This window comes from Gilliamella sp. B3482 (assembly GCF_026536805.1).
GTDB lineage: Bacteria > Pseudomonadota > Gammaproteobacteria > Enterobacterales > Orbaceae > Gilliamella > Gilliamella apicola_E.
The window spans coordinates 1-230,686 of record NZ_JAFNNL010000001.1; the positions used below are offsets into that span (position 1 = coordinate 1).

Below are 230,686 nucleotides of genomic sequence, written 5' to 3' on the forward strand. Positions count from 1 at the left end.
ATCTTCGTGTTAATTAAATGAGAGGTAGCGTACTAGCTAATGTTTAGTTATGTGTGTGTCTAGCATTGCTACCGATTCTGTGATGTGTGTAAATTACTAATATTCATAATACAATACGCCGTGATCAATCGGCGTAGCTACAATGGACGCGCCTTAGAGTAGTCTTGAGACGCCCCCAAACGTATCACAACCCAGATTTATCCAGATTGTGTAGAGGTTATGAGGGGGACTGTTAAATATGGCGGAGGGTGTGAGATTCGAACTCACGGGGAGCTTACGCTCCCGTCGGCTTTCAAGACCAATGCATTAAACCTGCTCTGCCAACCCTCCAATTTTTATAAAAAACACAATCAGCGTAAATATAGTGTTTTGATGTGTGTTAATGCTGATTGTAAAATAGGCATAAAAAAACCGACGAAAGTCGGCTTAATTACATTGTTGAGTAACGAATTTATTATCATTACCCTGAATTTGTTCTATTAGTTTGTTACGCTCGCATTCCCAATTACTCGGCGGATACATTTTATTCCACGCAGTCATTAGTTTATGTTCTGAATCAGATAAATTGATATTGTATCTATCTGACATGTAGAAATATGTCCGAGCTATAATACCGCGAATTTCTTCTCTCGGCTGAAATTTACGAGTTTGAAAATCTACAGCGCTTTTACATTGTCCGTACTGAGTGAACTCTTTTGTAAATTGCGAATATCTGAAATTTGACCTATCACCATTTACCTCTCCAATGGACGGTTGTAAGTTGTGCAAGTCGCCTTCCATTTCATTGAATCGAGAATCTTTTTTACACTCTTTTCGCCCGCCGTTTCGCCAGCATTGTAGATGTCGGCCGAAGTTTTCGGCGGGCATAACATGCTCCCATTCAATGCGTTTGGCTCTATTTTCATTTTTTCTTGGCTCATATCCGCACTTACTAAAATCGACAATGCCTTTTTTACCTGTCCATGAATATTCACAGTCACAATAAAATGTGGTTTGCTGAGGATTTGATTTATATAACTGAACTAGTTTTGTTTTTGCTGCATTAAAGTTTTGCGCAGAGTGAGAAAATAGAGGAATAAATAACAGGGTAACAAAAAACTTTTTCATAAATCCATTTAAAGCAATAAAAAATAAAGCCCGCATCAGCGAGCTTTACATACAAAAATACCATTCTGAGTACTTTATACTACTTAACTCTTAAGAAGTCAAGCTTTTTTTATAAACAACTTATTCAGTTGTAATTAATATATAGTAATTTCACGGTTATAAACCGCTTATTCAGCGGTAATTTATATATCGTAATATCATATTTATTAACGGCTTATTCAGCGGTAATATTTTTACGAAAAATAAAAAATTGTTAACAATAAATAATTAAATATAAGCCATGCAATTTTTGTAGATTTGACGCTGAAAAAATGATTTATAATCCAATCTTTTACTTATTCTAACCGGTAAAAAAAGCACTTCACTAAATGCATGTTCATATGTTTCATTGTTATCACCAACTCTAACCCCATGTTTTTCGCAAGGCTTTTGTAGTAAAGCATACCCGCACGCTAGTGGGTGCAACCTGCGCGTAATAATGTAATTAATTACATCACCACTTTTTATTGCCCATTGCATTTTGAAAGTATATTTTCTTATAAAAAAGTATTCTTTCTCTTCGCTGATTTGCTCGGTTGTTATTTTATAGTTAAAAATAGAACCCCCAGCCAGTCTTGTAATTTTCATAAGCTCATTTTTGATGCTATCACTATTAAAATCAGTAACATCTAGTACTATAACAAAATCTAATGATCCTGTTTTTTCTTCACAAACTAAAAGGGGCACAACGCTTCCTTTCGCCCCCAGAGAAGAGCCGAGCTTTCCTCCTCTTGACATATGATGGTTTTTTAAACCGAAAGCAAACGGTATGGGTTTATCATAATTTAATTTTAATTCAACCGATTCAATCATCCCGCCGATAGCCGTAATTGCTGGCAGCCCCGAAGAAATAAATCCCGAATTCAAATTAGCGTTATCTAATGACCCGTAGAAATATAAATATTTTCTGTCTTCAGGTAGCAAATAATTGAATTTTTTCTGCTTAAACACTCCCGAAAAAGGGGCTCCTTTTATAAAAAGTCGCCCGCCATGTTTTACAGCCAGTTCGCCCCGATTACCAAGCGTGACGCCGTTTTGCTGTATTTGATGATTAAAATAACATGACCCAAAAAACTTAACTGGTTTGTTATTTTTTTTTGCTTCCATCGCTTTTTTAACAGCTAAATATTTGTTTATTAAATTTTGATGATACTCACGCGCTTTTGTTGTGAATTCATCAACTAAAGCACATGAAGGCAACGGAGAATGAACAATGTACCCGCTATTAGTTTTTAAAAATAATTGTTTAGTAAATCCGTCGATAAAATCGGGGAAACAATTTTCTACTTCATCGCCTTTATTGGCTTTCTCTGCTATTTCTTTTGCTTGTCGATAATATGCCGCTGAAACTGGGTTAGCCCAGTATTTTTTAGACTGATTAACATGATTAGAACTAATAAAAAAATCTGGGATATCTAAAGCGGAATTTAAAACACAGCCGACAACTTTGCTTCTAGGTGTTTGGAATTTGTTTGAATGTGTTACTATCATAGCTACCTCATTTTGAGCTATTTGCTATTAATCAATACTTGTGTTATCAATAATGTTTTTAGCTAAAAGTTCAGCTTTAACGGATTCTACTAATCTAGCATTTAGCAAATCATTAGTTGTGACATCTTTATATGTTTTATTGAGTAACATAGCTAATATTTCTTGTCGATCTTCTTTAAGAAGATTCATCATTTTTATTACATCCTCTGGGATTTTTCTTGTTCCCTGTTCCCATCTTTGCCATGTGCGAACATGGCAGTCACCAATAAATTGAGCCGCTTCGGACACATCTAGAAAAAAAAGACGCCGAAGCGCCTTTAATTCGACATTAGTCATGATAAATATTTCCATTTACGGTATCGATTGCGCGATTTAAAACGCTAAAAACTTTCGATGCAAAAATCTCATCATGCGGATAATCAACGCTAGCACCTTCACCTTCAACAATTTTATAATCAATCGATAGAGCTAAATCTCTTATTTCATTTTCTAAAAAATCAACAATGAAATCTTTGTGAGCAAAATCTTTTTTATTTAATGTAATAGTTAACATAATTTTATTTCCTCTTATTCTAGGGTTGATTCGAACCAGTTCCGAATCTATGAGTACATTATAGGTCGCTAACGCGACCAAGCCAACTATTGTTTTTAGCATTTTGTGCTATTTTTTCGCAAAAAAAACCCCAGATGTTGCAGATCTGAGGTTTGGAATTTTATCCACACTTAACAAATTAGGACAAAATTATGTATAAAAATAAATTGATATCAATATTATAAACAAGCATTAAATAATGTCAATTGTAAATATATCTATCTTTTAACATCTCTAGCTCAATACCTGCATTTGCTTTCAGCGATAAAAAGTATCCATTTAAAAAATCTTCACCACTTTTTTTCAATTTATCTACCGCATTCCAATTTGTTTGCATTTTGTCCGCGATTAATTGTACTGATAAAGGTTTAATTATATAAATTTTATCTTCCCTAATTTTGCGCGACAATTGTTTGAAATTCGGTGCGCCGTGCACATCTTGAGCCAATCTTTTCCATTCGCTTCTGACATGTCCGCTTGTTGACAAATAATCAGTAATCACCTGTTTTTCACCGAAATAATGCAACATCAGAATGTCATAGATATTTTTTGACTGAGCTATATTTAAAGCTAGAATCGATAAAAATGCTTTATCAATCAGCATTGCGTCATTGTCGGAACAAACCTCTCTTAATTTTTTAGGCTGAGATTGATAATAAGACGGCGTGTTTTGCCTTAAATAAATCCCACGCCTTGACCAGTTACCAAATCGAGTACATATATCGGTGATATCATAGTCAACCTTAAATCGAACTTGTGTGACTGGTTTTACAACCTCTTTTGGTTCATCATCAATGTATTTGTATTCTGCTAGCACTATTTACCTCTACTTAATATTTGCACCATGACGAGCTATCAATAACGCATCAGCAACGGCTTGCCCTTCGCCTTTTTTATCAAGCATTTTTAAACTTGGGTAGAGTTGTATTGCTCTGCTTCTGGATGCGTCTTTATCCGCTCCTACTAAATTATTAGATTTTTTCCATGCTTGAGGGGTTACCATGGTGTACGGAATATTTAATCCCTGAATAATCCCTTCAACTACTCCTGCGCTATGCCCAAATGTAAATGTGCTCGATACTCCTTGCTGTGGCATTGAGTGAACTTTTTCAATGTAGGCATGTGTTATTTGGTGTTGTTCCAAAAAACGTACAATAGCAGCACCATTAACTTTGCTTTGTTTGCCGTCTTTTATAGTTGGTGTTCTCATTGCGTCAATAAAATTTCCGACATCATCAAGAACAACCATTGCACCAGAACAACCAGGATCGATACCTAAAATCATGCTTTCATTACCCCTATTTTCCCACACCTTGCTAATTGAATAACCGTTAATACAATAGCTTTATCTAATAAAATTCGCCTTTCTTCTCTTGTTAGTTCTTTACCGTTATCGATTTGATAATGACATTGATTACACAATGCAGCACATGCGCAATCATCCGTTTTCATCGCCATTCCCTTACCTTCATTTCTATGTGCTGGCTGAGTTTGACAATAACACCCACATAAGACGCAAAATTCAATTGATTTAACAGCGTCAAGCCATTTCTTATTGCGGTAAACTTGCTGCTTTAGCATTATTTGAATCTCTCTCCATTGTCATAAAACTTACCACAAGAGCCTTTAACATCGCCGTTTGCAGTCATTAGCGGACGATTGCAAACAAATAAATCTAAACCAACGTTGTATAAGCATTCGCCCTTGCATTCTGGGCATTTAAAACTTGTTTTAATTAGTTTGTGTTTTTTTGGCATTTTTAATCCACATAGTCGTTATAAAAATCGAAAATACTCGGCGAGAATATCAAACTAGAAAGGAAGGAAATGCCTCCAGTAAATCCCACTTCTTTATTAAGAAAATATCCACCACAACCAACGTACGCCATGAACATAAACCCCGCTGTAATAAAAATAATCATAAAAAATGTAAAAAATAATGCTTTCATCATGTGCCCCTTAAATAATTTTTAATATCCTGCTCATCATCAACCTTATTTAAATCATGCTGATTTATGTATTCTCTGCGTTGCTCTCTTACTATTTCGAGCTTCCTATCTAATTCTTGTTCGGTTTCATCATATTTTTTTAGCTGCTCTTTGTGTTCATCTTTCATCATGCCACCTTTGATAGTTGGTCTTTGTACCACTCAAATATTAATAAATCAGATTTTGCTTTCTCGCTCCATTTAACGTCTTTTTCTGCGCCGAATGAGTACGCTAGTTCTAATAAGTTGCTTAACTCTCGTTTGCTCATAACTCGTGTTGATTGACCTAAAACAATAAAGCCTGTGCCGTCTAGATTTGGTACGGTTTTTTGACCTTTAAGTGTTGCTGTGAAAACGTGCTTCCATTCCTCTGCCGTTAATGTCAAACCGTGCCAAACAACCTGCTTGGATATGTCTGTTAATGTTGCCCACATACGGGCGTTTTGCTCTAACGTTCTAGTCATTTCCTGAATGCAAACTACTAGCGGGTTTTTACTATCAACTGGCAATGAGCGAATAAAATTAATTAAATTGTTTTTTACTGTTTTGCTAACTAATTTAAAAACCTTCTTTTTTTCCATTACTCAGTTACCCTCCAAATCACAAATCCCCAAAAAAGAAATGTAACTATCATTACAATCGCTTCATCACTCATCTGCTAACTCCTTATTCGCAACCATTTGGTTTAACTTGATTAATGTTGTTAGACCAAAAATCTGAGCTGGAATGTAAAAACATAAAAGGACAAACCATCCTTCAAACGCAATAAAAAAGGTCGATAAAATGGCATAAATCAAGTTCCAAGCTATATGAAAATTGGTTAAATAATCCCAGTTTTTAATAAGCTTTTCATAAGAAATGAGAGTAGCCAAATACAAAATGAAACATTCAAACCAAAACACAATTTTTGGTATAACTATAAAGTTTTCGCTAATCAATTTAGACATAAGAATGGCTATGACTATGATTGACGTGTATGAAATTTTTATTAAAAATTTACTACTCATGCATTTATATCCCTAACACACATATGTTTTTTATTTTCAAAAATCTTCTTGTACTCGTTTGATTTTGCGATATCTTGCTCTAACGCATCTTTTTTACCTGCCCTGATTCGATATTTCAGAATGTTACCGAGGCAAAACCCTCTGAACTGCTCTACAGTCATGCTACGCGCTATGATGTCGATAGATTCGATGCCTTCGATTATTTGATAGTGTTTTGGATTTTTTACGTTGTCGTTCATAATCAACCTCTACACACTAATTTTTTTATAGTTTTTTCTGCGTATATTGCTACGTTATTCGTCACCGCTAGTTGAATAAAATTAGTTCGTTCACCAGCATCAAGATTCACCGCATTAAAAAACGCCTCAATTAACTCTGCGCTAATTGGCTTTTTTCGTTTTTCAATCATTGATATTGTTGTGCTGCTCACACCCATTTTTTTCGCCAGTTGAGACTGAGTAAACCCTAAATCAATTCTAGTTTTAGCAATAAACTTTCCGAGTTCTCCAGCTCGTTCCACTGGTGGCACGATAACTACGCCACTTATTACAACTAAATCACTCATCTCTAAACCCTCTCACACTTAAATTCAATAATTTGACCGCCTACCATTTTCTCACAACTCTGGTGACTTAATTTTTTATTAGTAAATCGCGTCCAATTAGTTGGTTGCTGTCCATTTTTAATGATTACCCCAGTTATTTTGTAAGCCATTTTTGTATCAATCCCCTTAAATTTTCCTTTTCTTCTTCCGAATATTTTTTAACTTGTTCGACTAGTTCATGTTTAATTTTTGCTATATTTGCACCAGGCTTTTTAATCTCTGTAACATAGTCATATGCTATTTTGTCTAACATGTGATAGCGTCCGCTTTTGCAGTGATTAATTAGCGGATTTCGCATGTTCTACTCTGTTTTTTCAGCGATAAAACCTCGTTCTGTGGTCTGTTGTACAGGTAGTTAAATGGTGTATGTTTATCGCTAGATAAAAACTGGTTTGTATATGCATTAAACTCAACCGATATTTTTCCACACCAACCCTCGCCCTCTCTTTGTTTATCTACTGAAAGTAATGTATTTGGAGAGGCTAGTAATTTTTCGTCTTTTTCACTTAATTCGATGTTTGGAAACTTGACTATTCTTTCGTTTAGTTCTTCTTTTTTCTTATTACGCCAAACTGTTATAAGATTATCCAAAAGATCTGTAATCGCCCCAGTGCCTTTTACATCCATTTTTCCTACTGGTTTTTCTTCACTTTCCCCTTTTCTTGGATGAGTGACTAAAAACACATGCACATCATTTTGATTTTTAAAATCACATAGTTGTTCTATAAATGCTTTTTGACCGTTATAATCATCTTCTGCCATGCCACACATCATCAAAGAGTCGATGATAAATACTTTTACTCCATATCTTTTGTGAGCGTACTTAAACACGGTTAAAAGCCTTTCAGTTTTTGCCTTACCTGTTACATTAAAAACCCACAAAGAATCGTTGAGCTTGTCCATTATTTTTTCCACATCTTCACGCTCTGGCTCTGGTGTGCATACGCCTTGTCGCACCAATCTTTTTAGTAATATTGCAGGTCTAAGTTCTAATGACGCAATGCAGACTCTTAATCCTGATTTAATAGCATCCAAAGAAAAATTGCCGACTAATTGCGATTTACCATGACCGTTTACGCCGTTAACAGCCGTAACTTCATGGCTACGAAACTTTAGTTTTTCTGCTAATCCTTCAACGCTTGACGTAAACATGTATTGTTCAGGGGTAAAGAAAGCATCAAGAACGCCTTGAGTAAAATCACCCGCTCTTTTTAGCTCTGTTGGATCTAATTTTTCCGCGCTTACGATGCACTGAATAAATTCATCTCTTGAAACGCCTTTCATTAAACATTCATTGGCGTCTTTACAGTCTTTCGGTAGATGAACAAAACTACAGCGGTGATAACCAAGCCTTGTGGCGATCTCTTTTGCTGCTAACTGCCCTGCCTCGTCGTTATCCATACAAATAAATATTTCTTCAAATCGATCAAGATGTTCATACTCATAATCGATCCATTGCTGTTTGGCTCCAGAGCCACCACCAAAAGGCACTGATAACGCAGGTACCCCGTATTGACTTATGGTCATTGCGTCAATTTCACCCTCACACAAAACAACCATGTTTCTTTCGCTATTATTAATTGCCTGCCAACCGAATAAACACGGCTCACAATCAGCTTCAGCCATAATGATTTTTTTGTTACCGTTACGCTCTAACCCTAATCGCTTTATTTGCAACGTTTCACCGTCACGAATGTAAGGGAATGCAATTGCGTCAATTTCAGTTTTTGTTTCATTGTTAAATACTTTTGCATCCACAACTCTAAATAGCCGAGCTGTTGCTTCTGAAATTCCTCTTGCTGCTAAATAGGCATAGCAACCTCTGCTCGATAAAATCCCTTTTTTCTCAGGTTTTTTAAATTGCTTTTTAGGCTTTTCAAAATATGAATTTTCATCTTGAATACCTAAAAACTCTTTTGCTTCGAGGATTGCTTTGTGCATAGATATATTTCTTACTGCAACCCATAAATCTAATAAATCACCACCTAAACCGCCGTTAAACTCGCACCAAACACGTTTACCACTAACGTTAATTTTTAAACTTTGTCCCTTGTCACCTTGCAGATCACCAACACACCATTCGCCATGGATTTTTTTACCATTAGGCAACAAATATCGAGCAACATCTTCGGCTCTTCCCCACAACTGATTTGATAATTCTTTGATATTCATAGCGCTTTTAACTCCAATTTTTTAAACCAGTAATCAACAAATGCCTTGCTAAATATTCCGTACCCATAACCTGCAATGAGTAATTTTTTAATTTGTTTACGCATCAATCTTCACCCCGCATAAACAGATACATGTCGTATTCTCTTTGTTGTTCGGGTGACATTTGTGGTTGCTTTGGCTTTGCTGTTGCAGGCAATTCATCTTCCCAGCGTTTTTGGTTTAGATAGGTAGTTGGATGTAGATTAGAAAACCCGAAGATATTGGCTTTAAGCCTGCATTGAATATCTTCAGCCAACATTTGCGCAAATCCCTCAGGGGTTTTGTTTTCTGATTTCCAGTTTTTGTATGCCGTTTTGAAGCTGGTAATTGCTTTTGATTTGCTGACTTTTGGCAATCCTGCTTTGTAAAAAATTTCAAACGCAGAATCGAGCAATATATTATTGTCTTTATTGTCTTTGGATATAATGTCTTTGGTGTGTTCCGTTTTCGGTAATAGGGTTGTTACCGTTTCAGTAACATTTTTTGTTACCGTTTTGGTAACTTTGTTACTGTTTTGGATTTTGTTACTATTTTGGTAACTTTTGGTTATATTCCAATCAGAAATATTTTTATTAATTCCTATCTTTCTGCCATCCAAAATTAACACTTTCATATCTAATAATTCATTTTTAGCGGTGTTAACTTTGCATCTTGGTAATTTAGTCTTTTCGGCAATCTGGCTATCAGCAATACGGTCATTCTTTTTGTTATAACCGTAAGTAAGTCTCACAACTGCATGTGCAACTTTTTGTTGGTGCTTAGTTAAATCAGCTTCGATTAAAGCGTCATATAATTCATTAGCAATTCTGGTATAGCCATCGTCTAAGTCAGCCATACGCCCCTCTCTAGGCTTAAATTCAATTACTTTTGCTGTGGACATGGCAACTTCCTTTTCAATTTTTTAAACTCATCAATGAGTCGTTTACCAAAATCAGGATGATCTAAATCAATCATCGTTAATTCATCTGGTTTTTCTGCCCGTTGACATGCCTTTTGATATGATTTATTCTGTTTCATGTATTATTTCTCAATCGTTATGCTCATTAGGTGCGAACTAATGAGCTGACTTAATCAATTCTTTTGCGTGTTTCCTAGCGGCTTTTAAACAATCATCAAAGATTTTGCCGTTTTGTGATGCGCAAGATCTTCTTTTGTACTCAGCGACACCTTTATCTGCAGAGCTTGACGCAATTAGTTCACTAAAACCGTCTTGGATTAATAATTGATTTATATTTTTATAAATAAAATCAGTTGGATTCATTGTTAATCCTCTTAGCGTGTAGTAAAAACAAGGTTTTTTAGTTTTTGGGTTTATGATTTTATTTACTTTTTTTACAAAAACATGTTTCAAAAGTTTGCTTTTTTCTCTCAACCTTGCGCTTATAGCTGTTTCAGTATCAAATTTATTAAATCTTGTTGTGATTTTGGGTTGATTATTTGCATACATATTCCCTGCTAATTTATTGTGATTACGAATAGAGATCAGGAAATAACTCTTTTTTACTTAATCCTGTAACGCTTAGCCATTTGTCACGAATTTCTTTATTCCTACACGGGATTTTTCCTCCTCGCGCTTTTATGTTCGTGATATTAGATGGACTGCATCCGACTAGACGTGCTAATTCTGATTTATTTCCGCCAATAGCTCTAATTGCCTTATCAATTGGTGATAACTCACCTGTCATAATAAACACCCCTTAAACATATATTACACATTATTACACATAATATAAACATAAAAATTTATTTTTGCAACATATACATGTATTTTTGTTTATTGAACGATTACACGGATTGTGTAAAATTATAAACATAAATCGCAGGAGACCCCCGATGAGCTCAGTAACTCAACGCATTCAAAAAATAATGAATGATCATTCAATAAATAAAAGTGAATTAGCAAAAATAGCATGTACTACCCCACAAAATGTAACCAATTGGGAAAGTAGAGGGGCAATTAGTCGTAAAAAAGCGCAATTAATTGCGGATAAACTTGGATACAATATTAATTGGCTACTTTATGGGGAAGATGAAAATCTACAAGATAGCAAATTAAACCCGATAGAATGGGAATCATTGTCAAAAGAAGAACAAACAGGCGGAAAATTCATAACAATCCCAGTATTGGACGTTGAGTTATCCGCTGGATACGGGACGTGTCAAAGCATGGAGCAAGAAATGTATACATTACCATTTAGAGCAACCACACTTAAACAAAGAAATATACCAATAGATAAAGCTAAAGTAGTAAAGGTTTCTGGGGACAGTATGGAACCTCGATTATTTGATAAAGATATAATATCAATTAACATGGCTGACACTCGAATTAGAGATGGTAAAATTTATGCTGTAAGAGTTTACGATCTACAGAAAGTTAAAGTTTTGATTAGAAATGCTGACGGTTCAATAACATTAAGATCATTCAATCAAGCATATCCAGACGAGATAGTTAGTAAAGAACAAATAGAAAATGGTGATTTTCAGGTATTAGGAAGGATGTGGTGGCACTCTTCTCTAGATGATTAATAAAAATTAACAGATACTATTCTAAAGCCCGCTAGGGCTTTTTTTATGCCCAGTCCTTTATTGTTTAAAAAACAACCAATCAATCATTAATCGATTTATTAAATATCAATAACTTATCTTATTTACACAAAAAAATAAACAAAATAATTAAACATTTTTAAACAAATGTGTTGACACTATTTGTGTAAAAGTGTTTAATATTAAACATAGAAATTAAACATGATTAAACGCATTTAATTTCAAGCTCTTTAAAAATTAGAAAAGTCGAATTGATTAGTAATAAAGATGCTTAGACCCTAGCGAGCAAAATTCGCACGGACTTATCGGGGAGACCTGTCGATAACTCACGTAACAAGGCAACACTGGCTGAGGCTAATTGATTCGCAGCGCCAATACTGGGGCATGTACCAGTAATCAAATCAAAGCGCATTCAACGAGTGCGCTTGAGTTTGAAATATAAATAAGGGTTTGGTTATGAAAGAACAAAACAAAATAAAACAGCTTCAGCAAAAAGCAACATTCAATGTGAGTACTTTTATTTATGACGAAGAAGAAAAACTGATTAGTAAAATCAATTTTGAAGAGCTGACATCATTTTTAATTGAAATGATGGATGTTAAAGAGATTGATGGTGAAGAGCTTTATGAGTGTATGTGTAAATTAACGCATGCTCAAGCATTTATTCAAGCTGAACAACAAATATCTAATAACGAACAAATGATGATTGATCGGGCTTGCTATTAGTGAGCCTGATTTTAAATGGAAGGAAAGAAATTATGGCAACAAGATCAAATATTTGTGTAAAAGTTGGTGATGTGTACAGAACTGTTTATTGTCAGTGGGATGGTTATTTAGCTCATAACGGAGCTATTCTATTTGAGTATTACGACTCTCAAGAATTGGCTGAAGAACTGGTCAGTCACGGCGACATGTTAACTCTTGACAAAAAATGTTCGAAACCAAATGGACATTCATATGAAAATCCTGTTGATGGTTATACAGTTTACTACGGACGTGATCGAGGAGAAAAAAATACTGGTTATATAGAATCGACAACAAGACCGCTGTGTAACGAAGAGTATTTATATGTATTTGAAGATGGCAAGTGGCATGTTGAATCAGAATATATTCCGAATGGCTACCAAGAATTAACAGAAGAATTAATTTCATTTGCCTGTTAAAAAATACTGACAGCTCGGAAAGACGGCACATTGCTACATCCTATTGGCCCCGAACTTTGGGGCTTTTTTACAGAATTTTCAAATCTTGGTTAAAAGAGGAACAAAACAATGGATAAATTAACACCTCAAAATGCACAGCAGGAACACATGGTTCAGATTTTATTAGCAAAAATGCAGGGGGTTGAGGTTGAACTTTATGATCGCATTGGCAAGGAGTGGATAACATCTGCCACTAGTGCTGTTTATGTGGATTCAAACTATCGTATCAAATCTCACGAGTTACCTATCGCCAAAGGGATTTGGGCGATAATAGATAAAAAATGGAAATGGGCGGCTAAAGATAATGACGGTGGTGTGTGGTTTTATGTGGAAAGACCCAGTAAGGGCGATTACTGTTGGTATGAAGATTCGGAGGGATGTGCCTTAAATGCTCTAGCTCTAAACACAGACGGTATCGACTGGCGAAAATCTCTAACGAGACGTCCTGAGGGGGTATGAATGGAAACAATACCAACAGACCATGTCGGCTATAACGTACATGAAACAGACCGATTTAAAAATGATTATAAATTAAATGAGGGCGAAAGAATTTACGCCCTTTTTTGTACATGTGTACTAACAATCGGCATGTTGTTTATGTTGATTCATTGGATGCTACAGATCGCAACTAATTAGAGAGAATATGGAAATGGCAGAATCATTTGAAAAGAAAATCTGGGACGCCCTGTCCTCAATTAATGTTAACGACAAAATAGAGAAGAAAAACGGTCTTACATATTTGTCGTGGGCTTGGGCTTGGGGTGTATTAATGAAACACTACCCACAATCTACGTACACAATTAACCCTCCAACTACAGAGTTGGATGGCTCTATGACGGTAAGTGTCACTTTGACAATAAAAGAAGACAAGAACGAAGCAACTCGATTTATGTGGTTACCTGTTATGGACTTCAAAAATCACGCCATTAAAAATCCTAATTCAGTAGACATAAATAAGGCGAAAATGCGGTGTTTGACCAAAGCTATATCAATGTTTGGGCTAGGTTTTTATATTTACGCTGGCGAGGATTTACCAGAAGAAGAAAAACAGGCGCAAAAAATTAATGAGGATGAGTTGAACAAAAAACGTGAATCATTAATAAAAGCGGTTGAACAATCCGCACAAAAGGGAGTTGATGCTATGGGTGAGTTTTGGAAATCATTATTAATTGAAGACCAAAAACTTATCGGAGCAGACGAAAAACGTCGTATCTATGACAACATAGCAAAAATGGCAGACGCAAATGGAACAGCGAACGAATGAATGGTTTAACGCGCGTCTAGGTAAAGTCACTGCTAGTCGGATTAGTGACGTAATGGCAAAACCTAAAAAAAACGGGCATTCCGCATCTCGTCAAAATTACATGGCTCAACTGATTTGTGAGCGATTAACTGAAACACCAGCCGAATCATTTACTAACACAGCCATGCAACGAGGTACGGAATTAGAACCAGTTGCAAGGGAAATGTACATACTAAACCAATTTGATGCAACAGTAAAAGAAGTAGGATTTATCCCCCACCCTTCAATCGAAAATGCTGGCGCTAGTCCTGACGGGCTAGTAAATGATGACGGACTAATCGAAATAAAATGCCCTAACACATGGACACATTTAGAATTCATTCAGTCACTGAAACCCAAACGAGAATACATATTACAAATGCAATGGCAAATGATTTGTACAGGTCGCAAATGGTGTGATTTTGTGAGTTATGACGATAGATTACCCGACAATTTAAGTTACAAATGTGTTCGAATTTATTATGACGAAAATTTAGCCCAAGAAATCGAAGCGGAAGTTATTAAATTTCTACAAGAACTTGATGAACGGATTAAGCAAATAGAAGCAGTTTAGCCGTCCAAGTGACGACTTTTATATAAGGAATGAAAAAATGACCAGATTAACAAAAAGAATTAAAGAGAAAATTTGTAGAAAAGCAATTGAACAATCACCAGTAAATAAAGCGTTGGCAGAAGTGAGCAGCCAATTATCTAAATTGGCACTTGATGTTTATAACGATAACGCGACAAATAAACAAATTGAAGATATATGTGAAATAGTAGGACGTGTAGAAAAACTACCGTTTTATTTTAGAGGTTTTTTTGAAACTTCTTACATTAAGTGTGCATTCGGTGGAATGTATACAAATTTATATGCTCCAGACGGTGTTATTTTTTATGATTTAAAAGAAAATCCCACTTATACAGCAGAGCATGAGTTTACAAAACGATTTTTAGATTTAGAGCTTAAACAAGATAGTTTAATTAAACAAAGAAATGATTTGAAGCTTGAAATCTGGGCTCTTCTAGATAGATGTGCAACTCTAAAGAAGTTGCAACAAATATGGCCAGAATCAGTTAATTTTCTAGATGGTATAGAAACTGATATCGCTATCATCAATTTACCTGCCGTAGTTATTGAAGACTTAAATAACAAGCTTGGCATTTCTTCTTAATTTACTGTTTCGTCTGGTATATGCGTTGATAATTAGTGTTAGCAAAGACGTTTTCCTTTTGACCGAGCCCGCTAGTTTGAAATATGCAAGTCGGTGTTTTAATAGCCCATATTATGGCGGTAGTCGCGCCGTTGGCGACAGAGCGACATTTTAATAACTGAGGGGGTTAATTCAATGAGTAAAAAGGTAGAATACTGGGAAGACAAGATTTATGACGTTGATTTACCCATTCCAAAATTCAATCAATTTGACCCAGTTTTATATGACGGAATCAGAACAGAGATCGCTGATAGCGCCAATTATTATGCGTTCAATGATGATGGTGTGATGTGTCCATGGTACTACGTACCCACCCTACTGGATAATTATATTTATATTGAGTTAGTACCAGAGACTGATTTAACTAAATTCACAAATAATTGAGGATTGTTAAATGACTAATGCAAAAAATGAGCTATTAAAAATCATTCGAGAGATAGGAATCCCGATAAAATGTGCCGTTATCAAATTTGACGGAGATAACATTGATGAATGCAAGGGAGAGGCGTGTTTAAAAATTAATTATGAAAAATCAGATCTTAACTTATTTTTAAACCAGATTAATTTTGAATATAACAGTGGATATGGCGGTCAATATTTATACGGAAATGTTTGGCTTGATGACGGCTCATGGTTAGAACGAGGTGAATATGACGGTAGCGAGTGGTGGGAACATAAAACATGCCCCGATATACCGAATGAGTGTAAATGAACAAATTAATTTTTAGGTTTTAGGTTTTAGGGGGTTTAAATGTCTAAATTTATTGAGGTAACGGACGGTAGAGAGAAAACGCTAGTGAATGTTGATCAAATCCTTTTCGTTTCAGATTATACCACAAACGCCTGTATCCGCCTAGGCGAAGAAGTTGTGCTTCCTGTCAAGGAAACCTACGAGGAAATAAAAGCCATGCTGGAGGTGGTTAATGGATGAATTTCCTTGGCGTAAGGCTAAAACAGAGCCACCAGACTATAATGACATTCCCATAGCAAAAATCAAATGCGTTGAGGGCTATCACTATTGCATAGATAGCAAATGTGAGGGCGGTGACTGGATGTGTTGCTGGGAGGGCGATGAGGTTATTGAGTGGTTTAGTTTATATGAAATGCCATTTGATATGTTTTTAACGAGAAAAATCGAACTGTACGACAAAACAGTATACAAAAATATAGATGATGCCAGAGTTGACGGCGCAATATCTGAAATTAGTGTTGAGGGTGTCACTAACGAAACAATGAAACTAATTATCAATACTGTTTCTGAGGTTTTCGGTAAGGGCAAAAACAGCATCGGAATACATATAGAAAGTGAGTAAATTATGATTACACCTGAAGAATGGAAAAAACTGAAAATTGGTGATTTATTATACATTGCTATCGCACCATCGACCCGCATTAAAACAGCAAAAATTAACGAGATCAATGACAATTGCATTACCATTGAAAATGATAATGGCGGTAACCGTTGGATTTACCCGCCACGCGTTATGAATTATTTTTGTGAAAAAAATGATGCTATAAAGTATTTGATGTTAGTTGTAAAACATAAAATTAAAAAACAACAAGAGATATTGCTGAAGCTACAAAACCAATGGGAGAAAGAAAATGACTAGATTCACAGGCACTTTTGTAATAACCACAGAAGCAAAATACAAGTTTGAAATTGAAGCCGAAACTCAAGAATCGGCATTGTATCAGTTAGAAAACGAACCGTTTAGTTGTTTATCCTCGCCAAAACCTACCGACGAAATGACATTCGGAGTAAGCGAGGTTGAACTTAAGGTGAGCGCCCACGATGATGAATTGAAAGAATCGCTCCTCTTAGTGCTTGAAGAGATGCACAAGGTGATGACGTTAGAAAATGCTAAAAACCAATTGGAGAGAGAAAATGGCAATTAATACAATGACAGCAACAGGCAACGTCGGTCAGGATGCTGAATTACGGTATTTACAAAACGGCACAGCAGTTAGTGAATTTAGTTTACCAGTTAAAGCTGGTTACGGAGATAATCAAAAAACAGCATGGATCAAGTGTGTTATATGGGGCAAAGTGGCAGAAATTTTTGCTCCAAATATTAAAAAAGGTGATTTGGTAGCTGTAAGTGGTGAATTTTATGTTGAAGAATGGGAAAAGAACGGCGTGACAGTCACAAAACCATGCTTGCGTGTAAATCAAATTCAACCAACTAAAAAATTGGATGGACAAGTTCAACCTAGCCAGCAACAATCGCAACAACAAAACAATTCACAATCAACACCAGAAACGGATATTAACGACGATTCCATCCCGTTTTAGAGAGTGACAATAAATGAATAAACAAGAAATAATCGATAAATGTATTGAGTCATATTCAAGACTTAAAAATTTAAAGTTGGTTGGTCTTGAAGTCGGCATCCCTTGGCAAACTGTTTATGTCTACTTAAAGCGATCTGGCGTAACTGTAACTGGTGATAAAGCTAGATATGGGTCGGCTATAGATAGAGTGGCTGTTATTGGCGAGCAACGCTTCCACAAAGCTGTACCGTTTGCAGTTGATAACAATAATTTACAATTTCAGGCTTCAATAGACTTCAGTGTCTACAACTTAACTGTAGATGTCAAAACTTCAAAATTACAACATAAAAAGTCTTATAAAAAATCAACAGATAGATGGTCTTATTGCGTAAATAAACAAAAAGATATTGCAGACTTATTTGTCCTTTATGCCTTAAATGATGATCTAGAAACAGAACACGTATTTCTTATGCCGAATGAGATAGTAACTAATGCAACTACTATATCAATCCCAAAATCTGGGAATAGCAAATGGTTTGATTACAAAGTTGAAGAAGATGAACTAGCAAGATTTTTCAAACAACTTGCCGCTTAATCTAAATCAATTAGTTATTAATATAACCGCTCATGTAGCGGTTTTTTATTGTGAGTAATATTATGAAACATCTGCCGAATAATGATAATCAGTTCTACCCTACCCCTCGAAAACTGGCAACTGAATTATTTTCAATGTTAACTAAAGATAAAAGTAATTATAGTTATATTTTAGAGCCAAGCGCTGGCAAAGGCGATTTGATAAAATATTTTTATGATGACGCATCAACTTGGGGCAGACGCGTTTTTCGATTTAGTTGTTGTGAAATTGATCATAATTTATCTAGCATTCTACTGAATATCAAAAATTCAGGTGAGCGATATGAATATGAAAATTTAAATTTAGAAATTGTTGGTAGTGATTTTCTCGAATTCAATTCTATTGAAAACTACGATTTGATTATCATGAATCCACCATTTAAAAATGGTGATAAACATTTGTTACACGCATTAAATTATGTTGTTGATGGCGAAATTCTATGCATATTGAACGCTGAAACACTTAAAAACCCATACACCAACAATCGAATTTTACTCAACCAAAAACTAAACGAACTCAATGCTACAATTAAATATGTTGATGGCGGTTTTTCGACTTCAGAATCAGAACGTAAAACGGATGTTGAGGTAGCTCTAATTCATATTAAAAAAGAGCAAGATATTGAAAAGATATTTAGTGATGAATATGAAAAGATGAACTATGACATTGATTTAAAAGACGGCTCGGAAGTTAAAAACATTAAAAAACATCAATCAATTGACGATATGTTACTTGAGTATCAAGATTACCAAAAGCGTATTATGCGCACATGTGAAACAATGTTTAAAGCGTCCTACGGTTGTCGTGATTTAATTCATGTCTCGATTGGAGAGAGATTAGAAACCGCGCATTCTTATTCAATTAAGAGTATTGATCAAGCGTTAAGGCGTGCAAATGGTATTATTAAAGATCGCTATTGGAGAAAATTGTTAGACCGCAAAGAGTTTAGGGACAAACTTACAACAGCAGAGGTAAACACATTTAACAATATTATTAGACGTTTTTCCAACATGGAATTTTCACGTAATAACATCAATACACTATATGAATACATTTTAAAAAACGGCAACGATTTATTCAAAAATGCAATATTCGCTTTATTTGATAAGATAACTCGTAAAAGTTCTTACTATCCAGAAAAGTCTAAGAATATTTATTTATTTAATGGTTGGAAGTCTAATAATGGTTACAAAATTAATTCTAAATTTATTTTAATCATACAAGGTTGGCCGAAAACATGGTTTCATGCAGACTATAGAGTAATAGAAGAATTAGATGATATCGAAAAGGTATTTGTCTATTTTAATAATGGTATATATCCAGAAATAAAATTAAGCCAAGCATACACTGCTTGGTATGATGATTATCTAGCAGGTAAGACAACTAATAGAAATCTTTTTGAAAATTCTATGTTTAAAGTTCGTCTTTTTCAAAAAGGTACTATGCATTTTTATGTAAAAGACGAGGCATTGCTCAGACGTTTTAATGTATATGTCGGGCGTGAACGAACATGGTTACCGCCAGACTACGCAATGAAAACTTACAATGATTGTGACAGTGAAGAAAAACGGGTTATAGACGAGTTCGAGGGTGAAAAACAATATACATCCAATCTGAACGATCCGCTACTAACCAACCTAAACAAATCACTACTAATGATAGAGTCTGTATAGTTTATCCCCAAAACCTGTTCATAACTCGTTTGATATCCACCCTATCCTATTAATTTAAAATAAAATAATGCGATGATTATTTATTGTGCACACGGAGTAATTACAATGAAAATTGATGATACAGTATTGAATCATAAAAAAGTCGAATTTAGATATATTGAATTCGGAGATGTTTTTTCATTTGGTAACGAATTTTATATTAAATCTAATCTAGATCCCTACACACTTGCTTTCTATCGTAAAAAGAGAGATGAAATCAATGAAAATAATACTAAAGATTTTGAATACGTAGTTAATATTTATGATGGTTCTGTGACTGCATTTGAACAAACAACAATGGTTCGCCCAATTAAAGCCAAGCTAACCCTCGACAAATAACACACTCATTAACTCAATTCTCACGCTGATTATTCAGTGTGCGATTTCTATTATCTAAAGGAAATGATTATGACTAAACAATTAAAAAAGATTCTTATAAATCACAATGGTTTCGCATATGTAAAAAGCGGTGAAGATAAGTTGATTATCAGTTGTGATTTAATTAGTAAAGAAAGCGACGGTTATATTGCGTCAGCTATGCATTCTGATGATTTTGTAGAGTGGGCTATGAATTTAGATGATGTAACCGAAATTATAGCGTTGCTTTATTAGTAGAGGTAATCAATAACTAAATATAGCGAACTATATAAAAATGATATTCAATTAGAGAGCATATAATGACTATAAAAAAATACAACATAGAGCCAGTTTTAGGTTTAGATGGCACGCAGACTTTCATAATGAAAGAGCATCAATTTGGTAGTTACGTTACGAGTGAATGCGCCGAAAATTTATTAACTAAAATTGATGGACTGAAATTGACCATTGCACTACATGAACAAAATGCAGTGAAAACAAGAAACAAACTAAACAGATTAAAGGTGAGTAGAACGGAATTTGATTATTACAAATACAAATCAATGACATTATCTGAAATAACTCAAGCATTAACAACGTGCGTTATGGATTCAATCCAAAATAAGAAAAATATTGATTCTAATCAACATTTATTAGTTCTATTGAAATCAGTTTTTGGAAACTGTTTAGAGCTAACAACTGATACTAGCGTTAAAGAAGTTCAGAATTTAATTGAGGCGTTTCATCAATTGCAGACGAATATTGAGTTGCAGGAGGTGATCAATGAAACCTCGTCAAATTAAGAAAAATAGCAAACATGCTACGAGGTTATTGCTCAAACTGTTTCCTACATTATATCAAGAGTATCATTTTGAATATGATTGCTGGACAAACGAATATTTTACATTTGCTCCCACTGGAGGGCTTTATTTAGATTATGGAGAATGTGAGGATGTCGTATCAGCATCATTAGCACTGTTTGATGCAATTAGGTATTTTCATAAAAATTGGAATAGGCGAACTACTATACAGGTATCAGGTTGTTATGGAGAAATAGTAGAAATTCCAAAATTAAATGCGACATGGCAACAATTATTGACCGAATGCAGAAAACTAGCAAAAGCAAGGGCACAGTTTAAATGAAAAAGAAATTTAAACAACGCAAGCAACACTACTTCTTATTTGCATATAAATTTCAATGCACAAATGGTAAAGATGGGTATGGGTGTAAAACCATATCAAAAAATAATATAAATGTAACACAAACAACCTTTAATTGTATTTGGGAATTATTAAAGAAAGATGTTGATGATGTTGAAAATATGATTATAACTTCAGTTAATTATCTTGGTTATATGACTGAAAAAGAATTTAACGATAATTGATCAATATAGGGATGGTATATGAAAAAATATAATCTAATTTACGCCGATCCGCCGTGGCAATATTCGAATCAATCAACACGAGCCGCCACAAAAAATCACTACCCCACTATGACATTCCAAGAACTTAAATCACTAAACATAAAATCAATAGCAGATAATAACAGCATATTAATTATGTGGTATACGTCTGCATTTGCAAGGCAAGCTGATGCGCTAGCCTCTCATTGGGGTTTTGAGGTTAAAACTATGAAATTGTTTACATGGGTGAAATTAAATAAAAACTATCATCAAAACATAACTAAACAACTAAAACAACACGGTTGTATGAATTCTGAGGACGTTTTTAATTTAATTAACGATCAGCTGAGATTTGGATTAGGTAATTATACTCGTGCAAATAGTGAGGATTGTTTGATAGCTGTTAGAGGTAAAGGCATTCAACGAATTAATAAATCAGTTAGCCAGATAATTTTAGCCCCGATAGGGGCGCATAGCGCAAAACCTCAGGAGGCACGAGACCGAATAGTTCAATTATACGGAAATGTACCGAGGGTTGAATTGTTTGCCCGTCAGAACGTAAACGGTTGGGATGCGTGGGGTAATGAATGCATAAATGATATTGAGTTGTGAGGTGTAATTATGGAGATTATCACACTAAAAGAAGCGTCTAAAATATCCAAACTATCATATACATACCTCTTTGAGAGAAAGCTGGAATACGGGTTTTCATATCAATCTAAATCCGAAAAGAAGAAAGTTGGGAAATGGTTAGCTGATAAAAAAGAGTTTGAAGAAAAGTTCAAAGCAAATCATAATGCAAATCGGCTAACCTCTGAAATTAAGGAGGTAAAAAAATGTCAATCAAAAAGCGTGGTGAATACTGGCACATTGACATCGTCACGCCAGATGGCGGAAGAATTAGGCAATCTACTGGCACGACAGACAAAAGGCAAGCGTTAGAGTATCATGACAGGCTAAAAGCTGAATTATGGGATACTGTGAAACTAAATAAAAAACCGCAACGGCTATTTGAAGAAGCGGTTATTTTATTTTTAAAAGATGGTAAAGAGCAAAAAAGTTTTAGAGTGAAACAAGCGCGAGCTGAATACTTTTTATCAAAATTTGCAGGTCGTGAACTATCATCTATAACTGGTGAAGAAATACTAAAATCATTGCCAGTTATAGTTGAAAAAACGTGTAAAAAAGTTTCTAACGCAACAATAAACAGATATCGAGCTGATATTATGCGTATGTTCTCTTTAGCATATAAGTTAGATTGGATCGATTCTGTGCCGTTTGTTCCAAGAGTTAAAGAGCCTAAAGTTAGAGTAAGATGGATAACTAAAGAAAAGGCTGCTCTTCTAATTCAAAACCTGCGTTTGCAATGGATGAAAGACGTTTGTTTTTTCGCGTTATCTACAGGCGCACGAATGAGCGAGATATTTACGTTAACATGGCATAACGTTGACTTAGTTAATCGTGTAGCTACTGTGACAAATGACAATGCTAAATCAGGTAAAGCGAGAGCTTTATTGTTAAATCACGATGCGGTGGAGTTAATACGAAAATTGAGATTTAAAAACAATTGTGAGTTTGTTTTTACAAGATCAACACTAAAGCGTGTTTATGATATTGATCGTCGTGATTTTAGCGATGCATGTGAATTATCAGGTATTGAAGATTTTCATTTTCACGACTTGAGACATACTTGGGCAAGCTGGCATGTTCAAGCAGGTACACCACTTTTTACGTTGAAAGAGCTTGGCGGCTGGGAAACGTTAGAAATGGTGAAAAAATATGCCCACTTGAATGCTGATCACATGTTAGAGTTTGCAAACAATGTCACATTTACAGCACAAAGCGCAATTGACTTTTTCGACACAAAATCAAAAACAGCTTAAAACTGTTAAAAATCATATTGATAATGGTGGGTTGTGAGGGGATCGAACCCGCGACCAATTGATTAAGAGTCAACTGCTCTACCGACTGAGCTAACAACCCATTTAGTTAGTTGGGATATTCTATATAACTTTATATTCTAATGCAAATCCTCTATTCTCAAATTAATATAATTGTCAGAATGAAAACTCATTTACAACTAAACGGTAACATGTAAACCAACGATACCGATAATAATCACACTCAGACCAAATATTCGAGTGAAATTCTTCGGTTCATTGAAGATAAGCATATTAGCCAAAACCGCACCTGAAGTACCTAACCCTACCCACACTGGATAAACTATACTTAAATCTAGATACTTGAGTGAAAAATAAAATAGTATAAATGAAACAAAAAAACCGCCCCAATAAAACATTAATCGCAACAAGCTTTTTTGTTGCGAGTATAGCTTAAGACCTATCGCGCCAATAACTTCGAAAATTGCAGCAGTTAAAATAAATAACCATCCCATATCTCAATCCAAATTTTAGTTAATTAGCTATCAGCTCGTTTTAATTGCACAACACCAATGATAATTAATGCTACAAAAAATATTTCAATCAGTTTAATTTGTTTGCCAAATACAACCATATCAATCAGTAATGAGCCAATCGCGCCAACACCAGAAAATATTGCATAGACAGTGCCTGTAGGAATAGTCTTACATGCATTAGTTAAAAACGTAAAATCAACAATAATGACTAATACAACAATCACCCAATGCCACCACTGGCTCGCAGTAGTAAAACCAAATACCCAACACAATTCAAAAAAGCAGGTGAGAACAACAAATACCCACTCTTTATTCCTGCTGTACATAATGACCTCATTATTTTTTTATTTTTTGTTTATATTGCTTAATTTTATTATTTCATTAATGTGCTTAATGAAAACAAAAGACGGTTCGCAAACTAAAACATTTGCCACCTAAAGATTATGATGTTTATGCAGAGAAACAGTTCAACCTTATATATAATATCGATAGTTTCTGAAACACTTTAATGCTATTTCTTACTATTTATTAACAATTCTATAATGACGGATGAAAAATGGCAAGCCTAGAATTATTGATAATTGTATGCTTTTAAATAACTTTCTCAAAAATTGAGAGAAAATCCGAAATAAAATTAATCCATTTAACTTAAATCAATTACCAAAAATGATAACTTAATATAGCTTAGATCCTATCCTTAATCCCAGCAAATGATCAATCTTACTCAACGCGTAATTGACGAATAAAATCTATCTAATTTAAAAAAAAGTTGAGGAAAGGGGTTTTTTTTCAATTAAATCAATATAGAATACTTCGCTTAGTATTTTAATTCATTTTAAATCAAAATAATTCAAGTACTTTAAGTGTAACTTATTTAATATTTATATTAGAAAATAAGTCAGATAAATCAAAAAGGAATAGACAATGTCAAATAAATCGGACAATGAGTTTAAAGTCGGAATAAAGGCCTATGTGTCACTAGTTGTTGCCATACTGTTTTTTTCCGGGCTATTTTATAACGTGGATGGAAAAGCTTGGTTAGGTGCATTTGATTTTACCAGCTTAAGTGGTAAGTTTGGTACTATGCTTCACCCTGAAAAAAATACTTTTGTTGGTGAAGGTGGAAATAGCGCCAGAGCCGGTTTTATTTTTGCCTTATCACTAATACCGACAGTGATGCTTGCGTTAGGTGTTTTAGAAATTTTTACCCATTACGGTACAATTCGTGCAGCTCACAAACTATTAACTCCCCTTCTTAAACCTATTTTAGGGGTTCCTGGTAAAACGGGCCTTGCGTTAATTACTGATTTACAAAGTACTGACGCTGGAGCCGTATTAACTAAAGAGTTGTATGATGAAAAACAGATCAGTAAAAAAGATCTTATCATTATCAGCGCCTGGCAATATTCAGGAGCGGGCTTAATTAATAACTACTTTTCTATTGGTTCTGCGCTTTTTGCTTCAATGACTGTCGCAATATTTACACCATTGGTCATTATGATTGTATTGAAATTCGTTGGTGCAATTTTAGTACGCATGATTTTAAATTCAGTTTATAAAAAGGATTTTATCAATGAATAACTCAACCAATCAAAAACAGACTAACAATCCATTAGATATTTTCGTTATTGGTGCTCGCAAAGGCTTCAATATTGCAATAAACAATTTAATGCCTAACATTATTATGGCATTTGTTATCACGGAAATATTAAAAAGATTAGGTTTGATGCAATTAATCGGTGAAGTATTTGCACCCGTTATGGGGCTATTTGGTTTGCCGGGTGAAGCTATAACGGTATTGTTGACCGCTTGGTTATCAGCTTCAGCAGGAACGGGTGTTGCTGTAAATTTAATTTCTGGCGGTATTTTAAGTGGTGTTGATATCACGATCTTAGCACCAGCTATTTTCTTAATGGGCTCACAATTACAATATATGGGACGTTTATTGGGTGTTGCTGATGTACCTAAAAAATATTGGCCACTATTAATGCTTAACAGTATAGTTAATGCTTTAATTGCGATGATCATCATGCGATTTATAGTGTGATAAAGGAGATATCTATGTCTAATGTACTTGAACATTACCACTATTTACATCAAATTCCTGAGTTGGGTTTTGAAGAATTTAAAACCTCAGCCTATATCGCGGATAAACTTAAAGCTGCTGGCTATAAAGTAGCACGAAACATTAACAATACCACAGGAATTGTTGCTGAATATGACAGTGGAAAACCCGGTCCAGTGTTAGCATTACGAGCTGATATGGATGCTCTAGGTCATATCATTGAAGGTGAACACTGTGCGAGACACACTTGTGGACATGACGGTCACTCATCAATGTTATTAACTGCAGCCCAAGAACTCATTAAAGAAGGTAATATAAAAAAAGGAAAATTAAAGCTAATTTTTCAACCTGCTGAAGAGTTAGGTTCAGGTGCTTTAGCCATGATAGAAGGCGGTGCTATTGACGATGTTGATATGATCATTGGCTTACATGTACGTCCTAAAGATGAATGCCCAAAAGGCTGTGCATCAGCTGCCATGTTTTATTCAGCCTCAACGACAGTTGAAGTAAATATCCATGGTATTCCTGCTCATGGTGCAAGACCACATTTAGGTGTAAATGCATTAGATGCTGCAACTATGGCAATTCAAGCTGTGAATACTATTCACCTAGCGCCCAGCTTAACTTATAGCGTGAAAGCCACACGTTGTATATGTGATGCGGGTGTAACGAATGCTATTCCATCAGAGGCCTATGTTTGTTGGGATTTAAGAGCCCCAACTAATCCTGCTATGGATGATTTAAAAGCAAAAACACTTAAAGCAATCGAACTCAGCGTTGCATCAATTGGTGCTAAAGCTGATATCAAAGTATCAAAAGAGATACCAGCAGCTGAAATTGATGATGAAGTCACAAAAATTATTGCTGAATCTATTATAGATGTGCTTGGCAAAGATGGATTAAAAGATCCTATTTTTACCCCAGGTGGAGAAGATTTCTTCAATTATCCTCGTGAAAGAGATGTAAAATCAGGTTTTTGGGGATTGGGTGTTGATTTAACACCAGGTCTACATCATCCAGATATGACTTTTGATACATCAGCATTAGAAAATGGTGTAAAAATCACTAAAACTTGTGCTTTAAAAGTTTTGGGTTAAGTAAATTATTCCGCCGAATATTTCGGCGGTTTCTTGAAAGACTTATAATGATTTACGATAGGCCACAATATCATCAATTGTAACTACTGGTAACTGATGCTTTTTAGCAAATTCGACAACTTGTGGTGCTCTAGCCATTGTTCCATCATCATTCGTTAATTCACAAATTACAGCGGCTGGTTTAAAGCCTGCTAATGAAACTAAATCTACAGAGGCTTCTGTATGACCTCGACGACTCAAGACGCCATTCTCTTTTGCGACTAATGGAAAGACATGGCCTGGATGATTTAAATCACTTGGTTTTGCATTATCTGCAATCGCAGCTTTTACCGTAGTGACTCTGTCCGCAGCCGATACGCCAGTTGTTACGCCTTTCGCAGCTTCAATAGTAATAGTAAAAGCGGTCTGGTTTTTACTGGTGTTGTTAGCAACCATCATTGGTAACTCTAATTTATCGCAATAGGATTGTGGCATACATAGGCAAACTATACCACTTCCATATCGAATCGTTAGCGCCATTTGTTGTGTTGTAATTGTTTGTGCTGCCCAAATAATATCGCCTTCGTTTTCGCGATCTTCATCATCTAGCACTAATACGCCAGATCCAGCTTTGATTGAAGCGATTGCTTTTTTGACACGCTCGATGGGTGTTCCGAATTCATTTAAGTTAAACTGATTCATGGTAAATACCTATCCTGTTTTATTAAACTAATTATATTTATTCTTAATTAATTTGAATTCATTAAGTTATAAATATATTAAATACCAGAATCAGGGCAAGTGCTTGACCATAGTGATTTTGCTATAGCGCAAATATAGAAAAGATAAGCTACTCTCTTTCATCCAGACTTTAACTGTCGGCTTTGGAATCTCACCAAATCTGCTTGTCCTTAATAAAATCTATTTTATTAAGCGCTCGTGGGCTATACCACCGGTGGGGAATTGCGCCCCGCCCTGAGAATTTTTTGTCAGTGAACTGACATCAAACACTATAATATAATTCAATAAAAAAAACACGTATATTTTATGAGGATAAATAAATTGCCGCATAAAGCGGCAATTTTTGAAGAGGCAATTAATGCATTCGAATTTCACGCAAATGCCGTTTTTCAGCTCGACGCATCCAAAGCCATGAAATGAAGCCAATAATACCAACAATTAATAAAATAATTGTCGCTAAGGCATTAACTTGAGGATCAACCCCTAATCGGACTTTAGAAAATACCAGTTTTGGTAACGTCATCGCACCTGGCCCTGTCACGAAATTAGCGATAACCACATCATCAAGTGATAAAGTAAATGCCAATAACCAACCAGATACAAGAGCTGGAGCAATCATAGGTAACGTTATAATGAAAAATACCTTTAATGGATTTGCACCCAAATCTAATGCAGCTTCTTCAATTGACTTATCTAACTCTCGTAATCTTGCGCTAATAACGACTGTCACATAAGCGGTACAAAATGTTGCATGAGCGAGCCAAATAGTAATTGCACCTCTTTGTGTTGGCCAACCAAGTACTTGTCCCATTCCAACAAATAACAATAGTAATGCCAAACCGGTTATTACATCTGGCATAACTAGTGGTGCCGTTGTCATAAACGAAAACAAATTAGATCCTCGGAACCGTCTATATCGTATTATGGCGTAAGCAGCTAAGGTACCAAGTACAATTGCTAATGATGCAGCACCAGCAGCAATAGAAAGGCTCAATCCTACCGCTTTAAGTAAGGCTTCATTGTGGATCAATTCAAAATACCATTTAGTTGAAAATTCAGACCAAACAGTTACAAGTCTTGAACTATTGAAAGAATAAACAATCAAAATGATCATCGGTATATATAAAAAGGAAAACACTAATAATAGAATTAATCCTTTTAAAAATTTACCTAGCAATGATATCGTTACAATAATTGTCAAAATAAGACTGAAGACAAAACATCCCACATATAAGCTACTACTACTCAATAAAGCAAAACCAGATGCTGAAATCAAAACCGATAGCACCAATGAACCTAAGAATGTGGAGATAAAAACAATCAATGCTGATCGCACGATTAATGGTAAATTATTCATTTATTTACCTCCCATTTGTCGGTTTTGGAATTTGTTAAAGTAATAGATAGGGACAATTAATATCAATAACATCACTGTTGCGACAGCTGATGCAGCTGGCCAATCGTGATTATTAAAGAATTCAGCCCATAGTTGAGTACCAATCATTAGACTATCTGAAGGCCCTAACAGTTCAGGGATTACATATTCCCCAACCGCTGGAATGAATACCAACATGGCTCCAGCAATAACACCATTTTTAGTTAATGGTACGATAATCCTAAAGAAGGTTTTGATTGGCTTACAGCCTAAATCTAATGCTGCTTCAATTAGGGTTGAATCGACTTTACTTAATGATGTGTAAATTGGTAACACCACAAACGGTAAGTAAGAATATACAATACCGATATAAACAGCTAGATAAGTTTTCATAATGATCAGCGGTTGATCAATAACACCTAACCACATTAAGAAATGATTTAACAAACCATTAGGATTCAATATCCCAATCCACGCATAAACACGAATTAAAAATGATGTCCATGATGGTAATATAATCAACAATAATAAAATATTTCGAGTAGATGGCTTGCATTGCGATATAGCCCATGCTAATGGATAACCAATCAAAATACATAATAATGTCGAAATTGCAGCCACTTTCAATGACTGTAAATAGGAGTCTAGATAAATAGTATCAGCTAATAAATTTAGATAATTACCAAAATTTAAAACAATATTTACCAGCCCATCTTCATAACTAAAAAGTTCTGTATAAGGAGGAACGGCTATCGCCACTTCCGAAAAGCTGATTCTAAATACGATTAAAAATGGTAATAAAAAGAGTAACAGCATCCAAAAGTAAGGAATCGCGATAACTAACAAACGACCATATAATGTCATTAAGTCGGAATCATCACGTTGATGTCGCATCTTTTTATAAGCATAATAGATAGCAACCAAACCGACTAATTCAGGTATATATAAAATACTACCAGCTATTATCAATCGATAAGCAAATTTAGATGGTTTATAATGCGCTAAATATGCACCTAAACATGATAATAAAAAGCTTAATACCATTGATGTAAATAACGCATCTAAAAAAAGATTGTCAAATGCATTTGTTGTTACAAAACGTAAATAAATACCGAGTAACACCAAGGCATTTAATAACAAACCCCATATAATGGATCGCATCAATATATCCTCTTGTGTTTATTCAGTAAGCACAACACAACTATCGATTTCCCAACTAAGGTTGACAATATCACCCCAAGTAGGCATACCTTTACGATAGCGATGTTCGTTTTGTAGCTGTGCAATAATTATCTGACCACTTTGCAATTTTACGTGATAAATTGAAAGATCGCCTAAATAAGCAATTTCAACAACTTCACCAGTTGCAACGTTATAGGCATCTTCAGCAATTTCATCACAAAGTTTGATTTTTTCAGGTCTTAAGGCAACTTGAATTGGAACACCTTCGACAGCGGGTGAATCATAATCAACTTTTAAAGAGTGCTTAATCATAGGACAACTAATAATTAATCCATCTTCTAATGTTTCTTGTAAAATGCCATCAAACACATTTACTGAACCAATGAACTCAGCGCTATAACGACTATTTGGATGCTCGTAAATCTCTTCAGGCTCACCAATTTGCACAAATTGACCTTTGTTCATAATCGCGATGCGCCCTGCCATTGTCATCGCTTCTTCCTGATCATGGGTTACCATTACACAGGTCGCACCAACTTGTTCTAAAATGCTAACCACTTCAAGTTGCATACGATCACGAAGTTGTTTGTCCAAAGCGCCCATCGGTTCATCTAATAATAGAAGTTTTGGTCTTTTGGCTAGACTTCTTGCTAAAGCAACGCGTTGTCTTTGACCACCAGATAATTGATGAGGTTTACGTTTACCAAATTGCTCCATATGCACAAGCGCTAACATCTCTTCAACACGCTGTTTAATGTCGCTTTTAGCTAATCTATCTTGTTTAAGACCAAAAGCAATATTTTGCTCAACCGTCATGTGAGGAAAAAGAGCATACGATTGAAACATCATATTAATTGGACGATTGTAAGGAGGAACTTGCGATAAATCCTTACCATCTAAAATAATTTGTCCGGATGTTGGTTGTTCAAACCCTGCAAGCATACGCAATAAGGTCGATTTACCACTACCCGATGCACCTAATAAGGCGAAAATTTCCCCATCATAAATGGTTAAATTTACATCATCGACGGCATAATAGTCGTCATTAAAAACTTTAGTTAAATTTTTGATCTCCAATAATGGAGTTATCATCTTTTTTTTAGGCTGTACCTGATTTGTTGTTTTATCGTTCACACTTTTTTCCTCATAACAACAAGCCAAAAAAAACGAGACGGAAAGGTTATTAAACCTCTCCGCCTAGAATATATAAGTCAATAATTTGACGTTCAAACGGTTATTTACCCGTTTTAAGTTTTGTCCATGTGCGAGTAATCACACGTTCGAGCTTAGGATCTTTTACTGTAAGGGTAAATAATTTTTCCATAACTTCTGGTTTTGGATAAACCGCAGGATCATTTTTCACTGCTGGTTTTACAAACTGATCGTTAGCCGCTTTATTTGCACTAGCAAAGTTAACATCATTAGTTACCTGTGCAGCAATTTCTGGAATCATAACGAAGTTTAAAAACTCGTGAGCTTCATCAGGATTAGCTGAATCTTTAGGAATAGCAAATGTATCAAAAAATACTAATGCACCTTCTTTAGGAATATGGTAGCCAATATGCACACCATTATTTGCTTCGTTAGCTCTGTCACGAGATTGTAATATATCACCTGACCAACCTAAAATTACACAAATATCACCGTTAGCTAAATCAGTTATATATTGTGATGAATGGAAATAACGAATATTTGGTCTTACTTTTTCTAACAACTCGTAAGCGGCACCGGTATAATCTTTCGCATCAGTACTGTTCGGATCTTTACCTAAATATTTAAGTGCACTCGCAAAGATTTCAGTTGGAGCATCTAAGTAAGCAACACCACAATCTTTAAGTTTTTCCATATTTTCAGGTTTAAAGACTAGATCCCAACTATCAACTGGAGCATTATCGCCAAGACGTTCTTTAACTTTATCAATGTTATAACCAATACCTGTCGTCATCCATACATAAGGAATTGCATATTTATTATCAGGATCATGGTTTGCCATTAATTTCATCAAATTAGGATCAAGATTTTTCCAATTTGGTAATTTACTTTTATCTAATGGCAGATAGATATCAGCTTTGATCTGTCTTGCTAAAAAACTATCAGAAGGTGAAACTACATCAAAGCCAGAATGACCGGCCATTAATTTACCTTCAAGTGCTTCATTAGAGTCATAAACATCATAAACTAATTTGATACCAGTCGATTCTTGAAAATCAGTGATAGTATCGTTACCAATTTGACCTGCCCAATTATAAAAATGCACAACGCGATCTTTAGCTATAGCAGATTGAGATAATGCTAGTGAAACACCAGCTATGATTGAAAGAATTGTTTTACGTTGAGTAAACATGCTCACCACTTCTCCTCTAGTTAGGGATATTACATGTTAGACACAAGCCCATTGTGAAACACAACGGACCCCCAAATTTTACCATTATCTTAATTAACGGCGAAACCGAGGTAATCAGGCAATTACGAGTCATTAATTGAATTAATGAACAAGTAGAGCTAACCTTGCATTACGAGGGATAAAATACCTTTTTTTTTACAGATGTCTACATAAAAAATCAAATAAACTTAGATTAAGGACCGAATGACTATATTTTAATCAATCAGCCCTTTGTTAGCGAGCTATTAACAATTAATTAACGTTTTTTATTCGGCAGTGGCTTGCAAAACTTTTGAATCTGGTTGCCAAATTCTATATTTAACTGTTACATCGTTTGGTACATAAAATACCAATGGTAACTGACTGTTATAATTTAATAAACCTAAATTATGTCTGATTGTAACGAACTGGTTTTTGTTAGCACTTTCAGGGCAAGCCATCATGGTTGAAAGCGTTCCTTTAACTTCTTCAACTTCGTAATAAGAATATCCCCATCCTTTAAGCTCTTTTTCTTTAATTACCCCACCTAAATTATGTGCATTACAATCTACATTCATATCTTTACCAACTAATATTTCTACTTTTGCGTTAGCTTCATCTTTTAAGCTAGGAAGATGAATCACATAACGCGTAGCACCGACTTTAGCGTTAGGATATGGCGCGATTTCATTCAATTTTTGCGCAACTTGAGGGACTTTTTGTGTATTTGCACACGCTGATAATGTTACACCCATCAAAACTAACAACATTAATTTTTTCATTTTATATCTCCAAGAAAATTGTCTAATTGATACGACATCGTATGCTTTTCAAAACATAATGCGTATAATAACATTGTCTAGATTAAAGAATATGAGGTAAAAATGCCAGCAGAAAAAAAAACCGATGATTTACTAAAGCTAATTTTAAATCTATTACTGATAGGTTTACTTATAACAGTAACTTATCGAGTGATAGAAGTATTTTTGTTTGGCTTTTTTTGGGCCGTTATGGTGGTTATTGCTACTTGGCCATTAATGATAAAAATCCAACAAAAGTTGTTTAATAAACGTTGGTTATCACTGTTAGTTATGGCATTAATATTGGCATTTGTTTGTGTCATTCCTTTTCTTCTCATCATTAGTAGTGTCGCTCAAAATGGGCATTACCTTATCGAATGGGTTAGAAACCTATCTCATAGAGAATTACCTACTTTTGACTGGTTAATAAACGTTCCTATGTTTGGTGAGGAGCTACACCAAAAATGGCTCGAAATTATTAAAACCGATGGGTCGGAATTAGTATCTGATATTCAACCCTATATTGGTACAATGATTGGCTGGCTATTAGAACAAGTCACCAACATTGGCGTTTTCATATTCCATGCTGGTGTGATGATTATATTTAGTTTATTGCTATTTCTTAAAGGTGAAAGCATTACTAAATATGTTTATGTTTTAGCTAATCGTTTATCTAAACAATATGGAACAACTACCGTTACATTGGCTGGTCAATCTATACGAGCGGTTGCATTAGGCGTGGTTGTCACCGCCATTACATTAGCTTTAATTGGTGGCTTAAGCTTTATTATTACCAAAATGCCATTTCCAGGCATATTAACCCTCGTTTTATTCATCTGCTGTGTTGCTCAAATTGGACCAGTTATCGTAATGATTGGCTGTATTATTTGGCAATTTTGGGATGGTCATATCGTATCAGGTATTGTATTAATTGTAGTTGCCATCATATTAACCACACTAGATAGCGTAATGCGAGCATATTTGATAAAAAAAGGGGCCGATCTACCTTTCTTACTTATACTTTTTGGTGTAATTGGAGGTATTCTGGCTTTTGGTATTATGGGACTATTTATTGGTCCAGTCGTTCTGGCATTAAGCTATAAAATTATTCAAACTTGGGTTAATGAACAATCTTAAATATTGAGTTAATAGACTGAATAAAAACAGATTAATTTAAACATAGGATAACCTATGAAAAATAGGAGTGTTATTTTCTGACATAAATTGTGATATTCTACACTTTGTGTCAGTTTTAATGATATTTAAATCATGCGAATACCATTTATTAAATACAACCATCAAAAGCATCTAAATGAATTAGCAAAACTTCAGCAAAATGCTGAGCAATATCATATTGTATACGATCCAAAATCTTATCGAATTACATTGCTTGAGCATATCATGAAAGCTAAGCACCGTATCTACATTGTTGCACTTTATTTAGAAAAAGATGAAGCCGGCCGTGAGGTACTTGATGCACTTTATCAAGCAAAAACCGCGCGCCCAGATTTAGATATCAAGATTTTTGTTGATTGGCATCGTGCTCAACGTGGACGAATAGGTGAAGATAAAGCCCAAACGAATGCTCGGTATTACTATGATCTAAAACAGCAACATCCAAATATTGATATTCCTATTTATGGTGTCCCCGTTAATCGCCGTGAAGTACTTGGTGTACTACACTTAAAAGGTTTGATCATCGATGACACCGTGATTTATAGTGGTGCGAGTATCAACAATGTATATTTACATAAACTAGATAAATACCGCTATGACAGATATCACTTTATAACCAATAAAGCGCTATCTGACACCATGGTCAATTACGTCAATGACAATTTCCTTTCTGCTGAAGGTGTGCAACGTTTAGATGTTAGTGAACATAAAACTCGCAAACAAATTAAACCAGAAATTAAAGCGTTACGTCAAAATCTTACCGACGCAAATTATCAATATGTGGCAGATACGGATAATGATACATTATCGGTCTCTCCAATAGTTGGTCTTGGGCGAAATAATCAGCTCAATAAGGTCATTCACCATTTAATAAATGTCACCGAACAAAAAATTATATTTTGTACTCCGTATTTCAATCTACCCAATATATTAGTGCGCGATATTATTCGTCTCCTAAGAAAAGGAAAACAAGTTGAGATCATTATTGGTGATAAAGTTGCTAACGACTTTTATATTCCAGAAGATCAGCCATTTAATATTTCCGGTGGGCTACCCTATTTATATGAAATCAACTTAAGACGCTTTGTTGAACGCCTTCAAAATTTCATAGACAAAGAACAGTTAATCATTAGGTTATGGAAAGATGGCGATCAAACCTATCATCTAAAAGGTATTTGGGTCGATGATAGTTGGATGATGATCACAGGTAATAATCTTAATCCTAGAGCATGGCGTTTAGATCTGGAAAATGCAATATTAATCCACGATCCAAAACACGAATTACAAAAACAAATCAAACAAGAACTCGTCGCAATTCGAGAAAAAACGACTTTAGTTACACATTTTCAACAAATTCAAGCTAGCCTGTTCTATCCCAAAAATGTACATAAATTAATTAAACGATTAAGCCGAATTCGGGTTGATAGAATTATTAAACGCTTATTATAATTAACAAAGTGATAATAAATAGCTACATTGTTACAAATAGCTTATATACAACTTAAATTTTATTTAGGTTCAACACCATTCTAGCATTTGAAGCACTAGTAGCAATAATATCAATGACACCAGAGCGAAGCGCACCTAAAATTGCTGTCGCTTTAGTGTTTTCTGATGCAATGGCAATAACACAAGGAATGTTACGTAGCTCATCAATACTTAAACCAATTACCCGATCATTCATGGTTGTATCAACAGGATTGCCATTGATATCAAAAAAACCATAACCTGCAATATCACCAACTACGCCTTGATTCAAAGTAGCATATGTGACTTCTTGCGGGGTAAACCAGCCTAACTGTACCATGTAACAGTTTTCATTCATATCACCAATACCAACTAAAGCAATATCAGCTTTACTAGCGCGTTCGATCGTATCTTTAATAACCCGATTTTGCATAAACGCACGTTTCAGTTCACGATTCTCAACATAAGCTGGTGCATACAAAGTTTCGCTACTTGCGCTAAATTTTCTCGCAAGGCTACGGCTGATATGATCGGCATCAATAATCTCTCCAACTCGCTGAGTACCACCAATACCACAGATAAATTTACATTGTTTTTCAGGAAAAACGCCTACATGACTAGCAATTGCAGCCACATTACGCCCCTGCCCAACCGCTACCGTCATACCATTTTTCAAAGTACTGGATAAATAATTTGAAACAAGTGCCGCCACTTGTCGTCGTTGCTCATCCTCATCTTGGTGATCTAAAGCAATTAACGCTCTTTTAATACCGAAATTATTAACGAATTGCTGCTCAATACGCGAGCTAAAAATCGGGTGATATTTGACATTAATCTCAACAATCCCCTCCGCTCTCGCTTTTTTTAGCAAACGCCCTACTTTAATACGTGAAAGACCAAATCTCTTGGCAATCTCTTCTTGCGTTTGTTCATACTCATAGTAGGCAACGGCAATTTCAGTAAGTAGTTCTGACTCTTGTTTATCTTCAAATATATCCATTAGGCTTGCCTTTCATTATTAGCTTAGCTGATTGTTAATATATTACAAAAACCGCTAGCTTGCCATTCTCCATGTTGAATAAATGATTTCGCAATGTTTGGCTTGTCGATTAATAATATTTGATTTTCGAAATTTATACTATCTTTATCAAGCCAAATTAGGTGATTAAAATTATTATCATTTTAATCAATACAAAACATAATTTAGCATATATATTTTTTCTTCATTAAATAGATCTTGTTCGGTAATGGCAAATTGGTTGATGAGCTATTATGACTTAGCTAACTAGTATTTTATAAAAAGAGAATAAAGCTACCTTCATTTATATAACAACGGCTTGAGCTTAGACATCATTTTTCTTTAGCTCGCTCATCAGTATATATAAATGGAGTAAAATTAGATTTTAATAAAAAAATTCGCTTTTTTAAGTTCAAAAACCCCGTTCCTCAACTTTTTTTTCATAGTTAAAGTATTGTTCGGTAATGGAAAATTGGTTGGTGAGCTATTATAACTTAGATAACTAGTATTTTATAGAAATAGAATAAAGCTACCTTCATTTATATAACAGCAGCTTGAGCTTAGACATCATTTTTCTTTAGCACGCTCATCAGTATATACAAATAGAGTAAAGTTAGATTTTAATAAAAAAATTCACTTTTTTAAGTTCAAAAACCCCGTTCCTCAACTTTTTTTCATACTAAAAAGGTTATCATACAGATTAATCAAACCCATGCGATGATTATCACATGGGCCTATATCTAATCGAATTTATGCGTTCTTACCAAGTTTCTTTACAAACTTCAAACGTTACTGAGAAAGGTGCACTAGGCCAAGGATTGTTATAAGCTTTAAAAATTCCACCATTTAACATAAATACAGCACGATGTACTTTTCCTTGCGGCTCCATAGTAAAATCAGAAACCCATGCAAGCCGTTGGTTAGTACCAGTAATTATTGCACTGGATGTAGGAAAATCAGATTTAGGATAATAATCAATAGCTAGCTGTCCCCATTCACCGTTTAAACCACCATTCATTTTTCTGGTCATCGCATTTCCGGTTTCTATAAAACTTGCGTTAGTATTTGGGTTGGTTGCTTGAGCCGTATTAACCCAGTCAGTAAGCGTTAATTGATTTTGAATTCCTCCACAAAGATCATCTGAATATGTTAATGTCTGTTTTCCGGGTTTTGCCCAGAAATTTAAATCACTCCAAAATACAATCATATCAGATTGCCCGGTTGCATCTTTAGGCCATGCAAAAATTTGGATGGTTCTTTTTTTAGGTTTGCCATTAAAAGTTACAATACCAAGTTTATCAATTGAGATATTATTATCATCTGTTGAAAACAGATAATCTTGTTGTTCATTACTCATCCAAAGTTGGAATGATGCTCCTTTAAATGCAGTATGAGGAAAACGATTATTATGCCCAGCACTGGTATTAAGTAAAAATCCTAATTCAGGATGCCACTCATTTTTATTATAACCACCTCCATGTTTTGGATTAGGTGTAGGATCTATTGATGCTCCCCAACCATAACCACTAGGAGTGTCATTATTATATTGAGTCCAAGACCATATATTTTTATCCATGGTTGGATAAGTCCGAGCATAACACACTTGATTAATTTTGGATTTAAAATAATATGTTTTAAAAACATCGTTATAAATATGTTCTGACTCATTTGGCAGACCATATTCTGTTTGCACTTTTATATTCTTAATTGAAAGCTCCAATTTATAAGGTGCTTTGCAGGGATCTATTTTTTTAGTTAACTCATTTTCAGGTACTTTTTTATATTCCCCTAGCCCATTTTTATTACCACCAGGAACACTATAATACCAAGTAGCCGTTAATACGCCATCAGGAATACCTGTATCTCCATCTTCATCAAAAATACTGATATTGAGATTATTGGCGATATCCATCAAATTAACATCGTGACCATTGGCCTCAATAACTTTTTTTACTTCATGTGAACTCTCTTTTCCTTGAATTACCCAACTTATTTGGCTAAGAGTGGTATCCGGTTCCAATTTAAAATCGTTAATATCACTTTCTGAAGTGCGTAACCGACCATCAGGCATACTAACAACACTCAATTTTTCCTTAAAGCCAGTTGAATCAACCATTTCATCATTGACCGCTATCATTGGTGAATTACCATGAATCAATTGAGTCGTTGAGACGGGTAGTAATGCATTAATATTATTAACTAATGACAATAGTAAAATGCCCAATAAATAGTTTTGTTTATTTTTTAATACTTTATTGCCTAATATAGAAATTGAATTAAAGTATCCACTTTTTAATATTGCTAACCAGTTCAAGGTAAATCTCCTTTTTATTAACATGCTGTTGCAAATAAATATAAAAACACTCCTTTATATGTCCACTTTTGATACACTACCTCAAACAGCTAAACCGAATATAACTCATACAGTTTGTTATTATGAAATTGTTCTTTAAAGATCAGACATTAAAGCTATTAAATTTTAAAACGATCAAATTATTGATCGAAATTATCAATCAATCAATAATAATTTAATCAAATTAATCTATTGAATATGCAAGTTAAATTTCTGAAGTATGAAATATGATAAAAGTTGATTTAATATACAATTTCATATAAAGACTATATTTATATGATTAATATTGATTAATATTAATTAATAAGAAATTTTTATAATAAAATTATGTGTTAATAAAAAATTAGAAAATTTTTAAGAATGGTTAAGAAAGAATAATTTTAACTATTTGATCAATAGACTAAATAAAAGATAATTTTTAGTTAATCAAAGATCATTTTGCAAATATCGATAAAAAATAATTTCAAATAGAGTTAATTAATTAAAAACGATTAATTAAATAAATATAGAAGAGTTATTAGAATTTTAAATCAGTTGCATTATGGGTTAAATAAACAGTTTTACCAAGTAGCTATGAAGTATAGCTACTTGGTGAGAATTAAATATTAAAAATTAATTTCTGTTCCAATAAAGTAACGACGCCCTTCTAATGTTTTACCAAAGTCATCGTTTGAAACATCTTTGTCAAACAAGTTATAAACGCCACCATATACTTTAGCATTTTTATTTATTTGGAAAGACGCACCAACATCCCAGAAGGTATAGCCTGGATATTCAATTTTCTTACCACTGCGATCTGTGGTAGTTTCTACCCCGTAATAAGCAACCTTAGTCCATAAATCCAACTCTTGAGTGAGATTCCAATCAAGTTGAGTATTGAATTTTTGTTTTGGTGTACGGTTTAAAGGGTTACCCTTATTTTTACCGGTTTTTTGCTCTGTTTTGATCCAAGAGTAATTAGAACTTAATACGAAATCAGTAAACAATGGTGTTTTGAATGAAAGCTCAAGACCTTTAAGATCGGCTTTATCAACATTTTCTCGCCCTTGAACAAAATCAAATTTTTCCCTATAACCAGAAATTTGACAATTTCTTGAACCAGCTGCACCACGACAAATATAATAAGATTGGATCTTATCTTTATATTTTGTATAGAATGCCGTTGCAGAAGCATCAATACCATATTCATTGGTATAACCGACACCTATTTCGAATTCATTTGTTTTTTCTGGTTTAAGATCTGGATTACCCATTATCATCCCTTTATTACCCGTTCCAGAACCACCAGTAACTTGACCCCAGTCAGAAACAACTTGACGCAGTTGAGGCGTCGCAAATCCAGTTGAATAGCCACCTTTTAAAGTAAAGTTATCATTAATATTCCAGACACTATAAATCCTTGGATTCCAGTTATTACCATAGTTTTCATCTTTATTATAGCGAAGACCTAATGTCATACTCCAATTGTCTAAAATACTTAACTCATCCTCAGCAAACAACGCATAGTTCCAACGATCGATTTTGGTTAAAGTTTTCTTTAACTGGTTGCCTTTATCATGAAGTTCTTGATAAGTATATTTACCACCGATAGTTAACATATTGATTGAAAATGGAATTGTCATACGTGAGTCAACATCAGTATTACGAATTTTCATTTTTCTTTCTGGATTATTATTGTCTTCATGAGCAATAAAAGATGTCGTTGATACATCACCAAATAAACCATTATGAGTTAACGCATAAGAGTTTCGGCGATTATCTCGATTGAAATTACCACGACTAAGAGGTCTTGTTTTTCCTGCTGATGCATTACTATTTTGTCTAGAGCGACCAAAATCTAGATCAAATTTTTGTGTGTCTGAAGCATTAAGCGATAATTTTCCATTTATACTACGTAATCTTTGTCCGGAATGGCCATTCAAAAATGTATCTTCATGACGCTTACTATATTGACCATATAATTGAATCCCCAAAATATCATCAATAATTGGTCCCATAGTTGAAAAACTACCTACATAGGTATTTTTTTCATCTGAACGATAAGGCATGATTGATTCAACTCGAATACCGCTATGCCATTTATTTGAAACTTTTTTAGTAATGATATTGACAACCCCACCCATAGCATCTGAACCATATAACGATGACATTGGTCCTCGGACAACTTCAATACGTTCTATAGCAGTTAAAGGCGGTAACCAGCCTTGTTCAAAACCAGAATTATCACTATTAGGTCTGGTTTCACGAGTGCTAACTTTTTTACCATCAATTAATAATAAAGTATATTTGGCATCCATACCACGAATACTAATATCAGTTGAATCACCGCCACCAGTTATCGTGACACCTGGAATATCCTTAAGCGCATCAGTCACATCACGATAAGGTTTTTTGCTGATTTCCTCTGGCGTGATTACCGAAATTGTTGCTGGAGCTTCTTTAATTTGTTGAGAAAATCCTGATGCTGTCACCACCATAGTATCAGTATTTTTATCAGTGTCTGCTATCGCTAAACCAGATAATGATAATAAAATACTTGTATTTATGACATGTGTTGCCAGTTTAATTTTAGTATTCATGTTTTATAACCTTATTATTTATATTGATATTTTGCAAAGCAAGCCGTGCGTTACAATAACCTACGTGAGAATAATTATCAATAACTTTTCGATAATAATTATCAATATCTTTACGAAAAATTATTTATATCTAGACATTTCACATCATTTAAATAATAATGGTTATCATTTTCATCAAACCAAAAGGTATCAATATGAATAAAAAAATATTATTAAGCACTCTAATAGCTTTTACTTTAGGGTTATCAGGTTGCCAATCATCAATCACTGTGAATCCAGATAATAAACAAACCGTTGTTGTTCCTAAATCACCAAGTAAAGTGGTAGTAATGAACTATGGTGCTTTAGATACCTTAGATGCATTAGGTAAAGGTTCTATTGTTGTAGGAACACCTCTTTCCGTTCTTCCCTCTTATCTTGAAAAATATAAAAGTGTCTCTGATACAGGTAGTATGAAAGAACCAAGCATCGATGCAATTAAACAAGTTAAACCGCAACTTATCGTTATTGATGGTCGTCAAGCTAGTCGAACTGAAGAATTATCGAAAATTGCACCAGTAATTAATTTAAGTGTTGACGCGAAGAATTATCTTGAATCAACTAAAAATCATATCAATGTTCTAGCAGATATAACTGGAACTGAAAAGAAAGCTGAAGATTTGATTCAATTGCTTGATACAAAAGTGACCAACGCACAAGCTGTTGCACAAGCGAGTCACAAAAAAGCAATAGTTGCTATTCATAATGATGGAAAAATGATTCTTATTAATGGCAGTTCAAGCGCAGCATTAATTCATGATGTGTTGAAAGTAAAACGGGCTGTACCACTAACACCACAGCCTAGTGGTAAACCTAAACCAACCTTTATTGATAACAGCTATATTAGTAAAGTAAAACCTGATATTGTTTATGTCGTTGACCGAAGTAAAGCTATTGGTCAATCAGCAATGAAAAACGACTTTTTAAATCCAAAAGTATTAGCGAAAAGTAAAACTGAGGTTATCTATTTAACACCAGATCTTTGGTACTTATCGGGTGGTGGTGCCGAAAGTTTGGATCGTCAAATTGATGAAGTCATTAATGCATTGAAATAATTTTTTATCATAATGTAGGCCCTTATTTCAGTAAGGGCTTGTTTCTCGTTTCTCTCCATATTCATCACTGCAAATTAAAAATTTTTATTTCGACTAATTTAATTATGTTAGAATGCTCACCTATTATTTTAATCTAAATGAATAAACTTTTAGATTCTCGATAAATACCTCAATAAATTTTAAATTACTATGAATATGTCATCCCCTACTATTGGATTCGTGAGCCTTGGATGTCCTAAAAATTTAGTTGACTCTGAGCGAATTTTAACTGAACTACGTACTCAAGGTTATCAAGTAGTGCCAAGTTACGACAATGCTGATTTGGTTATTGTTAATACTTGTGGCTTTATTGATAGTGCTGTACAAGAATCATTAGAGGCCATCGGTGAAGCCCTTAATGAAAATGGCAAAGTTATTGTGACAGGTTGTCTTGGCGCGAAAGAAGATCAGATACGTAATGTTCATCCTAAAGTCCTAGAAATATCAGGACCTCATAGTTACGAAGCTGTTCTTGAACATGTTAATAAATATGCACCAAAACCTAGCTACAATCCATTTACAAGCCTTGTACCGGAGCAAGGAGTAAAATTAACACCTAAACATTATGCTTATTTAAAAATTTCTGAAGGTTGTAACCATAGCTGTACATTTTGTATTATCCCATCATTACGTGGTGAGATGGTTAGTCGTCCTATCGGTAATGTTCTTGATGAGGCAAAACGTTTAGTCGATAGTGGCGTAAAAGAGCTTTTAGTTATCGCACAAGATACGTCTGCTTACGGTATCGATGTAAAAAATCGTACAAACTTTTGGAATGGTATGCCATTAAAAACTGATATTCATACCCTTTGCGAGCAATTATCTACCCTTGGTATTTGGGTGCGTCTACATTATATGTACCCTTATCCAAGTGTCGACAATTTGATTCCATTAATGGCTGAAGGAAAAATATTACCTTATCTAGATGTCCCTTTACAACATGCTAGCCCTACCGTTTTAAAATCAATGAAACGCCCAGGTACAATTGAAAGAACCTTAGAGCGAATTCATCATTGGCGTGAGATTTGCCCTGAAATTACCTTACGTTCAACGTTTATTGTTGGCTACCCTGGTGAAACTGAGAAAGATTTCGAACTATTACTCGACTTTTTATCTCAAGCGCAATTAGACCGTGTTGGTTGTTTCCCTTATAGCCCAGTGGAAGGTGCTGCTGCAAATCAATTAGCTGATCAAATACCAGAAGAAATAAAGCAAGAACGCTTCCACCGTTTTATGCAATTACAACAATCGATTTCAACACAGAAACTTCAAAATAAAATAGGTAAAACATTATCTGTATTGATTGATGAAGTTGATGAAGAAGGTGCTATTGGGCGAAGCATGGCCGATGCGCCAGAAATAGATGGTGTTGTCTATCTAAATGAAGAAAAAGATGTTAAAGTCGGCGATATTGTTCAAGTAAATATTGAACATTCAGATGAATATGATTTATGGGGTACTGTAAAACAGTAAATAAATCCAATGAAGCAACATTATCGACACGAAATAAAAAACTTAGTTACGTTAGCAATCCCAGTCATGATTGCACAGATATCTCAAACCGCGATCACGTTTGTTGATACCATTATGGCTGGTAACTACAGCAAAACAGCGCTATCGGGCGTAGCCATAGCTGTATCAATTTGGTTGCCTACTATTTTATTTGGACAAGGCTTATTAACGGTATTAACACCGATAATTTCCAATTTAAATGGTGCGGCTAAACGTGAACAAGTTGCTGATCAGACTCGTCAAGGTGTTGTGATTGCTTTAATCTTATCCATAATCATGATGCTAGTTTTGTACAATTCGGACAAAATAATTAGTTTTAGAAGCTCAGCTGACCATCCAATCGATCCAGAAATGGTTGATGTAGCGGTATCATTTTTACGCTCAATCATGTGGGGCGTACCTGCTTTCTTGCTATTTTTAGTTTATCGTAATCAATGTGAAGGTTTATCTAACACAAAGCCTGCTATGGTGATTATATTTATTGCATTACTTGCTAATATCCCCATTAATTATGTTTTAATTTACGGTAAATTAGGATTGCCAGCATTTGGTGGTGTAGGTTGTGGTATTACCGCAGCAATAATCTTTTGGTTAATGTTTGCTTTAATTCGTATCTATACCTTAACGACAACTACTCAACGGGATATTCGTAAAACACCACTAACAAAACTGATTGATTTTGCTATCATCAAAAAAATAGTTGTATTAGGAACTCCCCTTGCTTTAGCCTATTTTTTTGAAATGAGTTTGTTCGCGGTAGTTGCATTACTTATTGCACCACTTGGTCAAATAACTGTTGCTGCACATCAAATTATCTTCACGATTAGCAGTTTAACGTTTGCAATACCTTTATCTTTAGGGGTAGCAACTAGTATTAGAGTTGGTTACCTATTAGGTAAAAACAAACCCATATTGGCCAAACAAACAGCTTATGTAAGTTTAGCCATATCATTCATGATAGCCGTAGTGGTAGCATTAATTCTGGTGATATTCAGATCACCAATTATTAACATATTCACCCATGAGATTGATGTTATCACTATTTGCCTACAACTTATTATTCTACTCGCTATCTATCAAGTATCTGATTACTTGCAAGTTGTAGCAAGCAATGTATTACGTGGTTATAAAGATACTAAAAGTATATTTTTTATTACGCTTATCTCTTATTGGGTAGTAGGGTTACCAATTGGATATATCTTAGGATTAACCGATCTTGTCATAAAGCCAATTGGTGCTGCCGGTTTTTGGATAGGAATTATTTTAGGGCTAGCTGTAGCAGCGTTCTTACTTATCGGAAGAATGATCTACATTCAAAAACAACCGCAAGATATCATACTGAAAAGAGCTTCACGATAATAAAAATTTCTCGCCAGATTTATCAATAAACAAAGTAAGTTTGGCAAAATTTTATCTAAAATTGTTAATATCTATACTTAATCTAACTTAATAAATATAAAAGTCATAAAAGAAACTAAATTATAAATAAATTTATATTGCTTAAAATTTAATTACTTATATAATTTTGACCTCTTCAATGGATTGTTATTAATATAAATTTGTAATGTTAAAAAAAGAATTACTATCGCATGTTATTTGTATTTGTCTTTCAGTAGTATTGGTTTACTTATTAGGTTACCCGCTAAGATTTGATAGGATACTTCTTACTTATTTTTCTCTAATTTTTTTAGCTAGATTCACTTTTTTCCGTTTCTTATTCGGATTAACATTCGTCATAGCTGCACTTTATTTTCCAATAGGATTTTACTATGGATATCCCAATGTTGCTGTAGTCAGTGCCATATCAGAAACTGATATCGATGAAATGCAAGAATTCTGTTCGCAATTACCTCTCTATTTTTATTTAATACCATTGCTATTAGTAATTTTCTTTATTCTTTTTTTTAAAAAGTTTAGATTTCCTAAAATAAAAAATTATTATGTTATTGCACTAGCATTAATGATTTGTTTTTATAAACCGGTTAAAAGTGCCATCAAATATCAGCCAACTACTTTATCTTCGATAACAACTTTAATAATAGATAATTTCAAATATCCCGCATTTGAGTTTTGCTTCGATTTATATTCAAGTGCAAAAATATATCAGACTGAAAAGGCTGAACAACTTAGACAAATACAACAACCCAATACAATACCCATTGTTTCTGTCAATCCTAAACATAAAACCTATATTATTATCATTGGTGAAAGTGTTCGTAAAGATTACATGAGTGCTTATGGCTTTAAATATAATAATACTCCTTTCACCAATAAAAATGCCTCAGTGATTTGGGATGGATTAATTGCTCCTGCATCAAATACCCAATCCTCTATTCCACATTTAATTAGTCAGTCTAGCTATTTAGATGATAATGAAGTCAATGCTCAATTAAATAATAATATTATTGCTATTGCTAATGATGCTGGATTTGAAACCTATTGGCTATCTAATCAAGGAAAACTAGGTAGAATGGAAATAACTGTACCAAGAATTTCCGCTTATAGTAAAAATATCTTTTACACTAAAAAAGGTGAGTACAATGGTAAATCAACTCGTGGTAAATATGATACTTTACTACTACCAGAATTAGATTCCTTATTATCTAAAAAACAAGATAAACCAAAACTCATTGTTATGCATTTAATTGGTTCACATCCTCATTTTTGTAAAAGATTACAATTTGATATTCAGTTCGATCTCAATAATGAAAATATATCTTGTTATGTCAGTAGTATTAAAGAAACCGATGACTTAATAAAATCTACAATTGATATATTGAAAAAGCACAATGAAGATTACTCTGTAGTCTACTTTGCCGATCATGGGCTTTCTCACGCTGAGAAATATCAAGATTTAAGACATAATTGGGAATACCAAAATAGTTATCAAGTGCCATTAATATTTTTTGATTCATCAGAAAAGAATCAAATTAAAATCAATAAACAAATTACCGGGTATCAATTCGTATATCTACTAAGTCATTGGATGGGGATTGATTTAAACGTTCATCATGATTATATGCAATATAATCTGATTGATATCCCCGAACAAAAAGATATTCAAATTAAAGATTGGAAAAATAAGTTATATCCATTTGATAATTTGAAGAAAGATCCTAATCCGTATTAATCATTGACGTTTCCTGATTAAAATTAATTCACCATCACTAAATTAATAGTGATGGTTTTTCAAAATTTGTTGAATCAAAAATAATAATTATTGTCTACAAAATGGATAAATTCCTAGCTATTATTCAAAACAAATATCATCACCAATATTTAAATCATGAAAAAAGGCAAAAAATATAAAATACAAATATAAAAAAACTTCGCTAAAGTTATTAGCGAAGTTTTATTTTGTTAATGAAACTATGATTTATTTCAATAGGCTTTTGGCTTGGTTTAAAACATTTTCAACCGTGAAACCAAACTTAGCAAATAGTTGTTCTGCTGGGCCTGATTCACCGAAGGTTGTCATACCAATGATTTTGCCGTTTAAACCGACATATTTAAACCAATAGTCACTAATACCAGCTTCGATAGCGATGCGAGCTGTTACTGAAGATGGTAATACTGATTCTCTATAAGCTTGATCTTGCTTATCAAATGCATCAGTTGATGGCATTGAAACAACTCTTACTTTTCTACCTGCTTCGGTTAATTTGTGATAAGCCTCAACAGCTAGCTCAACTTCTGAACCTGTTGCAATAAGGATAAGTTCTGGCGTACCGCTACAATCATTTAAGATATAACCACCACGGTAAACATTAGCTAATTGCTCTGCTGTACGCTCTTGTTGTTTAAGATTTTGTCTTGAGAAGATAAGTGCAGTTGGACCATCTTTTCGTTCAACCGCATATTGCCAAGCAATGGCTGATTCAACTTGGTCACAAGGACGCCAAGTACTTACATTTGGTGTCACGCGTAAGCTTGCCATTTGTTCTACTGGTTGGTGTGTTGGGCCGTCTTCACCCAATCCAATTGAATCATGAGTATAAACGAATAAAGAGCGAATCTTCATTAATGCTGCCATACGTACTGCATTTCTAGCATATTCCATAAACATCAAGAAGGTTGCACCATAAGGAATAAAGCCACCATGTAAAGAAATACCATTCATAATTGCTGACATACCAAACTCACGCACACCATAATGAATATAGTTACCAGCAGGGTTGGCTAAAATTTCTTTAGAACCAGACCACATGGTTAAATTACTTGGCGCTAAGTCAGCAGAACCACCTAAGAATTCAGTTAATACTGGAGCAAATGCTTCAATTGCATTTTGTGACGCTTTACGAGTTGCAATTGTTGCTGGATTTGCTTGTAATTTATTAACAAAATCTTTGGCTGTTTGTTGCCAATTACTTGGTAAGTCGCCATTCATACGGCGTTTAAATTCTTTCGCTAAATCAGGATAAGCTTTAGCATAGGCATCAAAACGAGCATTCCATTCATCTTCGCGTTGTTTACCTTTAGCTTTTGCATCCCATGCATCATAATATTCTTTAGGAATTTCAAATGCAGGATGAGACCAACCTAATGCTTTACGTGTTGCTTCAATTTCAGCATCACCAAGAGGAGCCCCGTGACTTTCATGGCTACCGGCTTTATTAGGCGAACCAAAACCGATGACAGTTTTACACATTAATAATGATGGTTTATCAGTTACAGCTTGTGCTTGTTCGATAGCTTCAGCTAACGCTTTCGCATCATGCCCATCAATACCGCGAATCACATGCCATCCATAAGCTTCGAAACGTTTAGCAGTATCATCAGTAAACCAACCTTCAACTTCACCATCGATTGAAATACCATTATCATCGTAAAAAGCGATAAGTTTGCCTAATTTAAGGGTTCCCGCTAAAGAACAAACTTCATGAGAGATCCCTTCCATCATACAGCCATCACCCATAAATACATAAGTATTGTGGTCAACAATTGTATGGCCAGACTTATTAAATTGAGCAGCTAATGTTCTTTCAGCTATTGCCATACCCACTGCATTAGCAATACCTTGACCAAGTGGACCTGTTGTGGTTTCAACACCTGGAACATGGCCAAATTCAGGGTGACCTGCTGTTTTAGCATTTAATTGACGAAAGTTTTTTAAATCATCAAGCGTTACGTTATAACCAGTCAAATGTAACAAGCTATAGATTAACATTGACGCATGACCGTTGGATAACACAAATCGGTCACGATCTGCCCAATTTGGATTGGTTGGATTATGTTTTAAAAATCCACGCCAAAGTACTTCAGCCATATCAGCCATCCCCATTGGTGCACCTGGATGACCTGATTTTGCCTTTTGCACGCCATCCATACTTAATGCTCTTATCGCATTTGCTAATTCGCGGTGGGATAGTGTGGTTGCATTCATGATAATGATCTCCAAAAAATATTTAATAATTCATTGATAGTCTGCGATCAGCAGACAAATAAAACAGGTTTGTAACAAAATTAAAAAGGGGAACTCTCTCCCCTTTTATTAATAATTAAAGCAGTGCTCCGATCATATCTTCTAGTTTACCTTGATCGACCGCAAAGGCTCGAATGCCTTCAGCTAATTTCTCAACTGCCATTGCATCACTATTATGTTGCCATCTAAACTCAGCTTCAGTCATTAACGATGGACGTTCTACAATTGTTTGATTCGGATTCAATTTGCGTTCTACTGGCGCATTTGATTGTTGCATTTCCGCTAATAAATTTGGTGAAATGGTCAAACGATCACAACCCGCTAACGCTAATATTTGATCGACTTTACGGAAACTTGCTCCCATCACAATTGTTTTATAACCATGCTGTTTATAATAGTTATAAATATTACGAACAGATACTACGCCCGGATCTTGATCGGCAACATAAGGTTCTATTGGTTTCTTTGCTTGATACCAGTCATAAATACGTCCAACAAATGGTGAGATTAAAAATGCATTAACTTCTGCACAAGCTCGCGCTTGAGCAAAGGAAAATAGTAAAGTTAAATTACAGTTAATACCTTCTTTCTCTAAAACTTCCGCTGCTTTAATTCCTTCCCAAGTTGAAGCGATTTTGATTAGAATTCGCGATTTATCAATGCCTTTTTGTTTATATAAATCGATAATTTTCCTAGCTTTTTCAATACATCCCTGTTTATCAAACGACAATCTAGCATCGACTTCGGTTGAAATTCGGCCTGGAACTGTTTTTAGAATTTCGGCGCCTATATTCACCGCAACTTGATCACAAGCATTAACCAATTGTTGTTCTTTACTGCCACCTAATTTTTTAGCAGTATCAACAGCTGAATCAATTAAAGAACGATATTGAGGAAGTTGAGCTGCTTTTAACACAAGCGATGGATTCGTCGTTGCATCTTCTGGAGAAAACTGTTTAATCGAATCAATATCACCTGTATCGGCAACCACGACAGTTAATTTTTTAAATTCATCTAATTGGCTCATACTTCAAATTCCTCTACTACATGTTTTTTAAACATAATTATAATAACATTTATTAAGTAATAAAACGACAGGATAAAGTCGTTTCAGTTCAGGCTATTTTTATCAAAAATAGTATAAAAACAAAGCTAAATTTAAGCGTAATTCAACAACTCGTTACTTTAAAACTCATCGTAATAAAAAACGTTCTACTTCTTCAGAAAATAGACCACTTTTAAATTATGATTTTTATCTTAGTTGAATCAATTTTTAGCAAATTCAACCCTTTTGCATCCATTGCCATAATGTGAGCGTTATCACTATTTTTCACGGCGGATCATCTATCACGGCATTATACTGCATGTATTTCATGACTTTATTTAAGCAATGTAACCTAAAATACTGTTTTAATATTCTACAATGCTTTGTCTCACTTTACATACAGCATCATCTGCACCAATAGCTTCATGTTTTATATTTTGTGTTTCATCACACCAAAATGAACATGCGTTCATATTAATATCATTTGTTACTTTGAGGTATAAATAAATTCAATTTTGTGATGTAAGTCTCGAAAAAAGATATTGAATAAAAAATATATTGACCTTTTTATTTAAAAGATAACAAAAATAGGCAAAAATAAGCGGTTAAATTTTTAAAAAAGTGACAGGGTTTAATCAAAGGTTAAAGATTAATACATTTGATACATTTAGTCTATTTAAGGCTGGTTAACCTGATTTAATTAAGATTGTTAAAAGAAGATAAATTACTGAACCCAAACATAATTTGGATAAACGACTAAATTACAACTAACACATGCCGAACACTGCTTACCAGCACAAGTTAATAAATTACTATTTACTAATTTAATGACTCCTTTATTTACCCAAAAATTAAGCATCGGTTCAACGGCACTTTCAGGCAAACGAAAGTGACGAGCCACATCTAGCAAATTGGCTCGCCCTCGTAATTGAATATAATCTCGGATTGATGTTATAAGCATAAAAATTAAAGTCTATTATTCACAACAAGCCGATTTATTGTGTGAGCGTGGTTTAGGTAACTGATAATGATTAAAGCATGGCAGATTCCCAAGTTTACGCATAACAACAAAAGTCAGAATAATAAATACCCCTATACCAGTTAGCCAATATGGTGCAGATGTTGAATGACCTAATAGACTAGATTGGTAATAAATCGTTGCACATAACCACCCAATAACAAATGTCCAAACTGCAACAAAGATCATCCATTTTAGCCCTGCCTCACGATAAATGGTGCCTAATGCTGCTGCACACGGTGTGTATAGTAGAATAAAAATGAGATAAGCAATGGCAGAAGTTGAAGTAATGAAAGAATTGCTTATTTTAGTTATCGTAATTGAATCAACAGATAATTCATCTTGTCGGCTATCATCTTTATTAACGAGCCCGAGTGGATCGCCAATTGAGTTTGCTAAATCAATAAGATGGGCAGGAATAGAGGCAAAAGCTGACTTAATTCCACCATAAAATGAAAACTCTTCTTGCTCATGATGATCCATTGAATAGAGTGAATTTAAAGTTGCAACCACTGATTCTTTGGCAAAAATTCCGGTAAAAATACCCACGGTAGCTGGCCAATTTTGTTTATCTATCCCCATGGGTGTAAAAGCTGGCGTCACTTTTTGGCCAATAACAGATAGCATAGAGTCATTCGAATTTTCATGCCCAAACGAACCATCAACACCCCATGAGTTTAATATGCTAAGTACTGTCACCATCACTACGATTGCTTTACCTGCTCGTAAAACAAAGCTTTTTAGCCGTTGGCAAGTTATTCGCAACATACTGCGTAAAGTCGGAATACGATAGACCGGCATTTCCATAATAAATGGTGTTAATTCGCCTTGTAGTAAAGTATTTTTTAAGACAAAACCAGTCAGCATCGCCACAAAAATACCAAGTAAATACAACATAAAAACCACAACCGATGCATAATTAGGAAAGAATATCACAGCAAACAATGCATAAACTGGCAAACGTGCACTACAAGACATAAAAGGAATTAGACAAATAGATAAGAGACGATCACGTGGGCTATCTAATGTTCTTGTCCCCATAATAGCTGGCACGCCACAACCAAATCCCATTAACATTGGTACAAAGGCTTTACCGGGCAGTCCGATACATCGCATAAAACGATCTACAATCATCGCAGCTCGAGCTAAATAACCTGAATCTTCCAAAAAAGATAAAACAAAAAACATCGCCGCAATAACTGGAATAAATGTTGATACAGTCGTAATCCCATTACCAAGCCCGTCAGCTAAAATAACCGTTAACCAAGTTGGCGCATGTAGCATATTTAAAAGGTAATTAAAGCCATCAACAAAAATCGTACTAAAAATACCTTCAAAAAAATCAACAAAAACCGAACCAAAATTAATCGCAACCAAAAACATGGCATACATTGCAAACAAAAAGAAGGGAATCCCAGTAAAGCGTCCTAAAGCTAATTTATCCAATTTTTCAGTAAGATTTAAGCTGGCCTCACGAGGTTTATCGACCACCATTTTGCAAACCATATCAATCGTATCGTAACGTATAGAGGCTAAGGCTACATCAACTTGATAATCAAAATTAATCGATACCAAACGACGACAAGTCTCTAACTTCTCATTTTCAACTAAATCAAATGAGCGATCAGAACCATTAAGCAATGCTTCTATTAATTGCCACCGGTTAAATTGATGGATTTTGCTCGTCATGGGTAATTCATCCAAATAGCGATTAAAGATCACTTTTGAATCCCAATTTAAGGTATCTATTGTTGGTTTTGCTATTTTCAGATCTAGAGTGCTAATTTGTATTTGCTGATAAAATTGTGTTAATCCCATTTTCTGCGTAGATGAAATAGCCACAACTGGGCAACCTAATAGTTTCGAGAGTTTAGCGATATTTAACTTTTCCCCCATCGCTGTAAGTGCATCAACCATATTAAGCACAATTATCATCGGCACTTGCATATCAATTAGCTGAAAAGTTAAATACAAGCTACGTTGCAAATTGGTTGCATCAATAACATTAACAATCAAACTGTCTTTGTCTGTTAACAAAAACTGACGTGTAATAAATTCATCTTGAGCGGTTGAATCTGACTCAATGGAATAAGTTCCAGGCAAATCAACAACATCATACTGTGTATTTTGATAATCAAATGAGCCTGACTTATGCTCAACCGTCACACCAGGCCAATTACCAACACGCTGCTTTGAACCAGTTAACAAATTAAATAAGGTGGTTTTACCACAATTGGGATTACCAATTAACGCAATTTTCATGCAACTACCTCAACTTCGATGGCTGCTGCTTCACGTCGACGCAAACAGAGCAAAAAACCTCGAAGGCTTATTTCAATCGGATCACCTAGTGGTGCAATTCGCAATACCTTCAATTTACATCCGGGTGTCATTCCCATAGCTAAAAGTTTGCTTCGAAAAGGTAAAGAGTCAGGTAACAGACGTTTAACAACAGCCTCGTGACCTATAGAAAGGTGTTCAAGGGTAAATACAGACATCAGACATCATACTTCCTATCAAATACGGTTGTATTTCAATAAATGGCGACATTTTAAAAGATAATCATTCGCATTTTTAGTGTTTAACTGCGAACAAATCGCAAAGAACATCTAAAATAAGTGAAAACAATTGAATTTATAGGCAAATTAGAAGATAACCCTGACAAAAGTTGATAATTCAAGACTCAAAAACCCCGCTCCTCAACTTTTTTTGGCATTAGAAAAGCGCTTTTCTACAAATCTCTTCAAAACCGTTTTTAAGTTTTTATTAAGATGCTTGATAGCCATTATAGGGTGATAAATCATCATTCTTGGACCAGAATAACGCATGACTTCTTTTATTCGCTGTTTGTAGTCTTTACGGTAACAATGTTTTAAACAGAGTTCGCAGGTAGTTTTAGACTCGCCAAATCGGCACATAGTCAATCGTTGCATAGCGTACTGTAATAAATCATTACACTCATCGCATAGCAAGTTTTTTGAGGTGTGGTGTTTTTGGTGACAATAAAGATATATCATCACTTTTACTGTGTTTTTTTCCTGATTTATTTTGGGGCCAGTGTTGTTTGCAACCATAATTAAATATATATCGGTCAAAAAGATGCTAGAATACTAAATTAATTAGTATGATCACAAGGATTTTGGTTAATGGCAAGAATTATCAACAAAGATACTACTGTTTGTATGTCACTTTCAGCTAGACCAAGTAATTTTGGTACTCGCTTTCATAATTATTTATATGAAAAATTGGATCTAAATTATATCTATAAAGCCTTCACCACCAATAATTTGAAAGATGCAATTTATGGTATTAAAGCATTATCTATTCGTGGTTGTGCAATTTCGATGCCTTATAAGCAAGCTTGTATAGAATTTATTGATGAATTAGATGTATCAGTCCAATCCATTCAAGCAGTGAATACGATCGTTAATACCGACCACTATTTAAAAGCGTATAACACCGACTATATTGCTGTAGAAAAACTAATTAAGGCAAATCATATTAACAACAACACGCCATTTGTTCTAAAAGGCAGTGGAGGCATGGCTAATGCGGTAATTGGCGCTTTTTATGATGCTGGCTTTAAACATGGGATTGTATGTGCCCGAAATCAGATTAAAGGCGAAGCTTTAGCTGAGCGTTACAATTATAAATGGGTTAAGGATGAGTCAACCATTACGCCAGAACAAGCAAAATTAATTATTAATGTGACCCCTATTGGTATGCAAGGTGGCGTTGAAGCAGATCAACTAGCATTCAGTGAAGTCCTGATTAATCATGCAGATATTGTATTTGATGTGGTCGCCCTACCAATTGAAACACCACTAATTAATTATGCAAAAAAATTAAATAAAACTGTCATTACCGGTGCAGATGTTGTTGTGTTACAAGCCGTTGAACAATTTATTTTGTACACCGGTGTTACGCCTAGCGATGAACTCATCAATCAAGCTGCTGAGTTTGCCAGACAAGGTTAATCTCATTGATAACATAATTTGTAAAGCACACGCTAAAAAATCTCTTGATTCGGACGTTTATTCCTTAATGAAATACAGGTTAAAACGTCCAAACTTACCTAAAATCTGTTTAATTGAAAAACTCGAAGCCCCCTTTTTACTCTAAAAAAAGTTGAGGAGCGGGGTTTTTGATGTTTGCAAACCTTCTATAAAATATCATTAATTAAAAATAGGAAGTAAAATGCTTACTAAACGTTTTACCTACTCGATTGATATCAAACAAGTTTGGCATAGCGCTTCGCCCTCTTTTTTGCTGGTTAACAGCAGCAACTGATAGATTTGCAAATAATAGGGTCTTTTCTAATGGCCAATCATAACTAATGCCGTAAGCAAAAGCGCCCTGAAAAATATCACTTTCGGTCATCTTATCAATCGATTGATTTTTAAAACCGGGAATAATGATGACGTCTTGACGAGCAAGATATGCACTCCCCTTTTCACCCATGCGGATGATGACTTTACCGCGAGTTAAACTACGCAATTTTTTAAATGCGTCTTTAATTGTTTTCTTATCACTAAAGGATTTTATTTTTAAAAATGCACAAGCAAATTGTTCAGTTACAATGACATAATCTGCATGTTGAGCTAGGTACAGACTTGAATCAGACAGACTATCTATACACATAATAACTTTCGTTTTAGGTAAATTCTTGATGATATATTCACTTAATTCGGCTTCATATCCATCGACTAAAATAACAATATTGTAGCCACGAATGGTTTGCATAAAGTGATTGAGTTTATTTTTTTCATCATCAGTTAATTTTGGTGGCGTGGTTAATCGGTGCGATATAACGGTTTGCGTTCCGGTTTGTTCATCAATAGTGATTGCTTCTAATGGGGTGATCATTTTTTCTGAAAAAATAAATTGCTCAGTATTCACGCCTGCATCGGTAAGTTCAGAAACAATCTGATTACCATAGGAATCATTATTTAAATGACTAATGTGATAAATAGCTTCGCCCCAAAGTGCGAGCAAATAAGCCGTATTAGCACAAGAACCACCTCCACAACGGACTATATTATCTGGCGGGATAACACCGTTTTTTTCTAAATTAGGTGAAGTAAAACAAACTAGATCTAAACAAGCAAAACCTACGGTAAGAATTGTCATCATTTAGCCTCAATAAATGGATTAATTTAAAAAAACTAAAAATTGAAAATTTTTGACTTAACTTTGTTCGACTTGATTTAAATAATTATGCCAGCGTTCAAACTGCTAGAGAGAAAATGAAAAGCAATAAGGGAATCTACTTATTGCTTTTAGAAAAACGATGCCTCAAAAAGGCTTTATCATATAAAACTATAATATATTATTATAGAACAACCCGTTTAAGGATTCATTTTATGCTAAGTGAATTTTTTAAGTTTAGTAAGCATAAAACTTAAATTTTGTGATAGATGTCTCAAATATAGTCCTTTTATCACTAAATATCAAATTCAAATGTACATAAAATCATCAGCAAAGACGGTTTAGGTTTATCACTGATGATGAATACTTTCTCTTTAAATAATGATTTATCTTAAAAAACAGCAATTTTACATGGTCTGCTTTAATTTGTTGTAGACCTCTAAAAGTTTTTGATGCATCACAAATTGATCCATTGGATGATTATGCTCATTGCTAATCAAATCAGCGAGGCCAAAAAACTGTTTTTTGCCTGTTGCATATTGCCACATTTCGTCAACGCAAGTTTTTCCATACATTTTATTGAATGCATTTTGGTAATCACTAAATTGGTTTTCACCTCGTTCAATAATAAAATTCACTAATGTTTGCAAACAACGATAAGCATGGTTACGTTCAGGCGTAAAGATGGATTCGTTCATTTCAACCGTCCAATCGATCCACAATTTTGCTTGCGGTAAATCACCAGCGGCTAATGCCAGCATAGCTTTTAATTCACCAATTCGTAAAGTCAGCCATGCATTATCTTTACCTGTTGCAATGCCAAGCAGTTCACGAACACGAGCAAAATCATCTAAACCTTCATCATCGAACTGTTCAATAATTGCCAGCAACTCTTTTGCTGTATGCTTTTGATGAGGAAGCGATAAGATCAAATCGCGTAAATGGATCGCCATATTATTGTTTGCGATCAATAGATCTTCAGGTGGATAGATTTCTGACATGCCGACAGCTAAAATACGGCAAGCATAAACTCCAAGATGTTGGTAATCCATGATCAGGACTTCAATTTGATGACGATTAAAAATTGCCATTAAATTAGCAAATTCTTGCTCTGTCGATCCTGAAAAATCCCAATCTACAAATTCATAATCCGATTTTTCATTAAACAGATCCCACGAGATTAAGCCACTTGAATCAATAAAATGCGTTTCTAAGTTGCTTAAATCGGCAACATCATCATTATCAAAACTTGGTGGTGAAAACACATCCAAATCTTTAAGACTTCGGCCTTGTAAGAGCTCGGTAACGGTTCGCTCAAGAGCCACACCAAAATTAGGGTGTGCACCGAAAGAGGCATAACAAGTACCATTTTGAGGATTAAATAAAACAACACAAATAACGGGGAATTCGCCACCTAATGAGCCATCAAAGCAGTAAATCGGGAAGCCTTCGCTTTCTAGAGCGTCGATTGCAGCTAATACTGCTGGATAACGATTGAGTACTTCGACAGGTATGGTTGGCAGACTGATTGCCTCAGTAATAATTCTATTTTTAGTGTAACGTTCGAATATTTCTGACAGACCTTGTACTCGTGCTTCGTTTGGAGTATTGCCTGCTGACATTCCATTAGAAGCATATAAATTAGCTATTAAGTTAACCGGTACATAGATGGTTTGACCATCGGATTGTTGTACAAACGGTAAAGCACAAATCCCACGTTCACCATTACTTGACTGTAAATCAATTAAATCGGTAGCAGTTAATTCATGATCCGGATCATAAAACTTGAGTAATTTTGGAGATAATAATCCTTTAGGTAAGCTATTATCTTTCGGTATCGTAAACCATTTTTCAGTTGGATAATGAACAAATTCACTATTGGCAGCTTTTTCACCTAAATAAAAATCAGAAAAAAAGTAATTGGTTGAAAGTCTTTCAAAATACTCACCAAGAGCAGAAGCTAATGCCGCTTTTTTGCTAGCGCCTTTACCGTTAGCAAAACAGAGTGGACATTTAGTATTTTGAATATGTACCGACCATACGTTAGGTACAGGATTAAGCCAAGAAGCTTCTTTAACAACTAAGTCAAATTTTTCCAATTGTTGTTGAAAATAGTTAATCGAATCTTCAAGTGCTGCATCTTTACCGGGGATAAATGTTTTCATTAAAAACCTTTTTAATATAGCTTGAACAATTTATTTGTCATTAAGTTCACTTAATGGCCATCTTGGTTTGACTTCTATTGCCAGATCAGCAAATTGTGAGGATTTAAGATGGATCATACCTGCATAAGCAATCATCGCACCATTATCTGTACAAAATTCTAATCTCGGATAATATACCTGCCCTTTTCGCTCAGCCATTAGTTGAGCTAATTTACGACGTAACGTTTTATTGGCGCTAACACCACCAGCGATAACTAAACGATTAAAACCGGTGAGATCTAAAGCTCGACGTGATTTAATCAACAACGTATCGACTAATGCATCTTCAAATGCTCTAGCAATATCAGCTTTGCTTTGCTCGTTAAGGTCTTGCCCTTGTTGATGAATAGTATTTGCTGCAGCCGTTTTTAGACCGGAAAAACTAAAATCTAAACCCGGTCTATCTGTCATCGGTCTTGGAAAATGAAAACGTGACGCATCACCTTGCTCAGCAAGTTTAGATAATTTAGCGCCACCAGGATAATCCAAACCTAATAATTTTGCTGTTTTGTCGAACGCTTCACCTGCGGCATCATCAATCGATTCGCCAAGTAACTCATATTCGCCAACACCAGTGACTTTAATTAATTGAGTATGACCACCGGAAACGAGCAAAGCAACAAAAGGAAACTCGGGCGGATTATCTTCTAACATCGGCGCAAGTAAATGGCCTTCCATATGGTGCACAGCAACCGCAGGCACATTCCAAGCATAAGCAAGCGAGCGACCGATAGAAGCACCAACCATTAATGCACCAATTAACCCAGGCCCAGCGGTATAAGCCACGCCGTCAATATCATTGGGTTTTAAATTTGCTTCTTTCAATGCAGCTTGAATGAGCGGTACCGTCTTACGAATGTGATCGCGCGAAGCGAGCTCAGGTACAACACCACCGTAATCAGCATGTAATTTGATTTGTGAATAGAGTTGATTGGCGATAAGACCTTGCTTGTCATCATAAATAGCAATCCCCGTCTCATCGCACGAGGTTTCAATGCCTAAAATCTTCATTAATGTTTACTCATCAGATCAGAAATTTCGTCTTCACTCCAAAGATCTTGTTCAGAAAGTTCTTTATCAGCGATGCGATGTTCTTCTGTGGCCCAATCACCTAAATCAATCAATTGGCAACGTTTACTACAAAACGGACGATATGGACTTTTTTCAGACCATTCAACATCTTTTTGGCAGGTAGGACATTTTACAATGGTATTTTTATTCATTTAAACGCTCTTAAATTCTATTTGACTAACAACATGCAAGTTCAAATTCGATTGCATCAATATTGTTATTATCACCAGCATAAAGGGGTAAAAAACGAATACTATAACGAGACATGTGACCGGATACTTGAGGATAAACATTTTTATCCAAAGCAACACGAATTCGAATCAAACTCACATCACCATTGGTTTCTTGAAAGAAATTGTTGGTACAAGTGAAAAGACTAAATTCGCCTAATTGTCGAATAAATTGTAAACAAGCTTTCAAAGGCTCATCAAGTACCGCAATATGTTTTAACCACTCATCAACTTGTGAATTGCGTTTTTCTTGTGTTTGATTTAACCATAAATGAAATGATGGTAAATCAAAACTACAACATCCACCTGGGATCATCAAACGCTGACGAATTGCCGTAATAAAACGGTCATCTTTCAAAGCTTGTCCTAAGCGTAAACTCGAATTAAACTTTGTTAAAAAAAGATCATATTTTTTAAGCATATCGCCAAGTAACTCTTTGTCTACACCATCTAGTTCAATCCAAGATAGTATTTTCTGTTTTTGAGCTTCGATCTCTTTAATTAAATCGCCTTTAACATCATTACGCTCAACGATTTCTAATAACTCTGATAATGCATGAAAAAACAATAATGCATTATTTTGTGAGAAATGGCGATGTAAATGTAATTGTTTAAGTAAAAACTCAATACGTAACCAAGTACGCATTCTTTCATTTAATGGATGTTCGAAAATTATGTTATTCATAGCTATTCTTAACTTTTAAGTTATGTAGATATTGCTTATGCAAGTTATCTACTTGAATTTTCAGTGACTCTAAATCACCATCATTCACAATAATATCATCGGCAAAGGCTAAACGATCGGTCAAACAAACCTGTGTTGCAATCATTTTTTTTGCCAATGACTCACTAATTCTATCTCGATTAATCAGGCGTTCTAATTGTAACGCTTCTGGAATATCAATCATCAAAACGCGATCAGCCAACTGGTGTAAATTGTTCTCAATTAATAAAGGCACCACCCATATCACATAAGGTTTGGTTTGCTGAGCAAACTGTTTTTGCGTCTCTTGTGCAATAATCGGGTGCAATAAATTATTTAACCATAACCGTTCATGATCATTGTTAAAAATGATCTCTCTTAATTGGCTACGGTCTAATTCACCATTTTCTAACAAGATTTCTTGGCTAAAATGTTTAGTAATTTGCTCCAAAGCAGGCGTACCTACTTCAACCACTTGGCGAGCAATAATGTCAGCATCAATAATTGGAACGCCTAATTGAGCAAATAGATGGGCAATGGTACTTTTACCACTTGCAATGCCTCCACTAAGGGCAACAATATAAGACATAAATCAAATTCCAACTAAAATGACTATATTAAGGGATTATATCATACAACTGGGCAACAGAATATATAGCATTTATCACTAAAATAATTTTAATCATTCCCCCCAAAAGGTCCCGCATAAAACGTTTAAATCATTTCTGTCAGAATATCATCAATAACGCATTTTGATGAAAAAATGCCGCCATATTTTGTGATTTAGATCAAAAATAATACTTTTTGTGGATTTTTTAATGTCTAATATCAAAAAAATTAGATAAAACAGTTGTTTTGTTCGTATAGCTGTATATAATCACATGCATCTGTATATAAAAACAGGAATAAACCATGAGACCATTAACCGAACGCCAACAACAAATTTATGATTTAATTAAAGAAAACATCCAAACAACCGGTATGCCACCGACTCGAGCGGAAATTGCCCAAAAATTAGGATTTCGATCCGCCAATGCAGCTGAAGAACATTTAAAAGCATTGGCTAAAAAAGGGGCGATTGAGATGATAGCTGGCTCATCTCGTGGAATTCGTTTATTACTTGAACAACCAGATGACGCATCCGATTTTGAAGGCATCCCTTTAATTGGTAAAGTAGCCGCTGGCTCACCAATTTTGGCACAAGAACATATCGAAAGCCATTATCAAATGTCACCAGCATTATTCAAACCACAAGCTGACTTTTTATTAAGAGTTCAAGGCATGTCAATGAAGGATATTGGTATTTTAGATGGTGATTTACTTGCCGTTCACAAAACTCAAGATGTAAAAAACGGCCAAGTGGTTGTTGCTCGCATTGATGATGAGGTCACCGTAAAACGATTATCGCAAAAAGGAAGACATGTAAAACTTCTAGCGGAAAATCCTGAATTTGCGCCAATCGATGTTGATTTAGAGCAACAAAATTTTGCCATTGAAGGTATCGCAGTTGGTATTATTCGTAATGGTTCATGGATGTAATCTTAAAGTTAGTATAAAATATCCAATAATTGTTGCTTAGGAGATAACAATATGTGGTTATTTTGGGTATATGAATTTTTAGGATTTGTTGGCGTTATATTATTAGTCTTCGCTTACTGTCGTATTCGTAAACAAGGTTTTTGGTCTTTTTTGTGGCACAATTTAAAATGGATTTCGATTGCCGTTGCTTGTGTTTGGTTACTAATAGCACTCATTTGTCGAAATGATTTATACAGCGCTGCAAAATGTTATTTCCGTGGTGAAAGTATGCACGCTAACACCAAATATTCTATTTTTTGGAGTGAGTGCCAGATCGAAACTTCAAACGGTAACTTTTTACCAATTGACCGCACCCGAGCACTGCCTGGTGCCAAAGATGGTGGTGATAGTCATGGTGACGGAGTGCCTGCTGATGATTTAATCATCAATTAAATTGGTTGATTCTAAAAACAGGCAATGCAAAACGTTGCCTATTTTTTTATTTGGTAAAATTCTATTTGATTGACTTTACTTATATCACTTTTTCATTAACCCGCATGTAAGCTAAGCAATGTTTTTCGAGTTGTTTAAAGCCAAAAATGAGAACAAAACTTACACACAAATAGATCACCGCTGCAATCCCAAAGGCATGAAAAGGCTGATAAGTTTCAGCATAAATATCACGAGCAATCTTCATCACATCTTGAACCGTCACAGTAAAAGCTAATGCGGTTGAGTGCAACATAAAAATCACTTCATTGCTATAAGCAGGCAATGCAATTCGAAAAGCTCTTGGTAAAATAATATAGCGATACAATTGCCAGCGATTAAAACCAAGTGCGGTAGCGGCCTGAATTTCACCACTTGGTACATTACGAATCGCACCAGCAAAAACCTCAGTAGTGTACGCGCAAGTATTGAGTGTAAAAGCTAAAATAGTACAATTTAATCCACTTTGGAAAAAGTCACTTAAGTATTGATGTTCGTTAACAAAACTCAATGTATATATGCCGGTATAGATAATCAATAACTGCACATAAAGTGGCGTCCCACGAAAAACATAAGTAAACAAACAAATCGGCCATTTAATGAAGATATGGTTAGCATTTCGCCCCACCGCTAACACTAATGCTAAAATCCCACCTAATGACACAGACAAAATCAAGATCCAAAGCGTCATTGCCAGACCTGTAATATGGTAGCCATCCGACCATAATAGAGCTTTCCAGTAATCTTGAATGATTTCTAACATAATATGGCTCGATTATAATTTTGCTTTAGTGACACCGGCGGAATAATGTTTCTCAAGCCACCATAAAACAACATTAGATATAGAAGTAAAAAATAGATAAAACGCTCCGGCTAGTAAGGCAAAAAATAGCGGTTGATAGGTTGCCTCGCCAGCGGTTTTGGTTGCTTTTACTAGATCGAACAATCCTAATAATGATACAAGTGCCGTGGCTTTTAAAATGACTAACCAATTATTAGCAACTCCGGGAAGAGCATAACGCATCATCAATGGGAATCGCACATAGATAAAAACTTGACGCTTATTTAAGCCTAATGCAGTAGCAGCATCAATTAATGTTTTGGGAACCGATTGAAAAGCACCGCGGAAGGTTTCGGTAAAATAAGCACCGTAGATAAATCCTAAGGTGATAATACCTGCCACAAAAGGATTGATTTCGATCATATCAGCTTCAAAAAAATCAGTAATGCTGTTTAACAAAAATTGCAAACCGAAAAAGATCAGCATCATCAAAACTAAATCAGGCACACCGCGAATTAATGAGGTATAAGCCTGACAAAGTAGTTGCAAAATAGGCTTTTGAGATAATTTGCCAAGAGCACAAACTACCCCCATCATTATGGCAAGAATTAGCGAACAAATCGCTAATTCAATTGTAACTAGTGCACCTTGTAATATTAATGAACTATAGCCTTGCATATAATTTATTTTTTATTGCCATAAACGTTAAAATCAAAATACTTATCATTGATTTTCTTATAGGTACCATCATTTAAAATTTCAACAAGTGCCTGATTAAACGCTTCACGAAGCTCATCATCCTTTTTACGGAATCCTAGCCCAACACCAACATCAAAATAACCTTTATCACTAAGCACATCACCTGCGAACGCAAAGTCTTTACCTTGAGGCTGTTTTAAAAAGGCGTAGCTACCAGTAACCTCATCTTGCAATGCCGCATCTAAACGCCCCGCTGCTAAATCCGAAAACACTTGTAACTGATTTTGATATGGCACAATCACTACACCATTTGGGCGCCACTTATCATTAGCAAAATGCTCTTGAGAAGTCCCCTGCTCAACGCCAACCCGCTTACCTTTTAATGACTCAATGGTTGGTAACAAATCAGAGCCTTTTTTTGCGATTAAGCGAGAATTAGTAATAAAAATTTCGTCGGAAAAAGCTATCTGTTTTTTACGTTTTTCCGTCATCATCAATGAAGAGGATATCATGTCGATTTTGCGTGACAATAAAGAGGGAATTAACGCATCAAAATCAGTAGTCTGAAACTCACACTTGATCTTGGCTTTTTCACAAAGTGCTTTGGTGATTTCGATATTAAAGCCACTGATTTCACCATTTTTATCAATAAAATCAAACGGCGCGTAGGATGTATCCGACCCAATTTTAATCGATTCAGGCACTTTGGCTTGAATTGTCCAAGCACAACTTAACAACATCGCTATCGATGCAATTTTAAATAAACGCTTCATGATTTAATCCTATAAAATTTTTGAACGCATAATATAGCGTGTTATTAAATGAATTAATAATAAAAAAAAATTATCAACATGCGGTTGAAAATTGAGTAAAAGTTATAATTAACATTGTTAAAAGGCGAATTTTTAGGCCTCAAAAACCCCGTTCCTCAACTTTTTTTGGCTTAAAAAGTATGCCATTCAATACTTTTAAGTCTGATTTGATATTAATAAATTTACTTTCGCTAATTATATAGTATGCTTTGCATTATGATGTTAACTCATTTCAAACACTAAATAACGTGCATTCTTTTATCTTATCTTTGCGTAAAGTTTTTTATAGCAGTAATTTGCTATTTAGTATTCGTATGCTGGTTAGTTTGACTGGCTCTACGCTCGTGCCTTGGTATTTTGGTTCAGTTTCGTTGGTGATTCCACTCACTTTAGGCGTGGTTGCCGCAGGCCTGACAGAGATTGATACCCGGTTGCTCAGTCGCTGTATTAATATTTTACTTACGTTAGTTTGTTTTGCGATTGCAACGTTTTCGGTCGAGTTGTTGTTTAATTTTCCTTTGTTATTTATTGTTGGATTAGTTAGCTCGACGTTTATGTTTATTATGCTTGGTACGCTTGGACAACGATATGGCGTGATTGCTTTTGGTTCGTTATTGATTGCTGCGTATACCATGCTGGGCCACAATCTGTTTGATGATAACTATACTCTGCCTTGCTTTCTACTATTGGGTGCACTTTGGTATAACATTGTTTCATTAATTGAATCTATAGTACAACCGATTCGTACAACTCAACAGACATTAGCAAATTGCTTCTTGAAATTATCACTTTATCTTGATGCCAAAGCAGCGATGTTTGATCCTGATGAAACTGATGGCTTTAGACGACAAACGCTTGAATTAACAGAATGCAACACTCAAGTGATTAATGCGTTTAATGATACCAAGCGTTCGCTATTTAATCGTTTAAAAGGCTTTCGTGGGCAATCTTATATTAGAAAGATGCTTAGTTATTATTTTGTTGCCCAAGATATTCACGAACGAGCAAGCTCCTCTCATGGTGATTATCAAGCACTCAGTGAACACTTTAAGCATAGCGATCTGTTATTTCGTTTTGCAAGAATTTTGAATTTACAAGCTAAAGCTTGTGCCAAATTGGCGGTATCGATTAAATTAAATCAAACTTATCACCATGATCCGCTGTTTGCTCGTTATTTTGCTTATTTAGAAGAGGCAATCGTCCAATATCAACAGCATCCTAATGCCAATATGTTATTTATTAAATCGTTGCAAAATCTCTATCAAAATTTGCAAGCCATCGATTTATTATTGGCCAATATTGATACCGAGCAACACTTATCTAAGATACAAGAAGATAATCAGTTGATTGATGAGGAACTAACTCGCTTTCATGATATATTTTCACGAATTAAGCAAAATTTAACTTTGAAATCATCATTATTTCGTCATGCTATTCGTATGAGTCTAGTGCTTTTTGTGGGTTATATGGTGATTTTCTTTTCTCATCTTTCACATGGCTATTGGATTATTTTAACCAGTTTATTTGTTTGCCAACCTAACTATTCCACCACTAAATACCGCTTAAAATTGCGAGTAATCGGGACAATTTTAGGGATCATCATCGGGATTCCGTTAACCTATTTATTTCCAAGTATTGAAGCACAATTAGTGTTGATTATTTTGACCGGCTGGTTATTTTTTCTATTTAAGAATTCGCAATATGCCTATGCGACTGCTTTCATTACTTTATTAGTATTTTTTAGTTTTAGCTTGATCGGTGAAAGTAGTATTTCGGTGGCAATATCACGTATTATAGCAACGTTAATTGGATGCTTTATTGCATGGTTTGCGGTCAGTTTTATCTGGCCTGATTGGAAGTTTAGAAACTTACCTAAATTACTTGATCGAGTCTGTCATGATGATAGTCACTATTTGGCGCTAATTGGTAGTCAATACGTATCAGGTAAAACTAATGATCCTAAATACCGTGTTGCACGGCGAGCTGCACATGATAGTAACGCCGATTTATCTTCACTTATCAGCTTAATGACCAAAGAGCCTCATGTAAAACCCGATCTGATTGAGCAAGGTTTCCGATTATTGACACTTAATCATACATTTATCAGTTACTTGTCAACCTTAGGGGCGCATCGTGATAAAAACATATCGCCCCACACGCTTGAACTATTTGATGATGTTTCGCTTTATATTATTACCATTTTGAGCAATAAGAAGATCGACTCTGAATATCTTCCTTTAAAGAAAATGGTGGATGATCATCTTGAGATTGTGTCCGATGATGATAAAGATAATGATTTGCTGGTCATGCAACAGTTAGCTTTGATTTTGGATATTCTTCCGGAAATCATCGATTTAATTAACTCAATTGAAGAAAAATCTAATTGACCAGCATGCTTATTAATTTAACTTCGTTATTTGATAAATGGGTTTTGTTCACCAATGTAGACTAAGGGTTGTTCGAAGTTGTTAACTTTATCTGCATCAATTTCAAAACCATATAAATAATCTGATTCGAAATATGGACCTTGGTTTTGATTCGGTTTAATCACCGCTGATATTTTGAGATCTTTAATATCAAATGATACTGATTGCTTAGTGGCTTTGTCATAAATAAATATTGACGAATTTGATAAACCTACTTTGCCAAGAAAAATGTCGTGGTATCTGCCGTCAATTGAATAATAGGGTTTTGAATATTGTGCATTGACAGGATCTGAGTGAGTTCGTTCTTCATCTGGTATCAAAAAGAAAGCCTCAATTGATTTATCGCCATGAGCAAGTAAATCATCTGTCACAGAAACGAATGCAAATCGCTTTTTATCTTTTATATAATCAATAAACGTTAGTTGATGAAGATTTACTTTTTCAGTTGATGGTGAATGATTCACTGTTTTTGGATGCACTGATGTTTGAGAATAAGCACCAAAGCTTAATAAAGAAATAATAGATACAATTAGTATTTTTTTCATTGTTTACCTACCCCTTAAGTACATATCCACAAAATTAATCTGAATTTTATCTTGATCTATGATCTTTCTGTCGATAATCAGATTTTATATCTAAACGTTTAAATGTATATAATGGATCAATATAATAAATATATGAATACGGAAATATCATTGATTCAAATCCAAATGCCACTAAAGGTTGATTTTTAAACAATTTGCCAGTCCATTTGTCTTTATTCATTTCATTAAAATCTTTGTCAGTCAGACTTCCAATCCTTGAACTTTCAGTATTGGAATATTCAAAATAAGTAAAAATGTTTTTTTCATTATCAGCTATTACCAATTTCCTATGATAGGTCCCAATAAAGTTGTCATGCTTAATTATTTCATCTTGAAGATAGTAATTTAATTCATTTAATTGAGCTAAATAGCTTTGAGTAATGCTATTTTGAACAGAAGTATCGTTATTTTTCGAGACTTTTGGAAAATCTTGATTGTCAATTTTTTGCCAGTCTAGTCGCGTTAGTTGTTGCATAGCAAACGGACTTTCCTTACCGATATAAACAAATGTATTATTAGGGTTTAAGTTGGGTAATTGCTTAGGGTTCAGTTTAAAACCAAATTGATAACTCTTCTCATCATGATGTGGTGTTTTACCGATACTATAAATATTTATGATTGCAAAAGCTTCTAATTTGCGAATAGGGTAAGTAATTAGTCGATTATGTTCGTAATCATAAAGATAGAAATTATCGTCTTCAGATATTCCAGCTTCTTTCAAAAAACGTTGTCGATAGATTTTTGTTAATTTATAGCTATCTTTCTTATAATTGCCTATTTCATCTGGAATTAAGTGTGGAATGATTCGAGCATTTCCATTTTCATCATATGAGTTAAAATTAATTTTTTCTGATACTGAAGTAAAATAGAAAATGGGGTTATCTTTTTTCTCAACGATAAAAATATCTAAGTCTTTTATAGTATTATCTGAATGATTTTGTATTTCCTCGTTAGCATTTACAAAACAACTCAGTAATAATAATATTAATAACTTTATTTTCATTATTTTCACTTTTCTTGCTCTTTTAACCAAGCTATTTCTTGTTTCCAAAGATCCGGATCGACAGTTTCGAGGATGAGAGGAATTTCATCGATTCGCGAGTCTTGCATGATAAATTTAAATGCCGTTTCGCCGATGGTTCCTTTGCCTAAGCTATCATGACGGTCAACATGGCTTGCCAACTCACTTTTAGCATCGTTTAAGTGCATACCTCGTAAGTATTTAAAGCCAACAATTTTTTCAAACTCATCAAAAGTCTCTTTGCAGGCTTTTTCAGTACGTAAGTCATAACCGGCAGCAAACGCATGACAGGTATCAATACAGACACCAACACGACTTTTATCTTCTATTTTATCGATGATTTGTGCAAGATGTTCAAATTTATAACCGAGATTAGACCCTTGCCCTGCGGTGTTTTCTATCACTGCGACAACATTTTTAGTTTTATCTAAAGTGATATTTATCGATTCGGAAATACGCGCCAAACACTCATCCACCGAAATTTTTTGTAGGTGACTACCAGGATGAAAGTTGAGTAAAGTTAACCCTAGCTGTTCACAGCGTTGCATTTCGTCTAAAAAAGCTGTTCGGGATTTATCGAGTTGCTCACTATCAGGGCTACCTAAATTGATAAGGTAACTATCATGCGGTAGGATTTGTTTACTAGTAAATCCATATCGTTCACAGCGTTTTTTGAAACTATCAATCACTGCTGATTCAAGCGGTTTTGCATGCCACTGGCGTTGATTTTTAGTAAATAAAGCAAAAGCCGTTGCACCAATTTGATAAGCATTAATTGGAGCATTATCGACACCACCAGAAGCACTCACATGAGCACCAATATATTTCATAATTTTTTCCTAGTTTGAGCCACTGTTTCGTTGAAGTTGGTCACGTAAATTAGGTGGAACACCTTTAATCACAAGTGAGTCAGTTTGCGGGTCCCATTTGATTCGTTCACCTAATAGATCAGAATCAAAGCTTAAGGTTAATCCACCTCCGCTACCAGAGAATTTTTTAAGTTGGCGTAGTGCACTACGATCAACGGGGAAAGTGTCCTCTAGATCATATTCATTATTTTTGACAAATTCCATAAAATTATTCTCGTCAGTCGTTGGCAATTCGTTAGCAAGATTTTTCAGTTCAATCTCTTCACCTGCTTGTAATTGCGCTTGGCAATAATTATAAACATTTTCACGGGCATTATTCTTGTTGTCAAATTGCATTTCTTGGCAATAGTCATCAACCGCTTTAACAAGTGTTTTATTTTGCGCTTTAGCATCTAATCCTTCACTCGCACCTAAATAATCCATAAAGAAGTCTGAAACCTTACGCCCTACTCGTCCTTTTAGGAAAGTTAGGTAACGTTTTGAGTCAGGATCCGTTTCCCATTCGGTTATATCTATGCGAGCAATGATATCGGCATGGTCAATATCTAAATACTGGGTTTCTGATATATTGAGTTGTTCGTTGACTAACATACTTAAACAGCTATTTAATACAGCAATAATAAGGTACTCAACAGCTAGATATCGATAATGGCAAAAAATAACGGTGCCACCTTCAGCAAATGGATATTTGGCCAGTTCATTACGTAATTGTTTGGTAGATTCTTGACTAAAATTAAGGAAGTCTTGATTACCTAAACGTAATTCTTTAAGCGACTGTTCAAAGAGGCTTTCACTATTAAATAGTCCATAAGCTTTACTTTTGTTGTTATAAACGCGGTTTATATCTTCAATCAAGTTGGTTACCGCTTGTTCATTGTTCAGTAATGAGTCACGAAGTTGTAATTCGATTTCCGTATCGCTTTTTCTTATTAATTTATGTAAAACAACGTTTTCTATTTGTACACTCATGAAAATTCCTAATACGCTAGACGATTTGATAATCGACTATTTTATCAAAGCACTAAAAAAGTGCTATCATCAATTTTTATCTCTGTTAAACTAGTTATGATTATTCAAGTCAATTTTATACTTTTACGTATATTCTAAAATTCTTAGCAACTTTAACTTTTTTTCAATGTGAATAAAAATGACAAACTCACGCGATATTTATGATGATTTTAAACATAAAAAAATTAGCCTAATATTTTGGCAATATGCGCTACCATCAATTATTGGGACAACAGTAAATACGCTTTACAATATTATTGATGGAATTTTTATTGGTCATTGGATCGGTCGCGAAGCGTTAAGTGGCGCTGGTATTATTTTGCCTGTGATGAATCTTGCTGCCGGCATTGGTATGTTGGTCGGTATTGGTTCGGCAAGCCGTATTTCGATATTTTTAGGTCGTGGCGAGATAGATAAAGCCGAAAGAGTAGCAGGCACATCGTTTATGTTAACTGCCGTGCTTAGCGGTATTACTTTAGCATTATTACTTTATTTTATTGATCCGGTTTTACACTTTATCGGTTCAAGCCCCACTAATCATATTTATGCACGGGAATTTTTAGAGGTATTTTTACCGGGTAGTATTTTTATCACACTAACATTTAATTACAACAACATGATGCGCGCCAGTGGTTATCCTTTCAAAGCCATGGTAACGATGTTTATCAGTGTGATTGCTAATATTATTCTCGCACCAATTTTCATTATTGCTTTAGGTTGGGGAATGCGCGGTGCAGCGTTTGCAACTACACTATCGATGTTTATTAGCTTTTTGTTTGTAATGCAACACTTTATTAGCAAAAACAGCAACATTAAATTATATCGTCGCAACTTTAAGCTCGATTTTACTTATGTTAAATCTATTTTATCGATTGGTATGTCACCGTTTGCTATGCAGGTGGCTGCGTCGGTTGTTGTGGTATTTATCAACTGGCAGTTAACCCATTATGCACCAATATCACATGTTTCAAGTGATGATGCAATTGCCGGCTATTCTAACGCTAACCGATTAATTACACTAATTATTATGATTGTTATTGGCATAAATCAAGGTATGCAACCGATTATTGGTTATAACTACGGTTCCAAAAATTATGCTCGGGTTAAGGAAACGTTTATTTATGCGGTTAAAATTGCCACCGTCATTACTAGCGTTGGTTTTGTACTAGGTTGTTTTATTCCTGATGTGCTGGTTAGAGCATTTAGTTCTGATGTTGATTTAGTAGCAATATCTGCAATTGCACTACGTTATACTACATTTTCTTTTGCGTTTGTCGGGTTCCAAATGGTAACTACCAGTTTCTTCCAATGTATTGGTATGGCAAAAGTTTCTATTTTGTTAAGCCTTTCAAGACAAATTTTAATCTTGTTACCAACACTTTATATTCTTCCATTATTCTTTGATTTAGATGGCGTTTGGGCTGCCTCTCCAACAGCGGATCTGTTATCGACTGGCACGGCTTATGTCGTACTTCATTGCTATTTTAGATCAATCAAAAATAGAGATTGTTCACCAAAACTCAATCAGTAGATCTTTTTGCAAATGGGATAAAATAGGAAATAATAATATGGTTATAAACAATAAAAGCATCCAATAAAAGTAAAATACCAGTTAAAAAATTACTATTTCCTAATAAGATAATTGTTTTATGTCAATATAAAGATACACTTACCTATAAAAAGCAGTACATTTAGTACTGCTGCTTATTTAGGAAGTTATTTTAAAATTTATTAGAATGAATAATTAATGCCTAGTTGTCCTCCTATATGTGAATATTTATCAGAACCAAATCTGGTATCTAATTGAGCATAACCACTAAGTGAATTTGTGAAATTACCGTTCACACCCACTTTAACCTCAGCAAAGTTTTTGCCTAAATTTGATTCAACATTTTTACCTTTTACTTTAGCTTCAGGTGCTGAAGAGTCATAAAGCCAGTTTGCTTCAATAAATGGTAATACACCAAATCCTGATTTAGTGCTTTGGCCATAGTAACGAGCACCTAAGCGTAATTGGGCACCATCAGCATTGATGTCATCCACATCACCTGCGCGACCGAAAGTGAATTTATCGCTGTTTAACCAGGTATATCCAACTTGAGCATGAGGTTCAAGTAACCAATTTCTTTCATCTCCTTCAAGCATAACCATTCCGTAACCTACTTCAGCAGATAAACTTACCGCATCTCCATCGTATTTACTTGAATAGTTTCTTATGTTTGATAAATGAACTGATGTTTTGTGTTTGAACCAACTGTATTGTGCCCAAGTATCAACAAAAAGACCTTCGCCATTGGTTTGTGCATTCCAATTACCGTATACGCCTAAGTTATACCCTGTAACACTACCGTCACCTTTACGGCGAGAATGTTTTTGTTTAGTATCGATTGTACTGTGACCGTATCCGCCATAAACCCCAGCTTTGAATTGGTCTAAACTTAATACATCAACACCCATTTCGATCATTGAGGTTTTCATGTCTAATGACTGTTTGCCATTAAACAAATCGGTTTTGGTTCGGTCATAGTTATAACGCATCCAAACATTTGAATCTGGAACATAAATCGAAGTATCTCGATCGTGGGCACTATGACGGAACATATTTAATGCAGCTAGCTGATTACCAAATATAGAAGCAACGACTGGAGAATTAGTTACACTTGATAAAACATTGGTATATTCAATAGTTAATTTACCATCTTTATCTCGTCCAATGGTGTAATCAAATTCACTGTCAGCTTTTTCGACTACATTCCATTTACCGCCATCTGTACCACCAACCTCAATAATATTAATAGTTCCTTTATTAGCTTTACCATTACCAATTTCATTTATATCGATGTTAGTTGTACCAGTGACATTACCAGTGACAACCATTTTATCTGTCTTACCATTTTCGGTATCCATATAAATATTTAGTTTACCGTTATCTCCGTGGTAATCGCCATTGACTGTTAGTGTGGTATCAGGTGAGTTTTTACCTAAGTCAATAGTACCCCCATTAATAACACTTCCAATGGTTTGGTTATGATCATTTAAATTAAGTGAACCATCTTTACCAATATTGTAATCAGAGTTAGGACTAAAGACATTTTCACCTTTTGCAGTCCATGACCCGCCAGTTATATTAGTTTTTCCTTCATAAGAGTGATGCCCACTAATTAAGTTATCACCAGAAGTTACATTCACATCACCTTTTCCAGCTATATCCCATGTTATATCGTAATCGGTGTTAGTATGATTAATATTTAATTTACCACCATCGTTTAATCCAACTTTTGATGTATCAATAGTACCGGCTTTTTCAGCTGCTTTTCCAGCTTCTCCACCGATATTGACGACACCATTCTTATCAATTGTTATACCTAAATCTTCACCTGATTGGTCACCTTTTTGAGTTTTAACCACAGCATCATTTGAAACGGTTAAACTTGAAGAATGATTACCGCCTTGATTAACAACAAGTTCAGTCATAACATTCAATTTAGAATCTTTACCGTCAACTAATACTTTACCATTTCTGATTGCTAACTTGTTGTATAGACCCCAGTCACCATCAGAAACATTCATGGCTCCGCCATTAGTTATATTGATTTCACCATAGCCAGTTTTATCCGCAGAAAGCGCTCCAACTCTCATACCACCTGTATTAAAAGCTGAACCTTTTCCACTAATATTAATAATACCCTTGCCGTTTTCATGACCAACAAATGTACCTCTAGTAGAATTGATAACACCGCCATCTAATACGTTAACCACTGCGTTACCATTAGAAGCAATACTCATATCTTGTGATTTAACTTGATTTAACTCACTACCTTTACCGGTTACAGTTAGATTTACATTTGAATTAACACCAGAAGCCACGCGCAGAACCGCCCAACCAGCATTAGTAAAAGTACCACCATTGGTAATAAGAACATTCGCGTTACCTTCAGCACCAAAATAAGGATCGCCAAAAGTATTAATTAGATGACCGTTATCAAGTGTTAATTGGCCAGTGCTTCCATCAACATGTCCCACCATGATTCGGCCCATTGATAACTTACCATTATCACTGATTGTTAAATGTCCATTTTGACCAATAAAATATTCATCTTTAGTGTCTTGGCCACTCGCTATTGTTCCTGTGTTATCTCCTTTGATAGTTTGATTTGTATCTATATTAACTCGAACCGCAGATGCATTACCTGCCATTAATACAGATAAAGCACTGGCTACAGTAGCGCTAATTAATATTGATTTCGTTTTTTTCCCTCTTCCCTTGGCTAGTTCTGAAACCGCCAAGCTTATTCCTTTACTATTTTTTAAGACTTTGTAAATTTTGTTCATTTGTTAATTTTCCTTAATTTTACAACATTAAACATCGCTAATAGTTAATTAGCGATGTCTCAAACATTATTGATCGAAATAAACGATCAATCAATATTCAATTATTCGAAAATTTCTATTAAAAATAATAAAAATTAATTGTAAATAGGAAAACTTATTGTTAAATTTATATTAACATTATGAAAATTATGAATTTTTATTTATGGTAATTTTTGTTAAGAATTTAGAATAATAATGATCATTTATTAATTTTTTGTTAATTTAATATGCAAATATTACGAAAAGATCATTGATAAATGATCCTTACTAACATTCAAACAAGTCTATGCTCGAAGATCATCATTAATGACTTATGGGTTAGTTTGAGGGAAAAAAGATGATCAATGACGATCAATCAGGATCAATCACGATCCATCAAGAAATCATTAGTAGAATCCCAATTTTTATCATCAAAAGGATTTCAGTAACCTTTTATTTTACTCAATAAAAAAGGGACTTGAGTCCCTTTTTAGTTTATCTAATTTATCGAGTTTAGATTTCTTTTTCAAATAATGCATCGGTTTTGTTATCGATATAGGCATCTTGGACTATAAATCCATCACTAACACCTTTTAATTCATACTCTTTTTTGTCTTTTTTCAACAATTTCTTCTCTATGGTAAGAATGCTTTTCTGACGACATTTTGGGCATTGGCAATATTGATATTCTAATACATCGATATTTCCTGCTGATTGATCGACTTGGTTAAGTATTCCTTTTGTATCAGTATAAAAAGTTGTTTGCGATAATGCATCGGCATAACTACCAGTTAAATTAGCAGAAAGTTTAGTTTCTAGGCTTTGGTTACTTGATGAGAAGAATTGATATTTTTTGTACCATGCTTGGCAATCTTCACAATAATAATCGTCAATATGAAATGAAACGATTAATGGATAGAAGAAAACAAGCAACTCAATTAAATAAACAACACCCAACATTAAACCAGAAATGTGACTTGTATTCGATTTTCTGGTGATGGATATTTCACGGTTTGGAAGAATATCATCAAACATGATGTCAACGACAGTGAATGGTGAAAAAAATAGTTTAATATAATCTGTAAAATCACCCGAAAAAAGGCCTACTTCAAATCCACATACACTTGAGTAGTAAGCAAATAAACAGATAAAGAATGCCATAAAAAAATTAACCATGGTATTTCTTACTTTTGCTGCTTTTGCAAGAAATGAAGCAAGATAGGCTAACCCTAATCCCATTACAACGACTAAACCAATATCAATTATAACAAACGGAGAATAATAAGAGATGATTGAATAGATAATACCCAAAGCAATTGCGACTATAATACCTATTATAGTAAAGATAATGGTTAAAAGCGGATTAAATTTTTGTGATAACTGATAATGACTAACTGTAGAGCTCATTGTTTTATTCCTTATTATTCCTTAAAAATTATAATACTAATAAAAAAACTTCTAGCTATGTTTAAATGATAATTGTCAATTTTTGTTATTTTTTCCAATAACTAGGACTGAGTTATTAATTTGACTGGTGCATTTTAAACATGCTCTATGAAAAGTAAAGTTTATTAGACTAGATAAAAGTAAAGATTTTTATTTTAATAATCCAAATAAGTGAAAGGGAGTATAAAAAGGTAAATTAGCTAATGCGTTAGCATCATTCTCAGAATAACTAATGTATCTAGTTAGATGAATTTTTATTCAGGCCTGAAGAAATAACCATAACTAAGCAGACAAAAATCAGCAGCATCCCAATCCAATTAATTAAAGATAATGTTTCACCAACAATTGATATAGCTAAAATTGTGGATACAACAGGCTCTAGAAGCGTGATAGTGATAGCTATACTGGCAGATACTCTTGATAATCCATAACCATAAAACAGGTAACCCAAAAACATCGGAATAAAGGCCATATAAAAACCAACCATAATATTATTCCATGATGTCAAAAAATTTGAACCAGTAATAACCATTACAGGAATCAGTAGTAATCCTCCGCAACCAAAAGTCGCACCCATTGCTGCTTTATTACTAATTTCTTTTAACATTAATTGCCGTGCTGACCATGAATAAAGCGCATAAGTAAAACCAGCAACTAATCCTAATAAAACTCCCCAACTAACATGATTATTTTGAAATGTCTCATTATCAGAAAAAGACAACATAATCATGCCAATAATTCCTAATAAAGCGCCAATAGCCCACTGTCTCGTAAATTGAAAATCACGACTTAAATATTCAATGATAGCTGACAAAATTGGGGCTGAACCTATCGAAACGGCTGTCCCGATACTAACTCCTGATAACCGCATTGAAGAATAAAAAGCTAAAGGATAGATAGCAACCGCTATAGCACCAACGACTAAAAGAGGATAATGCAATCTTAATAACGAACGTGCTTGGATAATGTTAGATATTGCTAAACCACATTGCAATATTCCACCGATACCCATAGCAAAAGCGCCAATAAATAAAGGGGATAAAGATGGGGAAAACGTTGCTGCTGTACCCGTTGTCCCCCATAATAAAGAAGCGGAGATAATAGCTAATATGCCATAATACTTGCTCATTAAATTACTCGATATTTTGTACTTGCTCTCGAATCTGCTCAATCAATACTTTAAGTTCAATCGCACTTGCAGTTACATCCGCATTAATTGATTTTGAAGCGATGGTATTTGATTCACGATTAAATTCTTGCATCATAAAATCAAGTCGGCGCCCTACTGCTTCGTTTTTCTTTAAGATTGCATAAGTTTCTTTGACATGAGTCATTAACCGATCTAACTCTTCAGCCACATCAATTTTTTGTGCAACCATCACAATTTCTTGTTCAAGACGTGAGCTATCAAGTTCAATATTGGCTTCGTCTAGTTTACTTTTTAAACGCTCTTTCTGCCAATCTAAGATTTGTGGCATCCAATCTCGAATTTTATTAACTTCGACAATTATTGCGTCTAAGCGTTGAGTAATTAATTCGCTTAAGGCTTTACCTTCACGTTCACGAACAGTGATAAATTCATCGATTGTCTTTTCAAGTAAAGCTAAAATTTCTTGCGAAATCGCATCTAAATTTTGTTCTTTACTCGACATCACACCCGGCCAACGTAAAACATCAAGCGGATTGATTGGACCGGTTTGGTATTCACGTTTAATCCAATCACCTGCATTTAATATCTGTTTAGCCAGCTCAATATTTAATGATAACTCTTGGTTCTGAGCAGCGGGATCAAGTTCGAAGCGTAAGTTACATTCAATCTTTCCGCGAGTTAATCGAGCACGAAGACGCTCACGAACGATCGGCTCAAGTGAGCGAAACTGTTCTGGTAAACGAATATAGGTTTCTAAGTAGCGTTGATTGACCGAACGCAACTCCCAAGACGCATTACCCCATGATTGGTTCAACTCTTTTCTCGCATACGCGGTCATACTAGAAATCATAATAGGTTCCTAAATTTATAAAAACTTAGTGTGCATTGTATCACAAATTCTGTATAATGTGCCCTTAGCTTAGGCTAAACATCGACGCTTTCTTGTTGATGTCCCCCTAAAAAATTTAATTCGAAGATAAAATAAACTGCTGGAGAATTGCATGCGCCCGTCTGGTCGATCTGCGGAACAAGTCCGCCCAATCAAAATAACCCGTCATTATACTAAGCATGCAGAAGGTTCTGTATTAGTCGAATTTGGTGAAACCAAAGTACTTTGTAATGCAACAATTGATGAATCTGTACCCCGCTTTTTAAAAGGTCAAAATCAAGGTTGGATCACTGCTGAATATGGCATGTTACCTCGCGCAACAAATTCAAGAACACAACGAGAAGCTGCAAAAGGCAAACAAACTGGCCGAACAATGGAAATCCAACGCCTAATTGCCCGTTCACTGCGCGCGATGGTTGACCTTGAATTATTAGGTGAATACACCATTACCTTAGATTGTGACGTTATTCAAGCCGATGGTGGCACAAGAACAGCATCGATTACCGGAGCTTGTGTTGCACTCGTTGATGCAATAAACACATTAATTTCTAATGGCAAAATCAAAGAAAATCCAATTAAATCTTTAGTGGCTGCCGTATCGGTAGGCATTGTAAACGGTGAAGCGCTATGCGACTTAGAATACATTGAAGATTCTAATGCCGAAACCGATATGAATGTCGTTATGACAGATGATGGTCGTATCATAGAAGTTCAAGGCACTGCCGAAGGTGAACCATTTAGTCATGAAGAATTATTAGCCTTATTAGAACTAGCAAAAAATGGCATAAAAACTATTACAGAAGCACAAAAACAAGCTTTAAAAGATTAATTGGAGAGGATCGATGAAATCATATAAAAGTGAATTTATAGAATTTGCTTTAGATAGGCAAGCATTAAAATTTGGCGAGTTTACTTTAAAATCAGGTCGAAAAAGCCCTTACTTTTTTAATGCAGGACTATTTAATACCGGTAAAGATTTAGCGTTATTAGGTCGTTTTTATGCCGCTGCATTAATCGATGCAGATTTACAATATGATGTTATCTTTGGTCCAGCCTACAAAGGCATTCCAATCGTTTCATCAACAGTGGTTGCCCTATCTGAACACCACAATGTTGATGTTCCTTACTGCTTTAACCGAAAGGAAGCGAAAGACCATGGCGAAGGTGGTAATCTAGTAGGTAGTTCAATATATCAACAACGCGTTATGTTAGTTGATGATGTAATTACCGCTGGTACAGCAATTCGTGAATCAATGCGAATTTTGGAAGACAATCAATCTAAACTTGCTGGCGTATTGATTTGCTTAGATCGTCAAGAAAAAGGCCGAGGTGATTTATCTGCTATTCAAGAAATCAAACAGACTTATCATTGTGATGTAATTTCAATTATTACTTTAGATGATTTGATCCAATACCTCTACCAAGATCCATCACGCAAAGACCAAGTCACCCAAGTCGAAGCCTATCGTGCTGAATATGGAATAAAATAATAAAGCGTCGTAAGACGCTTTTTTATATTCATAAAGTTTTACAATTTTTTTACAACTTTCCAATTAGATTAATTATAATCATCTTATCTTTCTACATTGAACCTACTTTACTAGCCCATTTCACTAGACTGAATAAAGGAAATAAAATGAAAAAAACCTTATTATTAATCCTATTAATGAATATGAGTACCATCTTTCCATCTTACGCCCAAAATAATGCGTTAAACGTTAGCAATAATTATTTAGAACTACAGCAATTAAAATATGGAAAGAACCTTATCCCTGTTGGAGAAATCACCTCCAAAATTACTGATAACATTATATTAAAACCCGATACAGTTGAATTTTATGTAACCTTAGAAACAGAGGGTGAAACACCAACGGAAGCTTCTAATCTTAATGTCGAAACAATGAAGAAGTTAAAAACTTATTTAAATACACTTAATATTACCGACGATAATTTAGTTACCACCGACTACAAAAACAGTGTTAGAACTATTACGAAACCAGATAGTAAAAACAATACCACTTATGCAGCTATTCTTAATGTTGTATTAACGATTGATAATAATGATAGCTTCATCAATCTTAATAAAATACTTGATAAATATGGTATAAACAACATTTATCAGATTGACGATAAAAATTTGACTAACTACTATGAATTCTCCATTGCTACAACCAGTAATAGAGAAAGTAGAGCAAAGGATGATCTGTACAAAGACTTTAACAATATCGCTAACGAATTAAAAAAGATAGGCTTAACGAACGTATCAATTAAAAAATATATGGTACGCGAAATGGAGGCTAAAGAAATTGAAGAAAAACACTATTTCGTCAATAACACACTAAAAATAAAAATAAATAAATTAGATCTTATTGGTAAAATTATTGCTAAAGCGCAAGAATTAAAGATGCAAGTCAACAATAACATCTCTTATAGTGTTTCACCTGAAGCAATTCAAGCTGCGCTAAACGAGCATGAAACCCTTTTACTAAACAAATTGAGCGCTAAAGTTGAACGATTACTGGATAAACAGTATGTACTAGGCGCACCAATTACACTTTCACTTGACTCAAGAGATTTTGATACATCATATTCATCATTTAACAACGCCAAAAGTCAAAAACGTTATCTAGGTATGGATAGAAGTGTTGATGATGCTATGGATGTAGATATCAATACCCCACCAGAATATGAAGTCACATTAACTTTATCAGGTACATTCGAAACACTTAAAAAAGTTGAACAAAAGTAGTAGCTGTTAAATTGATAAAATTTCATTTAGTTAGTAATTTATTTTATTAACTAAATGAAATACCTTCGACTATTTTGAATGACTTTGTACATAGAATTTTGCATTGTCGTAATGATAAATAATTCTTGAAAAATCGAAAGGTTCGCCTGCTGTAGTATAAAAAATCTCTTCAACACATAAAGCGGGATCGCCAGGTTTTAATCCTAAATAAGGGGCGATCTCCTCATCTAATTTTATTGCTTTGAAATATTTATCAGAAAAACCAATATTGATTTTACAAATATCTTTAACGTAACTAAAAATTGAGTTTTCGGCAATTTCTCGATTAAGGTAAGAGATGATCTTTTTACGATAATAAGATTGCTCAAAACCATAAACCTTCCCTTCAACCAAACGTAATCGTTTTATATAATAGACTTCTTCACCGTCTTCACACTGTAAGTTCTCTTTCACTTTGGCATTAGGCTGAATAACGTCAACATTAAATACTTGTGAAGCGCCGGGTAAATCATTTAGGTCAACACTAAAACCGTGACTCTCTAAAAAATTCAGATAACCCCGTTTTTTGGGTTGCCTAACAAAAATACCACTGCCTTGAATTTGATAGATCACACCGTGCCTTTCAAGGCGATTAAGTGCTTTGATAATGGTGGTACGACTAACTTGATATTGTTGAATTAACCCTTCGATATTAGGCAATTGTGTATCTTTAGGCAGATTTTGTTGATAAATCGACTGTTGTATTTTCTTTGCCACATCTTGGTATTTTAACATTAATCGTTCTTTGATATTGGTATAAATGACTGACATTCTATACTTATCGTTAATTAAATAAATCAAAATTGCTTGAAAACGGGATCTAGATCACAAACAATAAAATTGGTCATTAACAATTTTCAATTTAAGGATAATATATGCTCTCTTACCTGTTAAAAGGAGCTTAATTGATGTCATCTAAAATTAGAGATTATAATAAATTAGCAGTTGATATATTAAATGAGTTAGGCGGCGAAAATAATATTGTTTCTGTCGCGCGTTGTGCAACTCGTTTGCGTGTCGTTACTCAAACCACCCCAGCAGAAGCGAAAGAGAAAATCGCCAGCTTACCAGGTGTTATCACCGTAGTTGAAAAAGGTGGACAAATTCAAGTCGTTATCGGCACCAATGTTGACAAAGTCTATAATGCATTTACTCAATTAATGAGTGGAAACAATAAAATTGATGTAAATAGCAAAAGTAGTATGTTAAATCGTATTATCGCAACAATGTCAGCTGTTTTTGCCCCCTTCGTTTATGTTTTAGCTAGTGCGGGGATATTACAAGGGATCTTAATTTTAATTAAGCTTGCCTATCCAGAATTTGAACAAACTGGCACTTGCCAAGTATTTAGCTTTATCTCATGGGCGCCATTTACCTTTTTACCTATCTTTATTGCCATTACTGCATCGCAACATTTCCGTTGCAACATCTATATCGCAGTAGCATGTTGTGCAGCGCTACTATCACCAACATGGGCAGAAATTGCAGCATCAATAAAAAATGGGGGAACTTTTGATCTATTTGGTTTACCACTATCGGAAACCACCTATATGTCAACCGTATTACCACCACTATTTTTAGTCTGGTTACTCTCTTATCTAGAACGTTTCTTAGAACCTCGCTTACACAGCATTATTAAGCCACTCGTTATGCCTTTAATCTGCTTGGTCATTATGGTTCCATTAACCTTATTAGTAATTGGACCAATTACAGCGGGTGCAGCGCACTACCTTGCAAGCGGATACAACTGGATTGTAAACCTTGCGCCTTGGGTAGCGGGTGCAATTATCGGGGCATTTTGGCAAGTTCTGGTTATATTTGGTGTGCATTGGGGTATTACACCAGTTATTATCGAAAACATTAACCAATATGGTAAAGACTCTTTCCAAGCCTATCAAACTATCGCGGTAATTGGACAAGTCGGTGCAGCCTTAGGATTCTACCTCAAAACTCGCTCTAAAGAGATGAAAGGTGTATCAATCTCAGCATTTATCACGGGTCTATTTGGTATCACAGAACCGGCTATTTATGGAGTTAACTTACGCTTTAAAACACCATTTATTTATGGCTGTATATGTGCTGCAATTGGTGGGATGGTCGCTGGTATCTTTACGCCTTACTACTACACCTATGCAGCATTACCTGGACCACTAACTATTGTTAATGCAATTAATCCAGAACATTATGGTTCAATCATCGGCGTAGCACTTGGTTCAGCAATAGCGCTCTTTGGCCCCGTTATTTTGATGCAAATTTTTGGTACTAATGAAAAAGCACAAAGTGAAGAAAAAATTGAAAACGACACCCCAAAAGTCGTTCTTGATAAAATCAACGTTACCAGCCCAATGATTGGTAAAGCATTACCTCTAAGCGAAGTGCCAGATCCCGCTTTTGCACAAAAATTAATGGGTGAAGGTATTGCTATCGAACCAACAGATAATCATGTTTACGCACCATTTGATGGCGTAGTTAGTGCGGTATTTGAAAGTTCAAAACATGCTATCGGCGTAGTCCTAGATAATGGCGTAGAATTATTAATTCATGTTGGAATAGATACTGTTAATTTAACTAATAACGAATTTAGTTATCACATCAGTATGGGTCAACAAGTTAAAAAAGGTGATTTGCTAATCAGCTTTGATCCACAAGCGGTCAAACAAGCGGGTTATCCACTAATAACACCAATTATTATTGTTAATACAGATCAATACCAATTGATCACATTAACTGAAAATAAAGACGTAAATCTTGACGATATCATATTCGAAATTAAGCAATAACAAGGAATCAAAAATGACTAAAAAACCATTTTTATGGGGCGGTGCATTAGCCGCTCACCAATTCGAAGGCGGCTGGAATGAAGGGGGCAAAGGACCAAGCGTGGTTGATGTCATGACCGCTGGCGCACATGGTGTTGCAAGACAAATCACTCAAGATATCGAAGCAGGCAAATTTTACCCAAATCATACAGCAATTGATTTCTATCATCATTATAAAGAAGACATCAAATTATTTGCTGAACTTGGACTAAAATGCCTTCGTACTTCAATTGCTTGGACTCGAATTTTCCCTAAAGGCGATGAGCTAGAGCCAAATGAAGCCGGCCTACAATTTTATGATGACGTATTTGATGAACTCATTGCAAATGGCATTGAACCGGTTATTACCCTTTCACATTTTGAAATTCCATTACACATTGCTCGCCAATATGGTGGTTTTCGCAATCGTAAAACTGTAGAGTTTTTTGAACGTTTTGCTATAAGTTGTTTTGAACGTTATAAAAACAAAGTTAAATATTGGATGACTTTTAACGAAATCAACAACCAAATGGACACCAGTAACCCAATCTTCTTCTGGACCAACTCAGGTGTACAAGTTAAACCAGGTGAAAATCCACAAGAAGTGCTTTACCAAGTTGCGCATTACGAATTATTAGCCAGTGCTAAAGCGGTTATTGCTGGTAAAAAAATCAACCCTAACTTTGAAATTGGTTGTATGATTTCTCACGTGCCAATTTACCCATACTCATGTAACCCTGAAGACATGATGGCATCAGAAATTGCTATGCATCAACGCTTCTTCTTCCCTGATGTACATGTTCGTGGATATTATCCATCATACGCATTAAAAGAGTTTGAACGCGAAGGCTACAAACTTGATATTACAGAAGAAGACTTAGCTTGTTTAAAACAAGGTACGGTTGATTACATCGGCTTTAGTTACTACATGTCAACGGTCGTAAAAGCGGATGTTAAAAACGACAACCGTGACAACATCGTCAATGGTGCATTACCAAATGCAGTTGAAAATCCATACATTAAAAGCAGTGACTGGGGTTGGCCGATCGACCCAGAAGGATTACGTTACACACTTAATCGCTTATACGATCGTTATCAACTACCACTATTTATTGTTGAAAATGGTTTTGGCGCGATTGATGAACTTGAGCACGACAACCAAATTCACGATAAACCACGAATCGAATACCTCGGCGCGCATATTAAAGCGATGCAAAAAGCGATGGATTACGACGGTGTTGATGTGATTGGTTATACCGCTTGGGGGATTATCGACGTCGTTTCATTCACCACTGGCGAAATGAAAAAACGTTATGGCGTAATTTATGTTGATCGTGACAACGAAGGTAACGGTAGCATGAAACGCTATAAAAAAGAGTCATTCGAATGGTATAAAAATGTGATTAAGACTAATGGTCAAAGCTTAAAATAATCATCTAATGATATAAAGGATCTGATTTGCGAATTAAAATCAGATCCTTTAACCCATCTCATCTAATCAAAACATCATCAATCAAAACTTAAAAATAAGTTGCTTTTCAACTTGTGGATCAATCAACGTCACATGAAAACCAATTAACCTAACACCCCGATCATTGCGCCTTTCTAGCCAAACTTTATGAGCTTGTTCAATCAAATCAGCTTTATCCAACTTAGACCAAACATGCTCTTGAGTTGTAAGCTGAAAATCATCAAACTTAAATTTCACACCTTGGCGAGCAATAGAGAGATCGGAGCGAACTTTGCTTAAACGCTTCTCCAACTCCTCAAATAGCGGATCAAATTGCGCTAAACACTCATCCCAACTGTGAATATCATCAACCAACGTGCGCTCTACCCCAACTGACTTGCGTTGCCTATCATTACAGACTTCGCGTTCATCAATCCCTTGGCAACGTTCATATAAAATACGTCCAAACTTACCAAACTGATTAAGTAACTTAGTCAAATCATAATTAACCACATCTTTACAGGTATAAAGCCCCAACTCTGCTAGCTTCTTCTCGGTCACTTTACCCACACCGGGGATCTTCTTCAGTGGAAGTTGCTCAATAAATCCCTCAACCTGATCGGGTGTAATCACATATTGCCCATTTGGCTTATTCATATCGGAGGCGATTTTAGCTAAAAACTTAAGTGGAGCCACACCTGCTGACGCGGTTAATTCAAGCTCGTTATAGATTGCTTGTCGAATATCTTGGGCGATTAACGTAGCAGAACCATGACAGAGCTTACAATCCGTCACATCCAAATAAGCCTCATCAAGCGAAAGCGTCTCAATGGCTTGAGTATAACGCTTAAATATTTGATGGATTTGATTGGAAACCTCTTTATAGACGGCATGACGACCAGGAATGACCTTAATATTAGGGCACAGCTTAATTGCCTGTGCCATTGACATCGCACTATGCACACCATATTGACGAGCAATATAATTCGCAGTTGCCACCACACCACGCTTACGTGGATCGCCACCTACGGCGATCGGCACATTGCGATAACGTGGATTATCTCGCATTTCGACAGCTGCATAAAAACAATCCATATCGACATGAATAATTTTTCGCATAATGAAGGTATTAGTATATAGAAAATAACTGTATAAATATACAATACCATACCTTTACTTTATCTGTAAATCACTATTTAGCGAGCTGATCGAAATCTGTTAACCCCTCCTTACCATGAGGATCACCAATCCATCGAGTTGGCTGTGCAAATTTTTCATTCACAATACTTTTTTCGGGTTGATAATCATCGAAGCTTAACCCAGCCAAATCAGACCAAGTATGAATCAAATCCTGAGTACTAAATTTTCGACTCACATAAGACTCAAAATGATTATTAGGATGACTCACTAACCACTTAGGCGATTGCCAAAGCATAAAAGGAACCGTATACATAGCTTTAGTTGGCGCCTTCTCATTACGCCCTAAAACATCATGCGGAGCCGTTTGATAAACTTCCTCACCATGATCGGAAAAATACAAAATAAAACCATTTGGATCACTATTCTTAAATAGCTTAAACAGCTCAGTAGTAACAAAATCATTAAACGCGACCGCATTATCATAACTGTTATAAACTTTTAACTTATCGTTATCCAAATCAAAATTTACGCCAGTCTTATCTTTAAAACGCTGATACTCCTCACCTTCCGGATAGCGCAGCTCATATTTCATATGCGTACCGAGCAGATGAATAACAATAAATTTCTTTTCAGCAGGATCATTTAGCACATTCTTAAACGGCTCAAAAACCGACGAATCATATTGTCTGGAACTCTGGTTACGATCATTATTCATATAAAACTGCTCATCAGCTTGCTTAGAGAACATCGTCAACATCGTATTGCGCTTAGTCATCGTTTGTTGATTGGTAATCCAAAAAGTCTTATAGCCGGCCTGTTTCATCAAATGAATTAAAGATGGCTTAGAAAGATATAAATCAGGATGTTGCTCATCGGCCAAAGTTAGCGCTTGTTGCAAAATCTCAATCGTATAAGGTCTTGATGAAACAACATCATTAAAAGCAAGAAAATCAGGGTTATCTTTTTTAAATTGCTCGATTAACGGCGTCGTATCACGATCATAACCATAAATGCCCATACGGCTACGAGTCGTTGACTCACCAATCACCAGCACTAACGTTCTTGGAGTATTTCCATTGGCATCAGTTAAATTTTCGAATTTAGGCAAGGTTTCGAGATGATTCAAGATTTTGTCCATATTAGAAAGCTGAGAACGATAAGCAATATAACTACTGAGCAATTGCCATGGAACCGTCGTTTCCATCCGACTTAACAGATGCTGGGTAGCGCGCTCAAACGAGGTCTTCTTAATCGCCACACTAATAAACAAAGGCATCAACGCATAAACCACAATGATTATCGACACTAACCATTTAGTCATATTTTTTACATAAACCGGTTTAACCTTAAACCACAAAAACACCCCAACCAAAATATAAATCAACAGCACGGCGACGAGTTTAATACTAAGGTACTGGGAAATAAATTCATGTGACTCATTATAATTCGACTCTGCCATCACAAAAAAAACGCTCTGCGAAAACTCCTGTCGATATATCGTAAAATAACCAATAGAAATCAGCGACAACCCACCGACAATAATGCCATAAATGGTTGCATATTTTTTGGTAAAATGAGGAAAAAATAGGACTGGAATCAACCAAATCATACTATAAATGATCGAATCGCGAAGCCCAATAAAATTAGCATGACCTGACAGCGCAATATAAAGTTGCAAAGCACAAGAAAAGTAACAGAAATACAAAATCGCATAAACCAACGAACGCCAACTAAAATTCCTATCCAACTTTTGCCTCATTAATCACAAATAGAAGTGTCACTAAACTAACAAAAACAGATTAACAAAACCTTAAGAAGCAATGAATAAAGGTTAATTTTTGATTTTTAATAAAAAATAAGGTTAAAAACCCCACTCCTCAACTTTTTTTCGATAAGTTACCTTTAAGTTAAAACCCAATAATTGCTGAACCACATATAATGATTGATTATAAAGCTTTAAAAAATTACCTTCGGCAATAAACTGAACCGGACTTTTACTTAACGCTATTTTATCTTCAATATTCATTTTATATTACTCCTTTAATATCAATATTTTTAACCACCACCTCGGTGCCCAGCATTTTTGTCGCTTAGCCACAAAATCGCTTTTTTTATGGCTAACGACGTTGACTCGTTGAGTCAGCTTACTTTTAATGACTTCACACTATTTCTTTATCACCCCCACCCCCGGACTAAGGATTAAGAACGAAGAAATAAGAACTAAGGATAGGCACAAAGCATGTAGATGTGGTTGGTGTTGGGGTAAATCCAAGACACTTCACCTTCGGATGAGTGCACGACAAACTGGGCGCTACCAGCCGGGGCACTAGCCAGATCACTAGTCCAGTACATTTGGCTGTCGAAGTCAGTGCCAGAGTATCCTCCCATAGAACCCCACTCAGTGAAAAAGCCTGAATCAATTCTACGTTGGTAATGATTATCAGGTGAGGAAGGGGCGGCGCCGACTGAACCCCTACAGGATAAATCGTTATAGGAGCCTGGCGGACAAGATGCATTGGTTAAATCCTTTACGCGAGGTACTCGATAACCAATACTATTACACCAAGATAAAGTACGAGGATAAGTGGTACTAGACACATTAAGACGGTTGACGAACCACCGCTTCAAAGTAAAACCATATTTAACAACAGGAGTACGATTATTATCACGACCGACCAACTCGAATGTCTGAGGCAAAGATGGAGTAGAAATACGACCAGCATAAGGACCAGTTAAAGTAACGCGTACGCTTGTAGCAGTAGGATTAGACATTGTGACTGTGATACCACCCCGAGAAACTCGAGACCAAGACAATGGCTGACTAACACCACTAATAAGTAAATCAAAGTACAGTTTGTTAGCGCCAGTTGTAGGAAAGTTTTGACCGTAAAGTGATGGGTCTGTTTTTTGAGTGAGAAAACCATTAGCAGGGTCCCACATCCAAGAAGGACCAGCTTCATGACCCCTACCATAGTACATATTCGGTCTTGCAAAACAAACCACCGGCTCAGCCTTAGGATTGACGTAATAAGTCACATTACTTTCACTAAAATCACTACGATTAGGAAAACCGTAACGAGAGGATAATGTACCGTTAGTACTGGATAACGTAACCTTATAAGGTGCCTTACAAATTGTTGGAACGGTACTACGTGATACTGCTTGATTGTATTTATCAACGATAGATAAACTTAAAGAACCTGTAGCTGTAACGTTAGCATCACCATCATCATCCCCCCAATAATTATAAGGCGGACCGATAAGAGAACTCAAAGTGACTGAATTAGTATCAGTAGGAACCAACATACGGATATCAGCAAAACTCTGACCTGCAACCGGCAAGACGATAGGTCTTGAAGAAGATGAAGTATTGGTTGAAGGCGTGTACTTAGTTCCGTCAGACAACGTAATCCTAAGCAGACCGTTTGTATTAACAACACGAGTACGACCACCATCGAAAGTCAAATACGGTGCACTACCCTGTATCGCATTCTTAGTTGTCTGTGAAGTTAATGCGTGGCCCGAAAAAGGAAGGAAAAACGCCACGAAAAAAACAATCTGCCGGGATAATTTAGAAAAATCGAAGGTGCGAAAAGAGGATCCGCTAAACGATCGAGAAAAGGATCGCGGAAGCGATTGCGCGAAAATTCGCAGAATTTCACTTGATTGCGTGGAAAAATAAGTTTCAGTGAAAAAATTAAACTGGGCGCTAGACTTAGACGAATTTAAAAGATAGGTTGGCCAGGTTGCCTGTTGCCTGTTGCCTGTTGAAAATTATAATGCATTTTAGACTACCTTGTCGAGTAATTTTTTGATTTATTTACAATTTTATACTTTTATATCAAATTTTAGCCTTGTAGCTAAAACCGTGTAAAAAGTATAGTGATTGGAAAAACACGATGCAACACTTTTTTTCGCTCATTTGCGTTAACTTTTGTAAATAGGTTCTAAAAAGGATCTAGTTTATAATTGGTTAACTATTGTTTTAATTAAATATATCGCAATTATAAATCTTTAAAATTAGAACAATTGATCCTTGAAAATTTTATTTTAGGGCTTTGAATTAGAAATTTAGTGAGTTTGATATTTGAATAATTTTTTAAGTAAAATTTAAAACCTCAAAAACCCCACTCCTCAACTTTTTTGCGATAAAAAACCTCAAAAATAAACCCGCCGAGGCGGGTAATTCAAACGTCGCTTAGCCCCAAAATCGCTTTTTATGGCTAAACGACGTTGACTCGTTGAGTCAGCTTGCTTTTAATCACCTAATACTATTTTTTATCACCCCCCACCCCCAGTCTAAGGATTAAGGACGAAGAAATAAATACTAAGGATGGGAGCATAGTCCGTAGTAGTTGTTGTTGGTGTAGGTCCCATGCACGTAACCGTATTGTGAGTCCACGGTAAACTGTTTACTACCAAACGGTTCACTAGTCCAGTGCCAACCGCTGTTGAAGCCAGCGCCTGAATAATAATCCATTGTGCCCCACTCCGAGAAAAAGCCAGAACCTATATGACGCGTGTAAAGATTATTAGGCGAGGAAGGGCTGGCCCCGACTGAACCACGACACCTAGAATCATAATAGGAGCCAGGCGGACAAGATGCATTGGTTAAATCCCTTACGCGAGGCATCCGATAACCAATACTATTACACCAAGATAAGGTTTGAGGATACCTGTCCTTTTTAGAACCTCGGTTGACGAACCACTGCTTCAAAGTAAAACCATATTTAACAACAGAAGTACCATTATTATCACGACCGACCAACTCGAAGGTCTGAGGCAAAGTAGGTTTAGAAATAGAAATAGGACTGGATGAATTATGCTGGGATTGAGTAGCGTAAGGACCAGTTAAAGTAACACGTACGCTTGTAGCTGTAGGATTAGACATTGTGACGGTGATACCACCCAGAGAAACTGGAGACCAAAACAATGGCTGACTAACACCACTAATGAGTAAATCAAAGTACAGTTTGTTAGCGCCAGTAGTAGGAAAGTTTCTACCGTAAGAGGATGGGCCAGTTGACTGAGGAATAAAACCATTAGCAGGGGCCCACATCGAAGCTGGGCCAGCATAATTATCTGAACCCCAACTCAAACTAGGAGTGGCAAAACAAACCACAGGCGAAGCCTTAGGATTAACATAATAAGTCACATAACTAGCACGGAAATCACTATGATTAGGAACCCCATAACGTGTGGATAATGTACCGTTAGTACTAGATAAGGTAACCTTATAAGGTGCCTTACAAATCTCTGGCACGGTACTACGTGATACAGCTTGATTGTTTTTATCGACGATAGATAAACTTAAACGACCTGTAGCAGTAACACCAGAATCACCATCATCATCACCCCAATAATTATTAGGAGGACCGATAAGTGTACTTAAATCGACTGAATTAGTATTAGTTGGGACCAACATACTTATATCAGCAAAACTCTGACCCGCAACCGGCAAGGAGATTGGGGTTATATATGAAAGATTGGTTGATGGCATATATTGCGTACCATCAGATAACGTAATCCCAAGCAGACCGTTAGCATCAACCACACGAGTACGACCACCGTCGAAAGTCAGATAAGGTGCAGTACCCTGTATCACATTCCTAGTTGTCTGTGATGTCAATGCGTGCCCCGAAAAAGGAAGGAAAAAGACCACGAAAAAAACAATTTGCCGGGATAATTTGGGAAATGATCGAAAACAGGATCTGAAAGAGGATCCGGAAAACGACCGGAAAAAGGATCGGAAAAAAGATCGAGAAGAGGATCGCGGAAGCGATCGCGCGAAAATTCGCAGAATTTCACTTGATTGCGTGGAAAAATAAGTTTTAGTGAAAAATTTAAACTGGGAGTTGGACTTAGACGAATTTAAAAGATAGGTTGGCCATGTTGCCTGTTGCCTGTTGCCTGTTGAAAATTATAATGCATTTTAGACTACCTTGTCAAGTAATTTTTTGATTTATTTACAATTTTATACTTTTATATCAAATTTTAGCCTTGTAGCTAAAACCGTGTAAAAAGTATAGTGATTGGAAAAACACGATGCAACACTTTTTTTCGCTCATTTGCGTTAACTTTTGTAAATATGTTCTAAAAAGGATCTAAGTTATAATTTGTTAACCAATGTTTTAATTGAATATGTCGCAATTACAAATTTTTAAAATTAGAACAATTGATCCTTGAAAATTTTATTTTAGGGCTTTGAATTAGAAATTTAGTGAGTTTGATATTTGAATAATTTTTTAAGTAAAATTTAAAACCTCAAAAACCGCACTCCTCAACTTTTTTGCGATAAAAAACCTCAAAAATAAACCCGCCGAGGCGGGTAATTCAAACGCCGCTTAGCCGCAAAATCGCTTTTTATGGCTAAACGACGTTGACTCCTTGAGTCAGCTTACTTTTAATCACCTAATACTATTTTTTATCACTCCCCCCCAGCCTAAGGATTAAGGACGAAGAAATAAAAACTAAGGATGGGAGCAAAGGCCGTAGCTGTAGTCGTAGTCGTTGTCGTAGGCCCAACCCACGATACCGTTGTATGTGTACACGATAAACTGGTTACTACCATTCCGGTCACTAGTCCAGAGCCGATTGTTGGTGAGGCCAATGGTTGTATAATCAAGCATACGACCCCACTCAGTGAAAAAACCAGAACCTATATGACGCATATAATGATTATCCCGTGAGGAAGGGGTGGCGCCAGAGATAGCAGGAGATTCTGTACGAACCGCGTTGGTTAAATCCCTTACGCTAGGCATTCGATAACCAATACGATTACACCAAGATAATGTATTAGAATAAGTGTCAGATATAGTACCTCGGTTGACGAACCACTGCTTCAAAGTAAAACCATATTTAACAACAGGAGTACCATTAGTATCACGACCGACCAACTCGAAGGTCTGAGGCAAAGTAGGTTTAGAAATAGGACCAGGATTGTTTGACCAATGCTGGGATATGGTAGCATAAGGACCAGTTAAAGTAACGCGAACGCTTGTAGCAGTAGAATTAGACATTGTGACTGTGATACCACCCAGAGAAACAGGAGACCAAGACAATGGCTGACTACTACCACTAATATCTAAATCAAAGTACAATCCATTAAGACCTGTAGTAGGAAAGTTTTGACCGTAATAGAGAGGGTCTGTTTTTTGAGTGAGAAACCCCCTATCAGGGTCCCACATCGAAGCTGGGCCAGCAAAATCCCAAGATGGGTCATAAGGATCATCACCAAGCTTACCATACATTAAATTAGGTCTGACGAAACAAACCACAGGCGAAGCCTTTGGATTGACGTAATAAGTCTCACTACGGGCACTGAAATCACTACGATTAGGAACGCCATAACGAGTTGATAATGTACCGTTAGTACTGGATAACTTAATCCTATAAGGTGCGTTACAAATTGTTAACACGGAATTACGTGATACCGTTTGACCGTTTTTATCGACGATAGATAAACTTAAAGAACCTGTAGCAGTAACGTCTGAATCACCATCATCATCCCCCCAATAATTATTAGGAGAACCGATAAGAGTACTTAAATCGACTGAATTAGTATCAGTAGGAACGAACATACGAATATCAGCAAAACTCTGCCCCTCAACCGGCAAGACGATTGGGGTTGTAGATGATAAATTGGTAGAAGGCGTGTAATTAGTTCCGTTAGATAGTGTAATCCCAAGCAGACCGTTAGCATCAACTGCACGAGTACGACCACCGTCGAAAGTCAGATAAGGTACACTACCCTGTATCGCATTCCTAGTTGTCTGTGATGTCAATGCATGGCTGGAAAAAGAAAGGAAAATAGCCACGAAAAAAACAATCTGACGGGATAATTCGGAAAAGGATCGAAAACAGGATCTGAAAGAGGATCCGGAAAACGATCGGAAAAAGGATCGAGAAGAGGATCGCGGAAGCGACCGCGCGAAAATTCGCAGAATTTCACTTGATTGAGTAGAAAAATAAGCTTCAGTGAAAAATTTAAACTGGGTGCTGGACTTAGACGAATTTAAAACATAGGTTGGCCAAGTTGCCTGTTGCCTGTTGCCTGTTGAAAATTATAGAACATATGCGACAATCCTGTCAAGTAATTTTTTGATTAATTTACAATTTTATATTTTTCTGCTAAATTTTAGCCTAGTAGCTAAAACCGTGTAAAAAGTATAGTGATTGGAAAAACACGATGCAACACTTTTTTTCACTCATTTACGTTAACTTTTGTAAATAGGATCTAAAAAGGATCTAGATGATAATTGATTAAACGCTGTTTTAATTAAAGATTATCATCATTACAAATCTTTAGAATCACTGTTATTCATCCTAAAAAAATTATTTTAGTATTTAAAATAGTGGTTATGATCATTTAAAAGTTTTAAGTGAAATCTAAAACCTCAAAAACCCCGCTCCTCAACTTTTTTTGATAGAAAAACACAGCTACTAAAAAGCGCCACAGTTTAAAGCGGAATTACTTATTTGAGACAACATTGCAAAGCAGAGTTTAGAACCCCAAAAACCCCGCTCCTCAACTTTTTTTACTGAGTACACTAATTATGAATAATAACTTATCCCTAACAATTTAGCTATCTCTTGATTTTCAGCTAGCTGTTTTGGTTCTGCATTAAATATGACGTTTCCATTTTCAATAACCACACAGCGGGAAAAATGGCTAAGTGACTCATCCAGATAATGCGATACCATCATTAAGGTCAGATTAAATTCACTACAAACCTGATTAACCAATGCCAACATTTCAAAGCGCAGAGCTTGGTCAAGAGCAGAAAATGGCTCATCTAATAATAATATAGGACGATGTTGTATAAGACAGCGAGCCAAAGCCACGCGTTGCCGTTGGCCACCTGATAGCTGTTCGGGATAGCGATGGTTAAAGCCTTCCAGCCCGACACGAACCAGTATATCATTAATAGTCGTTTGTTCAGCTCGACTCAGTTTTAATGTTGGCTTAATGCCTAAAGCAATATTTTGTTCAACCGTTAGATGGCTAAATAAGTTATTTTGTTGAAATAGCATCGATACAGGGCGTTTACCGGGTAACGTTGTTGTGACATTTTGGTTATTTAAAATGATTTGTCCTGATTTAGGAAAGATGAACCCCGCAATCAAGCTAAGTAATGTACTTTTGCCCGCGCCACTTGGTCCGACAATAACAACCCGCTCTTTAGCCGCAATATTTAGCGTAAAGTGCATGTTGAAGTTGTCATATTGATATTCAATTTTTTGAAGTTCGATCATAATCCATCACAACCAATAAACTAAAAGATAAAAGTAATAATATCGCGGCTGTCACGATACTTTCTTGATAATGATAATGCGATATCTGTTGATATAAATAATAAGGTAACGTGGTTACCGACTGCCCGCCAAACAGAGCTATTACCCCAAAATCGCCCAATGACAATATGGCAGCAAGGGCAAAACTCATCAGCATAAGACTTTTTAACCCCTTGAAATCGACCAAATAAAAATGCGTTAAACCATTGATATTAAGGGTTTGGGTTAATTGCCAATAGCGTGCCGTAATATCATACATCGGCGTAGCTAAATTTTTAAGGATGAAAGGTAACGCCATTAACCCATTACAAACCATAATTAATAAGCAGATAAAAACAGTGTTATGACTAAAACCGAATAACAATAAAAACAATCCCGATGCTAATACCATGTTTGGTATAGCTAATATCAAGGAGGCAACCATCATAAGCCGATTACTTAATTGACGTTGTTGGTTAATCAATAGTCGGCAATTGGTCCATAGCAAAAGTAACCCAAGTAACATCGCTATCATAGCCGAACCTATAGCAATAAGGATTGAATAGAGTAAGGCTTGTTGCAACATCGATGTGAGTAATGAGATTTGGAAAAAATAGAAACCTTGAAAAAGTATAGTAATCATCGGGGACAATATAAATAATCCCCCTATTACGATAATTATCATACTAATCATTTTTAACCAATTGGTTATCGGTAATTGATAGTTGGAGTGACTAAATTTAACACTCAGCTTTCTATCATTTCTATTTATTTTCTGCATCAAGCTGATAAAAACAATACAGCAAACCAACTGCACGCAAGATAGTAATGCGGCTTGTAGTAGATCAAAGTCTCGCACCGCTTGATAAATAGCCACTTCCAGCGTGGTGTATTTTGGACCACCACCCAATGCAAGCACTATGGCAAAACTCGAAAAACAGAGCATAAAAATAAGTGCTGCCATAGGCAATATTTGTCTACGAAGTAACGGCCATTCAAGTAATTTAAAATAGGTAAATGTTGAAAAATTAAGTTGTGCCGCTAACTGTCTTTGTTCTATAGCAACACTGTTTAATGTTTTGTAAAAGAGCACACAAGCATAAGGAAAATTCAAAAAAACATGAGCCAACAAAATACCTTGCAAGCCATAAATGGGAAATGAAAATGGGATATGCAGTACTTGGCAAATGTAAGCCAGTAAACCTTGTTGCCCATATACCGACAACAACCCTGTCACAACCACTAAAGCGGGTAAAATAAAGGTAATTGGCATTATTTTTATCAGTAACTTTTTACCTTTAAAATCAATAAAAGAGAGCGCCTTAGCCATTAATATTGCTGATGCCAGCGAAAGTATTGTCGATAACAAAGCTTGATAAAAAGTGATCCAAACAATATGAAGCACATAACTATCAAGATAAATCGTCAAATTTCCTGACTCTAAGGCAAATCGCCAAATAGCAATAAGTGCCGAGCTTAAAATAATGAGTATTAAGCTCGCTGCACTCATTCCGGGTAATAACGATTTAAATTTCAACATTGGCGATACGGATCTATTTACTAATTGCCGATTGCCATTCTCGAATCCAAGCTTTTTGATGTTTTTCAATCTCTGCTGGCTCAAATTCTAACGATTTATTGACCGAATTAATTTGCGCAAAGGCATTAGGTAGATCCGTTTTGATAATCGGATACATCACATTTTTCTCAGCAAATTGGTGTTGGACTTCAGGTGTCAGCAAATAACGTAAAAATTGGCGCGCTAGGTCAATTTCTTGACTGTATTTAATAATTCCGGCTACTTCAACTTGACGATAGTGCCCTTCATCAAAAATAGCTGCTTCGTAGTGATGCTCGTTTTCATTAATGATATGTGCCACTGGCGATGTACTGTAACTAAGTACAAAATCCGCTTCGCCTTTTAAAAACATACCATAAGCTTCGCTCCAACCTTTGGTGACCGTCACCGTATTTTTAGCGATTTGTTGCCACGCTTCTGCTGCTTTATCTCCATAAACTTTTTTTACCCAAAATAGTAAACCAAGTCCTGGTGTACTGGTTCTTGGATCTTGGTAGATGATTTTCCAACCGGCTTTATTTTCAACCAGTTCATGTAAAGAATGAGGTGGATTTTTGACTTTGTTATTATTGTAGATAAAAGCAAAATAACCAAAATCATAAGGCATAAAACTATCATCCCACCAATTGGTGTTGAGATTGTCGGGTTTAGCGATTTGATGAGGAATAAGAATATTCGCTTGTTTGGCTTGCTCTAATAGGTTGTTATCTAACCCTAAAATAACATCCGCATTCGTTTTATCGCCTTCAAGGCGAATACGATTTAAAACTGACACACCATCACCTAATGTCACAACCTCAAGTTGGCAATTGCACTGGGCTTCAAACCCTTTTTTGATTGCCTCGCCGGGTCCCCATTGTGACATAAATGAATTATAGCTATAAACCGTCAAAGTGGGCAGTTCTGCATTGACTAATGGGCTAAAAAGTGAAAATAGAAAAATAACAGGTAGTAAAAAGTTTTTACGAAACATTTTGCCTCCAAAGAAATAGGTAAAAGACAAAAGGTTTGAGCAGATATAATAACTCAAATCCCTCCGCTGGCATTATCCAGTTCAGGTTCGACGAGTTATGTCAGTCAATCTGACACTCTCAGCCCACTAGGGCACCCCGTTGAGAACGGTATTAGTTTAGAGGCTGAAGGTATAATTGTAAATAGTTACCCTCAACGGTTGCCTGCAAACTTATCTACGATTTTGGAAGAGAATAACTGCCCTTGATCAATCTGATAGCTTGATAAAATTCTCGCTTAGCCCCATTTTTAATCGGAAAATCGATTTCTCGCTCATGTAAGGGGTGAGTGAGTTTTGCATATTCATCCAAAAGGATATTTTCACCATAATTATCATACTATTTTGTCAATTGTGAATCTGATTTCTTGTAGATGGCCTTGAGCAAACATCAAAGTTGAAAAGAGCAAAAGGATATTGATAATCAGGTAGTTAAATAAATTTCGGCACCTGTTTTCTCTTTATTTTTTTATCTATTTTATAATTAAGTTAATAAATTACATCTAAATAAAAAAATTTTCATTTATAAAAGAATCAGCTATTTACTTGTCCTTAACTAATCCCACAGTGACAATTTATCAATTTATCAGTATTATATTGGGCATTTTATTTTAATCGATTAGGTTCAGTGTGAATATTCAACAACTATTAACACAACGTGTTTCTCAAGCAATGATTATGGCGGGTGCTGATAAAAACTGCGACGCTTTAATCAAGCAATCAGCTAAAGCCCAATTTGGTGACTACCAAGCAAATGGTATCATGTCTACCGCTAAAAAATTGGGAATGCCGCCACGAGCATTAGCTGAAAAAGTTTTACAACATCTTGATATTGATGATATTGCCGATAAAATCGAGATCGCCGGTCCTGGTTTTATTAATATTTTTTTAAAAGATAGTTGGATTGCTGAACAAAACGAAGTCGCGCTAAATAGTGATAAACTGAATATTACTTTACCAGCCAAACCACAAACTATTGTGGTTGATTACTCTGCACCAAACGTAGCAAAAGAGATGCACGTCGGCCATTTACGCTCAACTATTATTGGTGATGCTAGTGTCCGAGTATTAAGCTTTCTTGGTCATAATGTTATCCGTGCCAACCATGTTGGTGATTGGGGAACCCAATTTGGGATGTTAATCGCCTATCTTGAAAAAATGGAAAACGAACATGCCAATGACATGGAACTTTCAGATTTAGAATCGTTCTATCGTGCAGCTAAAAAACATTATGACGAAGACGAAGCCTTTGCCGAAAAAGCCCGTAATTATGTCGTAAAACTTCAAGGTGGTGACCAATATTGCCGTGAAATGTGGCGAAAACTGGTGGATATCACCATGACACAAAACATTGCCACATATAAACGCCTTAATGTCACCTTATCGGTTGAAGATACAATGGGCGAAAGCATCTATAACAGTATGCTACCAGGCATTGTTGCCGATCTAAAACAGAAAAAATTAGCGGTTGAAAGTGACGGTGCCATCGTCGTATTTCTAGATGAATATAAAAATAAAGAAGGCGAACCAATGGGCGTTATTATCCAAAAACGTGATGGTGGCTATCTTTATGCAACAACCGACATTGCCTGTGTAAAATATCGTTACGAAACACTCCATGCTGAACGTATTTTATATTATACCGATTCACGTCAACACCAACATCTAGAACAAGTTTGGGATATCGTGCATAAAGCAAAATATGTACCAGAATCCTTAAAACTTGAACACCACATGTTTGGTATGATGTTAGGTAAAGACGGCAAGCCGTTTAAGACTCGCTCAGGTGATACCGTAAAATTAAATGACCTGCTTGACGAAGCAACAGAGCGTGCAGAAGCACTCATTAAAAGTAAAAATCCCGATCTTTCTCCAACAGAACTTGCCAAAGTGATTGATGCAGTAGCGATTGGCGCAGTGAAATATGCCGACCTATCCAAAAATCGTACCACCGATTATGTTTTTGATTGGGATAACATGTTGTCATTTGAAGGCAATACTGCACCATATCTACAATATGCCTATACACGCGTACTGTCGGTGTTTAGAAAATCAAATATCAACGAAGATAGCTTAACTGGTAATATCAATTTAGGCACGGATAAAGAGCGAACATTAGCAATTCGATTAATTCAATTTGACGAAACCGTTTCAACCGTTGCTGCAGAAGGCACACCGCATGTGCTATGCGCCTATTTGTATGATATCGCCACCCTATTTTCTAGCTTCTATGAGCACTGCCCAATTTTGGCAGCCGAAAATGAAGACTTGAAACATAGCCGTCTAAAACTGGCATCTTTAACAGCAAAAACCCTTAAAACCGGTTTAGATATGCTTGGTATTAAAACGGTTGAAAAAATGTAACAAAACCAGCCACCGATATTGTTCAATATCGGTGGTATATCGCCACTTAAAAACATCTTAAAAATTTCAGCGTTTAAAATTGAGGGGAGTTTTATAAAACGAAATTTATCCCCAAAAAATCCTCAACTTTTTGATATAAAATCACAACTAAACGCCACAGCTTAAAGCTGGATTATTCATATAAAACAATATTAAAAAGTAGGATTTAGAACCCCAAAAACCCCGCTCCTCAACTTTTTTTGAGATAAAAAAATGCAAAAATAAACCCGCCGAGGCGGGTAATTCAAACGTCGCTAAGCCACAAACTCGCTTTTTATGGCTAAACGACGTTGACTCTTAGCTTACTTTTAATGACTCAACACTATTTTTTATGCCCCCCGCCCTAAGGATTAAGGACGAAGAAATAAAAACTAAGGATAGGCACAAAGTCCGTCGCTGCCTAAGAGGCTCTGCCTCACCACATTACCACGCTGCGTACCCACGATAACCTGGTCACGACCAATGGAGTCACTAGTCCAGAAAAAAAGTTCGAAGGCGGTGCCAACGGTATTATAACCCCACTCAGTGAAAAAACCCGAACCTATATGACGCATAAAACTATTACCAAATGAGGAAGGAGTGGCACTAGGTACAACTAAATCTTTACGAACTGCATTGGTTAAATCCTTTACGCGAGGCATTCGATAACCGATACCATTACACCAAGATAAGGCAGGAGAATAATTGCCATTCCAAGAAACACGGTGGACGAACCACTGCTTCAAAGTAAAACCATATTTAACAACTGGATTACCTTGACCATCACGACCGACCAACTCGAAAGTCTGAGGCAAAGAAGGTTTGGAAATACGACTAGGATTGTCTGAATTAATCTGGAATCTAGTAGCGGAAGGACCAGTTAAAGTAACACGAACGCTTGTAGCTGTAGAATTAGTCATTTTAACTGTGATACCACCCTGAGATATTGGAGGCCAAGACAACGCCTGACTACTGCCACTAATAAGTAAATCAAAATACAATCCATTAGCACCAGTAGTAGGAAAGTTTTGACCGTAAGAGGATGGCTCATTTGACTGAGTGAGAAAACCCTTAGTAGGGTCCCATATCAAAGCTGGGCCAGCATAACCACCTGAATTAGGTCTGGCAAAACAAACCATCGGTGTAACGTTAGGGTTGATGTAATAAGTTACACTACTTGCACTGAAATCACTACGATTGGGAACGCCATAACGTGTAGATAATGTGCCGTTAGTACTTGATAAGGTAAACTTATAAGGTGCCTTACAAATTGTTGGCACTGTACTACGTGATACAGATTGACCATATTTATCGACGATAGATAAACTTAAAGAACCTGTAGCAGTAATGCCAGAATCACCATCTTCATCCCCCCAATAGTTATAAGGCGGACCGATAAGAGAACTTAAAGCGACTGAATTAGTATTAGTAGGGACCAACATACGAATATCAGCAAAACTCTGACCTGCAACCGGTAAGACGATTGGGGTTATAGATGAAGAATTGGTAGAAGGCGTATAATGTTGACCATCAGATAGTGTAATACCAAGCAGATCGTTAGTATTAACAATACGAGTACGACCACCGTCGAAAGTCAAATACGGCGCACTACCCTGTATCGCATTCCTAGTTGTCTGTGAAGTTAATGCGTGCCCCGAAAAAGGAATAAAAAGAGCCACAAAAAAAACAATCTGCCGGGATAATTGAGAAAAGGATCGAAAAAAGGATCGCGCGAAAATTCGCTGAATTTCACTTGATTCAGTAGAAAAATAAACGTCAGTGGAAAATTTAAGATGGGAGCTGAACTTAGACGAATTTAAATTATAGGTTGGCCAAGTTGCCTGTTGCCTGTTGAAAATTATAGAACATATGCGACAATCCTGTCAAGTATATTTATGATTTATTTAATATTTTTTTATTTATTGTTTTAGCTATCCCGCTAAAATTATGTAAAAAGTATAGTGACTGAAAAAACACGGTGCAATACTTTTTTTACTTTAGATCGTTAACTTTCGTAAAGATTTTTATGAAAAACCATGATCAGAAAATGACTACCTATTGTTTTAATTGTAAATATAGCATTTACAAAACTTTAGTAATTATAATTATTGATCCTGAAAAATTTTATCTTAGCATTTAGAATTAATGATGTTGATCATTAAATAATTTTTAAGTGAAATTTAAAACCCCAAAAACCCCGCTCCTCAACTTTTTTTGCGATAAAATACCTAAAAAATAAACCCGCCTAGGCGGGTAATTGAAGCGTCGCTAAGCCACAAAATCGCTTTTTATGGCTAAATGACGTTGACTCGTAGCTTACTTTTAATCACCTAATACTATTTTTTATCAATCCCACCCCCGCCCTAAGGATTATGGATTATGGATTAAGGACGAAGAAATAAGAACTAAGGATAAGCACAAAGCCCCGGGTGGGGATAAGGATAGGAGTACCCATTCACATGACCGGAGTTTGTTTGCACGACAAAATTGGTATCCTGGGCATTACCATAGACATAGGGGTCACTAGTCCAGTGCCAATGGCTGATGAAGCCAACGCGATAGTAAGACATAACGCCCCACTCCGAGAAAAAGCCAGAACCTATATGACGCATAAACTCATTTCCTGGTGAGGAAGGGGTGGCACTAGGTACGACTACACCAGGATAAGTATGAACAGCGTTGGTTAAATCCTTTACGCGAGGCATTCGATAACCAATACTATTACACCAAGATAAAGTATTAGGATAAGTATCAGCCTTATCACCACGGTGAACAAACCACTGCTTCAAAGTAAAACCATATTTAACGACAGGATTACCTTGACGGTCACGACCAACCAACTCGAAGGTCTGAGGCAAAGATGGAGTGGGAACACGACCAGGATTGTCTGAATTATGCTGGGATGTGGTAGCGTAAGGACCAGTTAAAGTAACACGAACGCGTGTAGCAGTAGGATTAGACATTGTGACTGTGATACCACCCTGAGAAACAGGAGACGAAGACCAAGACAATGGCTGAAGACTACCTCTAATATTTAATTCAAAGTACAGTCCATTAGCGCCAGTTGTAGGAAAGTTTAAACCGTAATGTGATGGGTCAGTTGACTGAGGGATAAAACCACCTCTAGGGTTCCACATCGAAGAAGGACCATCTATACCACTATTCGAAGCAGGTCTTACAAAACAAAGCACCGGCGTAGTCTTAGGAATTACGTGATAATACGCATTACGAGCACTGAAATCAATACGATTAGGAACACCATAACGTGTGGATAATGTACCGTTAGTACTGGATAATATAATAACATAAGGAGAATTACAAGCCATTAACACGGAATTACGTGATATAGCTTGATTAAATCTATCTAAGATAGATAAACTTAACGAACCAGTAGCATTAATGTCATTATCACCATCATCATCCCCCCAATAATTATAAGGTGGACCGATAAGTGTACTTAAATCGACTGAATTAGCACTATTAGGAACCAACATACCAATATCAGCAAAACTCTGCCCCTCAACGGGCAAGACGATAGGTCTTGAATCAGATGAAGTATTCGTAGAAGGCGTATAATGTGTACCATCAGATAGTGTAATCCCAAGCAGACCGTTAGCATCAACAACACGAGTACGACCGCCGTCGAAAGTCAAATACGGCGCACTACCCTGTATCGCATTCCTAGTTGTCTGTGAAGTCAATGCGTGACCCGAAAAAGGAAGGAAAAAGACCACGAAAAAAACAATCTGCCGGGATAATTTAGAAAAAGATCGAAAACAGGATCCGAAAAAGGATCGCGAAAAGGATCTGAAAATGGATCCGGAAAACGATCGAAAAGAGGATCGCGGAAGCGATCGCGCGAAAATTCGCAGAATTTCACTTGACTGCGCAGAAAAATAAACGTCAGTAAAAAATTTAAGATGGGAGCTGAACTTAGACGAATTTAAATTATAGGTTGGCCAAGTTGCCTGTTGCCTGTTGCCTGTTGAAAATTATAGAACATGTACGACAATCCTGTCAAGTAGTTTTTTGATTTATTTGAAATTTTACACTTCTAAGCTACGTTTTAGCCTCGTAACTAAACCGCGTAAAAAGTATAGTGATTGGAAAAACACGTTGCAACACTTTTTTCGCTCATTTGCGTTAACTTTAGTAAATAAGATCTAAATAGGATCAAAATGATATTTGGTTAATTGCTGTTTTAATTGAAGATGTTGCAATTACAAATCTTTAAAAATGTGATTATTGATCCTGAAAATTTTATCTTTGAGTTTAAAATCAATGACGTTGATCATTAAATAATTTTGAAATGGAATTTAGAAGATCAAAAATCCCACTCCTCAACTTTTTTATTAAAAAGATTATCCGTTTTCAACGCTTTTAAGCTGTCTTTAGATATTATTTATTGGGATTAAGAATATTGTGTAGAAGGCGTTCACTGGGTTTAATGATTGTCCAATATTGTTGAGATTTTCTAAAAGTCTGACTAATTTTTCTGAATCTCACCTTGATTAGTAAAAATTGGTGTTAAATTTGGTGTGTTGAGTTTGGAATTAACCCTTTTATTGTTTTGTGCTGATAAATTATTAAATTTGCAGTCAATACAATATTGTGACGGTATAGACTCCTCAATTATTTTTACATTGATGATGTTAATCTCATTTTTTCGACTCTCGTTAATTATTATTAAATAATCAGTTAGCTAAGTTTGGGTTAGTTGTTTAGAAACTATAGACTATTTTATGATGATTTGGTTGGGTTAAAATCTCAAAAATAATACTTTAACCATTTCATTTGTTTAAATATTTTTTAATTTAAAGTGCTTGATCTTATCATTCAAATGATTAGAATCCTCTGCAATTTATTCAAGATTAAAGTTAACTATTTATGACAAATTGTAATTTTGCAGTCCTAAACAATAATGAATGTAAAGTAGTTTGATCCTCCTTTTTGGGGGATTTTTTTTGTCCAATTAATTTTAAAAGTAACTCAATTGTAGAGGCCCATTATGACCGATAGTAAAACCCTGTTATCAACGAGTCGAGATCAAAGTTTAAAAGCATATTTGATGAATAAAATTAAGCAAAATGGTGGTTGGGTTAATTCACATATGCACGCAGACCGTGCTTTTACCATTACGGTTGATAGTTTTGATGTCTATCAAAAACAGACGTTGATTGAGAAATGGGATACGCTGGATAAAGTAAAAGCCGCTATGAGTGAAGATGATTATTATCGCCATTTTAGCATGGCTGTTGAGCGGATGATTGAGCAAGGTGTGTCAGCAATGGGGTCGTTTGTTGATATTGATCCGATTGCTGAGGAACGGGCGATTCGAGGTGCTCTGCGTGCGCGTGAGACGTATAAAAAAGATATTACCATTAAATTAGTGAACCAAACGCTTAAGGGGGTTATTGATAAAGAGGCGCGTTATTGGTTTGATAAAGGGGCTGATTTAGTGGATATTATCGGCGGCTTGCCTCGTCGTGATGAGCGTGATCATGGTGAAGGTATGGGGCTTGTCCATTTAGATGTGTTGATGCAAACAGGTAAATCATTAGGCAAAATGGTACATGTACATGTTGATCAATTTAATTCATCGGAAGAGATCGAGACTGAGCAACTTACCGATAAAACCATTGAGCATGGTATGCATGGTAAGGTGGTCGCTATTCATAGTATTTCGATTACTGCGCATAGTTTGGAATATCGCCAAAAACTTTATAAAAAAATGAAAGAGGCAAAGATGATGGTGATTGCCTGTCCATTTGCTTGGATTGATAGCCCTCGTCGTGAAGAACATGGCCCTACTCGTAATTCTTTAACGCCTGTCGATGAACTGGCTGCTGCGGGTATTCCTGTTGCAATCGGTACAGATAATGTGAGTGATTATATGTTACCTTTTTCAACCGGTAATATGTGGGAAGAGCTTAAATTACTTGTGACGGGTTGTCGTTATACTGATTTAGATAATGTGGTGAATGTTGCAACCAAAAATGGGCGAATGGTTTTAGGGCTTGAATAATTGCCTAGAAATCTGATTTTAAATTTTTATAAAATCTCATTTTTTGTGGGATTTTTTTGTTTATAGACGATAGTTTTCATTTCTCTTTATTTTTTTATTTTTAGCTTACTTACGTATCGTCTTTTCACTATTTAATCTGCTTTAATTAAAGTTGAAGAAATTTGAAGATTGATTACGCCTATCATTGTTTTAGTTCATGGGGCTATTGATAAAATGGGATCATCTTGATGAAAGAAGTTAAGATTGGTTGGCGGGTTGATTTTTAACCCTTAAATAATATTTTATTTAAGGGTTAATCGCACTTTAAATGCGAGTTTTGTTTACGCGTTTATTCGTTCTTGGATTGAGTTTTACCCGTTTTGGAATGCGCTTTTCTGAGGTTGTTTTGCTGGTAAAGCTTTTTACTTCCTCTGGTAAGCCTACTAATTGTCGTAAGTAATTAACCGAGTCTATGCCTAGTTCCATCCATGTACCCCTAGATAAGCCTTTCGGTAAGGTGATATTACCATAGCGAATTCGGAGTAATCGGCTAACTTGAACACCTACGGCTTCCCACATGCGACGGACTTCTCGGTTGCGACCTTCAGTAATAACCACATTGAACCACTGATTTAAGCCATCCCCACCTTGTGGTTTGATGGAGTTAAATGCAGCAGGACCATCTTCAAGCTGTACACCTTTGCGAAGTTGATTCAGTTGTTGGTCGGTAATATTGCCGAATACTCGTACCGCATATTCCCGTTCGATTTCATGCCTTGGGTGCATAAGACGGTTAGCTAGTTCGCCATCGGTTGTGAAGAGTAATAATCCAGAGGTATTAATATCAAGCCGACCAATATTGATCCAGCGTGCGTTTTTTATTCGTGGTAATCGTTCAAATACGTTTGCACGACCTTGCGGATCATGGCGAGAGCAGATCTCCCCTTCTGGTTTATAGTAAGCTAGTACGCGACAGACTTCTTTTTCTTTGCTTCTTAACTGGACTAAGTGGCCGTTGATGCGAATTTTAGGGTTGGCATTGACGTCAACGCGATCGCCTAGCGTTGCTATTTTACCGTCAACGCTTATTTTGCCAGCTACGATCATGGCTTCAATCTCACGACGAGAACCATTGCCTAAATTGGCTAATACTTTTTGTAATTTTTCAGAATTCAATTTTTTCATTTTGCCTCGCTACCTTCACAGGTATCTTTATCTAAAGTTGGTTTATTTTACCTTGGGTAAAAAACGTATATCGACATAATAACGTTTTGGGTTTGCTTCATCAATATAGACGGTTATTGTCTCTTGATTAATGAAAGGTTTTGGATCAAACCAAATGTTTTCACTTTTAAAAAGATGAATCTCATCGGGTGCTGTTCTGTCTTGCCACTGGCTATAAATGATGTAAGGAGAGCGACCTCGGACAGTTAATGCAGTATTTTTTTCAATCGAATTTATCTTGGCTTCAATTTGTCGGCCACTTGCTAACAATGCTCGTTTTAGTTTATTTTTTTTAGATTTAAAATAAAAATAACCACCACTTGTTAAAAATAGTAGGCTTGCGAGTATGCCTAAAATTATTTCTCCAAGCCACATTGAGAAAGTATCGTTAATTTTAGCATGATCAGCGTTTTGCGGATCATAGATAATATCAACCACATCGCCTTTCTGATAAGCTGAAGGATTACTACCAACATTTGATTTAACCTTTCTGACTTGTTCCTGAGTATCAACAAATTGAAAGATAGGATAATAAGATACGGATCGATTGCCATTAGAATCTTTTGAATACGACTCTTCAAAGTCAATAACGGTGCCGGTAGTACTTAGTGAAGAGTTGATAAAATTGATCTGTTTTATCGATAGATAGAGTACCAATGACATTAATCCAATACTTATAATTAAAATAAGTGCCATTATTTTCTTCATTTCTTTCCCTATATAATGTTTAATTTTTTTATTTAAAAGGTGAAGTATCACCACTTCCTTCTCGAATAATATCAGGATAATCGTGAGTTAGATCAATAACTGTGGTTGGTTGTTCGCTGATATAGCCACCATGAACGATGGCATCAAGTTGATGACCGATTTTATCTTCTATCTCTTCAGGATCAGACTGGGCTTCATTTTCGTTAGGTAAAATTAGCGTGGTGGTCATTAAAGGTTGTCCAAGTAATTCGAGAAGCGCTAAATCTATTTTATTATCGGGAATGCGTAGTCCTATGGTTTTGCGTTTTTCGTTCATTAAGCGTCGTGGCACTTCTTTACTTGCAGGTAAGATGAAGACGTATTTTCCGGGTGTATTGTTTTTTAGCAACCGAAAAGTGGTGTTATCAACGAACGCATAAGATGAGAGTTCGGATAGATCACGGCACATTAAGGTGAAGTTATGGTGTTTATCAAGGTTGCGAATTTGGCAAATGCGATCTACACCATACTTGTTATCAAGCAAACAACCTAGCGAATAACCGGAATCAGTCGGAAATGCTATTACACCGCCGTCATTTAATATTTTGACAACTTGATCTAATAATCTTGTTTGTGGATTATCTGGGTGAATATAAAATGTTTGGCTCATAATATTCTTCTTTGTTGATTGCTGGTTAAAAAATGTGAGGAACGGGGTTTTTCATCACGGTTTAATTTATACCCAATCATGCCATATAGGTGTTACGCTACCCGGCAATGGTGTTGTTTTACCTAAATCAAGATAATTAACCAAATCATGAAAATCAGAGCCTTGCGAAGCCAATAACTCAAATTCATTAGCCAGTTTGGCTAGTTTTTGTAAATCATCTTGTGTTTGTCGGCTTTGTGAAACTTCAATCGCATCACCGCCGAATGTTTTAAATTCACTAATTAATAATTTCAATTTAGTTAGGGTCAAATCATAACGAGATGGGTGTGCTAATACAGCTTGTCCACCAGCAGAATGAATGGCATTAATCGCATCAGCAATACCGCAACAATTGGCCGGAACATAAGCATAACCACCTTTGCCTAGGTATTTTTTAAATGCTCGTTTCATATCTTTGACATAACCATTAGCCACTAAAAAGCGAGCAAAATGGGCTCGAGAAACGATATCGCCTTTCGAATATTGTTGGGCTTGTTGATAAGCGTCGTGAATATTGACTTTAGCCAATTTTTCACTAATGCTTATTGCTCGATCAATTCGGCCTTTTTCTTGGGCTAATAACAATTCAAGCAACTGCGTATTTTCAATATCGACATTCAATCCAACAATATGAATTTCGCTATTTTTCCATATCGTCGATATCTCTACACCGTAAATCAATTTTACTGGTAAGTTTTCACGCGCGATAGTCTCTTTTGCTTCAGGCAAACCTTTGATCGTATCGTGATCGGTGATAGCTAGCATGTTGATTTGATTATCTGCAGCTCTTTTAACCAGTTCAGTTGGCGTTAAGATGCCATCTGATGCAGTTGTGTGCGAATGTAAGTCGACAATCACTTTTTTCTCGAAAATTATTTTTAAACGTGTAATATACCACACAATTTGCACGACCACTAAAAGGTATATTATGAAAGATCAAATTCAGCTTGCTCAGCAAGACACTCTTGCTATTATTCAGGAACTTTTAGAAGACGGTAGTGATCCACATGCTATGTATATTATTGAGCACCATATCTCATCACAAAACTTCGATCAGCTCGAAAAAGTGGCGGTAGAAGCTTATAAATTAGGCTATGAAGCAACCGATCCTGATGAGGATGTTGATGATGAAGGCAATGTTGTTATTGGTTTTGATATTATCGCTGAAAGTCCGTTAAATGCTGAGTCAATCAATAATCAAATTGCTCAGGTGATTACATTGGCAAACCAATTCGGGGTTAATTATGACGGTTGGGGAACCTACTTCGAGGATGGCAGTGATGATGATGCTGAAGATGTGGAAACTTTGCACTAATTAATCCCCCCTTCTTAATCACCCTTCAACTTTTTGGGATTTATTCTTATCCGCTAAAATAGCGGATAAGAATTATATTTTACATTTTTAAGCCTACAGCCCTACTGGTTCTTTTCTGATTTGGAGAGACACTACGAACCAATACGTGTTCGACATTGTTAATGGCAACGGGTCCTTTATAACGCTGCCAACTTTCGCCTTGATTAGTTGAATATTCAATGGCTAATCCCGGATAGACGATATTAGCAATGAGTTTACCATTTTCAATTTTCGCCCCCGGTGTTGGTAAGCGATAAGCAATTTTGGCTAAATCAAGTTTGGATAATTCGCGTTGTCCCACTAAATTAGCAAATAATGTCCAATCTTTAAGTAATTGGTTTTGATCGACATAATGCGTCGTTCCTTTCGAAAATTCACGATCTTTTTGGTAAGCAATTTCCCAATCAGCTTGATGCCATGCTCGTTCCGCGACAGCTATTAACCTTGGATATATCATATATTCCATCTGATTATCAGTACGAACAATTTCGCTCCATAGTTGTGCTGATAAGCCGTAACTGCCAGACCAATCTAACGTGCCTTTAGCATTGAATGGGTTTCCATCACGATCAACGGATGTTTCGGCATTTTGTGGTAAGTTATTCGGCGCGAAGCTAAATATTTTACGTTCATCATTAAAACGAGTAGCCCAATAATAACCGGGTTCTAACGTATTAACTTCGTAAGGAAAATCAAGATAAACATAATCAGGATTCGATATCACTATTTGATAACCTTTGTTGGTCCATTCACTCGCTGAGTCAAAACCACCCCAGTAAAGTGTGTCCCAAAAGTTAACAGTGACTTTATCGACAGCGAAGTCTTTGGCACTTTCGGCATATTTTACGCCGTCTTGCCATGCTTGCATGTGATTGATGCCATGATTTTTGACTATTTTACTGGCTTCAATAGCAAAATAACTTGGTAGATGTTTTATATCTTTAATGGTGCCTTGTTTAACCAATGTTTGGCAGGCTTGGGATTTTGCCCACGGTAGATCTTCAATGCTTTGATCGATTAAGCCTTTACCCGCCTCTTTTGCGTGGATATCTTGATATCCCGGACCAAGACGAATATTTTTGGCTTCATCACCGCCAAAGTGCCAAACTGTCAATGGTTGTCCTGCTTGATTATGCATTTTTGCAATTTCAGTGATCACTTTATCGACAAAGCGTTTAGATGAATCTAAGCAAGGATTTAGGTAACTTTTTCGATCGTAAAATTGTACCGTTGTGGTATTTGAATTATCACTTGGATCAACTAAACGAAACTCATTAGCTTCTGCTTGTTTACCTTCTTGCATTAGGCGTTGATAACGTGCTTCCATAGACACAATTGCCGCTCTGGCATGTGCTGGCATATCAATTTCAGGGATCACCTCAATAAAGCGATCTTTAGCATATTTGACAATTTCAATGTAATCATCACGACTAAAATAGCCACTACCTAAATTATCACTATCAGGCCCTGATCCTAATTGCGGTAATAGGCATTTGTTTTCGCTCAGATCATGACAACGCTTGCTACCGACCTCGGTCAATTCCGGAAGACCTGGGATCTCAATTCGCCACCCTTCATCATCACTAAGGTGAAAATGGAATTTGTTTAATTTATAGCTCGCCATTTGATCGAGTAATCTTAACACCGCTTGCTTTGTTTTAAAGTTACGTCCGGTGTCTAACATAATGCCACGATAGTCAAAGCGTGGGTAATCTTCGACTTTTAGCATAGCAATGGTTGGGTTTTCGTTAACGGGAATCAACGATAAGATCGATTCTACACCATAAAAAATTCCCCGTTCATCAAAGGCAGTTATAGTCGCTTGCTTATCGCCAATATTCAGTTGATAAGCACCTGATACGCCATTTTTAAATTTGGTCGCATCAATATTTGCTACAATCTTATAACCTTTATCCGTTAATGGGATTTTTAAATTGTTAAATTGTTGATTGAGTACGGCTAAGCTGGCGTCATTAAGTCCTTTTAATTGAAGATGAATGCCATTTTTACCAAGCTGTATATCTTTTTCAGCAAGGGTAAGTTTCACCGGCGTTGGAATAATTTGCCCGCGCATGGCCTTTTTATCAAGTGGCTTAATATCGGCATTACGTTCAAATCGATTAACCGTCGTCATTAAAATATTATGATCATCGGGCGTGCGCTTCCACTGTTCACCGGTTAGGGAAACAAAATCATCCAATTCAGTATTACTGATCACTTTAGGTGTGGCGTCGGTGGATGTTACATACCAGCGAGGGATAACATCCGATTCGCTTAACTGCCAATACTCACCGATAATAGGTATATCTATGCTGGCTTTAGCCGGAAATCCGGTAAATTTTTCAGTTGGCTCTATTTTATGAAGATCACCGGTAAGATGAGTGATTTTGAATTGATCATTGTCAACCGCCAATATCATTCTGATACTACTAAAATAGATTGCCCAATCTTTGTCGTTGATAGCTTCGCCATCATTGTTTAACGAGATTGTGGCTTTGAAACAAGATGCCCAATCAGCACCTAAAATTGCACAATCAACACCATGTTCACCAGCTTGATTATCAACAATAGTATATTTGACACTAAGCTTTGAACTTATTTCATCAACAATTTTCTGAGAGGCGTAAGCCGAAGAAGCTACTCCAAAACTTAGCAGAGAAACGATTGAAGTAAACAATATTTTAGATTTTTTCATAATATTTCCCTATTTTTGCTTTGCTTGAAACACAGTGAAAGGTATTGTGACAATAAACTTGATATCTCGTTCATCTTGGAAAATGTTGCCATATCCACCACCCCAACTGTTGATATGATTTTCATGGTTATTATATTTGGTGTAATGTAATTGGAAAGAGGTGTCTTTAGCCCAAGTGTCTTGAATAGTGTAGCCTAAATCAAAATTGTAAGCTGATTCAACTAAGCGATTCTTTTGATTTTTTGCTATTGAATTTGGTTTTGCATCCCAACCAAAAGCATAAGATACCCCCGTTCTCCAGCCGGTTAGATACGTTGATAGATTCCCTAAATCGTAAGTCACTTCAGCAAATAGGGCTTTTTCACCATTAGCATTAAAGTCCGATCGTGAGTTCCACCAAACATCTAGTCGTCCATTAGATGAAGCATAATCTGGCGTCATACGTTGTAAAAAGAAGCCTTGTTTACCTTCAGCCTTAATTGCTACCCCTTCAAGGCGTAGACCAACTGGTCCAACTTGGTAAGCTAATGTTGCCGCTTGTAACCATGCTAAGCCGTCATAGACCTTATCCCCTTTATGAGACTGGTCTTTGGCACCATAAAATTGATAACTCATGGTTAACGGATTATCAAGCATATCTGTTTTATAAGATGCTTTACCAAAATATTGATTCATATAATTTTTGGCTTGACCAAAGGCGGTTTCTAACACTAAATCATTTTTAAAGTCATATTTCAAACCGGCTGAGTGTAGATAATCAATCTTCTTCCCTTTTCCCCATTGTTTAAATTCATAAAGGCGTTTGTACCATGGCGCTTTATATTTATCTGTCCACATATAAGACATCGATAAGGCACCAGCTTGATCAAAATCGAGCGTTGTGCCTAATTCAAAACCTCGATAAGTACCCGGTAATAAACTCCAGTGAGGGGCTAATAGTGTTTGACCAGATGGCTGAATAAAACCGGCTTTTAGCCAAAACCGTTCATCTTGTTTAAAATTGACCTGTGCTTTATAAAAACTCACACCACTGACATCTTTTTTCCAATCCTCATCCCAGCGGGTGCGTGCGCCACTAAAACCAATTTCATTAGGATGACCATTGCCACCGTTACTGACTTCCCATGCACCATATCCGCCCAGTTCAATACCAAGGTGATCAGCAATATAGCCTGATCTAAAATCTAAATTTGTGTTGAATGATGAGTGCCTGAGGTTTTTTTCATATTTATGTTCTTCAATATTTTTTCTTTCTCGATCACGATTCCAAAAAAATACGTTACCGGTTAATGATGCATCATCAATAAATTCACTAGCATATTGAGCTTGTGCGGGGCATATGCTACTTAAAATGGTTATCGATAAAAAAAGTTTAGTAAAATGATTAAAACGATAGGGTAAACCAAGTGCATTATCCAGACTCATAATTTCATTCCCATATTTATATAACTGACCGCTAAATTGCTTTAATCGGATGCTATAAGCCAAACTAAATTCGTTATTACTTTGAATTGCTTTCTAAACTACGAAACATATTTAGGTCGAGATTGGACAAATATGCATTTTTATAATGCATAAACATATTTTAGTTCGCAAATTAATTAATCTAAATTCGTGATCTAAATCACCAAAATGATGAAAATTCGGCTTATTTTTGTGGGATTTTCGGCTCTTTTTTTACGTGATAAATTAATTAAGCTCTATTTTTTTGATGGTTTTTAAGTCATGAAATTAAGGGCAGAATTAGTAATGAAATGAATAAGTTTAATGGGGTGAGTAATAGGTAAAAAAAAGAGAAATGTATAACATCTCTCTTAGGAATTGATAGCGCAATTAGTTTTCAGTATCTAGCTCTTCAAAACTTTTTACTAATTCATCAATGGCTTTCATCTGTTTTAAGAATGGTTCAAGTTTTGCTAACGGTAATGCTGATGGACCATCACATTTTGCATGACTTGGATCAGGATGTGATTCTAAGAATAATCCGGCAATACCTACCGCCATCCCTGAACGAGCTAATTCAGTAACTTGACCACGACGACCACCTGACGCTGCTCCCATTGGGTCACGACATTGTAGCGCATGAGTTACATCAAAAATCACTGGCGAACCCTTGCTAACTTTTTTCATTACGTTAAAGCCAAGCATATCAACAACAAGGTTGTCATAACCAAAGCAGCTACCACGATCACAAAGGATAACTTGGTCATTACCCGCTTCTTCAAATTTTTCGACAATATTGCCCATTTGTCCTGGGCTAACAAATTGTGGTTTTTTGACATTGATTACCGCACCAGTTTTCGCCATTGCAACAACTAGGTCTGTTTGTCTTGCCAAAAAAGCGGGTAATTGAATAACATCAACGACATCTGCAACGGGTTGGCACTGCTCTTCGGTATGAACGTCAGTGATAATTTTTATACCAAATTGCTGTTTTAATTCTTGGAAGATTTTCATCCCCTCTTCTAACCCTGGTCCTCGATAAGAGTGAACTGATGAGCGATTAGCTTTATCAAAAGAGGCTTTGAAAATATAAGGAATATTCAGTTTATCGGTTACTGTGACATAGTGTTCACAAATTTTCATGGCTAAATCGCGTGATTCAAGCACATTCATACCACCAAATAATACAAACGGTAAATCATTAGCTACCGTGATATTACCTACTTTTACTTTTTTTTGTTTAATCATAAACTCATTCCTAGTTAAGGTTTAAACCAACGACCAAGTGTGACTCTGTCATTGCCACTGTAATCGGTGAAGGTTTCGACTAATTGAAATCCGTGTTGTTTAAAAATAGTTTGCACCGCTAAGCCCTGTTTCCAACCATGCTCGATTAGCAGCCAACCATATTGATTTAAATGTTTAGTTGCGCCTTGTACAATGACTTTAATATCGGCAAGTCCATCATCTTCAGAAACCAATGCGCTACGAGGCTCATAACGTACGTCGCCTTGCGATAGATGAACATCGGTCGGGTCAATATAAGGGGGATTACTGGTAATCATAGAAAATTTACGATTTTTTATTGGTTTATACCAATCACCCAGTAAAAAGTAAACATTATTAACATCGATTTGCTTGGCATTTTTTTGAGCTAATATTAACGCATCTTTGTTTTTTTCAATTGCGGTAAATAAGCAATCAGGACGTTCAGTTGCCATGGCGATTGCAATCGCTCCGGTTCCAGTCCCTAAATCCAGAACTTCACAAGGAACTTTTGGTAAATATTCTAAACCAAGTTCGACAAGCTTTTCAGTATCGGGGCGCGGGATTAAGGTCGAGTTGGAGACATTAAATTTTAATGACCAAAATTCTTTTTCACCTGTTATGTAGGCAATCGGCTCACCTTCTTGACGTCTTTTTAAATAAGCATCTAACGCAATGACTTCATCGTCAGTTAATGATGTTTCACTAAAAGCCATTAAAAAGGTGCGTGTTCTATGAGTTACAAAACTCAATAAAATTTCTGCATCACGTTTTGGGCTTTCGCTTTCAGTTAAGGTTTGCGACGCAAATTTAAGCCATTCTAAATAGGTCATTCATCCTGTTCCGATAACGCTGCAAGCTGATCTGCTTGGTACTCTTGTACTATTGGTTCAATTAGCATATCTAATTTACCTTCCATCACTTCATCTAAGCGATAAATGGTAAGATTTATACGGTGGTCAGTAACCCGTCCTTGAGGATAGTTATATGTTCGAATACGGTCTGAACGATCACCCGAGCCTAATAAGTTACGTCTGGTTGATGCTTCTTCTTGTTGACGTTTGCGCGCTTCGGCATCTTGTATACGTGCAACTAATACAGACATCGCTTTCGCTTTGTTTTTATGTTGTGAACGTTCATCCTGACATTCAACCACAATCCCAGTTGGAATATGAGTAATACGGATTGCTGAATCAGTGGTATTAACATGCTGACCACCTGCACCGGATGAACGGTAGGTGTCAATTTTTAAATCCGCTGGATTGATTTCTGGCATTTCTGCTTCAGGAATCTCAGGTAAAACAGCAACAGTACAAGCAGATGTGTGAATACGACCTTGTGACTCAGTTTCAGGTACGCGTTGAACACGATGTCCACCTGATTCAAATTTTAAGTGGCCATAAACACCATCACCACTGACTAACATGATCACTTCTTTATAACCGCCATATTCACCATCATTTGCACTCATGATTTCAACACGCCAGTTGCGAGATTCGGCGTATCTTGTGTACATTCTGGCTAAATCACCAGCAAAGATTGCAGCTTCATCACCGCCTGTGCCTGCTCTAACTTCAACAAAACAGTTGTAGTCATCATTCGGATCTTTCGGTAACAGGAGCACTTGTAATTGTTTTTCTTGCTGTTCAACTTGAGCCATGGCTTCATTTAACTCTTCTTGAGCCATTTCACTCATTTCAGGATCAGATAGCATCATCTTGGCAGTTTCGATATCTTCTTGAGTTTGCTGCCAATTAGCAAAGCACTTAACCACATCGGTTAATTGTGCATATTCTTTTGAAAGGGTTCGAAATCGGTTTTGATCGGCAATAACCGTTGCATCAGATAGTAATGCTTGAACCTCTTCATAACGCTCTTGTAGCGTTTCCAATTTACTGATAATTGAAGGTTTCATAACTCTATATATTTGATAATGATTAATTGAATTTGCCCGGCATTATATACTTAATTGCCTTTAAAATACAGTTTCTACTTACTTATGGCTAAGCTAAACAATATTGTTAATTGCACTGTATTGGTGAGGATATGATTATTAGATTGAATAAAAAATGTTACACGTGTCACAGATTTCAATTTTGGTCATTTTAAATTTACTTAACTCCATATAACATCATTTGTAAACGATGTCATCACGAATCAATAACGCTTTTATTAAGATTGAACCACCATTTTGCTTTAAATTTTGTTATCGCATACATAAAACTGTTGTTAAATATTATAACTATTCAAGGAGTTAATTTTATGAAGAAGATGTTTATATGTAGTCTGATTGGGTTAAGTTCAATGGCAAATGCGGCTATTCAATGGGATACTCCGCAAGGACAGTTAAAGTTATATGGAGACGTCGAATTTAATGTGGATGCCGCTAGTAGCAAACAGCAACTTAGTTCTTTGAGGGAGACTGCTGATAAAAAAAATAAACCTTCTGACAAAGATCGTTGGGATATCAATGGTCGTATATTGATTGGTTTAGATGGCTATCGTGAAATTAACAACAAAAACTTTGCTGGATTCGTGGTGCAACCCTTAGCAGATTTAGGTGGTGATGTGAATCTGGATGATGCGGCATTTTATTTTGGTCAGAAAAACGAGTGGAATATTAAAATTGGTCGTTATGAAGCTTATGATATGTTCCCGCTTGGACAAGATACCTTTATTGAATATTCAGGTAATACTGCCAATGATTTATATGAAGACGGCTTTGGCTATATCTATATGTTGAAAGAGGGTCGTGGTCGTAGTAATAATGGTGGCGGTATTCAATTAAATACACCGCTATTTGATAATGTCAATTTTGAGTTAAATGCATTGGTCAATAATGGCGAGAAAATGTTTAATAAATCGGCTTATCATGGTTATGAAATCGATAAGAAGAAAAATGTGGTCTATTTACGTCCAGTTTTATCTTGGAAAAATGAAAGCATTTCAACCGCAATTGCTGCCGAAACAAATGTGGTAAAAAATGCTTACGGTTATCATGATGATAACGGTAAATTCCGCGATCAATCACAAAGAACAGGTTATGGCGCGACTTTTTCATGGAACAATCAAGGCGATTGGGATGCAGCTGGATTAAGATTTAATGCCAGCTTTGCTTATATGAATGCTAAAGATGAAAAAGATATGACCATTGGCACAAATATTGTTTGGGAAAAAATCGGCTTAGGTTACTTATTTGCGAACAATGATATCAAAAAATTTAATCCATATAATCGTGTTAAAGATGGCCATATAAATAGCAAAGGTAAATATAAAATTCATACTGTTAATGCCTCATATCTAATTGATGATGTGTTAGATATGGATAATTTTAATATCTATTTAGGTGCTTATTGGTCATTACTTGATAGAAGTAAATCTCATGGCGATAACACCGATGATCGTTATGGTGCTCGTGTAAGATTTAAATACTTCTTTTAATTAGTTGAAGTAAATTCTCGATTAAGCCAGTTTAATGCTTATTTTTAAAACTGGCTTTTTTATTGCTTTTGGCTAGTTAGTTAGATGATCAACCAATTAATAATTATTAATGATATTAAAATCAATTTTTCCTTATCAATCAGAAGACTCTCATTATAAAAAAGAATTTTAGCTACAATTTTATTTTCTATGATTTTGCAAAAAACACCTTCAAAAACCCCGCTCCTCAACTTTTTTTGATATCGTAATTTATCATTTTGCGAATCATTAGATCATTTTTAATAAATAGGATTGTTGAAATTGTAATTTTTTATTCGTACTTTTCTGATAATGTGAAAAGATTTAGCGGTTAAAAATTGTAGGATATTAAAATCAAATTCTCCCTATCAATTAGAAGACTCTCATTATAAAAAGAATTATAGCTACATTTTTATTTTCTATAATTTTGCAAAAAATACCTTCAAAAACCCCGCTCCTCAACTTTTTTTGATATTGTAATTTAACATTTTGCGAATCATTAGAGCATATTTAATAAATAGGATTGTTAAAATTGTAATTTTTTATTCGTACTTTCCGATAATGTGAAAAAATTTAGCGGTTAAAAATTGCAGGATAATAAAAGTAGGTTAGATTACTATTATTAATTATATAGTTATCTCCCCCTTTTTTACTCATTTAATCGGGAAGTTTGGGATGTCAATGTTCTCAAGCAAGAAAAATAAAATGCCGTCAGTAAGCTAACGGCATTATTTCAATGATAAGAGTAGATATTACCTATTTTTTAACGGCCTTTGGATTAGGTAGATCGGTAACCGTACCTTCATACACTTCGGACGCGAGTCCAATTGATTCATGTAAGGTAGGGTGAGCGTGGATGGTTAGTGCAATGTCTTCTGCATCACAGCCCATCTCTACAGCAAGAGTGATCTCTCCAAGAAGTTCACCACCATTTGCTCCAACTACCGCACCACCAAGAAGGCGATTATCGGCTTTGTTGAAGATTAGTTTAGTCATCCCCTCTGAACAATCAGACGCAATTGCTCGCCCTGATGCTGCCCATGGGAATATGGCGACCTCATAATCGATACCTTTTGCTTTCGCTTCTTTTTCAGTTAATCCTACCCAAGCAACTTCTGGTTCGGTGTAGGCAATTGATGGTATGGTTTTCGGATCGAAATAATGTTTTTTACCAGCTATCACTTCAGCTGCAACATGCCCTTCATGAACCCCTTTATGAGCTAACATTGGTTGACCCACAATATCACCGATCGCATAGATATGTGGAACGTTAGTTCTCATCTGTTTATCGACTTCAATAAAACCACGATCAGTCACATTTACTCCAGCTTTTTCAGCATTGATAAGTTTACCATTTGGTGCTCGACCTATCGCCACTAGTACTGCGTCGTAAGTGTGAGTTTCGATGGTTCCATCTTTCTTTTCCATGGTGACATAGATTGCATCATGTTTGGCTTCGACCGTATTTACTTTAGTTTCTAAGCGTAAGGTAAATTTCTTTTGAATTTGTTTGGTAAAGACTTTTATCACATCTTTATCCGCAGCTGGGATCACCTGATCTAGCATTTCAACAACATCCACTTCTGAACCCAATGCGTGATATACGGTACCCATTTCCAGACCAATAATACCACCACCCATTAACAGTAGTTTTTTAGGAATAGTGGTTAATGCTAACGCATCGGTTGAGTCCCATATACGAGGATCGTCATGAGGAATGAATGGTAAGGTTATTGGTCGAGATCCTGCTGCAATAATAGCATTATCAAAGGTAATTTTAGTAATACCTTTGGCAGAGGTGACATCCATTGTGTGACTACCGGTGAATTGCGCTTCACCTTGAATCACATTAACTTTACGCATTTTGGCCATGCCTGCCAGCCCGTTAGTAAGCTGATTGATTACCTTTTCTTTCCAAGCACGAACTTTGTCGAGTTCTAGCTTTGGCGTTCCAAAATGGATTCCATGTTCGGTGAGGGATTTTGCTTCATCCATCACTTTAGCAACATGCAATAATGCTTTAGAAGGAATACAGCCAACATTAAGGCAAACACCACCCAAGGTTGAGTAGCGTTCGACTAATGTCACATCTAATCCAAGATCGGCGGCACGAAATGCAGCAGAATAACCCGCTGGCCCGGCACCTAATACAACAACTTGTGTTTTGATATCTTGACTCATAACTGATTTCCCCCCCTTACATCACTAGTCGACGTAAGTCGGATAAAACATTAACAATATGGCTTAAGAAGCGTGCTCCATCTGCGCCATCAATCACTCGGTGATCGAAGGATAATGATAAAGGTAACATTAAGCGTGGTGTAAATTCTTTACCATTCCATACTGGTTTCATACTTGAGCGAGATACACCAAGTATGCCCACTTCTGGCGCATTTACAATTGGGGTAAATGATGTCGTTCCGATGCCACCAAGACTGGAAATAGTGAAACAACCACCTTGCATATCACTACCTGTGAGTTTACCGTCTCGCGCTTTTTTGGAGATTTCAGCAAGTTCACGTGAAAGTTCAATAATGCCTTTTTTATTCACATCTTTAAATACAGGAACAACTAAACCATTTGGCGTGTCAACTGCCACACCGATGTTGATGTATTTTTTAATGATAAGAGTTTGTGCATCTTCTGACAATGAACTATTAAAACGCGGATAAGCAGTTAAAGCACTCGCTACGGCCTTCATGATAAACACGAGCGGAGTAATTTTGAGATCGAGTTTTTTCTTTTCTGCTTCAGCATTTTGTTGCTTACGAAATGCCTCTAGTTCAGTGATATCTGTTTCATCAAATTCAGTGACATGAGGAATCATCACCCAGTTTCGATGTAAATTTGCACCAGAAACTTTTTGAATTTTAGTTAATGGTAAAGATTCAATTTCACCAAATTTACTGAAATCGACTTTTGGCCATGGTAATAATCCAGGGAATGCACCAGATGATCCACCGTTTTCGACTTGTTTTACGGCATTTTTGACATAGTTTTGGATATCTTCACGAAGTACACGATGTTTAGGGCCTGTAGGTTGAATTTTTGCAAGATTGATACCAAATTCTCTTGCTAATCGTCGAACTGATGGTGTGGCATGTGCGTAAGCATCGTTTTCTACAAATTCATTTGCAGTTGGTGCAGGTTTAGCAGTCTCAGCAACTGGTGCAGGAGCTTGAGCTTGAGCTTGAGCTTGAGCTGAAGCTGGCGCAGGTTCAGCTTTAACGGGTGCACTATTCGTTTCAAACTCCATTATTTTGGAGCCAGTTTTGACTTTATCACCAATTTTAACAGTGATGCTTTTTACTGTACCAGCTATAGTTGCAGGTACTTCCATCGAGGCTTTGTCTCCTTCAACGGTGATGAGTGAATCATCAACTGAAACTGAGTCACCAACTTTAACTAATATTTCAGTCACTTCGACTTCATCGCCACCAATGTCTGGAACATTAACATCAACTACTTGGCTACTATTTTGTGCTGGCGCAGAAGCTGGAGCTGAAACTTCTGGAGCAGGCGTTTTTGACGCGCTTGCGCCCTCTTCGTCAAATTCCATAATACTAACACCTGTAGTCACTTTATCGCCAACTTTGACAATGATTGACTTCACAATACCAGCCTGTGGTGCCGGTATTTCCATCGATGCTTTATCGCCTTCAACAGTCAATAGTGATTGATCTACATCAACTTTATCGCCAACTTTAACTAGGATTTCTGTTACTTCAACTTCATCGCTTCCGATATCAGGTAATTTTATTTCAATACTCATTATTTTTACCTCTTATGCAATACGTGGATTGAGTTTGTCAGCATTGATTTCGAACTTTTTAATCGCGTCTTCAACAATACTTGGCTGAATATCACCACGTTTAGCTAGTTCTCCTAGTGCTGCAATCACAACATAAGATGCATCGACTTCAAAATGATGACGTAAATTTTCTCGGCTATCACTACGACCGAATCCATCTGTTCCGAGTACTCGGTAGCTTTCTGCTGGTACAAATCCTCGAATTTGTTCTGCATAAAGTTTCATGTAATCAGTGGAAACAACAGCAGGATTGTTATTCATTATTTGAGCAACATATGGCACTTTTGCTTCTTCGCTTGGATGTAACATGTTGTAACGTTCGCAATCTTGACCATCTCGAGCAAGTAAGGTGAATGACGTTACACTGTAAATGTCAGAACTGACGCCATAGTTTTTAGCAAGGATATCAGCCGCTTCACGAACATGACGTAGCATTGATCCAGAACCTAATAATTGAACTGTTGGTTTGCCTTGTTGGCCTTCAACGGTATCTAACTTATAAATACCACGACGAATCCCCTCTTCTGCACCTTCAGGCATTGCAGGTTGGGCATAGTTTTCATTTAGTGTGGTGATGTAGTAGTAAACATTTTCTTGTTCACCATACATACGACGTAAGCCATCTTGCATAATAACCGCGACCTCATAAGCGTAGGCTGGATCGTATGATAAGCAGTTAGGGATGGTTAATGCTTGAATATGGCTGTGACCATCTTGGTGTTGTAAGCCTTCACCGTTTAATGTTGTGCGACCAGAAGTTCCTCCAATCATGAAGCCTCGAGCTTGTTGGTCACCCGCCGCCCACATTAAATCACCAATGCGTTGGAAGCCAAACATTGAGTAATAGATGTAGAAAGGAATCATCGGTAAATCGTTATTGCTATAAGAAGTAGCAGCCGCTAACCATGATGCAGTCGCGCCACATTCGTTAATACCTTCTTGGAGAATTTGACCTTTTTCATCTTCACGATAGTAAGCAACTTGCTCTTTATCTTGTGGGGTATATTGTTGACCATGTGGGTTATATATACCAATTTGACGGAAGAGACCTTCCATACCAAACGTACGCGCTTCGTCAGCGAGAATTGGTACTAGTCGCGGTGCTAAGTCTTTATCTTTTAGCATGATGTTAAGTGCACGCACAAAAGCGATAGTGGTTGAGATTTCTTTAGATTGTGCTTCAAGTAACGGCGCAAATTCGCTTAAAGGAGGGATAGAAACCGTTCCTGAGAATTTAGTTAGCCGTGAAGGCACATAACCATGTAATGCTTGACGTCGTTCATGAATATATTTGTATTCCGGGCTATGTTCTTCGAATTTGATATAAGGTAATTTTTCGAGTGCTTCATCAGTAACTGGAATGTTGAAGAAGTCACGAACATGGCGAACGCCATCCATATTCATTTTTTTGACTTGGTGTGCAATGTTTTTCGCTTCTGCGGCTTCACCCATTCCATAACCTTTAATGGTGTGGGCTAAAATAACTGTTGGGCGATCTTTTGTCTCTTTTGCTCTTGCAAATGCAGCAAACATTTTTTCGGGGTCTTGACCACCACGGTTTAGTCTAAAGATCTCTTCATCAGACATATCTTTGACTAATTCAGCCGTTTCAGGATATTTTCCAAAGAAGTGTTCACGTACATAAGCGCCGTCTTTGGATTTGAAAGTTTGATAATCGCCATCAAGAGTTTCATTCATTAAACGAATTAATTTTCCTGATTTATCTTTTTGCAATAATTTATCCCAACGATCGCCCCAAAGTACTTTAATTACATTCCAACCAGCACCAGCAAACACACCTTCTAGTTCGTTTACTATTTTGCCATTTCCGGTTACCGGACCATCAAGACGTTGTAAGTTACAATTGATAACAAAGACTAAATTATCAAGTTTTTCACGTGTTGCAACCGTGATTGCACCTTTTGCTTCTGGCTCATCCATTTCACCATCACCTAAGAACGCGTAAACCGTTTGTTCCGTGGTATCTTTTAAACCACGATGGTTTAAGTATTTTAAAAAGCGAGCTTGGAAGATTGCACTAATTGGTCCTAACCCCATTGATACGGTTGGGAATTGCCAGAATTCCGGCATTAATTTTGGATGAGGATAAGATGATAAACCTTTACCGTGAACTTCTTGTCTAAAGTTATCAAGCTGTTCTTCAGTTAAACGACCTTCAATAAAAGCGCGTGAGTAGATACCCGGTGAGATATGACCTTGGAAATAGATTAAATCCCCACCATCTTTTTCATTGCGAGCACGAAAGAAATGGTTAAAACATACTTCATAAAATGTAGCAGCAGATTGGAATGATGCCATATGACCACCAAGCTCTAAATCTTTTTTAGAAGCTCGTAAGACCATCATAATTGCATTCCACCGAACAATTGAACGGATTCGTCTTTCAATTTCCCAATCACCTGGATATGCTGGTTGTTCTTCGACAGGGATTGTGTTTATATAGTTACTGGTTGAAGAACCAAATAGTAAAGGTACACCACCATCTCTAGCTTTATTGACAATCTGTTCAATAATATATTGAGCACGTTCGACGCCTTCTTCTCGAATAATAGAATCTAAACTTTCCAGCCAATCCTTTGTTTCGACTGGATCGATATCATTCATTTGCATGTCCGACATATAAAACCTCTTTTTTGTTTAAAAAATGCAGTTTTTGCTATCCTTAGCTATAACAGACGCCATAACTAAAATTATAAGCTTCAACTTTGCATTACGGATGCTTAATTGATATCAGTCTGCCAGTTTCCATTAAAAAGTAAAGCAAACCACCGCCCTGAAAAGAATGTTAATTCCTATTAAATTAATCAACTATTTCAATTATTAATATAAATAAAAAGATAATTATTTGATATAAGTCAAATTTAACTCATGAGATTGGAAAGAATACTGCGTTTTGAGTTATACCTTGAATAGTTAGCGGTTGTCAAGTTATAGTAAAATCTGCTATATAGTTGTTAATTTATTGTTAAATTAAGACTGAATTGACAGATAATATGCCAAGTAAAAACGTCATTATTAAAGAGTTAAACACTATGCCTTATTGGCATACTTATCAAGCTATGCATGATTTTACTCAGCAGCGTGATAAGCAAACTCAAGACGAGATTTGGCTAGTTGAACATCCTCCGGTTTTTACTCAAGGTAAGGTTGGAAAACCTGAGCACCTGCTTACTAAAACGGATATTCCTGTTGTGCAAACTGATCGTGGTGGTCAAATTACATACCATGCGCCTGGGCAACAAATTATGTATATCTTATTGGATTTAAAAAGGCGTAAAATAGGTATTCGTGATGTCGTCAATTATTTAGAAAATAGTGTTATTCAAACATTAAAACACTATGAGATAGTCGCATATTCAAAACAAGACGCTCCGGGCGTTTATGTCAATCAACAGAAGATCTGTTCTCTTGGATTACATATTAAGCGTGGCTGTACCTTACATGGATTAGCCCTTAATATCGATATGGATCTCACTCCTTTTAATTATATTAATCCATGTGGTTATGCTGGATTAGAAATGACGCAGTTGAAACAATATGTTTCAAAAATTGATCGCCAAGAGATTAACCATTTATTGACTGATTATTTTATTAATCAGCTACCAAACTATTAAGATGTGAGTTATGCAAAATACTGAAATCCGCAGTTCAAAATATCGTGATGCCGAAAAAACGCGTCTAATTCCCTCAATCACTATAGAGGATACAGCTCCTTTAAAAAAACCTGATTGGATGAGAATTAAGTTGTCGGCAAATACAGAAAATATTACGCATATTAAAAATACGATGCGTAAACATGGGTTACATTCGGTTTGTGAAGAGGCTTCATGCCCTAACTTGGCGGAGTGCTTTAATCATGGGACCGCGACTTTTATGATTTTAGGGGATATTTGTACTCGTCGTTGTCCTTTCTGTGATGTTGCTCATGGTCGCCCTTTGCCACCAGACCGTGAGGAACCGAATAAGCTTGCGCAAACAATTCAAGAGATGAAATTGCGTTATGTTGTGATCACCTCTGTTGATCGTGATGACTTGAAAGATGGCGGAGCAAGTCACTTTGCTTCATGTACTCAAGAGATTCGTTCATTAAGCCCGAATATAAAAATTGAAACTTTAACTCCTGATTTTCGTGGTTGTGTTGATGAAGCCGTTGCGGTTTTAAGTGAAAACCCTCCGGATGTGTTTAATCATAATTTGGAAAATATTCCTCGTTTGTATAAAAAAATACGTCCAGGAGCAAGTTATGAGGGATCGTTACAATTACTTGAAACGTTTAAACAAAAACACCCCGAAATTCCCACAAAATCAGGATTGATGGTTGGTTTAGGCGAAACCAATGAAGAGCTTATTCAGGTTTTAAAAGATTTGCGTAGCCATGGTGTTACCATGCTAACTTTAGGTCAGTATCTCCAACCAAGTAAGTATCATTTGCCAGTGGAACGTTATGTTTCACCTGAGGAATTTGATGAATTAAAACAAATGGCGCTGGCTATGGGATTTACCCATGCAGCTTGCGGGCCATTTGTGCGTTCATCTTATCATGCTGATCTACAAGCAATGGGAAAAGAGGTGAAGTAATATTCACCTCTTTGGAAAACATTGTTTAATTATCTACCACAATAAAATGACGATTTTCGGTGACAATTTGTAAGAATGTAGGTAAGTTTATCTTTTCATCTTTCAATTGATTACCGTTTAGATCATAGATCTTAGATCGTCCATACGCATCAATTACCACGGTTTTATTACCATAAAGCGCTGCAACCTGATTTTCACTTCCAGCTAGAATCCATTCACGCTCTTGAAATAGATTTTGACCTTGGCTATACTGTTTTGCAGGTGTGGTGACGTTGAGAGCATCTTGCATTAATGTTCTTAATATATCCGTTTCAGAAGTTATATTATTAACTTCTTTTGCCTCTTTACCTGGCCATGAAATAATTAATGGTACTTTTAAGGCATTTCGATTAAAGCTAATTTCATCATTACGTAAAGCAGATTTTTTAGCATCATCTATTTTTATGTCATTAGAACCGGTAATAATAATTATGGTGTTTTCGTATGCATTAGATAATGTTAAATATGCAATTAAAGATTCTAAATATTGGTCGAGTTTTTTTGCATCTGTCTCTAATTCGGTTATTGGCATTTTTTTATTTTTGGCACCCAGTGAATATTGGATGACAGAAAATAGAGGAGCGTGGTTTTCGAGTTGATTTTGTTCATCGTGCCATGCCATCCAATTATCAGTGGTTTGCTTGTTAGACTGCTTTTTACCATCTGGGGTGGTGAAATTAGACAATAATGCATAACGATAAAGTGGTTCAGAAAAACCATCAGCAGAGAATAGACCAACGTTATAATGTTGTTTCGTTACAGTTTCGAATAATACCGATGGCTTATGCCCTGCCAAGATACTATTATAATAATTCGGGTCAAGTCCATAGAATAATGAGAAGTTATTTAAGTAGGCTTGGCTACTTGCGCCATAATGATTAGTAAATTGTATATTTTGGCTAGCAAATTCTTTCAGCCAAGGCATATTATTGGCTAATAGTCGATCATTCCAACCATTAATATCAATAATCAAGATATTCGGTTTATCTTGATTTTCATTAAATGAAATTTTATCGAGTGGGTATTCAATAGCGATCGCAAATGGGTTACCTTCTTGAATTGCGCGATTACGATAACCATTCTCTTCAATAAATCCATAACGCTCAAGAAAATGACGCGCCGTTAACGGATACGATAGCGGTAAGCTTGATCGTTGCATTGTTATTGGACGATAGAAGTTAGCATCGGCCCAAATATGAATCAAATGTGATGAAACAAAGCATAGAATAAAACCTATTACTACAGGTCTGGCAAAACGTTTGCGTTTACTTAAACTGCGTTGCTTTTTCCAACTCCAAATCGAGAATAATATTTCAACCAAAAGAATAAAGGGTATTAATATAAATGCACTATTGAGAAAAGATGCTTTATCCGAGGTAAATAGTTGCCAGATAGATAAATTTAGATGCATTCTAAAATGCGAGAAAACTTCAACATCAATAAGCAGTAAACTAATTCCTATCGTTGCAACGATAGTTGCAATAATCCTTTGCCATCGTGAAGAGTGAATAAGAAAACTTAACGGAAAAAGCAATATCAAATAAACAATGAAAGTAAGAAAACTAAAATGCCCAATCGCACTAATAATTGCATAAAAACGCCCCATGAATGTTCGGGGCCAATCAGCAATGAGCAAATATTGGCTACCAAGTAAAATGACTACCAGAATATTAAATAGCGTAAACCAATGCCCCCAACTAACTATCTGCGAGGTTTTATCGTCTTTGATATGATTGTTTTTGAGTTTGAGCATATTTAATTGTAGTAATTACCAAGAAAAACTTAATTGAAATTTACGTCACAGTTTAACTGATTTTTTAAAATCTTTCCGTAATTTTTTTAGTGTAAAGCCTTTGGTTATTTGTTGGCGTTGCTATCGATACTTGTTATAATTTGCTTTAATAATATAGCTAATTAAAAAGATACTAACTTTGGCAATCAAACAACTCAACTCTCAAGAAGTCCAACCTAACGTAAATGACATTGTAAATAATAGCGATATTAAAACAAATTTATGCAGTGATGGATTAACCAATTTGTTATCGTGGCAACCTCGCGTTGCTGCTGCTGTATCCTTATTGTGCAAAAATCATAATACGCAGTATCGTTCTCGCTTTTTGCTTTTAAAAGCATCTGAAAGCGAGCTTTTTTTTGATTTATTAAAGCAGTCGGTAAAGCGTAATCTCACAACTACCGATTTAGGTTATAGTTATTACTTTAGTGACAATAAAATTACCTTAACTGAAGCAAAAAGTAAGCAAGATAATTTTGCATCCCAAGATAATTGTCTATCAGCAACAATCGTTGATATGGAGAAACTATTTGGTTGTGTTAGGCAACCTGAAAATAGTCCAATCAAATTACAAGCTGGTTTAGTTCATGATGCTAATGGTGGTGTTTTAATTTTAGGATTGCGTTCACTGCTAGCGCAACCAGTAGTTTGGGCTAAGTTAAAACAGATGGTTCTGTCACAAACTTTTGAATGGTTTTCAGCTGATGATTCTCATCCATTACCATTATCTATTCCTGCCATGCCGTTGGATTTACGCATTATTTTAGTCGGAGATAGGCTTTCTCTAGCTGAATTGCAGGAATTTGAACCAGAATTTTATTCATCATCTATTTACGCTGAATTTGAAAGTGAAATGCATATAACTGAACCTCAGCGAATTAATGATTGGATGAATTATTTACAATTTATAAGTCACCACTTAGCGCTACCCAAAATTGAGCAATCTGCTTTTGCTAAAATTTATAAACACGCAACAAGATATACGGGTGATCAATATTATTTACCACTTAGCGTTGAATGGGTGCAATCGATTCTGCTAAATTCATCTTATTTTATAGAAAATGAGAATATTGATGCTTCAGCCGTCACAAAGGCTTTAGAACAAAAAGCATGGCGAGAAAATTATTTAGCTGAGCGGTTCCATGATGAGATTTTTACCAATCAAATTTTGATTGATACCCAGTCACAAGTGGTTGGGCAGATTAATGGGTTGTCAGTTATTGAATACCCCGGTTATCCAAAAGCGATTGGTGAGCCAACACGGTTAAGCTGTCTTGTCCATTTTGGTGACGGTGAATTAATTGATATTGAACGTAAAACCGATCTTGCTGGCAATATTCATTCTAAAGGGATGATGATTATGCAAGCGTTTATTATGTCGGAGTTTGCAATCAATCATCAACTTCCGTTTTCTACATCATTAGTATTTGAACAATCCTATAATGAAATTGATGGCGATAGCGCTTCACTGGCGGGGCTTTGCGCGCTGATTAGTGCGCTATCTAATCAACCTATCGATCAGCAATTAGCTGTTACAGGATCTGTTGACCAATTTGGCCATGTTCAATCTATTGGTGGTGTTAATGAGAAAATTGAAGGATTTTTTGCTGTTTGTCAGCACCAAGGTTTGACAGGCCAACAAGGCGTTATTATTCCTGCTAGTAATCAGCGCCATTTAAGCTTAAGCGATGACATTATTGAGGCAATTAATAATGATAAATTCTCTATTTGGACTGTCGAACATGTCGCCGATGCGCTCTATTTATTAACTGGTATTCCTTACAAAGATGAGAATAATATTAGTCTTTATAAGTTGATTCATGCTCGTATGCAATCAATGCTAATCCAAGATAGAAGACGTGATGGTTGGCTCAGTCGCTGGAAAAAAATTGCAAAAAGTAACAATACACAATAAACTTGAGACCAAAATTTCATTGATGCGATTAATGAAATAATCATGTAAAACTTTACAGCTTAGGTTAATTATTAGTTTTTTAATCAATAATGATTCTATAAGCAATTATGTAATGACAACAAAATAAAAGGTTTTTTTATGACATTTGAACGTAAATCTTCGTATGATAAAGCAGATCTAATTAAATCAGGTAATAGTGAATTATTTGGTCATGATGGACCGCCATTACCGTCTGATTTGATGCTAATGATGGATCGCGTTATTGAAATGAATGAAGACGGTGGTAGTTTCGGTAAAGGTTATGTTGAAGCTGAGTTTGATATTAATCCTGATTTATGGTTTTTTAAATGTCATTTCAAAAACGATCCGGTAATGCCTGGTTGTCTTGGTCTTGATGCTTTATGGCAATTAGTCGGCTTTTATTTAGGCTGGATTGGCGGTAAAGGTAAAGGCCGAGCGCTTGGTGTTGGTGAATTAAAATTAAAAGGTCAAATATTACCTAATAACAAAAAAGTGACTTATAAAATTAATTTTAAACGTGTTATTAATCGTAAATTAATCATGGGAATCGGCGATGGTGAAGTTTACGTTGATGGTAAATTAATTTATGAAGCAACTGATCTTAAAGTTGGTTTATTTAAAGACACGTCTGAATTTTAATTCAATATAATCTTACACTCCTTGCTCACTATTATTAATTACTGATAATTAGCAAGGAGTAGCTTTTTTTACGCTACTATTTTAAGAAACAATCCGTAATGTATTTTTTAAGAAAATCTCTCCTAATTCTCTTATTTGTTGTAATCGGTCAAGCACAAGCAGACTTTAATGGTAAAGTTGTAAAAGTAATTGATGGTGATACCGTTGATATATTAACAAATAAAAAAATTCGCGTCCGGTTACTCGATATTGATGCTCCAGAAAGACACCAAGCATATGGTAATGCATCAAGAAAATACTTAGCATCGTTGATTGCGGGTAAAACTGTTTATGTTAAAGAAAATAAAAAGGATATTTATCAACGGACATTAGGCGTCATCTATCTAAAACAAGTCAACATTAATGCTAAGATGGTGGAAAATGGCTTTGCGTGGGCTTACCGCTTCAAAGGCGTTGCTAGTAATAAGAATATGGTAAAGCTCGAATTAAAAGCTAAACAAAACAAAAAAGGACTATGGAAAGATAAACATCCAATAGCCCCTCGGGATTTTCGCTATCGTAAGAAATAATAGCGTCTAAACAATGACTTTATTTTTTAGCTGGGATTGAAGCTTCTAGTTGTTTTAATACTTCAGTTGCTTGTTTACAGCCTTCTTCTTGATTTGCAGTAGGCATTGCAGAAATTTGTTGTTTAGCTGTTTCTAAGTTTTGTTTGATCATGTCTGTTTGTTGTTTAGTAGCAGCATCATCAGGAATAGATTTAACAAAGCTATCAACTTTTTCAAAGTAAGTTTTGCAAGATTCTGATAACTCAGCCATAGCAACAGAAGATAAACCTAATAATGCAACAGATAATACTAATTTTTTCATTGTTTCTTTTCCTTAAAATTATAAATATTTAGAACATAAAATATGTTATTGAATTACTTCGGAGGGATAATATAAGAATTGCTAAGGAAAGTCTATAATTTAAATGTAAAAACTCTTATCAGTATTTGAATACTGATAAGGTTATATGAGAATACAATTAGATAATTGTAACATCAGCAGCAGCAGGGCCACGAGGACTATCCTGGATAGAGAACTCAACTTGTTGACCTTCGCCTAAAGTTTTAAATCCATCGCCAGAGATTGCAGAAAAATGAACAAACACATCTTTACTTCCATCAGCAGGTGAAATAAAACCAAAACCTTTACTTTCATTGAACCATTTAACTTGACCAGTTTTTTTAGACATAAAAATCTTCCTATAAATAAATTAATTACAGCCATCAAAGGCGAAACATTAGAACATAAAACCTAGACTACTTATTAACAAACAGAAGAGAAGACTGAAGAGAACTAATACAAATGTGATTAAAGTAAACTACAAACTGCATAAATCTAAATGTTACAAAATATATCTGCATGTAATATGCTGGTGACTATTAACTCATAAATAGATGACTAATACAAGCAATGATTTGCTATTATTTACAATTAAAAATGAAATGAACAATAACTATTTGTTATTGTTCATGTTAACAATCTTTAATTTTTTGACAAATCTTTGGATTTTTGAATTGAAGCCTCTACTGCGTCAATGATAGCTGCTCGAAAGCCTTTTTCCTCAAGTACTTGCACGCCTTCAATTGTAGTACCCGCTGGTGAACAAACCATATCTTTTAATTCACCTGGATGTTTTCCTGTCTCCAGCAATAATTTAGCTGAACCCATCACTGTTTGTGCCGCAAATTTGTAAGCTTGTTTTCTAGATAAACCACCTTTAACTGCACCATCAGCCAATGCTTCAATGAACATAAATACAAATGCAGGAGAAGAGCCACTTGCCCCAACTACGGCATCAATTAAGTATTCAGGTACAACTTCTGTTTCACCAATACAATTTAATAAAGTTTCAACAATTGTTAATTCTTGATCAGTAATTTCTGTATTAGGTGTGATAGAACACATAGCGGCATTAACTAAAGCTGGAGTATTTGGCATAACCCTAACAATTTTTTGTTCATAGCCTACACATTGCGCAATAGTTTTAATTGTTACACCAGCAGCAATCGAGATGACAATGGTATCCTTTTTTAACTCCTTTTGAATATCATTTAATACATCCACAATAACATTGGGTTTAACTGCTATGAAAACAATATCTGATTCTCGTGCAACATCTTTTGCCGATCCTAAATTATTTATTGAATGAGCTTGATTAAGTGCTTGGCCCTTTTCGGGATGAGGATCATAAACGTAAATTTGCGTTCCCGGCACAATATTACTTGCTAAAATACCTTGTAAAATGGCATTACCCATATTCCCAATACCGATAAGACCTATATGCTGTTCCATTTTTTTATACCTTTATGAATGAAATACTATAAAGATTATAAAATAAATTTTTGAATAAAACTTATAAAATTTACGAATAAAAAGAAGACGAAATTTTTACTATTTAACTTAATCAATCATTAATTGCATACCAAATTGTTGACCAGTTTGCATTAATGATAATATCTGCCTTGTTTTACCTTCGTTGATCAAATTGCTGACGGCTGGGGTGTTGATCAGAACTTCAAAAATAGCTTTTCGACTTTGTTTATAAGGTATTAATTTTTGACAGACTATCGCTTTTAAACTATTTGATAGCTGAGTGCGAATTAATGCACGTGTCCCCTCTTCAAAGACATCAATAATACGGTTGATTGTCTGTATTGCGGTACGTGTGTGCAATGTAGCAAGAACTAAATGACCGGTTTCAGCAATAGTTAATGCAGCTTGAATGGTCTGTTTATTGCGTAATTCACCCAATAAAATGATATCTGGATCTTGCCTTAATAAACTATCAATTGCTTCACCAAAATGGTTAATTTCGCGTTGTTGGATAAGTGATTTATCACTTTGATAAATAAACTCAATAGGGTCTTCTAATGTGATAATATGTTTAGCTAACGTCTGATTTATATGATCAATTAATGCAGCTAAAGTTGTCGATTTACCGCTACCTGTTGCGCCAGTAACTAAGATAATTCCAGATTCTGCTTTTGCTAATTCATTTAGTACATCAGGTGCCTGAATATCAGTTAAGCTTGGTACTTTTTGCTTAATAATTCGAAATACGGCCGAAATACCACGTTTTTGATAAAAAATATTTACCCTAAAACGACCTATATCTTCAAGATGATAACCAAAATCAATTTGTCGATGCTGTTGTAATAGCCCCTTTTGATCGTCATTTAATAGATTAAATAAATCAATTTCAAGTTTTTGTGGCGATAATTTATCTTGCGCAATAGGTTTTAGCTCACCATTAATACGAATCCACGGTTTTTCACCACTAGAAAGATGCAAATCAGAAGCTTTTTGCGTTACACTAAAAGCCAACATTGAATTTATCATTTTCACTCACTATCCATTAGTTTATTGGGAATTAATATGAATACAGTACATGACAATTTAATCAAGATTAAAAATGAAATACATAAAATTGCCTTAGATTGCGATCGAAATCCCAATACAATTGAACTTATTGCAGTAAGTAAAACCAAGCCGGTCACATTAATCGCTCAAGCAATTGATGCAGGCCAATTAGCCTTTGGTGAAAATTATGTTCAAGAAGGTGTTGAAAAGATTGCTTACTTTAATAAAAATATGCCGGATACCCCGATTACTTGGCATTTTATCGGGCCATTGCAATCAAATAAAACTAAGCTAGTTGCTGAAAATTTTGATTGGATGCACACCATTGAACGTTTCAAAATTGCTCAGCGTTTAAATGATCAGCGACCTATAGATATGGATAAGCTAAATGTTCTTATTCAGGTAAATATTAGTAATGAAGAGAGTAAATCTGGAATTGCAGTAGATGAAGTCGCCGATTTGGTTAAGCAGATAATTACATTACCTAATTTAAGGTTACGTGGCCTTATGGCTATCCCCGAGATAGAAAATGATTATGCCAAACAACTTGAGGTATTTGAACAGATGACTCAGCTTTTAGAATCATTGAAAACGGATTATCCTTTTTTAGATACATTATCAATGGGCATGTCAGGCGATATGAAAGCAGCTATTGTTGCAGGCAGTACAATGGTTCGCATTGGTAGTGCAATCTTTGGTGCACGGCAATATGTGTGATATATTGCAGATCATTTTAGATTTTAGGAGTATTAAATGATTTCGTTAATCTTCTTAGGAAGGGCTATTTTCACTATTTGCTTATACATACTTATTCTACGTTTGTGGATGCAGTATGCGCGAGTAAATTTTCATAATCCCTTTACTCAATTTATTGTTCGTATTACCCAACCGATTATTGGTCCAATGCGAAAACTTATTCCATCTATTGGCCGTATCGACACGGCGACATGGATTCTCTTTTATGCAGTTGCATTACTAAAAATTATGTTTATTTTCCGTTTTGAGGGATATAACGCACCGTTGTTTAGCCCTTATTACTTATTATTCGCCTTGGCTGCAATGGCTCATGCGGTTGGACACCTCATTTTTTGGTTATTATTATTTAGAGCTATTTTAAGTTGGGTTAGTCGTGGACAATCTTATACTGATGAATTACTTGCTCAATTAACAGAACCACTTATTGCACCTATTCGGCGCATTATACCGCCATTAGGTATGATTGATATTTCATTTATGATATTTGTTTTTATATTAATGTTTTTAAACTTATTAGCTGTCGATTTTCTTGGAAATTTATGGCTTATACTATAAAAATAAAAGAGAGCCTAGGCTCTCTTTTTAAATAATATGATCTTCCCAACAAATCACATCTTTTTCATACACAATTCGATTTTTGACTGATATTTTTAATTTGTGCATTAACTTTTTATTTCCAACAATTAATGGGTGCCATTGCGGTAACTGCCCTGTTTCTGAAAAATAACGATAAGCGCAAGTTGCTGGTAACCACTCAATTGTCAGTAAATTTTCTCTTGTTAGCTTGATGCAATCAGGCTCATATTTAAAACGGTTGTAGTAATGTCTGCACTGGCAGGTATTTGAATCAAGCAAATTACATGCAACATTGGTATACAGTATTTCGTCAGTATCCTCGTCCTGTAATTTATTTAGGCAACATTGGCCACAACCATCGCATAGTTGTTCCCACTCGTCATCACTCATTTGATCTAAAGTTTTATATTCCCAAAATGGTTCAATCATACTTTAAAATCGTCTTCATTTAACATTTGTAAGAAAAATCCATCCGCTTTAATTTTTTCCTCAATTTCCTGTGCTGTTCCTACCACAAAACGCCGTTTACCATCGAGTAAGACTTTCATGACAAAAGCTGGCGTGCCAAAAATTGACATAATTTTTTCAGGAATTGGAGAGAAATCGTTCTCTTTTTCCATATAAAGATAACAATTTTCTTTTTTTGTGCTTCTATAAATATAACACCACATCATAAACTAAAATCCTATTTCTCAATTATCTCAGGCTATTTTGCAAATAGACACCTGCACCAAATAATCCCGGATCTTTATGAGTAATCACATAAACAGGAATTTTTTTAACTAAATAAGACATACGACCTTTATGTTCAAATGCTTCTCTAAATGGTGATGATTTAAAAAATTCTATAAATCTAGGCACAATACCGCCAGCAATATACACACCGCCTTGAGTATTAAGTGTTAAAGCTAAATTACCCCCAAATCGCCCCATAAAAGTACAAAAATGAGTTAATGTTTCTGAGCAAATTGGGCAACTATTTGATAATGCTTTATTCACAATAATATCTGGGGTGATATCTTCAACTGGTTGATTATTGATCTGTAACAAAGCTTGATAGATATTAACAATACCATTACCCGATAAAAAACGCTCTGAAGAAACTCGACCAAATTTTTTTCTTAACTGAGCTAAAATTCGATCTTCTTGTTCATTAACCATAGGTAATTCTGTATGACCACCCTCGCCTGATAGGCTAATCCAATGACCATTAACTTTAACTAAATGAGAAACCCCTAACCCCGTTCCGGCACCATAGATTGCTATTGGATAATCAAGATTCGGCTCCTCACCACCAATTTTAACCACATCTTGCGCGGATAATTGAGGAATAGATGTTGAAACTGCAGTAAAGTCATTAATTACTTCTAACTTAGTTAGTTTAAGTTCTTTGATAAGTTCCGAACGAGAAAACGACAAATTATTATTAGTCATTTCAATCAAATCACTTTCATTGATTGGGCAAGCTATGGCAATGCAAGCCATATCCACTGTTACCGCTTGGGATTTCAAATAGTTTTTAATTAATTCAAGTAGTACATCATCTTTTGAAATGAGGATTTTAGTTATTGCGGATAATTCATTAGTTGCTAAATCATAAAGTGCAAAACGAGCGTTGGTTCCACCAATGTCCGTAACTAGTGCATATTGACTCATGTTATTCCCTTTTTCTAAAAATAAAATCTTTCTATATGAACAATAGTTCAATAAATATTAAAAATAAAACTGGCAATATTATGGACTATTTATAATGATTTAACTAGATTGCTTTAACAGAATTTACTATTACCGCTAACAAAATTGTTAGCGGGTAATTTTTAAAAAGTTGAAAGGAAAATAACCACTAAAGCCATTTTTTGAGTTTAAAGTAAATGTAAGGAGCGACCCCTGCTATTAACATCAACAATAAAGATAATGGATATCCATATTCCCATTTTAACTCAGGCATATTTTCAAAGTTCATACCATATGCTGATGCAACTACTGTTGGCGGTAAAAATACCACAGAAACAACCGAGAAAATCTTAATTATTCTGCTTTGTTCAATATTTATAAAGCTAGTAGCTGCTTGCATTAAAAAGTTAACCTTTTGGAATAATGACTCATTATGGGGTACCAATGATTCAATATCTCGAATAACTTCTCTCGCTTGTTCTAACTGTTCAACAGGCATCTTAGCACGACGAACTAAATAGTTAACCGCACGCTGACTATCCATTAAACAGAGGCGTACTTTCCACGCCGTATCTTCGAGCTCAGCTAAAGACGTAATCGCTTCATCATAATGCTCTTGAGCGGAACGATCCATAATAATTAAGCTCAATTCTTCTAGCTCACTATAGATATTTTCAATTTGATCGGCTAATTGTTCAACTTTAACTTCAAATAAATCTAATAAAACTTCATACGGATTTCCATCATTCATTCCCTGATAACGAGAACGCATTCGGTATAGTCGAAATGCAGGTAAATCGCGTTCACGCAGTGTAAATAAACGTCCATTATGCACTGTAAAAGCGACGGTAGAGTTACCGGCGCGATCTTCTGCATCTTCATAAAAAAAGAAGGAGTGAACATGTAGTCCTTCATTATCTTCGAAAAAACGAGCTGATGCTTCAATATCGTCTAATTCGATACTTGTTGCTAAATTTTGACCTAAATTGGTCAGGATGAATTCACGATCAGCTTCTTCCGGCTCGATCAAGTCAATCCAAGTCGCATTCTTTATATCGCCTTCATTAATTTTTACTAATTGTTTGTTTTTTAATCCAAACGCATTAATCATAAGGCCTCCAGCAGAAAAATGTTTAAGATATGAAATGGGTGGCATTATACTCGTTATAGGCAAAAATTCCTATGTCTAAGCCAATCTTTCTGAATTTTTAAAATTTGGATACAAACTTCCAAATTTAAATTAAATTCGGTGATGTTATTTCAGTCTCATGTTACAATAGCGCAATTATATATCTATGCAATTGTTAGGAGTTTATAATGGCAACCCGAGGAATTAATAAAGTCATTTTAGTTGGTAATTTAGGTCAAGATCCAGAAGTACGTGTCATGTCAACTGGTAATACTGTCGCAAATTTTAATGTTGCTACATCAGAAACTTGGAAAGACAAGCAAACTGGCGAGAATCGAGAAAAAACAGAATGGCATCGAATTGTCGTATTTGGTAAATTAGCTGAAATTACTGGTGAATACATTAAAAAAGGAACACTCGTTTATATTGAGGGGCAACTACAAACTCGTAAATGGCAAGACCAATCAGGTCAAGATCGTTACACTACAGAAGTTGTTATCAACCCTATTGGTGGCGTATTGCAAATTTTAGGTAACCGCCCTAATAATGACTCTTATAATGAAGGTTCAAAAAGTTGGGGACAAAGTGCAAATAATACATCCTCTGCGCCAACTACTCCTGCAGCACCTCGTGCTTCATCAACTGCACCAGCAAGTCAACCAGCTATGCCAGAACCACCAATGGATTTCGATGACGATATTCCGTTTTAATCGTTATTTACTCAATTCGTTTTTATATAGGCGTATAAATTACGCCTTTTTCAAATAATATTGCATTTATACCTCTTGCTATACCAAGCACCACTGGTCTAGGAACTATTTCGATGATTATCAGTATGTCCTCAACTTTGAAAAGTGGGGGATATAACCTATCAACTTGGGTAGTTTATGCATCATCTATTCCATTACTATTATGTATTATTTTATAGTTCTGTATGCGTAGCGCAGGCAACATAATGCGGTTTATGGGAAAAAGTGGCATTGAAGCCACTTCAAGAATTATGGTTTTTTTATTGGTTTGTGTGGGTACCCAGTTTATTATAAATGGTGTTAAAGAATTAATATTAAGCTTTCCAAATATTTGAGGAGCGCTATTTTTCATAGCTATTTTACAGATTTGGAATGTTTTTAATCATTTCAACCCGCATTAAATAATCATATAGTGGTAATAGTTGTTTAAAACCTTTAGCAAGTTTATCCGCTAAATTACCATCTAATACATCTTCAATATGATTATTGGTTACCATCACAGCAAGATTTTTTCGGTTATACCATTTCGATATTTTTTCATCTTTGATTAAAGGTCTTTTGTAAGACTCACCAACTAATTCAAATGGCTTTTTAACACAGCGAATAACTTTTAGAAATTTTTCGGTATCATTCAAAATTTCTTCACGAAATATATCCATAGTCTGTTTCGATGCACAATAATAACCTAATCCGTAACGATAACAATCAGGACTGATTTCAAAAAAATAGGCTGGAGCCTCTTTCCAATCACGATTTGGGCGTTTGAAAGTTAACCATAGTCGGCTACGATATAACGATTTGTCTTTTGAGAATCGAGTGTCACGATGAATACGAGATATGGTTTTACCAATAGCGGGACGCGTTTCAAACCACTCATCGATTTTTAGCATAGCTGGCGTTAACTGCTCAACTAATAATCTAAAAGGTTTTACTAAATCATTGTCATAAATAGCTCGGTGCTCATCAAACCAAGTCTTACTATTATTAATCCATGCATCTTGTAAAAAGTTTAATCCTGCCTGGGTAAAACCTGTAAACGTTGCCATCATCTACTCCTTAAATAATGTTCTTACTTTTTCTAAATCTTCTTGAGTATCGACACCAATTGCTGGGGGTTGTTTAGCTACAGCGACATGAATTTTTTCACCATACCAAAGTACACGCAGTTGTTCTAACATTTCAATTGACTCTAATGCCGAAGGTGCCCATTTTATATACTGCCTAATAAAACCAGCTCGATAAGCATAAATTCCTATATGACGTAAATAAAAATCGCCAATTTGGTCTACCTTACCTTGCTCATTTAAATTAGCAAAACGGTCTCGCTCCCAAGGAATAGTCGCTCTTGAAAAATAAAGTGCATAACCATCTTTATCTGTCACGACTTTTACTGCTCCCGTATTGAACGCCTCTTCAACGCTATCAATAGGAACAGCTAACGTTGCCATGCCAGTTTTGAATTTCACTAGATTTTCGGCTACCTGATCAATAATAACTGGGGGAATCAAAGGCTCATCACCTTGAACATTAACGATAACTTCATCATCAGCAAATTTGTAACTATCAATTACTTCCGCTAACCGTTCTGTACCGGAATTATGCTTATCGCTAGTGAGAATTACTTCACCATTATAGCTTTTGACTACATCAAATACTTGTTGGTTATCAGTTGCAATGATTACTCGATTAGCTGACGATTTTTTAGCCTGCTCCATAACTCGAATTATCATTGGTTTGCCATGAATATCTGCAAGCGGTTTTCCTGGCAAACGACTTGAAGCATATCTTGCAGGAATAATTACCGTAAAACTCATAAAATTACCTCTAAACTTTTTTATTCTTTATCACAATGAGATGGAACTAATTGCTTTGCTTCGCTTGCTAATAAAACCGGAATACCATCTTTAATCGGGTAAACCAGCCGATCTTTTTGGCAAATTAATTGTTGATTTTGCTTATCATACTCCAATTGACCATGGCATATAGGACAAGCAATAGCGCTTAATAGAATCATTTTTTTTCTCTTAGTGATTTTTTTTCTACAAACAGTGAATAAATCTTTTCAATAGCTTGATTTGGTATTACTGCATCAATGGGTAAATACCACCAGTTAGGTAATGCAAATTGACGACATTTTACTGCATCTTTTTCAGTCATTAAAAGTGTTTGATTATTTTCTACTACTTTCTCTAATAACGGAAGTGTAAAATTCTGGTGATCAGCAAAAGATTCTGTATGAGCTAAATCAGCTTTCATTTTAATTAACATATCAAAAAAACGCTTTGGATTACTGATACCTGCAATTGCACAAATACGATGAAGTGATGACAATTCACATTGTTGGTTAGTTAAGAGATTAACTACATGACCAGGTAATAATTGCATGATGAAGGTTTTATCTGGAAATTGATTTACTATATCACCTATACTATCTCCATTGATTATAATTAAATCAACCGATTTTAATCTTTCTCTTCTTTCTCGCATAGGTCCAGCAGGTATCCACCACCCATTACCAAATTGGCGTTTCCCATCGACCACAACAATTTCAATATCACGAGCTAAAGCATAATGCTGTAGACCATCATCGGTTAAAATCACATCCAATTGATAAGATTCTAATAACGCTATAACTGCGTCAACTCGTTTTGGCGCGACTGCTACCGGTATATGGGTTCGCTGAAAAATTAATACAGGCTCGTCACCGGCTTGTTCAGTTCCAGTATGTTCATCTAAGACTAATGGATAGTGATCAGATTTTCCACCATAACCTCGCGAAACTAATCCTACTTTTAGCCCTTTAGATTTCAACGCCTCAATTAAACTAATGGCAAGTGGCGTTTTACCATTACCACCCGCCGATAAATTTCCAATAACAATAATTGGAACAGGAGACTGCCATGATTTTAATACACCAAGTTTGTATAGTTGACGACGAATGGAAGCAATAAATCCATATAATAATGAAAATGGCAGTAGCAACCAAAATGATTTATTTTTACCATACCACAGTTTTTCAATCATCATATCGCCCGCTATTTTCAATCATTTTTAAACCTTTAGTGACCCTATTTAAAGTACTTCCCTTATTTTACTCATAAAACGGTAAACTACCAAACCAATCATGATACCATCTTGGATTAATGTCATGTCGCAACGTTTTTTGTTGCCATGAATTAGGATAAAAAAAAAGACTTATTTGCCCATCTCTTCCTGTAACAAAATAATTGATATTTAACTCTTTATAACGAGCAGTGATTTTATTTGAAGGGAGTTGCCAAGGGTTATAACGTGAGGTTGAAGTTAATGCATTAACTGGATTAACGTAGTTTAAAAATGGATAACTTGACGAAGTATTACTACCATGATGTGGAGTCTGTAATATTGTTGAAGATAGATTTTTCTTATGTTGCATAACTAAATCATACTCTTGCCTTCGTTCTAAATCACCGGTTAACAGCACTGAAAATCGACCATCAGTAAGTTGTATTACACACGAATCAGCATTTTCCGTGTTATCAACTAATTTAGTCGGCCATAGCACTTTAAGATTTAAATGTTTCCAATAAAAATTATGCTTGGCTAAGCAATTATAATCATTGCGTAAACTTAAAGATGAACTCATAAGCCAGGCATTGGGATAACGTTGTTGTAAATAGGATAATCCTCCAACATGATCATTGTGACTATGGCTAATAATAATTCCTTCAAGCTGGAGGTTATGCCATTGCAGAAAAGGAGTAATAATTTGCTCTGCTGCTGAGCTGTTTTCCCATTTTGCACCCGTATCATATACAATAGCTGATTCACCATTGTGAATTACAATAGCAAGACCATGACCAACATCTAGCATATCCATTCGCCAAAGATAATCTGGTTGTTTATAGAATGGAGAAAAAGCCAGCGTCAAAATAATGAAAAGTGTAAAACTAAACCTTCGCCAAACTGCTGCTCTTATTATTATAAAGGCTAACCAACCAATAAAGCTTAGAAAGTAAAAATCCATTGAGATAGTTAACCACATATAATTTAGACAATCTAAACAATGAAATAACCATTCAAGCGAATATTGGGCAACAAACCAGAACCATAAAGCAAGATAAAAACAGTTGATTAAACTAAATACTAGTCCCAGTAAAATTGCTGGGAAAGTAATTAGAGAGATAATAGGAATAGCAATCAAGTTAGCAACCAGTGAAACAACGCTTATACCATGAAAAACATACAATTGGATTGGTAGAAGTAATAGTGTCAAACCAAATTGTAAATGTAATAATCTAAATAAATACCACCGTTTTTTATTTTTCATTGTGTTAGGTAGTGGTAACCAATCAAACAAAAAAATTAAACTAACAACAGCATAACAAGACAACCAAAAACTTTCGGACAATATCATTAACGGATCAATAATTAATAGTGATGCAATAATACGATTAACTTTTTGCCATGCACTTATTTGATTATTCTTATAACGTAAATATATCCAAATTGATAAAGCAAAAATTGCTCGTAATGCAGGTGGATTAAAGCCTGTTAACCACGCATAACTAATACTGCACAACCACCCTACTATAATTGGTAGGAAGAAATGGATATAACGTTGTGGTAAGAAAAAAACGAATCCTTTAGTTATTCCAAAGCAAATATAAAAAACTAATAGAATATGCATTCCAGAAATAGCCATTAAGTGTGCCACACCTGTTTGCATCATTGTTATTCGATTATGAGTTTCAAGTTGTGAGCGGTCACCAAAACCAAGTGCTAATAAAATATCTCGATAACTAAATAAATTAATATAAGGTAGGCATTTATCTGCGATGATTTGTTGAAAATTGGATTTATCCTCGAGTAAAACTAATTTAATGATTTTGGCTTTTAATAAAGATTTATTGGCTATCGCAAATCGTTGTTTATCAAATCCTCCTTCATTTAAATAACTATGAACTACTTTAGTTTTTATGGTTAATTGCCAAATTTGTCCCGCTTTTATTAATTCGGATTGATCCCAATAAATAAAAATAGGTATTGGTGAGGACAATGGTTGATCAGAAACATTGATAATTGAAAATTTTACATAATGGGGAAGCATTGTATGAATTTTAGCAGGAGCCTGCGTATTAATACTTTCAACTTTTGCCGTTATTGCTAATGTTTGGTCTATATAAGGTTCAATTGAACTGAGATATTGCTTTGCTATAGCGGTCGACCAGAGAAAGCTTAATCCAAGGATGACGATAAAAGTAAAATAACGTTGAAATTTAGCCGCTAAAATAATGAGTATCAAAGCTAAAATATACCAATCTTGATCATTGGGTAACGATGGTAAAAAAATTAATGGAATGCTACCTAATGAAATTGCTATTGCCATTAAATCTATTGAACACCGCATCAACTTCTACTTCTTATATTGACTAAACAGCCAATCTAACATGCTCAGACTTTTTTGAAGTTAATTTATAATTAATATTAGATCTCTATTCCAATTTACAGATAACTCTTTCACTTTTTATATTAAAGAAAATAACTTATTCAATAACAAAAAAGCCTTTGATTTTACTCAAAGGCTTTTTTAATTAACTAAATTTAATTATGCTTTAGCTGCATTATTTACGCGTTCACGTAGCTCTTTCCCTGGTTTGAAATGAGGAATATATTTGTGTTTAACTTCAACATTTCCACCTGTTCTAGGGTTTCTTGCTTTACGTGGAGCGCGATAATTTAAGCTGAAACTACCAAAACCGCGGATTTCAACACGATCGTTAGTCTCCATCGCTAATGCGATTTGCTCAATAATATCTCTAACAGCATCATCAACCAGTTGCACAGGAAGGTGTGCCCGCCAGTTGACTATTTTTTCAGCTAAATCGGATCTGTTCATGGTCACTCCTAATTTAATTTATGTAGTATATAATTTATTCATTTTATACCACAAAAGAAAAAGAGGGCAAGCCCTCTTTACTCTTTCAATAGATATTTTTTACTCAGTTTTTGACGCAGCTTTGAATGCTTCAGCCATTGCGTTAGTAAATGACGCATCTTCTTGAGGTGCAGTATTATTTACAGCAGCAAGTGCTTCTTTCTCATCAGCTTCATCTTTAGCACGGATAGATAAAGAAATTGCACGAGTTTTACGATCGATATTTACAATCTTCGCTTCAACTTCATCACCAACGTTCAATGCAGTAGTTGCATCTTCAACACGTTCACGAGCAATATCTTGTGCTTTTAAGTAACCTTCGATACCTTCAGCAATTTCGATTGTTGCACCTTTAGCATCAACAGCGGTAACTTTACCTTTAACAATTGATCCTTTTTTGAAGTTAGATGCAAAACTGCTGAATGGATCGTCTTCAAGTTGTTTGATACCTAATGAGATACGTTCACGCTCAGCATCAACTTGTAAAACAACGGCTTCAATATCATCACCTTTCTTATAAGCTTTAACTGCTTCTTCACCTGGCATATTCCAAGAAATATCAGAAAGATGAACTAAACCATCAATACCACCGTCTAAACCAATGAAGATACCAAAGTCAGTGATTGATTTGATCTTACCGCTAACTTTATCACCTTTATTGTGTGCTTCAGCAAATTGTAACCATGGATTTGGTTTACATTGTTTAAGACCAAGAGAAATACGACGACGTTCTTCATCAATTTCAAGAACAACAACTTCAACTTCATCACCTAAGCTAACCACTTTAGATGGGTGAATGTTTTTGTTAGTCCAATCCATTTCAGAAACGTGAACTAAACCTTCAACGCCAGTTTCGATTTCTACGAAACAACCGTAATCAGTTAAGTTAGTTACTTTACCAGTTACTTTAGTACCTTCTGGGTAACGTTTAGCGATTGAAACCCATGGATCTTCGCCTAATTGTTTTAAGCCAAGAGAAACACGTGAACGATCTTTATCGAATTTAAGAACTTTAACAAGTAATTCTTGACCAACTTCAACCACTTCACTTGGGTGTTTAACACGTTTCCAAGCCATATCAGTGATATGAAGTAAACCATCAACCCCACCAAGATCAACGAATGCACCGTAATCAGTAAGATTTTTGATGATACCTTTAACTTCAGAACCTTCTTGTAGATTTTCAAGAAGTTGTTCTCTTTCTGCGCTATTTTCAGATTCAATTACTGCACGACGAGAAACAACTACGTTGTTGCGTTTTTGATCTAATTTAATAACTTTTAATTCGATTTCTCTATTTTCAATATGAGAAGTATCGCGTAATGGACGAACATCAACAAGCGAACCAGGTAGGAACGCACGAACGCCATTAAGATCAACCGTAAAGCCACCTTTAACTTTACCATTGATAACACCTAAAACGGTTGCAGCATCTTCAACTGCTTTCTCTAATGTTAGCCACGCTTCATGACGTTTAGCTTTTTCACGAGATAAAATTGTTTCACCAAAGCCATCTTCAATTGAGTCAAGAACAACGTCAACAACGTCGCCAACTTGAACTTCTAATTCGCCTTGGGCATTTTTAAACTGCTCTACTGGAATTGCTGATTCAGATTTTAAACCAGCATCAACTAAAACAACATCTTTGTCGATTGCAACGACAGTACCACGGATCATATTACCAGAACGAGTGTCTAGTTGATTTAAAGACTCTTCAAAGAGTTGAGCAAAAGATTCAGTCATATTTTATTTACTTTAAGTTTAATTTAACGTCCACATTACTTCATGTCTTGTGGGGTTGTTTACGATACTCCACTCATCCTTGTAATGGAGCTTGGTTCACGCCAAAGTTTAAATATAAACTTACAGCGCAAGTTTTTCTTTAATATACATAACAGATTGATTAAAAACATCTTGAATTGAAAGCGATGTTGTATCAATTATTAGTGCATCAACCGCAGGCTTTAATGGCGCAACAACTCGATTACGATCTCGTTCATCTCGCGCGGTTATCTCCTGCAAAATTTCGGCGAATTTAGCATGAATTTGCTTATCTTGCAACTGTTTCATTCTTCTTTCTGCCCTTGATTGTGCACTAGCATCAAGAAATAGTTTAACTGGGGCATCAGTAAATACCACAGTCCCCATATCACGACCATCAGCAACTAGCCCTGGCATCTGTCTAAAGTCACGTTGTCGCTGTAATAAAGCAACTCTGACTTCATTTATTGACGCAACTTTTGAAGCAGCTCCACCAGTCTCTTCTGTTCTTATCTCGCGAGAAACATCCACATCATCTAACAAAACTTTCACATCATCACTACTGGTATCAAACGTAAGCGGCAGGTTAAGAGCCAATGTTGCTAATTGTTTAGCATCATCTAAAGCAATATTTTGTTTCAAAGCAGCAAGTGCAAGCACACGATAAATTGCACCAGAATCTAAAAGGTGCCACTTAAAATGATTCGCTAATGCTTGACACAAAGTGCCCTTGCCAACTCCACTTGGTCCATCAACAGCAATAACCGGAATATTTTTAGTCATGTTATATTTCGCTTAATCGTTTAAATTGTTCAAAATAATCTGGAAAGGTTTTCATTGTGCATTTTGGGTCTAAAATTGTGACTGGAGTATCAGACAGTGCAACTAATGAAAAACACATTGCCATACGATGGTCATTGTAAGTTTTAATATCAGCATGATTTAATTTAATTGGAGGAATAATTGTAATATAGTCATCCCCTTCCTCAACGGTCGCACCTACTTTACGTAGCTCGGTTGCCATTGCTGATAAGCGATCCGTTTCTTTAACACGCCAATTGTAAATATTTCGAATAGTCGTTGGACCTTTAGCGAATAACGCAGTAGTTGCAATGGTCATTGCTGCATCAGGTATATGGTTCATATCCATATCAATGCCATTTAATTCATTGCGAGTACATTCAATATAATCATCAGCCCAAGTGACTTTAGCGCCCATCTTTTCAAGCACATGTGCAAACTGGGTATCGCCTTGTAAACTCTTTTTACCAATACCTGTTACGCGAACGTTGCCACCTTTGATTGCAGCAGCAGCTAAAAAATAAGAGGCTGAAGAGGCATCACCCTCAACCAAATAATGGCTTGGTGATTGATAAGTTTGATTAGCTTTAATGATAAATTTTTGATATTTTTCATTAATAACCGAAACACCAAACATCTCCATCATTTTTATCGTGATATCAATATAAGGTTTAGAAACCAGATCACCAATAATAGTAATTTCAGTATCGTTGGCAGCTAGCGGTGCAGCCATTAAAAGTGCGGTTAAGAACTGACTTGATACCGAACCATTTACCTCAATCTTTCCACCGGTAAAACCACCATGGATATGTAATGGAGGATAACCTTCGTTTTCAAGATAATCAATCTTAGCCCCACCTTGACGCAAAGCATCAACCAAATGGCCAATTGGACGCTCTTTCATACGAGGTTCGCCGGTTAATACAATATTGTTATCAGCTAAACACAACGCAGCGGCTAATGGACGCATAGCGGTCCCAGCATTGCCTAAAAATAGCTCTAATGGGTGAGTAGAATGTAATTTGCCACCTACTCCTTCAATATCACAAATTGTTCGATCACTTGATAATTGATATTTAATATCCAAAGCTTTTAAAGCATCAAGCATATAGCGCACATCGTCACTATCAAGTAAATTAGTTAATCGTGTTTTACCATTGCTAAGTGCAGACAAAAGTAAGGCACGATTTGAAACACTTTTAGAACCAGGTAGATTAATCGTACCACTAAATTTTTTTATCGGTTGTAATGTTAAAGATAACATAGTAACTCTCTTTAATAATTTCAATATTCTTTAGAATTTATCTAAGGTGGCTTTCAATAAATTTATCGCTTGCTGATCTTTGGCACTATCTTGCCACAATTTATCAAATAAATGACGATAACGCTTAATCGCATCTTCTGATGAAGTTATTGAGGCAATACCCGTTGTAATATTAGGTAACTCACCTAATCTAAACGGGCTCATAGCTAAAGCTAACGCATTATCATTTTTATAAAATATTTGGAAAGCAATAGATGGAATAGCTTGCTCAGTAATAGCAATTGTTGGTGCATAAGCTTGATCTTCAATTAATTCGATTAAATGATAGACCTCCTTGCGCGCCAACAACATTCTTTCAGACTTTTTACCCGGCGAAATAGTCAGATTGCCAACTAAGCCAATATGCAAAAACCGTTCAACATTACGTAAGCTAATTAAATTAATTACTTTAGGGACAGATTGATAAAACTGAGTTTTGCGATCATGTAAAATAGATAAAGAAGTTGCATATCTTTCAGCTTCAATATTATCACTCGATTCTCTTAACATCATCCCTAAATGAGACAAATAATCAGGCGAAGTTAAAAGAAAAGAAAAGGGATCGAAATGAGAAAAGATATGAGTGGACTGCTCTTCGAGTTGACGCATACGCTCAAAAAAACCATCACCACTTGAATAATATTCTGTATCAATGCCAAGTAAACTAGCAAATGACGTATCTAACAAAGAAGCTAATCGTTCAAGCGTTTCTATTTTAACGATTTCGCCTTTTTCTAAACGGTAAACCGCAGCTCTTGAGATCCTAAGACTTTCAGCAACCTCTTCAGCCCTAAGAGAGGCAGCGATACGATAAGCTCGTAACCGCTGTCCGATAGCAAAATAATCAGTCGATCCAGTAATCATAATATACTCAAATTATTGGGATTTCGGCAGTGTACCATATGATAAGTACAATGCCAATTTAATGTAATGATATTTCAGATCGAATCTATGTTTGAGAATATTATTTTAACAATTCGTCTTGTAACGATGATGCATTTTTGAACTCAGTATAATCGGTAATCGCTTCAGGTTGTTTTTTACCATCCTCAGGCTGACCTAATACTTGCGATGCTATTACCAAACCTTTTTGTTCAATAACTGCACTTTTATAAAATTCAATTAAATCCTCTTTAGTGAGTTTCTTAAGTAACTCTATTTTTTTATCACGCGAATCGAATTGGAAACGAGATAAGCGATAGTCTGATCTCAAACGATCAAACTCTTCATCTAAAGATTGTGGTGGCATTGTCTGCTCTTCGATGATACTTCTCTTATACTCCTCAACATCATCATTAGATAATGCTTCTAATTTAGTTAACATTGTTGGATAAAACGCTTGGTAACGTTTTAATAAATAAGCAGGATCATATTGATTACTTTGAACAGCAAACCCTAGTCCTACTGATTCACTTATGTATGATGGAAAAACACCAACCAGATAACCTAATTGTTCATTGCTACGCAGTTGATCAAAAAACCAAGAATACATAATGTTAGCTAAAGTATATCCAACTATTTGACTCTTAGTGGAATCATAATTGATTGGAAAATAGGTCATTAACAACGCATTATCTGTGCTTTTTGCTTGTTGGGTTATTCTTGCTGTAAAGGCAGTTTTAATTTTAATATCATCTAATGGTGTAAATTCAACATCACGCTTTAAAGTCTTTTGAATGGCATGATAAAGATCTAATGAATCTTCATTTGAGATATTACCCAAACTAATCATATAAGGAACTGATTGAGTCATCAAACTATCGCGATAAGCTTGAACATCACTTACAGTGAGATTATTGGTAATTTGTCGTCTTTCACCTCGTTCATAATAGTGAGGCATTTTTGATAAAGCGAGAACTGGCTCTGACGCTAGACGTACACTTTCAAAATGGTCAGCCCCATCAAGTCGTTGAAGATACCATGATTTAGCTAATTGTAAATTTTGCTCATCAATGGTCACTTGTCGATAACTATTAAGAATGGCTAAAACCATATCTGGTAAATGTTGATTAAAACCATTAGCGGTTATCATTAAACCATTATCAAGACCCGTTGATAGTGACATTCCAGCATTACCTGCTTGAAATTGTAATTGCGTCAAATCTCGACTCACAATGTAATCAAGTAACTCAAAAGAAACTGACGATTTTGCATCTTTAAACGCCTGATTATTGCGTAAAGAAACAGCAATTACAGCCTTAGGATCGTTTCTAAAATGACGACTAACAAAATGGATATGATTACCACGTTTACTAAATGTGGCGGGTTGAATCTGATCATTATTTTGTCTGACAATATTAAAATTGTCAGGAATATATGGATTTAGCTCAGGTAAACTAAACGAAAACGCTCTACCTAAATCAGCCCAACTTGTTTTTAATTCATCAGTGATATTATCAACTTTATAAGGTGCATTAAGAAAATAGGCCGTTTTATCTGTAGTTTGATTTGGGGCAATTAACCACACACGAGCATTTTCTGGAGTAAAACTTTTGATTCGATTGATAACCGCATCTTTATTCAAATGTTCAGCAACATAATCAGAATCTAATACATTTTTAACTGGATAAAGAAGCATCTGATCAGATAACCATTCTACATAAGACATATCACGGTTAACATCTTTATACTTAAAGGATAAAGCAAAGACCTTTTTTATCTCATCATAATACGCATCAGAAATACCTTGCTTCTCAATTAATTGTAAATAATTAAAAATCGCAGCAATAACCTTATCTTTCTGAGCTAAGCCTTCATCGGTTAAAATAACATTAATATTAAATGTGCCACTATTACCATAATATTTACTATCACTAGTGGCTTGAATGGCTTCAACTAAGCCCTGTTTTTGTAGCTGATCAGCTAACGTATTTTTACTATTATTACTGATTAGATAAATAAGGTACTCATTAGTCTTATCAGAAAATTTGTCGAGATCATTTTCAATCGGAAATTTTAACGACAACATTTTTCTTGGTTGGGCGGGTATCATAGTAATTTCTTTACCTGTAAACGCCTGAGTAATAGCTTGTTGAGTAATTGGCGCAACCGTTATATTTTTATTAGGAATTTGACCATAAGTAGATTCAGCCAACGCTTCTAAATTTTTGATCGGTTGATTACTATAAATAACGCCAACCATAATGTTAGCTGAATAATATTTATCATGAAAATTAACCAATGCATCTTGCAACTTACTATTATCTTTATCACGTAACGTTTCTAAATTCCCACCAGAAAATTGTGAAGCAGGATGATTAGGATTTATTGTTTCAGAATCAACTTGTTGAATTCGAAAACCATCACTTGAACGGTACAAAGTCATCTCAGCATTAACAGCATTACGTTCTTTATCAGCAAATTTAGGATCAAAAATTGGCTCAGCAATGGCATCAGCTAAATAATCCAATGCAGTATTAATTACACCATTTTCAACTTCAAAGAAAAATGCAGTGCGATTACCGCTAGTTGTCGCATTGTAGTTACCGGCATGTCGAGCCAAAAATTCTGTAAAACTTGATGGTTGAGGATATTTTTTCGACCCCATTAACACCATATGTTCTGTGTAATGGGCTAAGCCTTGTTGAAGGGCTGGATCATATAATGAACCAACAGGCAATGCGATAGAGCCGAGTGATTTGGTTGCCTTAGGATCGGAAACTAATAACACACGCATTTTATTATCAAGTTCAATCACTTCATATTGACGATCATCTCGTTCGCTTTGGTGAACTTTATCTAATAAAACAGAATGATCATGCTTATTTTCAATAGCAAATGAATTGTTAAAAGAAAAAAGAGTTAATGCAGTAAAAAATAGTGTTCTTGTTTTCATATTATTCATAGAATTCTTTCCAAATAAGCGTTCATTATATTCCGAATTAATAAATAAAACGATAAAAAACCAACAATAAAAGGACATATGTCAAATTTCAAAAAACATACTTAATTTTTATATGTATTTTATTATCTGTTTCATATATAATTCGGCCCAATACGTTTATCGTATTAATCTAGTAAAAATACGTTAGACGCTACTCAGTCCCAAACTTTCCCAAATTTGTCGATTTTATCGACGCATAAAGATACACATTAGTTTTTGATATTTAGAAATAATTTAATGGATTAAGGTAATTATATGTACTATAAGTTTGTCTTAATTGTCAGTATTTTGTTTTGCAGTTATCAAACAGTAGCAACCACAAATAGAGATAATGATGCAATAAAAGCAGATCAATTATTAAAAGAAAGTATTGATGCGAAAAAAACACAAAATTTTGAATTAGCAATATCAAAATTAATAAAAGCGAATCAACTACAGCCAAATAATTCCGATATTCTTGTCCAACTAGGTTTCAATTATTACGCACTAACTCAGTTAGAACAAGCAAAAAAATCGTTTGAATCCGCACTTGATATCGCCCCCAATTACGTAGATGCGCAATATGGTTTAGTTAGTGTTGTTTTAGCAAAAGATCCTAACCATCCCGAAAAAGCCAAATTGTTACTTGATAAGTACTTAAATCTAACACCTAATGACGAACAATTACTGTCCCTACAGGCAAACATTGATAACATAAAAAAAAATACACATTACTGGAATATTGTTCTATCTGGCACACATAGTCGATTATCTAAATCTTTGCCAAATTGGAATGAAGTGGATTTAGCACTATCTTATCGGCTATCACCGCAAAATACCATAACCGGCCATTTAACCCAGGCAAACCGTTTTCATAGCAACGACCAAAAAATTGGCATCACTTATTGGCATACATTCAACAATAAAGCGTATGGTTATCTATCAGGTTCTTTCGCCACATCTAAAAAATTTTACGCAACATATACAATAACAAGCGGTGGGGATTATCAATTATTTTCTCCGTATAATGATCAAATAAATTCTTTTCATATCACCCTCGATGCAAAGTTGGACCACTATAACGATGGCAACATTAAAACTATCTCACCAGGTATAGAACAATTTTTCTTTAATGATCATTTATCCATAGCAGGTAAATGGTACAACACATTTGATCAAGACAACCATCATATGAGTGGTTATTTATTTAAAACCACCATATCACCTACAGAAGAATTACATCTATTTGCAGGATATGCAAATAGTCAAGAAACATCCGACCGTTCGATAAAATTTAATCGTTCATTAATTAAAGTCAAATCTCATTTTATTGGATTGTCATATGACATATCTAATTCAATAACTGGGTTTGTAAACTATAATAATGAAGAAAGAGTTCAAACCAACCACAGCCGTAAGTTATATACTAAAAAAACACTAGGATGTGGAATAAAATGGACATTCTAACTCGATACCTAAATTTATATAATGCCTGTTTCATTTTTATTAGCTTTATTGTATTGATAGTAACCATTGCAATTTACATCAAACGTGAAATTCAATTTAGAAGACACAAGAAATTAAAATTGCAATTGCTAAAAATTTACAAAAAAGCATTGAAAACTGGTGATGAATCTTATTTTAAGCAAGAGATAACAAAAAAATTATCGCTAAATTGCGTAGCAATAATTGCTGCCTATTTTTTCGAGAAACATCGCGAAAAACATATTTTAACTTATTTTGATCTCGAACCATTCCAAAATAAACTTAGGTTACTATTAAAAAAAGGCACAATAAAACAGAAAATTGATGCAGCTAACATGTTAGCATATTATCCTTGCGAAAAAACGAATCAAGCGTTAATTCAGGCTTGTAACAGTTCTCGTCAAGAAGTCGCCATTGCTGCAGCATTGAGTCTAGTTAAAAACGCTTCAGGTATTTCGATAATTCAGATAATTATTACGCTATTTAACAAGATACCGCAAAAAGGCGTATTTTGCTTTTTTAGGCTTTTACCTTCTAATAAATTTCTAGAGCTTGAATCGCTAATCAATTGTGAAGAGTTTGCCAATCACCAATTTTTTACTATCTTAAAAAAAATTTCTAAGAACTACATTACCCCCTACCTTATTCTTGCAAAAGAAGATGAGCGTACTTATATGCAAACTTTTTTTGAAAACTTACTGGAACTACAAACAACACCACAAGGGATTATACACAGTTGTTATCTTCTTAATTTCATTAATGAAGAATGTTACATAAAGAAATCATTAAGCATTGAAAAACTAATAACAGAACATTTTGATTTAAAAAGCAAACTATTTATCGATAAAAATTAAATAATTCTTAAAGCAAGAAATGTGGGTGAAACAATGAGTGATTATATAAACAACATAATGATGTTCGGTGTTAAATTCTTAGTTATAACGATAATGCTAATTGGATTAGTGCAAATATTCATCTATTTTGTGCAGCTACTAGTAACAATTTATGTGTTACTTAAAAATCCAAACAAAGAGAGAAAAATCCAGACCGAAAATGACGGTATTTCACATCCAATTACCATCATTTTACCAGCTTATAATGAAAGTGTAACTATAATTGATAGTATCGAATCAACATTAGCAACTCATTATCCTAATGTTGAAATGATAGTTGTAAATGATGGCTCAACGGACAACACTTTTTCAAAAGTGAAAGAGTACTTTGATTTACAACCTATTGCGCATCACTTAAATGAACGTAATCAACTCTCTCATGCTAAAATAAGAGATGTTTATGTATCAAAAAAAGATAGCCGGCTTAGAGTTATAGATAAAGAAAATGGTGGCAAAGCAGACGCGCATAATGCCGCAATTAATTTAAGCAACTCCCCAATTATCTGTCTTATTGATGCCGATTCAATCTTAGCACCTGACGCCATTAACAAAGCTGTAGTCCCTTTAATTGACGACCCAAAAACAGTTGCAGTCGGTGGAGCGGTGCGAGTGGCTAATAGTTGCTCTATTAGAAATGGAATAATATCTAAAATAAATTTATCTAAAAGATTCATCGTACAAATTCAAATTCTTGAATATATGAGAGTATTTCTCTTGGCAAAAATTGCTTGGAATCATTTTAATACTTTACCGATAATTTCAGGTGCATTTGGTTTATTTAGACGAGATTTTGCAATAAAGGTCGGTGGTTTTTGTGTCGGTTCTGTTGGCGAAGACTATGATATCACTCTAAAATTGCACAAATATATTTATGACTCTAATGTTGATTACAAAATTGATTATGTACCAACCGCCATATGTTGGACCCAAGTGCCTGAAAAATGGAAGGTATTAAAAAACCAACGTATACGATGGCATATAGGCGCACTACAAACTTTTATAAATTTTAAGTCGTTAACTTTTAAACTAAAATATAAAAAGTTAAGCCTTATGCTATTACCTTTTTCAATATTAACCGATATTTTAGGTCCAATTGCTGAACTGCTAGGGTACTTTTTAATACCGCTGATTTGGTCTCTTGACATGATAGATAGCAACGTAATGTTATCTTATTTTTTAATTGTTTTTGGATACAACAGCCTTATAAGTGCTTTTGCTATAGCGATTGATGGTGTGTTATTATCAGGATTAGATAAAACTAGATATCTACTAAAACTATTTATTACTGCATTACTAGATAACTTTGGTTATCGACAGTTATACCTATATTGGAAGCTTAAAGGCTATGCTAGATTAATAAAAGGCAATTTATCTTGGGGAAAAATGGAGAGGGTAAAATTTGACAAATAAACTTAAAATCATCTATTTATTATTTGTGATAAGTTTTATGAGTCCTGCAACATTTGCTGAAAATTTAGCATTAAATATTAGCTCCATCAATTTAAAACATTGGTATTACTTAAGTACTCATGAAATCAAAAAAAGTGCTACCTTACTATTAAAGCTACTTGAAAAAAAAGATTTCATAAACACTAATTCGGTGCTTAAAAATGCCAATGTCTATTCAAATATTAATCAATTAAATGCGGATAAGATGAAGTCAAATTATACCTCTTTGCCCAATCAATATAGATCCGATATCAATATTTCGATGTGGAATTGGCATACTGAAAATTGGATTCATTCACCGAGTCAATTTCTGACTAAACTAAAACAAAAAGGTATTAATCAAGTTTATCTCCAATTGAATATTGTAAATGGGCATATTCAAAATCAAGATAAGCTATTTCAGCTACTTGATATCGCATCTAAAAAGAAAATGAGCATTATTGCTGTTGAAGGAGCACCTGATATGATTACTGATTCAGGTTTAAAAAATGCCATTGAACGCAATAAAGTCATTAAAAAGTTATGCCAAATACACAATCCTTGTCTTGCGGGAATTCAATATGATATTGAACCATACTTATTGGCTGAATATGCACAAAATAAAAGCCACATTTGGCAAAGATGGAATAATGCAATAAAAACATTAAGCGAAACTTGGCATGATAAAATTGAAATAGTCTTGCCATTTTGGTTACTTGATATAGAAGACGGAAAAAATATAGTCGAAAAGACACTACCATATAGCTCAAAATTAATTATTATGGCTTATCGCACAAAGTTAGCACAAATTTATACGATTAGTTCTCAATGGCTAACTTGGGGAGAGCTCAACAATAAAAAAATTGTTATCGCTCTTGAAAGCAGCATTATTGAAGATGAAACATCAGAAAATTACAATCAATATCCACAAAGTGACGAATCACAAACCACAAGCTTAAATCAATCTATTAGCTTTATGGGGGAAGAAAAAAAATTATTTAGCACGATTAACCAGCTATCAACCTATTTTTCTCAATGGTCATCATTTGAACGATTTGCTTTGAATGGTTTGGAAAGTAAATAAAAGAGACAGCGTCTCTTTTATTACATAGCATATTAATGTTCGCGAGTTTTTCTGAACTCAACATCCGGATAACGTTCTTGGGTTAAATTTAGATTAACCATACTTGGTGCAATATAAGAAAGATTATCACCACCATCTAAAGCCAAATTCTGTTCACATTTGCGTTTAAAGTCTTCAAGTTTCTTAGCATCGCTACACTCAACCCAACGCGCAGTGGTGACGTTTACTGGCTCATAAATTGCTTCAACGTTATATTCAGATTTCAAACGGGCAACCACCACATCAAACTGTAACACCCCAACTGCCCCAACAATTAAATCATTATTAGCAATTGGTCGGAATACTTGAACAGCCCCTTCTTCTGAAAGCTGAACTAAACCTTTTAACAATTGTTTTTGTTTAAGTGGATCTTTTAAACGAATTCGACGGAATAATTCCGGTGCAAAGTTAGGAATACCAGTAAATTTAAGATCTTCACCTTGGGTAAACGTATCACCAATTTGAATCGTACCGTGATTATGCAAACCAATAATATCACCAGCATAAGCTTGCTCAACATGATCACGATCGCCTGCCATAAAGGTTAATGCATCAGAAATATTAACATCTTTAGCAATACGAACATGGCGTAACTTCATACCTTTTTCATATTTACCTGAAACAATGCGCATAAATGCAACACGGTCTCGGTGTTTAGGATCCATATTTGCTTGGATCTTAAATACAAAACCGGTAAATTTTTCTTCGCTTGCTTCAACTTCTCGTTTATCTGTTTGCCGAGGCTGTGGTGCTGGCGCCCAAGCGGTTAGACCATCAAGCATATGATCTACACCAAAATTACCCAACGCAGTACCAAAAAACACAGGCGTTAAATCACCAGACAAAAATGCATCTAAATCAAACTCATTTGATGCACCTTGCACTAATTCTAATTCATCACGAAGTTGTTGGGCCAAATCATCACCAATGGTGCTATCAAGTTCAGGATTATCTAATCCTTTAATGATTCTAACTTCTTGAATGGTATGACCTTTACCGGTTTGATAAAGATAAGTTTCATTTTTAGCTAAATGATAGACCCCTTTAAATAACTTGCCACAACCAATTGGCCAAGTAATTGGGGCGCACATAATATTAAGCTCGTTTTCAACTTCATCTAACAACTCCATCGGATCACGAATATCACGGTCGAGCTTATTCATAAAAGTTAAAATAGGTGTGTTTCGTAAACGTGTAACTTCCATTAATTTACGCGTTCTGTCTTCGACACCTTTTGCTGCATCAATCACCATCAAACAACTATCAACTGCGGTTAAAGTTCGATAAGTGTCTTCCGAAAAATCCTCATGCCCGGGGGTATCAAGCAAGTTTACCAAACAGTCATTATAAGGAAATTGCATAACGGAGGTCGTAATTGAAATACCACGCTGTTTTTCCATCTCCATCCAGTCTGACTTAGCGTGCTGCGCATTAGCACCACGCCCTTTTACTGTTCCCGCAGTTTGAATGGCTTGTCCAAAAAGCAAAACTTTTTCAGTAATGGTTGTTTTACCGGCATCGGGGTGAGAGATAATTGCAAAAGTACGACGAGCATTCACTTCGTCTAAATAAGCTTGTTCTGTCATAAAATTAATTAATTTAGCTAAGCAAAAAAATGATGCGGTATTCTAGCAGGTCTCTATCTATATTGCCATTGATGAACGCTATTTTGCTATTTGCCTGATATCTATGCATAATAGAGCAAATAAAATCGAAGATGATATAATTAATCAATTATAACGGTGTCTACGCTAAATATTTCTCAATAATTAAATAGATATGAATATTCGTGACTTAAAATTGTTTTTACATCTATGTGATACATGTCATTTTGGAATAAGTGCCGATGCTATGCATGTAAGCCCTTCCACCCTTTCAAGGCAGATCCAGCGCCTTGAAGAACAATTTGGTCATCGATTATTTATCCGCGACAACCGGCAAGTTCAAATTACCCACGAAGGTGAAAAAGTAAAACACTTTGCCCAACAAGTCATTAATCTACACCAACAATTAAAACAAGAACTAGACCAAGCCGATCAACGATTAGTTGGTGAATTAACCTTATTTTGCTCGGTCACAGCGGCTTACAGCCATCTACCTGAAATACTTGATCGCTTTCGCCTACACTACCCATTAGTAGAAATTAAACTATCTACGGGAGATGCAGCCGATGCTGTAGAAAAAATTCAATCTCATCAAGCTGATTTAGCTATTGCAGGTAAACCCAAACAACTACCATCTGGTGTTGAATTTATTAAATTAGGTGAAATTGAAATGGTATTACTCATACCTAAACTTAATAGTTCATTCAGTGACAAATTGCATCAAAAAGCACCAGATTGGCATAATATCCCATTCATATTGCCTGAGCACGGTCCAAGCCGACATCGAATAGATTTATGGTTTAAACAACAAAAAATCATCAGCCCCAAAATTTATGCAACGGTAGCTGGGCACGAAGCCATTGTCTCCATGGTTGCTTTGGGATGTGGTGTGGCTTTATTGCCTAAAGTGGTAATGGAAAATAGCCCTGAAAGAGTAAGAGAACGCATCACAGAATGGTCAACCAATTTAATGGAACCGTTTGATGTTGGCATCTGTGTGCAAAAAAGACGATTATCAGAAAAAATTATTTCAGCATTTTGGATTATTAGTAACCCAAATTTACCAACCCAATAATAAATTATATAATAAACTGTAGTTAATGAGTAATAGCAGTTAAGCAAAATGTAGGGAATGAATGTAATGCCAATAAAATTAAAAAAAACAAGCACGTTATCCACCTTACTCTTTTTAACAATATTTTCAAATCCTAGCGGTGCTGAATTAGGTGATCCTGCAAACCAAAATCCAATTAATCATAAACCCCAATGGTTGGTTGTTCATAGCTCAAACTACTATGATGGTGATAGTGATGATCTTGTTACCGCTGGAATAGGGTTTACTGCCTTATCAAAAATGATCCAAAAGATCAATTATGCCGATCCATCAAATCCTACCCCCCAAGAATTACGTCGTGCAAAATTAAATCGATTTATTGATACAAAAACCGGAGAAGGCTCTCTATTTGGATTCAAAAGTGAAGAATTGTCGCCTTTATTTGATGGAAAAATTGCAGGCACAGAAATTTTAGCCACCATTAAAGATGAAAATGTTGGCTTGCTATTACAAGTTCCCATCGATTTTAATAAGAAAAAACCCTGTATTGTTGTCGTACCAGCTTCTGGTTCTGATGGACTATATAACGCCAAAGATATACAAATCCGTGGATTGTGGGGTCTTAAACATAACTGCGCAGTAGTTTATAACGACAAAGGTTTAGGTACTGGTATTTATGATATTACCAACGAGCAAGGCTTTACTGTTGATGGTCTAGTTGCTAAGGACAATATACTCTTTAAGCCAACTATACAAAATCAAAAAGAGTTTATCAAAAATAATCCGCACCGTTATGCAGTAAAACAGCTCCATTCAAAGCAAAACCAAGAAGCAAAATGGCCAACATATACCTTCTATTCAATTGTTTTCGCTTTATATGAATTAAATGAACTATTTCCGGAACCTAATAATCTTTACTTTAACGATACTAATACCATCATATTAGTCTATGGAGCTGAGGATGGTGGAGCTGCGGCACTTAAGCTAGCTGAATTACGTTTAAGAAGTAGAATTAATGGTGTGGTTGCAGTTAATCCACAAATTCAAACAAGTTTAGAAAATAGTAACGAAAACATAAGCTCTCGTTCATTACCCGATTATAGCTCCTATGGGGCACTTTATATTCCTTGTGCCATACCGGCAATTGAACCGAATAAGCAGGACAAATACGTCCCCGATGCCTCAAAGTATCTTTTTTCACAAAACCGTTGTGATGCATTAAAACAAGCCAACTTACTACCAACCGGCACGCCGAAAGAGGCATTAAACAAACTTTATGATTATGGTTGGAAGCCTGAAATGAGCAACCAATTACCTTATTTCTATCTTAATGAATCAATTGCCTACCCTTATAAATATATTAGCGCCTATGGTCGATATGATGTAACTGAAAACATGTGTGACTTTTCAGTGGCAAGTACCCAACAAGACCCATATTATAATTCTGGTGAAGTAAAACCACTAAAACAAGTCAATTTTGCCGAAATTTGGGGATTATCTAATGGCCAGTTACCCATCTGGGCCAACCCTGATGCCACAGCTATTGACCTGGTTGAAAATAAAGATGTCTCCTCTCCTCGACGTGAATGGTATTCAAGTTCTACCATTGAGCATCAAATAGATTATGGCACTAAAGGAGCCATTTGCTTAAGAGATAAAATAAAAGATCCACGCGTGATTAAAGGTTTAAAAGAAGTCCTGGCAACAGGTAATTTAAACAAAGTCAAAACCTTCATTGTTCATGGTAAAAATAACCCTAAACAACTTATCGACTACACATCTAGACCTTATGTTGCATTAAACAGTAAAGTTGAAGGAAAAGAGTCACAACTCCGTTATATTGAAGTTGAAAATGCAAGTTATCTTGATGGTAAAGCACCTTTTGACAATACGCTATTACCTATTGACTATTATGGTGATGAAGCCATGGAATGGTTATGGGCAAATATAACCAATCAAACCACTTTACCGGAAAGCCAAATCATTCGCACAAAACCGAGAGGAGGCATTAGTGGACAAGCACCACAAGCTACGGCTGAAAACCTAGTCCCAATATCGCAAACTCCAGATGCCAACAATCTCATCACTATCGATAATGGCAAGATTACCTTTTCGCAATAAAATCAAATTCACAAATGACTATCGAACAAATCAAACTATTCGATAGTCATTTAATCATCTATATTCGACAATAAGTGAACACATTTTAGGATAAAGCTCGAAAAACAATGTTTTTAGTGGCGTATAGTTTTGTTCAAAATCAATAAAAGTATCGCTTAATAAATAGAGCTTAGGTCGACGTTTTGCCATACCGTTTAAAACTTTACCAATAAAATCCACCGAAGCATAATTTACCAACCACTCACCGCGCCACATTGCCCCCATAAAATCTTGATAATCAACTGGATAATTTACGATATAAGGCTGAATCTGCCGCTTAGTGAAGGTATTGAATGATGAAAGAGATTGCCTAGCATTAAATTCCGCCCAATATTTTGACAAAAAATGGTCCCAAATAATATCCAAGGTGATCGGTGCAACACGTTGATGTGATTGTCGAAAAAGCAATTTAGCTTGCTTAACTTCAGCAAAACTATCAATCAAACGATCAATCCTACGATGCAACATAATCCCATCGGCAATCGCTTTGGGATATTGTCGATAAGCATCGCCTTTAACAAAATCAGCAACGGTATTACCAATCAACGAACTATTTGCCAACGTTGCCAAATGTAAATGTGCAAGAATATTCATGGCTAATCTCGATGTTTAAACTCCCCTTCAGCAAAGCCTTCTCGCCAATAGCTGGTTATATGAACCGAATTAGGTGCCAAATCGACATATTTATCTTTAATGGCCTGACGTAACTGTCTAGCAAGCGAGCTCTCTAATCCGCCCCAAAACAATAGATTATCTTGCTGACTCAAATCCCAACTCATCACCGCATCAACTAATTGATTAGGATGATTAGCATCTTTAATCAACCATTGAACAGATAAAACAGATAGCAGTTCAACGATATCGGTCTTGTGATTCACCTCAATAAAAGCAACGGCTTTATGATTTACAGGTAAATGTTCAAGGGTATAACAGATGGCAGGCAGAGAAGACACATCCCCCATCAAAATCAAATATTGATTATCAAACTCTAACTTACCTGCTGTCCCGACTATCCCGATTTGATCGCCCACTTTTGCCTGTTGAGCCCAAACCGTCGCTAAACCGCTGGCATGAATCGCAAAATCAATCACAATTTGATTGGACGACTCATCATAAGCCCGAATACTATAACTGCGAGCAAATTGACGAACTTTATCACTCACTAAAATTTTATTATTTTCATCTAACATCGGGAAAGTAATTTTGCCAGTCAAAGGATCAGCGAATAACAACTTTAAATGAGGACAAATCCAATTTGGATTAACTGCTAACGGCTTATTGCAACTAAAAGATAATCGCAAATAACTTTCTGACGGCCGCTCAATTTTAATCACCGTCAATAAAGCATTAATAATGTATTTTTTTGATTTTTCGTGCATTTGGTGTTCTCTTCTATTCCTCTAATATCGCATCACTATCATACAACATAATTGGTATAAAAAAGGGGAATTTTTAATCGCGGGAAAGAGAAAAAACCACCCTGAATGGGTGGAATCTAAATCAATAGCAAGTATTAAAAGCGTAAGGCCCCAAACGCCCCACACCAATCCTGATCGAATTTAACCACAGCAGCATCAACGGCCGGATCTGAAATAAACAGCTCCGCCACATCCACCGGCAACGTAATTGACTGACAACCGGCAAGCATACAATCTAAAGCTTGTCTTGGTGTTCTGAAACTGGCTGCTAACACCATCGATTCACGACAATGCAAATCTAACAGCGTCTGTAGCTCATAAACCGTATCTTTACTATTACCACCTTGGGCATCAATACGATTGACATAAGGAGCAATATATTTTGCACCAGCAAGCGCAGCTAAAAAGCCCTGACCCGCACCATAAACGGCCGTACCTAAAGTTGGAATACCCTGCTTGGTCAACTCCTTAATCGCCATCAACCCCTCGGCATTAACCGGGATTTTAGTCACAATGGAGGGAACGACTTTACGAAGTTGCTCCGCTTCCTTAATCATCTCTTTAGCATTATGCGAAAGCACTTGCGCGAATAACAACTTATCAGAACCCAGCAAATCTTGTAATTCAGATAACAAATCAAAAATTGGCTTACCCGATTTAGCGACAATACTTGGATTAGTGGTAACCCCCTTTATTGGCAAAATTGCAGATAAACGCTTAATCGCTGCAACATCGGCTGTATCTAAATATAATTCCATACCCACTCCTAATTAAATGCTTAATTGATGAGTAGCATAGTAAAAAAAAATTCAACTCAAGCCTAGAAGACAAATTTTCTATTTACTGGATTTTTGTACGATAAACAGCAAAATGCGATCTCGATCACATTTTTAATCACAATTAATAACACATTAAATTAAATAAATTTTTCAAGTTTAACTCTACAAGCTATAATTAAACCAACTGCACATTACTTGGTTTACTAACAATATGACCACAACCCTAAAAAACGTATTAACTCAGCTCACTAACCAACAAATCAACCACCTCTATTTTGCCAATAACCAACAAACGGCACCGCTACATGCTTATCAAGTTGATTTTCCGAGGATCGAAGTGATTATAGAAGGTCAACAGCTTATGCAATGGGCTGACAGCAATGGCAAAATAATGACACAACAACTGGAGGTTAATGATCTGCTCTACATTACCGCTAACAGTTGGAACAAACCTATCCGCACAACCCCAATCACCTGGTTAAACATCTTATTTGGTAAACAGCAAATTGGCATCAGCATTGTTTATTGGGACGGCAACCAATTAATTCCGCTAGCACAAACCAACATACCAAGGCGAGGTCCACGAGTTGGCACCTTTATTATTCAAGCGCTATCTGAATTGACTTGGCAAAATCAACCACAAACTCAAACCGGCTACTACTTGATTCAAAGCCTGCTTAGTAACACCCTAGATTTACTCAATGCCGACATAAAAACCGCATCAAAAACCACCAGCTTATTCGAAGCAATACGCCAATATATTGATACTCATTTTCGGGAAGATATAAGCCGTGAATTTCTAGCTAAAATGTTTTATATCTCACCCAACTATTTATCCTATCTATTCAAAAACGAAGGCAAAATTGGCTTAAATGAATATCTCAACCATATCCGGATAGAGTACGCAAAATCACTACTTAAAGATTACGACTTAAACGTCAAAGAAATCTCGCTTGAAGCGGGTTTTAAAGATAGTAACTACTTTTGCCGAATTTTTAGAAAAAAAACCGAACGAACACCCACTGAATATCGACGGCAATATCATAGTAAATTATCGGAAAAGTAAACTCAGTTAATTGAAAGTAAAACAGAAGTTTCAAATTGCAAGCAATTAAGGAGCCCAAAAACCCCGTTCCTCAACTTTTTTACAATAAAAACAAAAAAATTAGTCCTAATCAAGACTGTGTTTTAAACACTTCAAGTCAACTATCTAACGGACTTATTGCTATCTCCAGTTTATTTACTCAAGTAATATGAACTATCGAATAAAAGTTAAGGAGAAACACAAAGTCCGTTGTAGTTGCGAGATCGGTCCACGAATAGGGTATTACCGTAGTACGAGCCCACAACAAACGGCTGATTATATGTAGGATTGGTATCAACTGTCCAATAATCTCTAAAGGAAAAATTGGCTTGTGAGTAATTTTTCATCAAACCCCACTCGGTAAAAAATCCTGCGCCGATTATACGCTGATAATAATTATCGATTGAAGAAGGAGTTGCACCGACTGAACCTTTACATTCATCATTTAAAGTACTATTTTCAGCACAAAAAGCATTAGTTAAATCTTTAACCTTAGGAACTCTGTAACCGATACGTTTACACCAAGATAATGTATTAGCATAATTGTCTTCAAAAGTACCTCGGTTGATGAACCACTGCTTTAACTCAAACCCATACTTAACAACTTCATTACCTTGGCTGTCACGACCGATTAACTCGAAAGTCTGAGGTAAGGAAGGGCTTGGTATATTTCCAGGATTTTTAGCTCTCCATTGTGATGAAGTTGCAACAGGGCCAGTTAATGTAACACGAACCCCTGTATTTGATGAATTTGTCATAGTAGCGGTAATACCGCCATGGGAGACCGTATCCCAAGTTAATGGCTGATGATTACCAGCAATAATTAAATCAAAAAACAAATTGTTAGCGCCTGTAGTGGGGAAGTTTAAATTATAAGATGACGAAATAAAAGACTGTGGAATAAAACCCTTATCAGTTTTCCACATAGTAGTTGGACCAGCATAACTAGAATTACCGTAAGTTGTATCTGGCTTGGCAAAACAAACCGTTGGCAATTCTTTAGGATTAATATGATAAGTAACACTATTAGCATTAAAAGTACTACTATTAGGAATGCCATAACGGGTAGTTAATGTTCCACTTGTATTAGCTAATGTAACACGATAAGAACCATTACACAGTGATGGCACTGTATCACGTGATAAGAATATATAGTCTTCATCAACAATATACAAATTTAGGTCACCAGTAACTGAAACATCAGCATCTCCATCATCATCGCTCCAATAATTAAAAGGCGCAGCAATAAGAGTATTCAAACCAACTGAATAGCTATTCCTTGGCATTAACATATCAATATCAGAAAAGCTTTGACCAGCTACAGGCAATTCAATTGGGGTTGTTGACGAATTATTTGTTGAAGGTGTGTATTTATCCCCATTAGAAAGAGATATCCATAACAGATCGTCAGTATTGATGGCTCGCGTGCGCCCTTCATCAAATGTTAAATAAGGCGCATTCCCTTGAATCGCATTTGATGTTATAGAAGTTAATGCATCACAAGAATACGAAGTTATAAACAAAAAGCCATACGACAAAAGCATTTGGCGAGATAATATGAAAGCATAATTTAATCGTTTGGAAGATATTTGCAATGATCTACATAACGATCTTAAAATTTTGACGATTAATAAACTAGAGTTAAAAAAAAGACTTTTTGAGCTTAAATTAAGTAAGTGTAAATTATAAATTGAACAGATTTGGTCTTTGAAATTGCATATCATAACAAATACCTTATCAATTAAGTTTTATTTAAATTTTTATTTTTATCTACTGCTCCTTAACTAACAATAACTTCTCATTAAAATACTACTTACTAAACTGCGAGTAAAGGATAAAAATCTCCCACCCTATGCGCAATGTATTTCCTTACTAAATAATTAATACTGTAACATTCTATCTTACAAATAGACATTTTAACAATGAGAATTGTGATTTTATAATACAACACATTCGTCAATAAAATCCATCATAGCCTAAAGGCCGATTATTGATATGCTTTACAAAATCGTTTTTTAACGCTTGGCTACATTGACTCTTTGAGTCAGCTAACTCATAACAACTTAAGGCTATCTTTTCTCAACCACCTCATTGAGCTTACCATTAGGCACAGCAAAACTCTAACCTACAGCAGGCAAAACGATGGGTGTTGTAGATGAGATTTTGGTTGAAGGCGTATATTTAACACCATTAGATAACGTAATACCGTTCAGATCATTTGTATCAACCGTTCGAATACAACCATCATCAAACGTTAAATATGGAACATTACCGTGGATAATATTTGAAGTTTGTTTGGTTAATGCATAGCTGGAAAAAAAGACAGACAGCAAAATAGCTAAAATAGTCTGCCTGAATAATTGAGGAATTATCGCGTTTAAGATCTCTTGTATAAACGCCTTAAACACATGAAAAACATCGGCATTTAACTCCATTTAATTTATAATATATTTTTGCAAGCAAGATAGTGATCTGATTTATTTTATTTTTATGCCTTCTGTTTCATCTTTTAGCCATTGAACTAAAATTGGGTAAAAAGTATAATCGCCACCCAAAATTGGATTTTTCAATTCGTTAACGAATATACTTTTTATATTTCCACCTCGCTAATGGCACTAAGGATAAGTGCAAAGCCCTACCGATTTATCATACGAGGGTTCAGCCCAATGTATATGACCATCTGTAGGAAAAACGACGAACCGACTCAAACTTTTTTCATCACTGGTCCAGTACCATCGGACAGCGTCAAAGTTGGTTCGATCATATTTGCCTATATTACCCCACTCCGCAAGCAAGCCTGCACCAATTGTACGCATATAATAATCACCTGATGATGAAGGTGTACCACCAGTAATTTCATAACGTTTTGCATTAGTTAAATCTTTAACTCTAGAAAGGCGATAACCAATACTTTTACACCAGGATTCCATGCTAGAATAGGTGTAATAACTTTTACCTCGGTTGACAAACCATTGTTTTAATGTAAAACCATATTTAACGATAGCTTTACCTTTACTATCTCGACCAACTAACTCGAATGTCTGAGGCAAAGTAGGCTTAGTAATAGGACCTGGATTGCCGGAATTCCATTGGGATTGAGTTGCAACAGGGCCAGTTAAGGTAACTCGTGCGCTTGTAGCTGTAACATCAGTCATAGTAGCAGTGATACCACCATGCGAAACAGGAGCCCAAGATAGTGCCTCAGTATAACCAATCCGCAAATCAAAGAACATGTTGTTAGCTCCAGTAGTTGGAAAGTTTTTACCATAATCTAATGGGTTAGTTGACTGAGGGAAAAAACCAAGAGAAGGATTGAAAATTTCAGGAGGACCTGCTTTTACACCACCCTCTCCCTCATAAGATAAGCTTGGGCTGACAAAACAAATATCAATACCCACAGGTTTGACATAATAAGTGACATTATTGGAATTAAGACTACTACTATTTGGAAGACCATAACGAGTGCTTAATGTACCACCTATAGCCTCTAATACAATCCGATAAGGTGCACCACAAGACGTTAGCACTGTATTGCGCGATGATATAGTTCTACCGATTCTATCATAGATAGATAACCTTAAAAAACCAGAAATATTAATATCACCATCACCATCATCATCATCCCAATAAGGAAGTAGAATTCTGTCTAATTCGACTGAATCTTCTCCTCTTGGGATGAACATATTTATATCAGAAAAGCTTTGACCTTTAGCAGGTAACTCAATTGGTGTTGAAGATGATGAAGTATTGGTTGTAGTCGTGTATCGCTTTCCGTTAGATAACGTAATATTGAGCAGATAATCAAGATCAAGAGTACTAGTCCGGCCACCATCGAAAGTTAAATGCGGTGGATTACCATGAATCATATTCGTGGTTTTAGAGGTTAATGCATGGCTAGAATAAAAAGGTATTAACAAAAAGCCAAGCGGTAAAAAGATCTGCCGAAATAATTTAGATCTGAGAGTTGATCGGAATGATCTAAATGACGATCGAAATAACGATCGGTGCAACGATTCACTATGCGATCTTAAATTTTCGTCGATTAATAAACTGGAGTGAAAAAAAAGAGGTTGAGAGTTTAAATTTGGTGAATTTAAATTATAGGTTGGCCAAGTTGCCTGTTGCCTGTTGCCTGTTGAAAATTGTAATACATATTCGACCATCCTGTCAAGTAAATTTTTGATTTATTTACTATTTTATGTTTGTTGATAAAATTTTAGCTATTCAGCTAAATTGATCCGAAAGTATAGTAACTGGAAAAATATGACGCAATAAATTTTTTACTTTATATTGTTAACTTTTGTAAATATGATCAAAAAAAAGATCCAAATAATTATTGGCTAAATTTTGGTTTAATTGATAAATATCAACTTTATAAATCTTTAAAATTATAGTTTTTAATCCAGAGAAAATTTAATTTTATTTAAATTTTGTTTATTTATTGATTTCTAGGTAGAGATTTAAATGCTAAAAACCCCGCTCCTCAACTTTTTTTATTATCATTTTTCGCTCTTCTTGATCAAAAAACGTCCACGCAACAAAACGGCTAATTTTTTGCCCTTGAGCCATAGAGACAATTTTATATTCAGTTGCCACTTTTAGTTGTTTTTTTATTTTGCTTAGCGTCTCTTTTTTCGATACCAATGAGGTAAACCACAGGCATTGCGTTTTGTATTTGATACTCTCTTTTATCATTCTAGTGATAAATGCACTTTCTCCCCCTTTGCACCAGAGTTCAGCGTGTTGTCCACCAAAGTTGAGGATGAGATTATCTTTCGTTGAATTTACTTTTCCCAACTTTTTAAGTTTAGTGTAAGCACTTGCATGCGCTTCTTGTTCGGAGGCGTGAAAAGGTGGATTGCATAGGGTAGCTATGTAAAATTCTTTAGGTTGAATGATATTTTCAAAAATAGCTTTGTTGTCAGATTGTAAGCGACATTGTAATGTGTTTTTTAATAGATCATTAGATTGTGCTATCAATGAAGCAATTTTAATTGATGTTGGATTGATATCACTACCAACAAATGACCAACCATACTCTGCACAACCAATAATTGGATAAATAATATTCGCCCCAACCCCAATATCTAAAATGCGAACCTGTTTACCTGTAGGAATTTGGTTATCTTGCGCTAACAGATCGGCAAGATAGTGTATATAATCTGCTCGCCCCGGAATTGGCGGACATAGATAGTTGTCAGGAATGTCCCAATACGAAAGTTGATAATAGTGCAATAATAGCGCTTTATTTAGCATTTTGACCGCAGTAGGATCAGCAAAATCAATCGTTAACCGTCCATATTGATTAGGCTTTACAAAATTAGATAGCTCGTTCAATGTTTTGATAAGTAAATCAAATGGATAACCATTAATGTGTTTATTGCGGTGGTGTAAAGCTGTTTTTTTGATTGATTGCATGGATGATCCAACATAGAGAATTAATCACTATTATAACGTTTTTGAGCAAATTTGTGAAAAGCGAAAGATTTTATGCTTCAAAAACCCCGCTCCTCAACTTTTTTATAATCGTTAAGTTATACGATTGTGGATGATTCGAAAATTAATTTTGAATTTGTTATAATCATCCACTTTAAATCCAACCGATAATACAATGAAAAATATAAAAAAGTTTTTGATATTCCCTTTTTTGAGTTTAATGCTTATGTCTTTTGATTCCTATGCGAGTGAGTTTAATGGACAGGCGTTATCATTACTTTGGGTGATTCCTTTCGTTGGAATTTTGTTATCGATTGCTTTATGTCCACTATTTTTAGCCCGATTATGGCATTATCACTACGGTAAAGTTGTTGCCGTTTGGACGTTATTATTTTTGGGGTTTGCACTGGTTTCATTTGGTTTAACGACCACAATTGAGCTAACAGTACATGCCATTGTTCAGGAGTATATTCCTTTTATATTATTACTTTTGGCTTTGTTTACGGTTTCCGGTGGCATTCTGGTTAAGAGTGATAAAATCAGCACACCAAAATCCAACGTTATTTTACTGATGATTGGCGTTGTGCTTGCTTCAATTATGGGAACAACTGGCGCTGCGATGTTGATGATTCGTCCACTACTTCGAGCTAATCGTCAACGACAGTATGCTGTACACACGGTAATATTTTTTATCTTTTTAGTTGCCAATATTGGCGGTGGATTAACGCCTTTAGGCGATCCACCGTTATTTATTGGTTTTTTAAAAGGTGTCGATTTTTTCTGGACAGTTAAGCATATGCTGTTGCCTGTTGTGTTTACATCTGGGTTATTGCTAATTATTTATTATTTTATCGATCATTACTATTACGTTAAGCAGTATGGTGTGAATAGCAATCCAATTAGTGCTAAGCCTGTTAAGTTATATGGTCTAAATAATCTTGTATTATTATTGGCTATTATTGCTAGCGTGATTTTGTCTGGTGTGTGGCATTCATCGATAAGTTTTACTATTTTAGGTTCACAAATCGCATTACAAAATTTAGTTCGTGATGGTCTTTTTATTGCTATTACGATAATTTCAATAATGATTACCCCAAAACAAGTTCGAGCAGGCAACGAATTTAATTGGGAGCCGATAAAAGAGGTTGCTAAGTTATTTATTGGGATTTTTATTACTATTGTACCTGTGCTGGCGATTTTACGTGCGGGTAATGATGGTGCGTTGGCTTCGGTCATTTCATTGGTGACTAATGACCAAGGTGCGCCAATAAATAGTATGTATTTTTGGTTATCAGGATTGCTATCCGGATTTTTAGATAATGCACCAACTTATCTGGTCTTTTTCAATCTTGCTTCGGGTAATGCTAGTAGCTTAATGACGACGTTTGAAAGCACTTTACTGGCCATTTCAATGGGCTCGGTATTTATGGGCGCTTTAAGTTATATTGGTAATGCCCCTAACTTTATGGTTAAAAGCATTGCAGACCAAAATAAAATCAATATGCCTAGCTTTTTTGGTTATATGAAGTGGTCAATCGGGATTTTGATTCCGGTTTTTATTATTGATAATTTGGTGTTTTTTGTGTTTTTTTAAGAAATGACTCTTTTTAGAATTCCCCAAGCAAAGTGCGTATTATTTTTACTTGGGGTGAATGTTAATTAGTCTTATTTAAAAGAAATATTTAAAACGGACCCTTGCGCCATAACGATTATCGTTACCTCCTCCTTGTTTTTCATCGCGCTCTAATCTAGATAAGTAAGTCCCTAAATAGATATTGAAGTTATCCATATCCATCACATTTGAAATTAAGTATGAGGCATTGACAGTATGTAATTTATATTTACCTTTAGCATAAATTTCACCATCACCTCGATAATTTGTATTAAATGCTTTTATATCATTGGCAGCATAGATGTAACCAAGACCAATACCTTTCCAAATACCATTGATACCCGCGGTAAAATCTTTTTCTTGTTCGGCATCTAAATAGGAGATGCTGCTATTGAGTAGTAATCCCTCAGATGATTTATCAAAATCACCTGCACTATTCCAACTCATCGTTAAGCCATACCCATTACGTTTTGACTGATCATGCCATTTGCCGTTTATATCATGATAACCATAAGCGTTATTAACAACATTACGCTCCATTGCTAGAGCTGCTGATATATCATTATTTCGGTAGGATATGATGGGACGTAAGTAAACGACGTTTTTATCTTTTTGCAATTTATATCCATGATAACGGCTATGATCAAATAAGGAGGTACCATCTTTTACCATTGCATTAACTTGCAAGTTCAAATCCCCCAACTCTTTGGTTAATTCGATTGCACCGCCGTTACTGCTACGCCCTCTACCCTCTTTCATCATATAGATGTAACCAAAACCATCACTATATAAATCGTTGGCAGTATTGCCAGAATATTCTATGAAGGTATCTTGCCCAAGTGGGAACATGTCGTAAGCTTCATAGCGACCAATTCGTAGGCGCCAATCATCTTTTTTACCAAAATAGAAACTAGCATCATCTAGGTTAACTTTACCTCCCATATCAGCAAGCGGTTGCACCGAGAATCCTGCATAGTTCTGATTCGCTAATTCTCTTTTCCCATCCAAGCCGAATAAAATACGGCCATTTATATCCCACTGATCTGTGTCATTAGCATCAAAGTCTTTGTTTGCCGATGTTCTAAGTGAGGTTAACTGCTTTTTTTTGCTTGCAGCATCAATATTAAATTCGACATCGCCATAAAGTTTAAGTGTTCCTTGTTCGGTCTGCCATTCAATGGATGCTAATGCGGATAAAGAATAGAAACAGCAGACTCCAGCTATTATTTTTAATTTCATCGTTATTTCCTTTTAATGTAAATTGATTAAACTTTTTGTTCATCATTAAGATTTTGGTTTCTGGCATCTAATTCAGCTCGAATTGAAGTATAACTGTCATCAAGTTTGTAGAACTTAGCTATCCAAATCATCGAGGCAATAATTAAAATGGCAGGTAAATATAAGTAACAGAGTTTGATTGCAAAAAGCGCACTTGGTACTTGAACTGCATTGGCAACATATCCACCAGATGAGAGTAAAAAACCGGTAATAGCACCAGCGCCAGCCATCGCCACTTTGCCAAAGAATCCATTGATTGATGTCAAAATTCCGGCTGTATTAATACCGGTTTTCCATACACCATAATCAACCGGGTCAGCCTGCATTGAAAAATAGATAGCAAGGCGTTGCCCAGCACCGAGTGATAAGATAACCGCGCCGATGATAAGACCAAGATGATTCACGCCCGATAACATCATTATTCCCATACCAATTAAGTTGATAGCGCTTGAAAATAGATAGACATGTCGTTTTTTCATCTGATTGGCTAAGAATGGTACAGTAAGTGTGCCAATTAAGGGGACGAAAGTTGATATTCCCGCAATTACTGCGGTAAGGTTTTCACTTTGTACGTAATAGTTGAAGAAATAGACTAAGGAGCCAGTTTGTAAAAAGAATGCGCCCCACATAAGAAAGATGTTAGTTGCAAAGATTTTCCATGGGTTGTTGTCTTTTAAACCTTTCCAGGCTCTAGTTAAGGTCATTCGCTCTTGTTGTATAGTGATTTTTTCCTCAACATTTTTAAAACTGACTATCAGAAAGAAAGTCGCAATAATCCCAAAAACAATAGCGGTATATAAAAAGCCATGTGTTTGATCACCATTTCCCAATGTCGCAACTAGCGGTAATGTTGCAACTGCAACAATCGTTGAACCTAAGGAACCTAATAAAATTCTTACTGACGATAAGGTTGTTCTTTCTAATGAATCCGCAGTTAAAAATGGCAACATTGCACTAAATGGTATGTTGACCAAGGTATAGATAAAAGAGAGGCAAAGGTAGGTGATAAAGGCATAGATTAGTTTACCGGTCGTTCCAAAATCAGGCACATAGAAAACTAAAATACACAATATGCCAAACGGTATTGCGCCGATTAATAGCCATGGACGACAACGTCCCCAACGTGTGGATGTATTATCGATAACTAAGCCCATTAAGACATCAGCAACACCATCAACCAGCCGGGTAACTAAAAACATTAGACCGACATAATAAGCGGGTAGTGCCATTACGTCCGTATAAAAATACATAAGATATAATGAGATTAATTGCCATACTAAATTACAAGATAAGTCAGCAATCCCATAACCTATGCGTTGCCGCCAAAGAGAAAATAATGAATTGACCATTTTTTTATTCCTTATAAATTTTTAGTTAAAGTTTATTTTGTCGAATAAACCAAGCCGGTGTGCAACTCCAAGCATGACAGTAGCTATTGATGATTTTGCTACCATACGGTGAATAATTAAGGTCGTTTGGATCAAACAATTCCCAAAATGTATCTGCCCCAAATTCGACCATTTTTCCCCAATATGCTTTAATCTCATCAATGGCTTGTTGTTTCATGCCTGTTTTGAACAAGGCTAAGATGTAGTGATGTCGTAAGTAAGGCGTGTTCATGCCGATTTCTGGTGGAGTTGTTATTAATTGGGTTAATAATTTTTGTTGATGAGCTAAATCGCCTACATCAGCTAAAACCATCCAAATTTGTGTGGCGTAACTAATTTGTTTTTGTTCTCCGCTGGTGTAAAAACCGGCTTGCTCGTCCCATAATGTTTGTGCTGCTCTTTTAACCAAATCTAATTTTTGGTTAAGCGCCTGAGTTATATCAGGTTGAAAATGTTGGGAAAGTCGAAATGCTTTGTCTAAACAGTAAATTAAAACACCTTGAGAAGCGCCTTGCTTATTGAGTTTTTCGTGCCAATCAATAAATGACCACCAATCATCACTATCTTGAACTAATCCTTGCGCGTCACAACGTTTTAGATTTATTTCAATTTGCTGTAATGCGATCGGCCATAGCTCTTTAACCGTTTGTCGATCATTAGTTTGATTAAAGTAGTCATAAAGGACATCGACAAAAAGAAGTGAGTAATCAAATAAGAACGTATCGTCAGCAATAATGTCAGGTTTAACAAAGACATTAGAGGAAACCAGACCATCTTCCCGACGATGGCTAGCAAAGAGGTATAAGCATCTGCGGACTAAATCGTGCTGTTGAAAAGTGACGTTGTTCACTAGGGCTTGTAAGCGTAAATCGCCTAACCACAGTCTTCTATCTCTTTTCGGACCATCCTCGAATACGTCTTGCATACAATTTCGAAGCGTGTGAATGGAGACTTGATCTATCTTCGCTAATAGCGGATCTGATGATTGATAGCTAAGACAGTGTTCTGGTGCTGAACTGACTGTGTTAAAAGTTATATCTTTAAATAAAATTTGGTATTTAGGCGATAGTGAGACAACATCTATTTTTAAGTATCTAAAGCAGTAGCGTCGAGATAAGTTGATTTTAGAGGGTAAAATATCAATGTATTCATCATGCTGTTGTAACCAGCTTTTGCTAAGCCAACCTTGATATTGACTGAATGGTTCAGCAATTTCACACAGTGTTTCACCAAATGTTAATTTTATATGCGCAGGCGCATCAGGAGGGCTACCAGTGGATTCGCACAAGAAAGAGAGGTAACCAACATTGTGTTGACCAAAATCAATTATAAAACTATCACCTGAATGAAAACTCTGATTGAGATAATCATTTGCATCACTCACTATTTTTGATGACCAATGATGAATAGCACTTGGATCATTGATGAGCGAAATAATCTTTTGGGGTGAGATCTTTTTTTGATAAATCTTTGGTTGTAATTGCTTTGCTTTCAGAATAAATGCATTATCTTTTACCATAACTGCATCAACATTTTTTTGAATTGCTTGTGCCATATTCTTCTCCTATAGAAAACATTTAGGAGTATAGCTATGCAAAACAAAAGCTAGCCACTAAGATACTGCCAGATTGCATTTATAAATGGCAATATTAAAAAGCTTATACCGAGCAAGTTCACATTTTTAAGAATATTATTTTTTATCTCATGTTTAATTACTTTATTGTATTTATATGACGGATAAAAAATGTCTTTTATTTAGCGGGATACCTTGATAATAAGTTACCGTTGTAAGGATATAATCAATATGTATACTTTAAAAATTGACACTTATTTTAATCATAAATCAGATAAATTAGCGCTTTATAAGAGTGACCCTGAGGACAACAGTTGCGAGCATAATCATGAGTTCGACGAGTTAGTGATTGTTGAGCACGGTCATGGTTTACATGTTATTAATGGTAAGCCATTATTTATTCAACAAGGTGATGTTTTTTTAGTTAGGGGGCATGATTACCATTTTTATGATGATCTCGGAACGCTAAAGCTAACTAATATCCTGATTAATCCAAATCAGAATTTTACTTTTTTGAAGAATATGGAAGAGCTATTAAGGCCTATCTCCGCAAGTGATTTAAGTTCTTATATTTGGTTAGCGCCTAATATTCGTAAAGAGTGTAATTCTGTTATTGATCAGTTATTTAATTTAAATAATTCAATTGAGCATCGTGAGTATCTATTTTTTAAATTGCTTGTTATCATTAAGCAATATCAACGTCAGTCACAACAAAATAATACCCGCTATAAACTCCATCTTTTACTTAACCATCTTCAAGAAAATTGCTTTGATGAATATGATTGGAACAATATAGCGCAAACGTTTCATTTAACAACGCGTACGATGTTTAGGCATATTAAACAAGCAACCGGCCTAACTCCTGAAAATTACATCAGACGATTACGGTTAATGTCAGCAAGATTAAAGATTAGAGAAAGTGATATGACTATTACCGAAATATCATTACTTTGTGGTTTTGTTAATAGTACTCATTTTACTACACTGTATAAAAAAACGTTTGGTATCACGCCATCTGAAGAGCGAAAATTTAACTAGATTTTTATATGGTTGGGTTTTAAATAACGATTAAGGATTTAAGTACTTGTGACAGTTTACACTGTCACAAGCATTAACTTAATTATTCAACGGATATTTTAGCCATGGGCTTTCTTCCGAAGTGGTGCTTTCGGTGTAGATATCAAATAGACCAGAAAGCGAAGCATCATCAGGCTGGTACACAGCACGACCTAGCATATAACTTTGACCAAATTCTTTCCAATTGGCAAAATTTTCTTTAACCGTTGGTAAAACTGAGTTAATCGATTGCCATGCTTGATCTTTGCTAATATAGCCCGCTATATAGCTTGCTCTGGCAATATAAACTAGGCGTCCTAAATCCCATGCAATTGAACCTCGTAGTAAAATTTGACGCAATTCGTCTTGGTCTTCAGCGACTTTGTTTTCAATCAGCATTGAAGATACTTGATCTAATCTTGAGCAATAGATTGTAATAATATCACGGTAATCTTCTGGAACTTGGTCATCAATACAACTTTGCCACTGCTCTTTAGGTACGTTTAGATAAATTTCAATCGCTACATCAATGAGTTTGTGAGTTGATCCAAAAGAGGATAAACATTCAGTAGCACTTTGTGGAGAAGTTACATCCCAAGCTGTACTTAAGCGATATCGCTGTTCTTTTTTACCAGAGTTTCTGGCATCACTTTCTAAGCTATCCCAACAAAACATATGCTGCTCAGCAATAATAAGTCCAGCTGATAATGCATTTTGCTGGTCAACTGTCAGTTGTTCAGTTTTTTGAGAATTTTGGGGAAAAGATTTGTGTTTTAAAGTTTTAATGAGAATCGTAATCACTCTATTGTATCGTACAAGTAGTGACACTAAAAGAATCAAAATTACAATTAATATTTCCATATGAACATCTTCTTTTTGACATAAATCAATTTAAATAAGCTGTGAGATAATAATACATAACACCTGCTAACAAGATAAATTTTTAGAAAAGTTTTGTAAAAAATTAAGCTGTTTCGTTGTTATATTGATAATTTTTTGAATGAAGTGGTTTTAAAAATGTGAAGCTTCGCACATTTTTAATAAAAATTCCTGTATAGCTATAATTTATTGCCAAAATATTATATTAGCTGTCCAAATTTTAAAGGTGAGATTTCGATTTACTTTTTAGAATGTGGTTGTAGGTTTTTATAAGGAGTGAGGTTCAAAATGATTGAGATGTTACTTGATAAAGATTTTTTTTCGTCTAGCGATCAAAATATCACCGTTGAGCCTCGGGCGCCTCAACCCGTCTACCCTGAACATACGCATAATTTTAATGAAATCGTTATTGTGACAAGTGGGTATGGAAAACATATTTTAAATGGGCGACTATTTGATTTATATCCAGGTATGATGTTTTATATTAAGGCTTCGGACTGCCATTTGTATGAGAACGTTAATAATCTACATTTGACCAATATTTTATTTAGAGATCCTGAGAATTTTCATTTTATTAATGGGATAAATCAGTTAATTCCAAATCCTGATCCGATTCATTCTCATTACTTTTTTGATAAAAAATCTGATGAAAATATTCAATCGATTATTAAACAATTGACGCAAAATCAATCAAGTGCTGTACAGGAAAGTTTATTTTTACAATTACTACTTATTTTTAATAAGAATTTTTATGTCAATGAAGGTACTGGATCATCTGATAATCGCGTTAAGCAGTTGTTGCGTTGGTTACAGATCAATTTTAAGGAGCAAATTGATTGGGAACAGTTAACGGCACAATTTTCATTGTCATTGCGCTCTTTTCATAGGAAGATGAAAAATGAGATTGGCATCACGCCTCAAAAATATTTAATAAAGTTGCGGTTAGCTAATGCTTATACTCAGTTAATTTATAGCAATAAATCTATTACAACCATTGCGCAAGAGTGTGGTTTTAATGATAGTGCTTATTTTTCTACCTGTTTTAAACAAGAATTTACGTTTTCGCCACAAGCATTACGTAATAACCCAGATAAAGGTTATCATTAGTTGTTTTACTAGTATGTCAGGAACAGTTTATGGAAAGATGTTTGCGTTTATATAAACAAGATTATTTTATTTCAAAGATGAATACTGTTACTGTCGAAAAACGTGATCATCAACACCCTTTTCCTTTACATGATCACGATTTTTATGAAATTGTGATTGTTTGTTCTGGTAATGGTTTGCATTATTGGAATGATTATATTTATCCAATTACCAGTGGTGATATTTTATATATTAATCCCAAAGATGTGCATGGTTATGAGTCAGTTAATGATCTAAAATTGGATAATATTTTATATTTGAGAGAGTCACTTTTTTTATTATCGACTATCGAGTCTTATTTACCTAAAGTGACAGCCAAACATAATGAGCGTTCTTGGCGAATTCAACCTTCATACCTTAAACTTTTATCTCCTCTTATCGAAAAATTAGCTATCGAATCAAAGAAAAATAATTTAGCCTCCGTACATTTATCTGAGGCACTTTTTCTGCAATTAGTTATTTTGTTAGACCGGATAAAACAAGCACCAAAGGTAACGGAGCCGACTGCTACTCATCAGTTGGATTTATTGTTTACCGCGCTCCATAACAGTATTGCAACACCATTTAATGTTGATGTTTTTTGCAAGGAAAATCATATTGCAAGCCGTTCACTTAGTCGTTTATTTAAAAGCCAAACAGGGATGACCATTAGTGGTTATTTACAAAAAAGGCGATTATGTGATGCCATGTCTTTACTTCGTAATACTAATTATTCGATTAGTATGATTGCTGCTGAGTGTGGTTACGATGATAGTAACTATTTTTCATCAGTGTTTAAAAAGCAAACTAATCAAACGCCTTCAGAGTACCGGGCTAAATTTAATGATAAGAAGTGCTAGGTGAAGGTAGATTAAATATATATTCAATTTACTCTCTTTTAGGCTTTAAAAGAGAGTAATGTTTTATTCTAAATAAAAGACTTCTGCTAATGATTCACTAATTGGGCTGTTGTCTGGGTTGCTTGGCATGATATCTTTCATAAACGCCCACCATTTTTGACAAGCTGCTGTTTTAGCTACTGCATCCCATCGCTCTTCTGATTCGATTTCAACATAAGCAAAAAGTAGACTTCTTTTGCTGTCTAAAAATATTGAGTAATTGTGAGCGCCATGGGCTTTTAGTTCTTTTACCAGCTCGGGAAAGATTTCGTCATGCCGTTTTTTATATTCAGCATGTTTGTCAGGATGGACCTGCATTATGCTTGCTTTTCTTATCATAATAGCTCCTTTTTAATGAATTAGGTTAAATTTGCATTTAACCTATTTCATTATCACGTGTACATTCAATTTTTATTGGTAAATAGAATGATATAATTGCTCAATTTCTTTTACGTTAGTATCACGCGGATTGCCTCCGGTACAAACATCATCAAAAGCAGCTTGAGCTAACGCAGGGATATCCTCAAGTTTTACGCCAATATCTTTTAATGTAGGAGGGATACCAACATCTACGTTAAGTTGTTTAACTGCATCGACAGCAGCTTTTCTTGCTTGTTCGATCGTCATTTGTTCTGTTTTAGCCACCCCCATCGCTTTAGCAATATCACGATATTTTTCACCAGTAAATTCAGCATTGTAAGCCATGATATGAGGTAAAAGTACCGCATTAGCTACACCGTGAGGAGTTCCATAAAATGCTCCAAGTGGGTGAGCCATTCCGTGAACTAAACCTAATCCCACATTTGAAAAGCCCATGCCAGCAATATATTGGCCTAATGCCATGTCTTGAGAACCTTTTGCAATCCCTTTTACTGAGTCACGTAATGAACGAGATATGACTTCTATTGCTTTAAGATGGAACATGTCTGATAGTTCCCAAGCGCCTTTGGTTATATAACCTTCAATGGCGTGAGTTAAGGCATCAACACCTGTTGCTGCTTTTAAACTCGCTGGCATACTTGTCATCATATCGGAATCTATGATTGCGACAACTGGAATATCGTGAGGGTCAACGCAGACAAATTTACGTTTTTTCTCTTCATCGGTAATGACGTAGTTAATGGTCACTTCAGCTGCTGTACCTGCTGTTGTAGGTATAGCGATTGTGGGTACTGCTGGTTTTTTCGTTGGCGCTACCCCTTCAAGACTACGAACATCAGAAAATTCTGGATTGTTGATGATAATACCGATCGCTTTTGCGGTATCTTGTGGTGAGCCACCACCAATTGCAATTAGGTAGTCGGCACCCGATTGTTTGAAGACTTCAACCCCTTTTTGAACAATACCAATAGTTGGATTTGGCATGACTTCATCAAATATTTGATAAGCAAAGCCATTGTCATCTAATAGTTTTGTTACTTTAGTTGCTACTTTGAATTTAATTAAATCTTTGTCAGTAACCACTAATGCTTTTTTAAAACCCCGTTTTTTTACTTCATCTACGATGTGGCTGATTGAACCAGCGCCAAAGTAAGATGTTTCATTTAGAATCATTCTATAAGCCATAATGTTTTCCTTTTAATTCGTCATGCCTAAACCAACAATGTTCGCTGCAACAATGATAACTAAGCAGCCAATACAAAGTATTCGTACTGGTTTTTTGCCAGTACCAAACCACTCTTTTAGTGCTAATCCAACAATACCACCACAAAGTACATAGAAACTCATATGTAACATCCAACTCATGAAACCATATTCAGTTGGAATATTTGCATGCCCCCAAGCATAGAAGAAGAATTGGAAATACCACATTGCGCCACCTAAAATGGCAAATAGTATGTTGCTAATAAGTAGGGATTTGGCAACTGAGATATCTTTTTTAAATGAAAGTTCTTTTTTAGCGCAGAGTCGACTAATACAGAAACCTAGATTAATAATTGCACCACCACCCATAATAATGACATAGCTTGGGAGAGCTACGTATAGATGGTCTACGCCAAGTTCGGCAGCTTTTTCGTGCATTGGTACTGCTGCACTCATGGCAAATGACATACCAGCAGAGAAGATACCACACATGATGGCAAGAAGAAGTCCTTTCTTTAAATTAAAATCTTCAACTTGTACTCCGAGTGTTTTTTCTTTCAATAAACCCGCATAAGTTACGATAGCGACACCAATAACAGCAACAACGACCCCTAATAATGTCATTTTTCCGCCAGTTGAAGCCAATAATTCACCAAATTTACCTTGTAGTATTGGCGTCATTAGCGTACCAACGATTAAGGTTATGCCAATCGCAATACCTATGCCCATTGACATGCCTAAATAACGCATTGTTAGTCCGTAACCAATGTTACCTACTCCCCACATGGCGCCAAATAAGAAAACTGGAATTAATATATCTGAACTAAACGATCCGTAATAAGACCAAAAGTCAGGCAATAAGAAGTAACTAATTGACCATGGCAATATGATCCATGAAAATAGTCCGGCTATTGACCACATGGTTTCCCATGACCAATTTTTTACTTTTTTAAGTGGTGCGTAAAAACACGCGGCAGAAGCGGCACCAACAAAGTGCCAAAATATGCCTAAAATAATTGAACTACCCATATATTTATCCTTATATTTTTTAAATATAATTTGATATTTTTTATTAGTAGCTTTTACTGTTTTAATGCTTCTTCCATTGGGTTCACATCAAAACGCTCAGCTAATAATCTGAACTCTTCCGTGGATATGGTTTGACGTTTTCCTCCCATTGATAGGACTTTTACAAGAACTTCTGCTGATTTTTCAGCTGTATCAATCAAGCCGAAAGCTTCATCTAACGTTGGTCCTGTTCCAAATACACCATGGAAAGCCCATAACACTAAACTATGTTTTGCCATCTGTTTTGCAGTGGCATAACCAATTTCGTCTTTACCTGGAACCATCCAAGGAACGACACCAACACCATCTGGAAATACAACTAAACATTCGGTACTCATTTCCCACAACAATCGCGTTATTACCGCAGTATCAAGTTCTAGGACATAAGTTAATGCAATTAAATTGGTCGCATGACAGTGCATGATCACGCGGTCTTTTCCTTGGCTTTGTTCGATTCTTACAATATGTGATTGCAGATGAGCAGCGAGTTCAGAAGTCGGTAATCCACCATTTATTAATCCCCACATGATGTAATAACCCTTGCCTTGTTCATCAATTTTGACAATGGCTAACGTATCAGCAGGATCTAAAATGACATTGCGGAAAAACTTACCTGATCCTGTAACAATAAAGTACTGGTTAGCAAGTTTAGTCACATCTTGTGTTAACGATACGTGACGGGGATTTTTATAAAAGTCACTTTGAAAAGAGACCACATCACTTTCAAGTAATCTTAAGCTAACATTACCACCATTACGCTCATCCCATCCTTTTAACCACATATCGTAAGTGGCTTTGATCATCCCTTTTACAAACCAAGAAGAAAGAATCTGTTGCATTTTGTTTTCCTTATGATCGTTTAGTTAAAACTGTTGTTTCATATTGACGAACTTCATCTAACCATCGGCTACCAACTGGTACGTCATTCAATAAACAGTACTGATCCCAAACTGCTTGCCAAGGTAATGATTTTTGTTCTTCGAGTAATGCTAGTCGTGAAGTAAAGTCACGATCGTGTTCATATTTTTTTAATTGTTCGGTAGGTTCTAATAGTGCTTTTAACAAGCATTTTTTCATGTTGCGAGTGCCAATTACCCAAGCGGCAATACGGTTTATAGAGGCATCAAAGAAATCTAAACCAATATGTACTCGGTCAAATAGTTTGTTTCGAATGATTTCGCTCGCGATATTTTGAGTTTCATCATCAAAGAGCACTACGTGATCACTATCCCAACGCACTGGACGGCTAACATGTAGTAAAAGATGTTCAACAAAAGGCATTACGGCAGAAATTTTGTCTGAAATGACTTCAGTTGGATGGAAATGTCCAGCATCTAAACATAGTGCAGTTTTACGTGATGTAGCATAAGCGAGATAGAATTCATTTGAGCCAGCAGTATAAGATTCAAGACCAATACCAAATAATTTACTTTCGACTGCATCAATGTGATATTTTTGATCAATCTTTTCTCGAATAATTTCATCCAATGATTCAACTAAATGTTGTCTTGGTGCAAATTTATCGACAGTAATGTCTTTCATTCCATCTGGTAGCCAGATATTCATGACTGATGGTGTACCTAATTCTTTACCAAAATATTCTGATACTTTACGACAAGCTTTTCCGTGATCTATCCAGAATTGACGAATTTCTGGATTAACATGAGTAAGAGTGCCTTCGTTACTTAAAGGGTGTGAAAAATATGTTGGATTGAAATCTAGACCAATCTGGTGCTTTTTAGCCCATTTGACCCAATTGGCAAAGTGTTCTGGTTTGACTTCATTACGATCGACTTTTTTATCTGATTCTAAATAAGAAGCATGAAGATTTAATCGTTTTGGTCCTGGTATAAGGCTAAAGGCTTTATCTAAATCTGATCTTAATTCATCTGCATTACGAGCTTTACCCGGATAATTACCTGTCGCTTGTATACCACCAGTTAATTCACCTTCTTGCTTTTCAAAACCAGCAACATCATCGCCTTGCCAGCAATGTACAGAAATCGGTAATTTTGCCATTGCTGCTATAGCAGCATCTGTATCCACACCGATTTCAGCAAATCTTGCTTTAGCGATCTGATAGGCATTTTCAATTGCGCTCATGAAATACTCCTTAATAAATATAAAATTTTTCTATAATTGGTTAATTACTTTTGGGTTGATAATATTTAGTGTCAAAATTCTGTGAAATGAGTTGTCTTAATGCGTTAACATCAGCAATTTCACCTAATGAAATTAACTGGTAACCCACATTGCCTAAGGCTGATGATTCAATGGGACCTGCGGTAACATTGACATTGCATAAGTCAGCACATAACTGGTTTAAAAAAGCATTTTGGCAACCACCACCGACAATATGTAATGTGTTAATTGGTTTACCACTTAGCATCGATAATTCGTTTAATACATCTCGATATAGATGTGCTAGGCTGTCAAAAATACATCTCACCAATTGAGGGAGATTTTTAGGAGCCTGACCAATGTTTTCTAAACAGACCTGTTTGATGGTTTCTGTCATATCATCAGGATTTAGAAACCTTGGATCATTAGGATTAATGAGAAAAGCAAAAGGTTGCTCTTGTTTTGCCAATGTGATTAATTGATTGATATCTTTGACTTCGTGTTCAGAACAAATGCGTTGGAATAACCATAATCCCATGATGTTTTTTAACACTCGATAATTACCATCAACACCACCTTCATTGGTAATATTCGCTTTTAACGCTTCTTTTCCTGTGAAAGGTTGTTTAGATTCCAATCCCATAAGTGACCAAGTACCTGAACATAAATAAGCACTATGTTGGTCCATTAATGGCGCAGCAATAACAGCACTGGCAGTATCATGGCTTGCAATTGCAATTACTGGAATACGATCACCCTTGGCACTTTGCCAATATCCAACTTGGTTTCCGGGCATACAAATATCACCAAACCATTTACGTGGTATGCCTAGATAATCAAGTAGATCTTTGTCCCAAGTTTGAGTTGCAACATTAACAATTTGGGTTGTGGTAGCATTGGTATATTCACGATTTAAAACACCGGTCAATCGATAAATTAGGTAATCAGGAATCATCACAAAATCAGATATTTGCGACAGCCAAGATGGTGATTCAAGCATCATAGCTTTGAGTTGATAGAGTGTATTGAAGGTTAAGAATTGAATTCCAGTTTTTTGATAAATATTTTCTGTTCCAATTTCATCTTGTACCTTTGACATGATATTGTCAGTACGATGATCACGATAAGAGTATGTCGGTCCGACGATTTGGCCTTGCTTGTCAAGCAATACATAATCAACACCCCATGTATCTATACCAATACTATCGAGTTTGATTCCTTGTTGAATAATTTTGTTTAATCCATTTAAGATTTCTTGTTCTAAATAGTTCAAATCCCAACAAAAATTTTTACCATCACTTTTATACCCATTACTGAATCGGTGGATTTCTGTTAATGTGATTTTTTGAGATTGATAACTCGACAACATAACTCGGCCACTAGATGCACCTAAATCAATTGCAGCAATATATCTATCTGCCATTATAACTACCCTCAATTTTGCTAATGGGGATAGTCTAGAGAACTATTTTGATAGACACTTTTAATTGACTGCCATTGTTAGTGAAGTTTGGCAAAATTTTTAAAATGCTTGTGATCTTTGCCACAAAATATGAATTAAGTTGTGCTATTTATACTTTCAGAATAAATATTGATATAATGCATTATTTCGAAAATAATTTGAGAGCTATCTATGTTAAATCAGTTAAAAGCAATTATTCAGTATCTTCTTCCAAAACAATTATTAACTACCCTATTTGGTTGGTTAGCTAACAGACGTTTAGGAAAAGTCACTACATGGATGATTATCGGTTTTTGTAAATTATATAAAATCGATTTAAGTGAAGCTAAATTGACTGATGCTAAAGAGTACAAAACGTTCAATGACTTTTTCGCTCGTGAGCTAAAAGAAGATGCGCGAACAATCGATGATGCGGCAAATAGTATTGTAATGCCAGCAGATGGGGTAATTAGTCAATTTGGTAACATTCAAGATAATCTTCTTTTGCAAGCTAAAGGACATTTTTATTCTTTAGAATCCCTGCTTGCTTGTCATCCTGATATGATTAAGTTTTTTAAAAATGGATCTTTTGCAACTACCTATTTATCACCTAAAAACTACCATCGTTTTCATATGCCTTGTGATGGTATATTGCGTGAGATGATTTATGTTCCTGGCTCACTATTTTCAGTTAATAAAGCAACAACAGAAACTATTCCTAATATTTTTGCTCGAAATGAACGTGTAATTTGTCTATTTGAAACTGAATTTGGACCAATGGCACAAATTATGGTTGGGGCAACGATTGTAGGAAGTATTGAATTAAATTGGGAAGGCGTTATTACGCCTCCTCGCGACGGCATAATGAAACGTTGGACTTATTCTGGTCAGATTAAATTAGCGAAGGGTGAAGATATGGGTTGCTTTAAATTAGGTTCAACCGTTATTACGCTGTTTGCTTCAAATGCTGTTGAATTTGACAGCCATCTTAAACTTGGTGACGTTACTCGTGTAGGTCAAAAACTAGCTGAAAGGATCTAACTTTATGTTGATGCGTGGTTTTTTGGGTGGAATATTACTCCTTCTGTCTTGCTTTGCTTTTGCTGAAGAATCAATACCCAATATTGATAATGAAGATCAGCTTACCGAAGTTATTGCTAAGCTTAATGAAAAAAATGAAGATCTTCGTCAGAATATGGAGTATCAAAAAGCGCATTTAACCAGCATCATCAATGAACAAAATAATATTAATACCCAAATTTCCCATGTTCAAAATACGCTCGCAACCCTTGCTGAACAGGGCGAATGGTTAAGTTTTTCAACAGCATTAGGTGAAACCCTTCGCCAACAGTTATTACGATTACCTGAAAAACCTAAATCACAACCCCTTGATGCTGAAATCGCAGAAGCCAAAGTTCAGCAACTCAATTATTCAAATACCTTAGCTAGGCTAGATAGTTACCCTACGTTACCAAGTAATTTGAATAATCTAAAATCAGCTAGTCAATATCGCCGTTTATTAAGAGAACAAAGTGAGCTCATCAAAACGTTGATTTCGGGTACTGATACCACGATTCTTGAACTAACTAAATTAAAAATATCGAATAAGCAACTAACCAATGCTATCGATGAGGTTAATGATGCTGCACACCGTTACTTTTTCTGGGTTGCTGACGTCAATCCCGTTTCATTAAGTTTTATTCTTGATTTAGCCAGAGATGTAGTTTATGTCACCGTTCAAATTGATACGCTGTCACAACTATATAATGCTGGTGTTGAAGTGCTTAGTGCGCCAAAACCATTGTTTTTCCTAGTATTATCTTTATTGTTTGTATTTGTACATTTCAAAATGCGAGGAAAATATAACGCTTTCTTGAATAAATCGGCGGCTCGGGTTGGTAAAGTCACCCAAGATAGTTATTCACTTACTTTGGAAGTGATTGTTTTGTCATTAATTATGGCATTGCCGGTTCCTATTTTATGGGCTGCTTTAGGTTATGCTCTTCAAATTAACTGGGATTATCCTGTAGCCGTTGCTCTAGGCTATGGTGTTAATGCAGCTGCTCCAATTTTGTGGGTGTTTATTATCACCGCGCATTTTGCGTCTCAAAATGGGCTATTTATTACTCATTTTGGATGGTCAAAGAAAAATGTCCGTCAAGCTATGAAATATTATCAACTGTCGGTTTGGGTGGTTATCCCTTTAGTAATGGTTGTAATGAGCTTTGATCAGTTTAACAATCGTCAATTTGCAGCAACGATCGGTCGTACCGCATTCATTATTCTCTGTTTTGCACTCGTATTTATGACTAATTCTATTCATCGAGCTGGAGTTCCACTTTATATCGATAAAAAAGGATCTGGCGATAATTTATTAAGTCATATTCTGTGGTTTGTGTTGTTGAGTGCACCATGGTTAGCCATTATTGCTGCTTGTTTAGGTTATTTATCGACAGCTGAAGTGTTATTAGGACGATTAGAAGCTTCGGTAATTATCTGGTTTGGCTTGTTAGTGGTCTATTTTATGATACGCCGTTGGATGTGGATACAAAAACGACGAATTGAATTTGAACGAACAAAACAACGTCGATTAGAACGTATGCAGCGCGCTAAAGGAATTGAAGAAGATCTCACCCCATTAAATGATAATATGGATGAACCTGTTATCGACTTAGATGCGATCAGTGCCCAATCATTACAACTAGTCAGGTCAATTATTATGCTAATTGCTTTAATTAGTATGATTTTACTTTGGTCTGAACTTCATTCCGCTTTTGCCTTTATGAATAATATCAAGCTATGGGGAACAAGTACCATTATTAATGGCAACGAAATTGAACAACATATTACCTTAGGTGCTGTCTGTATCGCGATCTTGGTTATGACCATTACTGTTCAGTTAGTAAAAAACTTACCGGCGCTGCTTGAGTTAGGCATTTTACAACATTTAGACCTCGCACCCGGCACTGGATATGCCATTTCAACCGTATCAAAATATATTATTTTGATGGTTGGTTGTATGATTGCTTTTTCATTTATCGGGATAGATTGGTCTAAGATTCAGTGGTTAATAGCGGCATTAGGTGTTGGTTTAGGATTTGGTTTACAAGAGATTTTTGCTAACTTTATTTCTGGCTTAATTATTCTGTTTGAAAAGCCGGTAAGAATTGGCGATACCGTAACTATTCGTGATTTAACAGGTAACATTACCAAAATTAATACTCGTGCAATAACAATTGTTGATTGGGATCGTAAAGAAATTGTTATGCCCAATAAGGCTTTTATTACTGAACAATTGGTCAACTGGTCTTTATCTGACTCAATTACTCGTATTGTGTTAACTATTCCAGCTACGATTGATGCCGATAGTGAACTGGTTATGAAGCTATTACAACAAGTTTCAGAGGAGTGTGAATTTGTTCTTAACGATCCTGAACCGCAAGTCTTTTTAGTGGATATTCAAGAAGGTATTCAATTATTTGAGCTACGTGTTTTTGCAGCTGAAATGGGGCATCGTATGAAATTACGTAGCTCAATACAAAAATTGATTCTTGAAGCTTATCGCCAACATAATTTGACATTGCCATTCCCACCTTTACAAACCAATTTAGAAGCGCTTGGTCGCAAAAGTGGGCGTCGTAGTTATACAATTGGTACTATTTAACCAAACAAGGTTTCTAACCATGGCACCCCAAATGCACCGGGTGCCAATAAAACAAATGCCCAGATTGGTGCTGAAGCAATATTGGCGATATTGAATTTTGCTGCTGGCATATGCATTGTTCCTGCAATTAATGGAACGATTGCACGTAATGGTCCAAAGAATCGACCAATAAACACGCCGAAAGTGCCGTATCGCTGGAAAAATTGTTCAGCACGAAATATCATTTTTGGGTATTTATTTAAAGGCCATGAAGAGATTACCTGTTGGTGATAATGTTTACCTAACCAATAAGAGATAAAATCCCCTACAATGGCACCTAATGATGCCGATATCAAAACAGGGACAAACGAGATCACCCCTGTTCCCACTAATGCTCCTGCACCTAATAAAATTGCTGTAGCAGGTACCAGCAATGAAATAATCGCTAATGACTCGCCAAACGCTAATATGAAAATAATTGGCAATGCCCAAATTTGATGATGCTCAATAAATTGCATAATAGTATGCGTAATCTCATTTAATGACATAATTTTTTAGCTTCTATTTTTTTAGAATAACTCATTTTAACACAACAAAAGCAGTATAGTTCGACTAATCATTGGTAGAAACTAACAAAAGTAATAAGTTAAATGACAGGCTTTTTATTGATATCAACCTCAGTTATTATAATTGGAATTAAATTGCTAATAATGATGAGACATACCATGACAGTAGGCATTGAAAAATGTAATGTGAATAAATTTAAACAAGGTCAATTACAACCATTGCAAGAAGATACTGTCGCAATTGAAAAACCTGTTGCGCTTATTTATAACGGTATTTCTCACGTGGTAATGATGGCAACACCCAAAGATCTTAATTATTTTGCTATTGGCTTTTCATTAACAGAAAAAATCATCGAGTCTGTTGATGAAATTTATGGTATTGAGATCATCGATACTAAGCAAGGCATTGAAGTCCATATTGAGCTATCTTCACGACGTTTTATGCAATTAAAAGAAAAACGTCGAAATTTAACTGGTAGAAGTGGCTGTGGAATTTGTGGTACCGAACAGATAGAGCAAGTTTGCCAGTTTATTCCCCCCCTTTCTTTGAACGATAAAATTCATCTTTCTGATTTTGAACAGTCCCTTAATTATCTGAAGAAGGTTCAAACTGTGGGCAGCCAAACTGGTTGTACTCATGCTGCGGTATGGTTAGATTTAAACGGTAATTTTATTGTTGGATTTGAAGATGTGGGCAGGCATGTCGCTTTAGATAAGCTATTAGGCTATCGTGCCACATTTCTACGAAATCAAAATTTAAAAGGTGTAATTCTTGTTTCAAGTCGGGCAAGTTATGAAATGGTACAAAAAACAGCCCGTTGTGGAGTCGAGATCCTCTTTGCCGTTTCAGCAGCAACTTCTATGGCGATTGAACAAGCTAAACAGTGTCAGTTAACATTAGTTGGATTTTTTAGAGATACTCAAGGTGTTATTTATTCTACTAAAGAACGTATTCTCAAATAATATGCAGTTTTTATTTAAATTAATTAAAAATTAATCGATATTAATTATCACAATAAAAACAATATATTAACTTTTTTATACGAAGATATCTCATTCCACGTCTTTCTTTATTGGTCGAAGATCATCATAATATACGCTAAAAATAAAAATGACTTTGTTTTTATTATAGATTACGTGAACTTTTTCTATTTATGATTTTGATCACACAGTTTTATCAATTAAGTAGCTACTAAAATTTGAAAGGATAGTGTTATGCATCAAACAGCAGATATTCAACAAGCAGTTAACTATATTCAACAACACACAGACAAAAAACCAACAATCGGGATTATACTTGGATCAGGTTTAGGTCCTTTTGCCGATACTCTTGAAGATGCCATTCATATTCCTTATGACAATATCCCTCACTTTGCTAAATCTGCTGCTGTTGGCCATGCAAATGAATTAGTGATTGGTAAATGCGGTGATAAGACTGTTGTCGCAATGAAAGGCCGTTTTCATTACTATGAAGGTTTTTCATTAGATCAAGTTACCTTCCCTGTGCGTGTAATGAAAATGCTAGGCGTTGAAAAACTAATCATTACCAATGCTTGTGGCGCAGTCAATACTAGCTTTAAGCCAGGGGATTTAATGATAATCACTGATCACATTAACTTAACAGCCAATAATCCATTAATGGGGCCAAATAATCCTGAATTAGGGGTTCGCTTTTTGGATGTAAGCGAAGTTTATAATAAGCAATTAAGAGCAACAGTTAGCGAAGTAGCCAAGGAACTAAATATCACATTACAACAAGGTGTTTATGCTTGGTGGACAGGCCCAACTTATGAAACCCCAGCAGAAATCAGAATGATCCGTACCCTTGGTGCTGATGCGGTTGGTATGTCTACGGTTCCTGAAGCAATTATTGCTCATCACTCTGGCATTAAAACTATCGGTATTTCATGTTTAACTAATATGGCTTGTGGCATTTTAGATCAACCTTTAGGGCATGAAGAAGTGATTGAAACAGCTGAACGCGTTAAATCAACTTTCTTACAATTGATAACTAAAACAATTGCGCGTTTTTAATTTGTATAATTTCACATCAGCAGTTCACTTTATTTTGGATATAAATAATGAACATGAAGCATAGATTACAAGTAATGATGTTTTTCCAATATTTTATTTGGGGAAGCTGGTTGACAACTTTTGGTATTTATTTAATCAATACGTTGCATTTCTCTGGTGCAGAAGTCGGTCTGGTTTATAGCACTAAAGGCTTTGCGGCATTATTTATGCCGTTTATTATTGGAATAATTGCGGATAAATTTATTCCACCAAAATACTTATTTATGCTTTGCCATACTGTTTGTGCTATTGCATTATTTTATGCGGCAACCGCAACAACACCAATTCAACTTTATTGGTTGATGCTTATCAATGCAATGGCTTTTATGCCAACAATTGCATTATCTAATTCAATTAGTTATCACTGTTTAGATAAAAGCAATTTAGACTCTGTTACCGTTTTTCCAAAAATTCGTGTTTTTGGGACAATAGGCTTTATTATTGCTATGTGGACAATCAGTTTACTAAAATTCGATATTAGTAATGCACAGCTCTATATTGCTTGTGGTGCGTCTGTGATTTTGGTCATCTACAGTGCGACTTTACCTGATATTAAAGTCATCACTAATCAACAACAATCATGGATTTCACGCCTTGGTTTAGATGCGTTTGTATTATTGAAAAACCCAGTAATGTCGATATTTTTTCTCTTTTCGATGCTATTAGGGGCTATATTACAAATCACCAACACCTTCGGCGGAGCATTTTTGAAAGATTTTGGTAGAATCCCAGAATTTCAAGATAGCGTGATTGTACAACATCCAGCAATATTATTATCAGTGTCACAAATGGCTGAAGTTGCCTTCATTTTGACGATCCCATTTTTTCTCAAGAAATTTGGAATCAAAAAAGTCATAATAATCAGCTTAATCGCTTGGACACTTAGATTTGGCTTTTTTGCCTATGGTGATCCAACGCCATTTGGTTTTGTATTATTGATGTTATCAATGATTGTATATGGTTGTGCTTTTGACTTCTTTAATATTTCAGGCTCTATCTTTATTGAGAAAGAAGTTAACTCTAATATACGTGCGAGTGCCCAAGGGCTATTTATGACGATGGTTAATGGTATTGGTGCGATTATAGGTTCTTTCATCAGTGGTTTTGTCGTTGATATCAATACTCATGATGGATTAAAAGATTGGCACTCAATATGGTTAATTTTTGCGGCTTACGCATTAATTTTAGGTTTTGTTTTTTATTTTACCTTTAATTATAAACAATCTGCGAAGTAACATCTTATCAATATAAATAAGGGATACATAGTCCCTTATTTATCCTCTGTTTTTTTTGAGTATTACCATACCGTAAAAAATAGTGACATAAAGCCGCAAGATATAGCTTGTCGGCTATGATTGTTTTATGCGCCAATTATTGGCGATAAATATAGTTTTAAAAGTAATGAGATTTTAGTATGAAAGAAAAATTTTTTGGTGGTTTATTAGTTTTTTTAGGTGCATGTAGTTTTGGCGTTCTCTCTTCTATTGTAAAAACCGCTTATCAATCAGGTTATACCCTCGGACAAGTTACTGGTGTTCAATGTTTTTTAGGTATGTTGATATTATGGGGGATACATCTGATTGTAAAAACGCTCAAACAACCAAAGATTAAAAATAAAAAAACATTAACCCCAAAATGGAAAGTATGTGCTGTAGGTATATTTCCCGGATTAGTGGGTATTTGCTATTATCAATGTGTACAGTTGGTGCCAGCATCAATTGCGATTATTTTGCTTATGCAATACTTATGGATTAGTGTCATTATTGATTTTGTTATTTTTAAAAATAGACCTTCACCACTTCAATTAGTCACAGTCGTTATCATAATTGTTGGTAGTTGTTTTGCTGCTGGTCTTTTTAATCAAGCTATTGAATTAAATTTAACAGGTTGTTTATTTGGTTTTCTAGCAGCGCTTATGTATTCGCTTTTTATTACAACTAGTAGCAATATCGGCAATGAATTACCAAAATTAGAGAAAAGTGCCTTGATGATAACCGGTGCTTGTATTGTGACTTTCTGTATTTTTCCGCCACTATTTTTCTTTGAACTCAGTATTGACGATAAAATTTATCAACTCGGATTTTTATTGGCCTTATTAGGTACGGTCTTACCCCCTTTTCTATTTTCAGTCGGTATGCCTAAAATCGGCATTTCGTTGAGTGCGATTTTATCCGCTGCAGAACTGCCTGTAGCTGTAACCTGCTCTTATTTTTATTTAAAAGAATCGGTCTATTTGAATCAATGGATTGGAGTAGTGATTATTTTGTTTGCAATCGCCTTACCAAATCTAAAACATTTAAAGAAATAATATTCAATAAATTAAGTGTGGTTATCCACACTTAATTATCTTCAAACAGATCTTGTACTTAACTTTTTAACCAATAGTCTAAAGATTCTTTACAGGATTCTTTTGTTACTCACAAATATTATAACGTTAAGCATAGGCTGATTTTATCTATCGTGGAGATACAATAAGTTACCCTGCTCCCCATTATTTTATCCTGAAGAATATTTGACGTGATAACAATTAGTATATTGTAATAATTTCGAGCTCAAAATCGCTCGAGTGAAAAGAGCAAAAAAATAATCAGAATGCCAATAATATTTTTCACCGTTATTCTGCCCATTAAAATAATGAAATGTTTAAATAATCTCGCTAAATTAAATTAACAATATATCATTTATCAAATACTGGACAAAAATATAAAAAAATACTAGTATTTAATAACCTGAAAAACAGTAATGTTATTGATAAAATAGTTTATGTTTTTTAAGGTATTTTTTACATCTTTAAAATAAAGTCTTTACCGAGGTTGATACATTTTGTTATTTAGTTTATTTAGTTAAATAAAGTAGAAATGAAGTAATATTATCTTTTGGTATTTAAAAATTTATTGATCGTCCCAATATAAAGTAATATATTTTTATCTTAAAAATATTTTGCATCACCAAGAGTTAATTATTTTCTAAAAATATTTTCTAGTAGAGTAATAACGAAAGAGTTTAAGTCCGATATACGATAAATTAGTAGTTGAGTTTATCCCTTTTATTGCAAACATTTTCAAGAAGATTTGATACTTCTTAAATGGACTTATATCAACCAATGATTGGATTGAGGTATCAATATGCCCCCTAATCTATATTCTAAGACAAATATTTTATCAAGATGAATAGCTTGACTGAGTGATAAATGTTTAGTTGTAAGAAGTCTTATTTATTTTAATCCAGATAGAGTTTATTTAGTTAATCTTTGATTTGTAGATCATAATTGGTATTTTTTTAATTAGTTTTTTCAAAATATTATGGAGGGTACTGAAAAAATAGCCGGTTTAAATAAGCTAGTAATTAGTCTGATAGGCTTATAGTAATCGTATGGTCTTTTTTGTAAAAAAACCACAAGTTTTAATAGTCAGTAGTAAATAGCAGTATTTTAAAAATCTTAATTGATTTTTATTTATAAACATAAAGTTATACAGATATACCTTGGCAATGAGTGTTTATTATCAAATTTATTGTTCTATTTTTACCCTGAATTAAAAAGGAAGTTACAGAATGAAGACATATAAAAAGCCATTATTTACCTTAGTGCACAGTAATGATGCTATTCCTGAACACAAAACTTTAGCTTATTTAGATTCAACATTAAATGATTATACCGATCACATCGACGAAATTATTGGTTTACGTATCAAGGAGTTAAAGCTACACCATTCTGAATACAGGGAACATAATAATGACACTAATAAGAAATCAGGTTTTTCATTTATTTTCCCTGAAATATTTGAATCAGAACACCATAAAAAACAGATTAGCATGTTAAAAGAAGAGATGTTGATTGCCAAAGAATCCAATAAAGTTATGGAATTACTTAGTGATCGTTTAAAAGAATTTGCCAAATTTTACCCAGAAATACAACTTAATTTAAATAATGTTCAACTATTACCAACTAAATTTAAAGAGTACCTTTTTGCTCCACCTTTAGTCTTAACCGAAGATAATGCAATTATGCTTTGGGATGACTAGAAAAAAACTTAACAATAATTAATAAGCTAAAAATCTACAGTAGTAACATACTGTAGATTTTTTTTATTTATAGTTTTATATATTAACTATTAAATGCGCTTTCTCCGTGACTATTAATATCAAGTCCTTCACGTTCATATTCTTCTGAAACTCGTAAACCAACTGTAATATCAGCGATTTTATAAGCAATGAAGGCAATAATTGCAGTCCAAATTACACAGGTAATCACACTCATTAATTGTATGCCAACTTGACTAGCCATAGTAACGCCTTCGGCAAAGCCTATACCACCCAGTGATTCGGAGGTAAATACTCCAGTTAATATACAGCCAACAATACCACACACGCCATGAACGCCAAATACGTCGCAAGTATCATCTACTTTTAAGACTCTTTTTAAAGATGATACGCCCCATACTCCTGCAAAACCACAAGCAAGCCCAATTAACATTGCTCCACCAACACCAACAAAGCCAGCAGCAGGTGTTACACCAACTAATCCAGCTATTACACCCGATGCAGCGCCTAAACATGATGGTTTGCCACGTAGTATCCATTCGGCAATGGTCCAGGCGAGTACGGCTGCGGCTGTTGCAGCTACGGTATTGATGAAGGCTAGCCCAGCGATTTCGTCAGCGTGTGTTGATGATCCTGCATTGAATCCAAACCAACCAATATATAATATTGCGGCCCCTAAATAAACATAAGGTAGGTTGAATGGTTTTAATGGTTCACGGTTATAGCCAATACGGCTTTTAAGCATATAAGCACCTAATAGACCGGCAACAGCTGCATTGATGTGCACAACGGTTCCGCCAGCGAAATCCAATGCACCTTCATCACCAAGGATACCACCACCCCATACCATGTGTGCCATCGGAATATAGGAAAAAGTAAACCATAACACCATAAAGATAAGGACAGCTGAAAAACGGACTCTTTCAGCAAACGCACCTAAGATCAAACAACAAGTAATACAAGCAAATGAACCTTGGAATGCAATCCAAATTAGTTCGTAAATCGAACCTGAAATATCAGTAATACCAACATTAACCAATAAGAATTGCTCAAAATTGCCGAAAAACCAGTTACCTTCACCAAATGCTAATGAATACCCATAAGTAATCCATAATACAGCAATTAAAGAAAAGGTGACTAAGACTTGCGATAACATGGATAGCACATTTTTAGATCGTAATAATCCGCCATAAAAAAATGCGATACCAGGCACAGACATAAATAACACTAATGCAGTACAAATCATCATAAAACCATTATCGGCTTTATCCGCAATTTCCACTTCGCCGGCAAAGACAGGACTAGTTAACATCAAACCTAAAGAGAGAATAATTTTCTTCAACATAATGATATCCTTATTGATTGTTATAGTGCTGACTCATCAGTCTCGCCGGTACGAATTCGAACTACGTGTTCTAATGGCGTAACAAATATTTTGCCGTCGCCTATTTTTCCGGTATAAGCAGCTTTTTTAATGGTGTTAATGACTTCATCGAGTAATTCATCGCTAATGGCTAACTCTATTTTTACTTTTGGTAAAAAGTTAACATTGTATTCAGCGCCTCGGTACAGTTCGGCGTGACCTTTTTGTCGACCAAAACCTTTAACTTCAGTAACAGTTAAACCAGTAACACCTATATTGGATAGTGATTCCCTAACCTCTTCTAATTTAAAAGGCTTAATAACTACAGTGACAAATTTCATCCATTACTCCTTATAACTATTAATCTTATTAAAGTTAATGCAAAGGGCGTGCCAAAAATTAAAAAGAGGGTGATTAATATTGTGAAATACTTAAAATGAGTAAAGGTTATCAGTTGCTATTTAAAAAAAGTTGAGGAACGGGGTTTTTGACGCTGAAAATAACCTCATTGTCGCACTAATATGGTGCTTGTGCTTATTTTTGGTGCTGTTTTAAATGTGCCAAATTAGAATGTTACCATTAATTTTCGATATTCATCATAAGCAAAATGGTCGGTCATACCGCTGATATAATCCTGAATTAAACGACAACGATAGTAAAATTCCCAACAATCAAAGTGTTGATTGTCTATCTGCTCAAGTGCTTGTTGATAAGCTACGCAATGTTTTGCTGATAGTTTGTGATACAACCGAGTTTCGATAGGATATTTTTTGTGATTACCTGTTTTGACTAATTTTATAAAATCATCAGTAGGCATAGCTAAAAGTGGGCTGTAGATCTCTAGCAATCCAGTAATGATTCGGTAACCTTGCAGTTCGATATTTTCAACCGTTTCATGGTTAAAGATGTGTTCAAAGCCAACTGTTTTGAATATACTAAGTAATTTATATTCCGCACCATGATCTTCAAGTAGAGCATGATTAAAGGAACCATGATAAATTGCTTCGATGTTTTCGATAAATCGTTCAGCTGCATGAGGCACGAGTTGACCAATGGTATTTACGCGCAGATACATAAAAAACTGGTCGATACCTATCGCTTCAAATTCATTCTTTTTCAAATTTTCATAAGGGCGATTCACAACTTCATCAAATAAATCACCTTTTTTAACGGGTCCCCATGCTTCTTTTAAATAATGATAAAGCTGCTGAACAGTTAAAATTTTCTTTTCTACAGCATCTTCAAGATCGGCGATACAGTAGGAAATATCATCTGCTGCTTCCATAATATAAGTGAGCGGATAACGATGGAAAGGTTGGATATCAAGTTGTTCCGAAAGTGTTTTAATAAAAGACTCTTCAGATAGATAATACCCAGGTTTTTTCATTAAGTAATTAAATTCATCAGGTATAGGATCAGACCAATAAGCTGGTTTCGAATATTTAAGAATTGACGCAATTTGCGAGTAAGTTAAATTGAGTCGTAAAATCGTATGAACTAATCGAATCGCTTGTGCATTACCCTCAAAATTAGAGAGATCTTGGCGTATTTTCAATTTTAATGATTGAGTTGATTGATCATCTGTATCCTGAATATTAAGCACTGAGTAGCATGACGTTTTATCTATACCTAAACGCATACCAAACCAATGATTGATTGCCGCTTCACCAAAGTGACCAAATGGTGGATTACCTATATCATGCATTAAGCAAGCCATTTCAACTAGGCTTTCAATTGACATAACTGAATTTTCAAGGCCAAAAGCTTTTAATTGTCCAGATATATTAAGTCGATAAATAATCTCTTTTACAATATAACGACCAACTTGTTGTACTTCCATTGAATGAGTAAGGCGTGTTCGAACGACAGAATTACGCTCTAACGGAAATACTTGTGTTTTTTGTTGTAAACGCCTAATGGCAGCAGAATTAAGGATGCGACCACGATCACTTTCGAAAAAGCGTAAAACCGAGTAATCATCAAATGCTTCACGCGGTTTACTTGCATATCGTTGATAATTAATTTTTTTACTAAAGTCGATCATATCGCAGTCCCTTGATTTAATCAGCTATAATTTTTGTTTTGCCCACGCTATTGGTTGACTATATTCCGCTGGTAATAAAAAGGATAATTGGTTTAATGCTTCAATTAATTTTGGACTATAGTTATGAGTTAGGTTGATGTGTCCAACTTTTCGCCCTGCTCTTACTTCTTTTTCATACCAGTGTAGATGCGCTAAATCAACTGATAACCATTTGAGATTAAAATCTGTTCCAATCAAATTCACCATGACCGATGGGCAAAAAACATCCGGTTTAGGCATTGGTAGTCCTAAAATTGCCCTTAAGTGTAATTCGAATTGGCTAATAGATGCCCCATTTTGGGTCCAATGCCCGCTATTATGTACTCTTGGCGCTAATTCATTAATTAGTAAGTTATCCCCAATAACAAAACATTCCATCGCCATAACGCCTACATAATTGAGTTTATGCATGATGCTTGAAAGCATCTGTTCAGCTTTATTCTGCAATGTATTATTTTTACTAGGAATGGCAACACTCATTTTTAAAATGCCATCTTGATGGAAATTATTTGTTAATGGATAAAAGACAGTTTCACCTTTGGCATTTCTGGCACCAACTAGTGATAGCTCTTCTTCAAAAGGAATGGCTTGTTCAACAATAGCATGTTGATAAACATCATCTGGAATCGAATCGTGAGCAGTTATGCGCCATTGGCCTCGACCATCATAGCCACCTGTTCGACGTTTAACGATTAATAAATCACCCAAATTTTTAAATAAATTCGACCAATCATTTTCATTATTAAGCGGGTACCATTTAGCCGTAGGTAAGTTAAGCTCATCAAGTAACTGCTTTTGACTTAAACGATCTGCTATTATTGGAAATACATCTCGATTAATGAAGTGGGGGTGGCTAGCTAAGAGTTGAGTAAACGTTGTTTCGGGCCAACGCTCAATTTCAGCAGTAATGACTGAACTTTGATAAGGGATGGTTGCAGGATCAACATCCAAGCCAACTGGATAGACATGGATTCCTAAAGGTTCACCAGCCTGTCTAAGCATTCGTCCTAGCTGGCCATTTCCTAAAACACAAACAGATTGCATTGTCATATTAAATATCGACTCTCGGATCAGGATTACTCAAAACTTCATCAGTTTGACTCAATCGCCAATTTGATAAACGTAGATAGATCTCTGGGTTATGCAATGCTAGAATTTGTGCAGCTAATAAAGCTGCATTTGCCGCTCCAGCTTTACCTATAGCTAAAGTACCAACAGGAATACCTTTAGGCATTTGTACGATAGAATAAAGGCTATCAATACCACTAAGCGCTGCACTTTGAACTGGAACACCTAACACTGGTACTAGTGTTTTCGCCGCTAACATACCAGGTAAATGCGCAGCCCCACCTGCTCCAGCTATGATCACATCAAAACCTCGTGATTTGGCATTTTGCGCAAATTCAAACAATTTATCGGGTGTTCGGTGTGCAGAAACAATTTCGACATGATAAGCAATGGTTAAAGTATCTAAGATATCCGCAGCATGTTGCATGGTACTCCAATCACTTTTCGAGCCCATTACAATGGCAATTTTAGGTTGAGTATGCATAAACGTTTATAGGAAGATATAAAATATTAAGTGTTCAAAGTATACACTAAAATTAAATGAATGGGCTAGCAAGAAGTAAGGTTGATTATCAATAAGTTAAATTATCAGATTGAGAATATCCGCCAAGATTATGACGGATAATTATCTGTATATTACGGACTCACTGCCGCAACAATTTTTATTTCAATTAAATACTCTTTTTTCATTAACCCTGCATTAACGGTACAACGAACAGGCGCTTTTCCTTTTGCTACCCATTCGTCCCATGCTTTGTTCATGGCAGAAAAATCGTTTTTGTTTACTAAAAATAGTGTAGCATCAAGAATGCGAGTTTTATCACTATTTGCTCTAGCCAAGATGTGATCTATTTCAGCTAATGCACTTTTAGTTTGTATATAAGCATCATCACTCAAATCAGTTGGAACACTAGTATAGTAAATTACATTGTTATGAATTACTGCTTCTGACCACCTTTCCGCAGGATCTATTCGTGTTATTGTCATTATATTTTCCTTAAAGACTATTTATTAAGATACCTTTATAAAATCCGAACGCAATTTTTTAATCTCATCACGTAATACACCTGCTTTTTCAAATTCAAGATTCTGAGCAGCTTCGTACATCATGGCTTCAAGTTCTTTAACTCTTGCCTGAACTTCTTTTATTGAAACATAATTATACTGACCACCTTGTTCAAATGCTTGAATTTTAGCCGTTGATTTTTTAGTGCTTAAACCTGCATCTAAGATATCTTTGATTTCTTTACGCACTGATTTTGGTGTAATTCCATGTTCCTGATTGAAATCTTCCTGTTTTTTACGACGCCTTGCAGTTTCATCAATAGTGAGTTGCATTGCTGGCGTAATTTTATCAGCATATAATATTGCTTTACCATTAACATTTCGAGCTGCGCGTCCCACGGTCTGAATTAATGAGCTTTCTGAACGTAGAAATCCTTCTCGGTCAGCATCTAAAATTGCGACTAATGATACTTCTGGGATATCTAATCCTTCTCGAAGTAAGTTAATACCAACTAATACATCAATCTTACCTAAACGCAAGTCGCGAATAATTTCCATTCGTTCAACAGTGTTAATATCAGAATGCAAATATTTAACATTGACATTATGTTCTGATAAATAGTCTGTCAAATTCTCAGCCATTCGCTTAGTCAATGTTGTCACAAGAACGCGTTCGTCTTGGTTTATGCGTAATTTAATTTCAGACAAAAGATCATCAACTTGAGTAGCCACAGGCCTAACTTCGATGATTGGATCTAATAATCCTGTAGGTCTTACCACTTGTTCGATGATTTCACCTGCTGATTTTTCAATTTCATATTTAGCAGGTGTTGCCGAAACATAAATTGTTTGTGGCATGATATTTTCAAATTCTGTAAATTTTAATGGTCTATTATCTAAAGCCGAAGGTAATCGAAAACCGTATTCAACCAGATTAAGTTTTCGCGATCTATCACCATTATACATTGCACCCAATTGTGGGATTGCTACATGCGATTCATCAATAAACAATAAGCCATCAGCAGGTAAATAATCAAATAATGTTGCTGGCGGATCGCCTGCATTTCGTCCTGCTAAATAACGAGAATAGTTTTCTATCCCAGAACAATAACCAAGCTCTGTCATCATCTCAATATCAAATAGTGTGCGTTGAGTTAATCGTTGCTCTTCTAGTAGACGATTATTGTCCAACAATACTCTTTGGCGTTCTTGAAGCTCTTGCTTAATTTCAACAATTGCGTCATCCATGATATTTCTTGGTGTGACATAGTGTGTTTTTGGATAAATAGTAATACGTGGTACTTCATTAATTGCATTACCTGTTAATGGATCAAATATGACTATTCTTTCAACTTCATCATCAAAAAGCTCAACACGCACTGCATGTTCATCTGAATCAGCTGGAAATATATCAATCACATCGCCACGAACACGAAAAGTACCGCGACTAAAGCCAATTTCATTACGTGTATATTGTAATTCTGCTAAGCGCGTTAATACTGCGCGTTGGTCAGTAATCGTCCCTCTTGCCAAATGTAATATCATTGACATGTAAGTTTCAGGTGCACCTAAACCATAAATAGCCGATACCGAAGCAACGATAACAACATCACGGCGTTCTAATAATGATTTGGTTGCCGATAGTCTCATTTGTTCAATGTGCTCGTTAATCGATGCATCTTTCTCTATAAATGTGTCTGTAGACGGAACATAAGATTCTGGCTGATAATAATCATAATAAGAGACGAAATATTCCACCGCATTATCTGGAAAGAACGCTTTCATTTCACCATATAGTTGAGCAGCCAAAGTCTTATTAGGCGCTAAAATAATTGTTGGGCGATTATGCTTTGCAATAACATTAGCCATGGTAAAAGTTTTACCAGATCCTGTTACTCCTAATAATGTTTGATGCGCAATTCCATCATCAAGATTTTGATTTATACGATCAATTGCTACCGGCTGATCACCTGCTGGTTTAAAATCAGAACATAATTTAAATTTTCTCATTACATCGCAACCTAAAATTTCACCTATTAATAAAAATTATCCCCAAAAACACTTGACCTTTAAAAATGTTATATTTTTTGTTCAGTTAAGTTAAAAGTTTGTTAAGACATTATTAAAACTATACCTTGATTTATCGTAACGTTATGATTAATAATAATTATTAAAATCATGGCTAAGTTGTAATCAAATTAAATAAAAACCTGATAGACATTGAAGTTAGCACACTTTTCAATTAACTATTCACAGACTTATCCACAGGCAACGGGGATAACTTGCTAAGTATAATCAATATAGACTTTTTTGAATTTTTAGCTTAAAAAAACGCCACTAAAAAAAAGTTTTTTTATTGATTATTTCTATTTTTAAGTCTCATTTTAATAGTTTATAACTAATCCATTATTTGATACGCTCAATTTTATATTGATAGCCAACAGTATCATTTGGCACAAAAGTTAATCGATGAGTGATGCATTTTGGTGCATCTTCTGCATGATGTGAAACAAACAATAATTGTGTACGACCTTTATCGATTAAATTATCAATCCAATTTTTTACTAGTTCTCTATTTAGATGATCCAGTCCTTGTAGCGGTTCATCTAAGATAAGTAATGTTGGATGTTTCACTAAAGCTCTCGCTATCAATACTAATCGCTGTTGTCCCCAAGATAATGATTGAAAGGGTTTATCGGCTAAATCAGTCAAATCTAGTAATTGTAACCATTGCTTAACTAACTTTGCTTGTTTATCACTAATCGCTTGGTAGACCCCAATTGAATCAAAGTACCCCGATACCAACACATTTTCCACACTCAAGCTAACTCGATAGTCAAGATGAAAACTACTACTGACATAACCAATATGACGTTTAATATCCCATATTGTTTCGCCAGACCCTCGTTTTCGCCCAAATAGCGTCAAATCATTACTATAACCCTGAGGATGATCGCCAGTTATTAGACTTAATAATGTCGATTTACCTGCGCCATTTGGACCAATGATCTGCCAATTTTCATTCGCTTTTACCAACCAACTAAGTCCATTAATAATTGCCTTTCCATCATATTGAACATGACCATTATTTAATATAATGCGGTCTAATGTATCGGGTAGTTGAATGGGTGTTTCATCCGGTTCGGGTAAAGTAAAGTTTGATAGCTGTTCTAAATTCGCAAGTTGCTTGATGGCTACGTCATTTAATATGGTGTCTTTGGATCCAAATTTCAATAGCTGGCAGTTAGCAAGTATTCCAATATTTTTTACAAATATTGGGATTTCATTAAAACGATTCAACACCATTACAATCGTAATATTTTTTTCAGCGAGTTGTTTAAGTTTTTCAGCTAGGTTTGCTCGAGATGCAACATCTAAACCATCAAACGGTTCATCTAAAATTAGCAGTTCCGGTCGGCTCATTAATGTGCGACATATCAATGTTTTGCGTGTTTCACCGGTTGAGAGATATTTAAAGCGACGATCTAACAGATGTTCAATACCAAATTGTCGGGCTAAATGTTCGCAAAGTTCGGCATCTTGATTAACTTCTTGAATAATTTCTGCTGTAGTTAATCCAGTATCATCTTCGTTGTCACTAAGCATATCGGTATTATTGCGTTTCCATTCATCATCTATTATTTTTTGAAGTTGCTCAAATGAGATATGCGCTATTGATTTAAATTGATTGATAACTTTACCCGACAATAACGGTTGATTACCAGCTAATGCTTTAGCCAATACCGACTTGCCCGAGCCATTTCGACCTACAAAAGCGACAATGTCACCACTATTGATAGTCAATGATTCAATTTTAAAAACGTTGAAATCACTTATTTTATATACTGCATTTTCAATTTGTAACATAAATACCTCAAACTGCTAGACTAATGTGGCAACAATGATGTTCTGGGGATGGATGGATATGGTAGTTTTTTGGCCTTCGGTTAATTTTAGATGATTAATTTCACTGGTTGATTTATTAGCATAAAGCATCATACCGGAAGGTAATGAAAATGAGATCTCAGATAATTGACCATCGCTTACTATTTTTTCAACTTTAACTCTCATTTGATTTTCATTTAAATCATTCAATTCAATCAAAGGTGCTTTAATCAATAAAAGAACAGTTTTATCAATATTCAATTTTAAACGCGCAATACTTTGTTGAGTTATATAAGCTTTTAATTCAGTTTGGTTATCACTTAATTTTACTTTTACAAACCCAGCTATATTGTTAGTTTCAATGCTCGAAACATTGCCATAGATTTGATTACGGGCGCTAGTCTGTAATGATAATTTAGCGGTTATTTTTAATATATCATCAAGAGGAATATTGTCGTCATTTAGAATATTAAAAGCATTATATTGTAACTGAGTTAAGAGATCATAAAGTTGAATAAACCTTATCGCATAAGCGCTAAGTTTTGTGCCTCCGCCATTTTTACCACCCGTTGCTGTTATTAAAAAAGGTTTTGGTGATAACTGATTGATTTCGTTTATCGCATCCCAAGCAGTTTTATAGCTAATACCGACTTTCTTAGCCGCTTGGGTTAGTGAGCCAGTTAGTTCAATTGCTTTTAATAAGGCAATTCGTCTGGGATCAGTAAATAATTGCTGATTTATGTTTAAAGTTAATAATATTTCTGGTGACAGCATTACTTTATGCCTTAATTGAATAAACAAGCTACTTTCAATAAAAAAGTTAATCTATTGTAGACGTTTTTTTCTTTTCCTTCAAAAAATGTCCTTAGCCATATTCGTAAAGAATAAAAATAGTGTACTGCTTAAAGTTTGATTGTACTTTATTAATAAATTTTGATAGCATCGCTATATAGTTTATTATATAACGAATATGAGGAATAAAATGCGTAGAATCATTGGTGTATCACTATTTATAGTAACTTTACTCGTCAGTTTAACAACATCTGCCACCCAAAAAATTACGGTATTTGCAGCAGCATCACTTACTAATGCAATGCAAGATATTGCAACTTCTTACAAAGATGCAGAAATTGTTTTCTCATTTGCTTCATCTTCTGTATTAGCCAAACAAATTGAACAAGGGGCACCTGCTGATATATTTATGTCTGCTGACCAAAAGTGGATGAATTATCTTATTGAACACAAAGTTGCAACAGATAAACAGAATTTGTTAAAAAATGGATTAGTATTGATTGCTCCAAAACAATCTAAATTAGAAAAGGTAGAAATTAATGCAAATACTGATTGGCAAGCCATTTTACCAAAAGGAGAAAGGTTAGCTGTTGGTGATCCTGACCATGTACCTGCAGGGCTTTATGCTAAGGAATCTTTAACCAATTTAGGCGTATTTGATAAATTATTGCCTCAAACGGCGCCAGCAAGTAATGTTCGTGATGCATTAATGTTAGTTGAGCGTAATGAAGCTGCATTAGGTATTGTTTACAGTACTGATGCGAAAGTAAGTGATAAAGTGAAAATTATTGGTAGCTTTCCCGCTGAGACATTTACGCCAATTGAATATCCGATCACATTACTTAAACCTGAAGCAAAAGAATTTTATCAATATTTAAGTTCTGAAACTGCCAAAAAGATTTTCCAAAAATATGGTTTTATCACTGAATAGAATTTAAACAAGATGATGTTAACTGAGTATGAATGGCAAACATTGCTGTTAAGCTTGAAAATAGCAGGAGCAGCAATTGTCTTTAGCCTTCCAATAGGTGTGTTGACAGCTTGGATTTTAGCAAGATGTCAATTTATCGGTAAATCACTATTTGATAGCATTGTCCATTTGCCTTTAGTGTTGCCTCCAGTAGTATTAGGCTATCTTCTACTCTTAACAATGGGTCGCCATGGCTTTATTGGCGAATGGTTAGATAAATATTTTCATTTAAGCTTTAGCTTCAATTGGCAAGGCGCAGCTTTAGCTTCTGCTGTGGTTGCGTTCCCGCTTATGGTTCGATCGATTCGATTAGCAATTGAATCGATAGATTCACGTTTAGAAAATGTAGCTCGAACCTTAGGTGCTAAACCATTTCGAGTCTTTATGACTGTCACGCTACCATTAGCTTTCCCAGGAATTTTAATGGGAGTCGTGCTCGGTTTTGCTCGTTGCTTGGGTGAATTTGGCGCGACAATTACCTTTGTATCAAACATTCAAGGAGAAACACGCACCCTTCCATTAGCAATGTACACCTTATTACAAACCCCAGATGGCGAGTCAGGAGCATTACGACTTTGTATTGTTTCGATCATTTTATCTTTAGTTGCCTTATTCGTTTCAGAGATGCTAAATCGTTGGCATAAAAAGAAATTAACAGGATAGCGATAATGTTAAATATCAATGTAAGCAAAAAACTTGCCTCGTTTGTTTTCGAATTTAAACATGAAATTAACTGCCAAGGTGTGACTGCTGTTTTAGGGGTTTCTGGTTCGGGAAAATCAACACTTATCAACCTTATTAATGGTTTAATCAAACCTGATAATGGTTATATCAATTTAAAACAAGATAGTTTAGTCGATACAGAAAAACATATTTTTGTCACACCAGAGAAAAGACAAATTGGTACTGTTTTTCAAGATGCACTACTTTTTCCTCATTATAAAGTAATCAAAAATTTAACTTATGGGGCACGATCGTTAAATACAGAAAAATTTGATGATATTGTCAAAGTGCTCAATATTGGTTCACTACTTGATCGTTATCCAGCGATGCTTTCAGGTGGTGAAAAACAGCGAGTTGCCATTGGTCGAGCTTTATTAACCAACCCCAAATTATTATTGATGGATGAACCTTTATCCGCTTTAGATATGCCCCGTAAAAAGGAGTTATTAAGCTATATTAATAAACTAGTGAGTGACTTGAACATACCTATTATCTATGTCACCCATAATATTAATGAAGTCAAACGTATTGCTCAGCATGTAGCCGTGTTAGAACAGGGGAAATTAATAGACTTTGGTATGACAGAACAAATATTACAAAGTAACTATTTGAAAGACTGGCTATAAAGCTTTAATGTAGTACTATTCTCTTCTTGTTTTATATATGAAACACCATCATGCCAAGCACCTAATACTATTCTGGTTACTGATTCACCATTAATGGTTAGATGATGGGTTGCAGGTTTATGAGTATGGCCATGAACCATTATATTGGCATTATTCTCAATCATCATATCAATCACTGCTTGTGGATTTACATCCATGATCGTTTCTGATTTTATTTGATTATGCTGACTACTCTCTTTTCGTAATTTCGTCGCAATTTTTAATCGAATAAATAATGGTAAGAATAAAAATAACTTTTGTAGCCACTTTTTATGCATGATTTTTCGGAATTTTTGGTATTGATGATCATCAATACAAAGCAGGTCGCCATGTAAAAAAACAATATTTTTATCCTGATTGACTAAACAATTAATATCGCCTAGTAAGGTCATATCACATCGCTTAGCATAGTCTTTACCAATCAGAAAATCACGATTACCGTGGACAAAAAACTTTTTAATTTGCTTTGAGGATAACTCATTTAAAGCATCCGAAATCTGTTTGTGTAGTGTTGAATCAACATCATCCCCCACCCAATAGTCAAACAAATCCCCTAGAATATAGAGTTCACAGCCATTAGGTAATTGTTTAAGAAATGACAAAAAGCCTGCTGTAATATCAAAATGATGTGCAGCAGGCTCATTTTCACCGAGGTGAATATCTGCGATAAAAAAGCGAACAGGATTATTCAACCGTTACACTCTTAATCACGACATCTTCAACTGGCACATCAGAATGCATTCCATTACGGCCAGTTTTAACGGCTTTGATCTTATCGACAACATCCATGCCATCCACAACTTCAGCAAATACGCAGTAACCAAAACCATTAATATCAGAAGAACGATAATTTAAATAATCATTATCAACGACATTAATAAAGAATTGAGCCGTCGCGGAATGAGGATCACTTGTACGTGCCATAGCTAAAGTACCACGACTATTTTTTAGACCATTAGCAGCCTCATTTTTGATTGGAGCCTTAGTTTTTTTCTGTTTCATACCTGGCTCAAATCCACCACCTTGAATCATAAAATTATTAATCACTCGATGGAATATAGTGTTGTCATAGAAACCTTCTTTACAATATTCAACAAAATTTTTGACTGTTTCAGGAGCTTTATCATCAAAAGTATTGATCTTAATATCACCTAAAGAAGTATGAAATATAATCATAAGATGTCCTTATTTTCATTTTTTAATTCATAAAAATCATAATACAAATCTGTCTATTATCTTAGACTTACTCGCTAAATCTTTCACATGCCTCTAATGTATTACTCATTAGCATTGCAACCGTCATTGGCCCTACTCCACCAGGTACAGGTGTGATCCAACCGGCATGTTGGCTAGCAATATCGAATTCTACATCTCCAACAAGTTTGCCATCAGGTAAACGGTTAATTCCAACATCAATTACGATAGCACCAGGTTTGATCCATTCTCCCTTAACATAGTTAGGGATTCCAACACCCGCAACAACAATATCAGCATTACGAACATGCTTTTCTAAATCAATAGTTCTGCTATGAGTAATCGTTGTGGTACAACCTAATAACAATAATTCTAACGCCATAGGACGTCCAACAATGCTTGATGCGCCTACAACTGTTGCGTTTAAGCCAGATAAATTAATGCCGGTTGATTCTAACATTTTAACAACACCATACGGCGTGCATGGGCGTAATATCGGATCGCGTTGTAATAAATGACCAATATTATAAGGATGAAAACCATCAACATCTTTACGAGGATCGATACGCTCTAACACTTTTGTCTTATCAATGTTATCTGGTAATGGAAGCTGAACTAAGATGCCATGAACATCGGCTCGTTGATTTAATTCATCGATCAACGCTAATAATGCCTCAGTGGTTGAAGATGGATAATCATAAGCAAAAGAAGCAAAGCCGACATCGTCACAAGCTTTTTGCTTATTTTTAACATAAATTTTAGAAGCGGGATCAGAACCAACTTGTATAACAGCTAGTCCTGGAACAGATAAACCTTGTTCAGTCCGTGATTTTACCTTTTTGGCTATTTCGTTACGTATTTGCTGCGCTAACGCTTTACCATCAATTATTTTTGCAGTCATAAGCGATTACTTCTTTTACCCAATGAATGGGGTATTCTCGCAAAAGTTTTTATTATTGTCTATTCACTTATCGGTTGATTGACTAAGTTCTGTTAAAATCTGTTGATATTGTTTGTCTATATCAGTAATTACCGAACAAATATGTGAATCGAATGCTTTAAGTTTAGGTTTTTGAGCTTTCCATTCATTTTTTGAGATATCTTTGATGGCACCGAAGTTTTTAAAGAAGTTAAATTCTAAAATACTTCCCCCCACAACATTATAAAAAATACGTTCACCGATATCTTGTCCATCTTTTTTTAATTTATTAAAGTTTTGGTAATAAAATTTTGTTGTTCCATTTTCAGTAATAATTGAACGATTTAGCAATTTAACTAATCGTTTATATAATTTATTTAATTCGCCATGTAGTTCGCGGTCATCACTTAATTTTCTTGTTATTGCTAGATCGAAAGCAACTTTTACTTCCAATAATAAATCTAATGATTGTTGTTCTAGTTGTGGTAATTGTGATCTTAGACTTTTTTGAAACTCATTGAGATTTTTACGTAATTGAGGGCTAACTGATATTGTTTTCTTATTAAGTATTACTTTGCCATCATTCTTGATCGATAAATCATTCGACTTATTTACGATTTGGATGTTGTCTTTATTTATCACTATATCGTAATTGGGTTTTACAGCACACTCTTTTTGTGCCGCAAACACTGTTATTGATAAGGTTAATGAAAAAATAACTATTATTTTTTTTAGCATCTTGACATCCATTTAATGGTTGAAATTTAAATTATAGCGAGTAATATCAAATTAGCATCAATTTAAAGAATTAAAAAACCCCGTTCCTCAACTTTTTTTAATAAAAGTAGCTATAAAATAATCAATTAATCATTTAAATGATTAAAACGTATACCTTACACGCTATGCGGATGTAATATCAATAGATATAATCTATTATATCAACTAGATTTATCTACTTTTTTTTATTCAAAACTAAAGTATAGTAATTTTATTCAATTTAACTCATAGAGGTGAAATATGTACGCTGTTATTTTTGGACGTCAAGGATGTCCATATTGTGTGCGAGCTAAAGAGCTTGCCGAGAAGTTATCTCAAGAACGTGATGATTTTTCATATCGATATGTAGATATAAATGCAGAAGGTATTACCAAGGAAGATCTTTCTAAAAGTGTTGGTAAACCGGTTGAAACCGTACCGCAAATTTTTATTGATGAAAAACCAATTGGTGGCTGTACTGATTTTGAAGCATATGCCAAAGCTAATTTGGGATTATTTCAAGACTAAATACTTTTGCACATCAAATACAGATAAACCATTTCGGTGGTTTATCTTAACGCCCCGGCAATTTTTGCCATGTAACTTCATTACGCAAATAAGTTGGCTCGACACCTTCAACTTTAACAACTTCTTTTCTTAACCATTTTTGATGAGCGATAACCACCAAATCTTGTGCTTCTGGTAAGAATACTTCACTAGGCTTAGTTCCTGTTAACATTTCAGGATAAGTCTGCCAACCCGTACCTGCTGAGTAATAATCATTATGACTTTTTTGAATTTTATTGATTGCATTTTCAGGTTTGACGACACATTCTGGAATGATCGTTTGCCAATTTTGGTTTTGATACTCATATTGTCCTAAATAGACTTCGCCCATTCTAGCATCTATCGCAGGTATGACTTTCTTTGCCTCTGTTTTCCTATAAGCGCCTTGCGCTAGGGTCATCAAAGTTGAGACACCTATCATCGGTTTATCAATTCCTAATGCTAATCCTTGAGCTACACCAATACCTATTCTTACTCCAGTAAAGCTACCAGGACCTTGAGCAAAAGCAATAGCATCAAGTTGTGAAAGCGTGCAACCTGATTGACTTAAAATTTTATCAACCATTGGTAAGATCTTTTTAGTATGATCACGTGCCGAAATCATAAAATCATGAATGATTTCATTTTGAAAAAATAGAGCTACGGAACAAGCTTCTGTCGAAGTATCAATGGCTAAAATAGTACTCATTTGGTTTCCAGATTATCTGATTGGTTGTTAGATAATAAAAAATTGATTACCTTGTTAACATCTCGGGTTCTTGGCGATGGTGGTAAACTATTTATAAACGTTGCCCCATAAGGTCGCATAACTAATCTATTATCGCAAATAATAATTGCGCCTCGATCATTATGATGACGGATTAATCGCCCAACACCTTGTTTTAAGGTAATAACGGCTTCAGGTAATTGCACTTCATTAAAGGCATCGCCACCTTGCATTTGGCAATCTTCCATTCTCGCTTTCATTAAGGGATCATCTGGTGAGGTAAACGGTAATTTATCTATAATAACACAAGATAAAGTATCTCCCCTAACATCAATCCCTTCCCAAAAACTGCTTGTTGCGATTAATAGTGCATTACCACTTTCAATAAACTGTTCAAGAAGTTTTGATTTGCTTGTTTCACCTTGAACTAAAATCGGTAACTCGGTATGTAAGCGAAAATGTTCAGCTAATGCATTCATCATTGCATAAGATGTACAAAGGAAAAAACAACGCCCTTTGTTTGCCTCAATAACCGGTAATAAAATATTGACAAGTTTTTCAGCATTGCCCCTTTCATTTGGTGATGGTATATAACGTGGTACACACAAAATAGTCTGATTGGTATAATCAAATGGGCTTTCTAAAATTAATGATTCTGCATTAGTTAAACCTAAACGTTTGGTAAAGTAATCTAATTGATTATCAACTGATAATGTTGCTGATGTGAAAATCCAGGCACCTTTACGCTGGATTAATAATTCCTCAAATTTTTCCGTTACCGACAATGGAGTTAATGCAAAGAGAAAAGAGCTATATGAACTTTCATACCAATAACTAAAACCTGGTACATGAGTTTCGGACAATTTTTTTAATAATTGCTGGTATTGGTTAACTCGATCATAACAATTATCTAAAGTTGTGGATCGCCCTATCGCTAATAACAGAACTTCTTTGCAAAAATCAAGCGCATCAAATAAATAAGATAATTCTTGTTTAATATTGGTTTGATTAAATAGATAACGAAGATTTCCTTTATTATTTTGCTGGCTTATCAACAATCTCAAATCTTGGGTACATTTTTGTAGTTTATCAGCACACTGCTGGAGTTGTGACATATCTTTGACTTCTGTTCTATAAGCCAAATTTATCTCTTTAGCTAAGTCGAACAGTTGTCGACTTGTTAACTGCTCACCAAAATAGTGACACGCAAGGTCAGGAAGTTGATGCGCTTCATCAAATATCATCACATCAGCTTTAGGAATTAATTCACCAAATCCGGTATCTTTCACAACAACATCAGCTAAAAATAGATGATGATTAACAACAACAATATCAGCGTTCATGGCTCTTTTACGAGCTTTAACCACATAACAATCGTTGTAATGTTCACAATCACTACCCAAACAATTATCATTTGTGCTAGTTAAAATTGGCCAAATTGGATTATCTTCGGTAACAGTTGTACATTTACTAATGTCACCATCTTTTGTTTTGATTGACCAATTTTTAACCCGAACCAGATCAGTTCGTAAATTCTTCTCTAAATCTCCGGCAGCAGCATATTGATGATACATGCGCTCTAAACAGAGATAATTGGCTCGACCTTTAAGAAGTGAAATTTTACCTGTATAGTTTAAAGCTTTTTTGATAATAGGTAAGTCTTTACTATATAACTGCTCTTGTAAATTCTTGGAGCCTGTCGAGATTATTGCTTTTTTCTCACTGCGTAATGCAGGAACTAAATAAGCAAAGGTTTTACCCGTTCCAGTACCCGCTTCGACCACCAATGACTTTTGTGCATTTATTGCTTCAGTGACCTTATTTGCCATATGTCTTTGTGGTTCTCTAGCAACAAAACCATCTATAGCTGTCGCAAGCAAACCATTTTCTGCAAAATCATTAATCACTTAAAATGCACCTAATTAGAAGATAAGCCCAATTTTTTATTCACACTTGAAAAATTATTTAGGAATAATTTGATATGAAGAAAATAGTATTTTCATAAAAAAGAGATGAATTTATTATATTGGAATTGAACAACCAGTAACTTAAATAATCGATATACTATAACAATTATTTACAAGCAGCACTAGATAATATTATAAACTTAAGAAAAATCGCTTCATCACCCCCTCCCTTAATGTTGTGACAATAAAAAGGTTTATTAAGGAAGGATGTTGTTAAAATGATTAAAAATGCTATGGCCCAAAAAGCATAAACTTTATTGGTTATTTAACCATTTCATGTATTCGGTAGTACCTTCAGTCACCGATTTGAATTGAATCGGACAACCTGAATTTCTAAATTTTGTTAAATCAGCTTGCGTAAAACGTTGGTAACGTCCTTCTAAATGTTCAGGGAAAGGTATATACTCAATTTCACCTTTTTTATGATAGTGAAGTACCGCATCGGCAACTGTTTGGAATGATTCTGCTTTGCCGGTTCCACAGTTATAAATGCCTGATACTTTATTTTCCCAAAACCATAAATTGACATCAACCACATCTTCCACATAAATAAAATCACGTTTGAAAGTATCACTTCCGGCGAATAATTTAAGTTTTTCGCCTTTGTGAAGCTGTTCATTAAGATGATATGCAACGCTTGCCATACTACCTTTGTGTGTTTCACGAGGCCCATAAACATTAAAATAGCGAAAACCACATACTTGTGATTTAGCCGTTGGTAATACTTGTCTTACGTATTGATCAAATAAAAATTTAGAATACCCATATACATTCAACGGTTTTTCATAAGCTCTATCTTCGATAAAGTTGTCGCTACGACCACCATAAGTTGCAGCAGAAGAAGCATATAAAAATGGTATATCAAGTTCTAAACAGTAGTGTAGTAGATCTTTAGAATATTGATAATTGTTTTCCATCATAAATTTGCCATCCCACTCAGTCGTTGAGGAACATGCACCTTGATGAAAAATGACATCGATATTTAAATTTTCATTGGATAAAATGGCGACAATAAAATCATCTTTATCCATATAGTCAGCAATATCGAGATCAACAAGATTAGAAAATTTTGTCCCATCCTTTAAGTCATCAACAACAAGGATATCTTTAAATCCTTTTTTATTTAGACCTCTTACAATATTACTACCAATAAATCCTGCTCCACCGGTCACAACAATCATAATAATTACCTTTTTAATTAATGAATAAAGATATTATATTGTATAATATCGTTATTTTCGAGTGTTCTTATTCAATCAGATTTAAATATTCTTTATTTGTTTTTCATAATTTAAAAAACATTTTATCTTATTAATGGTTATGTTTTACTGATACAAATTTTGGTACAATAAAAAAAGTAAGACAAAACAATTAGACCTAGCCGATGCTTAAAAAAATTATCAATACAATTAGCAAATTAAACAGAAAACGAAATTATTTATTCAAAAATGTAAAACTTTTTATTTTGTCCTTTAAGCTGAAAAGGTCTCAATTAGATTTATCAAAAATAGATAAAGTCACCATTCAAGCATGTAAAAATGGACTTGGCGATGCTGTTATCATATCAGGACTGCCTAATATTCTCGCCACTCACGGTTTTGAAGTGACAGTGCTGACAAAAAAATCCAATGCTTTTTTATTTGAATCTAATCCTTATGTCAGTCAAGTTATTTGTCTTGACAGACCATTAACCAAATCACAGATTCGTGTTTTAAAATCTTTAGAATGCGATCTATTTATTGATCCAAACAATAGAACCAGTTATTCCAATTGGATTTTTAAGATCATTAAGAAAATAAAACCTAAACATACTATTGGCTTTAACTATCCCAATTGTTACCGTGTATATGACTCAATCATCACCTATACGGATTTTAGTGCACATTTTAGTCAAAGATTTAGATATATTTTAAATAGAATTAATATACAAACAAGCGAAAATGATTACAAATATGATCTTCATTATTCCAATGAATATGATTTACAAGTTGAAGAGCTTTTATCTAATTATCTATCTAAAAAAATCTGTATTTTTAATCCTTATGCATCCTCAGATCGCCGAAGTTTTTCAAGCAAACAGGCACAAGATATCATAGATCTTATGTCGAGTTACCCCAATATAGTAACCATTGTCGTTGGTTTGCCAGATAAAATCAGTAAATTACATCCATCACCAAATATAGTAATTAATCCACTCAATCATTTTTTTCATGCTGCGTCGTTAATTAAACATTGTGATTTTGTTATTTCAGTTGATACCTCTATTGTACATCTTGCCAATGCTTATAATAAACCTTTAATTAGTGTTTATAGTTCTGAGATTGATACTTTTGATCCCCGATATAAAAATAACGATGTGTATAAACCTAATTATGAAAATGCAATACAGATCATTGCACCCGAAAACTCAGCCCAAAATTTAGATATAATGAACTTAAAGCACTATATAGATCAGCTGACAATAAATCTTTAAATCAGATTTCACTTAAAAAATATTATTGTCATGAAGTTTATATAGCGTAAGCTTACTCATTTATAATGAATTAAAAACATCGTTATAAGCCTGTTTTTCGAAAATATCCGTATCAAGAGCACTATCTAAAGACATATTTTTAACCTCTACTTTTAACGCTTTCATGACAGAACTTGCGTGCTCAAAAGCAGGGAGAATATTTTTTTCAAAATCAGATGCTAATTGTGAATAGGTGATATTGTCTGGTGTTTCATAAAATCGAGGTAAATGGAAATTATTTAAATCAACACCAGCTAAATAAAGTTGGTTAAAACCTAAGTAAACGGCTATTTGAAGCGCCCAATAAACAACAGTTTTAGCCGGAAATACGCCATTGACAATATTTGTCTCAAAGGCTAACGGCTCATGTTCCCGATGATCATTATGATAGAAGTAAATACTTTTATTTCGGGTAGGATCTTTTTCAATTTCAGTCAATGTTTGGATCGGTTGATAAGTCAGTTTGAACGCATCTTCAATTAACGCTACTTTACAACAGATGGATTGGTTACCGAAAAGGTTTATGATTTTCACTAAACCATCCACTTGCAAAAATAAGAGAAGATCTGGGTTAGCAATAATTTGTTCTACAATCTCAGGTCGTTGAGAAAAAAAGTGAATATCCGTGATAACATAAAAATTAAAGTTTATCTTGTCCTTTAGACAATATGAGCCATTTACCCCTAAAGTCAAAACCGATGGAGAGTGTTTAAACGTTATTTGATTAATGGATGGTCCAGAAGCAACCATGACTAATTGACCAGTAAAGGCATGTTTTAATGATTTAAGATCGATGATAGGAATAGTGATCCCTTTATAAGCAAAATCGACTATTTGGCCACAGTCCCCACGACAGATTTTGACATGCGGCCAACGTTTACGGTTATGTTTATAACGCTTAGAATGCGTTAGTCGATAGATTACTTTAAACAATTCATCACTTAATTTCATTTTTATTAACTTTATTTTTGTTTTTAAGTTTAATATACATCAATGCATATTTTAAGGCTTTTAATGCATGTCCACTTTTAAAGAATTTTTTTGCATAGACTCGACAATCAGTGGGTCTCATTTTATCTTGATAGTTGTCTAAATCACTATCTCGCCAAGGTGTAAAATGTTTATAAAAAAGATACCAATTCTGGGCAGCACCCACATGCTCATGGTACCAAGGTTTTCTCGCTCCCGTAAAATGAATAAAGTAAGGTAAATTTTTTTCAGTTTCAAAAAACTTATCTTTATTTTTTTCGTTAATCCATGTGAATAAGTAGTTCCAACTAGGATCAACGATTAACACATCATTTTGTAATACCATGTTAAGCGCATCTTGATCAGGATAACGCAACTGACCTTTATGCGATAATAAAAGCGTATTTACTTTATCTTCGGTGTTAAAATCATTCCAATTTTTTACATTAATGTATAAAAAACCTGAATTAAAATAATGTGTAGTCGACAAGTTTAATCGTTGAATATTTTTAGAAACGTTTTCATTATTTAATGAATCAATACCGGCCGCACACACGACATTATCGATGTCGATATTATTTATTGCAGATATATCTTTGAAACAAAGGATGTCAGCATCTAAATAGATTAATTTATCCACTTTTCCATTTAATAACCGCGGGACAAGTAGTCGAATAAACATGGAACGATTAAGATGCTTTATCGCATGTTCGTTATCATATTTGTCCAAACATGCTTTAGGTATAGGATAGACGATAATATCTGAGCTTAAACGACTCAATTGATCAATATCGTCTTGTTCGACATCATAAAGAAAAACATGAAATTTTAACGCATTATTCAAATTGTTAAAATAGATTGATTGAATAGCTATCGCTACATATTTTAAGTAATTTTTATCTGAGCAAAAAGCGATGTTAATCGTATTATGTTTATTCATCTAAATTATTTCCATGATGCACCATTTACTACAAATAATATTTTTAAATTAAATATCTTGCAATTATTCTTTTTACCCTCAAAAATCCAATAGTAGCGACTTTTCCGGTTTGACTAATACAGCTTTTGATTATAGTTTGCGTTCACTTAATTTATTGGAATTGTTTACCTGTATATAAATTAAAGTATATTCCTTTTTTCTCTAATAAAGCTGTGTGATTACCTTGCTCGATAATATGTCCATCATCAATAACGAGTATCTCATCGGCATTTTCAATCGTTGAGAGTCGATGGGCAATCACTAAAGATGTTCTACCTTTTTGTAATTCATCCAATGCTTTTTGGATGGCACGTTCAGATTCCGTGTCTAATGCAGAAGTTGCTTCATCTAAGATTAAAATCGGGTTGTCACGCAATAATGCTCTTGCAATAGCAATACGCTGGCGTTGGCCGCCGGATAATAATACACCACTTTCTCCGACTTTGGTGTCAAAACCATTTTCAAAATTCATGATAAAATCATAAGCGAAAGCCTTTTTAGCTGCTGCTTCTATTTCAGCTTGGGAATACTGATCAAGTCGACCATACGCAATATTATTGGCAATGGTATCATTAAACAGAAAAACATTTTGCGAGACTAATCCAATTTGATTCCTTAAACAAAACAGGGTTAAGTCTTGAATGTTATGTCCGTCAATCAATATTTCGCCTTCAGAAATATCATAAAAACGTGTCAGTAAATTTGTGATCGTTGTTTTCCCTGAACCCGAACGCCCAACAAAAGCCACAGTTTTTCCTGCCGAAACAGTAAAGCTAATATCTTGGATCGCAAGTTGTTGTCGGGTTTCATAACCAAAACTGACATGTTTAAATTCGATATCCCCTTTTACACGCTCAATGTTGAGCTTACCCGAGTCTTTTTCGACAGGTTGTTCCAAAATAGAAAATAGTGTTTGACATGCCGCCATACCTTTTTGAAAACTCGCATTCACACTGGTCAAACTTTTAATAGGTTGCATAAGTGCAACTAAGGAAGAAAAAACAACCGTAAACTCACCCGCTGTGATATTTAAATCCGGATTACTTGCCGTTAATAAGACAAAAGCAATTGCAAATGAAATAACTAACTGAACAATTGGGGTAGAGAGCGCTGAAATAGAGACAAGTCTCATACCGTCACGACGAAACTTATTACTTATTTTAACAAAATTGTTCGACTCTTCGTCTTGTGCACCAAATACGATGATCTCACGATGTCCTTTTAACATTTGTTCAACAGACATGGTGACATTACCCATTGAATTTTGCATGTTTTTAGCTAATCGTCGGAATTTCACAGAAATAAACGTAATTAAACCAATAACAATGGGAGTAATGATGATCAGTGACAATGATAATTGCCAACTGTTATAGAACATCGTATAAAATAATCCACAAATGAATGCCGATTCACGAATAATAATAATTAAAGCATCGGATGATGACGAGGCTACCTGATCGGTATCATAAGTTATACGAGACAATAATCGACCATTCGAATTTTGATCGTAATAACTAACCGGCGCATCGACAAAATGGTTAAATAACCTTTGTCTAATCCGCATGACAATTTTACCAGAGATAAATGCTAACGAAACCGAATAGCCGTAGTTAGCAATACCGCGTAATAAAACCAACCCAAAAATATAGATGGGAGCCATAAGTAAAAAACTTTTATCACCATCACTAAACCCTCTATCTAAAAGAGGTTTTAATATTGCAATGAGTGATGTATCGGCAAATGCACTTAAGAAAAGTAATAATACAGAGACAAATAAAATAAGTTTATGCTCAATAATATATGGCCACAGTTTCAAAAACGTTTGCCATGTTGATGAATCTTTATCGAGATCATGCTTTTCTTGTTGATGTTTTTTAGTCATATTGTTCTTCATAAATAAATTAATGATATTACGCATTAAATTGCATTTTATGCATTTGAGAATAAATACCATTAAGCGCTAAAAGTGATTCATGATCGCCATCTTCAACGATTTTTCCCTCATCAATAACTAAAATTCGATCTGCTTTTTCAATGGTTGATAATCGATGTGCAATAATGATAGATGTACGATTTTTTTGCAGAATTTCAATGGCTTCCTGTACCAATCGTTCGGATTCATTATCTAATGCTGAAGTCGCTTCATCTAAAATTAAAATCGGGTTATTACGTAACAGAACTCTGGCAATTGCAATCCGTTGTCGCTGTCCTCCTGATAGCAATACGCCGTTATCACCAATTTCAGTATTAATACCTTGTTCCAATTTATCAATAAACTCTAAAGCATTTGCTAATTTTGCAGCATGCGTAATGGCTTCTTGAGAATGTTTTCCTTTCTCTCCATAAGCAATATTATCGGCTATTGTTCCATTGAATAAATGCACGCGTTGCGATACATATCCAATCTGGCTTCGTAACGATTTTAATGTGTAATCTTTTATATTAATCGAATCTAACAGAATTTCGCCGTTTGTTACATCATAAAAACGAGGAATTAAACTGGCTATGGTGGATTTACCGGCTCCAGACCGTCCAACTAATGCAACCGTTTGCCCCGCTTTTATCGTAAAACTGATATCATTGAGTGAGGGTGTATTTCGAGTAGGATAAGTATAGGTAACATGTCTAAACTCTATATTACCATTAACTTTATCTTTCTCAATTTTACCTTCATCTTCTTCTAATGGTGAATTTAAGATCCCAAATAATGATTCACAAGCTACCGCACCTTTTTGTAATTCAACATGTAAACTGGTTAATTCACGAAGTGGGCGCATAACCGCTACCATAGCAGAAAATACCACGGTAAAAGATCCGGGCGTGATATCCAAACTTTCACTGGCAACCAGATACAAGATGCCCCCTAAACCTAAAGTTGCAATCAACTGGATGATTGGCGTTGACAATCTTGAAACAAATTCAATTTTTAATACGCCACGTCGCACAGTATCAGTTATTTGGCTAAAATTACGTTTTTCGTAATTTTTGGCATTAAATATTAGCACCTCTTTATGCCCGTTCAACATTTCATCGGCAGCAGTGGTGATTTCACCCATCCCTTTTTGCATCGATTTAATGGTTTCTCTAAATTTTTTGGCAATAAATTGTGCGATAAAAATGATTATAGGAACAATGATAAATAGCACTAATGCTAATTTCCAACTACCATAAAACATGACACAACAAAGTCCGATGGCATAGGTAATTTCTCGAACCAAGATAATTAACGCATCGGATGACGCTTTGGATAAGAGTTGTGTATTAAATGTGATAACTGACACAAGATCACCCACAGAACTCTTATCATGGAAGCTAACGGGGCTTTTAACAAGATGATTGAAGATTAACTGCCTAAATTTGGTGACAACTTTGCCCGACAACCACGATAGACAGTAGGTCGATGCGTAGTTTGACAAACCTCTTAACAGTATTAAACCAATGATCGAACCAGCAATGATCATCAATAACGAATAATTTTTCCCCATTAAACCATGATCCAATAACGGTTTTGTAAGAGAAATTAGCGTAGCATCAGTAGCGGCATTTAATAGCAATCCAAACACGGCAGCAATTAATGCTTTTTTGTATGGTGCAACAAAAGGCCAAAGCAGTCTAAGTGTTTTCCAAGAGGTATATTTGTCCGACATAAAGTTAATTAAAAATTATCAAAATAATAGGTATTATACTACAAATAAGGATGTCTCGTTAGTTTAATAAATGCTTAAAAGAGTCTTAGTTAATTATTCCTACAATAAAACTTCGTTCATTTAAAATAGAATAGATTCTTCGCATCAAAAAAATGCATATCTGCTCGATATGCATTTATATCACCGTATCGTCGATTATTTTTTACATTTAGCGACTAACTGAGAGGTTGAATAACCTTCTATACGTTCAAGAATAATGGCCTCGCCACCATAACTGACTACTTTTTGCGCTTCAGGCCAATTATCAATGGTGTAGCCTTCTTTCGCAATCACATCAGGACGAAGCTCTTCCACAATATGGCACGCGTTATCTTCATTAAATACGATGACATAATCAACAAATTCGAGTGAAGCCAGTAACGTGGCTCGAGTGTTTTGATCTTGAATAGGTCTATCAGCACCTTTATATTTTTTTATCGAATCGTCTGAGTTCACACCCACAATGAGAATATCACAAACATTTTTAGCTTGTTGCAAAGAACTTAAATGCCCTAAATGTAACAAATCAAAACAGCCATTTGTAAATCCAATTTTTTTACCTTGTTTTTTTAATTCGTCAATAATTGGCTTAGCATCGGATAAACTGATAATTTTATTTGTTCGAGTACACTTAATTTCACATTTTTTTGTCGTTAATTTTGCTTTTAACTCATTAAAAGAAACTGTGGCTGTGCCTAATTTTCCAACCACAATTCCTGATGCAATATTGGCTAATTGCATCGCTTCGGCAATTGGTGCTTTTGCACCTAAAGCAATGCCTAACGTGGCTAAAGAGGTATCTCCCGCACCAGAAACATCGAAAACTTCTTTAGCTTCTGTTGGTATTTTGACAATGAAATTTTTATTTTCACATGAAATATAAGCCATTCCATATTCACTTAAGGTCACAATAATATTTTTAATACCATATTGTTTTAAGAAAATACCAGCACCTTGTTTCAATTCAGCATCAAATTGTGGACTATCAGGATTGAGTTTAATACCTGTTGCATCAAAAAATTCTTTGATATTTGGCTTAATTAATGTCGCACCACGATACTTAGAATAATCATTACCTTTTGGATCAACAATAACTGGAATATTAAACTTATTACAAAGATTAATAATCATCTGCGTAGTTTCTTGATTAAAAATACCTTTATTGTAATCCGACAACAAAACAATATCGGTCATCTTAATTGCTTGCTTAACTAATTTAGAAAATTTAGGAAGTAATTCAGGAACAAAAGGAAGTAGCTTTTCAGCATCCGCACGAAGTAAATGATTATGATTAGCTATAAATCTTGTTTTGATAATAGTTGGATGATTTTTTAATTGATAAAGATGACTATGGCTACCAGCTTTTTTTAAAAGTGAGGTAACAAGCTTACCGTTTGAGTCTAAACCAACAAATCCTAAAAAAGTAGGTTTACAGCCAAGAGACGCTAAATTAGCCGCCACATTACCTGCTCCGCCTAACATTACCTCTTCATAATCCAATCTGAAAATGGGTACAGGTGCTTCTGGAGAAATCCGTTCTACCGTTCCATACAAAAAACGATCCAACATAATATCCCCAATGACCGTTACTTTAGTATTTCTAAATCTAGAAAGGTAAGAATAAAATTGATTCATATTGATATTTCCAGTTTATGCTATTTTAAAATTTTTTTTATTTCTTCGAAAACCGAATTTGGTTTGATACTTTTCATACAGATATGATTATTGTTCTTATTGATACAATATGATGCCCATTTATTATTTATCCATTCGCATGTTAAAGGACATGCACTGGAAGAAATATTTACATTATTCGAATAACCATAGAAATCTGCAGAAGTCGGACCAAAAATCACGACTGAAATACCTCCTTGCAAAGACTTTCTTAAATGAACCATTCCACCTTCTCCGTCAATGTGTAACATGGAATTTTTCAAAATAGTTTTTAACTGATTTAAGGTCGTTTTTCCAACTAAATTTAAATCTGTGCCTTTAATTAACTGACACCTATCCGTCGAAACACCTAATTGAACAACTTTATAATCTTTATAGTTAATTTTTATCTGCCTGACTAATTCATTATAGTATTCAAGCGGATATAATTTTGTGGATTCACTTTCAAGATTATTTCCATCAACCCCTCGATTAAGCGTAATAAACTTTGTATCTGCTAACTTCAGTTCTTTTAGATATTTTTTATCATCAGATACGACTGGTAAAAATTTATAATTGTTGCGTTCAATATTCAAAAAACCATAAATATCTGGCTGTTGTAATCTATTTTGGTTATTTATTATTGAATACTGAATACTTAATGAGTCAATTTTAGGCGATGCTTTTACAATTTTATCATTTATTCGATAAAATTCTTCATACAATTTAACCAATTTTTTTAATTTCAAATTTACATTTGACGGGAGTAAAACTAAATTATTTTTAACTATTAGTGGAAAACGATCTATTCTAAAATCAATTAAATAAGCTACTCGACCTTGATTCCACTCATCTTCATGATAGATATTAAAACATGATTCACCAATTAATTCTTTGACTAATTTAGTATTCTTAACAAAAATATCAATGGCTTTGATTTCATCTTTCAAATACTCTAATAAATAACTACAATAATTAAGACCAATCAAAATATCACCGATTCCCCCTGGAATGAAAACAGATAAACGATCTAAGCGATATTCAATTTCAGGATCAAATTTTTGCTTATTTGATTTAAAGTCAAAAAGTTTACACAAATTCCACCACAACAATTTAATTGCAGCTTTTTTATACTTATTGGAATAAAGTGATTTATATTTGTTAACTTTTTGCTGTAATTTATCAAAATAGTTCATAATTGATTTCTTATTTACTCATATAGTTTCAATATTAAAATATATTTATATTAACCTAACTTTTGGGCGGGATATTATACCCTAAAATAAAGGAAAATTTTTAGAAAAAATTTCTAATAATAAAATTATTTTTATAGCAAAAAAACTGAATAAATAAGTAATTATATTTATAACTTGAGTAAACAATCGTGTTATTTAACTATGCTAGTTTAGTCTTTGACCTTTCCAATAAAGCGACTATTGATAATAATTAATTTATACTTTCATCATGCTTTAAAAATTTTTTGATTTGTTCAAAAACAAAATTTGTATCTATAGATTTCATGCAGATATGGTTGTTGAGACTATTGATGCAAGTTTTTGCCCATGTTTCATTTAACCATTCGCAACTAAATGGACAAGCTTTAGAA

General features: G+C 35.2%; 216 protein-coding genes, 2 tRNA genes, 3 pseudogenes and 2 riboswitches (1 of these 223 cut by a window edge). Of the genes and pseudogenes, 80 read left to right on the forward strand and 141 right to left on the reverse strand.

The window, feature by feature from the left end:
- Positions 1-239 precede the first annotated feature (239 nt).
- From J3U18_RS00005 to J3U18_RS00095, 20 genes are all read right to left on the reverse strand, one after another.
- A tRNA-Ser gene (locus tag J3U18_RS00005) sits at positions 240-330 on the reverse strand.
- A gap of 96 nt (positions 331-426) precedes the next feature.
- Entirely contained in the window at positions 427-1,107 is a 681-nt protein-coding gene (locus J3U18_RS00010; protein ID WP_267352588.1) for an endonuclease, read from the reverse strand.
- 267 nt (positions 1,108-1,374) lie between these two features.
- Positions 1,375-2,637: a hypothetical protein gene (locus J3U18_RS00015; RefSeq protein ID WP_267352589.1), complete on the reverse strand. Its 1,263-nt coding sequence runs from the start codon at positions 2,635-2,637 to the stop codon at positions 1,375-1,377.
- A 27-nt stretch (positions 2,638-2,664) separates the two neighbouring features.
- A complete protein-coding gene (locus J3U18_RS00020; protein ID WP_267352590.1) occupies positions 2,665-2,973 on the reverse strand; it encodes a DUF1870 family protein in 309 nt (102 codons plus the stop codon).
- Entirely contained in the window at positions 2,966-3,190 is a 225-nt protein-coding gene (locus J3U18_RS00025) for a hypothetical protein (RefSeq protein ID WP_065563285.1), read from the reverse strand. The genes J3U18_RS00020 and J3U18_RS00025 overlap by 8 nt, the downstream gene beginning before the upstream one ends.
- A 241-nt stretch (positions 3,191-3,431) precedes the next feature.
- Positions 3,432-4,046, reverse strand: coding sequence for a hypothetical protein (locus J3U18_RS00030; RefSeq protein WP_267352591.1), 615 nt, complete (start codon positions 4,044-4,046; stop codon positions 3,432-3,434).
- Between the two features lie 9 nt (positions 4,047-4,055).
- Entirely contained in the window at positions 4,056-4,514 is a 459-nt protein-coding gene (locus J3U18_RS00035) for a crossover junction endodeoxyribonuclease RuvC (RefSeq protein ID WP_267352592.1), read from the reverse strand.
- Positions 4,511-4,810 carry a hypothetical protein gene (locus J3U18_RS00040; protein ID WP_267352593.1) on the reverse strand — a complete coding sequence of 100 codons (300 nt, stop codon included), beginning with the start codon at positions 4,808-4,810 and terminating at the stop codon, positions 4,511-4,513. Before J3U18_RS00040 ends, J3U18_RS00035 begins: the two co-directional genes overlap by 4 nt.
- A gap of 366 nt (positions 4,811-5,176) precedes the next feature.
- On the reverse strand, positions 5,177-5,344 hold the full coding sequence (locus J3U18_RS00045; protein WP_267352594.1) for a hypothetical protein: 168 nt from the start codon (positions 5,342-5,344) through the stop codon (positions 5,177-5,179).
- Positions 5,344-5,796 carry a recombination protein NinB gene (locus J3U18_RS00050; protein WP_267352595.1) on the reverse strand — a complete coding sequence of 151 codons (453 nt, stop codon included), beginning with the start codon at positions 5,794-5,796 and terminating at the stop codon, positions 5,344-5,346. Before J3U18_RS00050 ends, J3U18_RS00045 begins: the two co-directional genes overlap by 1 nt.
- A gap of 66 nt (positions 5,797-5,862) precedes the next feature.
- Entirely contained in the window at positions 5,863-6,222 is a 360-nt protein-coding gene (locus J3U18_RS00055) for a hypothetical protein (RefSeq protein ID WP_267352596.1), read from the reverse strand.
- Positions 6,219-6,461 (reverse strand): DUF3310 domain-containing protein, encoded by a 243-nt coding sequence (locus tag J3U18_RS00060; protein WP_267352597.1) that lies wholly within the window; start codon positions 6,459-6,461, stop codon positions 6,219-6,221. The genes J3U18_RS00055 and J3U18_RS00060 overlap by 4 nt, the downstream gene beginning before the upstream one ends.
- Positions 6,462-6,463: 2 nt before the next feature.
- Positions 6,464-6,787: a helix-turn-helix domain-containing protein gene (locus J3U18_RS00065; protein WP_267352598.1), complete on the reverse strand. Its 324-nt coding sequence runs from the start codon at positions 6,785-6,787 to the stop codon at positions 6,464-6,466.
- A 2-nt stretch (positions 6,788-6,789) separates the two neighbouring features.
- Positions 6,790-6,936 (reverse strand): DUF1187 family protein, encoded by a 147-nt coding sequence (locus tag J3U18_RS11855; protein ID WP_416380364.1) that lies wholly within the window; start codon positions 6,934-6,936, stop codon positions 6,790-6,792.
- Positions 6,921-7,079, reverse strand: coding sequence for a hypothetical protein (locus J3U18_RS00070; protein ID WP_267352599.1), 159 nt, complete (start codon positions 7,077-7,079; stop codon positions 6,921-6,923). The genes J3U18_RS11855 and J3U18_RS00070 overlap by 16 nt, the downstream gene beginning before the upstream one ends.
- 29 nt (positions 7,080-7,108) lie before the next feature.
- Positions 7,109-8,998, reverse strand: coding sequence for a toprim domain-containing protein (locus J3U18_RS00075; RefSeq protein ID WP_416380365.1), 1,890 nt, complete (start codon positions 8,996-8,998; stop codon positions 7,109-7,111).
- A gap of 103 nt (positions 8,999-9,101) precedes the next feature.
- The gene (locus J3U18_RS00080) at positions 9,102-9,917 is read right to left on the reverse strand and encodes a replication protein (protein ID WP_267352601.1); all 816 of its coding nucleotides are present in this window, start codon (positions 9,915-9,917) and stop codon (positions 9,102-9,104) included.
- A complete protein-coding gene (locus J3U18_RS00085) occupies positions 9,899-10,054 on the reverse strand; it encodes a hypothetical protein (RefSeq protein ID WP_267352602.1) in 156 nt (51 codons plus the stop codon). Before J3U18_RS00085 ends, J3U18_RS00080 begins: the two co-directional genes overlap by 19 nt.
- Positions 10,055-10,091: 37 nt before the next feature.
- A complete protein-coding gene (locus J3U18_RS00090) occupies positions 10,092-10,484 on the reverse strand; it encodes a hypothetical protein (RefSeq protein WP_267352603.1) in 393 nt (130 codons plus the stop codon).
- Positions 10,485-10,506: 22 nt separating this feature from the next.
- A complete protein-coding gene (locus J3U18_RS00095) occupies positions 10,507-10,722 on the reverse strand; it encodes a hypothetical protein (RefSeq protein WP_187755144.1) in 216 nt (71 codons plus the stop codon).
- 148 nt (positions 10,723-10,870) lie between these two features.
- On the opposite strand from J3U18_RS00095, the gene J3U18_RS00100 reads away from it, so the two are divergent.
- The 25 genes from J3U18_RS00100 (at position 10,871) to J3U18_RS00220 (ending at position 23,540) form a co-directional block, all read left to right on the forward strand.
- A complete protein-coding gene (locus J3U18_RS00100; protein WP_267352604.1) occupies positions 10,871-11,563 on the forward strand; it encodes an XRE family transcriptional regulator in 693 nt (230 codons plus the stop codon).
- Positions 11,564-12,037: 474 nt separating this feature from the next.
- Positions 12,038-12,307, forward strand: coding sequence for a hypothetical protein (locus J3U18_RS00105; RefSeq protein WP_267352605.1), 270 nt, complete (start codon positions 12,038-12,040; stop codon positions 12,305-12,307).
- Positions 12,308-12,339: 32 nt separating this feature from the next.
- Positions 12,340-12,744, forward strand: a complete 405-nt coding sequence (locus J3U18_RS00110) for a post-segregation killing protein PndC (protein WP_267352606.1) — start codon at positions 12,340-12,342, stop codon at positions 12,742-12,744.
- A gap of 108 nt (positions 12,745-12,852) precedes the next feature.
- On the forward strand, positions 12,853-13,242 hold the full coding sequence (locus J3U18_RS00115) for a hypothetical protein (protein WP_267352607.1): 390 nt from the start codon (positions 12,853-12,855) through the stop codon (positions 13,240-13,242).
- Positions 13,243-13,419: a hypothetical protein gene (locus J3U18_RS00120; RefSeq protein ID WP_267352608.1), complete on the forward strand. Its 177-nt coding sequence runs from the start codon at positions 13,243-13,245 to the stop codon at positions 13,417-13,419. It begins immediately after the preceding gene.
- Positions 13,420-13,432: 13 nt separating this feature from the next.
- The gene (locus tag J3U18_RS00125; RefSeq protein ID WP_267352609.1) at positions 13,433-14,047 is read left to right on the forward strand and encodes a DUF1071 domain-containing protein; all 615 of its coding nucleotides are present in this window, start codon (positions 13,433-13,435) and stop codon (positions 14,045-14,047) included.
- On the forward strand, positions 14,028-14,639 hold the full coding sequence (locus J3U18_RS00130; protein WP_267352610.1) for a lambda exonuclease family protein: 612 nt from the start codon (positions 14,028-14,030) through the stop codon (positions 14,637-14,639). Before J3U18_RS00125 ends, J3U18_RS00130 begins: the two co-directional genes overlap by 20 nt.
- Positions 14,640-14,676: 37 nt before the next feature.
- Entirely contained in the window at positions 14,677-15,240 is a 564-nt protein-coding gene (locus tag J3U18_RS00135) for an Nmad5 family putative nucleotide modification protein (protein ID WP_267352611.1), read from the forward strand.
- A 174-nt stretch (positions 15,241-15,414) separates the two neighbouring features.
- Complete coding sequence (locus J3U18_RS00140; protein WP_267352612.1) at positions 15,415-15,663, forward strand: hypothetical protein; 249 nt, start codon at positions 15,415-15,417, stop codon at positions 15,661-15,663.
- A gap of 10 nt (positions 15,664-15,673) precedes the next feature.
- Positions 15,674-15,991 (forward strand): hypothetical protein, encoded by a 318-nt coding sequence (locus J3U18_RS00145; RefSeq protein WP_267352613.1) that lies wholly within the window; start codon positions 15,674-15,676, stop codon positions 15,989-15,991.
- A gap of 39 nt (positions 15,992-16,030) precedes the next feature.
- Positions 16,031-16,210 (forward strand): hypothetical protein, encoded by a 180-nt coding sequence (locus J3U18_RS00150; RefSeq protein WP_267352614.1) that lies wholly within the window; start codon positions 16,031-16,033, stop codon positions 16,208-16,210.
- Complete coding sequence (locus J3U18_RS00155; RefSeq protein ID WP_267352615.1) at positions 16,203-16,592, forward strand: hypothetical protein; 390 nt, start codon at positions 16,203-16,205, stop codon at positions 16,590-16,592. The genes J3U18_RS00150 and J3U18_RS00155 overlap by 8 nt, the downstream gene beginning before the upstream one ends.
- Before the next feature lie 3 nt (positions 16,593-16,595).
- Positions 16,596-16,889, forward strand: a complete 294-nt coding sequence (locus J3U18_RS00160; RefSeq protein ID WP_267352616.1) for a hypothetical protein — start codon at positions 16,596-16,598, stop codon at positions 16,887-16,889.
- Positions 16,882-17,175, forward strand: a complete 294-nt coding sequence (locus tag J3U18_RS00165) for a hypothetical protein (protein ID WP_267352617.1) — start codon at positions 16,882-16,884, stop codon at positions 17,173-17,175. The genes J3U18_RS00160 and J3U18_RS00165 overlap by 8 nt, the downstream gene beginning before the upstream one ends.
- Positions 17,165-17,572 (forward strand): single-stranded DNA-binding protein, encoded by a 408-nt coding sequence (locus J3U18_RS00170; protein WP_267352618.1) that lies wholly within the window; start codon positions 17,165-17,167, stop codon positions 17,570-17,572. Before J3U18_RS00165 ends, J3U18_RS00170 begins: the two co-directional genes overlap by 11 nt.
- Positions 17,573-17,585: 13 nt before the next feature.
- Entirely contained in the window at positions 17,586-18,146 is a 561-nt protein-coding gene (locus J3U18_RS00175; protein ID WP_267352619.1) for a hypothetical protein, read from the forward strand.
- Positions 18,147-18,208: 62 nt separating this feature from the next.
- Positions 18,209-19,858, forward strand: a complete 1,650-nt coding sequence (locus tag J3U18_RS00180) for a DUF4942 domain-containing protein (protein WP_267352620.1) — start codon at positions 18,209-18,211, stop codon at positions 19,856-19,858.
- Positions 19,859-19,963: 105 nt separating this feature from the next.
- Positions 19,964-20,236, forward strand: coding sequence for a hypothetical protein (locus tag J3U18_RS00185; RefSeq protein WP_267352621.1), 273 nt, complete (start codon positions 19,964-19,966; stop codon positions 20,234-20,236).
- A 69-nt stretch (positions 20,237-20,305) separates the two neighbouring features.
- Positions 20,306-20,509 (forward strand): hypothetical protein, encoded by a 204-nt coding sequence (locus J3U18_RS00190; RefSeq protein WP_267352622.1) that lies wholly within the window; start codon positions 20,306-20,308, stop codon positions 20,507-20,509.
- A 65-nt stretch (positions 20,510-20,574) separates the two neighbouring features.
- Positions 20,575-21,057 carry a hypothetical protein gene (locus tag J3U18_RS00195; protein WP_267352623.1) on the forward strand — a complete coding sequence of 161 codons (483 nt, stop codon included), beginning with the start codon at positions 20,575-20,577 and terminating at the stop codon, positions 21,055-21,057.
- The gene (locus tag J3U18_RS00200; protein ID WP_267352624.1) at positions 21,038-21,397 is read left to right on the forward strand and encodes a hypothetical protein; all 360 of its coding nucleotides are present in this window, start codon (positions 21,038-21,040) and stop codon (positions 21,395-21,397) included. The genes J3U18_RS00195 and J3U18_RS00200 overlap by 20 nt, the downstream gene beginning before the upstream one ends.
- A complete protein-coding gene (locus J3U18_RS00205) occupies positions 21,394-21,639 on the forward strand; it encodes a hypothetical protein (protein ID WP_187755115.1) in 246 nt (81 codons plus the stop codon). Before J3U18_RS00200 ends, J3U18_RS00205 begins: the two co-directional genes overlap by 4 nt.
- Before the next feature lie 18 nt (positions 21,640-21,657).
- The gene (locus tag J3U18_RS00210) at positions 21,658-22,269 is read left to right on the forward strand and encodes an MT-A70 family methyltransferase (RefSeq protein WP_267352625.1); all 612 of its coding nucleotides are present in this window, start codon (positions 21,658-21,660) and stop codon (positions 22,267-22,269) included.
- Positions 22,270-22,278: 9 nt separating this feature from the next.
- Positions 22,279-22,599 carry a hypothetical protein gene (locus tag J3U18_RS00215; protein ID WP_267348171.1) on the forward strand — a complete coding sequence of 107 codons (321 nt, stop codon included), beginning with the start codon at positions 22,279-22,281 and terminating at the stop codon, positions 22,597-22,599.
- On the forward strand, positions 22,494-23,540 hold the full coding sequence (locus tag J3U18_RS00220) for a tyrosine-type recombinase/integrase (RefSeq protein ID WP_267352626.1): 1,047 nt from the start codon (positions 22,494-22,496) through the stop codon (positions 23,538-23,540). The genes J3U18_RS00215 and J3U18_RS00220 overlap by 106 nt, the downstream gene beginning before the upstream one ends.
- Before the next feature lie 24 nt (positions 23,541-23,564).
- On the opposite strand, the gene J3U18_RS00225 is transcribed toward J3U18_RS00220, so the two are convergent.
- The 3 genes from J3U18_RS00225 to J3U18_RS00235 all read right to left on the reverse strand — a co-directional run bounded on the left by J3U18_RS00225 (position 23,565) and on the right by J3U18_RS00235 (position 24,399).
- A tRNA-Lys gene (locus J3U18_RS00225) sits at positions 23,565-23,640 on the reverse strand.
- 97 nt (positions 23,641-23,737) lie between these two features.
- Positions 23,738-24,052, reverse strand: coding sequence for a DMT family transporter (locus tag J3U18_RS00230; protein ID WP_065563283.1), 315 nt, complete (start codon positions 24,050-24,052; stop codon positions 23,738-23,740).
- 23 nt (positions 24,053-24,075) lie between these two features.
- Positions 24,076-24,399: a DMT family transporter gene (locus tag J3U18_RS00235; RefSeq protein ID WP_065734479.1), complete on the reverse strand. Its 324-nt coding sequence runs from the start codon at positions 24,397-24,399 to the stop codon at positions 24,076-24,078.
- A gap of 598 nt (positions 24,400-24,997) precedes the next feature.
- Between J3U18_RS00235 and J3U18_RS00240 the strand changes: the two genes are divergently transcribed.
- From J3U18_RS00240 to J3U18_RS00250, 3 genes are read left to right on the forward strand one after another with little or no spacing between them, the layout of a single operon-like run.
- Positions 24,998-25,654, forward strand: a complete 657-nt coding sequence (locus tag J3U18_RS00240) for a nucleoside recognition domain-containing protein (protein ID WP_065734480.1) — start codon at positions 24,998-25,000, stop codon at positions 25,652-25,654.
- Positions 25,647-26,120: a YjiG family protein gene (locus tag J3U18_RS00245; protein ID WP_065563280.1), complete on the forward strand. Its 474-nt coding sequence runs from the start codon at positions 25,647-25,649 to the stop codon at positions 26,118-26,120. The genes J3U18_RS00240 and J3U18_RS00245 overlap by 8 nt, the downstream gene beginning before the upstream one ends.
- Positions 26,121-26,134: 14 nt before the next feature.
- Positions 26,135-27,235, forward strand: a complete 1,101-nt coding sequence (locus J3U18_RS00250; RefSeq protein WP_267352627.1) for a M20 peptidase aminoacylase family protein — start codon at positions 26,135-26,137, stop codon at positions 27,233-27,235.
- 42 nt (positions 27,236-27,277) lie between these two features.
- Here J3U18_RS00250 and ribB read toward each other — a convergent pair whose 3' ends face one another.
- From ribB to eco, 6 genes and pseudogenes are all read right to left on the reverse strand, one after another.
- Positions 27,278-27,916: a 3,4-dihydroxy-2-butanone-4-phosphate synthase gene (gene ribB, locus J3U18_RS00255; RefSeq protein ID WP_267352628.1), complete on the reverse strand. Its 639-nt coding sequence runs from the start codon at positions 27,914-27,916 to the stop codon at positions 27,278-27,280.
- 146 nt (positions 27,917-28,062) lie between these two features.
- Positions 28,063-28,201, reverse strand: a riboswitch (FMN riboswitch).
- Between the two features lie 109 nt (positions 28,202-28,310).
- On the reverse strand, positions 28,311-29,069 hold the full coding sequence (locus tag J3U18_RS00260) for an ABC transporter permease subunit (protein ID WP_416380372.1): 759 nt from the start codon (positions 29,067-29,069) through the stop codon (positions 28,311-28,313).
- Between the two features lie 243 nt (positions 29,070-29,312).
- Positions 29,313-30,185 (reverse strand): annotated as a pseudogene (potH, locus tag J3U18_RS00265) (putrescine ABC transporter permease PotH); the annotation flags it as partial.
- Positions 30,186-30,509: 324 nt separating this feature from the next.
- Positions 30,510-31,646: a putrescine ABC transporter ATP-binding subunit PotG gene (gene potG / locus J3U18_RS00270; protein ID WP_081299544.1), complete on the reverse strand. Its 1,137-nt coding sequence runs from the start codon at positions 31,644-31,646 to the stop codon at positions 30,510-30,512.
- A gap of 100 nt (positions 31,647-31,746) precedes the next feature.
- The gene (locus tag J3U18_RS00275; protein ID WP_065734484.1) at positions 31,747-32,856 is read right to left on the reverse strand and encodes an extracellular solute-binding protein; all 1,110 of its coding nucleotides are present in this window, start codon (positions 32,854-32,856) and stop codon (positions 31,747-31,749) included.
- A 305-nt stretch (positions 32,857-33,161) separates the two neighbouring features.
- A complete protein-coding gene (gene eco, locus J3U18_RS00280) occupies positions 33,162-33,656 on the reverse strand; it encodes a serine protease inhibitor ecotin (RefSeq protein WP_065563276.1) in 495 nt (164 codons plus the stop codon).
- 102 nt (positions 33,657-33,758) lie between these two features.
- On the opposite strand from eco, the gene ydiK reads away from it, so the two are divergent.
- Both ydiK and pssA read left to right on the forward strand, forming a co-directional pair.
- Complete coding sequence (gene ydiK, locus J3U18_RS00285) at positions 33,759-34,811, forward strand: AI-2E family transporter YdiK (protein ID WP_065563275.1); 1,053 nt, start codon at positions 33,759-33,761, stop codon at positions 34,809-34,811.
- 132 nt (positions 34,812-34,943) lie between these two features.
- Entirely contained in the window at positions 34,944-36,299 is a 1,356-nt protein-coding gene (pssA, locus tag J3U18_RS00290) for a CDP-diacylglycerol--serine O-phosphatidyltransferase (protein ID WP_267338432.1), read from the forward strand.
- Positions 36,300-36,351: 52 nt separating this feature from the next.
- Here the strand turns inward: pssA and J3U18_RS00295 are convergent, their stop codons facing one another.
- From J3U18_RS00295 to J3U18_RS00305, 3 genes are all read right to left on the reverse strand, one after another.
- Positions 36,352-37,317 (reverse strand): sugar-binding transcriptional regulator, encoded by a 966-nt coding sequence (locus J3U18_RS00295; protein WP_065563273.1) that lies wholly within the window; start codon positions 37,315-37,317, stop codon positions 36,352-36,354.
- A gap of 778 nt (positions 37,318-38,095) precedes the next feature.
- Positions 38,096-39,649: a hypothetical protein gene (locus tag J3U18_RS00300; protein ID WP_267352630.1), complete on the reverse strand. Its 1,554-nt coding sequence runs from the start codon at positions 39,647-39,649 to the stop codon at positions 38,096-38,098.
- A gap of 644 nt (positions 39,650-40,293) precedes the next feature.
- Entirely contained in the window at positions 40,294-42,267 is a 1,974-nt protein-coding gene (locus J3U18_RS00305) for a TonB-dependent receptor domain-containing protein (RefSeq protein WP_065561712.1), read from the reverse strand.
- Positions 42,268-42,461: 194 nt separating this feature from the next.
- On the opposite strand from J3U18_RS00305, the gene J3U18_RS00310 reads away from it, so the two are divergent.
- The 4 genes from J3U18_RS00310 (at position 42,462) to J3U18_RS00325 (ending at position 48,042) form a co-directional block, all read left to right on the forward strand.
- Positions 42,462-43,361 carry a siderophore ABC transporter substrate-binding protein gene (locus J3U18_RS00310; protein WP_267352631.1) on the forward strand — a complete coding sequence of 300 codons (900 nt, stop codon included), beginning with the start codon at positions 42,462-42,464 and terminating at the stop codon, positions 43,359-43,361.
- A 195-nt stretch (positions 43,362-43,556) separates the two neighbouring features.
- Positions 43,557-44,873 carry a 30S ribosomal protein S12 methylthiotransferase RimO gene (gene rimO, locus J3U18_RS00315; protein ID WP_065561714.1) on the forward strand — a complete coding sequence of 439 codons (1,317 nt, stop codon included), beginning with the start codon at positions 43,557-43,559 and terminating at the stop codon, positions 44,871-44,873.
- Positions 44,874-44,882: 9 nt separating this feature from the next.
- A complete protein-coding gene (locus tag J3U18_RS00320; protein WP_065561715.1) occupies positions 44,883-46,271 on the forward strand; it encodes an MATE family efflux transporter in 1,389 nt (462 codons plus the stop codon).
- Positions 46,272-46,476: 205 nt separating this feature from the next.
- Positions 46,477-48,042, forward strand: a complete 1,566-nt coding sequence (locus J3U18_RS00325; RefSeq protein WP_267352632.1) for a phosphoethanolamine transferase — start codon at positions 46,477-46,479, stop codon at positions 48,040-48,042.
- Between the two features lie 246 nt (positions 48,043-48,288).
- Here the strand turns inward: J3U18_RS00325 and tkt are convergent, their stop codons facing one another.
- From tkt to J3U18_RS00355, 6 genes are all read right to left on the reverse strand, one after another.
- Positions 48,289-50,295, reverse strand: a complete 2,007-nt coding sequence (gene tkt / locus J3U18_RS00330) for a transketolase (protein ID WP_267331393.1) — start codon at positions 50,293-50,295, stop codon at positions 48,289-48,291.
- Between the two features lie 115 nt (positions 50,296-50,410).
- Positions 50,411-51,361, reverse strand: coding sequence for a transaldolase (tal, locus tag J3U18_RS00335; protein WP_065561718.1), 951 nt, complete (start codon positions 51,359-51,361; stop codon positions 50,411-50,413).
- A 742-nt stretch (positions 51,362-52,103) separates the two neighbouring features.
- On the reverse strand, positions 52,104-52,340 hold the full coding sequence (locus tag J3U18_RS00340; protein WP_267352633.1) for a FeoC-like transcriptional regulator: 237 nt from the start codon (positions 52,338-52,340) through the stop codon (positions 52,104-52,106).
- Positions 52,341-52,355: 15 nt separating this feature from the next.
- Entirely contained in the window at positions 52,356-54,659 is a 2,304-nt protein-coding gene (feoB, locus tag J3U18_RS00345) for a Fe(2+) transporter permease subunit FeoB (RefSeq protein WP_267352634.1), read from the reverse strand.
- Positions 54,656-54,895, reverse strand: a complete 240-nt coding sequence (locus J3U18_RS00350) for a FeoA family protein (protein ID WP_267342760.1) — start codon at positions 54,893-54,895, stop codon at positions 54,656-54,658. Before J3U18_RS00350 ends, feoB begins: the two co-directional genes overlap by 4 nt.
- Positions 54,896-55,096: 201 nt before the next feature.
- Positions 55,097-55,471 carry a nitrous oxide-stimulated promoter family protein gene (locus J3U18_RS00355; protein WP_267352898.1) on the reverse strand — a complete coding sequence of 125 codons (375 nt, stop codon included), beginning with the start codon at positions 55,469-55,471 and terminating at the stop codon, positions 55,097-55,099.
- A gap of 72 nt (positions 55,472-55,543) precedes the next feature.
- Between J3U18_RS00355 and J3U18_RS00360 the strand changes: the two genes are divergently transcribed.
- Complete coding sequence (locus J3U18_RS00360) at positions 55,544-56,374, forward strand: shikimate 5-dehydrogenase (protein ID WP_220224855.1); 831 nt, start codon at positions 55,544-55,546, stop codon at positions 56,372-56,374.
- Positions 56,375-56,576: 202 nt separating this feature from the next.
- Here the strand turns inward: J3U18_RS00360 and J3U18_RS00365 are convergent, their stop codons facing one another.
- The 6 genes from J3U18_RS00365 to coaE form a co-directional block, all read right to left on the reverse strand.
- A complete protein-coding gene (locus tag J3U18_RS00365) occupies positions 56,577-57,527 on the reverse strand; it encodes a carbohydrate kinase family protein (RefSeq protein ID WP_267352635.1) in 951 nt (316 codons plus the stop codon).
- A 425-nt stretch (positions 57,528-57,952) separates the two neighbouring features.
- Positions 57,953-59,710, reverse strand: a complete 1,758-nt coding sequence (gene ycaO / locus J3U18_RS00370) for a 30S ribosomal protein S12 methylthiotransferase accessory factor YcaO (protein WP_267352636.1) — start codon at positions 59,708-59,710, stop codon at positions 57,953-57,955.
- A 30-nt stretch (positions 59,711-59,740) separates the two neighbouring features.
- Positions 59,741-60,760, reverse strand: coding sequence for a tRNA (adenosine(37)-N6)-threonylcarbamoyltransferase complex transferase subunit TsaD (gene tsaD, locus J3U18_RS00375; RefSeq protein ID WP_267352637.1), 1,020 nt, complete (start codon positions 60,758-60,760; stop codon positions 59,741-59,743).
- Positions 60,760-60,972: a DNA gyrase inhibitor YacG gene (gene yacG, locus J3U18_RS00380; protein ID WP_065734517.1), complete on the reverse strand. Its 213-nt coding sequence runs from the start codon at positions 60,970-60,972 to the stop codon at positions 60,760-60,762. The genes tsaD and yacG overlap by 1 nt, the downstream gene beginning before the upstream one ends.
- A 25-nt stretch (positions 60,973-60,997) precedes the next feature.
- Positions 60,998-61,735 carry a cell division protein ZapD gene (gene zapD / locus J3U18_RS00385; protein WP_065734518.1) on the reverse strand — a complete coding sequence of 246 codons (738 nt, stop codon included), beginning with the start codon at positions 61,733-61,735 and terminating at the stop codon, positions 60,998-61,000.
- Positions 61,728-62,342, reverse strand: a complete 615-nt coding sequence (gene coaE, locus J3U18_RS00390; RefSeq protein WP_065734519.1) for a dephospho-CoA kinase — start codon at positions 62,340-62,342, stop codon at positions 61,728-61,730. Before coaE ends, zapD begins: the two co-directional genes overlap by 8 nt.
- 323 nt (positions 62,343-62,665) lie before the next feature.
- On the opposite strand from coaE, the gene lexA reads away from it, so the two are divergent.
- Positions 62,666-63,292 (forward strand): transcriptional repressor LexA, encoded by a 627-nt coding sequence (gene lexA / locus J3U18_RS00395; RefSeq protein WP_065734520.1) that lies wholly within the window; start codon positions 62,666-62,668, stop codon positions 63,290-63,292.
- Between the two features lie 51 nt (positions 63,293-63,343).
- Entirely contained in the window at positions 63,344-63,724 is a 381-nt protein-coding gene (locus J3U18_RS00400; protein ID WP_267342767.1) for a hypothetical protein, read from the forward strand.
- A 79-nt stretch (positions 63,725-63,803) separates the two neighbouring features.
- On the opposite strand, the gene hisM is transcribed toward J3U18_RS00400, so the two are convergent.
- Genes hisM through J3U18_RS00415 form a run of 3 tightly spaced genes read right to left on the reverse strand, consistent with a single transcriptional unit; the run spans position 63,804 to position 66,013 of the window.
- Positions 63,804-64,523: a histidine ABC transporter permease HisM gene (gene hisM / locus J3U18_RS00405; RefSeq protein WP_267352638.1), complete on the reverse strand. Its 720-nt coding sequence runs from the start codon at positions 64,521-64,523 to the stop codon at positions 63,804-63,806.
- Positions 64,524-64,535: 12 nt separating this feature from the next.
- Positions 64,536-65,219, reverse strand: a complete 684-nt coding sequence (locus tag J3U18_RS00410) for an ABC transporter permease (RefSeq protein ID WP_065734523.1) — start codon at positions 65,217-65,219, stop codon at positions 64,536-64,538.
- Between the two features lie 5 nt (positions 65,220-65,224).
- Positions 65,225-66,013 carry a lysine/arginine/ornithine ABC transporter substrate-binding protein gene (locus J3U18_RS00415; RefSeq protein WP_267352639.1) on the reverse strand — a complete coding sequence of 263 codons (789 nt, stop codon included), beginning with the start codon at positions 66,011-66,013 and terminating at the stop codon, positions 65,225-65,227.
- A gap of 335 nt (positions 66,014-66,348) precedes the next feature.
- On the opposite strand from J3U18_RS00415, the gene yccS reads away from it, so the two are divergent.
- Positions 66,349-68,439, forward strand: a complete 2,091-nt coding sequence (gene yccS, locus J3U18_RS00420) for a YccS family putative transporter (RefSeq protein ID WP_267352640.1) — start codon at positions 66,349-66,351, stop codon at positions 68,437-68,439.
- A gap of 26 nt (positions 68,440-68,465) precedes the next feature.
- Here yccS and J3U18_RS00425 read toward each other — a convergent pair whose 3' ends face one another.
- From J3U18_RS00425 to yejK, 4 genes are read right to left on the reverse strand one after another with little or no spacing between them, the layout of a single operon-like run.
- Positions 68,466-69,023, reverse strand: coding sequence for a hypothetical protein (locus J3U18_RS00425; protein WP_267352641.1), 558 nt, complete (start codon positions 69,021-69,023; stop codon positions 68,466-68,468).
- Between the two features lie 46 nt (positions 69,024-69,069).
- Positions 69,070-70,065 carry a hypothetical protein gene (locus J3U18_RS00430; RefSeq protein WP_267352642.1) on the reverse strand — a complete coding sequence of 332 codons (996 nt, stop codon included), beginning with the start codon at positions 70,063-70,065 and terminating at the stop codon, positions 69,070-69,072.
- Positions 70,066-70,070: 5 nt separating this feature from the next.
- Positions 70,071-70,913 (reverse strand): deoxyribonuclease IV, encoded by an 843-nt coding sequence (nfo, locus tag J3U18_RS00435; RefSeq protein WP_065561737.1) that lies wholly within the window; start codon positions 70,911-70,913, stop codon positions 70,071-70,073.
- A gap of 9 nt (positions 70,914-70,922) precedes the next feature.
- Positions 70,923-71,921, reverse strand: a complete 999-nt coding sequence (gene yejK, locus J3U18_RS00440; protein WP_267352643.1) for a nucleoid-associated protein YejK — start codon at positions 71,919-71,921, stop codon at positions 70,923-70,925.
- Positions 71,922-72,099: 178 nt separating this feature from the next.
- On the opposite strand from yejK, the gene J3U18_RS00445 reads away from it, so the two are divergent.
- The gene (locus J3U18_RS00445; protein ID WP_267352644.1) at positions 72,100-73,491 is read left to right on the forward strand and encodes an MATE family efflux transporter; all 1,392 of its coding nucleotides are present in this window, start codon (positions 72,100-72,102) and stop codon (positions 73,489-73,491) included.
- Positions 73,492-73,691: 200 nt separating this feature from the next.
- On the opposite strand, the gene J3U18_RS00450 is transcribed toward J3U18_RS00445, so the two are convergent.
- From J3U18_RS00450 to J3U18_RS00465, 4 genes are all read right to left on the reverse strand, one after another.
- Positions 73,692-76,292 (reverse strand): autotransporter outer membrane beta-barrel domain-containing protein, encoded by a 2,601-nt coding sequence (locus J3U18_RS00450; RefSeq protein WP_065561740.1) that lies wholly within the window; start codon positions 76,290-76,292, stop codon positions 73,692-73,694.
- Positions 76,293-76,823: 531 nt separating this feature from the next.
- Positions 76,824-77,717 carry a hypothetical protein gene (locus J3U18_RS00455; RefSeq protein ID WP_065561741.1) on the reverse strand — a complete coding sequence of 298 codons (894 nt, stop codon included), beginning with the start codon at positions 77,715-77,717 and terminating at the stop codon, positions 76,824-76,826.
- 277 nt (positions 77,718-77,994) lie between these two features.
- Positions 77,995-78,885, reverse strand: coding sequence for a DMT family transporter (locus J3U18_RS00460; protein WP_065561742.1), 891 nt, complete (start codon positions 78,883-78,885; stop codon positions 77,995-77,997).
- Between the two features lie 4 nt (positions 78,886-78,889).
- Positions 78,890-79,756, reverse strand: a complete 867-nt coding sequence (locus tag J3U18_RS00465) for a YicC/YloC family endoribonuclease (RefSeq protein WP_267352645.1) — start codon at positions 79,754-79,756, stop codon at positions 78,890-78,892.
- Between the two features lie 151 nt (positions 79,757-79,907).
- Between J3U18_RS00465 and rph the strand changes: the two genes are divergently transcribed.
- The 3 genes from rph (at position 79,908) to J3U18_RS00480 (ending at position 82,544) form a co-directional block, all read left to right on the forward strand.
- A complete protein-coding gene (gene rph / locus J3U18_RS00470; protein ID WP_267352646.1) occupies positions 79,908-80,624 on the forward strand; it encodes a ribonuclease PH in 717 nt (238 codons plus the stop codon).
- 13 nt (positions 80,625-80,637) lie between these two features.
- Entirely contained in the window at positions 80,638-81,285 is a 648-nt protein-coding gene (gene pyrE, locus J3U18_RS00475) for an orotate phosphoribosyltransferase (protein WP_065561745.1), read from the forward strand.
- Between the two features lie 146 nt (positions 81,286-81,431).
- On the forward strand, positions 81,432-82,544 hold the full coding sequence (locus J3U18_RS00480) for an SIMPL domain-containing protein (RefSeq protein ID WP_267352647.1): 1,113 nt from the start codon (positions 81,432-81,434) through the stop codon (positions 82,542-82,544).
- 69 nt (positions 82,545-82,613) lie between these two features.
- Here J3U18_RS00480 and J3U18_RS00485 read toward each other — a convergent pair whose 3' ends face one another.
- Positions 82,614-83,354 carry a GntR family transcriptional regulator gene (locus J3U18_RS00485; protein ID WP_267352648.1) on the reverse strand — a complete coding sequence of 247 codons (741 nt, stop codon included), beginning with the start codon at positions 83,352-83,354 and terminating at the stop codon, positions 82,614-82,616.
- Between the two features lie 137 nt (positions 83,355-83,491).
- Here J3U18_RS00485 and J3U18_RS00490 point away from each other — a divergent pair, with 137 nt between their 5' ends.
- Both J3U18_RS00490 and J3U18_RS00495 read left to right on the forward strand, forming a co-directional pair.
- Positions 83,492-85,363: a glucose PTS transporter subunit IIA gene (locus tag J3U18_RS00490; RefSeq protein WP_267352649.1), complete on the forward strand. Its 1,872-nt coding sequence runs from the start codon at positions 83,492-83,494 to the stop codon at positions 85,361-85,363.
- 13 nt (positions 85,364-85,376) lie between these two features.
- Positions 85,377-86,813: a 6-phospho-beta-glucosidase gene (locus J3U18_RS00495; RefSeq protein WP_220224873.1), complete on the forward strand. Its 1,437-nt coding sequence runs from the start codon at positions 85,377-85,379 to the stop codon at positions 86,811-86,813.
- Between the two features lie 81 nt (positions 86,814-86,894).
- On the opposite strand, the gene dinB is transcribed toward J3U18_RS00495, so the two are convergent.
- The 9 genes from dinB to thiB all read right to left on the reverse strand — a co-directional run bounded on the left by dinB (position 86,895) and on the right by thiB (position 99,796).
- Complete coding sequence (dinB, locus tag J3U18_RS00500) at positions 86,895-87,950, reverse strand: DNA polymerase IV (RefSeq protein ID WP_065734535.1); 1,056 nt, start codon at positions 87,948-87,950, stop codon at positions 86,895-86,897.
- 73 nt (positions 87,951-88,023) lie between these two features.
- A complete protein-coding gene (gene cptA / locus J3U18_RS00505) occupies positions 88,024-89,718 on the reverse strand; it encodes a phosphoethanolamine transferase CptA (RefSeq protein WP_267352650.1) in 1,695 nt (564 codons plus the stop codon).
- 114 nt (positions 89,719-89,832) lie between these two features.
- Complete coding sequence (locus J3U18_RS00510; protein WP_176701498.1) at positions 89,833-89,997, reverse strand: hypothetical protein; 165 nt, start codon at positions 89,995-89,997, stop codon at positions 89,833-89,835.
- A 194-nt stretch (positions 89,998-90,191) separates the two neighbouring features.
- Positions 90,192-91,517 carry a hypothetical protein gene (locus J3U18_RS00515; protein WP_141673887.1) on the reverse strand — a complete coding sequence of 442 codons (1,326 nt, stop codon included), beginning with the start codon at positions 91,515-91,517 and terminating at the stop codon, positions 90,192-90,194.
- A gap of 781 nt (positions 91,518-92,298) precedes the next feature.
- Positions 92,299-93,600: a hypothetical protein gene (locus J3U18_RS00520; protein ID WP_267352651.1), complete on the reverse strand. Its 1,302-nt coding sequence runs from the start codon at positions 93,598-93,600 to the stop codon at positions 92,299-92,301.
- A gap of 841 nt (positions 93,601-94,441) precedes the next feature.
- Positions 94,442-95,788: a hypothetical protein gene (locus J3U18_RS00525; protein ID WP_267352652.1), complete on the reverse strand. Its 1,347-nt coding sequence runs from the start codon at positions 95,786-95,788 to the stop codon at positions 94,442-94,444.
- A 736-nt stretch (positions 95,789-96,524) separates the two neighbouring features.
- Entirely contained in the window at positions 96,525-97,226 is a 702-nt protein-coding gene (gene thiQ, locus J3U18_RS00530) for a thiamine ABC transporter ATP-binding protein ThiQ (RefSeq protein ID WP_065562860.1), read from the reverse strand.
- Complete coding sequence (gene thiP, locus J3U18_RS00535) at positions 97,204-98,784, reverse strand: thiamine/thiamine pyrophosphate ABC transporter permease (protein ID WP_267330908.1); 1,581 nt, start codon at positions 98,782-98,784, stop codon at positions 97,204-97,206. The genes thiQ and thiP overlap by 23 nt, the downstream gene beginning before the upstream one ends.
- A 13-nt stretch (positions 98,785-98,797) precedes the next feature.
- On the reverse strand, positions 98,798-99,796 hold the full coding sequence (gene thiB, locus J3U18_RS00540; RefSeq protein WP_267331371.1) for a thiamine ABC transporter substrate binding subunit: 999 nt from the start codon (positions 99,794-99,796) through the stop codon (positions 98,798-98,800).
- 40 nt (positions 99,797-99,836) lie between these two features.
- Positions 99,837-99,945: riboswitch (TPP riboswitch) on the reverse strand.
- Positions 99,946-100,462: 517 nt separating this feature from the next.
- Between thiB and argS the strand changes: the two genes are divergently transcribed.
- The gene (argS, locus tag J3U18_RS00545; protein WP_065562857.1) at positions 100,463-102,196 is read left to right on the forward strand and encodes an arginine--tRNA ligase; all 1,734 of its coding nucleotides are present in this window, start codon (positions 100,463-100,465) and stop codon (positions 102,194-102,196) included.
- Between the two features lie 410 nt (positions 102,197-102,606).
- Here argS and J3U18_RS00550 read toward each other — a convergent pair whose 3' ends face one another.
- The gene (locus J3U18_RS00550) at positions 102,607-103,893 is read right to left on the reverse strand and encodes a hypothetical protein (protein WP_267352653.1); all 1,287 of its coding nucleotides are present in this window, start codon (positions 103,891-103,893) and stop codon (positions 102,607-102,609) included.
- Positions 103,894-104,619: 726 nt separating this feature from the next.
- Positions 104,620-105,915: a hypothetical protein gene (locus tag J3U18_RS00555; protein WP_141673896.1), complete on the reverse strand. Its 1,296-nt coding sequence runs from the start codon at positions 105,913-105,915 to the stop codon at positions 104,620-104,622.
- A gap of 1,307 nt (positions 105,916-107,222) precedes the next feature.
- Here J3U18_RS00555 and J3U18_RS00560 point away from each other — a divergent pair.
- Entirely contained in the window at positions 107,223-108,239 is a 1,017-nt protein-coding gene (locus J3U18_RS00560; protein ID WP_267352654.1) for an amidohydrolase family protein, read from the forward strand.
- A gap of 303 nt (positions 108,240-108,542) precedes the next feature.
- Here the strand turns inward: J3U18_RS00560 and rluB are convergent, their stop codons facing one another.
- The 4 genes from rluB to rnm form a co-directional block, all read right to left on the reverse strand.
- The gene (rluB, locus tag J3U18_RS00565; RefSeq protein ID WP_267352655.1) at positions 108,543-109,403 is read right to left on the reverse strand and encodes a 23S rRNA pseudouridine(2605) synthase RluB; all 861 of its coding nucleotides are present in this window, start codon (positions 109,401-109,403) and stop codon (positions 108,543-108,545) included.
- A gap of 42 nt (positions 109,404-109,445) precedes the next feature.
- Positions 109,446-110,150, reverse strand: coding sequence for a DUF3592 domain-containing protein (locus J3U18_RS00570; protein WP_081299434.1), 705 nt, complete (start codon positions 110,148-110,150; stop codon positions 109,446-109,448).
- 28 nt (positions 110,151-110,178) lie between these two features.
- A complete protein-coding gene (locus J3U18_RS00575; protein WP_065561914.1) occupies positions 110,179-110,799 on the reverse strand; it encodes an L-threonylcarbamoyladenylate synthase in 621 nt (206 codons plus the stop codon).
- 66 nt (positions 110,800-110,865) lie between these two features.
- Positions 110,866-111,738: an RNase RNM gene (rnm, locus tag J3U18_RS00580; protein WP_267352656.1), complete on the reverse strand. Its 873-nt coding sequence runs from the start codon at positions 111,736-111,738 to the stop codon at positions 110,866-110,868.
- 28 nt (positions 111,739-111,766) lie between these two features.
- Between rnm and rraB the strand changes: the two genes are divergently transcribed.
- Positions 111,767-112,153, forward strand: coding sequence for a ribonuclease E inhibitor RraB (gene rraB / locus J3U18_RS00585; protein ID WP_065561915.1), 387 nt, complete (start codon positions 111,767-111,769; stop codon positions 112,151-112,153).
- 79 nt (positions 112,154-112,232) lie between these two features.
- Here rraB and J3U18_RS00590 read toward each other — a convergent pair whose 3' ends face one another.
- The 5 genes from J3U18_RS00590 to prfA all read right to left on the reverse strand — a co-directional run bounded on the left by J3U18_RS00590 (position 112,233) and on the right by prfA (position 119,511).
- Positions 112,233-114,887, reverse strand: coding sequence for a beta-N-acetylhexosaminidase (locus J3U18_RS00590; RefSeq protein WP_267352657.1), 2,655 nt, complete (start codon positions 114,885-114,887; stop codon positions 112,233-112,235).
- Positions 114,888-114,896: 9 nt separating this feature from the next.
- Positions 114,897-116,312 (reverse strand): OprD family outer membrane porin, encoded by a 1,416-nt coding sequence (locus J3U18_RS00595; RefSeq protein WP_267352658.1) that lies wholly within the window; start codon positions 116,310-116,312, stop codon positions 114,897-114,899.
- Between the two features lie 408 nt (positions 116,313-116,720).
- Entirely contained in the window at positions 116,721-117,575 is an 855-nt protein-coding gene (kdsA, locus tag J3U18_RS00600) for a 3-deoxy-8-phosphooctulonate synthase (RefSeq protein ID WP_065561962.1), read from the reverse strand.
- 17 nt (positions 117,576-117,592) lie between these two features.
- Positions 117,593-118,429, reverse strand: a complete 837-nt coding sequence (gene prmC / locus J3U18_RS00605) for a peptide chain release factor N(5)-glutamine methyltransferase (RefSeq protein ID WP_065561917.1) — start codon at positions 118,427-118,429, stop codon at positions 117,593-117,595.
- Entirely contained in the window at positions 118,426-119,511 is a 1,086-nt protein-coding gene (gene prfA / locus J3U18_RS00610) for a peptide chain release factor 1 (protein WP_065561918.1), read from the reverse strand. Before prfA ends, prmC begins: the two co-directional genes overlap by 4 nt.
- A gap of 347 nt (positions 119,512-119,858) precedes the next feature.
- Between prfA and J3U18_RS00615 the strand changes: the two genes are divergently transcribed.
- Entirely contained in the window at positions 119,859-121,037 is a 1,179-nt protein-coding gene (locus J3U18_RS00615; RefSeq protein WP_267352659.1) for a carbohydrate porin, read from the forward strand.
- A gap of 774 nt (positions 121,038-121,811) precedes the next feature.
- Here the strand turns inward: J3U18_RS00615 and lpdA are convergent.
- The 3 genes from lpdA to aceE are packed head-to-tail and all read right to left on the reverse strand — an operon-like array spanning position 121,812 to position 127,506.
- Entirely contained in the window at positions 121,812-123,236 is a 1,425-nt protein-coding gene (lpdA, locus tag J3U18_RS00620; protein ID WP_065561920.1) for a dihydrolipoyl dehydrogenase, read from the reverse strand.
- Between the two features lie 16 nt (positions 123,237-123,252).
- Positions 123,253-124,827 carry a pyruvate dehydrogenase complex dihydrolipoyllysine-residue acetyltransferase gene (aceF, locus tag J3U18_RS00625; RefSeq protein ID WP_416380366.1) on the reverse strand — a complete coding sequence of 525 codons (1,575 nt, stop codon included), beginning with the start codon at positions 124,825-124,827 and terminating at the stop codon, positions 123,253-123,255.
- A gap of 12 nt (positions 124,828-124,839) precedes the next feature.
- Positions 124,840-127,506: a pyruvate dehydrogenase (acetyl-transferring), homodimeric type gene (aceE, locus tag J3U18_RS00630; RefSeq protein WP_220224888.1), complete on the reverse strand. Its 2,667-nt coding sequence runs from the start codon at positions 127,504-127,506 to the stop codon at positions 124,840-124,842.
- Between the two features lie 374 nt (positions 127,507-127,880).
- Between aceE and lipB the strand changes: the two genes are divergently transcribed.
- A complete protein-coding gene (lipB, locus tag J3U18_RS00635; protein WP_267330897.1) occupies positions 127,881-128,501 on the forward strand; it encodes a lipoyl(octanoyl) transferase LipB in 621 nt (206 codons plus the stop codon).
- Positions 128,502-128,511: 10 nt separating this feature from the next.
- Positions 128,512-129,465, forward strand: coding sequence for a lipoyl synthase (gene lipA / locus J3U18_RS00640; RefSeq protein WP_065734553.1), 954 nt, complete (start codon positions 128,512-128,514; stop codon positions 129,463-129,465).
- Positions 129,466-129,490: 25 nt separating this feature from the next.
- On the opposite strand, the gene J3U18_RS00645 is transcribed toward lipA, so the two are convergent.
- On the reverse strand, positions 129,491-131,257 hold the full coding sequence (locus tag J3U18_RS00645) for a DUF3413 domain-containing protein (RefSeq protein ID WP_267330895.1): 1,767 nt from the start codon (positions 131,255-131,257) through the stop codon (positions 129,491-129,493).
- 178 nt (positions 131,258-131,435) lie between these two features.
- Here J3U18_RS00645 and J3U18_RS00650 point away from each other — a divergent pair, with 178 nt between their 5' ends.
- From J3U18_RS00650 to J3U18_RS00660, 3 genes are all read left to right on the forward strand, one after another.
- Positions 131,436-133,211 carry a Lon protease family protein gene (locus tag J3U18_RS00650; protein ID WP_267352660.1) on the forward strand — a complete coding sequence of 592 codons (1,776 nt, stop codon included), beginning with the start codon at positions 131,436-131,438 and terminating at the stop codon, positions 133,209-133,211.
- Between the two features lie 138 nt (positions 133,212-133,349).
- A complete protein-coding gene (fabA, locus tag J3U18_RS00655) occupies positions 133,350-133,871 on the forward strand; it encodes a bifunctional 3-hydroxydecanoyl-ACP dehydratase/trans-2-decenoyl-ACP isomerase (RefSeq protein WP_065561925.1) in 522 nt (173 codons plus the stop codon).
- Positions 133,872-133,969: 98 nt separating this feature from the next.
- Positions 133,970-134,440, forward strand: coding sequence for a thermonuclease family protein (locus tag J3U18_RS00660; protein ID WP_267352661.1), 471 nt, complete (start codon positions 133,970-133,972; stop codon positions 134,438-134,440).
- Between the two features lie 19 nt (positions 134,441-134,459).
- On the opposite strand, the gene J3U18_RS00665 is transcribed toward J3U18_RS00660, so the two are convergent.
- From J3U18_RS00665 to J3U18_RS00680, 4 genes are all read right to left on the reverse strand, one after another.
- Positions 134,460-134,741: a DUF5339 domain-containing protein gene (locus J3U18_RS00665; protein WP_065561927.1), complete on the reverse strand. Its 282-nt coding sequence runs from the start codon at positions 134,739-134,741 to the stop codon at positions 134,460-134,462.
- A gap of 157 nt (positions 134,742-134,898) precedes the next feature.
- Positions 134,899-135,108 (reverse strand): cold shock domain-containing protein, encoded by a 210-nt coding sequence (locus J3U18_RS00670; protein ID WP_034909833.1) that lies wholly within the window; start codon positions 135,106-135,108, stop codon positions 134,899-134,901.
- A 293-nt stretch (positions 135,109-135,401) separates the two neighbouring features.
- On the reverse strand, positions 135,402-136,211 hold the full coding sequence (gene proC, locus J3U18_RS00675; RefSeq protein WP_267352662.1) for a pyrroline-5-carboxylate reductase: 810 nt from the start codon (positions 136,209-136,211) through the stop codon (positions 135,402-135,404).
- Positions 136,212-136,319: 108 nt separating this feature from the next.
- Positions 136,320-137,258 (reverse strand): type IV pilus twitching motility protein PilT, encoded by a 939-nt coding sequence (locus J3U18_RS00680; protein WP_267352899.1) that lies wholly within the window; start codon positions 137,256-137,258, stop codon positions 136,320-136,322.
- Positions 137,259-137,294: 36 nt separating this feature from the next.
- On the opposite strand from J3U18_RS00680, the gene J3U18_RS00685 reads away from it, so the two are divergent.
- Together J3U18_RS00685 and J3U18_RS00690 are read left to right on the forward strand one after the other, a co-directional pair.
- A complete protein-coding gene (locus tag J3U18_RS00685; protein ID WP_267352663.1) occupies positions 137,295-137,996 on the forward strand; it encodes a YggS family pyridoxal phosphate-dependent enzyme in 702 nt (233 codons plus the stop codon).
- A 36-nt stretch (positions 137,997-138,032) separates the two neighbouring features.
- Positions 138,033-138,590 (forward strand): YggT family protein, encoded by a 558-nt coding sequence (locus tag J3U18_RS00690; RefSeq protein WP_267338366.1) that lies wholly within the window; start codon positions 138,033-138,035, stop codon positions 138,588-138,590.
- A 27-nt stretch (positions 138,591-138,617) separates the two neighbouring features.
- Here J3U18_RS00690 and J3U18_RS00695 read toward each other — a convergent pair whose 3' ends face one another.
- From J3U18_RS00695 to corA, 4 genes are all read right to left on the reverse strand, one after another.
- A complete protein-coding gene (locus J3U18_RS00695; protein ID WP_267352664.1) occupies positions 138,618-139,040 on the reverse strand; it encodes a YcgN family cysteine cluster protein in 423 nt (140 codons plus the stop codon).
- The gene (locus J3U18_RS00700; RefSeq protein WP_081299438.1) at positions 139,037-139,285 is read right to left on the reverse strand and encodes a YcgL domain-containing protein; all 249 of its coding nucleotides are present in this window, start codon (positions 139,283-139,285) and stop codon (positions 139,037-139,039) included. The genes J3U18_RS00695 and J3U18_RS00700 overlap by 4 nt, the downstream gene beginning before the upstream one ends.
- A gap of 22 nt (positions 139,286-139,307) precedes the next feature.
- Positions 139,308-140,267, reverse strand: a complete 960-nt coding sequence (locus tag J3U18_RS00705) for a glucokinase (RefSeq protein WP_065734559.1) — start codon at positions 140,265-140,267, stop codon at positions 139,308-139,310.
- A gap of 187 nt (positions 140,268-140,454) precedes the next feature.
- Positions 140,455-141,396 (reverse strand): magnesium/cobalt transporter CorA, encoded by a 942-nt coding sequence (corA, locus tag J3U18_RS00710; protein ID WP_065734620.1) that lies wholly within the window; start codon positions 141,394-141,396, stop codon positions 140,455-140,457.
- A gap of 206 nt (positions 141,397-141,602) precedes the next feature.
- Here corA and ssb point away from each other — a divergent pair, with 206 nt between their 5' ends.
- A complete protein-coding gene (gene ssb, locus J3U18_RS00715; RefSeq protein WP_267352665.1) occupies positions 141,603-142,124 on the forward strand; it encodes a single-stranded DNA-binding protein in 522 nt (173 codons plus the stop codon).
- 59 nt (positions 142,125-142,183) lie between these two features.
- Positions 142,184-142,498 (forward strand): annotated as a pseudogene (locus J3U18_RS11860) (MarC family protein).
- Between the two features lie 24 nt (positions 142,499-142,522).
- On the opposite strand, the gene J3U18_RS00720 reads toward J3U18_RS11860, so the two are convergent.
- The 11 genes from J3U18_RS00720 to ptrA form a co-directional block, all read right to left on the reverse strand.
- A complete protein-coding gene (locus J3U18_RS00720) occupies positions 142,523-143,212 on the reverse strand; it encodes a DUF2461 domain-containing protein (protein ID WP_416380367.1) in 690 nt (229 codons plus the stop codon).
- On the reverse strand, positions 143,213-143,977 hold the full coding sequence (gene kdsB, locus J3U18_RS00725; RefSeq protein ID WP_065734564.1) for a 3-deoxy-manno-octulosonate cytidylyltransferase: 765 nt from the start codon (positions 143,975-143,977) through the stop codon (positions 143,213-143,215).
- 20 nt (positions 143,978-143,997) lie between these two features.
- Positions 143,998-144,177, reverse strand: coding sequence for a Trm112 family protein (locus J3U18_RS00730; protein ID WP_220224904.1), 180 nt, complete (start codon positions 144,175-144,177; stop codon positions 143,998-144,000).
- The gene (gene lpxK / locus J3U18_RS00735) at positions 144,174-145,187 is read right to left on the reverse strand and encodes a tetraacyldisaccharide 4'-kinase (RefSeq protein ID WP_267352667.1); all 1,014 of its coding nucleotides are present in this window, start codon (positions 145,185-145,187) and stop codon (positions 144,174-144,176) included. The genes J3U18_RS00730 and lpxK overlap by 4 nt, the downstream gene beginning before the upstream one ends.
- Positions 145,188-145,254: 67 nt before the next feature.
- Positions 145,255-147,552 carry a DNA internalization-related competence protein ComEC/Rec2 gene (locus J3U18_RS00740; RefSeq protein ID WP_267352668.1) on the reverse strand — a complete coding sequence of 766 codons (2,298 nt, stop codon included), beginning with the start codon at positions 147,550-147,552 and terminating at the stop codon, positions 145,255-145,257.
- A gap of 198 nt (positions 147,553-147,750) precedes the next feature.
- A complete protein-coding gene (gene ihfB, locus J3U18_RS00745; protein WP_065561940.1) occupies positions 147,751-148,041 on the reverse strand; it encodes an integration host factor subunit beta in 291 nt (96 codons plus the stop codon).
- Between the two features lie 99 nt (positions 148,042-148,140).
- Positions 148,141-149,823, reverse strand: a complete 1,683-nt coding sequence (rpsA, locus tag J3U18_RS00750; RefSeq protein WP_065561941.1) for a 30S ribosomal protein S1 — start codon at positions 149,821-149,823, stop codon at positions 148,141-148,143.
- A gap of 120 nt (positions 149,824-149,943) precedes the next feature.
- Positions 149,944-150,624, reverse strand: a complete 681-nt coding sequence (cmk, locus tag J3U18_RS00755; protein WP_065734567.1) for a (d)CMP kinase — start codon at positions 150,622-150,624, stop codon at positions 149,944-149,946.
- 1 nt (position 150,625) lies between these two features.
- On the reverse strand, positions 150,626-151,906 hold the full coding sequence (gene aroA / locus J3U18_RS00760) for a 3-phosphoshikimate 1-carboxyvinyltransferase (protein ID WP_267352669.1): 1,281 nt from the start codon (positions 151,904-151,906) through the stop codon (positions 150,626-150,628).
- A gap of 30 nt (positions 151,907-151,936) precedes the next feature.
- Positions 151,937-152,809 carry a helix-turn-helix domain-containing protein gene (locus J3U18_RS00765; RefSeq protein ID WP_267352670.1) on the reverse strand — a complete coding sequence of 291 codons (873 nt, stop codon included), beginning with the start codon at positions 152,807-152,809 and terminating at the stop codon, positions 151,937-151,939.
- A 100-nt stretch (positions 152,810-152,909) separates the two neighbouring features.
- On the reverse strand, positions 152,910-155,789 hold the full coding sequence (gene ptrA, locus J3U18_RS00770) for a pitrilysin (RefSeq protein WP_267352671.1): 2,880 nt from the start codon (positions 155,787-155,789) through the stop codon (positions 152,910-152,912).
- 294 nt (positions 155,790-156,083) lie between these two features.
- Between ptrA and J3U18_RS00775 the strand changes: the two genes are divergently transcribed.
- The 4 genes from J3U18_RS00775 to J3U18_RS00790 are packed head-to-tail and all read left to right on the forward strand — an operon-like array spanning position 156,084 to position 160,697.
- On the forward strand, positions 156,084-157,274 hold the full coding sequence (locus tag J3U18_RS00775; RefSeq protein WP_267352672.1) for a YaiO family outer membrane beta-barrel protein: 1,191 nt from the start codon (positions 156,084-156,086) through the stop codon (positions 157,272-157,274).
- On the forward strand, positions 157,262-158,146 hold the full coding sequence (locus tag J3U18_RS00780) for a hypothetical protein (protein ID WP_267352673.1): 885 nt from the start codon (positions 157,262-157,264) through the stop codon (positions 158,144-158,146). Before J3U18_RS00775 ends, J3U18_RS00780 begins: the two co-directional genes overlap by 13 nt.
- A gap of 33 nt (positions 158,147-158,179) precedes the next feature.
- Positions 158,180-159,595: a glycosyltransferase family 2 protein gene (locus J3U18_RS00785; RefSeq protein ID WP_220224913.1), complete on the forward strand. Its 1,416-nt coding sequence runs from the start codon at positions 158,180-158,182 to the stop codon at positions 159,593-159,595.
- 37 nt (positions 159,596-159,632) lie between these two features.
- A complete protein-coding gene (locus J3U18_RS00790; RefSeq protein WP_267352674.1) occupies positions 159,633-160,697 on the forward strand; it encodes a hypothetical protein in 1,065 nt (354 codons plus the stop codon).
- A 32-nt stretch (positions 160,698-160,729) separates the two neighbouring features.
- Here J3U18_RS00790 and prfC read toward each other — a convergent pair whose 3' ends face one another.
- Positions 160,730-162,322, reverse strand: a complete 1,593-nt coding sequence (gene prfC / locus J3U18_RS00795) for a peptide chain release factor 3 (RefSeq protein WP_065561949.1) — start codon at positions 162,320-162,322, stop codon at positions 160,730-160,732.
- Positions 162,323-162,515: 193 nt separating this feature from the next.
- Here prfC and ilvY point away from each other — a divergent pair, with 193 nt between their 5' ends.
- Together ilvY and J3U18_RS00805 are read left to right on the forward strand one after the other, a co-directional pair.
- A complete protein-coding gene (gene ilvY / locus J3U18_RS00800; protein ID WP_267352675.1) occupies positions 162,516-163,415 on the forward strand; it encodes an HTH-type transcriptional activator IlvY in 900 nt (299 codons plus the stop codon).
- A gap of 66 nt (positions 163,416-163,481) precedes the next feature.
- Positions 163,482-165,515, forward strand: a complete 2,034-nt coding sequence (locus tag J3U18_RS00805) for a 3-hydroxybutyrate oligomer hydrolase family protein (RefSeq protein ID WP_267352676.1) — start codon at positions 163,482-163,484, stop codon at positions 165,513-165,515.
- Positions 165,516-165,569: 54 nt separating this feature from the next.
- Here J3U18_RS00805 and J3U18_RS00810 read toward each other — a convergent pair whose 3' ends face one another.
- From J3U18_RS00810 to fsa, 3 genes are all read right to left on the reverse strand, one after another.
- Positions 165,570-166,148, reverse strand: coding sequence for an ACP phosphodiesterase (locus J3U18_RS00810; protein ID WP_065561952.1), 579 nt, complete (start codon positions 166,146-166,148; stop codon positions 165,570-165,572).
- A gap of 2 nt (positions 166,149-166,150) precedes the next feature.
- The gene (locus tag J3U18_RS00815; protein WP_267352677.1) at positions 166,151-166,933 is read right to left on the reverse strand and encodes a siderophore-interacting protein; all 783 of its coding nucleotides are present in this window, start codon (positions 166,931-166,933) and stop codon (positions 166,151-166,153) included.
- A gap of 134 nt (positions 166,934-167,067) precedes the next feature.
- A complete protein-coding gene (fsa, locus tag J3U18_RS00820; RefSeq protein ID WP_267352678.1) occupies positions 167,068-167,730 on the reverse strand; it encodes a fructose-6-phosphate aldolase in 663 nt (220 codons plus the stop codon).
- Between the two features lie 232 nt (positions 167,731-167,962).
- On the opposite strand from fsa, the gene J3U18_RS00825 reads away from it, so the two are divergent.
- Entirely contained in the window at positions 167,963-168,817 is an 855-nt protein-coding gene (locus tag J3U18_RS00825) for a helix-turn-helix domain-containing protein (protein WP_065561955.1), read from the forward strand.
- A gap of 206 nt (positions 168,818-169,023) precedes the next feature.
- Here the strand turns inward: J3U18_RS00825 and J3U18_RS00830 are convergent, their stop codons facing one another.
- From J3U18_RS00830 to rlmF, 4 genes are all read right to left on the reverse strand, one after another.
- Positions 169,024-170,358 (reverse strand): hypothetical protein, encoded by a 1,335-nt coding sequence (locus tag J3U18_RS00830; RefSeq protein ID WP_267352679.1) that lies wholly within the window; start codon positions 170,356-170,358, stop codon positions 169,024-169,026.
- A 597-nt stretch (positions 170,359-170,955) separates the two neighbouring features.
- Positions 170,956-171,243, reverse strand: coding sequence for a hypothetical protein (locus J3U18_RS00835; protein WP_141673899.1), 288 nt, complete (start codon positions 171,241-171,243; stop codon positions 170,956-170,958).
- A gap of 207 nt (positions 171,244-171,450) precedes the next feature.
- Entirely contained in the window at positions 171,451-172,998 is a 1,548-nt protein-coding gene (locus tag J3U18_RS00840; protein ID WP_267352680.1) for a hypothetical protein, read from the reverse strand.
- 304 nt (positions 172,999-173,302) lie between these two features.
- Positions 173,303-174,253 carry a 23S rRNA (adenine(1618)-N(6))-methyltransferase RlmF gene (rlmF, locus tag J3U18_RS00845; protein WP_267352681.1) on the reverse strand — a complete coding sequence of 317 codons (951 nt, stop codon included), beginning with the start codon at positions 174,251-174,253 and terminating at the stop codon, positions 173,303-173,305.
- 244 nt (positions 174,254-174,497) lie between these two features.
- Between rlmF and J3U18_RS00850 the strand changes: the two genes are divergently transcribed.
- Positions 174,498-175,865 (forward strand): sodium:proton antiporter, encoded by a 1,368-nt coding sequence (locus J3U18_RS00850; RefSeq protein ID WP_220224924.1) that lies wholly within the window; start codon positions 174,498-174,500, stop codon positions 175,863-175,865.
- A 75-nt stretch (positions 175,866-175,940) separates the two neighbouring features.
- Here J3U18_RS00850 and J3U18_RS00855 read toward each other — a convergent pair whose 3' ends face one another.
- The 3 genes from J3U18_RS00855 to J3U18_RS00865 are packed head-to-tail and all read right to left on the reverse strand — an operon-like array spanning position 175,941 to position 180,104.
- Positions 175,941-177,122, reverse strand: a complete 1,182-nt coding sequence (locus tag J3U18_RS00855; protein ID WP_065562541.1) for a carbohydrate porin — start codon at positions 177,120-177,122, stop codon at positions 175,941-175,943.
- Between the two features lie 26 nt (positions 177,123-177,148).
- Positions 177,149-178,510: an MFS transporter gene (locus tag J3U18_RS00860; protein ID WP_267352682.1), complete on the reverse strand. Its 1,362-nt coding sequence runs from the start codon at positions 178,508-178,510 to the stop codon at positions 177,149-177,151.
- Positions 178,511-178,535: 25 nt separating this feature from the next.
- Entirely contained in the window at positions 178,536-180,104 is a 1,569-nt protein-coding gene (locus tag J3U18_RS00865; protein ID WP_267352683.1) for a hypothetical protein, read from the reverse strand.
- Positions 180,105-180,353: 249 nt separating this feature from the next.
- On the opposite strand from J3U18_RS00865, the gene J3U18_RS00870 reads away from it, so the two are divergent.
- The gene (locus J3U18_RS00870; RefSeq protein ID WP_065562544.1) at positions 180,354-181,160 is read left to right on the forward strand and encodes a helix-turn-helix domain-containing protein; all 807 of its coding nucleotides are present in this window, start codon (positions 180,354-180,356) and stop codon (positions 181,158-181,160) included.
- Between the two features lie 78 nt (positions 181,161-181,238).
- Here J3U18_RS00870 and J3U18_RS00875 read toward each other — a convergent pair whose 3' ends face one another.
- Positions 181,239-182,039: a DUF1266 domain-containing protein gene (locus J3U18_RS00875; RefSeq protein ID WP_267352684.1), complete on the reverse strand. Its 801-nt coding sequence runs from the start codon at positions 182,037-182,039 to the stop codon at positions 181,239-181,241.
- 306 nt (positions 182,040-182,345) lie between these two features.
- Here J3U18_RS00875 and rhaS point away from each other — a divergent pair, with 306 nt between their 5' ends.
- Together rhaS and J3U18_RS00885 are read left to right on the forward strand one after the other, a co-directional pair.
- Positions 182,346-183,164 (forward strand): HTH-type transcriptional activator RhaS, encoded by an 819-nt coding sequence (rhaS, locus tag J3U18_RS00880; RefSeq protein ID WP_267352685.1) that lies wholly within the window; start codon positions 182,346-182,348, stop codon positions 183,162-183,164.
- Positions 183,165-183,193: 29 nt separating this feature from the next.
- Positions 183,194-184,042 (forward strand): helix-turn-helix domain-containing protein, encoded by an 849-nt coding sequence (locus J3U18_RS00885; protein WP_065562546.1) that lies wholly within the window; start codon positions 183,194-183,196, stop codon positions 184,040-184,042.
- Positions 184,043-184,105: 63 nt separating this feature from the next.
- Here the strand turns inward: J3U18_RS00885 and rhaM are convergent, their stop codons facing one another.
- The 6 genes from rhaM to rhaB all read right to left on the reverse strand — a co-directional run bounded on the left by rhaM (position 184,106) and on the right by rhaB (position 190,277).
- On the reverse strand, positions 184,106-184,420 hold the full coding sequence (gene rhaM / locus J3U18_RS00890; protein ID WP_267331362.1) for an L-rhamnose mutarotase: 315 nt from the start codon (positions 184,418-184,420) through the stop codon (positions 184,106-184,108).
- A 72-nt stretch (positions 184,421-184,492) separates the two neighbouring features.
- Positions 184,493-185,647, reverse strand: a complete 1,155-nt coding sequence (gene fucO / locus J3U18_RS00895; protein WP_065562548.1) for a lactaldehyde reductase — start codon at positions 185,645-185,647, stop codon at positions 184,493-184,495.
- Positions 185,648-185,659: 12 nt separating this feature from the next.
- A complete protein-coding gene (gene rhaT, locus J3U18_RS00900) occupies positions 185,660-186,694 on the reverse strand; it encodes an L-rhamnose/proton symporter RhaT (protein ID WP_065562549.1) in 1,035 nt (344 codons plus the stop codon).
- A gap of 53 nt (positions 186,695-186,747) precedes the next feature.
- Entirely contained in the window at positions 186,748-187,572 is an 825-nt protein-coding gene (rhaD, locus tag J3U18_RS00905) for a rhamnulose-1-phosphate aldolase (RefSeq protein ID WP_065562550.1), read from the reverse strand.
- 10 nt (positions 187,573-187,582) lie between these two features.
- Positions 187,583-188,836 carry an L-rhamnose isomerase gene (locus J3U18_RS00910; protein WP_267352686.1) on the reverse strand — a complete coding sequence of 418 codons (1,254 nt, stop codon included), beginning with the start codon at positions 188,834-188,836 and terminating at the stop codon, positions 187,583-187,585.
- Positions 188,837-188,876: 40 nt separating this feature from the next.
- Positions 188,877-190,277: a rhamnulokinase gene (gene rhaB / locus J3U18_RS00915; protein WP_267352687.1), complete on the reverse strand. Its 1,401-nt coding sequence runs from the start codon at positions 190,275-190,277 to the stop codon at positions 188,877-188,879.
- Positions 190,278-190,487: 210 nt separating this feature from the next.
- Here rhaB and asd point away from each other — a divergent pair.
- Positions 190,488-191,333: pseudogene (gene asd / locus J3U18_RS00920) on the forward strand (archaetidylserine decarboxylase); the annotation flags it as partial.
- Between the two features lie 7 nt (positions 191,334-191,340).
- On the forward strand, positions 191,341-193,959 hold the full coding sequence (gene mscM, locus J3U18_RS00925) for a miniconductance mechanosensitive channel MscM (protein ID WP_065562554.1): 2,619 nt from the start codon (positions 191,341-191,343) through the stop codon (positions 193,957-193,959).
- On the opposite strand, the gene J3U18_RS00930 is transcribed toward mscM, so the two are convergent.
- The gene (locus J3U18_RS00930) at positions 193,956-194,486 is read right to left on the reverse strand and encodes a DedA family protein (protein ID WP_065734591.1); all 531 of its coding nucleotides are present in this window, start codon (positions 194,484-194,486) and stop codon (positions 193,956-193,958) included. The two genes, mscM and J3U18_RS00930, sit on opposite strands and share 4 nt — an antisense overlap.
- A gap of 177 nt (positions 194,487-194,663) precedes the next feature.
- Between J3U18_RS00930 and fdhD the strand changes: the two genes are divergently transcribed.
- From fdhD to J3U18_RS00955, 5 genes are all read left to right on the forward strand, one after another.
- A complete protein-coding gene (fdhD, locus tag J3U18_RS00935; protein ID WP_267352688.1) occupies positions 194,664-195,467 on the forward strand; it encodes a formate dehydrogenase accessory sulfurtransferase FdhD in 804 nt (267 codons plus the stop codon).
- A 252-nt stretch (positions 195,468-195,719) separates the two neighbouring features.
- Complete coding sequence (locus J3U18_RS00940; RefSeq protein ID WP_267352689.1) at positions 195,720-196,538, forward strand: purine-nucleoside phosphorylase; 819 nt, start codon at positions 195,720-195,722, stop codon at positions 196,536-196,538.
- 47 nt (positions 196,539-196,585) lie between these two features.
- Positions 196,586-197,812: a nucleoside permease gene (locus J3U18_RS00945; protein ID WP_065734593.1), complete on the forward strand. Its 1,227-nt coding sequence runs from the start codon at positions 196,586-196,588 to the stop codon at positions 197,810-197,812.
- Between the two features lie 179 nt (positions 197,813-197,991).
- Positions 197,992-198,885: an EamA family transporter gene (locus J3U18_RS00950; protein ID WP_267342836.1), complete on the forward strand. Its 894-nt coding sequence runs from the start codon at positions 197,992-197,994 to the stop codon at positions 198,883-198,885.
- A 1,244-nt stretch (positions 198,886-200,129) separates the two neighbouring features.
- Complete coding sequence (locus J3U18_RS00955; protein ID WP_267352690.1) at positions 200,130-200,600, forward strand: hypothetical protein; 471 nt, start codon at positions 200,130-200,132, stop codon at positions 200,598-200,600.
- Positions 200,601-200,682: 82 nt separating this feature from the next.
- Here J3U18_RS00955 and amtB read toward each other — a convergent pair whose 3' ends face one another.
- The 9 genes from amtB to J3U18_RS01000 all read right to left on the reverse strand — a co-directional run bounded on the left by amtB (position 200,683) and on the right by J3U18_RS01000 (position 210,796).
- Positions 200,683-201,963 (reverse strand): ammonium transporter AmtB, encoded by a 1,281-nt coding sequence (gene amtB / locus J3U18_RS00960; RefSeq protein ID WP_267338329.1) that lies wholly within the window; start codon positions 201,961-201,963, stop codon positions 200,683-200,685.
- A gap of 20 nt (positions 201,964-201,983) precedes the next feature.
- Positions 201,984-202,322 (reverse strand): P-II family nitrogen regulator, encoded by a 339-nt coding sequence (glnK, locus tag J3U18_RS00965; protein ID WP_267352691.1) that lies wholly within the window; start codon positions 202,320-202,322, stop codon positions 201,984-201,986.
- Positions 202,323-202,546: 224 nt separating this feature from the next.
- Positions 202,547-204,025 (reverse strand): dGTPase, encoded by a 1,479-nt coding sequence (dgt, locus tag J3U18_RS00970; protein WP_267352692.1) that lies wholly within the window; start codon positions 204,023-204,025, stop codon positions 202,547-202,549.
- A 24-nt stretch (positions 204,026-204,049) separates the two neighbouring features.
- Positions 204,050-205,108, reverse strand: a complete 1,059-nt coding sequence (gene purK, locus J3U18_RS00975) for a 5-(carboxyamino)imidazole ribonucleotide synthase (RefSeq protein WP_416380373.1) — start codon at positions 205,106-205,108, stop codon at positions 204,050-204,052.
- A gap of 7 nt (positions 205,109-205,115) precedes the next feature.
- The gene (gene purE, locus J3U18_RS00980) at positions 205,116-205,616 is read right to left on the reverse strand and encodes a 5-(carboxyamino)imidazole ribonucleotide mutase (protein ID WP_267338327.1); all 501 of its coding nucleotides are present in this window, start codon (positions 205,614-205,616) and stop codon (positions 205,116-205,118) included.
- Between the two features lie 152 nt (positions 205,617-205,768).
- A complete protein-coding gene (locus J3U18_RS00985; protein WP_267330200.1) occupies positions 205,769-206,119 on the reverse strand; it encodes a RidA family protein in 351 nt (116 codons plus the stop codon).
- 24 nt (positions 206,120-206,143) lie between these two features.
- A complete protein-coding gene (gene uvrB / locus J3U18_RS00990) occupies positions 206,144-208,147 on the reverse strand; it encodes an excinuclease ABC subunit UvrB (protein ID WP_065562566.1) in 2,004 nt (667 codons plus the stop codon).
- Between the two features lie 396 nt (positions 208,148-208,543).
- Positions 208,544-210,004, reverse strand: a complete 1,461-nt coding sequence (gene modF / locus J3U18_RS00995; RefSeq protein WP_267338326.1) for a molybdate ABC transporter ATP-binding protein ModF — start codon at positions 210,002-210,004, stop codon at positions 208,544-208,546.
- Between the two features lie 15 nt (positions 210,005-210,019).
- Positions 210,020-210,796, reverse strand: a complete 777-nt coding sequence (locus J3U18_RS01000) for a TOBE domain-containing protein (protein WP_267352694.1) — start codon at positions 210,794-210,796, stop codon at positions 210,020-210,022.
- Between the two features lie 208 nt (positions 210,797-211,004).
- On the opposite strand from J3U18_RS01000, the gene modA reads away from it, so the two are divergent.
- The 3 genes from modA to modC are packed head-to-tail and all read left to right on the forward strand — an operon-like array spanning position 211,005 to position 213,133.
- Complete coding sequence (gene modA, locus J3U18_RS01005; protein ID WP_267352695.1) at positions 211,005-211,745, forward strand: molybdate ABC transporter substrate-binding protein; 741 nt, start codon at positions 211,005-211,007, stop codon at positions 211,743-211,745.
- Between the two features lie 12 nt (positions 211,746-211,757).
- Positions 211,758-212,447: a molybdate ABC transporter permease subunit gene (gene modB, locus J3U18_RS01010; RefSeq protein WP_065562570.1), complete on the forward strand. Its 690-nt coding sequence runs from the start codon at positions 211,758-211,760 to the stop codon at positions 212,445-212,447.
- 5 nt (positions 212,448-212,452) lie between these two features.
- Positions 212,453-213,133 (forward strand): molybdenum ABC transporter ATP-binding protein, encoded by a 681-nt coding sequence (modC, locus tag J3U18_RS01015; protein ID WP_267352696.1) that lies wholly within the window; start codon positions 212,453-212,455, stop codon positions 213,131-213,133.
- Here modC and J3U18_RS01020 read toward each other — a convergent pair.
- The 4 genes from J3U18_RS01020 to J3U18_RS01035 all read right to left on the reverse strand — a co-directional run bounded on the left by J3U18_RS01020 (position 213,112) and on the right by J3U18_RS01035 (position 216,023).
- Positions 213,112-213,864, reverse strand: a complete 753-nt coding sequence (locus J3U18_RS01020; RefSeq protein ID WP_065562572.1) for a UDP-2,3-diacylglucosamine diphosphatase — start codon at positions 213,862-213,864, stop codon at positions 213,112-213,114. The genes modC and J3U18_RS01020 overlap by 22 nt on opposite strands.
- A complete protein-coding gene (gene ppiB / locus J3U18_RS01025; protein WP_065562573.1) occupies positions 213,857-214,348 on the reverse strand; it encodes a peptidylprolyl isomerase B in 492 nt (163 codons plus the stop codon). The genes J3U18_RS01020 and ppiB overlap by 8 nt, the downstream gene beginning before the upstream one ends.
- Before the next feature lie 67 nt (positions 214,349-214,415).
- Positions 214,416-215,267 (reverse strand): bifunctional methylenetetrahydrofolate dehydrogenase/methenyltetrahydrofolate cyclohydrolase FolD, encoded by an 852-nt coding sequence (gene folD, locus J3U18_RS01030; protein ID WP_065562574.1) that lies wholly within the window; start codon positions 215,265-215,267, stop codon positions 214,416-214,418.
- Between the two features lie 63 nt (positions 215,268-215,330).
- On the reverse strand, positions 215,331-216,023 hold the full coding sequence (locus J3U18_RS01035; RefSeq protein ID WP_267352697.1) for a DUF2884 family protein: 693 nt from the start codon (positions 216,021-216,023) through the stop codon (positions 215,331-215,333).
- A 279-nt stretch (positions 216,024-216,302) separates the two neighbouring features.
- Here J3U18_RS01035 and J3U18_RS01040 point away from each other — a divergent pair, with 279 nt between their 5' ends.
- Positions 216,303-216,569 carry a GrxA family glutaredoxin gene (locus J3U18_RS01040; protein ID WP_065562576.1) on the forward strand — a complete coding sequence of 89 codons (267 nt, stop codon included), beginning with the start codon at positions 216,303-216,305 and terminating at the stop codon, positions 216,567-216,569.
- 46 nt (positions 216,570-216,615) lie between these two features.
- Here the strand turns inward: J3U18_RS01040 and tsaB are convergent, their stop codons facing one another.
- From tsaB to rfaD, 3 genes are all read right to left on the reverse strand, one after another.
- Entirely contained in the window at positions 216,616-217,296 is a 681-nt protein-coding gene (gene tsaB / locus J3U18_RS01045; RefSeq protein ID WP_267352698.1) for a tRNA (adenosine(37)-N6)-threonylcarbamoyltransferase complex dimerization subunit type 1 TsaB, read from the reverse strand.
- Positions 217,293-219,221: an ATP-dependent DNA helicase gene (locus J3U18_RS01050; RefSeq protein ID WP_267352699.1), complete on the reverse strand. Its 1,929-nt coding sequence runs from the start codon at positions 219,219-219,221 to the stop codon at positions 217,293-217,295. The genes tsaB and J3U18_RS01050 overlap by 4 nt, the downstream gene beginning before the upstream one ends.
- Before the next feature lie 314 nt (positions 219,222-219,535).
- Entirely contained in the window at positions 219,536-220,462 is a 927-nt protein-coding gene (gene rfaD, locus J3U18_RS01055; RefSeq protein WP_267352700.1) for an ADP-glyceromanno-heptose 6-epimerase, read from the reverse strand.
- A 203-nt stretch (positions 220,463-220,665) separates the two neighbouring features.
- Here rfaD and J3U18_RS01060 point away from each other — a divergent pair, with 203 nt between their 5' ends.
- Positions 220,666-221,754: a glycosyltransferase family 9 protein gene (locus J3U18_RS01060; protein WP_267352701.1), complete on the forward strand. Its 1,089-nt coding sequence runs from the start codon at positions 220,666-220,668 to the stop codon at positions 221,752-221,754.
- A gap of 60 nt (positions 221,755-221,814) precedes the next feature.
- Here J3U18_RS01060 and J3U18_RS01065 read toward each other — a convergent pair whose 3' ends face one another.
- The 7 genes from J3U18_RS01065 to J3U18_RS01095 form a co-directional block, all read right to left on the reverse strand.
- Complete coding sequence (locus J3U18_RS01065; protein WP_267337497.1) at positions 221,815-222,744, reverse strand: hypothetical protein; 930 nt, start codon at positions 222,742-222,744, stop codon at positions 221,815-221,817.
- Positions 222,731-223,702 (reverse strand): glycosyltransferase family 8 protein, encoded by a 972-nt coding sequence (locus tag J3U18_RS01070; RefSeq protein ID WP_267352702.1) that lies wholly within the window; start codon positions 223,700-223,702, stop codon positions 222,731-222,733. The genes J3U18_RS01065 and J3U18_RS01070 overlap by 14 nt, the downstream gene beginning before the upstream one ends.
- Before the next feature lie 151 nt (positions 223,703-223,853).
- Positions 223,854-225,623 carry a lipid A ABC transporter ATP-binding protein/permease MsbA gene (gene msbA, locus J3U18_RS01075; RefSeq protein WP_267352703.1) on the reverse strand — a complete coding sequence of 590 codons (1,770 nt, stop codon included), beginning with the start codon at positions 225,621-225,623 and terminating at the stop codon, positions 223,854-223,856.
- A gap of 28 nt (positions 225,624-225,651) precedes the next feature.
- Positions 225,652-227,388, reverse strand: coding sequence for a lipid A export permease/ATP-binding protein MsbA (gene msbA / locus J3U18_RS01080; protein ID WP_267352704.1), 1,737 nt, complete (start codon positions 227,386-227,388; stop codon positions 225,652-225,654).
- Between the two features lie 195 nt (positions 227,389-227,583).
- Complete coding sequence (gene rfaE1 / locus J3U18_RS01085; RefSeq protein WP_267352705.1) at positions 227,584-229,062, reverse strand: D-glycero-beta-D-manno-heptose-7-phosphate kinase; 1,479 nt, start codon at positions 229,060-229,062, stop codon at positions 227,584-227,586.
- 20 nt (positions 229,063-229,082) lie between these two features.
- Positions 229,083-230,276 carry a glycosyltransferase family 9 protein gene (locus J3U18_RS01090; RefSeq protein WP_267352706.1) on the reverse strand — a complete coding sequence of 398 codons (1,194 nt, stop codon included), beginning with the start codon at positions 230,274-230,276 and terminating at the stop codon, positions 229,083-229,085.
- 250 nt (positions 230,277-230,526) lie between these two features.
- Positions 230,527-230,686 carry the 3' portion of a glycosyltransferase family 9 protein gene (locus J3U18_RS01095; protein ID WP_267352707.1) on the reverse strand. It continues 1,034 nt past the right edge of the window, so 160 of the gene's 1,194 nt are visible here — the last part of the coding sequence; its start codon lies off the right edge, out of view; it ends in the stop codon at positions 230,527-230,529.

What these genes read in the sequence shown, in the direction of transcription:
- cmk (WP_065734567.1), bottom strand. Translation starts at nt 150,624, where the DNA reads ATGACTAAAAATATTCCGGTTATTGCTGTTGATGGACCAAGTGGAGTT.
- J3U18_RS00150 (WP_267352614.1), top strand. Translation starts at nt 16,031, where the DNA reads ATGTCTAAATTTATTGAGGTAACGGACGGTAGAGAGAAAACGCTAGTG.
- J3U18_RS01035 (WP_267352697.1), bottom strand. Translation starts at nt 216,023, where the DNA reads ATGCTAAAAAAAATAATAGTTATTTTTTCATTAACCTTATCAATAACA.
- J3U18_RS00355 (WP_267352898.1), bottom strand. Translation starts at nt 55,471, where the DNA reads ATGGTTGCAAACAACACTGGCCCCAAAATAAATCAGGAAAAAAACACA.
- J3U18_RS00240 (WP_065734480.1), top strand. Translation starts at nt 24,998, where the DNA reads ATGTCAAATAAATCGGACAATGAGTTTAAAGTCGGAATAAAGGCCTAT.
- tkt (WP_267331393.1), bottom strand. Translation starts at nt 50,295, where the DNA reads ATGAATGCAACCACACTATCCCACCGCGAATTAGCAAATGCGATAAGA.
- J3U18_RS00145 (WP_267352613.1), top strand. Translation starts at nt 15,674, where the DNA reads ATGACTAATGCAAAAAATGAGCTATTAAAAATCATTCGAGAGATAGGA.
- J3U18_RS01060 (WP_267352701.1), top strand. Translation starts at nt 220,666, where the DNA reads ATGCTTAAAAAAATTATCAATACAATTAGCAAATTAAACAGAAAACGA.
- fucO (WP_065562548.1), bottom strand. Translation starts at nt 185,647, where the DNA reads ATGGCTTATAGAATGATTCTAAATGAAACATCTTACTTTGGCGCTGGT.
- J3U18_RS00295 (WP_065563273.1), bottom strand. Translation starts at nt 37,317, where the DNA reads ATGGATATATTTGAAGATAAACAAGAGTCAGAACTACTTACTGAAATT.
- J3U18_RS00275 (WP_065734484.1), bottom strand. Translation starts at nt 32,856, where the DNA reads ATGTTTACTCAACGTAAAACAATTCTTTCAATCATAGCTGGTGTTTCA.
- J3U18_RS00010 (WP_267352588.1), bottom strand. Translation starts at nt 1,107, where the DNA reads ATGAAAAAGTTTTTTGTTACCCTGTTATTTATTCCTCTATTTTCTCAC.
- J3U18_RS00775 (WP_267352672.1), top strand. Translation starts at nt 156,084, where the DNA reads ATGTACTATAAGTTTGTCTTAATTGTCAGTATTTTGTTTTGCAGTTAT.
- hisM (WP_267352638.1), bottom strand. Translation starts at nt 64,523, where the DNA reads ATGTTAGAAATCATTCAAGATTACTGGAAAGCTCTATTATGGTCGGAT.
- pssA (WP_267338432.1), top strand. Translation starts at nt 34,944, where the DNA reads ATGCGAATACCATTTATTAAATACAACCATCAAAAGCATCTAAATGAA.
- J3U18_RS00095 (WP_187755144.1), bottom strand. Translation starts at nt 10,722, where the DNA reads ATGACAGGTGAGTTATCACCAATTGATAAGGCAATTAGAGCTATTGGC.
- J3U18_RS01070 (WP_267352702.1), bottom strand. Translation starts at nt 223,702, where the DNA reads ATGAATAAACATAATACGATTAACATCGCTTTTTGCTCAGATAAAAAT.
- rfaE1 (WP_267352705.1), bottom strand. Translation starts at nt 229,062, where the DNA reads ATGAATCAATTTTATTCTTACCTTTCTAGATTTAGAAATACTAAAGTA.
- J3U18_RS00450 (WP_065561740.1), bottom strand. Translation starts at nt 76,292, where the DNA reads ATGAACAAAATTTACAAAGTCTTAAAAAATAGTAAAGGAATAAGCTTG.
- J3U18_RS00170 (WP_267352618.1), top strand. Translation starts at nt 17,165, where the DNA reads ATGGCAATTAATACAATGACAGCAACAGGCAACGTCGGTCAGGATGCT.
- J3U18_RS00175 (WP_267352619.1), top strand. Translation starts at nt 17,586, where the DNA reads ATGAATAAACAAGAAATAATCGATAAATGTATTGAGTCATATTCAAGA.
- J3U18_RS00840 (WP_267352680.1), bottom strand. Translation starts at nt 172,998, where the DNA reads ATGGTCGAATATGTATTACAATTTTCAACAGGCAACAGGCAACAGGCA.
- J3U18_RS00165 (WP_267352617.1), top strand. Translation starts at nt 16,882, where the DNA reads ATGACTAGATTCACAGGCACTTTTGTAATAACCACAGAAGCAAAATAC.
- J3U18_RS01040 (WP_065562576.1), top strand. Translation starts at nt 216,303, where the DNA reads ATGTACGCTGTTATTTTTGGACGTCAAGGATGTCCATATTGTGTGCGA.
- J3U18_RS00425 (WP_267352641.1), bottom strand. Translation starts at nt 69,023, where the DNA reads ATGAAAAAAATACTAATTGTATCTATTATTTCTTTATTAAGCTTTGGT.
- J3U18_RS00455 (WP_065561741.1), bottom strand. Translation starts at nt 77,717, where the DNA reads ATGAGCTCTACAGTTAGTCATTATCAGTTATCACAAAAATTTAATCCG.
- J3U18_RS00590 (WP_267352657.1), bottom strand. Translation starts at nt 114,887, where the DNA reads ATGAAAAAATCTAAAATATTGTTTACTTCAATCGTTTCTCTGCTAAGT.
- J3U18_RS00615 (WP_267352659.1), top strand. Translation starts at nt 119,859, where the DNA reads ATGAAGAAGATGTTTATATGTAGTCTGATTGGGTTAAGTTCAATGGCA.
- J3U18_RS00200 (WP_267352624.1), top strand. Translation starts at nt 21,038, where the DNA reads ATGAAACCTCGTCAAATTAAGAAAAATAGCAAACATGCTACGAGGTTA.
- aroA (WP_267352669.1), bottom strand. Translation starts at nt 151,906, where the DNA reads ATGTTATCTTTAACATTACAACCGATAAAAAAATTTAGTGGTACGATT.
- J3U18_RS00210 (WP_267352625.1), top strand. Translation starts at nt 21,658, where the DNA reads ATGAAAAAATATAATCTAATTTACGCCGATCCGCCGTGGCAATATTCG.
- J3U18_RS00595 (WP_267352658.1), bottom strand. Translation starts at nt 116,312, where the DNA reads ATGAGTCTGGATAATGCACTTGGTTTACCCTATCGTTTTAATCATTTT.
- J3U18_RS00305 (WP_065561712.1), bottom strand. Translation starts at nt 42,267, where the DNA reads ATGAATACTAAAATTAAACTGGCAACACATGTCATAAATACAAGTATT.
- J3U18_RS00670 (WP_034909833.1), bottom strand. Translation starts at nt 135,108, where the DNA reads ATGTCTAAAAAAACTGGTCAAGTTAAATGGTTCAATGAAAGTAAAGGT.
- modC (WP_267352696.1), top strand. Translation starts at nt 212,453, where the DNA reads ATGTTAAATATCAATGTAAGCAAAAAACTTGCCTCGTTTGTTTTCGAA.
- J3U18_RS00220 (WP_267352626.1), top strand. Translation starts at nt 22,494, where the DNA reads ATGTCAATCAAAAAGCGTGGTGAATACTGGCACATTGACATCGTCACG.
- J3U18_RS00140 (WP_267352612.1), top strand. Translation starts at nt 15,415, where the DNA reads ATGAGTAAAAAGGTAGAATACTGGGAAGACAAGATTTATGACGTTGAT.
- J3U18_RS00190 (WP_267352622.1), top strand. Translation starts at nt 20,306, where the DNA reads ATGACTAAACAATTAAAAAAGATTCTTATAAATCACAATGGTTTCGCA.
- J3U18_RS00400 (WP_267342767.1), top strand. Translation starts at nt 63,344, where the DNA reads ATGTGGTTATTTTGGGTATATGAATTTTTAGGATTTGTTGGCGTTATA.
- kdsB (WP_065734564.1), bottom strand. Translation starts at nt 143,977, where the DNA reads ATGAGTTTTACGGTAATTATTCCTGCAAGATATGCTTCAAGTCGTTTG.
- J3U18_RS00130 (WP_267352610.1), top strand. Translation starts at nt 14,028, where the DNA reads ATGGAACAGCGAACGAATGAATGGTTTAACGCGCGTCTAGGTAAAGTC.
- J3U18_RS00230 (WP_065563283.1), bottom strand. Translation starts at nt 24,052, where the DNA reads ATGGGATGGTTATTTATTTTAACTGCTGCAATTTTCGAAGTTATTGGC.
- J3U18_RS00100 (WP_267352604.1), top strand. Translation starts at nt 10,871, where the DNA reads ATGAGCTCAGTAACTCAACGCATTCAAAAAATAATGAATGATCATTCA.
- J3U18_RS00680 (WP_267352899.1), bottom strand. Translation starts at nt 137,258, where the DNA reads ATGATAAATTCAATGTTGGCTTTTAGTGTAACGCAAAAAGCTTCTGAT.
- J3U18_RS00340 (WP_267352633.1), bottom strand. Translation starts at nt 52,340, where the DNA reads ATGCTTATAACATCAATCCGAGATTATATTCAATTACGAGGGCGAGCC.
- J3U18_RS00365 (WP_267352635.1), bottom strand. Translation starts at nt 57,527, where the DNA reads ATGACAATTCTTACCGTAGGTTTTGCTTGTTTAGATCTAGTTTGTTTT.
- J3U18_RS00135 (WP_267352611.1), top strand. Translation starts at nt 14,677, where the DNA reads ATGACCAGATTAACAAAAAGAATTAAAGAGAAAATTTGTAGAAAAGCA.
- J3U18_RS00810 (WP_065561952.1), bottom strand. Translation starts at nt 166,148, where the DNA reads ATGAATATTCTTGCACATTTACATTTGGCAACGTTGGCAAATAGTTCG.
- prmC (WP_065561917.1), bottom strand. Translation starts at nt 118,429, where the DNA reads ATGACCTATTTAGAATGGCTTAAATTTGCGTCGCAAACCTTAACTGAA.
- folD (WP_065562574.1), bottom strand. Translation starts at nt 215,267, where the DNA reads ATGACTGCAAAAATAATTGATGGTAAAGCGTTAGCGCAGCAAATACGT.
- J3U18_RS00875 (WP_267352684.1), bottom strand. Translation starts at nt 182,039, where the DNA reads ATGGAAATATTAATTGTAATTTTGATTCTTTTAGTGTCACTACTTGTA.
- ilvY (WP_267352675.1), top strand. Translation starts at nt 162,516, where the DNA reads ATGAATATTCGTGACTTAAAATTGTTTTTACATCTATGTGATACATGT.
- J3U18_RS00260 (WP_416380372.1), bottom strand. Translation starts at nt 29,069, where the DNA reads ATGATCATTTTGATTGTTTATTCTTTCAATAGTTCAAGACTTGTAACT.
- lpxK (WP_267352667.1), bottom strand. Translation starts at nt 145,187, where the DNA reads ATGATTGAAAAACTGTGGTATGGTAAAAATAAATCATTTTGGTTGCTA.
- J3U18_RS00035 (WP_267352592.1), bottom strand. Translation starts at nt 4,514, where the DNA reads ATGATTTTAGGTATCGATCCTGGTTGTTCTGGTGCAATGGTTGTTCTT.
- rhaB (WP_267352687.1), bottom strand. Translation starts at nt 190,277, where the DNA reads ATGGCAGATAGATATATTGCTGCAATTGATTTAGGTGCATCTAGTGGC.
- J3U18_RS00575 (WP_065561914.1), bottom strand. Translation starts at nt 110,799, where the DNA reads ATGAGCCAAACATTTTATATTCACCCAGATAATCCACAAACAAGATTA.
- rlmF (WP_267352681.1), bottom strand. Translation starts at nt 174,253, where the DNA reads ATGCAATCAATCAAAAAAACAGCTTTACACCACCGCAATAAACACATT.
- J3U18_RS00215 (WP_267348171.1), top strand. Translation starts at nt 22,279, where the DNA reads ATGGAGATTATCACACTAAAAGAAGCGTCTAAAATATCCAAACTATCA.
- msbA (WP_267352703.1), bottom strand. Translation starts at nt 225,623, where the DNA reads ATGACTAAAAAACATCAACAAGAAAAGCATGATCTCGATAAAGATTCA.
- rph (WP_267352646.1), top strand. Translation starts at nt 79,908, where the DNA reads ATGCGCCCGTCTGGTCGATCTGCGGAACAAGTCCGCCCAATCAAAATA.
- ydiK (WP_065563275.1), top strand. Translation starts at nt 33,759, where the DNA reads ATGCCAGCAGAAAAAAAAACCGATGATTTACTAAAGCTAATTTTAAAT.
- J3U18_RS00250 (WP_267352627.1), top strand. Translation starts at nt 26,135, where the DNA reads ATGTCTAATGTACTTGAACATTACCACTATTTACATCAAATTCCTGAG.
- J3U18_RS00195 (WP_267352623.1), top strand. Translation starts at nt 20,575, where the DNA reads ATGACTATAAAAAAATACAACATAGAGCCAGTTTTAGGTTTAGATGGC.
- J3U18_RS00050 (WP_267352595.1), bottom strand. Translation starts at nt 5,796, where the DNA reads ATGGAAAAAAAGAAGGTTTTTAAATTAGTTAGCAAAACAGTAAAAAAC.
- J3U18_RS00070 (WP_267352599.1), bottom strand. Translation starts at nt 7,079, where the DNA reads ATGTTAGACAAAATAGCATATGACTATGTTACAGAGATTAAAAAGCCT.
- rimO (WP_065561714.1), top strand. Translation starts at nt 43,557, where the DNA reads ATGTCATCCCCTACTATTGGATTCGTGAGCCTTGGATGTCCTAAAAAT.
- proC (WP_267352662.1), bottom strand. Translation starts at nt 136,211, where the DNA reads ATGGAACAGCATATAGGTCTTATCGGTATTGGGAATATGGGTAATGCC.
- J3U18_RS00065 (WP_267352598.1), bottom strand. Translation starts at nt 6,787, where the DNA reads ATGAGTGATTTAGTTGTAATAAGTGGCGTAGTTATCGTGCCACCAGTG.
- modA (WP_267352695.1), top strand. Translation starts at nt 211,005, where the DNA reads ATGCGTAGAATCATTGGTGTATCACTATTTATAGTAACTTTACTCGTC.
- J3U18_RS00410 (WP_065734523.1), bottom strand. Translation starts at nt 65,219, where the DNA reads ATGCAAGGCTATAGTTCATTAATATTACAAGGTGCACTAGTTACAATT.
- J3U18_RS00495 (WP_220224873.1), top strand. Translation starts at nt 85,377, where the DNA reads ATGACTAAAAAACCATTTTTATGGGGCGGTGCATTAGCCGCTCACCAA.
- J3U18_RS00465 (WP_267352645.1), bottom strand. Translation starts at nt 79,756, where the DNA reads ATGATTTCTAGTATGACCGCGTATGCGAGAAAAGAGTTGAACCAATCA.
- J3U18_RS00350 (WP_267342760.1), bottom strand. Translation starts at nt 54,895, where the DNA reads ATGTCTGTATTTACCCTTGAACACCTTTCTATAGGTCACGAGGCTGTT.
- J3U18_RS11855 (WP_416380364.1), bottom strand. Translation starts at nt 6,936, where the DNA reads ATGGCTTACAAAATAACTGGGGTAATCATTAAAAATGGACAGCAACCA.
- J3U18_RS00160 (WP_267352616.1), top strand. Translation starts at nt 16,596, where the DNA reads ATGATTACACCTGAAGAATGGAAAAAACTGAAAATTGGTGATTTATTA.
- J3U18_RS00870 (WP_065562544.1), top strand. Translation starts at nt 180,354, where the DNA reads ATGTATACTTTAAAAATTGACACTTATTTTAATCATAAATCAGATAAA.
- J3U18_RS00090 (WP_267352603.1), bottom strand. Translation starts at nt 10,484, where the DNA reads ATGTATGCAAATAATCAACCCAAAATCACAACAAGATTTAATAAATTT.
- amtB (WP_267338329.1), bottom strand. Translation starts at nt 201,963, where the DNA reads ATGTTGAAGAAAATTATTCTCTCTTTAGGTTTGATGTTAACTAGTCCT.
- J3U18_RS00025 (WP_065563285.1), bottom strand. Translation starts at nt 3,190, where the DNA reads ATGTTAACTATTACATTAAATAAAAAAGATTTTGCTCACAAAGATTTC.
- J3U18_RS00570 (WP_081299434.1), bottom strand. Translation starts at nt 110,150, where the DNA reads ATGAAGAAAATAATGGCACTTATTTTAATTATAAGTATTGGATTAATG.
- feoB (WP_267352634.1), bottom strand. Translation starts at nt 54,659, where the DNA reads ATGAAAATTGCGTTAATTGGTAATCCCAATTGTGGTAAAACCACCTTA.
- ptrA (WP_267352671.1), bottom strand. Translation starts at nt 155,789, where the DNA reads ATGAATAATATGAAAACAAGAACACTATTTTTTACTGCATTAACTCTT.
- J3U18_RS00705 (WP_065734559.1), bottom strand. Translation starts at nt 140,267, where the DNA reads ATGAGTCAATATGCACTAGTTACGGACATTGGTGGAACCAACGCTCGT.
- J3U18_RS00865 (WP_267352683.1), bottom strand. Translation starts at nt 180,104, where the DNA reads ATGGCACAAGCAATTCAAAAAAATGTTGATGCAGTTATGGTAAAAGAT.
- J3U18_RS00645 (WP_267330895.1), bottom strand. Translation starts at nt 131,257, where the DNA reads ATGCTCAAACTCAAAAACAATCATATCAAAGACGATAAAACCTCGCAG.
- modF (WP_267338326.1), bottom strand. Translation starts at nt 210,004, where the DNA reads ATGTTACAAATTGAAAATGCAGTATATAAAATAAGTGATTTCAACGTT.
- J3U18_RS00020 (WP_267352590.1), bottom strand. Translation starts at nt 2,973, where the DNA reads ATGACTAATGTCGAATTAAAGGCGCTTCGGCGTCTTTTTTTTCTAGAT.
- J3U18_RS00785 (WP_220224913.1), top strand. Translation starts at nt 158,180, where the DNA reads ATGAGTGATTATATAAACAACATAATGATGTTCGGTGTTAAATTCTTA.
- rluB (WP_267352655.1), bottom strand. Translation starts at nt 109,403, where the DNA reads ATGAAAAAATTGAATTCTGAAAAATTACAAAAAGTATTAGCCAATTTA.
- nfo (WP_065561737.1), bottom strand. Translation starts at nt 70,913, where the DNA reads ATGAAATATATTGGTGCTCATGTGAGTGCTTCTGGTGGTGTCGATAAT.
- J3U18_RS00765 (WP_267352670.1), bottom strand. Translation starts at nt 152,809, where the DNA reads ATGATTACTGGATCGACTGATTATTTTGCTATCGGACAGCGGTTACGA.
- rpsA (WP_065561941.1), bottom strand. Translation starts at nt 149,823, where the DNA reads ATGACTGAATCTTTTGCTCAACTCTTTGAAGAGTCTTTAAATCAACTA.
- rfaD (WP_267352700.1), bottom strand. Translation starts at nt 220,462, where the DNA reads ATGATTGTTGTGACCGGTGGAGCAGGATTTATTGGTAGTAATATTGTA.
- corA (WP_065734620.1), bottom strand. Translation starts at nt 141,396, where the DNA reads ATGATTAATGCGTTTGGATTAAAAAACAAACAATTAGTAAAAATTAAT.
- J3U18_RS01090 (WP_267352706.1), bottom strand. Translation starts at nt 230,276, where the DNA reads ATGAACTATTTTGATAAATTACAGCAAAAAGTTAACAAATATAAATCA.
- aceF (WP_416380366.1), bottom strand. Translation starts at nt 124,827, where the DNA reads ATGAGTATTGAAATAAAATTACCTGATATCGGAAGCGATGAAGTTGAA.
- uvrB (WP_065562566.1), bottom strand. Translation starts at nt 208,147, where the DNA reads ATGAGAAAATTTAAATTATGTTCTGATTTTAAACCAGCAGGTGATCAG.
- dinB (WP_065734535.1), bottom strand. Translation starts at nt 87,950, where the DNA reads ATGCGAAAAATTATTCATGTCGATATGGATTGTTTTTATGCAGCTGTC.
- tsaD (WP_267352637.1), bottom strand. Translation starts at nt 60,760, where the DNA reads ATGAAGATTTTAGGCATTGAAACCTCGTGCGATGAGACGGGGATTGCT.
- J3U18_RS00415 (WP_267352639.1), bottom strand. Translation starts at nt 66,013, where the DNA reads ATGAAGCGTTTATTTAAAATTGCATCGATAGCGATGTTGTTAAGTTGT.
- J3U18_RS00460 (WP_065561742.1), bottom strand. Translation starts at nt 78,885, where the DNA reads ATGAGCAAGTATTATGGCATATTAGCTATTATCTCCGCTTCTTTATTA.
- J3U18_RS00480 (WP_267352647.1), top strand. Translation starts at nt 81,432, where the DNA reads ATGAAAAAAACCTTATTATTAATCCTATTAATGAATATGAGTACCATC.
- J3U18_RS00045 (WP_267352594.1), bottom strand. Translation starts at nt 5,344, where the DNA reads ATGAAAGATGAACACAAAGAGCAGCTAAAAAAATATGATGAAACCGAA.
- rhaM (WP_267331362.1), bottom strand. Translation starts at nt 184,420, where the DNA reads ATGATAAGAAAAGCAAGCATAATGCAGGTCCATCCTGACAAACATGCT.
- J3U18_RS00945 (WP_065734593.1), top strand. Translation starts at nt 196,586, where the DNA reads ATGAACATGAAGCATAGATTACAAGTAATGATGTTTTTCCAATATTTT.
- modB (WP_065562570.1), top strand. Translation starts at nt 211,758, where the DNA reads ATGATGTTAACTGAGTATGAATGGCAAACATTGCTGTTAAGCTTGAAA.
- J3U18_RS00205 (WP_187755115.1), top strand. Translation starts at nt 21,394, where the DNA reads ATGAAAAAGAAATTTAAACAACGCAAGCAACACTACTTCTTATTTGCA.
- J3U18_RS00485 (WP_267352648.1), bottom strand. Translation starts at nt 83,354, where the DNA reads ATGTCAGTCATTTATACCAATATCAAAGAACGATTAATGTTAAAATAC.
- J3U18_RS00085 (WP_267352602.1), bottom strand. Translation starts at nt 10,054, where the DNA reads ATGAAACAGAATAAATCATATCAAAAGGCATGTCAACGGGCAGAAAAA.
- prfA (WP_065561918.1), bottom strand. Translation starts at nt 119,511, where the DNA reads ATGAAACCTTCAATTATCAGTAAATTGGAAACGCTACAAGAGCGTTAT.
- J3U18_RS00690 (WP_267338366.1), top strand. Translation starts at nt 138,033, where the DNA reads ATGATTTCGTTAATCTTCTTAGGAAGGGCTATTTTCACTATTTGCTTA.
- J3U18_RS00560 (WP_267352654.1), top strand. Translation starts at nt 107,223, where the DNA reads ATGACCGATAGTAAAACCCTGTTATCAACGAGTCGAGATCAAAGTTTA.
- J3U18_RS00815 (WP_267352677.1), bottom strand. Translation starts at nt 166,933, where the DNA reads ATGCACGAAAAATCAAAAAAATACATTATTAATGCTTTATTGACGGTG.
- pyrE (WP_065561745.1), top strand. Translation starts at nt 80,638, where the DNA reads ATGAAATCATATAAAAGTGAATTTATAGAATTTGCTTTAGATAGGCAA.
- J3U18_RS00695 (WP_267352664.1), bottom strand. Translation starts at nt 139,040, where the DNA reads ATGATTGAACCATTTTGGGAATATAAAACTTTAGATCAAATGAGTGAT.
- J3U18_RS00235 (WP_065734479.1), bottom strand. Translation starts at nt 24,399, where the DNA reads ATGTACAGCAGGAATAAAGAGTGGGTATTTGTTGTTCTCACCTGCTTT.
- lexA (WP_065734520.1), top strand. Translation starts at nt 62,666, where the DNA reads ATGAGACCATTAACCGAACGCCAACAACAAATTTATGATTTAATTAAA.
- J3U18_RS00910 (WP_267352686.1), bottom strand. Translation starts at nt 188,836, where the DNA reads ATGAGCGCAATTGAAAATGCCTATCAGATCGCTAAAGCAAGATTTGCT.
- rhaD (WP_065562550.1), bottom strand. Translation starts at nt 187,572, where the DNA reads ATGCAACAGATTCTTTCTTCTTGGTTTGTAAAAGGGATGATCAAAGCC.
- J3U18_RS00510 (WP_176701498.1), bottom strand. Translation starts at nt 89,997, where the DNA reads ATGAATATTGAAGATAAAATAGCGTTAAGTAAAAGTCCGGTTCAGTTT.
- J3U18_RS00245 (WP_065563280.1), top strand. Translation starts at nt 25,647, where the DNA reads ATGAATAACTCAACCAATCAAAAACAGACTAACAATCCATTAGATATT.
- rhaT (WP_065562549.1), bottom strand. Translation starts at nt 186,694, where the DNA reads ATGGGTAGTTCAATTATTTTAGGCATATTTTGGCACTTTGTTGGTGCC.
- J3U18_RS00930 (WP_065734591.1), bottom strand. Translation starts at nt 194,486, where the DNA reads ATGTCATTAAATGAGATTACGCATACTATTATGCAATTTATTGAGCAT.
- J3U18_RS00080 (WP_267352601.1), bottom strand. Translation starts at nt 9,917, where the DNA reads ATGTCCACAGCAAAAGTAATTGAATTTAAGCCTAGAGAGGGGCGTATG.
- J3U18_RS00780 (WP_267352673.1), top strand. Translation starts at nt 157,262, where the DNA reads ATGGACATTCTAACTCGATACCTAAATTTATATAATGCCTGTTTCATT.
- J3U18_RS00180 (WP_267352620.1), top strand. Translation starts at nt 18,209, where the DNA reads ATGAAACATCTGCCGAATAATGATAATCAGTTCTACCCTACCCCTCGA.
- J3U18_RS01065 (WP_267337497.1), bottom strand. Translation starts at nt 222,744, where the DNA reads ATGAAATTAAGTGATGAATTGTTTAAAGTAATCTATCGACTAACGCAT.
- ribB (WP_267352628.1), bottom strand. Translation starts at nt 27,916, where the DNA reads ATGAATCAGTTTAACTTAAATGAATTCGGAACACCCATCGAGCGTGTC.
- J3U18_RS00940 (WP_267352689.1), top strand. Translation starts at nt 195,720, where the DNA reads ATGCATCAAACAGCAGATATTCAACAAGCAGTTAACTATATTCAACAA.
- J3U18_RS00075 (WP_416380365.1), bottom strand. Translation starts at nt 8,998, where the DNA reads ATGAATATCAAAGAATTATCAAATCAGTTGTGGGGAAGAGCCGAAGAT.
- lipB (WP_267330897.1), top strand. Translation starts at nt 127,881, where the DNA reads ATGCCAAGTAAAAACGTCATTATTAAAGAGTTAAACACTATGCCTTAT.
- J3U18_RS00665 (WP_065561927.1), bottom strand. Translation starts at nt 134,741, where the DNA reads ATGAAAAAATTAGTATTATCTGTTGCATTATTAGGTTTATCTTCTGTT.
- yejK (WP_267352643.1), bottom strand. Translation starts at nt 71,921, where the DNA reads ATGAGTGTACAAATAGAAAACGTTGTTTTACATAAATTAATAAGAAAA.
- fsa (WP_267352678.1), bottom strand. Translation starts at nt 167,730, where the DNA reads ATGGAATTATATTTAGATACAGCCGATGTTGCAGCGATTAAGCGTTTA.
- J3U18_RS00700 (WP_081299438.1), bottom strand. Translation starts at nt 139,285, where the DNA reads ATGATGTGGTGTTATATTTATAGAAGCACAAAAAAAGAAAATTGTTAT.
- rhaS (WP_267352685.1), top strand. Translation starts at nt 182,346, where the DNA reads ATGATTGAGATGTTACTTGATAAAGATTTTTTTTCGTCTAGCGATCAA.
- J3U18_RS00115 (WP_267352607.1), top strand. Translation starts at nt 12,853, where the DNA reads ATGGATAAATTAACACCTCAAAATGCACAGCAGGAACACATGGTTCAG.
- purK (WP_416380373.1), bottom strand. Translation starts at nt 205,108, where the DNA reads ATGCAATCTGTTTGTGTTTTAGGAAATGGCCAGCTAGGACGAATGCTT.
- yacG (WP_065734517.1), bottom strand. Translation starts at nt 60,972, where the DNA reads ATGAATAAAAATACCATTGTAAAATGTCCTACCTGCCAAAAAGATGTT.
- J3U18_RS00430 (WP_267352642.1), bottom strand. Translation starts at nt 70,065, where the DNA reads ATGAAAATAAAGTTATTAATATTATTATTACTGAGTTGTTTTGTAAAT.
- J3U18_RS00850 (WP_220224924.1), top strand. Translation starts at nt 174,498, where the DNA reads ATGTCTTTTGATTCCTATGCGAGTGAGTTTAATGGACAGGCGTTATCA.
- lipA (WP_065734553.1), top strand. Translation starts at nt 128,512, where the DNA reads ATGCAAAATACTGAAATCCGCAGTTCAAAATATCGTGATGCCGAAAAA.
- J3U18_RS00060 (WP_267352597.1), bottom strand. Translation starts at nt 6,461, where the DNA reads ATGAACGACAACGTAAAAAATCCAAAACACTATCAAATAATCGAAGGC.
- rraB (WP_065561915.1), top strand. Translation starts at nt 111,767, where the DNA reads ATGAAAGATCAAATTCAGCTTGCTCAGCAAGACACTCTTGCTATTATT.
- J3U18_RS00740 (WP_267352668.1), bottom strand. Translation starts at nt 147,552, where the DNA reads ATGCGGTGTTCAATAGATTTAATGGCAATAGCAATTTCATTAGGTAGC.
- J3U18_RS00685 (WP_267352663.1), top strand. Translation starts at nt 137,295, where the DNA reads ATGAATACAGTACATGACAATTTAATCAAGATTAAAAATGAAATACAT.
- ppiB (WP_065562573.1), bottom strand. Translation starts at nt 214,348, where the DNA reads ATGATTATATTTCATACTTCTTTAGGTGATATTAAGATCAATACTTTT.
- mscM (WP_065562554.1), top strand. Translation starts at nt 191,341, where the DNA reads ATGTTGATGCGTGGTTTTTTGGGTGGAATATTACTCCTTCTGTCTTGC.
- J3U18_RS01000 (WP_267352694.1), bottom strand. Translation starts at nt 210,796, where the DNA reads ATGCTGTCACCAGAAATATTATTAACTTTAAACATAAATCAGCAATTA.
- J3U18_RS00985 (WP_267330200.1), bottom strand. Translation starts at nt 206,119, where the DNA reads ATGACAATAACACGAATAGATCCTGCGGAAAGGTGGTCAGAAGCAGTA.
- J3U18_RS00325 (WP_267352632.1), top strand. Translation starts at nt 46,477, where the DNA reads ATGTTAAAAAAAGAATTACTATCGCATGTTATTTGTATTTGTCTTTCA.
- J3U18_RS00125 (WP_267352609.1), top strand. Translation starts at nt 13,433, where the DNA reads ATGGCAGAATCATTTGAAAAGAAAATCTGGGACGCCCTGTCCTCAATT.
- J3U18_RS00105 (WP_267352605.1), top strand. Translation starts at nt 12,038, where the DNA reads ATGAAAGAACAAAACAAAATAAAACAGCTTCAGCAAAAAGCAACATTC.
- ihfB (WP_065561940.1), bottom strand. Translation starts at nt 148,041, where the DNA reads ATGAACAGATCCGATTTAGCTGAAAAAATAGTCAACTGGCGGGCACAC.
- zapD (WP_065734518.1), bottom strand. Translation starts at nt 61,735, where the DNA reads ATGAATAACATAATTTTCGAACATCCATTAAATGAAAGAATGCGTACT.
- J3U18_RS00040 (WP_267352593.1), bottom strand. Translation starts at nt 4,810, where the DNA reads ATGCTAAAGCAGCAAGTTTACCGCAATAAGAAATGGCTTGACGCTGTT.
- aceE (WP_220224888.1), bottom strand. Translation starts at nt 127,506, where the DNA reads ATGTCGGACATGCAAATGAATGATATCGATCCAGTCGAAACAAAGGAT.
- J3U18_RS00860 (WP_267352682.1), bottom strand. Translation starts at nt 178,510, where the DNA reads ATGGTCAATTCATTATTTTCTCTTTGGCGGCAACGCATAGGTTATGGG.
- fdhD (WP_267352688.1), top strand. Translation starts at nt 194,664, where the DNA reads ATGACAGTAGGCATTGAAAAATGTAATGTGAATAAATTTAAACAAGGT.
- J3U18_RS00110 (WP_267352606.1), top strand. Translation starts at nt 12,340, where the DNA reads ATGGCAACAAGATCAAATATTTGTGTAAAAGTTGGTGATGTGTACAGA.
- J3U18_RS00490 (WP_267352649.1), top strand. Translation starts at nt 83,492, where the DNA reads ATGTCATCTAAAATTAGAGATTATAATAAATTAGCAGTTGATATATTA.
- msbA (WP_267352704.1), bottom strand. Translation starts at nt 227,388, where the DNA reads ATGTCGGACAAATATACCTCTTGGAAAACACTTAGACTGCTTTGGCCT.
- J3U18_RS00015 (WP_267352589.1), bottom strand. Translation starts at nt 2,637, where the DNA reads ATGATAGTAACACATTCAAACAAATTCCAAACACCTAGAAGCAAAGTT.
- thiP (WP_267330908.1), bottom strand. Translation starts at nt 98,784, where the DNA reads ATGTTGAAATTTAAATCGTTATTACCCGGAATGAGTGCAGCGAGCTTA.
- J3U18_RS00950 (WP_267342836.1), top strand. Translation starts at nt 197,992, where the DNA reads ATGAAAGAAAAATTTTTTGGTGGTTTATTAGTTTTTTTAGGTGCATGT.
- J3U18_RS00720 (WP_416380367.1), bottom strand. Translation starts at nt 143,212, where the DNA reads ATGATGGCAACGTTTACAGGTTTTACCCAGGCAGGATTAAACTTTTTA.
- J3U18_RS00155 (WP_267352615.1), top strand. Translation starts at nt 16,203, where the DNA reads ATGGATGAATTTCCTTGGCGTAAGGCTAAAACAGAGCCACCAGACTAT.
- J3U18_RS00790 (WP_267352674.1), top strand. Translation starts at nt 159,633, where the DNA reads ATGAGTCCTGCAACATTTGCTGAAAATTTAGCATTAAATATTAGCTCC.
- J3U18_RS00185 (WP_267352621.1), top strand. Translation starts at nt 19,964, where the DNA reads ATGAAAATTGATGATACAGTATTGAATCATAAAAAAGTCGAATTTAGA.
- J3U18_RS00360 (WP_220224855.1), top strand. Translation starts at nt 55,544, where the DNA reads ATGGCAAGAATTATCAACAAAGATACTACTGTTTGTATGTCACTTTCA.
- tsaB (WP_267352698.1), bottom strand. Translation starts at nt 217,296, where the DNA reads ATGAGTACTATTTTAGCCATTGATACTTCGACAGAAGCTTGTTCCGTA.
- J3U18_RS00320 (WP_065561715.1), top strand. Translation starts at nt 44,883, where the DNA reads ATGAAGCAACATTATCGACACGAAATAAAAAACTTAGTTACGTTAGCA.
- J3U18_RS00310 (WP_267352631.1), top strand. Translation starts at nt 42,462, where the DNA reads ATGAATAAAAAAATATTATTAAGCACTCTAATAGCTTTTACTTTAGGG.
- J3U18_RS00660 (WP_267352661.1), top strand. Translation starts at nt 133,970, where the DNA reads ATGTATTTTTTAAGAAAATCTCTCCTAATTCTCTTATTTGTTGTAATC.
- thiQ (WP_065562860.1), bottom strand. Translation starts at nt 97,226, where the DNA reads ATGATCGAACTTCAAAAAATTGAATATCAATATGACAACTTCAACATG.
- eco (WP_065563276.1), bottom strand. Translation starts at nt 33,656, where the DNA reads ATGAAAAAATTAATGTTGTTAGTTTTGATGGGTGTAACATTATCAGCG.
- J3U18_RS00055 (WP_267352596.1), bottom strand. Translation starts at nt 6,222, where the DNA reads ATGAGTAGTAAATTTTTAATAAAAATTTCATACACGTCAATCATAGTC.
- J3U18_RS00885 (WP_065562546.1), top strand. Translation starts at nt 183,194, where the DNA reads ATGGAAAGATGTTTGCGTTTATATAAACAAGATTATTTTATTTCAAAG.
- J3U18_RS00825 (WP_065561955.1), top strand. Translation starts at nt 167,963, where the DNA reads ATGACCACAACCCTAAAAAACGTATTAACTCAGCTCACTAACCAACAA.
- J3U18_RS00730 (WP_220224904.1), bottom strand. Translation starts at nt 144,177, where the DNA reads ATGATTCTATTAAGCGCTATTGCTTGTCCTATATGCCATGGTCAATTG.
- purE (WP_267338327.1), bottom strand. Translation starts at nt 205,616, where the DNA reads ATGCATACTCAACCTAAAATTGCCATTGTAATGGGCTCGAAAAGTGAT.
- dgt (WP_267352692.1), bottom strand. Translation starts at nt 204,025, where the DNA reads ATGATCGACTTTAGTAAAAAAATTAATTATCAACGATATGCAAGTAAA.
- J3U18_RS00445 (WP_267352644.1), top strand. Translation starts at nt 72,100, where the DNA reads ATGACAAACTCACGCGATATTTATGATGATTTTAAACATAAAAAAATT.
- prfC (WP_065561949.1), bottom strand. Translation starts at nt 162,322, where the DNA reads ATGACAGAACAAGCTTATTTAGACGAAGTGAATGCTCGTCGTACTTTT.
- ssb (WP_267352665.1), top strand. Translation starts at nt 141,603, where the DNA reads ATGGCAACCCGAGGAATTAATAAAGTCATTTTAGTTGGTAATTTAGGT.
- J3U18_RS00805 (WP_267352676.1), top strand. Translation starts at nt 163,482, where the DNA reads ATGCCAATAAAATTAAAAAAAACAAGCACGTTATCCACCTTACTCTTT.
- fabA (WP_065561925.1), top strand. Translation starts at nt 133,350, where the DNA reads ATGACATTTGAACGTAAATCTTCGTATGATAAAGCAGATCTAATTAAA.
- J3U18_RS00855 (WP_065562541.1), bottom strand. Translation starts at nt 177,122, where the DNA reads ATGAAATTAAAAATAATAGCTGGAGTCTGCTGTTTCTATTCTTTATCC.
- coaE (WP_065734519.1), bottom strand. Translation starts at nt 62,342, where the DNA reads ATGTCTTATATTGTTGCCCTTAGTGGAGGCATTGCAAGTGGTAAAAGT.
- tal (WP_065561718.1), bottom strand. Translation starts at nt 51,361, where the DNA reads ATGAGCCAATTAGATGAATTTAAAAAATTAACTGTCGTGGTTGCCGAT.
- glnK (WP_267352691.1), bottom strand. Translation starts at nt 202,322, where the DNA reads ATGAAATTTGTCACTGTAGTTATTAAGCCTTTTAAATTAGAAGAGGTT.
- ycaO (WP_267352636.1), bottom strand. Translation starts at nt 59,710, where the DNA reads ATGAAAACATTTATCCCCGGTAAAGATGCAGCACTTGAAGATTCGATT.
- thiB (WP_267331371.1), bottom strand. Translation starts at nt 99,796, where the DNA reads ATGTTTCGTAAAAACTTTTTACTACCTGTTATTTTTCTATTTTCACTT.
- lpdA (WP_065561920.1), bottom strand. Translation starts at nt 123,236, where the DNA reads ATGAGTCAAGATATCAAAACACAAGTTGTTGTATTAGGTGCCGGGCCA.
- J3U18_RS00955 (WP_267352690.1), top strand. Translation starts at nt 200,130, where the DNA reads ATGAAGACATATAAAAAGCCATTATTTACCTTAGTGCACAGTAATGAT.
- J3U18_RS00120 (WP_267352608.1), top strand. Translation starts at nt 13,243, where the DNA reads ATGGAAACAATACCAACAGACCATGTCGGCTATAACGTACATGAAACA.